At 56.4% G+C, this 228,042-nt stretch carries 223 protein-coding genes, 1 tRNA gene, 1 other RNA gene and 1 pseudogene (2 of these 226 cut by a window edge); 122 read left to right on the top strand and 104 right to left on the bottom strand.

The genetic code is table 11. The features are described from left to right. The 4 genes from C1J02_RS15455 to C1J02_RS15440 all read left to right on the top strand — a co-directional run. Positions 1–225 carry the final stretch of a YcaO-like family protein gene (locus tag C1J02_RS15455; RefSeq protein WP_162798339.1) on the top strand. It extends 1,011 nt beyond the left edge of the window, so the window shows 225 of its 1,236 coding nt (coding positions 1,012–1,236); its start codon lies off the left edge, out of view; it ends in the stop codon at positions 223–225. Continuing rightward, positions 222–1,007, top strand: coding sequence for a TfuA-like protein (locus C1J02_RS15450; RefSeq protein WP_114879380.1), 786 nt, complete (start codon positions 222–224; stop codon positions 1,005–1,007). The genes C1J02_RS15455 and C1J02_RS15450 overlap by 4 nt, the downstream gene beginning before the upstream one ends. A 66-nt stretch (positions 1,008–1,073) precedes the next feature. Next, positions 1,074–2,330 (top strand): hypothetical protein, encoded by a 1,257-nt coding sequence (locus C1J02_RS15445; protein ID WP_114879379.1) that lies wholly within the window; start codon positions 1,074–1,076, stop codon positions 2,328–2,330. Between the two features lie 76 nt (positions 2,331–2,406). Continuing rightward, positions 2,407–2,910 (top strand): pentapeptide repeat-containing protein, encoded by a 504-nt coding sequence (locus C1J02_RS15440; RefSeq protein WP_114879378.1) that lies wholly within the window; start codon positions 2,407–2,409, stop codon positions 2,908–2,910. A 30-nt stretch (positions 2,911–2,940) separates the two neighbouring features. On the opposite strand, the gene C1J02_RS15435 is transcribed toward C1J02_RS15440, so the two are convergent. The 4 genes from C1J02_RS15435 to C1J02_RS15420 all read right to left on the bottom strand — a co-directional run bounded on the left by C1J02_RS15435 (position 2,941) and on the right by C1J02_RS15420 (position 8,328). Beyond that, complete coding sequence (locus C1J02_RS15435) at positions 2,941–4,731, bottom strand: adenylate/guanylate cyclase domain-containing protein (protein WP_254693118.1); 1,791 nt, start codon at positions 4,729–4,731, stop codon at positions 2,941–2,943. After that, on the bottom strand, positions 4,724–5,347 hold the full coding sequence (locus tag C1J02_RS15430; RefSeq protein WP_114879377.1) for a GNAT family N-acetyltransferase: 624 nt from the start codon (positions 5,345–5,347) through the stop codon (positions 4,724–4,726). Before C1J02_RS15430 ends, C1J02_RS15435 begins: the two co-directional genes overlap by 8 nt. 192 nt (positions 5,348–5,539) lie before the next feature. Continuing rightward, a complete protein-coding gene (locus C1J02_RS15425; protein WP_162798338.1) occupies positions 5,540–7,516 on the bottom strand; it encodes a serine protease in 1,977 nt (658 codons plus the stop codon). Between the two features lie 119 nt (positions 7,517–7,635). After that, a complete protein-coding gene (locus tag C1J02_RS15420) occupies positions 7,636–8,328 on the bottom strand; it encodes a hypothetical protein (RefSeq protein WP_114879375.1) in 693 nt (230 codons plus the stop codon). 339 nt (positions 8,329–8,667) lie between these two features. Between C1J02_RS15420 and C1J02_RS15415 the strand changes: the two genes are divergently transcribed. The 4 genes from C1J02_RS15415 to C1J02_RS15400 all read left to right on the top strand — a co-directional run bounded on the left by C1J02_RS15415 (position 8,668) and on the right by C1J02_RS15400 (position 12,728). After that, the gene (locus C1J02_RS15415) at positions 8,668–9,750 is read left to right on the top strand and encodes an integrase family protein (protein WP_114879374.1); all 1,083 of its coding nucleotides are present in this window, start codon (positions 8,668–8,670) and stop codon (positions 9,748–9,750) included. Beyond that, on the top strand, positions 9,744–10,736 hold the full coding sequence (locus C1J02_RS15410; RefSeq protein ID WP_114879373.1) for a hypothetical protein: 993 nt from the start codon (positions 9,744–9,746) through the stop codon (positions 10,734–10,736). The genes C1J02_RS15415 and C1J02_RS15410 overlap by 7 nt, the downstream gene beginning before the upstream one ends. Positions 10,737–10,855: 119 nt before the next feature. Then, entirely contained in the window at positions 10,856–11,059 is a 204-nt protein-coding gene (locus C1J02_RS15405; protein WP_114879372.1) for an AlpA family transcriptional regulator, read from the top strand. 148 nt (positions 11,060–11,207) lie between these two features. Next, the gene (locus tag C1J02_RS15400; RefSeq protein WP_114879371.1) at positions 11,208–12,728 is read left to right on the top strand and encodes a YfjI family protein; all 1,521 of its coding nucleotides are present in this window, start codon (positions 11,208–11,210) and stop codon (positions 12,726–12,728) included. 467 nt (positions 12,729–13,195) lie between these two features. Here the strand turns inward: C1J02_RS15400 and C1J02_RS15390 are convergent, their stop codons facing one another. After that, a complete protein-coding gene (locus C1J02_RS15390) occupies positions 13,196–14,530 on the bottom strand; it encodes a hypothetical protein (RefSeq protein WP_162798337.1) in 1,335 nt (444 codons plus the stop codon). Between the two features lie 152 nt (positions 14,531–14,682). On the opposite strand from C1J02_RS15390, the gene C1J02_RS15380 reads away from it, so the two are divergent. Continuing rightward, complete coding sequence (locus C1J02_RS15380) at positions 14,683–14,955, top strand: DUF6429 family protein (RefSeq protein WP_254693117.1); 273 nt, start codon at positions 14,683–14,685, stop codon at positions 14,953–14,955. Positions 14,956–15,258: 303 nt separating this feature from the next. Here C1J02_RS15380 and C1J02_RS15375 read toward each other — a convergent pair whose 3' ends face one another. The 4 genes from C1J02_RS15375 to C1J02_RS15365 form a co-directional block, all read right to left on the bottom strand. Further along, entirely contained in the window at positions 15,259–16,011 is a 753-nt protein-coding gene (locus tag C1J02_RS15375; RefSeq protein WP_114879366.1) for a hypothetical protein, read from the bottom strand. Between the two features lie 135 nt (positions 16,012–16,146). Further along, positions 16,147–16,278: a hypothetical protein gene (locus C1J02_RS21255; RefSeq protein ID WP_302622755.1), complete on the bottom strand. Its 132-nt coding sequence runs from the start codon at positions 16,276–16,278 to the stop codon at positions 16,147–16,149. Positions 16,279–16,343: 65 nt separating this feature from the next. Further along, positions 16,344–16,793: a hypothetical protein gene (locus C1J02_RS15370; RefSeq protein WP_205389936.1), complete on the bottom strand. Its 450-nt coding sequence runs from the start codon at positions 16,791–16,793 to the stop codon at positions 16,344–16,346. Between the two features lie 109 nt (positions 16,794–16,902). Continuing rightward, a complete protein-coding gene (locus C1J02_RS15365; protein ID WP_114879364.1) occupies positions 16,903–17,670 on the bottom strand; it encodes a DUF3658 domain-containing protein in 768 nt (255 codons plus the stop codon). A gap of 205 nt (positions 17,671–17,875) precedes the next feature. Between C1J02_RS15365 and C1J02_RS15360 the strand changes: the two genes are divergently transcribed. From C1J02_RS15360 to C1J02_RS15340, 5 genes are all read left to right on the top strand, one after another. Beyond that, positions 17,876–18,388 (top strand): DUF805 domain-containing protein, encoded by a 513-nt coding sequence (locus C1J02_RS15360; RefSeq protein ID WP_114879363.1) that lies wholly within the window; start codon positions 17,876–17,878, stop codon positions 18,386–18,388. Positions 18,389–18,466: 78 nt separating this feature from the next. Then, the gene (locus C1J02_RS15355; RefSeq protein ID WP_114879362.1) at positions 18,467–19,240 is read left to right on the top strand and encodes a hypothetical protein; all 774 of its coding nucleotides are present in this window, start codon (positions 18,467–18,469) and stop codon (positions 19,238–19,240) included. Positions 19,241–19,352: 112 nt separating this feature from the next. Then, complete coding sequence (locus C1J02_RS15350) at positions 19,353–19,649, top strand: hypothetical protein (protein WP_114879361.1); 297 nt, start codon at positions 19,353–19,355, stop codon at positions 19,647–19,649. A 172-nt stretch (positions 19,650–19,821) separates the two neighbouring features. Then, complete coding sequence (locus C1J02_RS15345; RefSeq protein ID WP_114879360.1) at positions 19,822–20,331, top strand: hypothetical protein; 510 nt, start codon at positions 19,822–19,824, stop codon at positions 20,329–20,331. Between the two features lie 2 nt (positions 20,332–20,333). After that, entirely contained in the window at positions 20,334–20,660 is a 327-nt protein-coding gene (locus C1J02_RS15340; protein WP_114879359.1) for a hypothetical protein, read from the top strand. A gap of 64 nt (positions 20,661–20,724) precedes the next feature. Here C1J02_RS15340 and C1J02_RS15335 read toward each other — a convergent pair whose 3' ends face one another. After that, positions 20,725–21,186 (bottom strand): hypothetical protein, encoded by a 462-nt coding sequence (locus C1J02_RS15335; RefSeq protein WP_162798335.1) that lies wholly within the window; start codon positions 21,184–21,186, stop codon positions 20,725–20,727. Positions 21,187–21,489: 303 nt separating this feature from the next. On the opposite strand from C1J02_RS15335, the gene C1J02_RS15330 reads away from it, so the two are divergent. Continuing rightward, the gene (locus C1J02_RS15330; RefSeq protein ID WP_162798334.1) at positions 21,490–22,980 is read left to right on the top strand and encodes a ShlB/FhaC/HecB family hemolysin secretion/activation protein; all 1,491 of its coding nucleotides are present in this window, start codon (positions 21,490–21,492) and stop codon (positions 22,978–22,980) included. Positions 22,981–24,283: 1,303 nt separating this feature from the next. Here C1J02_RS15330 and C1J02_RS15320 read toward each other — a convergent pair. The 3 genes from C1J02_RS15320 to C1J02_RS15310 all read right to left on the bottom strand — a co-directional run bounded on the left by C1J02_RS15320 (position 24,284) and on the right by C1J02_RS15310 (position 28,176). Further along, positions 24,284–24,829, bottom strand: coding sequence for a YaeQ family protein (locus C1J02_RS15320; protein ID WP_114879355.1), 546 nt, complete (start codon positions 24,827–24,829; stop codon positions 24,284–24,286). Between the two features lie 202 nt (positions 24,830–25,031). After that, entirely contained in the window at positions 25,032–27,320 is a 2,289-nt protein-coding gene (locus C1J02_RS15315) for a restriction endonuclease (protein WP_162798333.1), read from the bottom strand. Positions 27,321–27,894: 574 nt separating this feature from the next. After that, on the bottom strand, positions 27,895–28,176 hold the full coding sequence (locus C1J02_RS15310; RefSeq protein ID WP_114879353.1) for a DUF4242 domain-containing protein: 282 nt from the start codon (positions 28,174–28,176) through the stop codon (positions 27,895–27,897). 146 nt (positions 28,177–28,322) lie between these two features. Here C1J02_RS15310 and C1J02_RS15305 point away from each other — a divergent pair, with 146 nt between their 5' ends. Beyond that, a complete protein-coding gene (locus C1J02_RS15305; RefSeq protein WP_114879352.1) occupies positions 28,323–29,069 on the top strand; it encodes a helix-turn-helix domain-containing protein in 747 nt (248 codons plus the stop codon). A gap of 157 nt (positions 29,070–29,226) precedes the next feature. Here C1J02_RS15305 and C1J02_RS15300 read toward each other — a convergent pair whose 3' ends face one another. Beyond that, positions 29,227–29,772 (bottom strand): YaeQ family protein, encoded by a 546-nt coding sequence (locus C1J02_RS15300; protein WP_114879351.1) that lies wholly within the window; start codon positions 29,770–29,772, stop codon positions 29,227–29,229. Between the two features lie 368 nt (positions 29,773–30,140). Here C1J02_RS15300 and C1J02_RS15295 point away from each other — a divergent pair, with 368 nt between their 5' ends. Further along, positions 30,141–32,345, top strand: a complete 2,205-nt coding sequence (locus C1J02_RS15295) for an adenylate/guanylate cyclase domain-containing protein (RefSeq protein WP_114879350.1) — start codon at positions 30,141–30,143, stop codon at positions 32,343–32,345. Between the two features lie 19 nt (positions 32,346–32,364). Here C1J02_RS15295 and C1J02_RS15290 read toward each other — a convergent pair whose 3' ends face one another. The 6 genes and pseudogenes from C1J02_RS15290 to C1J02_RS15265 form a co-directional block, all read right to left on the bottom strand. Continuing rightward, the gene (locus C1J02_RS15290) at positions 32,365–32,844 is read right to left on the bottom strand and encodes a YHS domain-containing (seleno)protein (RefSeq protein WP_114879349.1); all 480 of its coding nucleotides are present in this window, start codon (positions 32,842–32,844) and stop codon (positions 32,365–32,367) included. 15 nt (positions 32,845–32,859) lie between these two features. Further along, the gene (locus tag C1J02_RS15285) at positions 32,860–33,453 is read right to left on the bottom strand and encodes an ankyrin repeat domain-containing protein (RefSeq protein ID WP_114879348.1); all 594 of its coding nucleotides are present in this window, start codon (positions 33,451–33,453) and stop codon (positions 32,860–32,862) included. A gap of 329 nt (positions 33,454–33,782) precedes the next feature. Continuing rightward, positions 33,783–34,277, bottom strand: a pseudogene (locus C1J02_RS15280) (transposase); the annotation flags it as partial. A gap of 110 nt (positions 34,278–34,387) precedes the next feature. Then, positions 34,388–34,768 carry a hypothetical protein gene (locus C1J02_RS21085; protein WP_114879347.1) on the bottom strand — a complete coding sequence of 127 codons (381 nt, stop codon included), beginning with the start codon at positions 34,766–34,768 and terminating at the stop codon, positions 34,388–34,390. Between the two features lies 1 nt (position 34,769). Continuing rightward, the gene (locus tag C1J02_RS15270; RefSeq protein ID WP_114879346.1) at positions 34,770–40,295 is read right to left on the bottom strand and encodes a RecQ family ATP-dependent DNA helicase; all 5,526 of its coding nucleotides are present in this window, start codon (positions 40,293–40,295) and stop codon (positions 34,770–34,772) included. Positions 40,296–40,518: 223 nt separating this feature from the next. After that, positions 40,519–41,166 (bottom strand): hypothetical protein, encoded by a 648-nt coding sequence (locus C1J02_RS15265; protein WP_114879345.1) that lies wholly within the window; start codon positions 41,164–41,166, stop codon positions 40,519–40,521. A 433-nt stretch (positions 41,167–41,599) separates the two neighbouring features. On the opposite strand from C1J02_RS15265, the gene C1J02_RS15260 reads away from it, so the two are divergent. After that, positions 41,600–41,791: a helix-turn-helix domain-containing protein gene (locus tag C1J02_RS15260; RefSeq protein ID WP_114879344.1), complete on the top strand. Its 192-nt coding sequence runs from the start codon at positions 41,600–41,602 to the stop codon at positions 41,789–41,791. On the opposite strand, the gene C1J02_RS15255 is transcribed toward C1J02_RS15260, so the two are convergent. From C1J02_RS15255 to C1J02_RS15240, 4 genes are all read right to left on the bottom strand, one after another. Beyond that, positions 41,788–42,546, bottom strand: coding sequence for a PIN domain-containing protein (locus C1J02_RS15255; RefSeq protein WP_114879343.1), 759 nt, complete (start codon positions 42,544–42,546; stop codon positions 41,788–41,790). The genes C1J02_RS15260 and C1J02_RS15255 overlap by 4 nt on opposite strands. Before the next feature lie 168 nt (positions 42,547–42,714). Then, a complete protein-coding gene (locus C1J02_RS15250) occupies positions 42,715–44,007 on the bottom strand; it encodes a GIY-YIG nuclease family protein (protein WP_114879342.1) in 1,293 nt (430 codons plus the stop codon). 2 nt (positions 44,008–44,009) lie between these two features. After that, positions 44,010–46,079, bottom strand: coding sequence for a DEAD/DEAH box helicase (locus C1J02_RS15245; protein ID WP_114879341.1), 2,070 nt, complete (start codon positions 46,077–46,079; stop codon positions 44,010–44,012). Beyond that, complete coding sequence (locus C1J02_RS15240) at positions 46,076–48,775, bottom strand: DNA methyltransferase (RefSeq protein ID WP_114879340.1); 2,700 nt, start codon at positions 48,773–48,775, stop codon at positions 46,076–46,078. Before C1J02_RS15240 ends, C1J02_RS15245 begins: the two co-directional genes overlap by 4 nt. A gap of 829 nt (positions 48,776–49,604) precedes the next feature. Here C1J02_RS15240 and C1J02_RS15230 point away from each other — a divergent pair. The 5 genes from C1J02_RS15230 (at position 49,605) to C1J02_RS15210 (ending at position 55,236) form a co-directional block, all read left to right on the top strand. After that, positions 49,605–49,679 (top strand) — tRNA-Gly (locus tag C1J02_RS15230). Between the two features lie 235 nt (positions 49,680–49,914). Beyond that, the gene (locus C1J02_RS15225; RefSeq protein WP_114880633.1) at positions 49,915–51,717 is read left to right on the top strand and encodes an ABC transporter transmembrane domain-containing protein; all 1,803 of its coding nucleotides are present in this window, start codon (positions 49,915–49,917) and stop codon (positions 51,715–51,717) included. A gap of 69 nt (positions 51,718–51,786) precedes the next feature. Beyond that, positions 51,787–52,218: a peptidoglycan-binding protein LysM gene (lysM, locus tag C1J02_RS15220; protein WP_114879338.1), complete on the top strand. Its 432-nt coding sequence runs from the start codon at positions 51,787–51,789 to the stop codon at positions 52,216–52,218. A 208-nt stretch (positions 52,219–52,426) separates the two neighbouring features. Beyond that, positions 52,427–54,304 (top strand): acyl-CoA synthetase, encoded by a 1,878-nt coding sequence (locus C1J02_RS15215; RefSeq protein WP_114879337.1) that lies wholly within the window; start codon positions 52,427–52,429, stop codon positions 54,302–54,304. Then, a complete protein-coding gene (locus C1J02_RS15210) occupies positions 54,301–55,236 on the top strand; it encodes an alpha/beta hydrolase (RefSeq protein ID WP_254693116.1) in 936 nt (311 codons plus the stop codon). Before C1J02_RS15215 ends, C1J02_RS15210 begins: the two co-directional genes overlap by 4 nt. Before the next feature lie 21 nt (positions 55,237–55,257). Here the strand turns inward: C1J02_RS15210 and C1J02_RS15205 are convergent, their stop codons facing one another. The 17 genes from C1J02_RS15205 to C1J02_RS15125 form a co-directional block, all read right to left on the bottom strand. Further along, positions 55,258–56,094 carry an alkaline phosphatase family protein gene (locus tag C1J02_RS15205; RefSeq protein WP_114879335.1) on the bottom strand — a complete coding sequence of 279 codons (837 nt, stop codon included), beginning with the start codon at positions 56,092–56,094 and terminating at the stop codon, positions 55,258–55,260. Positions 56,095–56,399: 305 nt separating this feature from the next. Further along, the gene (locus tag C1J02_RS15200) at positions 56,400–56,702 is read right to left on the bottom strand and encodes a hypothetical protein (protein ID WP_114879334.1); all 303 of its coding nucleotides are present in this window, start codon (positions 56,700–56,702) and stop codon (positions 56,400–56,402) included. 1 nt (position 56,703) lies between these two features. After that, the gene (locus tag C1J02_RS15195) at positions 56,704–57,462 is read right to left on the bottom strand and encodes an RNase A-like domain-containing protein (protein WP_302622768.1); all 759 of its coding nucleotides are present in this window, start codon (positions 57,460–57,462) and stop codon (positions 56,704–56,706) included. 461 nt (positions 57,463–57,923) lie between these two features. After that, on the bottom strand, positions 57,924–59,570 hold the full coding sequence (locus C1J02_RS15190) for an ABC transporter ATP-binding protein (RefSeq protein WP_114879332.1): 1,647 nt from the start codon (positions 59,568–59,570) through the stop codon (positions 57,924–57,926). Beyond that, entirely contained in the window at positions 59,567–60,382 is an 816-nt protein-coding gene (locus C1J02_RS15185) for an ABC transporter permease (protein ID WP_114879331.1), read from the bottom strand. The genes C1J02_RS15190 and C1J02_RS15185 overlap by 4 nt, the downstream gene beginning before the upstream one ends. After that, positions 60,379–61,335, bottom strand: coding sequence for an ABC transporter permease (locus C1J02_RS15180; RefSeq protein ID WP_114879330.1), 957 nt, complete (start codon positions 61,333–61,335; stop codon positions 60,379–60,381). Before C1J02_RS15180 ends, C1J02_RS15185 begins: the two co-directional genes overlap by 4 nt. Positions 61,336–61,348: 13 nt before the next feature. Next, positions 61,349–62,947: an ABC transporter substrate-binding protein gene (locus tag C1J02_RS15175; protein WP_114879329.1), complete on the bottom strand. Its 1,599-nt coding sequence runs from the start codon at positions 62,945–62,947 to the stop codon at positions 61,349–61,351. Positions 62,948–63,067: 120 nt separating this feature from the next. After that, entirely contained in the window at positions 63,068–65,062 is a 1,995-nt protein-coding gene (locus C1J02_RS15170) for a CocE/NonD family hydrolase (protein WP_114879328.1), read from the bottom strand. Positions 65,063–65,213: 151 nt separating this feature from the next. Continuing rightward, the gene (dtd, locus tag C1J02_RS15165; protein ID WP_114879327.1) at positions 65,214–65,660 is read right to left on the bottom strand and encodes a D-aminoacyl-tRNA deacylase; all 447 of its coding nucleotides are present in this window, start codon (positions 65,658–65,660) and stop codon (positions 65,214–65,216) included. Further along, entirely contained in the window at positions 65,660–66,334 is a 675-nt protein-coding gene (locus C1J02_RS15160) for a nitroreductase (RefSeq protein WP_114879326.1), read from the bottom strand. The genes dtd and C1J02_RS15160 overlap by 1 nt, the downstream gene beginning before the upstream one ends. Beyond that, positions 66,331–67,443 (bottom strand): TFIIB-type zinc finger domain-containing protein, encoded by a 1,113-nt coding sequence (locus C1J02_RS15155; protein ID WP_114879325.1) that lies wholly within the window; start codon positions 67,441–67,443, stop codon positions 66,331–66,333. The genes C1J02_RS15160 and C1J02_RS15155 overlap by 4 nt, the downstream gene beginning before the upstream one ends. 74 nt (positions 67,444–67,517) lie before the next feature. Continuing rightward, positions 67,518–68,075 carry a cytochrome b/b6 domain-containing protein gene (locus tag C1J02_RS15150; protein ID WP_254693115.1) on the bottom strand — a complete coding sequence of 186 codons (558 nt, stop codon included), beginning with the start codon at positions 68,073–68,075 and terminating at the stop codon, positions 67,518–67,520. A gap of 202 nt (positions 68,076–68,277) precedes the next feature. Further along, entirely contained in the window at positions 68,278–69,393 is a 1,116-nt protein-coding gene (locus tag C1J02_RS15145; RefSeq protein ID WP_114879324.1) for an SPFH domain-containing protein, read from the bottom strand. Between the two features lie 37 nt (positions 69,394–69,430). Further along, positions 69,431–70,366 carry a DUF2927 domain-containing protein gene (locus C1J02_RS15140; protein WP_114879323.1) on the bottom strand — a complete coding sequence of 312 codons (936 nt, stop codon included), beginning with the start codon at positions 70,364–70,366 and terminating at the stop codon, positions 69,431–69,433. A gap of 28 nt (positions 70,367–70,394) precedes the next feature. Then, complete coding sequence (locus tag C1J02_RS15135; RefSeq protein ID WP_114879322.1) at positions 70,395–71,591, bottom strand: toxic anion resistance protein; 1,197 nt, start codon at positions 71,589–71,591, stop codon at positions 70,395–70,397. A gap of 39 nt (positions 71,592–71,630) precedes the next feature. After that, entirely contained in the window at positions 71,631–72,515 is an 885-nt protein-coding gene (locus C1J02_RS15130) for a 5-bromo-4-chloroindolyl phosphate hydrolysis family protein (RefSeq protein WP_114879321.1), read from the bottom strand. Positions 72,516–72,975: 460 nt separating this feature from the next. Further along, positions 72,976–73,878, bottom strand: a complete 903-nt coding sequence (locus C1J02_RS15125; RefSeq protein WP_114879320.1) for a pseudouridine synthase — start codon at positions 73,876–73,878, stop codon at positions 72,976–72,978. A gap of 62 nt (positions 73,879–73,940) precedes the next feature. Here C1J02_RS15125 and C1J02_RS15120 point away from each other — a divergent pair, with 62 nt between their 5' ends. From C1J02_RS15120 to C1J02_RS15110, 3 genes are read left to right on the top strand one after another with little or no spacing between them, the layout of a single operon-like run. Continuing rightward, complete coding sequence (locus C1J02_RS15120; RefSeq protein ID WP_114879319.1) at positions 73,941–74,396, top strand: nucleoside deaminase; 456 nt, start codon at positions 73,941–73,943, stop codon at positions 74,394–74,396. 5 nt (positions 74,397–74,401) lie between these two features. Continuing rightward, on the top strand, positions 74,402–75,025 hold the full coding sequence (locus tag C1J02_RS15115) for a DUF5671 domain-containing protein (RefSeq protein ID WP_114879318.1): 624 nt from the start codon (positions 74,402–74,404) through the stop codon (positions 75,023–75,025). Next, the gene (locus tag C1J02_RS15110; protein WP_114879317.1) at positions 75,022–75,429 is read left to right on the top strand and encodes a hypothetical protein; all 408 of its coding nucleotides are present in this window, start codon (positions 75,022–75,024) and stop codon (positions 75,427–75,429) included. Before C1J02_RS15115 ends, C1J02_RS15110 begins: the two co-directional genes overlap by 4 nt. Before the next feature lie 2 nt (positions 75,430–75,431). Here C1J02_RS15110 and C1J02_RS15105 read toward each other — a convergent pair whose 3' ends face one another. Then, a complete protein-coding gene (locus C1J02_RS15105; RefSeq protein ID WP_114879316.1) occupies positions 75,432–76,124 on the bottom strand; it encodes a metal-dependent hydrolase in 693 nt (230 codons plus the stop codon). Between the two features lie 149 nt (positions 76,125–76,273). On the opposite strand from C1J02_RS15105, the gene gatC reads away from it, so the two are divergent. From gatC to C1J02_RS15060, 9 genes are all read left to right on the top strand, one after another. Further along, a complete protein-coding gene (gene gatC, locus C1J02_RS15100; protein WP_114879315.1) occupies positions 76,274–76,561 on the top strand; it encodes an Asp-tRNA(Asn)/Glu-tRNA(Gln) amidotransferase subunit GatC in 288 nt (95 codons plus the stop codon). Continuing rightward, positions 76,561–78,048: an Asp-tRNA(Asn)/Glu-tRNA(Gln) amidotransferase subunit GatA gene (gene gatA / locus C1J02_RS15095; protein WP_114879314.1), complete on the top strand. Its 1,488-nt coding sequence runs from the start codon at positions 76,561–76,563 to the stop codon at positions 78,046–78,048. The genes gatC and gatA overlap by 1 nt, the downstream gene beginning before the upstream one ends. Positions 78,049–78,086: 38 nt before the next feature. Continuing rightward, the gene (locus C1J02_RS15090; protein ID WP_114879313.1) at positions 78,087–78,839 is read left to right on the top strand and encodes a hypothetical protein; all 753 of its coding nucleotides are present in this window, start codon (positions 78,087–78,089) and stop codon (positions 78,837–78,839) included. Continuing rightward, a complete protein-coding gene (locus C1J02_RS15085) occupies positions 78,840–79,514 on the top strand; it encodes an N-acetylmuramoyl-L-alanine amidase (RefSeq protein ID WP_114879312.1) in 675 nt (224 codons plus the stop codon). 35 nt (positions 79,515–79,549) lie between these two features. Continuing rightward, positions 79,550–79,961: RNase P RNA component class A (gene rnpB, locus C1J02_RS15080), an RNA gene on the top strand. Between the two features lie 187 nt (positions 79,962–80,148). Beyond that, positions 80,149–80,316 carry a 50S ribosomal protein L33 gene (gene rpmG, locus C1J02_RS15075; protein WP_005852281.1) on the top strand — a complete coding sequence of 56 codons (168 nt, stop codon included), beginning with the start codon at positions 80,149–80,151 and terminating at the stop codon, positions 80,314–80,316. A gap of 221 nt (positions 80,317–80,537) precedes the next feature. After that, on the top strand, positions 80,538–80,726 hold the full coding sequence (locus tag C1J02_RS20935) for a hypothetical protein (protein WP_162798331.1): 189 nt from the start codon (positions 80,538–80,540) through the stop codon (positions 80,724–80,726). 27 nt (positions 80,727–80,753) lie between these two features. Further along, a complete protein-coding gene (locus C1J02_RS15065) occupies positions 80,754–81,092 on the top strand; it encodes a hypothetical protein (RefSeq protein ID WP_114879310.1) in 339 nt (112 codons plus the stop codon). A gap of 86 nt (positions 81,093–81,178) precedes the next feature. Then, a complete protein-coding gene (locus C1J02_RS15060) occupies positions 81,179–81,868 on the top strand; it encodes a VIT1/CCC1 transporter family protein (protein ID WP_114879309.1) in 690 nt (229 codons plus the stop codon). On the opposite strand, the gene C1J02_RS15055 is transcribed toward C1J02_RS15060, so the two are convergent. The 3 genes from C1J02_RS15055 to C1J02_RS15045 form a co-directional block, all read right to left on the bottom strand. After that, on the bottom strand, positions 81,865–82,332 hold the full coding sequence (locus C1J02_RS15055; RefSeq protein WP_114879308.1) for a cupin domain-containing protein: 468 nt from the start codon (positions 82,330–82,332) through the stop codon (positions 81,865–81,867). The genes C1J02_RS15060 and C1J02_RS15055 overlap by 4 nt on opposite strands. A gap of 106 nt (positions 82,333–82,438) precedes the next feature. Beyond that, complete coding sequence (locus tag C1J02_RS15050; RefSeq protein ID WP_114879307.1) at positions 82,439–83,215, bottom strand: Bax inhibitor-1/YccA family protein; 777 nt, start codon at positions 83,213–83,215, stop codon at positions 82,439–82,441. 128 nt (positions 83,216–83,343) lie between these two features. Beyond that, positions 83,344–83,568, bottom strand: coding sequence for a DUF1127 domain-containing protein (locus C1J02_RS15045; protein WP_114880631.1), 225 nt, complete (start codon positions 83,566–83,568; stop codon positions 83,344–83,346). 122 nt (positions 83,569–83,690) lie between these two features. Between C1J02_RS15045 and C1J02_RS15040 the strand changes: the two genes are divergently transcribed. From C1J02_RS15040 to C1J02_RS15020, 5 genes are all read left to right on the top strand, one after another. Further along, positions 83,691–84,563, top strand: coding sequence for a LysR family transcriptional regulator (locus C1J02_RS15040; RefSeq protein WP_114879306.1), 873 nt, complete (start codon positions 83,691–83,693; stop codon positions 84,561–84,563). Between the two features lie 484 nt (positions 84,564–85,047). Then, positions 85,048–85,422: a helix-turn-helix domain-containing protein gene (locus C1J02_RS15035; RefSeq protein ID WP_114879305.1), complete on the top strand. Its 375-nt coding sequence runs from the start codon at positions 85,048–85,050 to the stop codon at positions 85,420–85,422. 75 nt (positions 85,423–85,497) lie between these two features. Next, on the top strand, positions 85,498–86,298 hold the full coding sequence (gene hisN / locus C1J02_RS15030) for a histidinol-phosphatase (protein WP_114879304.1): 801 nt from the start codon (positions 85,498–85,500) through the stop codon (positions 86,296–86,298). Positions 86,299–86,404: 106 nt separating this feature from the next. Then, positions 86,405–87,745: an 8-oxoguanine deaminase gene (locus C1J02_RS15025; RefSeq protein ID WP_114879303.1), complete on the top strand. Its 1,341-nt coding sequence runs from the start codon at positions 86,405–86,407 to the stop codon at positions 87,743–87,745. Beyond that, positions 87,742–88,164 carry a CAP domain-containing protein gene (locus C1J02_RS15020; RefSeq protein WP_114879302.1) on the top strand — a complete coding sequence of 141 codons (423 nt, stop codon included), beginning with the start codon at positions 87,742–87,744 and terminating at the stop codon, positions 88,162–88,164. The genes C1J02_RS15025 and C1J02_RS15020 overlap by 4 nt, the downstream gene beginning before the upstream one ends. Positions 88,165–88,166: 2 nt before the next feature. Here C1J02_RS15020 and guaD read toward each other — a convergent pair whose 3' ends face one another. Further along, positions 88,167–89,462, bottom strand: coding sequence for a guanine deaminase (gene guaD, locus C1J02_RS15015; RefSeq protein ID WP_114879301.1), 1,296 nt, complete (start codon positions 89,460–89,462; stop codon positions 88,167–88,169). Between the two features lie 125 nt (positions 89,463–89,587). Here guaD and mgtE point away from each other — a divergent pair, with 125 nt between their 5' ends. Then, the gene (gene mgtE, locus C1J02_RS15010; protein WP_114880630.1) at positions 89,588–90,988 is read left to right on the top strand and encodes a magnesium transporter; all 1,401 of its coding nucleotides are present in this window, start codon (positions 89,588–89,590) and stop codon (positions 90,986–90,988) included. Next, a complete protein-coding gene (locus C1J02_RS15005; RefSeq protein ID WP_114879300.1) occupies positions 90,985–91,548 on the top strand; it encodes a 5-formyltetrahydrofolate cyclo-ligase in 564 nt (187 codons plus the stop codon). Before mgtE ends, C1J02_RS15005 begins: the two co-directional genes overlap by 4 nt. A 234-nt stretch (positions 91,549–91,782) precedes the next feature. On the opposite strand, the gene C1J02_RS15000 is transcribed toward C1J02_RS15005, so the two are convergent. After that, a complete protein-coding gene (locus C1J02_RS15000; protein ID WP_114879299.1) occupies positions 91,783–92,700 on the bottom strand; it encodes a LysR family transcriptional regulator in 918 nt (305 codons plus the stop codon). Positions 92,701–92,851: 151 nt separating this feature from the next. Here C1J02_RS15000 and C1J02_RS14995 point away from each other — a divergent pair, with 151 nt between their 5' ends. The 4 genes from C1J02_RS14995 (at position 92,852) to C1J02_RS14980 (ending at position 96,903) form a co-directional block, all read left to right on the top strand. Continuing rightward, entirely contained in the window at positions 92,852–93,127 is a 276-nt protein-coding gene (locus C1J02_RS14995) for a DUF4242 domain-containing protein (protein WP_205389819.1), read from the top strand. A gap of 259 nt (positions 93,128–93,386) precedes the next feature. After that, on the top strand, positions 93,387–94,199 hold the full coding sequence (locus C1J02_RS14990) for a TIGR00282 family metallophosphoesterase (protein WP_114879298.1): 813 nt from the start codon (positions 93,387–93,389) through the stop codon (positions 94,197–94,199). After that, a complete protein-coding gene (locus C1J02_RS14985; RefSeq protein WP_114879297.1) occupies positions 94,196–95,119 on the top strand; it encodes a DMT family transporter in 924 nt (307 codons plus the stop codon). The genes C1J02_RS14990 and C1J02_RS14985 overlap by 4 nt, the downstream gene beginning before the upstream one ends. A 5-nt stretch (positions 95,120–95,124) precedes the next feature. Further along, positions 95,125–96,903 (top strand): SLC13 family permease, encoded by a 1,779-nt coding sequence (locus C1J02_RS14980; protein ID WP_114879296.1) that lies wholly within the window; start codon positions 95,125–95,127, stop codon positions 96,901–96,903. Between the two features lie 34 nt (positions 96,904–96,937). Here the strand turns inward: C1J02_RS14980 and C1J02_RS14975 are convergent, their stop codons facing one another. The 3 genes from C1J02_RS14975 to C1J02_RS14965 are packed head-to-tail and all read right to left on the bottom strand — an operon-like array spanning position 96,938 to position 99,939. Further along, entirely contained in the window at positions 96,938–97,369 is a 432-nt protein-coding gene (locus tag C1J02_RS14975; RefSeq protein ID WP_114879295.1) for an ion channel, read from the bottom strand. Continuing rightward, positions 97,369–99,141, bottom strand: a complete 1,773-nt coding sequence (locus tag C1J02_RS14970) for an SLC13 family permease (protein WP_114879294.1) — start codon at positions 99,139–99,141, stop codon at positions 97,369–97,371. Before C1J02_RS14970 ends, C1J02_RS14975 begins: the two co-directional genes overlap by 1 nt. A 51-nt stretch (positions 99,142–99,192) precedes the next feature. Next, entirely contained in the window at positions 99,193–99,939 is a 747-nt protein-coding gene (locus C1J02_RS14965) for a HisA/HisF-related TIM barrel protein (RefSeq protein WP_114879293.1), read from the bottom strand. 177 nt (positions 99,940–100,116) lie between these two features. Here C1J02_RS14965 and C1J02_RS14960 point away from each other — a divergent pair, with 177 nt between their 5' ends. Continuing rightward, positions 100,117–100,857, top strand: coding sequence for a YebC/PmpR family DNA-binding transcriptional regulator (locus C1J02_RS14960; RefSeq protein ID WP_114880629.1), 741 nt, complete (start codon positions 100,117–100,119; stop codon positions 100,855–100,857). 78 nt (positions 100,858–100,935) lie between these two features. On the opposite strand, the gene C1J02_RS14955 is transcribed toward C1J02_RS14960, so the two are convergent. Then, positions 100,936–102,327: a M20 family metallopeptidase gene (locus C1J02_RS14955; RefSeq protein ID WP_114879292.1), complete on the bottom strand. Its 1,392-nt coding sequence runs from the start codon at positions 102,325–102,327 to the stop codon at positions 100,936–100,938. Positions 102,328–102,453: 126 nt separating this feature from the next. Further along, complete coding sequence (locus C1J02_RS14950) at positions 102,454–102,696, bottom strand: hypothetical protein (RefSeq protein ID WP_114879291.1); 243 nt, start codon at positions 102,694–102,696, stop codon at positions 102,454–102,456. A 248-nt stretch (positions 102,697–102,944) separates the two neighbouring features. Between C1J02_RS14950 and C1J02_RS14945 the strand changes: the two genes are divergently transcribed. The 7 genes from C1J02_RS14945 (at position 102,945) to C1J02_RS14915 (ending at position 110,574) form a co-directional block, all read left to right on the top strand. After that, the gene (locus C1J02_RS14945; RefSeq protein ID WP_114879290.1) at positions 102,945–103,541 is read left to right on the top strand and encodes a LysE/ArgO family amino acid transporter; all 597 of its coding nucleotides are present in this window, start codon (positions 102,945–102,947) and stop codon (positions 103,539–103,541) included. Between the two features lie 37 nt (positions 103,542–103,578). Beyond that, positions 103,579–104,481, top strand: coding sequence for a DMT family transporter (locus C1J02_RS14940; protein ID WP_114879289.1), 903 nt, complete (start codon positions 103,579–103,581; stop codon positions 104,479–104,481). A gap of 75 nt (positions 104,482–104,556) precedes the next feature. After that, positions 104,557–105,132: a transcriptional regulator BetI gene (gene betI, locus C1J02_RS14935; protein ID WP_114879288.1), complete on the top strand. Its 576-nt coding sequence runs from the start codon at positions 104,557–104,559 to the stop codon at positions 105,130–105,132. Beyond that, positions 105,129–106,637 carry a choline-sulfatase gene (betC, locus tag C1J02_RS14930; protein WP_114879287.1) on the top strand — a complete coding sequence of 503 codons (1,509 nt, stop codon included), beginning with the start codon at positions 105,129–105,131 and terminating at the stop codon, positions 106,635–106,637. The genes betI and betC overlap by 4 nt, the downstream gene beginning before the upstream one ends. A gap of 59 nt (positions 106,638–106,696) precedes the next feature. After that, on the top strand, positions 106,697–108,154 hold the full coding sequence (betB, locus tag C1J02_RS14925) for a betaine-aldehyde dehydrogenase (RefSeq protein WP_114879286.1): 1,458 nt from the start codon (positions 106,697–106,699) through the stop codon (positions 108,152–108,154). Positions 108,155–108,175: 21 nt separating this feature from the next. Further along, the gene (betA, locus tag C1J02_RS14920) at positions 108,176–109,834 is read left to right on the top strand and encodes a choline dehydrogenase (RefSeq protein WP_114879285.1); all 1,659 of its coding nucleotides are present in this window, start codon (positions 108,176–108,178) and stop codon (positions 109,832–109,834) included. Between the two features lie 137 nt (positions 109,835–109,971). Then, entirely contained in the window at positions 109,972–110,574 is a 603-nt protein-coding gene (locus C1J02_RS14915; RefSeq protein WP_254693114.1) for a thermonuclease family protein, read from the top strand. Here C1J02_RS14915 and C1J02_RS14910 read toward each other — a convergent pair whose 3' ends face one another. Both C1J02_RS14910 and C1J02_RS14905 read right to left on the bottom strand, forming a co-directional pair. Then, positions 110,575–111,975: a short-chain fatty acyl-CoA regulator family protein gene (locus C1J02_RS14910; protein WP_114879283.1), complete on the bottom strand. Its 1,401-nt coding sequence runs from the start codon at positions 111,973–111,975 to the stop codon at positions 110,575–110,577. It lies immediately after the preceding gene. Between the two features lie 75 nt (positions 111,976–112,050). Then, positions 112,051–113,274, bottom strand: a complete 1,224-nt coding sequence (locus tag C1J02_RS14905; RefSeq protein WP_114879282.1) for a multidrug effflux MFS transporter — start codon at positions 113,272–113,274, stop codon at positions 112,051–112,053. Positions 113,275–113,453: 179 nt separating this feature from the next. Here C1J02_RS14905 and C1J02_RS14900 point away from each other — a divergent pair, with 179 nt between their 5' ends. The 8 genes from C1J02_RS14900 (at position 113,454) to C1J02_RS14870 (ending at position 119,668) form a co-directional block, all read left to right on the top strand. Then, entirely contained in the window at positions 113,454–114,986 is a 1,533-nt protein-coding gene (locus tag C1J02_RS14900) for an acyl-CoA carboxylase subunit beta (protein WP_114879281.1), read from the top strand. A gap of 154 nt (positions 114,987–115,140) precedes the next feature. Continuing rightward, positions 115,141–115,539: a cupin domain-containing protein gene (locus tag C1J02_RS14895; protein ID WP_205389818.1), complete on the top strand. Its 399-nt coding sequence runs from the start codon at positions 115,141–115,143 to the stop codon at positions 115,537–115,539. After that, positions 115,536–115,916: a DUF6497 family protein gene (locus C1J02_RS14890; RefSeq protein WP_114879280.1), complete on the top strand. Its 381-nt coding sequence runs from the start codon at positions 115,536–115,538 to the stop codon at positions 115,914–115,916. Before C1J02_RS14895 ends, C1J02_RS14890 begins: the two co-directional genes overlap by 4 nt. A gap of 214 nt (positions 115,917–116,130) precedes the next feature. Then, positions 116,131–116,274 carry a hypothetical protein gene (locus C1J02_RS21080; protein WP_205389817.1) on the top strand — a complete coding sequence of 48 codons (144 nt, stop codon included), beginning with the start codon at positions 116,131–116,133 and terminating at the stop codon, positions 116,272–116,274. A 90-nt stretch (positions 116,275–116,364) separates the two neighbouring features. Continuing rightward, on the top strand, positions 116,365–116,712 hold the full coding sequence (locus C1J02_RS14885) for a hypothetical protein (RefSeq protein WP_114879279.1): 348 nt from the start codon (positions 116,365–116,367) through the stop codon (positions 116,710–116,712). A 334-nt stretch (positions 116,713–117,046) separates the two neighbouring features. Next, a complete protein-coding gene (locus C1J02_RS14880; RefSeq protein WP_114879278.1) occupies positions 117,047–117,259 on the top strand; it encodes a hypothetical protein in 213 nt (70 codons plus the stop codon). A 78-nt stretch (positions 117,260–117,337) separates the two neighbouring features. Further along, positions 117,338–117,544, top strand: a complete 207-nt coding sequence (locus C1J02_RS14875) for a hypothetical protein (RefSeq protein WP_114879277.1) — start codon at positions 117,338–117,340, stop codon at positions 117,542–117,544. 123 nt (positions 117,545–117,667) lie between these two features. Continuing rightward, on the top strand, positions 117,668–119,668 hold the full coding sequence (locus tag C1J02_RS14870) for an acetyl/propionyl/methylcrotonyl-CoA carboxylase subunit alpha (RefSeq protein ID WP_114879276.1): 2,001 nt from the start codon (positions 117,668–117,670) through the stop codon (positions 119,666–119,668). Between the two features lie 40 nt (positions 119,669–119,708). Here the strand turns inward: C1J02_RS14870 and C1J02_RS14865 are convergent, their stop codons facing one another. Then, entirely contained in the window at positions 119,709–120,164 is a 456-nt protein-coding gene (locus C1J02_RS14865; protein ID WP_114879275.1) for a DUF4174 domain-containing protein, read from the bottom strand. A gap of 168 nt (positions 120,165–120,332) precedes the next feature. On the opposite strand from C1J02_RS14865, the gene C1J02_RS14860 reads away from it, so the two are divergent. From C1J02_RS14860 to C1J02_RS14820, 9 genes are all read left to right on the top strand, one after another. Continuing rightward, on the top strand, positions 120,333–121,265 hold the full coding sequence (locus C1J02_RS14860; RefSeq protein WP_114880627.1) for a hypothetical protein: 933 nt from the start codon (positions 120,333–120,335) through the stop codon (positions 121,263–121,265). Beyond that, positions 121,231–123,357: a methylmalonyl-CoA mutase gene (gene scpA / locus C1J02_RS14855; RefSeq protein WP_254693113.1), complete on the top strand. Its 2,127-nt coding sequence runs from the start codon at positions 121,231–121,233 to the stop codon at positions 123,355–123,357. The genes C1J02_RS14860 and scpA overlap by 35 nt, the downstream gene beginning before the upstream one ends. Further along, entirely contained in the window at positions 123,354–123,839 is a 486-nt protein-coding gene (locus C1J02_RS14850; protein ID WP_114879273.1) for an MAPEG family protein, read from the top strand. The genes scpA and C1J02_RS14850 overlap by 4 nt, the downstream gene beginning before the upstream one ends. Before the next feature lie 132 nt (positions 123,840–123,971). Further along, complete coding sequence (locus C1J02_RS14845) at positions 123,972–124,583, top strand: VOC family protein (RefSeq protein ID WP_114879272.1); 612 nt, start codon at positions 123,972–123,974, stop codon at positions 124,581–124,583. After that, complete coding sequence (locus tag C1J02_RS14840; RefSeq protein ID WP_114879271.1) at positions 124,580–125,065, top strand: GNAT family N-acetyltransferase; 486 nt, start codon at positions 124,580–124,582, stop codon at positions 125,063–125,065. Before C1J02_RS14845 ends, C1J02_RS14840 begins: the two co-directional genes overlap by 4 nt. Before the next feature lie 31 nt (positions 125,066–125,096). After that, positions 125,097–125,777 carry a molecular chaperone DjiA gene (locus C1J02_RS14835; protein ID WP_114879270.1) on the top strand — a complete coding sequence of 227 codons (681 nt, stop codon included), beginning with the start codon at positions 125,097–125,099 and terminating at the stop codon, positions 125,775–125,777. Beyond that, positions 125,777–126,802 (top strand): endonuclease/exonuclease/phosphatase family protein, encoded by a 1,026-nt coding sequence (locus C1J02_RS14830; RefSeq protein ID WP_114879269.1) that lies wholly within the window; start codon positions 125,777–125,779, stop codon positions 126,800–126,802. Before C1J02_RS14835 ends, C1J02_RS14830 begins: the two co-directional genes overlap by 1 nt. Before the next feature lie 27 nt (positions 126,803–126,829). Further along, the gene (locus tag C1J02_RS14825; protein ID WP_254693112.1) at positions 126,830–127,219 is read left to right on the top strand and encodes a hypothetical protein; all 390 of its coding nucleotides are present in this window, start codon (positions 126,830–126,832) and stop codon (positions 127,217–127,219) included. 9 nt (positions 127,220–127,228) lie between these two features. Next, positions 127,229–127,639: a VOC family protein gene (locus tag C1J02_RS14820; RefSeq protein WP_114879267.1), complete on the top strand. Its 411-nt coding sequence runs from the start codon at positions 127,229–127,231 to the stop codon at positions 127,637–127,639. Positions 127,640–127,644: 5 nt separating this feature from the next. On the opposite strand, the gene C1J02_RS14815 is transcribed toward C1J02_RS14820, so the two are convergent. From C1J02_RS14815 to C1J02_RS14800, 4 genes are all read right to left on the bottom strand, one after another. Continuing rightward, positions 127,645–129,228: a Ppx/GppA family phosphatase gene (locus tag C1J02_RS14815; protein WP_114879266.1), complete on the bottom strand. Its 1,584-nt coding sequence runs from the start codon at positions 129,226–129,228 to the stop codon at positions 127,645–127,647. Positions 129,229–129,332: 104 nt separating this feature from the next. Next, a complete protein-coding gene (locus tag C1J02_RS14810; protein WP_114880626.1) occupies positions 129,333–131,507 on the bottom strand; it encodes an RNA degradosome polyphosphate kinase in 2,175 nt (724 codons plus the stop codon). A 71-nt stretch (positions 131,508–131,578) separates the two neighbouring features. Continuing rightward, entirely contained in the window at positions 131,579–132,253 is a 675-nt protein-coding gene (locus C1J02_RS14805; protein ID WP_114879265.1) for a chromosomal replication initiator DnaA, read from the bottom strand. Between the two features lies 1 nt (position 132,254). Further along, positions 132,255–133,337 (bottom strand): AI-2E family transporter, encoded by a 1,083-nt coding sequence (locus C1J02_RS14800; protein WP_114879264.1) that lies wholly within the window; start codon positions 133,335–133,337, stop codon positions 132,255–132,257. Here C1J02_RS14800 and C1J02_RS14795 point away from each other — a divergent pair. From C1J02_RS14795 to C1J02_RS14760, 8 genes are all read left to right on the top strand, one after another. After that, positions 133,336–133,548: a hypothetical protein gene (locus tag C1J02_RS14795; protein ID WP_114879263.1), complete on the top strand. Its 213-nt coding sequence runs from the start codon at positions 133,336–133,338 to the stop codon at positions 133,546–133,548. The genes C1J02_RS14800 and C1J02_RS14795 overlap by 2 nt on opposite strands. Next, complete coding sequence (locus C1J02_RS14790) at positions 133,545–133,844, top strand: putative quinol monooxygenase (RefSeq protein WP_114879262.1); 300 nt, start codon at positions 133,545–133,547, stop codon at positions 133,842–133,844. The genes C1J02_RS14795 and C1J02_RS14790 overlap by 4 nt, the downstream gene beginning before the upstream one ends. Before the next feature lie 217 nt (positions 133,845–134,061). Then, positions 134,062–135,300, top strand: coding sequence for a peptidase T (gene pepT, locus C1J02_RS14785; RefSeq protein WP_114879261.1), 1,239 nt, complete (start codon positions 134,062–134,064; stop codon positions 135,298–135,300). An 83-nt stretch (positions 135,301–135,383) separates the two neighbouring features. Beyond that, positions 135,384–136,724: a proline--tRNA ligase gene (proS, locus tag C1J02_RS14780; RefSeq protein ID WP_114879260.1), complete on the top strand. Its 1,341-nt coding sequence runs from the start codon at positions 135,384–135,386 to the stop codon at positions 136,722–136,724. Between the two features lie 84 nt (positions 136,725–136,808). Next, positions 136,809–137,306: a DUF2937 family protein gene (locus C1J02_RS14775; RefSeq protein ID WP_368073788.1), complete on the top strand. Its 498-nt coding sequence runs from the start codon at positions 136,809–136,811 to the stop codon at positions 137,304–137,306. Between the two features lie 51 nt (positions 137,307–137,357). Next, the gene (locus C1J02_RS14770; RefSeq protein ID WP_254693111.1) at positions 137,358–138,656 is read left to right on the top strand and encodes a lipoprotein-releasing ABC transporter permease subunit; all 1,299 of its coding nucleotides are present in this window, start codon (positions 137,358–137,360) and stop codon (positions 138,654–138,656) included. Then, the gene (locus C1J02_RS14765) at positions 138,649–139,332 is read left to right on the top strand and encodes an ABC transporter ATP-binding protein (RefSeq protein WP_114879259.1); all 684 of its coding nucleotides are present in this window, start codon (positions 138,649–138,651) and stop codon (positions 139,330–139,332) included. The genes C1J02_RS14770 and C1J02_RS14765 overlap by 8 nt, the downstream gene beginning before the upstream one ends. Before the next feature lie 107 nt (positions 139,333–139,439). Next, complete coding sequence (locus C1J02_RS14760) at positions 139,440–140,417, top strand: Ldh family oxidoreductase (protein ID WP_114879258.1); 978 nt, start codon at positions 139,440–139,442, stop codon at positions 140,415–140,417. Here C1J02_RS14760 and C1J02_RS14755 read toward each other — a convergent pair. Then, on the bottom strand, positions 140,414–140,848 hold the full coding sequence (locus C1J02_RS14755) for a DMT family transporter (RefSeq protein WP_114879257.1): 435 nt from the start codon (positions 140,846–140,848) through the stop codon (positions 140,414–140,416). The two genes, C1J02_RS14760 and C1J02_RS14755, sit on opposite strands and share 4 nt — an antisense overlap. Before the next feature lie 104 nt (positions 140,849–140,952). Here C1J02_RS14755 and C1J02_RS14750 point away from each other — a divergent pair, with 104 nt between their 5' ends. After that, positions 140,953–141,363, top strand: coding sequence for a cytochrome c (locus C1J02_RS14750; RefSeq protein WP_368073758.1), 411 nt, complete (start codon positions 140,953–140,955; stop codon positions 141,361–141,363). Here C1J02_RS14750 and C1J02_RS14745 read toward each other — a convergent pair. After that, entirely contained in the window at positions 141,360–142,037 is a 678-nt protein-coding gene (locus tag C1J02_RS14745) for a hypothetical protein (RefSeq protein ID WP_114879256.1), read from the bottom strand. The genes C1J02_RS14750 and C1J02_RS14745 overlap by 4 nt on opposite strands. Before the next feature lie 162 nt (positions 142,038–142,199). On the opposite strand from C1J02_RS14745, the gene C1J02_RS14740 reads away from it, so the two are divergent. Then, a complete protein-coding gene (locus tag C1J02_RS14740; RefSeq protein ID WP_114879255.1) occupies positions 142,200–142,598 on the top strand; it encodes a c-type cytochrome in 399 nt (132 codons plus the stop codon). 138 nt (positions 142,599–142,736) lie between these two features. Here C1J02_RS14740 and C1J02_RS14735 read toward each other — a convergent pair whose 3' ends face one another. Together C1J02_RS14735 and C1J02_RS14730 are read right to left on the bottom strand one after the other, a co-directional pair. Continuing rightward, positions 142,737–143,423, bottom strand: a complete 687-nt coding sequence (locus tag C1J02_RS14735) for a hypothetical protein (RefSeq protein WP_162798329.1) — start codon at positions 143,421–143,423, stop codon at positions 142,737–142,739. Positions 143,424–143,605: 182 nt separating this feature from the next. Further along, positions 143,606–145,561, bottom strand: coding sequence for a type IIA DNA topoisomerase subunit B (locus C1J02_RS14730; protein ID WP_114879253.1), 1,956 nt, complete (start codon positions 145,559–145,561; stop codon positions 143,606–143,608). A 167-nt stretch (positions 145,562–145,728) separates the two neighbouring features. Between C1J02_RS14730 and C1J02_RS14725 the strand changes: the two genes are divergently transcribed. After that, positions 145,729–146,337: a carboxymuconolactone decarboxylase family protein gene (locus tag C1J02_RS14725; RefSeq protein ID WP_114879252.1), complete on the top strand. Its 609-nt coding sequence runs from the start codon at positions 145,729–145,731 to the stop codon at positions 146,335–146,337. Positions 146,338–146,344: 7 nt separating this feature from the next. Here C1J02_RS14725 and C1J02_RS14720 read toward each other — a convergent pair whose 3' ends face one another. Continuing rightward, positions 146,345–147,490, bottom strand: a complete 1,146-nt coding sequence (locus C1J02_RS14720) for an alpha/beta fold hydrolase (RefSeq protein WP_114879251.1) — start codon at positions 147,488–147,490, stop codon at positions 146,345–146,347. A 64-nt stretch (positions 147,491–147,554) separates the two neighbouring features. Continuing rightward, positions 147,555–148,421: a LysR family transcriptional regulator gene (locus C1J02_RS14715; protein WP_114879250.1), complete on the bottom strand. Its 867-nt coding sequence runs from the start codon at positions 148,419–148,421 to the stop codon at positions 147,555–147,557. Between the two features lie 93 nt (positions 148,422–148,514). Here C1J02_RS14715 and C1J02_RS14710 point away from each other — a divergent pair, with 93 nt between their 5' ends. Together C1J02_RS14710 and C1J02_RS14705 are read left to right on the top strand one after the other, a co-directional pair. Further along, positions 148,515–148,907 carry a DUF4260 domain-containing protein gene (locus C1J02_RS14710; protein ID WP_114879249.1) on the top strand — a complete coding sequence of 131 codons (393 nt, stop codon included), beginning with the start codon at positions 148,515–148,517 and terminating at the stop codon, positions 148,905–148,907. A 64-nt stretch (positions 148,908–148,971) separates the two neighbouring features. Then, a complete protein-coding gene (locus C1J02_RS14705; protein ID WP_114880622.1) occupies positions 148,972–150,372 on the top strand; it encodes an MATE family efflux transporter in 1,401 nt (466 codons plus the stop codon). Here the strand turns inward: C1J02_RS14705 and C1J02_RS14700 are convergent. The 3 genes from C1J02_RS14700 to C1J02_RS14690 are packed head-to-tail and all read right to left on the bottom strand — an operon-like array spanning position 150,360 to position 152,548. After that, positions 150,360–150,893: a hypothetical protein gene (locus C1J02_RS14700; RefSeq protein WP_254693110.1), complete on the bottom strand. Its 534-nt coding sequence runs from the start codon at positions 150,891–150,893 to the stop codon at positions 150,360–150,362. The genes C1J02_RS14705 and C1J02_RS14700 overlap by 13 nt on opposite strands. Positions 150,894–150,930: 37 nt before the next feature. After that, the gene (locus C1J02_RS14695; protein ID WP_114879248.1) at positions 150,931–151,332 is read right to left on the bottom strand and encodes a hypothetical protein; all 402 of its coding nucleotides are present in this window, start codon (positions 151,330–151,332) and stop codon (positions 150,931–150,933) included. 13 nt (positions 151,333–151,345) lie between these two features. Next, the gene (locus C1J02_RS14690) at positions 151,346–152,548 is read right to left on the bottom strand and encodes a pyridoxal phosphate-dependent aminotransferase (protein ID WP_114879247.1); all 1,203 of its coding nucleotides are present in this window, start codon (positions 152,546–152,548) and stop codon (positions 151,346–151,348) included. A gap of 93 nt (positions 152,549–152,641) precedes the next feature. Between C1J02_RS14690 and C1J02_RS14685 the strand changes: the two genes are divergently transcribed. The 3 genes from C1J02_RS14685 to C1J02_RS14675 all read left to right on the top strand — a co-directional run bounded on the left by C1J02_RS14685 (position 152,642) and on the right by C1J02_RS14675 (position 153,875). Then, positions 152,642–153,040 carry a helix-turn-helix domain-containing protein gene (locus tag C1J02_RS14685; RefSeq protein ID WP_114879246.1) on the top strand — a complete coding sequence of 133 codons (399 nt, stop codon included), beginning with the start codon at positions 152,642–152,644 and terminating at the stop codon, positions 153,038–153,040. Further along, a complete protein-coding gene (locus C1J02_RS14680) occupies positions 153,033–153,299 on the top strand; it encodes a succinate dehydrogenase assembly factor 2 (protein ID WP_114879245.1) in 267 nt (88 codons plus the stop codon). Before C1J02_RS14685 ends, C1J02_RS14680 begins: the two co-directional genes overlap by 8 nt. 69 nt (positions 153,300–153,368) lie before the next feature. After that, entirely contained in the window at positions 153,369–153,875 is a 507-nt protein-coding gene (locus C1J02_RS14675; RefSeq protein ID WP_114879244.1) for a MarR family winged helix-turn-helix transcriptional regulator, read from the top strand. On the opposite strand, the gene C1J02_RS14670 is transcribed toward C1J02_RS14675, so the two are convergent. Genes C1J02_RS14670 through C1J02_RS14660 form a run of 3 tightly spaced genes read right to left on the bottom strand, consistent with a single transcriptional unit; the run spans position 153,869 to position 155,747 of the window. Further along, a complete protein-coding gene (locus tag C1J02_RS14670) occupies positions 153,869–154,606 on the bottom strand; it encodes a DUF1194 domain-containing protein (RefSeq protein WP_114879243.1) in 738 nt (245 codons plus the stop codon). The genes C1J02_RS14675 and C1J02_RS14670 overlap by 7 nt on opposite strands. Beyond that, a complete protein-coding gene (locus tag C1J02_RS14665) occupies positions 154,603–155,319 on the bottom strand; it encodes a DUF1194 domain-containing protein (RefSeq protein ID WP_254693109.1) in 717 nt (238 codons plus the stop codon). Before C1J02_RS14665 ends, C1J02_RS14670 begins: the two co-directional genes overlap by 4 nt. After that, a complete protein-coding gene (locus C1J02_RS14660) occupies positions 155,313–155,747 on the bottom strand; it encodes a VOC family protein (RefSeq protein WP_114879241.1) in 435 nt (144 codons plus the stop codon). The genes C1J02_RS14665 and C1J02_RS14660 overlap by 7 nt, the downstream gene beginning before the upstream one ends. 398 nt (positions 155,748–156,145) lie before the next feature. Here C1J02_RS14660 and thyX point away from each other — a divergent pair, with 398 nt between their 5' ends. The 3 genes from thyX (at position 156,146) to C1J02_RS14645 (ending at position 159,712) form a co-directional block, all read left to right on the top strand. After that, entirely contained in the window at positions 156,146–157,075 is a 930-nt protein-coding gene (thyX, locus tag C1J02_RS14655; protein ID WP_114879240.1) for an FAD-dependent thymidylate synthase, read from the top strand. 2 nt (positions 157,076–157,077) lie between these two features. Then, on the top strand, positions 157,078–158,136 hold the full coding sequence (locus tag C1J02_RS14650) for a DUF4062 domain-containing protein (RefSeq protein ID WP_162798328.1): 1,059 nt from the start codon (positions 157,078–157,080) through the stop codon (positions 158,134–158,136). Positions 158,137–158,527: 391 nt separating this feature from the next. Then, positions 158,528–159,712, top strand: coding sequence for a cytochrome P450 (locus C1J02_RS14645; protein WP_114879238.1), 1,185 nt, complete (start codon positions 158,528–158,530; stop codon positions 159,710–159,712). Between the two features lie 71 nt (positions 159,713–159,783). On the opposite strand, the gene C1J02_RS14640 is transcribed toward C1J02_RS14645, so the two are convergent. After that, positions 159,784–159,990, bottom strand: a complete 207-nt coding sequence (locus C1J02_RS14640; protein WP_114879237.1) for a cold-shock protein — start codon at positions 159,988–159,990, stop codon at positions 159,784–159,786. 177 nt (positions 159,991–160,167) lie between these two features. Between C1J02_RS14640 and C1J02_RS14635 the strand changes: the two genes are divergently transcribed. Further along, positions 160,168–160,488: an arsenate reductase family protein gene (locus tag C1J02_RS14635; protein WP_114879236.1), complete on the top strand. Its 321-nt coding sequence runs from the start codon at positions 160,168–160,170 to the stop codon at positions 160,486–160,488. Between the two features lie 15 nt (positions 160,489–160,503). Here C1J02_RS14635 and C1J02_RS14630 read toward each other — a convergent pair whose 3' ends face one another. The 5 genes from C1J02_RS14630 to thrS all read right to left on the bottom strand — a co-directional run bounded on the left by C1J02_RS14630 (position 160,504) and on the right by thrS (position 165,212). Continuing rightward, positions 160,504–161,046: a DoxX family protein gene (locus C1J02_RS14630; RefSeq protein WP_114879235.1), complete on the bottom strand. Its 543-nt coding sequence runs from the start codon at positions 161,044–161,046 to the stop codon at positions 160,504–160,506. Then, positions 161,043–161,801 (bottom strand): DNA-binding domain-containing protein, encoded by a 759-nt coding sequence (locus C1J02_RS14625; protein ID WP_114879234.1) that lies wholly within the window; start codon positions 161,799–161,801, stop codon positions 161,043–161,045. The genes C1J02_RS14630 and C1J02_RS14625 overlap by 4 nt, the downstream gene beginning before the upstream one ends. Continuing rightward, on the bottom strand, positions 161,798–162,646 hold the full coding sequence (locus C1J02_RS14620; RefSeq protein WP_114879233.1) for a DUF692 family multinuclear iron-containing protein: 849 nt from the start codon (positions 162,644–162,646) through the stop codon (positions 161,798–161,800). The genes C1J02_RS14625 and C1J02_RS14620 overlap by 4 nt, the downstream gene beginning before the upstream one ends. A gap of 88 nt (positions 162,647–162,734) precedes the next feature. After that, a complete protein-coding gene (locus tag C1J02_RS14615) occupies positions 162,735–163,040 on the bottom strand; it encodes a DUF2282 domain-containing protein (RefSeq protein ID WP_114879232.1) in 306 nt (101 codons plus the stop codon). A 225-nt stretch (positions 163,041–163,265) separates the two neighbouring features. Then, positions 163,266–165,212, bottom strand: coding sequence for a threonine--tRNA ligase (thrS, locus tag C1J02_RS14610; RefSeq protein ID WP_114879231.1), 1,947 nt, complete (start codon positions 165,210–165,212; stop codon positions 163,266–163,268). Positions 165,213–165,389: 177 nt separating this feature from the next. On the opposite strand from thrS, the gene C1J02_RS14605 reads away from it, so the two are divergent. Next, on the top strand, positions 165,390–166,658 hold the full coding sequence (locus C1J02_RS14605; RefSeq protein WP_114879230.1) for an MFS transporter: 1,269 nt from the start codon (positions 165,390–165,392) through the stop codon (positions 166,656–166,658). Between the two features lie 34 nt (positions 166,659–166,692). Here the strand turns inward: C1J02_RS14605 and C1J02_RS14600 are convergent, their stop codons facing one another. Both C1J02_RS14600 and C1J02_RS14595 read right to left on the bottom strand, forming a co-directional pair. Continuing rightward, complete coding sequence (locus C1J02_RS14600) at positions 166,693–167,103, bottom strand: MAPEG family protein (RefSeq protein WP_114879229.1); 411 nt, start codon at positions 167,101–167,103, stop codon at positions 166,693–166,695. Positions 167,104–167,124: 21 nt separating this feature from the next. After that, on the bottom strand, positions 167,125–167,871 hold the full coding sequence (locus C1J02_RS14595) for a metalloregulator ArsR/SmtB family transcription factor (RefSeq protein WP_114879228.1): 747 nt from the start codon (positions 167,869–167,871) through the stop codon (positions 167,125–167,127). 116 nt (positions 167,872–167,987) lie between these two features. Between C1J02_RS14595 and C1J02_RS14590 the strand changes: the two genes are divergently transcribed. The 4 genes from C1J02_RS14590 to C1J02_RS14575 all read left to right on the top strand — a co-directional run bounded on the left by C1J02_RS14590 (position 167,988) and on the right by C1J02_RS14575 (position 170,741). Next, on the top strand, positions 167,988–168,740 hold the full coding sequence (locus tag C1J02_RS14590) for an alpha/beta fold hydrolase (RefSeq protein WP_114879227.1): 753 nt from the start codon (positions 167,988–167,990) through the stop codon (positions 168,738–168,740). A gap of 128 nt (positions 168,741–168,868) precedes the next feature. After that, positions 168,869–169,297 (top strand): VOC family protein, encoded by a 429-nt coding sequence (locus tag C1J02_RS14585; protein WP_114879226.1) that lies wholly within the window; start codon positions 168,869–168,871, stop codon positions 169,295–169,297. A gap of 17 nt (positions 169,298–169,314) precedes the next feature. After that, a complete protein-coding gene (locus C1J02_RS14580) occupies positions 169,315–169,956 on the top strand; it encodes a hypothetical protein (protein ID WP_114880620.1) in 642 nt (213 codons plus the stop codon). A gap of 74 nt (positions 169,957–170,030) precedes the next feature. Then, on the top strand, positions 170,031–170,741 hold the full coding sequence (locus C1J02_RS14575; RefSeq protein ID WP_114879225.1) for an alpha/beta fold hydrolase: 711 nt from the start codon (positions 170,031–170,033) through the stop codon (positions 170,739–170,741). 21 nt (positions 170,742–170,762) lie between these two features. On the opposite strand, the gene C1J02_RS14570 is transcribed toward C1J02_RS14575, so the two are convergent. Together C1J02_RS14570 and phaZ are read right to left on the bottom strand one after the other, a co-directional pair. Beyond that, positions 170,763–171,350, bottom strand: coding sequence for a DUF6151 family protein (locus C1J02_RS14570; protein ID WP_114879224.1), 588 nt, complete (start codon positions 171,348–171,350; stop codon positions 170,763–170,765). A 6-nt stretch (positions 171,351–171,356) separates the two neighbouring features. Beyond that, positions 171,357–172,637: a polyhydroxyalkanoate depolymerase gene (gene phaZ / locus C1J02_RS14565; RefSeq protein WP_114879223.1), complete on the bottom strand. Its 1,281-nt coding sequence runs from the start codon at positions 172,635–172,637 to the stop codon at positions 171,357–171,359. Between the two features lie 108 nt (positions 172,638–172,745). Here phaZ and phaC point away from each other — a divergent pair, with 108 nt between their 5' ends. The 3 genes from phaC to phaR all read left to right on the top strand — a co-directional run bounded on the left by phaC (position 172,746) and on the right by phaR (position 175,825). Next, entirely contained in the window at positions 172,746–174,554 is a 1,809-nt protein-coding gene (gene phaC / locus C1J02_RS14560) for a class I poly(R)-hydroxyalkanoic acid synthase (RefSeq protein ID WP_114879222.1), read from the top strand. Between the two features lie 136 nt (positions 174,555–174,690). Continuing rightward, on the top strand, positions 174,691–175,134 hold the full coding sequence (locus C1J02_RS14555; RefSeq protein ID WP_114879221.1) for a phasin family protein: 444 nt from the start codon (positions 174,691–174,693) through the stop codon (positions 175,132–175,134). A 130-nt stretch (positions 175,135–175,264) separates the two neighbouring features. Then, a complete protein-coding gene (phaR, locus tag C1J02_RS14550) occupies positions 175,265–175,825 on the top strand; it encodes a polyhydroxyalkanoate synthesis repressor PhaR (protein ID WP_114879220.1) in 561 nt (186 codons plus the stop codon). A 35-nt stretch (positions 175,826–175,860) separates the two neighbouring features. Here phaR and C1J02_RS14545 read toward each other — a convergent pair whose 3' ends face one another. The 17 genes from C1J02_RS14545 to secG form a co-directional block, all read right to left on the bottom strand. Continuing rightward, a complete protein-coding gene (locus tag C1J02_RS14545; protein WP_114879219.1) occupies positions 175,861–177,039 on the bottom strand; it encodes a DegT/DnrJ/EryC1/StrS aminotransferase family protein in 1,179 nt (392 codons plus the stop codon). A gap of 103 nt (positions 177,040–177,142) precedes the next feature. Next, positions 177,143–178,447: an FAD-binding oxidoreductase gene (locus tag C1J02_RS14540; protein WP_114879218.1), complete on the bottom strand. Its 1,305-nt coding sequence runs from the start codon at positions 178,445–178,447 to the stop codon at positions 177,143–177,145. A gap of 46 nt (positions 178,448–178,493) precedes the next feature. Then, positions 178,494–179,852: a glutamine synthetase family protein gene (locus tag C1J02_RS14535; protein ID WP_114879217.1), complete on the bottom strand. Its 1,359-nt coding sequence runs from the start codon at positions 179,850–179,852 to the stop codon at positions 178,494–178,496. After that, entirely contained in the window at positions 179,852–180,538 is a 687-nt protein-coding gene (locus tag C1J02_RS14530) for a type 1 glutamine amidotransferase (RefSeq protein ID WP_114879216.1), read from the bottom strand. Before C1J02_RS14530 ends, C1J02_RS14535 begins: the two co-directional genes overlap by 1 nt. 3 nt (positions 180,539–180,541) lie before the next feature. Continuing rightward, on the bottom strand, positions 180,542–181,876 hold the full coding sequence (locus tag C1J02_RS14525; protein ID WP_114879215.1) for a glutamine synthetase family protein: 1,335 nt from the start codon (positions 181,874–181,876) through the stop codon (positions 180,542–180,544). A 106-nt stretch (positions 181,877–181,982) separates the two neighbouring features. Beyond that, complete coding sequence (locus C1J02_RS14520) at positions 181,983–182,789, bottom strand: ABC transporter permease (RefSeq protein WP_114879214.1); 807 nt, start codon at positions 182,787–182,789, stop codon at positions 181,983–181,985. Further along, positions 182,786–183,667 carry an ABC transporter permease gene (locus C1J02_RS14515; RefSeq protein WP_114879213.1) on the bottom strand — a complete coding sequence of 294 codons (882 nt, stop codon included), beginning with the start codon at positions 183,665–183,667 and terminating at the stop codon, positions 182,786–182,788. Before C1J02_RS14515 ends, C1J02_RS14520 begins: the two co-directional genes overlap by 4 nt. Before the next feature lie 81 nt (positions 183,668–183,748). Then, positions 183,749–184,483 carry a transporter substrate-binding domain-containing protein gene (locus tag C1J02_RS14510; protein WP_114879212.1) on the bottom strand — a complete coding sequence of 245 codons (735 nt, stop codon included), beginning with the start codon at positions 184,481–184,483 and terminating at the stop codon, positions 183,749–183,751. Positions 184,484–184,510: 27 nt separating this feature from the next. After that, positions 184,511–185,287: an ABC transporter ATP-binding protein gene (locus tag C1J02_RS14505; protein WP_114879211.1), complete on the bottom strand. Its 777-nt coding sequence runs from the start codon at positions 185,285–185,287 to the stop codon at positions 184,511–184,513. Positions 185,288–185,401: 114 nt separating this feature from the next. Then, the gene (locus C1J02_RS14500; protein ID WP_114879210.1) at positions 185,402–185,845 is read right to left on the bottom strand and encodes a TerB family tellurite resistance protein; all 444 of its coding nucleotides are present in this window, start codon (positions 185,843–185,845) and stop codon (positions 185,402–185,404) included. Between the two features lie 36 nt (positions 185,846–185,881). Beyond that, complete coding sequence (locus tag C1J02_RS14495; RefSeq protein ID WP_114879209.1) at positions 185,882–186,319, bottom strand: TerB family tellurite resistance protein; 438 nt, start codon at positions 186,317–186,319, stop codon at positions 185,882–185,884. A 9-nt stretch (positions 186,320–186,328) separates the two neighbouring features. Beyond that, positions 186,329–186,979 carry a hypothetical protein gene (locus C1J02_RS14490; protein WP_114879208.1) on the bottom strand — a complete coding sequence of 217 codons (651 nt, stop codon included), beginning with the start codon at positions 186,977–186,979 and terminating at the stop codon, positions 186,329–186,331. A gap of 22 nt (positions 186,980–187,001) precedes the next feature. After that, complete coding sequence (locus C1J02_RS14485; protein WP_114879207.1) at positions 187,002–187,295, bottom strand: DUF1330 domain-containing protein; 294 nt, start codon at positions 187,293–187,295, stop codon at positions 187,002–187,004. A gap of 11 nt (positions 187,296–187,306) precedes the next feature. Continuing rightward, the gene (rlmJ, locus tag C1J02_RS14480; protein ID WP_114879206.1) at positions 187,307–188,086 is read right to left on the bottom strand and encodes a 23S rRNA (adenine(2030)-N(6))-methyltransferase RlmJ; all 780 of its coding nucleotides are present in this window, start codon (positions 188,084–188,086) and stop codon (positions 187,307–187,309) included. A 195-nt stretch (positions 188,087–188,281) separates the two neighbouring features. After that, positions 188,282–189,139, bottom strand: coding sequence for a PhzF family phenazine biosynthesis protein (locus tag C1J02_RS14475; protein ID WP_114880619.1), 858 nt, complete (start codon positions 189,137–189,139; stop codon positions 188,282–188,284). A gap of 20 nt (positions 189,140–189,159) precedes the next feature. After that, a complete protein-coding gene (locus C1J02_RS14470) occupies positions 189,160–190,803 on the bottom strand; it encodes a CTP synthase (RefSeq protein WP_114879205.1) in 1,644 nt (547 codons plus the stop codon). A gap of 202 nt (positions 190,804–191,005) precedes the next feature. Further along, positions 191,006–191,362: a preprotein translocase subunit SecG gene (gene secG / locus C1J02_RS14465; protein WP_114879204.1), complete on the bottom strand. Its 357-nt coding sequence runs from the start codon at positions 191,360–191,362 to the stop codon at positions 191,006–191,008. 305 nt (positions 191,363–191,667) lie between these two features. Here secG and nthA point away from each other — a divergent pair, with 305 nt between their 5' ends. From nthA to C1J02_RS14450, 3 genes are read left to right on the top strand one after another with little or no spacing between them, the layout of a single operon-like run. After that, complete coding sequence (nthA, locus tag C1J02_RS14460; RefSeq protein ID WP_114879203.1) at positions 191,668–192,285, top strand: nitrile hydratase subunit alpha; 618 nt, start codon at positions 191,668–191,670, stop codon at positions 192,283–192,285. Beyond that, positions 192,282–192,956 (top strand): nitrile hydratase subunit beta, encoded by a 675-nt coding sequence (gene nthB, locus C1J02_RS14455; protein ID WP_114879202.1) that lies wholly within the window; start codon positions 192,282–192,284, stop codon positions 192,954–192,956. Before nthA ends, nthB begins: the two co-directional genes overlap by 4 nt. After that, entirely contained in the window at positions 192,953–193,264 is a 312-nt protein-coding gene (locus C1J02_RS14450) for a nitrile hydratase accessory protein (RefSeq protein WP_114879201.1), read from the top strand. The genes nthB and C1J02_RS14450 overlap by 4 nt, the downstream gene beginning before the upstream one ends. Here the strand turns inward: C1J02_RS14450 and C1J02_RS14445 are convergent, their stop codons facing one another. Beyond that, positions 193,265–193,660 (bottom strand): DUF6524 family protein, encoded by a 396-nt coding sequence (locus C1J02_RS14445; protein WP_114879200.1) that lies wholly within the window; start codon positions 193,658–193,660, stop codon positions 193,265–193,267. Positions 193,661–193,820: 160 nt separating this feature from the next. Here C1J02_RS14445 and C1J02_RS14440 point away from each other — a divergent pair, with 160 nt between their 5' ends. From C1J02_RS14440 to C1J02_RS14430, 3 genes are read left to right on the top strand one after another with little or no spacing between them, the layout of a single operon-like run. Beyond that, a complete protein-coding gene (locus tag C1J02_RS14440; protein ID WP_114879199.1) occupies positions 193,821–195,113 on the top strand; it encodes an adenylosuccinate synthase in 1,293 nt (430 codons plus the stop codon). Between the two features lie 14 nt (positions 195,114–195,127). Then, positions 195,128–195,352 carry a DUF2842 domain-containing protein gene (locus C1J02_RS14435; RefSeq protein WP_114879198.1) on the top strand — a complete coding sequence of 75 codons (225 nt, stop codon included), beginning with the start codon at positions 195,128–195,130 and terminating at the stop codon, positions 195,350–195,352. Then, positions 195,349–195,711, top strand: coding sequence for a glyoxalase superfamily protein (locus C1J02_RS14430; RefSeq protein WP_114879197.1), 363 nt, complete (start codon positions 195,349–195,351; stop codon positions 195,709–195,711). Before C1J02_RS14435 ends, C1J02_RS14430 begins: the two co-directional genes overlap by 4 nt. Positions 195,712–195,783: 72 nt before the next feature. Here the strand turns inward: C1J02_RS14430 and C1J02_RS14425 are convergent, their stop codons facing one another. Beyond that, positions 195,784–197,955 (bottom strand): hypothetical protein, encoded by a 2,172-nt coding sequence (locus C1J02_RS14425; RefSeq protein ID WP_114879196.1) that lies wholly within the window; start codon positions 197,953–197,955, stop codon positions 195,784–195,786. A gap of 138 nt (positions 197,956–198,093) precedes the next feature. Here C1J02_RS14425 and C1J02_RS14420 point away from each other — a divergent pair, with 138 nt between their 5' ends. Then, positions 198,094–198,804 (top strand): thiamine diphosphokinase, encoded by a 711-nt coding sequence (locus C1J02_RS14420; RefSeq protein WP_114879195.1) that lies wholly within the window; start codon positions 198,094–198,096, stop codon positions 198,802–198,804. Here C1J02_RS14420 and C1J02_RS14415 read toward each other — a convergent pair. Further along, positions 198,740–199,666 carry a DMT family transporter gene (locus C1J02_RS14415; protein ID WP_114879194.1) on the bottom strand — a complete coding sequence of 309 codons (927 nt, stop codon included), beginning with the start codon at positions 199,664–199,666 and terminating at the stop codon, positions 198,740–198,742. The two genes, C1J02_RS14420 and C1J02_RS14415, sit on opposite strands and share 65 nt — an antisense overlap. A gap of 188 nt (positions 199,667–199,854) precedes the next feature. Next, positions 199,855–201,258: a diguanylate cyclase gene (locus C1J02_RS14410; RefSeq protein WP_114879193.1), complete on the bottom strand. Its 1,404-nt coding sequence runs from the start codon at positions 201,256–201,258 to the stop codon at positions 199,855–199,857. A 97-nt stretch (positions 201,259–201,355) separates the two neighbouring features. Here C1J02_RS14410 and C1J02_RS14405 point away from each other — a divergent pair, with 97 nt between their 5' ends. The 3 genes from C1J02_RS14405 (at position 201,356) to C1J02_RS14395 (ending at position 204,027) form a co-directional block, all read left to right on the top strand. Next, positions 201,356–201,640: a DUF3572 domain-containing protein gene (locus tag C1J02_RS14405; protein WP_114879192.1), complete on the top strand. Its 285-nt coding sequence runs from the start codon at positions 201,356–201,358 to the stop codon at positions 201,638–201,640. Continuing rightward, positions 201,637–202,350 carry an HAD family hydrolase gene (locus C1J02_RS14400; protein ID WP_254693108.1) on the top strand — a complete coding sequence of 238 codons (714 nt, stop codon included), beginning with the start codon at positions 201,637–201,639 and terminating at the stop codon, positions 202,348–202,350. The genes C1J02_RS14405 and C1J02_RS14400 overlap by 4 nt, the downstream gene beginning before the upstream one ends. Positions 202,351–202,467: 117 nt before the next feature. Beyond that, positions 202,468–204,027, top strand: coding sequence for a trimethylamine methyltransferase family protein (locus C1J02_RS14395; RefSeq protein ID WP_114879191.1), 1,560 nt, complete (start codon positions 202,468–202,470; stop codon positions 204,025–204,027). A gap of 13 nt (positions 204,028–204,040) precedes the next feature. Here the strand turns inward: C1J02_RS14395 and C1J02_RS14390 are convergent, their stop codons facing one another. Beyond that, complete coding sequence (locus C1J02_RS14390; RefSeq protein WP_114879190.1) at positions 204,041–204,523, bottom strand: GNAT family N-acetyltransferase; 483 nt, start codon at positions 204,521–204,523, stop codon at positions 204,041–204,043. Between the two features lie 201 nt (positions 204,524–204,724). Between C1J02_RS14390 and C1J02_RS14385 the strand changes: the two genes are divergently transcribed. The 8 genes from C1J02_RS14385 (at position 204,725) to C1J02_RS14350 (ending at position 212,934) form a co-directional block, all read left to right on the top strand. Beyond that, the gene (locus C1J02_RS14385) at positions 204,725–205,312 is read left to right on the top strand and encodes a heme NO-binding domain-containing protein (RefSeq protein WP_114879189.1); all 588 of its coding nucleotides are present in this window, start codon (positions 204,725–204,727) and stop codon (positions 205,310–205,312) included. After that, a complete protein-coding gene (locus C1J02_RS14380) occupies positions 205,309–206,349 on the top strand; it encodes a GGDEF domain-containing protein (RefSeq protein WP_254693107.1) in 1,041 nt (346 codons plus the stop codon). The genes C1J02_RS14385 and C1J02_RS14380 overlap by 4 nt, the downstream gene beginning before the upstream one ends. Positions 206,350–206,434: 85 nt before the next feature. After that, positions 206,435–207,145: a GntR family transcriptional regulator gene (locus tag C1J02_RS14375; protein ID WP_254693106.1), complete on the top strand. Its 711-nt coding sequence runs from the start codon at positions 206,435–206,437 to the stop codon at positions 207,143–207,145. Then, positions 207,142–208,059 carry a dihydrodipicolinate synthase family protein gene (locus tag C1J02_RS14370; RefSeq protein WP_114879187.1) on the top strand — a complete coding sequence of 306 codons (918 nt, stop codon included), beginning with the start codon at positions 207,142–207,144 and terminating at the stop codon, positions 208,057–208,059. The genes C1J02_RS14375 and C1J02_RS14370 overlap by 4 nt, the downstream gene beginning before the upstream one ends. A 4-nt stretch (positions 208,060–208,063) precedes the next feature. Next, the gene (locus C1J02_RS14365; RefSeq protein WP_114879186.1) at positions 208,064–209,563 is read left to right on the top strand and encodes an aldehyde dehydrogenase; all 1,500 of its coding nucleotides are present in this window, start codon (positions 208,064–208,066) and stop codon (positions 209,561–209,563) included. Further along, a complete protein-coding gene (locus tag C1J02_RS14360; RefSeq protein WP_114879185.1) occupies positions 209,560–210,900 on the top strand; it encodes an FAD-binding oxidoreductase in 1,341 nt (446 codons plus the stop codon). The genes C1J02_RS14365 and C1J02_RS14360 overlap by 4 nt, the downstream gene beginning before the upstream one ends. A gap of 49 nt (positions 210,901–210,949) precedes the next feature. Then, the gene (locus C1J02_RS14355; RefSeq protein WP_114879184.1) at positions 210,950–211,993 is read left to right on the top strand and encodes a glycosyltransferase family 2 protein; all 1,044 of its coding nucleotides are present in this window, start codon (positions 210,950–210,952) and stop codon (positions 211,991–211,993) included. Next, positions 211,993–212,934: a glycosyltransferase family 2 protein gene (locus C1J02_RS14350; RefSeq protein WP_114879183.1), complete on the top strand. Its 942-nt coding sequence runs from the start codon at positions 211,993–211,995 to the stop codon at positions 212,932–212,934. The genes C1J02_RS14355 and C1J02_RS14350 overlap by 1 nt, the downstream gene beginning before the upstream one ends. Before the next feature lie 20 nt (positions 212,935–212,954). Here C1J02_RS14350 and C1J02_RS14345 read toward each other — a convergent pair whose 3' ends face one another. Then, positions 212,955–213,701 carry a WecB/TagA/CpsF family glycosyltransferase gene (locus C1J02_RS14345; RefSeq protein WP_114879182.1) on the bottom strand — a complete coding sequence of 249 codons (747 nt, stop codon included), beginning with the start codon at positions 213,699–213,701 and terminating at the stop codon, positions 212,955–212,957. Positions 213,702–213,901: 200 nt separating this feature from the next. Here C1J02_RS14345 and C1J02_RS14340 point away from each other — a divergent pair, with 200 nt between their 5' ends. From C1J02_RS14340 to C1J02_RS14320, 5 genes are all read left to right on the top strand, one after another. Then, the gene (locus C1J02_RS14340) at positions 213,902–215,362 is read left to right on the top strand and encodes a hypothetical protein (protein WP_205389816.1); all 1,461 of its coding nucleotides are present in this window, start codon (positions 213,902–213,904) and stop codon (positions 215,360–215,362) included. A 275-nt stretch (positions 215,363–215,637) separates the two neighbouring features. After that, positions 215,638–222,102 (top strand): type I polyketide synthase, encoded by a 6,465-nt coding sequence (locus tag C1J02_RS14335; RefSeq protein WP_114879181.1) that lies wholly within the window; start codon positions 215,638–215,640, stop codon positions 222,100–222,102. Continuing rightward, on the top strand, positions 222,099–223,109 hold the full coding sequence (locus C1J02_RS14330) for a glycosyltransferase family 2 protein (RefSeq protein ID WP_114879180.1): 1,011 nt from the start codon (positions 222,099–222,101) through the stop codon (positions 223,107–223,109). Before C1J02_RS14335 ends, C1J02_RS14330 begins: the two co-directional genes overlap by 4 nt. Then, positions 223,106–227,656, top strand: coding sequence for a MupA/Atu3671 family FMN-dependent luciferase-like monooxygenase (locus C1J02_RS14325; RefSeq protein WP_114879179.1), 4,551 nt, complete (start codon positions 223,106–223,108; stop codon positions 227,654–227,656). The genes C1J02_RS14330 and C1J02_RS14325 overlap by 4 nt, the downstream gene beginning before the upstream one ends. Further along, positions 227,653–228,042 carry the 5' portion of a 4'-phosphopantetheinyl transferase gene (locus tag C1J02_RS14320; RefSeq protein ID WP_114879178.1) on the top strand. 309 nt of this gene lie beyond the right edge of the window, so 390 of the gene's 699 nt are visible here — the first part of the coding sequence; its start codon is at positions 227,653–227,655; the stop codon falls past the right edge of the window. Before C1J02_RS14325 ends, C1J02_RS14320 begins: the two co-directional genes overlap by 4 nt.

Genomic DNA, 228,042 nt, shown 5'->3' with positions numbered 1-228,042 from the left:
CCGACATCGGTAAACGCTGATCTGGAAAGCGATCTTTCTTGGCTCAAGACACGCTTGCGCGATGCCGGGGTCGAAGAGATCGCGGTTGTCGATCTTGAACGCAAGGAATTTGAGATCGCAGTTGTGCGGGTCATCATCCCGGGGCTTGAGGCACCGCATGACGATGACAGTTATGTTGCCGGGGATCGCGCGCTTAACGCAAATGGAAAGGGCCGGTTGCGATGATCATATTCGCAGGTCCGTCGCTGGCCAATGTGGCGCTGCCGGGTACAGGAATTATTGAAATTCGGCCACCAGTTCGGCAAGGTGACGTCTATCTTGCCACGTTGGAAGGGCCCTCCGCCATCGGGATCATCGACGGCTATTTCGACGGTGTGCCGTCCGTGTGGCACAAGGAAATCCTCTGGGCGATGTCACAAGGCATTGCCGTGCTGGGCGCGTCAAGCATGGGCGCACTGCGCGCTGCGGAACTGGACGCGTTCGGTATGATCGGAATCGGTTCGATTTACGGCGATTATCGCGACGGGGTGCTGGAAGACGATGATGAAGTGGCGTTGACACATGGGCCAGAGGAATTCGGTTTTGCACCGCTGAGTGTCGCGATGGTCAATCTGCGGGCAACGCTCGCCGCGGCGGTGCTGGCACAGGTGATCACACAACATCAAGCTGACGCGGTGATCGACCATGCCAAGGCGATCTTTTTCAAAGACCGGACCTGGGACAAGGTTTTGCGTGACCCGGAAGTTGCTGAACCGGGACCGGATCATTGTCAAAACCTGTTGGACTGGATTGCCGAAAACGAGGTCGATCAGAAACGCGATGATGCCTGCCTGCTTTTGGATCGAATGGTCACGGGTCAGTTCCAAAGGCCAGTGCCCGATTTTCTTTTTGAGCAGACGGATCTTTGGGTTCATTCCACCCAGAAATGGCAAGAACGGCGTAAAGAGCCCGACGCGCCAGAGGTCGGGGGCTATCGCTTGTTGGGGGACACCAACTTTTTTAGCTGATTGCTTTTAGCTATGCTAATCTCTGGCCTAGGATACGAAGCGCGAGATGAAGAAAGGGTCGAATACATGCAAGGCACGCGGTTCCGACTGTTCCCTCAGCCACAATTTCTGAAAGACTTTGCGGAGCCGGAAACGGTGATGGTCTCCTCGGTTGCAGGGAGCCTTGGGCCGGGGCCTTCTGATGACCGGATGTATGCGATCTTTCCCATCGGCAAGACCGAGCCTTACGGCATTGCGCCTGATGGCTCGGCGGTACTGACGCCTGCATGGCAGGGAGCCATCGAAGAACCTGCATATCCGGACGCAGAGGGTAATTTTGATTATCTGGAACCCGGCACACCGCAATTCGAAACGGCGCACCTCTTTGGCACGGTGCGGTTCGTGATGGACATCTGGGAAGGCTATTTCGGCCGTGAAATTCCCTGGCAAAGTGATGGCACGTATGACCGTGTCGAACTTACCATCCTGCCGTCATTGGAAAACGCCTATTCGGGGTTTGGATTCCTGGAAATGGGCGGCGATCGCAGCGATGGTGGATATACGCCCTTCAGCCTGAATTTCGATGTGATCGCCCATGAATTGGGGCATGCCATCATCTATTCAGAAGTGGGTGTCCCTGATCCCAACAACGTAACCGGAGAGTACTTTGGGTTTCATGAAAGTGCCGCTGATCTTGTTGCCTTGATCTCTTCACTGCATTTCAATTCTCTGGTCGACCTGTTGCTGGAACAGACACGTGGTAATCTTTATACGTTGAATGCGGCAAGCCGAATTGCCGAGCTGTCTGAGAACAAGCAGATCAGGGTGGCCGCCAATGATTCCCGTTTGTGTGAATTTGCCAAGGGCTGGGTCAAGGAACACCATCTGGCGCAGCCGCTTACCGGTGCATTCTTTGATATCTTCGTGGATATCTTTCACGAAATGCTGCTGGATTACGATGCGATTACGCCGGAACTTGAAGACATGTCAGATCAGTTGCTGGCAACGCCTGAGTACGCAACCGTGATGCAGGAAATGTTCGACGAGGCTTTTGCTGCTAATCCGGAGGCATTCAAATTGGCGCTGATTGATGCGCGCGACATATTGGGGACCTACCTTGCCGATACGTGGAAAGAATTGAAAAACGCCGATCTTAATTTCGTTGACGTGGCTGATTTGTTTGTCGAAGTCGATTCCAGACATACCGGGGGCCGATTTGAACGGCTGATCCGAGGAAACTTTGACATGCGCGATATCGGCTTTGTTGAAGTCGGCCCGCAACTCAAACCGCTTGATAAAGGCAGCCACGCAAATTCAGTGCGGACCATGGTGCCAATAGACTAGATGAGATTTTTGCGCTATAATAACAACACTTTAGGTTGAATATTAATCAATTTCTGCTCGAAAAAGGATAAAAGCCATGAAAGAGACGATTCATACGTCCTCAAAAATTGTTATATTTGGTCGTGTCGTCGACGATTTGACCGTGAGCGTTTCAGATGCTGACAAAGCGGCGGGTAAGGATCCGAAATTCGCGCGGGCTTATGGTTTTACTTTTGATGGTATTTACTTGGAGTTGGCGTCGCCGGTGCTGTTTCTGGTCGATGGTGACGGTGAAGAGGCAGATGATATTGCGCTGCCCGGCCCAAATCCGCGCGACAAGAAATTCTATGCCGATCTTCGCGCCTGGACTGTCGACCGCTCTGACGAAACGGTCCGGCTGGATGTCGATTCTGGTAAATTTGAAAATCTGCTGCCTGACACCGGGGGCGATGGCGGCGCAGGTGTCTCAGGTGCCCGTGTATCGGGTGCCCGTGTATCGGGCGCACGCGTCTCAGGTGCGCGTGTCTCAGGTGCCCGCGTTTCGGGTGCGCGTGTCTCAGGTGCACGCGTGTCGGGTGCACGGGGCGATGCCAGCGACTAGACCGACAGGCATCGCATACCGCTTAGCGCCTTATAGTCCAGCCCGTTTGAGACCATCCAGAAAGTGCTGCAGATCCTCTTTGTATTTGTCAGGTTGGACTGCAGCCCACCGTTCGGCCACAAAATTGGGATGTGCTGTGCGCACGCGGTCAGCTTCATAGCTGGCCTCGTCCATACGTCCTAGAAATGCGTAACTCGCCGCAAGCAGACGCCGTCCTTCGGTCGGGTTCTGCATCTTCTGAATCGTTTTGATTGCCTCCTCATAGCGCTTGAGATTGAAATACGCCCCACCCAAATGCCAGATGTATTGATCCGGATAGAACGGATTAAGCAGCATGGCCTTTTGCAACAGGGCAATCGCCTCTTCGGATCGGCCACAATGGGCCAAAGCGTCGGCCATGTCAGACATCACATTGGCATCATTGGGATTAAGCTTTAAAGCGCGCTCATAGGCATTGATGGCCGCGTCATGCTCCTTGCGATAGAGATGCGCGAAACCCAGTTCACCAAACCCCCGCGCGTCGGACGGATCCAACTCAATCGCCCGACGCGCGAGCATCAGCGCCTCATCAAGCGCAGTGTCGGAATTTTCGGCCCAATCGTAGCGCCATTCCAGATTGAATGTGCGGGAATTCGCGGCATATGCCCTTGAATAGGTTTCGTCGCTGCGCAGAGCCGATAGAAACATTTCACCCGCTTTTTTCACATCCTGCTGCGTGTACTGGGCAAGATACCTTTCACCTCTGAGCACCGATCCATAGGCCATCAGGTTTGCCGGCGGCAACAACCGCGTTCGTTCGCGTTCTGACACCTCGATCTGCGCCGCAGTCGCGGACACGATCACTTGCGTGATCTCGTCCTGCAAATCAAACAGATCTTCTATGTTCCGGTTGTATTGTTCGCCCCAGATCGTGCGGTTTTGCAGCGCGTCCAATAGTTGAATTGTAATCCGCAGCCGTGAACCGGCCTTTCTGACCGATCCCTCGACGACGTAGCGGACACCCAGCTCGCTCGCCACCTGCTTTGGTGCCTTGACGCGATCCCGGTACATATAAGCAGAATCGCGGGAAATTACGAAAAACTGGTGAAACCGGGACAGGCTGGAGGTCACGTCCTCGGTCAGGCCCTCTGCGAACCAATGATCATCGCTATTGCTGCCCTGAAATCCGAAAGGAAGCACAACGATGGATTGGCTTGAGATTGCCCGTTCCCTGTAGTCGACCGATTTGTCGATGTCGCGCCGAAGGCCCGGTGTCATCGCCGCCGAGGTCGGGTTTTCATGCACCTGAAAGACGTCAATGGTCTTGCCAATGTTTTTGAAATCCTGCCCGCCAAGATATTCATAGCCATATTCAAGGCTGTTGCTGACGTGATCATAGGCCGCGCCGGATATGCAGATCCGTCCGGGATTTGAAAATGCCTCGATGCGGGCCGCGATGTTGATGCTTTCACCTGAGACTTCATCGCCGTGGACAAGAACTTCGCCAAGATTGACGCCAAAGCGGAACCATATTTGTTCGTCAGAGGACAGGTCCTTGTTCATGTCCCGGCAAATGTTCTGCATTTTGACCGCAAAAGTGACAGCATCCACTGCGCTTTCAAAAATCATGAAGGCGCTGTCTCCGGCTGACCCTTTCATTTCACCCGAAAAGTCACCGATTTCACTTCGGAATATGGCCAGCCGCTCTCTCACCGCGTCGGTGGTTCTCTCCTCGTCGACGCTCATCATCTTGCTGAAATTCGCAATATCAGCAAAAACAATGGCGACGAGACGCCGTTTCTTGCGTTCCGAAGAACGGGGGATGGTCTTGACCTTATTCACCTGTGGATTTCCAACTTGTTTGTTTAAGAATGACGTTGTGGTTTTGCCTCAAATTGTCGAGTACGGATTGCCGCCTTTGGTCCCATTCAGATCCCAGAAGCCCGGCAATCACGACATCCTGCCTTTGACCGTCCGTATACCACCCGCCCCGAAACCGCCCTTCTTCTTCAAAGCCTAACGACAACAGCGTGGACCGCGTCCCTAAGTTATCTTCTCTATAAAATGTTGTCAGCCTGAACAACCTTAGCTGCCTGAAGGCCAGATCCAAAAGACTGATTGACATCGCTGTTGCAAGACCTTTCTTGCGAAACTGCGGCCCGATGAAGCAGGGTACAATTGCGTCACCGTGTATGTAATTGACTGCTTCCAACCCAGCGATACCGGCGGGCTGGCCATCCGCGCTGACCGCAACGAACCAGAATGCACCCGGTATCGCCGCATACTCCAGCGATTTTCGCCAGCTTTCTCGCAGCGCGTCTTCGTTTTTGGGAACAGGCATATTCCGTTCAAACATCGCCACGTCATTAAAATCCAAAAACCATTCCGCGAACGTCGAAATATCGTCCAAAGACATAGGTCGAAAGGTGAAGAAATTTTTAATCTCATTTGAAGTCATACTAATATTCCCTTGTCGTTTCCGATTAAATGTCAGCAATGCAACCGAGCCAACGAAAAAGATTGGGTCGCCACTTCCGTGGCATTCGAACAATTACTTTTCAGAATATCCGTTCAGTATATCAAATCATGCGCTGAGATACCAACATTCTTGGCGGCCATCTGATACGCGCGCAGATCGGTGCGAGGGGCTCTATTTTGCAGCAAAATCCGTCAGATGTTCTGCTGCAATCAGCATCATCCGATACGTGATGGCTTCTTGCTTGGTCAGGTCTTCTTCCTTGCCCACGATGTAGACCGACGTCCCCAAAAGAACGTTGTTGCGCACATCAAGAGCCAGATAGAGATCCGCAAATTCGTCAGTCGTGCGGTCGGTACCCTCGAAGTACCCCCAACAGGTGGCCAAGTCGTCGTCTGGCACCTCCACCAATTTGCAATCTGTTGGTTTTTGGTCTGTCCAAGCCGCATGCGTTGAAATTTGTTCGACAAACTTTGCTAGCTTTCTGTCCGCAGCTGTCGCCAAATCCGCCGTCCGTTCCACGGCAATCGCAAGTTCCACGCTTCCGTCACCAATGCTGGTCTTGACAGCACCCAGTGCAGGATCCCACGCCAGCGGCAATCCCGATGGCACGGCAATGGTCGCTCCGGTGAGGCGATCCTCGTAAATGTCAAAAGCCAGAGCATCAAAATCGCCAGGATCATCCAGTTGCTCTTTGAGTCCGACCAGACTTTCTTTCCACTCGAAATCCTGTGCTTCGACAAATTCCAGTGCCACATTTGCAAGCGGGATGCGGCGCACCAGTGTCAGCGCGCTTGGCTCTTCCGCGTTCTGCTCAATCTGAAGGTCATCCGGGTCCAGGCGGTCCCAGATTTCATTCTCAAGCGGGGCAAGACTGTTGAGATCGAAGGTCGCAAAATCCATCATCAAGTAGTCGATGTAATCGGTGTCCGTCATGTCCTTGGTTGTCTTTGTGCGGTGTAAGGCGCGCCCTGAAAAATGCGGGCCATTGACCTGAACAGTGAAATTCGTGGCCAACGGGCTGTCCGTCTCGCCGAAGGGGGCAACATAGTTGACAAATTCAAGCTGTCGGTCGATTTCGTTTTCCGGAACGGTGACAGTCCGGGCGTCGATGCCAAGTGCTGTGAGTTTGTCGACCAGTAGCGCCGACCCCTTTGCAAGGGCGTCTTCAAAATCATCTCCTTCATAGCTCACCGTTACTTGGCGGACAGACCCATCCGTGCTGAGGGCCTCAATGGACCCAAATGCTGGATCGTAAGTGAATTTCACGCGTTCGGGGACAAAGATGGGCTGGTCGGCACCCGCAGGCAAAAGCCCGGTCAGCATTAGCAGGTCTCTTGATTTTTGAGTTGGCAGCATGTCGATCAAATCATCGATGATCCAAGACAGATCTTCGTCCTCAGCAATGCCATAGGCATCCAAAGCAACCGGGAAAGGAACCGATCCGGCATGCGCCGGACCATCCTGATCTGTTCGATACTTGGGGGTGGTCTGGCCCAAGGCCACGGTGATCGGATCGCGCACTGTCATGGCGCTGAAAAGATTGGCCTGCTCGGAGATTGTGCTGGGGAAGGGGTCGGTCGAATTTGGCAGATCAGGGAGATAGACACCGGCCGGAACAGACCAGTTGATCCCACGCCAGCCGCCCAAAAGTCCACCATCAGCAATTGCAACGACCCGCCCTTTGGGGTCGAGAATAGGTGCGCCGGAATGGCCGGGCTGTATGGTGGTTGTGACGCGCAGGATTTGAGTATTGCGCTTCGGGTAGCCCTGATTTCGAAAGAGTTTCGCCAGATCTGCAGATGAAAATGCCCGACCCAATGTCGTCGCACCCGCATCCAGACCCAGCGCGAATTCGATCCGCAGCCCGATCATCTGTTCTGCGGCCAGTGGATAGCCCCAGACAATATGGGCGTCTGTTAGCGCCGGCTGCATATCTGATATCATCAACGCTGGCAGACCCAGATCGTCTTCCAACTTCAGCAAGGCCAGATCCCCTTCAAGATCAGCGGTCAGGTACGTTGCGATCAGGGTCTCCTTTTTGGCGCTCTCGCTGTAAACCAGCCCCTTGCCCGGCGCGCAGCCAGCAATCGCATGCAATGCTGTCACGACATATCCGGGTTCAGGCCATATGAAACCAGTGGCTTTCATATCCCCATCAGGTGTCGCGCAACGGATTTGCACAACAGAATGCGAGGCTTTTCCTTTGGATTGCGAAAGCAAGACAGTCGGCATCGAAATGCAAAGAAGGAGCAATACGAGCCACCGGCTCATTTCGCGTCGCCCAGATCTTGCATCCGGCACAATACCCCATGGGCAAGCTCTAACCTGGCTTCTAAATCGCCTTCTTCGGTTCCCTTCATCTGCTCTGCAAATGCGCGCACAAGATCAGGGACATCGTCGCGATTATAGGCGGCGAGGACATCGGCGGGCGTGGCAAAACGCGCCGGATCAAGGCGAGAGCAGGCATCGAACTTCGACAAGGTAAGAAACAGGACCGCCTGTTTGGCACCTGCCGCTGTGGGGTCGGTTGTCACATTTGTTGCAGACTTGCTGTCTTGAAACGCGAGGGTTGCAGGCACAATCGCAGTGCGTTCATAGACCATCATTTGTCTGGCCAGCGTCGCATTGTCGGGAAAGGCCGCATCCCAACGGGCCAGCGCAACACTGGGATCGACAGCAATTGGGTTGTTGATCCGGACGTGCAACCCCAAAGCCAAACCCGCGACAGTGGCAAAGCCAAAAGCGCCAATCCTGACCGCGTTGACTTTGGGCAGTTTGGTCAGGCTGCCCTTGCCGTCCAGCCCCAAAAACACTGCCAAAACTGACGTGAGCGCACCGATCACGATGGCCACCACCGGCGTGACGGACAGCCCCATAACAGAACCCAACAGCAACCCAAGCCCAGCGCCGGCAAAAATATCAGCGGCAAATGGCACAGGTCCGTCTGTATGTTCAGCCATTGCAATACCCTCGAAATGAATGAATTTATTCAAAATGTTCTTTGAAACCTAGCACGGAAACGCGTCTTTTTGTATATCCTTCTTCTATAAACTGATGGCTGCCGAAAATGGTGATGCGAACTGCCGACACTTGACCATTCAAGTACCGTGAAATACTAGATCAAATCACAGAGCGGGCGTTGTGTAGTGGTAAGACCTTAGCCTTCCAAACAAAGCTTCTGAATTTCTCACAGTATCATATAGTATCTTAGTCTTTATTTTTGTTGACTTTTATCTTACGTAGAGTTGCATGGTGTAGCACTGATTTGCATACCGTTACCTACAAAAGGCCGACAAAGAATGCCAAAGCTCACAGAGACGTTTGCCAAGAAGCTACCACACGCGAAAGCCGGTACGGACAAGTATTGGGATGCCGAAATCAGAGGTCTGGTGCTCTTCGTCGGGAAGCGCTCCAAAACCTGGTATTTCCAGAAAGACGTTGGCGGTCAGACCAAGCGCATTCTGCTCGGCCGATTTCCCACCATCTCGGCGGGTGCTGCACGACAGACGGCCCTTGGGTTTGCGCTGGAGATGGGGAGGGGGGCAGGGAAGGTGGCCCAGATTGGAGCGCCGACGCTTGTGGCTGCGATGGAAGTATATTTAGCCCGCCCGAAGCTTCGATCTGATGCCCATAAGAGCGGAACACGTCAGCAAATAGAACTCCATCTCAAAGACTGGTTGCGACTGCCACTTGACGAGATCAGCAAAGCAATGGTTGTCCGTCGCCATCAGGAAATGGCTAAAACGCCATCCGCTGCCAATCATGTGCTTCGGAGCTTTCGTGCAATCTACAACCATGCCCGTCGGACGTGCGATCTGGGGGAATGCCCGGCGATAGCAATAGAATGGTTCGAGGATAACCCAGACGGTCGGATCATCAATGACCTAAAGGATTGGCGGGCCACAATCGATGGCTTGGACAACCCAATACATCGCGTGTTCTATGAGCTTCTCCTATTCACAGGTCTCAGGAAAACTGAGGCGCTTACGCTGCAATGGCAGCAAATTCAGGAAGATCGCATCCATCTTCCGATGACAAAGAACGGCCGGAGTTTTGACTTGCCGATCTTCCAATTGCACCATGAGATTTTGGCCCCGCTGCGCCCACTCGGCCGAAAATGGGTGTTTCCGTCTCCAAAGTCGGTGATGGGACATATAACAAAGCCTGAAAGGCTAAAGTACAACCCGCATATGCATCGCAGGACATTCGCAACTGTGGCGATGGAAGCTGGTGTGCTGGAAGAGATAGTAGGGCGGCTTCTCAACCACACCCCACTTTCGATTACGGGCAGAAGGTATGTACGTCCATCTTTGGACGCGCTTCGCCCAGCTATGCAAATGGGATGCGATGAGTTGGTCAAGAGGACAGGTGCGCAATGGTAGATAAGCCAAGTACTCAAGTTTCAGTTATAGCCTTAGATCACGGGCATGTAGAGGATCAACCCGTCCACAAAGGTATGCGCATTTCCTTGTCTGATCAGACGGCCCTCAGACTGATATCCGAATGCGCTGTCGAATTGGATCCGGTACAAGAATTTCCACCTTTTAGTTTAATCGAGGGCCTCAGCGATCTCTTGCATCAAGTTGATCTGATTGGTCCATCAGTCACCGAACCAAAGCTGCTAGAGAAAACCCAATCCAAGTTACTCGATGGTGGTCGACTCAATTCTTTGGTTGAGGAATGCGAGATACGCTGGTTCGATACAGACCTTGTACCGCATGTCTGGAATGTGCTGCTTTGTAAATCCAGGCGCACAGTGAACATCTTTGCTCAACTAGAAGCAATATTGCGGAATCTAAAAAACACATCGCCATCTAAATGTGCCCGCGAACGCTATTCAAACGAAGACAGAAGAGAACTTGGCCTGCTACCCGCGCACGGCCCTACCCAACCAGGTTTGCCTTACCATTATCGCATGATCGGACCAGAATGGGTGAGATTTGGTGAGGAACTCGAGAGGTTGAAGCACTCCCAGAATGCCTTTACTCAAAAATGTCTGCGTGAGGGGCGGATATTAGTATTCTGTCCGGACCATGGGATCACGCCACCAGCCCGATGGCAAAGAGAGCCCTATCAATATATTTTGAATGACCGCTACAGTTTCGTTTTCGCTGCAGATCTCCCAAAGACATGGTTTGCTGCAGCGGGCGGGCCGCTCGATAAAGGAGCCCGCAAAGCATCCAGAGATGCATTGCGTTGGCTAGAGGAATGTTACGCGAGCCGAAGTGACCGCGAATCAATACAAAAGAAGGATTGGTTTCTCCAGGAAATGGTGAAAAATTTTGGGCTAAGCAAGAACGCTGCCAAGATGGTTTGGAAAGACGCAAACATCCCCGATATGAAGAAGAGCGGCCGCAGAAATTATTAATATACATAAAAATCAATAAGATAAATCAAACCCCCTAAGTATTAATCAGGTTCACCCGTTTTATTGAACACGAAATTTTGCAAGTTTCTCCTTAGCAAAACGTAAAACGGAGACTGCTGATGAAACACCAAAATATTGACCGGTTGCTTACCAGGTCCGAAGTGGAAGAGCGCTTTGGCATCTCGAAACGCTATCTCGAACTGGCTATTGGCCGCGGAGAAGGTCCCCGCTTAGTCCGCGTGGGGCGTTCGGTGAGGTATCGCGTCGCTGATATCGAAGCTTGGATCGAGTTTTGCGCCGTCGATGCTGTGAAAGTCGTTTAATCGGCAACCTGTATTTGGACCACAGCAGTTCGCTATCGCTGGCCCAGTCTGAAAGGCGCTGTAATCGGTCATCCTCACCTTAGCTAGCGGCCTTTCAAAATAGCTTTGCCAGAACACTGGCACATCTGAAAAATCACTGGAGAAAGTAATGCTGACTAGTAAGTTTAGCAAAGGGGAGAGCTGTGCCTCTACCCCCCAATCCGAACCAGTTCCTCTGTTTGGCGAACTGCGCGAAGCTGAGCCGGTTCCATGGGCGGCGCTTGGTCCTTTGGCTGACCCCATCATGAGTATCTCAACGTTGACGCAAGCACCGGCTGCGATCGCGATGCAAAGTGTATTGACCGTCGTCAGTACCGTTACGCAGGGGCTTGCGGATGTGGAAACCCTTCGCGGGCATGTGCCGATAAGCTTGTTTGCGCTCACAATTGCTAAGTCTGGGGAGCGCAAATCGGCGTGTGACGCGTTGGCGACAGCTGCAATTAAAGACGTGGACCAAGAGCGGGAACGTCAGTACCGCCTTGCAAAACGCGTGTTTGAAGCCGAGTTGCTGGAGTTCCAGAAAGGTCAGAGACGCAAATCTAATAAAGACTTTGAGGTTATTGAAGGAGATCCCGGAGACTCAAAGTGTGATTTGGCTCCTGAACCACCGCTTGTTCCCACAATATTGATCAGCGATGTCACAATCGAAGGGCTCCACCGGCGTTTGGAGACGGGAACGCCGTCTGTCGCTTTGATGACCGATGAAGGTGGCCAGTTCTTCGGTGGTCACAGTATGAAAAAAGAAAACGCGCTCAAAACAGCGGCCGGGTTTTCCAAGCTTTGGGATGGTTCCTCAATCAGCAAGAGCCGTGCATCGTCTGAACCCAGTGTGCTTTACGGGAAGCGGGTGTCGTTGCATCTCATGCTTCAGCCAGGCATGGCGCAGACTGTGATTGGAGACCCGATGATGAAGGACCAAGGGCTCCTCTCTCGCATACTGATCGCCTGGCCCGACAGTAAGATTGGATCACGTCAAATCACTAAAGATCCATCACGTATTGCTGAGGAAAGCGAAGCGAAGGCGAATTTGGTCGCATTTGATGAGCGCATTAAAGCGCTTCTTAAGCTTGCATTGCCAATCCATCCGGAGACCAGGGCGGATCTTGAACCCAGGATTTTAAAACTATCCGATCAGGCGCGTGCAAAACTTGAAGAGTTTTATAATTGCGTGGAACACGCCTCAAACAGGGGTGAGGCGTTTGAATACATGACCGGATTTGCGGCAAAGGCCCCTGAAATGGCAGTGAGGATCGCTGGTGTGCAGACGCTTTATGCGGACGAACTTGCGACTGAGATTACCGAAGGGATGATGTCAAACGGAATAATCATGATGGAGTGGTATCTCTCAGAGATGCAGCGTGTCTCGGATACGGGCCGCCCAAACGAGGAACTCTGCGCGGCCGAAGCGTTAAGGCAGTGGGTTGTGAACAAATGGGCCGAAGAGTTCATCGACAAGCGAACCATGATGAAAAATGGCCCCGGTCATCTGCGTGATGGGAACACATTGGACTTCTGCATCAAAAAGCTCACTGAGCACGGCTGGCTGGCTCGTGAGCCTGGGCGGCAGGTTATCAATGGGTCCAACAGTAAAACATACTGGCGTGTTGTGCGCCGGGGCGCGGTAGAATGACCTCAATCGGTATAGGCCTTATTCAGACGTGCGTTGCTAACGCTGAACAGATCTTCCCGATTGTCTGCCCCGAAGGCTGCCGTGAGTCTGCGCAAGGACTCTTGGGACGAGCTTTGCCGCAAATGCCGCAGTTGCCGCAGCCTAAAGCGTCTGCAGGCAGATTGATTACGGATCAGGAATATGAGTTTGAAGAGCGGGCCGCCATAATTGAATACGATGGAGGATTGCCGCGGGCGCTCGCAGAGTTCTTGGCAAGACGGGGCAGGGAGCAGTAGGGGGCCGCCTGTCCGGGTTGGAGCTTAGTTGCTATGCGCAGTGCAGTAATATCAGCATCTGTATAAAGTTCAGGTATTTGTCGCTTCCGGCCCAAAGCTGCGTTTCATAGCGTTCTGGGCTGCCGCATTGCAGCATCCCCATAGCGGACGTTGAGCGGTTGCGCAGCATTTCAGTTCATCGTGCCAGCGACCTTACTTTCGGTATTCTTGCAGACCTAGCTCAGCCCACATCCAGCCAAAATCGTATTCTTCGATTGCGTCATTGCGATGCTTAGCGCTGTTGTTTTCTAGCGTCTTTAGCCAGTCGACCACCTTTGCACGGCCTGCTTTACTCCGCACCGCTTGGTACGGTGATTTACCGCCAAGCGCTGGTATCGGCGCATCAAGCGTTTCGCGATAGTGCTGGTCCATGTGCTCCTGAACTATCTGCCGAGCAGTCTCTGGTGGAATTTCGTCAGCATCCTCCAAGTCTAATTCATCTTGCTCTTCAGCCATCATCTGTTCGACTGTGCGGATCGTGGTCAGAGGCTGTTTTAAATGTTGGCCCGCCGCCTTCATCACTACATTGCGCACTCTGTCCGCGCGAGCGGATGAGTTCACATTAATAAGTAGCGATTTACCTTTGAGTTCGAGATGACCTAGCACAGTGCGACCGTCGGTCTTTGAATCCAACACTAGACCATCGCTCTCCCTTGAGACCTTGCCACCGTGTGGCGCAATCCAAGTCCAACAACGTGCACCATCAGCGGCAAAGCCATTGACCTGGTTCAGGCAAACGGAAACGTCTTTCTGCCTAACGTCTGTCTCAAATGGAAATCTCAGATCATGAAACATAATGTCTTCACCATCTGCATTGGTGAATTCGGGAAATTCCTCCGAAAGCGCCCGTGGTAGGGCGGTAAATAGCCAAGCGCTGGTGAAGATCGGCGCGCATTTCAAAAGCTGGTCTGTCGGGAGTGATAGCTCATCGTTTTTATCGACGTTCAGCACGGTGGACAAAGCATCAAACAAGAACGCAACCGCCTCTCTAGAAAAAGCCAGGAGCGCACCCGAAATCACGTGGGCGTCGTTTTCGGCAATGACACGAACGGCAATCCGGTCCCACTGCTTCAATGACTGCGTTGCCGATCCTTCAAGCACCGTGACTGGCTTTGTGTCTCCAAGCAGATCCTTAAGCATCATGGACGTTCCGGGCTTAACCTCACTGACTTCGTAAAGGCTGACTGGTGTATCTCGCAGAGCTACGAAATACTCACGATTGGCAGTTGGTTCGTTCCATCCGCGTCGCTTGAGGTAAAGGTCGACAATGTTGCCGTCTTCGTACTGGCGGCTGAGGAAATCTTCGAAACCACATCCCCATAAAACGCCGGGCCAAGGCTCACCCAACATTTCGGGCAGATCATCATAGTCAAGGTCAAATTCTTCAAGAGCTGGCGTCAAGTGCTCCGCCACAACCTCCTGCAAGCGTCCAAACCAAAGATCATCCTGACTGATGAATGTAAGTAAATCCGAGATGTCATTGCGCACGTCAGCTCTCCAACTCTTAGCCGCATTCAGCGCAATTCTTAGTCAAGTTGCGAACCGGTGTCAGCACATGGGTGCCGTTGATTTGAGAAAATAACAATCGCAACCGGCCCAAAGCAGCCCCTGATATCTTAGGCCATTTGCTGCATTGAAGCTTGACGAAACCCACATTGCTGGCGTTCCCTGTGACTATGAATATCAATGAGGACAGTGTTGACGACGCGGTTCTGGCGCTGCTCTGGCTGACGCTCCACGACGGGCACCGCGCCTGGAAGGGCTATGTCTGGGACGTGCTCGGTCGGCTGCACGAAAAGGGACTCATTCAGGATCCGGTCGGCAAAGCAAAGTCGGTGGTGCTTACAAACGACGGCTTGCGCCGGTCAGAAGAACTGTTCAAAGCCCTTTTCACCAATGCGCCAAAGCCTTGACTGAACGAAGAGCTGCCTCTGGTTAAGGCGGCCCATTGCTGCCGTTGACCAGCCAATCTGATGCTGCGGTGCGGCCCGTCAGACCGGACTTTCGCTGCGACTGCTAAATCATCGAACATGCGAATTCACAGTTCGCGGACTTTCCCGACCTTCGCAAAAATCAGTAGAACTGGTGCTTTCGGCCCATTGCGGCCACTCATCTCTTTAACTGATAAAGCGGGGCATCCTTCTGGTAATGCCATTAGGAGAGTTATGAAATAGGCTCTAAGACACAACATCCCACGTTGTTGCGTCGCTTTGGACTCAATTTTCCCGACGCCAGTGTGGGTCGAGAGCAAGCAGGTTTTTCATTGTTCCCGCGCCGTGGGCCGCGCCGTAGAGAACAATGACACTACTCTGTGCTTCATTGATCACCCTCGCTAAGTGCCCGTTTCTCTGATCGATTATGACACTCGTAAGTTGCATGACATCCGCAGTTGGCATGACGAACTCCTCAATTGGTGTGGTGAGGTTCTCGTCGCTGATATCAAGCGGACCAACCAAATTCTCATAGGCATCTGCCAACTCTGCCGGAGACAGATCGACGTTGACGTCTCTGCCACCCGGAAAACCCAAGAACATCGCGTTATCCTGCCCTATCAATTCGTGAGATGCATTCTGCGCATAAAAAGCTGGTGTAGGAATGAGACCATACATAGCCCTGATCCTACGCTTGTCTGCGAGGGTCGCTGCTTCGAAGTCGATGAACTCATAGAAAAGGTCGCTACCCTGCGCTTTAAGACGCTTTACCTCGCCAGCCACCGCCTCATAAAACGCTGGCTCGGCTTGGTGAATCATAGGAATGAAATGAAGAGACCGAGTTCCGTTCGAGAACGTGAACACTCTGGCGCTGGAGGCAGTGCCGTCTATGTAGAACTGGCCTTCGGTCAGCGCCTCGATTTCGCCCCCGGGCCCTTCTTGCACACCCCCCACAGTGAGGTGACCTGACGCGTTTGCGCAAACCGCCGCCAAAATGACTGCGATGCAGACTGCCAGTCGTAGTCGAAGAGACTTCATGTGAAACCTTCCATGTCTTTATCCAAAGCTTGGCTGTTGTGCAAAACGGCGAGACCCGATTGGCCCCTCATTGACGGAACTTGACCAGCAGAGAAGCTAATAGCAATACAATCCCCAATGCAGCCAGAATGAACGTCAGAGGGAGGAAAAGCTCTCCTGAACGACACCGTTTGCGTCTATATCGCCATAAAACGCTGTCTCAACCAGCCACGATAGCCCGGCGAGAACCAAAGCCACAAATCCAACAGAACGAAGTTTAGATTTCATGATGATTTTTCCTTTTTGGATCTGAGCCGGGTGCTGGACACCCAAACAAGTGGCGTACCTGTGACTCAGTTTGTGTCCGGAGAGAGCAGTGTTTTCAGCTTCTCCGCTTGTGCTTCAGAAAGCGCCAGGATGAAGCTGGTGCCTTGAACCGCATCTGAAATTCGCACGGAGTTGGCCAATTGGCTGCCAATACTAATGTCCATATCTTGGCCAATGGATTGCTTTGTGAAAGCGGTCAAAGGGCTTGCGATTTCAGGGGTCAGCACAAGGCGGACCTGCGGCTGCCCATCAACTCCGCGCTGGAGTTCGAATTCGACCACGTCCTTTCGCGTGACCCTGATCGGCCCCAACCAAAGTGCCGTATTTTGCACTTCAACGACGCAAATCGGGTACTCCCCCGGATTTCGCCCCCCACCAAGATCAAGGCATAGGTCATCAATTTGTGCCTGTCGAAATTCGGATCCGGCCCAGAAGGACAAAACTACGGCCACTATGATTGCCGCAATGACCGTCATGTTCGTCCTCGTCATTCGAAATCCTCTCAACGGTGCCTGCGTGTCATCCTACCGGACCCGCTCGTCATTGACGCATCAATACTCAACATTGCGCCAAAGTGCGGAAGGGTCATGTAAGTCGCACACTATAGTCTCGCAGGCTCGTCTGTGGGCCAGATGCCTCAATCAGGCCTGTCGCAATCAGGCGCTGAAGCCTGCCGGACAGAAATACATCGCTCAACAAATTATGTTCATCGCCACGACCCATGGCAGTACCGACCACGCGTGCGGCACAAAACCAGTTTGTTGCACAACATGCCAACAGCAGGCCGTCATAGTAGTCTTCGGAAACATCGACGATCTTGCCTGCTTCCCATTTACGCAGTGTAGCACCACTGTCTCGCAGACGCAGAAAATCAGAAGACAGCGCTGCTCTTGTCATAGAGTCTATCGCGTCTCGTTGATCAAAAAGGCTCGCCAATAGGGCCGGAGTTTGTGCGCCGATATAGGGCAGTGACTTTAGACCCGTCTTGCCAACACGCGTCACTGTTCCCTTGAAATAGCCCAGTTGATGACAAGCCATCTCCATGAACGTTCGTTCCGACGCATTTTCGCCCACCCATATGCAAACTTCCGGCGAGATATCTTGCCCCAAATGGACTGGGAGGCTATCAAAATCGGCCAATGAAGGAACCGGATCTTCAGGCAGCTGACCATAGTTTTGGTAAAGCGTTCTGAAATATGCTGCTCGCGCTTGCTTGTCGTTCAACGGGCCGTGGCTCAGATCATCATCGAACACATGCACACGTCCGGTCAGGCCGTAAGTTACAACTGCGGCGCGCACACAGCCGCCGGCACTTCCGCCCAAAACCAGATGCAAATATGCGGGCTGTGACATTAAGTACCTTTGGCTAAAGACAAAAAATTGGGTTGTTAGGGGACACGTATTGGTTCGAAAACACTGCGTTTAAAGTACGTCATTTGCCGTGCGGGCTACCAGTCTGAAAACCACGATCCGCAAAAAAAACTTGCTTCGTCGTTTATTGTCCTAAATCATAAAAGAACAAAGTTGGGATTTAGAATGAAAAATCAGGAGATCAGCAATGGGTTTTACGCAATCGGTCAAGACCTGCCTGTCCAAGTATGTGGTGTTTTCTGGCCGCGCGCGTAGATCAGAGTATTGGTGGTTCGTGCTGTTCGCAATTTTGGTCAGCGTTGGGCTGGCGATACTCGGTGCGGTCCTTTTTGGCACTGATCCGGAAACGGGTCAGGGATCGAACTTGCTGAGCTCGGTTTTTCAACTGGCGATCATGCTTCCCTTGCTTGCCGCAGGGTGGCGTCGATTACATGATACAGGCCGTCCTGGATGGTATCTTCTTCTGCCTTTGGCCTTCAGTCTCGCAACGATGATAATGCTATTGACCGGCGTCGCTGTTTTCTCAGTCGTCGAGTCCGGAAGCGGGAATCCTGAGGCTCTGAGAGGGCCGGCAGCCCTTATTGGCGGAACAGGTTTGATTGTCATGTACGCTATCCAACTTTGCCTTTCAGTCGTGATGATCTGGTGGCTGACGCGGCCCTCAGAAGAGGGCACGAATGCTTATGGAGCACAGTCGTAAACGGGTGATCAATCACTTTTACCTCTACACTGTAGAACCGTTATCACCCCAGAAATCGGGGATTTTTAGGAGTTAAGAATGAAAAGTGCTTTTCTTTCTGGGTGTCTAATGTTTTGCATGTCCGCTGCACCTGCATTTGCGGAATGGGGATTTAGCGGTGGCCAGACCCCAAATGCGTTTATTCAGACAGGCGACATGACGCTGGAATTGCAATGTGACCGATTGCGCTTTGCACCTGTTGGGTATGCCGACAGCGAAGATATCGTCGGAAAGCAAAGCCTTTCAATTAGGTTTATGAAAAATGGTTCGACAGAAGTCGGATCTTTTCAAGCGGGTCAAGGGAACGCCACCCTGCGGATCGTCGATAACTACCCTGTCGAAGTTGTGTTCCAAGACTCCGCTGACTACCAGTTCGTTCTTGATCAGATTGCAGCCAACGCCGTCCTCAATCTATCCATGGCGGATCAAGATGTGAGCTATGGACTTTTCGACCTTAAAGGATCGGGCAAGGCTATTCGATCACTACGGTCCTCTTGCGGTTCTGCGCCGCAAGCAGGCAACAACACCATGGAGGCCCCAGAGGGGGTGGTGTACTGCGGTGGTGGCCAAATAAAACGCCAGATCGAGTACCTGATCCTTGATAAGGCACAGGGCCAATGGGACGCGATCGTAACAGTCAACGGCAAAACCACGCGTGCAATGACGGCCTATAGCTACTTTGGAAATGCAGAGCCGCCACGGGGATTTGTGGTCGCACTGTTAGGAGAAGATCGGTCCGAGTTCCTCGTCTTCAAAGATGGCAACAAGAACTGGCTCGAATACGGAGACTACCAATACATCCAATGCAATTGACTTAGATGTCTCGGCGGCGTGCTGTCTCAAATTTGGCAAGTCCCACCGCTTTCGTCGCAGATCTAACACGTTCTACCAAAATGGCTTCATAAAACACAGAAAAGGAATAAACATGAACACAACACTTAAACTGGCTTCTTGTGTGATCTTTGGCACTTTATTGTCAGCATGCGTGGAAGATACTGGCTCTGCGACGTCATCGCCGACTCCGGCAGACCAAGCTTGTCTAAATGCGGTTGCACAGTCGACTGGCAATAGCCAAGTGCGACTTTTGTCATCTGAATTTTCTGAAGCGGGGACTTTGGTTAAAGTTGGTGTTGGCCCAGATGCCGCACCTTGGGAGTGCATTGCCTATAGCGACGGAACGACCGCCGGTATCACGTCTTTGACAGACGAAGGCTTTCTCTGACGCAGCCGTGGCGCGCCGCCTAAGCGTCGCCTTCCGGGCATCAATAGCGACAAATGCCATCGCCCTTTTCATCTGGGCGGTTGGCACTTTTTGGATGGTTCGGACACAAGCGAGAGCCCCTCATCGCAGTTGAATGGTTGACGCAGGCTTTATGAATGGAGGATAGAGCAAAATGTGGTCAGTCGGCAAAACCAATGGCAAAGTCAGCCGGGCTGTCTTCCTGGCAGCCGTCAACGCGGCGTTCCTTGCCGTCTCGGCGAATGCCCAGGATTTGTCCGGGCTGCCCGCGCAGTTGCTTGAAAAAGTGGAGGCCGCATGGCAGGCATGTTCAGATTTGGACAACGGGCAGTTCGCCGTCGAATTCGGAGCCGTGCACAGGGTTGATCTTGATGGTGACCTCTATAACAACTGGGTGCTGGACGAAGCCAGGTTCGCCTGCTCTTCTGTACCTTCAATGTATTGTGGCACAGGTGGATGTGTCTCTCATTTCCTGATTGGCGATAATATCGACTCACTGCTCAATCAGGGTTGGGATATGGCACAGATCGGTCCCCACAGGGTTCTCTTGGCGAATGTGCATTATTCGCAGTGCGGCGGGATCAGCCCAAGCCCCTGCGTTGTGGCCAGCGTTTGGGACGATGACGAAATGATGTGGCGCAGCACTGAAGCAAAGTGGGAATAGTAATGACTGATATCCTTAAGCCTCTCATTATCACCCTGTTTGCCGTGGTCATGACAACGCTAGTGACGGGTTGTGTCGAGACTGCACCGGATCTTGCGATCAGCGAACCTGATCCCGAGCTTGTCTTTGTCCGTGGATACCGTGGCCCAACAGATGAGTGCCAACTTGTCGGTGAAAGCGCCTTCACCTCCGAGTTCCTAGATGACGCAGCTGATCTTATTGCTTGTCCGACTGGAAGCGCGTCTATGTCCAGTTTAGTGTCGGAAACAGGAGCGGGAACGCTCACCCAGACGAACAGTTACACGTTTTTCAGCATTCCCTATCGCTGAACCAAACTCTTTTCGACATCAGTAAACGATAGATACAGCTCAATAGAATGATCTGCCCGACAAATTAGTTCAGGGCATCCATCGAGAAGAAATAGGTCGCGCAAATACCTTGGGCGGCGACACCCGTCGGCGCATCCAGCCCGGTAAACATTGCAATGCCCAAAAGCTTAAATTCGGAGGTGTTCTCATTCCAGGCCGCCATGTAGGTCACCGGCTGATCGCCACAGAGCGTGTTTCCACGACGCAGCGGCCCGGCGCTCCCTAACACCCGAAATACCTGAGCCACGGGCAAATCACCGGAAGCACCCCAACCCCCAGCAGCCTGAGAGTCCAACATTTCGAGATTGATAAACTTACCAGTCTCGAAAACCATCTTTGTGGTAGACAAGATTACCGGTCCCGTGATCGCCATTGCAGTCTCACTATAAGGATTGAAAGCCATAGGCTCCTCCAAAAGAGGTTGAGAAGATGCAGGACCTACCAAGACCCCTATCAAAACCAGTGGTGCTAAGAGTGAACGAGACATTTGTTTATCCTTTGCGCGAAATGGCTGACCTGCGCTGATAACAATTTAAGGCAAAATATCATGAGCGCGAAGGCAATCTTGTATACTGATGCCGCACAGGCTTTAAAGAAGCGCTTTTGATCTTTGGTTGTGTTGTTTTGATATCAAACAAAATGAAAAATGTGCAGGTCAGCATTTGCCATAGTTTCGCCTTGGTTTTTAGTTGTATGCTTGTCTAAAAACATGCTGAGGTTTGAGCATTTGCAACATTATGTCCGACACAAGGTGCAAGCAGCAAATACGATTGTGTGCCTATTAACTGCTATGATCCTGACGGTAGTCTGTGTCACAGACGTTCAGGCTCAAACGCAAACTTTTGAATTGCAAGGCGCGGGCGCTTACAATGCAGAAGAAATCCTGAGCTTTGCCGCACAGCTAGCACTGCAAAGAACCGGTGCCGTTACCGCTGCAGGGATCGCGCGCACGATCGAGACGATATACCGTGAAGACGGTTATTTCCTTGCGGAAGCGCGCGTCAGCCGCGACGGGCGCACAATTATTGTCGATGAAGGCGAAATTGGCTCTGTTTCCATTGAAGGCGTGGACCAGAGGACGTTCAATCTAATCAACGGTTATTTCCGTCCGGTTGTCGGCAAGCAGGGTGTAACGCTCGCAGAGTTCGAGCGCGCCGTGATGCTGACCGAAGATATCCAATCCGTTGCCGCCTCCGCCGAAATTTACTACCCCGAGGGTCAGGATACTGCACATGTCCGTGTTGTGGCCGAACAGCAAGACACAAGCTCTGGCTATGTAACGCTGGACAACCCTGCGCGCGAGTTCGGGGATGCGGCAACACTGACCTTCGGTCAGGAATTTGTCAGCTTGCTCACGCCCGGCGACCTGTTCCGTTTTGAATTATCCGGCACCGCAGCCTTCGACGGTGGCGAAAACGATCTATATGGCTCTGTGATCTATCGCGCGCCGATTGGTGTCTCGGGCACCTACGGCGAAGTTTATTTGGGCAACGCTGTAGGAGATCGCGATGCCACCGGAACGCTGCGCCAGACGGACCTAGACGGGGATACTGTGATCCTTGCAATCGGCCATCCGGTTATTCGCAATATCGACACTTACGGTTACGCATTGCTTGAGGCGCGCCGGTCAAGTTCGGACAGTGATGTTGATGGCATCAGCACGGACTTTGAAAGTACCGTCAATGTGATTGCCGCGTCGTGGATTTACGGGCGTGCGCTGCAGAACGGCGGGGCATTCGAATATGCAACGAACCTCGCATTTGGATCACGCAGCAGTGACGCGGATGGTTTTGACGATGGCGACGAAGACTTTTGGCATCTCCGCGCGGGTGCAGGCTACCAACAGCCCGTGTCGTGGTTCGGAGAGAACTCGAGCTTCCGCGCCGAGATTTGGGGGCAGTATACGACGGACCGCTTGCCCGGCATCGAAGAGTTCTATCTTGGTGGTATCGACGATGAACGCGGATATACTTTTGCTGAAGTTCAGGGCGATTCCGGCGTCTCCGCAGTCTTTCAAGCCGGGCGCGATTTCTTTCCCCAATCAAGCACGGTGAGGCGCTACAGACCCTTTGCCTTTGTCGATGCGGGATATGTGGACAACAACGATCCGTCTGCCACAGAAAAGGATGACGAGTTCTTGTCTTCCGTTGGCTTTGGCGTCGATCTTGAGTTCGATAACAGGTTCTTCGCACAGGCTTATGTGGCCGTGCCCACGACATCCGGTCCCGAGACAGACTCCGGCGACCCTGCCTTCTATCTTGCCCTTTCCAAAAGCTGGTGACCCTATGAAACGTTATGTATCCGCCGCAATTCTGTCCTTTGTTGCCGCAACTTCAGCCGGACAGGTTTCAGCCAAGGGTAATCACTATGGATGGTGTAACGGCGTAGGAAATCCGCACCGTGGTTCAAATTGTGGAAGCTCGGGTTCAACGCAACCAAGTCAGACACCCTCAAGCGTGCCAACTGCCAATCAAAAACCTGCAACAGGCCCCACCAATCCGCAAACACCTGGTGGGCTACCTACTCAGGTCATCGTGGTTACACCGCAACCGGGGCAAACGATCACTGGTACTGGTCAGGTGCCGCCAATCGTCGGGCAACCGGGACCTACAATAACAGGCACTGGGACGCCGACTATCACGCTGCGTCCTCTGCCACCGCAAGTAATCACAGGGACATCGCCTGTAACCACAGTAACCCCACAGCTTGCACCTTCCTTTACCGGATTCGGCCTGCCGGTTGTGACAATTCAACCCAACTCTCCGCAGACCTTTGTGGGTTACGGAAAAGTTCCGGCGACCATCATCGTACAACCCATTGCACAACCCAGTTTTACGGGGACCGGTGCGATCCCCTTTCCGGAACCGCAGCAGATACCACCACAAATACCAACAGCTATTCCGTCAAAAACACCGCAGGGAACACCATACTTGATACCGTCGCTCATCCAGAGCAAGACCAACGGAAAAACGCCTTCAACCAGTCCCCCGAAGGCACCGCAGGCCAAACCGATTATGGTACCGAGGCCGAAACCTCGGCCGACTGCCCAAAAACCTGTCGCAAAGGGGGGGGCAACGTCCCACCAATCGGCCGCAACGGCTCCCGCACTCAAAAAAGAACACATAACGAGAAGCCCCGGCCGTCAGGAACAGCACAATTTACCAGAATTTGAAGCATCGGAGGGCGGACAACCTTGGCATTGTGTTGCAAGTGGCCACGGACAGCGCAAATCGCTCTCTGATCGGCGTGTTTCAGTCTCTGGAGCGTTACGCCATATCGGTTCAATTGATGTACTTGGCCGAGACTTGCCTGCTCTGCATCCCCAACATGCCGACTGCATCATATCAATCAAACGTCGCGCGAACTGAGATTTCGTCCAAAGCGAGGGATTTTAGTCGATTCATTGCTGCATCCGCAAGAAATAGCGTTTCGCAAGGTCTCCATTGGGCTCCTTGCCGCCATTAGATCAGTCGCAGCAAATCCCGTTGAGGTGTCACCGGTAGCTGTCGTGGACGGCCCTTTGCCGACCTTGGTCGGTTAGTCTCGTGCTGCGTTGCAGCCTCCGCATAGCGGACATCTGCAAACTACGCAGCATTTTTCCATTTGACCGGGGTAACGTAAACGATGCCATCATCAACACTAACCATCACATCGCCGTCCTGAATATTAACTTGCAGCTTCATCGAGCGACTTGCCAGTTTGCTCAGTTCGTTGGTGTCCTTCTCCGAAAAATTTATAACCCGAAGGTTATCAAACCGGGTGGTGCTATTTTTGATTTTCTCCCACCACACCTCAGCCGTCCTGCCGCCGTAACAATAGACAATCACCTTGTTGGCTTTACCGCAGGACTGGCGGACAATCTTCTCGCTGGGAAGTCCCAACGCCACCCATAACTCAAGCTCGCCGCTCAGGCTTTTTTGCCAAATGTCTGGCTCGTCATCAGTTGAAAGGCCCTTAGTCAGTTCCAATTGCTCGTGGGCATTCAGTGCAAAAGCGAGAATACGCACCATTAATCGTTCATCCGTCTCCGAAGGGTGTTTGGCAACGGTCAGTTTATGGGTCTCATAATAGTGACTATCCATATCGGAAACGGACAGTTCAGCTTTATAAATGGTGGCTTTTTGTGCCATGGTTTTTCCCAGAATTGCGAAGATTAGGGTTGCCTAATGCGTCTGGTGACTTTGTGAAAGCAGATAAAAAAGACACGCGGAACTTCGGCCCAAACCCGCCATCCGCCAACCATCTCGAATGCTGCGGTGCGGACCGTCATTGCGGACATTCGCCGAAACCGCGAAATCAGGTGACCCGTGAATTCACAGTTCATAGACTTTGCTAATCGCGTTCAAAAAGGTCATCCACTAGGGCATCTGTATCGCCACCAAAAGCACCACCGAGGCCCGAGTCCTTTTGACTATAATGAAACTCCGCTTCACTTCTAGCTTGGAGATTGTCTTCCAAAATGTCTGCAACGTCTACGAAGTCAGTAACTTCTGTAGCAATTTCTGATGATATACCAAAAGCCGCTAAAGCCTCTTCGACGAAATCAGCCGCAACATGATATGCTTCATCCTCATGCTCCGGCAAGAAGAAATCCTCCAATACCCCATTGTCAAGAAGTTCCTGACGGGCCTCATCTTTCCAGTATGAAACAGCCTCTCGTTGTATGGCCTCAAGTAAACTAGCATCAATATCTTGGTGCAAGTTCGGGACATTTTTTCTTAGTTTTTCTATTCTAAGCAATTCATCTATTGACGGATTTTCCAACGCAGTTTTCGAAATGAATTTCGTAGCAACTTCCTGAAAACGATCCAGTTTCTTTGATAAACCTAACTCCAATAAACTTGAAACTTCATCTACAAATCCGCTGGGTACGCTCTTTTCAATTAGAGGGCACAGAAACTCAACAGTGCTCTGCACATCGCATTTTGAAGATGCGCTTGGGTTTTCAATAATCATCTGGGTAAGCCGTAAGACATACTCAGGGTTCTCACTATAAAAACCCTCGTCGATCTTCTCGCATGAAAGTTTCTTTAATACCTCAAAATAAATTCCATTTTTCAAGCCATCATTTTGGTTTAAGCTCTTCAAGTTACGCAATGACGCTAGAGTATTCAAACTCAAGAAGTACAACTGCATAGCAAGAGCGTCATCCAAATATCGACCCAATATGAAATCTGCGACGGAAGGATTGAATAAATCCAATTTTGCTACACCGTCAATACCACCAATATTTCTTTGGAGAACTGTACCAACGGCTGCCTTTAACATATTTGTGTAACGGCTAGAAGCGTTCGAAGGGCTTATCAAGCCCTCAGAAATCGCGATTTTGTATAGTGGAGCACGTAGGTTCTCTTCGGCAATACTGGAACCATTAAAGACAAGGAGGCAAACTGTCTGCCTAGTCAGCTCGTCAATCTGATTATCGTATACGTCAGCCCAGATATCCTTTGGGTTATCTAATCTATCAATAATGTAATCCCAGTACTTTTTCGGTTTCACACTGCTAACTCTATCAGGATCGGTGATGAACGAGATCAGTCGGGGGTTAAAATTCCGATGATTTGCTATCTTAAGATATCGTCGGTCAACATAGAGTTCCGCAATGTGCTTTTCCGACAGTCCACTGTGCCAAATGTGGTTATACAAAATTTTCGCCCTATCAAGAACTGATAGGGATTGGATCGTAATTTCGTATTCCTTTTTGTCGATCTTCTTGATGTACAGTAGATCGCTGTGTTGCTTTCCTTGACTCAATACAGTTGATCTCGACGTCAGTATGAACCTTTTCGTCTTATCTCTACTAACCCTGTCTAGAAAATTCAGAACGTGGCTGTCCTTATGCCCTTCTATCGCCATAAGATAGTTGCGGCCAAGGAAATCATCAAAATAAAAAACCTGCTTCTTGCCTTTTTCAAATCGATCTTCAGCTTCGGAGACATCGTTCTCGATTACACAAAGCTCGTAATCCTCCGCAATGTAGTGGTGCGCCAATTGATCCGCCAAAGAGGTCTTTCCAATGCCTGCTTCACCGGTGATTACCACCGAATGTAGCGTTTCAAGCTTTTCTAGAGATTTACCGTGGTTGCCTGTTATCACATACATTTTTGTAGCATTGATGATGGCGTCTCGTTTTGCCTCACTTCGCCCAGTCAATGCGGCGTTAAGCATGGAACTCAGTACGTTGCTGCTAGATAACCATAATTTGTAGTGCTTTCGCTCAATTTCACCGAACTTTCCAAGCAGATAGTTGAGATTATCCTGACCTATGATGTCATTGTGTGACAAAATATATGGGTCAAAAATCTGTTTGATCTTATCCTTGTTTACCTTTGACAAGGGCAGTGATGTTGCGAGGATATATCTCTTGGGATTAAGAGAACGGACTTTGTCTACCTCATCTTTCTCTAACCTTGCAATCAGAGCGGCAATACCCGACTTGATCCAATGCTTGCTTTGGATAATTGTCTCGCCCTTGTTAACTGTGAAAAATCGCCCATCTATTCCACCGTCTTTTCCGGACTTGTACCGGTCGACTTCGATAGCCTCTTTGACAGATATGAGATCATTTACGAGCACCTCAAATTCTTTGTCGTTCAAATTCTCAAAACTATAATCCGGCACAGTATTTCCTAAAACGATGCGTCTACAGCTTATTAAGCTATAGCCTAATCGGGGCCTTAGGAAGCCCGATGGCGCACTAAAATTGCTTGATCAAAAACCATTCGCTTCATATCAAAAACTGTACTCTTGGGGCGCGAGGGCTCCAAGTGCATCTCACCGTGATCTCGCAGATGAGTTCAAAATACATAGCGTTTTGCTCAGCGTTGGGACGACTAACTCGTCGCCGATTACTAGGTCGACCTCTTTGCCTATAATACTTGTGATCACTCCTAACGGCAGTGTAGTTACAGAACGATTTCTGGGTTGGTCAGTAACTGATCGTCGGCTTCCAATTTCAGAGCAAGTATTCATTACGCCGCAGCGAAAGTCCGCAATCCGCCCTTCGTGAAGGCGGGCGCTTCCGGCCCAAAGCCGACATTGGCCACATCACCTCGATGCTGCGGTGGCAACCCGCTTTGCCGTCGTTCGCCGCAGCTGCACAATCTTGGTGTCGTCGAATTCACAAATTGCGGACAATGCAGCCGCTCGTTGGTGCACCCAGGAACCAAACCCCACGGCTCCTGGGTTTGTGAAGTCAGGCAGCATTAGTTGCGGTATCAGGTCCGAATGTGTTCTTGATCTCCGCCACAAGGTCAGCAGGGAAGCCGCCCTCTTTCGCATGGCGGTAAATTACGTCTGCGCTCTCTGCTTCATGTACGCAGTAAAGTTTGTCGCCCGCTGCATAAGTGTGGTGCCAGACATAGGGCACCCCAAGACCGTCAACGACAGAATTGGACTTGGCCGAGATGTCGCGGAGATCGTCACGGGTCAGCGTATCGGCACCGGGGATGTTTCTTTCAACGATGAATTTAGGCATTGTGATTTCCTTTTTATTTAGGTGCGATGATCGTGGAGCGCGAAGCCGTGTTTGGATAGTTTAGATAGTGAAGCACCCCCGCTTCACATAGTGAAGTGGCTCTATTTGCGGTAACACTGTAGGCTGAACCCGATGGAGGATATTTCATGCCCACCAAACCCTACGGATTGATTTGCCCAATCACGCATGCCTGCGAAGTGCTTGAGCCGCGCTGGACTATTCCGATCCTGACCGAAATGTGGGGCGGCGCGACACGTTACAATGATATTCGGCGGGGTGTGGGCAATATCTCAACGGCTCTTTTGTCCCGGCGATTGAAGGAGCTTGTTGCACAGGGGTTGATTGAGAGGCTTGAAGACCCGGCGACCGGTCAGGTCGATTATATAAGGACCCAAAGAGCCATTGAGCTTGAACCCGTGCTGGATGCCATGGGCAAATGGGCGCAACGCAACATTCAGGCAAATGATGCACTGGCAAATCTGACCGTATCAAACTTGATGTGGCAGATGCGGAACTATCTCGACCCGGAACATCTGCCTGTCCGCCAGTTGGTTTTTCAATTTCGCTTCACCGATCCGGACCTTGAATACAGCAAATATTGGGCGCTGAACCGGCCCGGATTTCCTATTGAAATCTGCGTAACGGCCCCGAGTGACAAGATTGATCTCTACATCGAGACAAATTGTATGTCACTGTCTTCTATCATTCTCAGTCGCACGACCATTGCACGAGAACTGGAAGAGGGCCGACTTTTTCTAAGCGGTGATGCCATTCTCTCCCGAACCATGGATAGGTGGTTTTACCATTGGACAAAACAAGACCTCTCCGAAGTGATCCAGTACAAGGGCGATTTGTCCAAAGAAGCCATACCGACTTACGACGCTGCTGAATAACTAACTGAAGTCTGCTTTGGGCTCATCGCAGCCATCGGAGCAAATGCAGAATGTAAGCTTCACGGGCACAACATCACCGGTAAGGTCGGCCCATTGCCGACCTTGGTCGGTTAGTCTCGTGCTGCGTTGCAGCCTCCGCATTGCGGACATCTACAAACTACGCAGCATTTTTCCATTTGACCGGGGTAACGTAAACGATGCCATCATCAACGCTAACCATCACATCGCCGTCCTGAATATTAACTTGCAGCTTCATCGAGCGACTTGCCAGTTTGCTCAGTTCGTTGGTGTCCTTCTCCGAAAAATTTATAACCCGAAGGTTATCAAACCGGGTGGTGCTATTTTTGATTTTCTCCCACCACACCTCAGCCGTCCTGCCGCCGTAACAATAGACAATCACCTTGTTGGCTTTACCGCAGGACTGGCGGACAATCTTCTCGCTGGGAAGTCCCAACGCCACCCATAACTCAAGCTCGCCGCTCAGGCTTTTTTGCCAAATGTCTGGCTCGTCATCAGTTGAAAGGCCCTTAGTTAGTTCCAATTGCTCGTGGGCATTCAGTGCAAAAGCGAGAATACGCACCATTAATCGTTCATCCGTCTCCGAAGGGTGTTTGGCAACGGTCAGTTTATGGGTCTCATAATAGTGACTATCCATATCGGAAACGGACAGTTCAACTTTATAAATGGTGGCTTTTTGTGCCATGGTTTTTCCCAGAATTGCGAAGATTAGGGTTGCCTAATGCGTCTGGTGACTTTGTGAAAGCAGATAAAAAAGACACGCGGAACTTCGGCCCGGACCTGCCATCCAGCGACCGTTTGCTATGCAGCGGTCAGGCCTGTCATTCCGGCCATTCGCTGCGATTGCGAAATCGATTGATCAGCGAATTCACAAATCGCGCGACGAAGTTGCCTTATGCTGATACAACGACAACCAGATTGGTTGCTCGACCGTGCCCTTGAATGACCCGCGGCGGCACCGTTAAATATTCTAATTGAGCGCAGTTTCCGTCACGCTTTTTGAGTGTTACGCTTGACGGTACCGCCCGCATTTTCGGAGGAGAGGGGCAGACCTTGGAACGCAGGCTTGCCGCCATATTTGCCGCAGACGTGGTCGGTTTCAGCCGCATGATGGCCGAGGATGAAGTGGGCACGTTCGAACGTTTGACCGCGTTGCGCCAAGACATCCTGACCCGTTTGATAGAAGAAAAGAGCGGGCGGGTCGTCAAGCTTATCGGCGACGGTCTGCTGGCTGAATTTGCAAGTGTCGTCGATGCCGTGGAAGCCGCGATCCAGATACAGGATGCAGTTTCCAACAGAAACGCCACCACTGATCCCAGCCAGCGGATCGAGTTCCGGATCGGTATCAACCTGGGCGACTTGATCATCGATGGCGACGATATCTACGGAGACGGCGTCAATATTGCCGCGCGCCTTGAACCCCTTGCGAAGCCCGGAAGCATCTGCATCTCGCGCCATGTCTACGAACATACGCGCGGCAAGGTCAGCAGACCGTTCGAGCCTGCAGGTGTGCACCGTGTCAAAAACATACCTGAGCCGATCGCGGTCTTCCGCATGGCGGACCCAAATGGCACACCATACCCACTCTGGTCACGCCGGAATGCTCGCGTCGCCGTCGCGGCGGTGGCCGTGGTCGCCATTCTTTCAAGTGCCGCTTTCGTGCTGCTCGACGACGTAGCGGCCCTGTTCGGCGGTTCGGAGGGCGAGATGATCGCGGGAGAGGACGTGCGCCCCTCTCTCATCGTGCGGCCCTTTGAAAATCTCGGACTGCCTGATTCGGAGCGCTACATCGCCGATGGTCTCACAGACGACCTGATTACCGATTTCTCGAAAGTCGCGGGGCTGATGGTGATCGGCAGCAATACAGCGTTTTCCTACCGGGACCGGACAATCGACAGCCGGGCCGTCGGTCGCGAGCTGGGTGTCCGCTATGTTCTCGAGGGCAGCGTGCGCAGAGCAGGTGCACGGCTTCTGGTCAACGCCCGGCTGACAGATGTGAGCAGCGGGCAGACGCTTTGGGCCGAGCGTATGGAGCGGGACGAAGACGATATCTTCTCCATCGAAGACAGCTTGGTAACCGAGATCATTAATCGGTTGGGGGTGGATTTGAGCGTGTCCGAAAAGGAGCGGATCGAACGCCTCCCAACCACTGATCTGGAAGCGTATGACTTCTTCCTCAGGGCCGAAGAGGCCGCGCGCAGCGGCTTCCGGCCCGGCCTGCGCGAGGCGTTGGGTCTCTATTCGGAGGCGACCGCAATCGATCCGGCCTTTGCCGGAGCCTTCGCAGCGCAGGCGCGTATCGAGGCATTGGTCATGCGACGAAACTACGACGACGTGCTGCCTTCCCCGGTCGCCCGGAAACGCGCCTACGAACATGCCGGGCGTGCCTTGGAAATCGATCCCGATGCAGCGATGCCCTTTGCCGTGCTGAGCGAATTGCAAACTGTGGATCGCCGCTACGAGGAAGCGATGCGCTCGGCGTGGCTCTCGGTCGAGAAGGCCCCCGGCGAAGCGGCCGCCTATCTCGCACTCAGCTTCGCGCAGACGTTCTCCGGGCACCACGAAGAGGCGATCGAGAATTTCGAAACAGCGCTGCGTCTGAACCCGCTCCTGCCCAGCTATGCGCGGCAGATCGCCAGCCTGTCTTACATACTCGCAAGCCGTCCCGAACGTGCGGTCGAAATCCTCGAGGAGATCAAGGACAGTTCGCAAGGCATCGAGGACTACTTCACGATCCTCGCCGCTGCGTATTTGGAGGCTGGCCGGATGCAAAAGGCTCAAGCCACCACAGGCGAGGTAGCCAGTTTCGCGCCGCACATCTCGGCGCAGCGTTACCGGGTCATCTTTACCCATTTTCAGCGACAGGAGGACCTCGATCGGATCATTGACGCAATGTTGCGTGCGGGCCTGCAGGAATGGCCCTTCGATTTTCAACCGGGCATACGCGAAAGGCTGTCTGCCGATCAGATCGCCGCGCTGATCGATGGAAATGTGTGGCAGGGAACTTTCGAAGGGCACGGCCTCGGTCTGATGCAGATATCAGACAGTGGTAGTGTGGCGATGCGCACATCCACATTGTTCATCACCGGGTCGGCCTATGTGAAAGACGATACCTTGTGCATCCGACAACCGGGTCTTGCGCTAGGTCGCCCAGCCTGTGGTCCAATCTACAAAAGAGTCAAAGACGCTGCCGGTAAGGGCTTGCCGTATACCTACGTTAACGCGCATATTCTGTTTCACTTTGGCCCGGACGGGTGATCCGCGACGGTGGCGCGTGTCAGTTGGAGTAATCCTTCGCCGCCAGAGGCTTGGTGTCTTCCCAGTTCGCATCCGCCTTGGCGAGCATAGCATTCCCTTCGGGATGGTCGAGCACTTCCGCACCGGTCGGGTCCGAGACGAAATAAAGCTTCCCATCGATGATCCGCCAGGAATTTACCGGGTCGATGTTTTCGGACGCGTTTGCTCCTAGCCCGACACCCAATGCGCAATAGCCGCCGTATTGAGGTGCATATTTGACCGGGTCGGTCTTGAACAGATCGCGGTTCTCTGAGCTGTTGAAGTGCCACGGCGTGCCAAGCCATTCATATGCAAACTCGCTTGATCCCTTCACGGCACGGCTTTCCGTGAAATAGGCAACGGTGTCATAGCCCTTGATCGCAACATCGCCGAAGGGCCCGGTATTGATGGGGTCAGCGGCCAGCGCGGCATTGCTCATGCCTGCCAGAAACAGGCCGCTCATCAGAAGTCGAAAGTTCATTTTCTTGACCTTCCCTTATTTGCCTGCCTCCAAGCAAAGGCGATGAAATTCCGGGCCGAACGCGTCTTGCGGGGGGCATGTGGCCCCGTGCTGCTTGAGGAACGCCACGATATCATAGTGCTTGCGGAACATCGTTCGGATCAGAACCGTGAAGCCCTCGTTGTCGAGGGTCACGATATCCGCATCATGGTCGAGCAGTAGCTCAATCACCTCGATATGGCCCTCGTCGGCCGCCAAAAAGATGGGTGATTTTTCGGCCCTGTTGATGCGCCCATTCACATCTGCGCCACGCGCGAGAAGCAGACGCGCTATATCCACATGGCCACCATAAGCCGCCGCATGAAGCGGTGTGAAACCACTGTGATTGCGCGCCATCACATCAGCGCCTGCCTCGATCAGGGCCGCAGCGGCCTCAGTGTTTCCAGTCAATGCAGCTGCAATCAAGGGAGTAGCCTGGTTCGGACCCCGCTCATCGACCGAGATCCCATCTTCCAACAGGGCCTCGACGGTCGCAGTATCCCCCTGCTTTGCGGCATCGAATAAAGGACCCGCTTGAGCGGGCCCAAGTAGACAGAATATCGCTGCAAAGATGGTGCCAATCCGCCGCATGGATGGATCTCCTTACTCGAAAGCTACAACGAGCCGCACTTTCGCGCAACGACGGTTTTTTATCTGCGGCGCATCTGGCGGGGTCAGTCGATTGGCTTGCTGCACCTGCGAGCGCCACAGCCGAAACACTTCCGGAATGGGCTTGAAGCTGCCTTGCGGCAGTGCAGAACAAAACCTGTTTCGGTATCATTTGAATGTCGGCTCCCGCCGGAAAGGCAATCCGGGCTCGCGGTTGCAGCGAATGGCCGGAATCCGCCGATTCTGTGGAAAAACAACGTGTTGCTGGCGCAGAAAACGTGGTTCCGAACGGAGCGCGAGCGCCTTTTCTATCAGGCTTTGCGCGTTTGCTGCGGTGCAGGAAGGATCTTGGCTAGTTTACGGAGGTTTTGGGCGGTGGCGGCGAGGAGGAATTCGTCATTTGCGCCGCACGGCCCACGTAATCGCAGTCGTCCCAGCCCGAGAATGCGTTTGAGGTGGGCAAAGAGCATCTCAACCTTCTTTCTGAGCTTCATCGCAATCTGGTACTCTTCGGTTTTGGCCAGATTCCTGGCGACCTGACGCGCATCTTCGTGCTCCTCGCGGGTGATCTTGCGCGCATCGGCGTTGGGGCAGCATTTTTGTTTGGACGGGCAGACCTGGCAGACTTCATTCAAGGCGCGATAGCGCGCTGTGCCCTTGCCCGTCGGCCCCCGGTTCGGATCGGAATAATTCCGGCGGAACTGTTTAAGCGCGTGACCCTCGGGGCAGATATATTGATCATTCTCAGCGTCCCATTCGAAGTCTGTGCGTGTCCAGGTGCCGTCGGGGCGTCCGGCCTTGTCGATTAACCACGCGGGTAATTCGGACGCTGTGACCGAATAGTCTGAACATATATTCGGAAGTTGAAATTTGGGTTGTCTTTGTTTTCTCAGCCAAACAGTTGGGGGGGGGTGGGTCAAAAGTCAGAAACCCGGTCTGCGCCACACCTGTTATGCCCCCACTCGCAGATTTTTTTCCCGACGAAGGGCAAAATTTCATGATGATTTAGGTTGAAGTCGCGGTATCTGAAAAATGTGGGCGCGCCTTGTTTTTCCATGCTTTTGATGAAAATAAGTACTTTAAAACATAGGGTTGGTAGCCAGATTTTAAGTGAGGGAAGGCGCATGCGTATCTGCGAGACCCCGCAGTCAAAATAACAGAAAACCAGATCATTTTTCCCCAATTTTATCCGTTTAGCCCCCTGCCACTCACCGGCCCTAACCGGATCTTGGAGCAGGCCCGAGTTCAAGCCAAGCCAAATACTCAAATCTGTCACATGAGTGCTGACGTCAGACATTTTAGTCGGATTTGGCTTCCCCCAACGCGCGCTCCGCGATCCAAGTATGGGAGTGACCGGGAAATCCATCGTTGAATATCTTGATAAGAGAAGCATAGCCAAATCCCAGCTCAGAGGCTTTGCAGAGGGTCTCCTGAGGAGATACTGATCTCAAAATAAGACCCCCTCCACGGGGGGCTAACTCCCTGTTTTCTATTCTGAGCAGTGTTTGTAGCTCATCCCATGACCTTGATGAGTCGACCGCTTCTGAGAACTTTGAGCGAAGCTGATCTAGGTTCGCTTCACGGATGTCATTGTTTTGAATTGACGCTGGTTCTGGCAGTTTCTGATCGCCAGGAGCCGTTCTTGTCTCCTGAATATCGGTCCCACTGGTCAAGCCCACTACGCGAGAAGGTTCCTCGTTTGGGCCATCGGCCTCGAAGACCAACTCAGGAATAACAATCTCCCAAGCATCTCGCCTGAGGGTGTGATGAAACGCTTCGTCACCATCTTCTTTGCGCCAACGCAGAATTGCCGCCACTTCACCAGATACAAATCGTGTGTTCGGGGGAGGCGCAAAGCTTTTTGACATTCGTCCCAGACTGCGTCCTTCGGAGTCATTGAGATACCACCGACCCTGTTCCAAATTCAAGGCAATAGGATCGCTAATTCGGGCATCAGCGATGGCGTTTAGGGCAGGGTGCTTGTGTCCTTGGCGACCAGCGAACGACAGATCAACCATTCGCGCTTCAGCCGACTGAAAATACCTTCGCGGCCCCGGGAATGCCTCCAGATCCGGAATCACAACACGGTTGATAACGGAAGATGAGTTTTTGGGCAGATACTCGTGGTTGTCGTTACTCATCACGATGAGGTTGCGTCGCGCACGCGTCATGGCCACGTAGAATAGGCGTCGCGGGGCGTCTTGGTCTTCGTTGCGGGAGGGGCGTTCCCAGCCTCCATCGAGAATAATCACATCGTCGAACTCAAGGCCCTTTGCTCGGTGGGCTGTAAGAAGCTTTAAGCCAGTTTGTTCGCCCCATGTCTCCCGCGCCCATTCCGCAAACCACTCAATGACATCAGTGACTGGAAGGTTTCGAGCATCGATTTCCCTTGCGAGAATACCGAGCCCCAAACCGATTTGGTCTGTCCAACGAGAGGACGGAATTGCATTCAGCATGGCTGTCATGTCGGCCACGGAAACGACACGAGTTTGATCTTGCCTCAAGGCTTCGACGAACATCTGCATTTCGCGCATGCGCCAGAGACCCGGAAGGCGTTCGTTTGCAACGTCCACCGGGATGCCCAGCGTTTCAGCAAAGTCCCTCACGGGAACAAGCTTTTGCCAATCTCGCGAGATGATCGCAGTCCCCGACCAGTTCCAGTCGGGAATGAGGCGAGATAGCCTTAGCATCTCCTCAAGTGCTGCCATTGCCTGAGCATCGTTACCGGATGGGCAGCCAAGAATCTGGACCCGGCCTTGGGCGACAGGATCCAGCGCGGCCATCTCTCCACCGAGAGGCTCTTTGGTTCTGGCGCGATCCACTGAGATGTCGTGTCCAATCTTCATCCGGTCTGCAGACTCTTCAATGACGGTATTTGCAGTGGCGATGATGTGACCCACGGATCGGTAGTTCTCAGTCAAGAAGACAGGCTTGGCAGCGTAATCCTCTTCGAACTGTCGGATGTGACGGACTGAGGCTCCCGCAAAGGAATAGATGTTTTGATCGTCATCGCCGACCGCAAATAGGCTGATACGGAGGTCTGGATCATCTAGACTGCGACCCGCCACAGCAGCAATTAGCGCGTATTCTTCGGGGCCGATGTCCTGGTACTCGTCCACCAACATCCAACGGTAACCCTGGACAAGTGTTTCACGCAGCGCTTCTGCCGCGGTTTTGTCCATGCCATCGCCGCGAAGAAGTCGAACCGCATCCATAAGTAAACTGCTAAAGTCCTGGCTCTCTGTCGAAGCGCCCCCGCTAAAGCTTGCACCCACCAAACGCATTGCGAGGGCATGGATCGTTGAGACGGTCACAAAGCGCGCTTCATCCCCAATCAAGCGGCGAAGGCGTTCTCTGATTTCGGCGGCTGCATGGCGGTTGTAGGCAAGCACGAGAATACCGTTGGGATCTTCGCGCTTGATCTTCACAAGATAGGCGATGCGATGCACCAGAACACGCGTCTTGCCTGAGCCCGGTCCTGCCAAGACGAGAACATTTGTCTGCTCGCGGTCATCGCGTACGATTTGTTCCTGGATCGGGTTCCCAAGAGAGTCGACGATTTCCTCCCAGGCTTGACCCGTGGCCTGCCTGCGAAACTCAGTCCCGCGGCCTGGCATCCACCGGCGCATGAATGCGTCCTGGTCTAGAACAAAGTAATCTGCTGAGAGTTTCTCCGCCTCACCAATGCCCTTGAGGCCCTTTTCGGCATATGCAGCCATGACATGGGTCTGAATTGTCTGTTCTGTGTAGTGCTCTTCGAGCGGTGTAAAATTTTGAACGGTAAAGTTCCCGCCCTTAGGGTCGAGATGAAGCGTTATTGCCGGCCTGAACACCGACAAGCCTTTACCAAGTGTGATAACTTGCTGTTCGTGAAGCCAAAGCAGTGCGCGATCCATCAGTTTGTTGGGATCGTTGACCGAACCTCTAAGAACAGCATCACCATTGATCGCGGAAAGGAGGCCGCCCAATGTTGTTTCGACCGGAATGTCCTTACCGCGCGTTCCCTTTGGCACGCGGTCAGCAAGGTAATTGAGTAGTCGTTCTGCCCCAAGTCTGCGCAGTTCGGCTGTTTGTTCAATGATAGACCAAGAGCGCTGCAGTCTAACAAATAGGCTACCGCGAGATGCCTTGCGCAAATGAAGGTTCCCGCGCCCGCCTTCCATATCACGACCATCTTGAGCCATGCCTCGTAAGAGGCCTTCAACAATATCAGGACGGACGGAAATATGACCTCTTTCCCTCAGCATTTGGCTTGTGGCAGAAAGATTGAATGGCGTTGGCTCGCCGCTGTCTGCGTCAGGAGCCTCTTCGCGCAAAAGGGCAATGAGATCGGCTTCTAGCCGCGCTGCAGCTTCAAGACGCGCGCGCGATGCGTTTTCTACGCCAACGTGAACAAAGATTGTGATGTTGGTGTCGTCGTTGGCGATACCCAGGGCTTCGAGGTCGGTAAGTGCCTTTCGGAGCGCTGGTGCAGTGAGCCCACTGGCTCCACACAGCGCATCAGTCGAAACGCCTTCTTCAGGAGAAGCGTTGATTATGTGCTGGACGACGCTCAATAGTTGACGTTTCCGGGTCTCGGAGATTTCCACGCGCTCTAGAATTTCTCTTACTTTTGCAGTGTCACGTACAAGCAATGAGGCAGGGAAGACCTGGACGCGATTTTCTTCGCGTCTGAGGAGCTTTGCTTCTTCGAGCCAGGCTACAGCAGTTTTGACGCGTGTGTCGTCGGTCGTGCTGTCACGCTGGAAGTCATGATCCATCTCTTCTTTGACGATCTCTCCAGCTGTCGCGACAACCTCACCGTTCTTGCGCGTTCTGCTATCCAACCGCCGGATGGACTTTAGGATCGCACCGATTTCATGACGCGCCAACCTAGAGCGCGCGCTCAAGCTAAACTGCCGGTCCACATCGTCGGTATTGAACAGCAAGACGCACTGGGCGGGATCTCTATCACGCCCGGCGCGGCCTGCTTCCTGCAAGTAGTTCTCAAGCGAGCCTGGTACATCACCGTGGATGACCAGCCGGATGTCGGGCTTATCGATCCCCATGCCAAACGCGTTGGTCGCTGCAATGATACGGAGTTCACCGACGCGGAAAGCCTCTTGGATGTCACGTTTCTCATCGACCGTGAGGCCAGCGTGATAGCGGTCGGCTGCAAGCCCTTGTTGTTTGAGAAATTCAGCAACGCGTTCAGTGGCGCTACGTGTGGCGCAATAGACGACAGCTCCGGATACTCCATTGGTTGGAAGGTCGGCCTCTAGTGCATCCAGAATGTCAGCCATTTTAGTGGTCCGCTGCGTGGGAAGAACCTTAAAGCTGAGGTTGGTACGAGAGGCACCACCGTCGAGGAGCGTTAGATCGAGCCCTAGGCGCTCACTGAAATGCCCACATATGTCTTGTACGACATCGGGCTTCGCGGTTGCGGTAAGGCAAAGAATAGGTGCGACTTCGTCGCCAGAACTTTCCTTAATGAACCGGCTCACATAGCGATAGTCCGGTCTGAAGTCGTGACCCCATTTTGAGACACAGTGCGCTTCATCCAAGACCCACATGCCAACTTCGCGCTGGGCAAGCACTGATCGTACCGACGTGCTGCGTAGCTGCTCAGGGGAAATCAATAAGATAGCAGCATCACCAAGGCGGACTTTGTCCAGTGCATCGTGGCGCTCAGGGAGTGACAACAATCCATTGATAGTCACAGCCGATGATATTCCGGCACGCGCCATTCCCTGTACTTGGTCCGCCATTAACGCGACGAGTGGTGAAATAACGACTGTAAGCGTGCCAGTTTTGTCGAACCGCGAAAGAGCAGGGATCTGATAGCAAATAGATTTGCCAGTCCCTGTCGGCAGGATGCCAAGCACGCTTTCGCGCTCCATCGCGCTTTCCACGATCCGCTCTTGGAGAGGTCTGCCGAATTCATCCGCTGGCTCTGGGCGAAAGCTCTCAAATCCAAACCAACGGGACAAGGCGCGCTTTGGATCATTGTGCGTTCTGCAATAGTTGCACCAAGGGCTCTTGCAATTGGTGTCTCTTAGGTCCCGCACAATCCTTGCGGCGTCTTTGAATTGAGCGCGCACCCACGGCGGCATAACGGAGTCACCTCCAGCGACTGAAATCCAGGACAGCGCATAGGCCATGGGCCAGGACAGACGAGTATTGTCAAGTTGCTCGAGGGTTTTGCCCAACATCGCAGAACAGGCTGCGTCTTTGAGCATTCTGCGGATTGCGGTGTGTGCCTCGTCGCGATCAGGCTTCTGGCTGTTGCGGACCCCTTCGAAGAGCCTGTCGAACCCGCCGCTTTGGGGAGAACGACAACAAAGATAGTGATAAGCCAACAACGCGTCCGGTGAGCGATCCTTGAGCTCTGAAAAGGCAGTGATTTGGTTTTCCAGAACTTCGAAGACGAGGCGCGCATCGAAAGTGGGGTCATTGACGCGACCAGATTGAAGGCGGCCATCTTGGTAGTGTTTGACAAGGTGGTGGTAAGGGTTTCGTGGAAACGCCAGTGGGTTTAGCCAAAGAGTGTCGATTGGGGCATCTGCTAAGGCCACAAACAGTGGTGATGCAGCGGCGAGATGCGGAAGGTCATGCGCAAGGATGTTGTGACCAATCACATGATCAAACCCTCGGCAGAATTCATCCAGTTTATCCAAACCTGCTTTGAGGTCGGACTTCACAGTGAGAGCTGCCAAAGCGGGATCGTGCGTCACCGCCGCAAGCGCAAATATCTTCGCTTGCGCCGGATCGACTTCTAGGTCGATCGAAACGCACCGCCCCAATATGTCAGGGGTTGTAGTAGATGGGTCTGAATCGAAGCTCAAAGTGCCTGCAATCTATTGATAGTTTTTTGAGAGCCTTACTTTTTGTGACGGGAAAGGGAAGTAGGGCAATGCCGGGACTCATCTATAGTGGTTCATAGTTGCCACTATAGATTGTTAAAGCCAAGAAATGAGTAGTGCTTGTGGCCCATTCCAGATCCCTTCACCCCAGCTAACGAAACAAAGCAAATTGCTCTGCGCGCTTTCCAGCCAGTATCAGGATGTCTTATGTCGTAGCGCTTGGCAATATAGAAGCCGTTTGATCCTTGTGCGGCGACCCAGTCTTTCTAACTTGAATGCCCGCAGCTTGGAACATTTGAAGCATCCTCCCGACTTCAGTCGCTGCCAGTGTCGTGGAAAGTGAGTTCTGTATTTCAAGAACCATTTCCTCGAATGTTAGAATGCGTATGGGGTTTCCACCGAGCGCATTTTGAAAGGGTGGATAGGTTTCCCAGATTGCCTTATCTCCGCGAACCTTTGAGACAGCTGTAATGTAGGTAAATTCCTTCGTCCCGGTTGCGTCCTCAATTGCTTGGATGAATGCTTCTGACCACTTGGGGACAGTAAGCTCGCGGAATCCCTGCCAAGCCATCCGGCCACTAATTTTTTTGTTGTTTTCAATCGCATCAATCTTGGAAGCAGGGTGAAAACCGCTCTGCCAGCTCTTACAGCTGACAGCGACCACTTTTTTAGGACCTTCAAGTTTCGGGTGATAGCCAACAACATCGATGTCGCTGTGATTTGAATCCTTGTTCGTGATGAATTCAGGGTGATCTTTGCGCGGTAAAAATTTCAGATTGTGCTGCACAAAATATCCGCGATGGATAAGAAACTCTTCGACGATTTGCTCAAGAATATCTTCTTTTGTGGCCATGTTTCTCGTCCCTGTGTCCCATTGCGTCTTGAACAGAGTCGCACCTGCATTCCGAATTGCAAGTCACGCAAGCAGCAATCTGTAAAAAGGTAAGTTGCTTGGGGAGGGTTGGTTTTTACATGTTGCGCTAAAACGCCTCATTTTTTGCGCTGCTCCACCTAAAATAGCCCGCCGTATCTTACCAGTACGGCCGTGTTGTTCCGACCAATTGATAATCAATCTTTTGCTCGCGGTGTTTTAACTATTTGACGTTCAATGGGTTCAATTCATTTCTGACCTGGCTTGCAACGTTCTCTGCAACAATGCCTGTGACTTCGGACCCGGCGAACGTCCATAGGCTCCGGTGTTCTTGTGAGAGCGACATCTCACTACTTCTTGCCTTTTACTGATATTTCCCGCATTTTCTCAATACTGCCGTTTTTTCGAGGCTGCAATGGACACAGACATTCTGACGGTGAGAGAGGTGGCTGCCTATCTCAAGATCAAAGAGAAGACTGCTTATCGTCTTGCCGCGGAAGGAAAAATTCCAGGATTCAAGGTAGGCGGATCGTGGCGTTTCCGTCAGCGAGATATTAACACGCTTTCAAATAAGTTCTCGCCCAGCCCAGAACATAAGGTCATTTAGTCGCCTGATTCCACCAGAGCGTTCTCTTCCTCGCGATCCTTCGAAGATACTCTGACCTTAAGCTGCGCCAGTGCGTCCATCATCTTATCTGTAAGAATGACGTCTTTGCGCCCCACTCGTTCTTTGAACTCTTGTTTGAGCCAATCATTGATGTAGCGCTTTTTATTATGGGAAATGCCAAAGTCGTTGTCTCTGCTAACAATGGTCACATCAGTTTTTTCTTGAATGGCGCACTTAACAATCCACTCCCAATTCACCGCATCTCCAATGGAATTGTCATCTGGCTTACGCGGTGGATAGCCAAGAAAGAACCGTTTTTTCGCTTGTCGCCTGATCGTGTGTCGAACTTCTTTGTCTCTATTTAAGTTCAGCGTGGACTTGGCTTTAAACATTCTCTGCAGATGCTGATAGATTGGGTCGTTGTTGGCAGGATTGAGAAGAATTCTATCCATACGCTCTTTGATCCTCTTTTGCTGAGTCTCAATTGCCTTGATGTTCCTTTTGATCATCTTCACTGGCTGCGAATCTAGAAGAAGTGGCGAGAACTGTTTATGGTCAGACGAAACCCCCCTTAACTGATTATGCGTATCAATAATCATTTGTTGACGGTGCTTCTTATATTCCATCTCAACTTGATAGGTTGTGATGACGTGATCCTTAACTTGACTGAGCAGTTCCAACTGCCTCAATGCTCCCTGCCCACTACCCATGCGGTAAAGGTCCAGGAAGATGTTCGTATCAATGAAAACCAGCATCTTTTTAGTCCCTTATTCTTATTTCCTCATGTGCCGTACGGCGGGGGCGCATTGATCGTGTCGTGTCCGTGCCTGTGTTTTTTTGGTATCGAAGAAGACGTATTTTATCACATGAGCTTAGCCTGGATTATGAGCTCATTTGTTGAGAACTTTACGGAAGGTCGATTATCACTGCCTAGGTCTGATCTGACCAGCCTTGGCGTCATAAAACGTTTCACCAAGCGTTCCATCGATCAGTCGATCAACGGCTTCTTTAATTGCGTTAACGGGCGCAAAGAACCATTCCCTGGATTGAACTGGCTTCCCAAATCTGTCTTTGATCGTGATCTCTGCACGTGCTGTGTCGAAGTAGGCATGCAAAAGCTTTTCGATGTTTCTGGCTTTGATGTTGAATACTTCAAACTCAGCAACCACTTTAACTGGCGCGAGAAGGTAGGTCGCTTCCTTTTCAGCATTTGCGATCCGTGTTGCGACAGGTCCTTTCGTTACACCAATCTTATGAAGGATTTTTCGGTTGGGAAGCACTGAAGGCTGTAGTGATAAGCTTTCCAGCACATAGACGGTACCTGTCCCGATGTCATTTTCGGCTGCTACATTGCTGAACAGGCCACCGGTTTTGGGATCGCTGATCCTCCTACCGTTTGAGTCCTTATAAAGCTCAGTCGCAAGTGATCTCAGCAGGTTATTCCCTTGGGTGCCATTCGAAAAAATTGTTTTAAGTCGAGCATTCTTTTTGCCATTCTTCTCAAATGCTTCACCAACCTCAGCAATGTAAACCATCAAGCCGTTTAAGATAAAAAATTGACCTTGGTAAATTTCTTGTTCTTTTCGAAACGGCAATGGTTCACGAATGCCGCTGGCAATTTCTTTGTTCACTTGCTCAAAGAGAGGTTCGTACTCGTGGAAGTTAGGACATTTTTCGCGTTGAGACGTGAAGTCAGCACTGGCCATCTGTCGATCATAAGAACGAACGTGCCTTAGCTTAAAGATGCTGTCGTCATCGTTCTCAGCCTCTGTAAGCGCGGTCATCAATTCTTCCAGGTCGTCCGGCGCATCATATCCTTCGAGTTCGTCGTCGGATGCTATTATCGGCTCGCTACTGGTTCCCGATGGTTCTTCCGCCTCATGCTGTGATGTGGCATTTTCGCTTCCATCAACCTCCGGTGCTTCTGTATCTTGGTTTCGTGCGTCTTTAAGAAGGTCGAACTCATCCTCCGTTCTCAATGTTTCCCACATACCGGCTATGGCTCGAATTCTTTTCAATTTCTTGGCGAGGGAACGCTCTTCGAACTCAACAGTATGATCGTCCATCGGCTCGCGACCGAATTTCTGAACAAAGGCATTGATTTGTCCAAAGGCCTCTTTGGTTTTTGCATCAACAGACGATCGAATTGCAGCCGCTGGCGATGCATCAGGAAGCGCAGCGAAAATGTCGTCTAGTGAGAGAATTTTGTCAGTCATAATTACTGATCTCCTTGCGCTTTGGCAGCCATCTCTCGCTTTTTACGCATTAGCCAAGCGTAGATTTCTCCGAGCCTTTTTTCGATCTCATTGGCCGCAAGTGCGGAAGGCAAGCGGTTGTTGTCATCCTTGAATTTCATGATGCGAGGCCAGGCACGAAGAGCCTCTTCTTCCGTTACTTGGATCATCTTGCCTGTGATGGCTGTCTGAACCTGCGCAAGTGTTTTCGCATCAAGGTCTCTAGATAGAATTTCATAGGCCGATTGGAAGGCATTGATCTCGTCAATTAGGTCGATGTCGAGGTCGCGTACGTTAACGAACTGACGTACCAACTTTAGCAAGCCTGCCTCACCACCGCTCTTCTTAGGATCTTTCTCGACGCCAGTTTGATCATCGTCAGGGTCGGTAGGCATAGGCTCGTCAAAATCAAGGCGTTGCGCAGCATCCAGGATATTCATCCGTGCAACAATCTGCTGACGAACCTCTTCAATCTGTTCGTCATCCAGATCGGCGTAGCGACGCTCGATCACCTTGGGTACAAGCACTCGATTTAGCGTTTCCGGCTCAAGGTCTGGATTGGTTGATGCATGCAATGCTACGTCATTGTCGGTGCAGATATCATGAATTATTTCATTAATATCCTCATCAACTATCTGGCGGACACGATCCGAAGATGGCTCTTTTAACCCCCTGACGGCGATACGAACTTCACCTGTTTCGTCATCAACTTCAAAGTCGGGTCTCCCATCGTCCTCATCTTCGTCTTTTGACGTCTTGGTGAAAAACTTAAACTTTGGAGCGAGGACCTGCTGCATCAACAGGGATGCAGAGATTGCTTTGAGTAAGTCGTTGACCGCCTCTGTAACTGTTCCCTGTGTGGCCTCAGGCTCGGGGAGCAAGTTGGTAAATTGGGCATGCGTCTTCCCTGGGGCATCTCGGGTGGCACGACCAATGATCTGAATGATCTCTGTGAGAGATGACCGATAACCAACGGTCAGTGCATGCTCACACCAAATCCAGTCGAAACCCTCTTTCGCCATGCCTAAGGCAATGATGATGTCTACCGCGTCTCGATCTTCGAGGTGTCGAAGCGTTTTCTGCACTCTTTGTCGTAGGTCCGTGCTGTCTTCAACCAAATCTGCGACACGCAAGAGCCGCCCGCTCTTTTCAATTAGGTGTAACCCGGTCTTCTCGTCTACCCCCTGATAATCACCGATGGCGTCGAAGATGTCCTGAACTTCTCGGTACTTGTCACCGGTTGAGGCAGAGCTGCCTACGTGGGGGATATGAATGATAGTCTTTTTGGATGTGTCGAGCACTTCGCCAATGCTCTTAGTGTAAATACCGGAATAGAAATGATAGCCAATACCCAGCGATTTGAGGTGTTTGTATCCGTTCAGCTGCTCGTAGTAAGTGTATGAAACGCTGACGAACTTCGCTTCATCTTCGGGGCGCATCACGAGTACTGTGTCGCCCCTGAAGTAGGAACCGGTCATAGCAATGATATGCGTCTTTCCGCGTGCGATTAGTTCTCGCACCACCTCACCAAGTCGATTTTCTTCATAAGCTGACACATGGTGAAACTCGTCCACCGCGATCAGGCAGTCGTCAAAATTCTCGACAGGGAACTGATCAAACGCGAAGCGTAGCGTGGCATGAGTGCACACCAATATTTGTTCATCATTCTTAAGAAATTCTCCTAGCCGCTGCACCTTGCCGCGCAACACAGCGCCCTGATCCGAAACCGCTTCATCAGAGCACAGGTTCCAATCAGGATTAACGTTCCAGTCTGCGAAGAAACCGTGCTTTTTTAATTTGGTGGTGCGAAAGGAATTGCCGATGGTCTTTTCGGGTACCGCTACTATTACTTTCTTCACACCTTGGTTATGCAGCTTATGTAAACCAAGGAACATTAGTGCTCGAGATTTACCCGACGCAGGAGGTGCTTTGACAAGGATGTATTGCTCATCGCGTTTCTCATAGGCGCGGGCTTGCATTGCACGCATTCCCATGCCCTTGTCGACCTGGCTACTCCCTGTTTGTTCGTACTGAACGTGGATTACGTCTTTCATGATGATGTTTCTTCCATTTGGGCGTCAACTATTTCAACATATCGCTTGAAAAGATGTTCGAGACGCTCGGGATCATTTCTGAACGGCGTGCCATTGTATATTGTCTCTAGTACATCATCGTTTTCTTGATGAGCTTTTTGGAGTTCAGGAAACTCCTTCTCCATGTTTTCAGGCTCATATAGCTCAGCAATTGTTTTGTCGAAGTATGCATCTCTAGCCAACAATATATTCTCGGCCACCTTTGCTAAGGTCTCGTAGTTTGTACTAGTCAATCGTGGAACCGGGAACGTATTCCAGCCAAGGGTATTTGAATAGCGGTAGTCACCCTTTAGTTTTCCGCATACTGCTTTGATCCAAGCCAAATGAAGTGAAGAGCTTAAGACGCTCAACATCCATAGCTCGCCATCAAAAATGCCAAACGCGGAGTCCGAAATTATCGAGTTTGAATCGAGTATTCCACATGGAATATATTGGCGTCTATCTGAGGAGACCCGAGGGATAATGATTGACAGGTCTGTGCATTCATTTTGTTCACGAAAACGATAAGGCATCTCCGCAAATCTCCTCGTCGCAGAGTCTGAGCTAGCTAGACGGAGTGCCTTGACCTCTTCTACCCTTCCTTTAATTTCTTCAATTTGAAGTGCGTCGTCTGCTTCGGAATCTCGGATCCACAGGCAGAAGCGTTCCGTGTTTCTGATGAACTCTTCGGACCCGACCAGCTTTCGCAAATATCTCTTCGCTTCAGGATTTCTACTGACCAATTCAGTTACTTCTGAGCTGCTTAAGATGAGGGCACCTCCGTTTAGAGCCATATTTCCAAAGCTCATTTTGGGCCGATCAGACCTCGAGTTAGAAATTGGAAGGACAATCGTATTGTCGCTGGAAGTCAGATAAGGCGAGATATTTTTTACCGAAAATATTTGATCCTTCGTGTAGATCTTCTTTTGATGATTTTTGCCAATTTTGCTAACCGCAACAATGACAACAATGACTGCTGCGTTCTGTTTTGCGTTGTTGCGCCAATTGAATGCTTCATGTGCATAGATTATCTCGACCGGATCAGAAAGCAGTTTGGTCCACAAGACAGACACGTGCTGTCCTTGAGCTATCGAGTTGGTGGCCACGAAGGAATATGCTGATTTGCCACAAGATTTAAGAATATATTTGTTGCCTAGAACGAACCAACTAGCAACATAGTCAAGTGATTTAAAGTTCTTCACTGTGCCAGCGAACGCTATCGCTTTGTCCTCTTTTTGCTCGGGAGTTTGCAATTGACGACCTAAATACGGGGGGTTACCGACAATATAGGTCTCGATGGTTTGATCGTCCGGATGTGGGCACACTCTTTCCCAATTTATCCGAAGTGCATTGCCGTTGACTATTCTGCCAGTGGCCTTGAGTGGCAATGCTGGCGCACGGCGTCCAAATGCTGCTTCATAGCGGCTGTTCATCTGATACTCAGCAATCCATAGCGACAGACGCGCTGTTTCCGCAGCAAAGTCGGCATATTCAATACCGTAGAAGTTCGTTAATTCGACATGCGACCAAAGCGGCGCAGAATAGTTGTCGATTTCGGCTAGCCGACTGATCACCTTTATTTCGATTTTGCGTAGCTCGCGGTATGCAATCACGAGGAAGTTTCCGGATCCGCACGCTGGGTCGAAAACGCGTATCTTGCTGAGCCGATCCAGCACATTTTGGAGAGATTTCTTTTTGTCCCATCCCGCTAGAACTTGTTCGCGCAGGTCATCTAAAAACAATGGATCCAATACTTTGAGGATGTTGGGCACTGACGTGTAGTGCATGCCCAGCTCGCCACGCTGGTCTTCGTTTACGATTGACTGGATCATTGATCCGAAGATGTCGGGATTGATCTCGCGCCAGTCTAATTGACCTGCGTCAATGAGATAACGCACCGAGCCACGCGTCAGGCGCGGAACGTCAGCTGCGCCCTTGAACAGGCCGCCATTAACAAATGGGAATTTCTTGGCGTAAGCGGGGCAGTCGCCGCGGTGGTCTTCGGACAGGCTCATGGCCGTGAAGACGTTTGTCAGAACAGTTTTTGCCTGGGTGCTATCTGTCTCGCAGTATGTGGCTATCGTTTCACTGAAGGAATTCTCTGCAAAGATGCCAGTGTCTTCAGCGAAAAGACAAAACACGATCTGCGTCATGAAATGATTGAGAGCGTGCCTCTTCTCGTCGCCTTTCCAGGTAGGGTTATCCATAAGAATGGCGTCATATAACTTGGCAAGGCGACCAGTCGCCTTGATGTCTATAGGGTTTTCATCGGCAATCTTGTATCGTTCGATATTGGCGAGCGGCAGAAAGAAGCCGAAATGTAATCCTAGTTCGCTGATTAGGCAGTTGAGTGTTTCACCGGTCTTGAGATCGCGTGCACCAAACTCATTTCCGTCGGTGCTGACGATGTAGCGGACCTTTTGCTTGGCTGTTTCCTTGCTGGCTTGCAACTTGTCCAGGGCTTGTCTGACCAGGCCGTTCAGGGCTTGTATGTAATGCAGGTTGCGACGCCAAAGGATGCCACCGATGTCAGATGCGTTTTGTTGCCCCTGTCTAAGCTGTTTGACCGTGGCCTTAGGGGCATCAAAGGCCTCCACGAAGTCAAAAACGAACTCGTCAGGATTAAAATCTTTTGCAACAATAGCGTCGATCTGTTCCTCAATCTCAATGACGTTCATACTTGCTGCCTAGCCTTGTATTTTTTGTTGTGTTTTCAAATGAATGCCAACACAGGTTCATGCGTTTATTGTTCCAATCTGAATTCTCATTGAAAACAAAGCAACCGCAAAAACAGGCACGGCACTGACTGAGGTTGTTAGGTATGGCAAGGTCGCGCCAAAGCGTGTCGCCACCAGATCTGCACTCAGAGCTGCAACGCCTCCGGGCACGGTGATGTCGGGGCTGGCCTCATCGTCGCTGCGTTCGCGTCTCAACACGCAGCAAGATAGTGATGCCGTCCAACTCGATCTTTGCATCAAGCCACTATCCGTCGGCGTTTTCCGAGATTGCGTAAATCATTGGTCGTCCATTATGCTGGGAGAGCTTCGCGCCTCAATCGCCTAATGACAAATCACTGAAGGCTAATGGTCCAAAGCCAAGTGGGGTTGGAGCCTTGCGGATATCTTAGATCAATCACAATGTTGCAGAGATGTTGCAGAATGCCAAAAGCCGCCCCGGAGGGCGACTTGTTACTCTCTTGTTAACTAAGAGAGATTTTGGCTCCGGCGGTAGGGATCGAACCTACGACCAATTGATTAACAGACAAACACTGTTGCGTTGTTGATTTCCCGCCTAGAGGATTGCAAGTAGGACGGAGAGCTATTGGTTGAATGGTTGCTTGAAGGGTGGTGGGAATTAAATTGGAATGCCATTCTGCAGCTGGATCCAGACTAGAGCCGAATGTGCCTTGCAGCAAGTGTTCGTCTTCTAAGACAGACCCTCGTCTCATGTGACTGATCACATACTACTTGACCCCAAAACTTGTATGAAATATTGGGCAAATAGTAAGCGGGCGTTGTGTAATGGTTAAGACCTCAGTTTTCCAAACTGAAGATGGGGGTTCGATTCCCCCCGCCCGCTCCAAAAAATCATTTCCGACAGTTTACCGACAAAGACCCGCTACGGGTTTCGTTATGCCTATGTTTTATTTGATTTATTTACGATTTGCAGCATAGTCTTCCAAGCTAATGACGCGGGTTCGATTCCCGCCGCCCGCTCCAACATATCCATGTCCTTTGTAGTTTATGCCGCACGCGCAGTGCTTGACCCTGCTGCTCAGCCGCGCCATGACCGCGAGAGCACCACCAAAGGACATTTCATGGCCCGACCTCCAATTCCTGCACCGTCCCAGACTGAGGAACGCGAAAAATCCAAGCAGCTGGGCGCATTGCGCGCTTTGGTGCCGTTTCTGTGGCCTTACCGGTTACTGATGATCGCGTCGATCTGCGCCTTGGTGCTCACGGCAATGATTTCGCTGGCGTTACCGCTGGCAGTGCGCCGGGTCGTGGATAATTTTCGCACGGGCGAGACCCAACTCTTGGATCAATATTTCATGGGGGCATTGGTGATTGCGGCCCTGCTCGCCGTGGGGACCGGGCTGCGCTATGCGCTGGTGACGCGGTTGGGTGAACGGGTGGTTGCAGACATTCGAAAGGCGGTGTTTGACCGTGTAATCGGCATGAGCCCGTCATTTTACGAGCGGATCATGACCGGCGAAGTGTTGAGCCGGATCACCACGGATACCACGCTGATCCTTTCCGTGATCGGTTCATCGGTGTCGATTGCCCTGCGCAATATGCTGATTTTTGTCGGGGGTCTGGGGCTGATGATGCTGACCTCGACCAAATTGACCCTGCTGGTGCTGTTGATCGTGCCCGCAGTGGTGGTGCCGATCCTGACGCTGGGACGGCGGCTGCGGGTGATCAGCCGCGAAAATCAGGATTGGATCGCGGCGTCATCCGGCAACGCATCCGAAAGCCTGACCGCTGTGCAGACCGTGCAGGCATTTACCCACGAGGCGGCAAGTCGGGATCAATTTGGTCAAATGACAGAAGCGTCCTTTGACGCGGCACGTCGGCGCATCAAAACCCGTGCGGCGATGACCGTGATCGTGATCTTTTTGGTTTTCTCAGGCGTGGTCGGCGTGTTGTGGATCGGCGCGCGTGATGTGCGTGCGGGGGATATGTCGGCGGGCGGGCTGGTGCAGTTTGTCATCTATGCGGTGATGGTGGCAGGTGCGGTTGCGGCGCTGTCTGAAATCTGGTCCGAATTGCAGCGCGCGGCAGGGGCCACCGAGCGGCTTGTCGATCTTCTTCAAAGCGAAGATGCGGTCAACGATCCGGCCCACGGCCAGGCCCTGCCGGATACAGTGACCGGACGGATCACCTTTGATGGGGTGCATTTTTCATATCCGGCGCGGCCCGGTGTCGCAGCACTTGATGGGATTGATCTGGAGATCAGCCCAGGTGAAACCGTGGCTTTTGTTGGTCCGTCCGGCGCGGGTAAAACGACGATTATTCAGCTCATCTTGCGGTTTTATGATCCCGCGCAGGGCCAGATCAGGCTGGATGGTGTCGACCTGCGCGATATGCGCCGTGATGTATTCCGTCGCCATATTGCGCTTGTCCCTCAGGACCCGGTGATCTTTGCCGCCAGTGCCGCAGAAAACATCCGGTTCGGCAGGCCCGATGCCAGCGACGCCGATGTCGTGGCTGCTGCCAAAGCGGCGGCGGCAGATGAATTCATCGCGGCCTTGCCCGAAGGCTATGACAGCTATCTTGGGGAACGGGGCGTGATGTTGTCAGGCGGCCAGAAGCAACGCATCGCCATCGCACGGGCGATCCTGCGCGATACGCCGGTGTTGCTGCTGGACGAAGCCACCAGCGCGTTGGATGCGGAAAGCGAACGTGCCGTGCAAGCCGCCGTGGACAAGTTGAGCGCCGACCGGACGACCCTTATCGTGGCGCACCGGTTGGCGACGGTCAAAAAAGCGGACCGCATTGTGGTGCTGGAGGCGGGTCGCATTGTGGCAATCGGAACCCACGATGAGTTGGTTGCCAAGGGCGGTCTTTATGCCCGGCTGGCAAAACTGCAATTCACCGATGGTGCGCAAGCTCTTTAATTCCCCCTTGTGTCCCTTGGCGTGGAACGAAACTATGGTCCATGAGTTCATAAGCAAAGGAGAACTGATATGGGTTTGTGGAGTTTCGTTAAAGATGCCGGCAAAAAAGTTTTTGGCGGTGGTGACGACGCAGAGGTCTCAGGGGCCGCACTGCAGGATGAATTGAAGGATCTTGGCCTCGATGCCAAGGGTCTTGATATCACCGTGGACGGTGACAAGGTAAAAGTCAGCGGCAAGGCCGTCAGCCAGGAGATGAAAGAGAAAGTCATCCTGGCAGTTGGCAATGTCGAGGGCGTCGCAGAGGTTGAAGAAGACATCGAAGGTGACGGCGCGGATCCGACGTTTCACACTGTCGAAAAGGGTGACACCCTTTGGGCAATCTCAGCGAAAACACTTGGCAACGGTGCCCGGTACGAAGAGATTTTTGAAGCCAACAAGCCAATGTTGAGCCATCCTGACAAAATCTATCCCGGTCAGGTTCTGCGTATTCCGGCCGCGTGAGCGGTCATCGGTTTCAGATCAAATAAGACCAAAAAGATTGGGGCGGTTGTGCATGACGCACAGCCGCCCTTTTTGTTTTGCCGCTGCGTTATCTTGTCTTACGCAGCGTCGCAACGGCCAGCATGCTTGCAGAAAACTGGATTTCGACGCATCCTTTTGGCGAGTAAAAAAACACAGCTGGAAAACCAGCTTTTAGGGGAGGACGGCCATGCCATTTGGCGGGATCAAGGATTGCAAGGCAATCGAAGCGGAAGTGCCATGGGCAGAACGCGATGTTGCAAAGACGCTATACGGATTGCTCAGCAGCACAGCGGCAAAGTTCCCGCAGCACAAGGCCGTCAGTTACCAGATATTCTCTGGTCAAAAAGACAAAGCTGAAACGCTCACCTGGAAGCAATTGCACGGCAAGGTGACCCAAGCGGCCAATATGTTTAGATCCCTTGGCGTCGGCCCCAAGGATGTGGTGGCCTATGTTCTGCCCAATTGTAATGAAACGACAATCACTCTGTTGGGCGGTGCCGTTGCAGGCATCGCGAACCCGATCAACCCTTTGTTGGAACCCGAACAAATCGGGTCAATCCTGCGCGAAACCGGGGCGTCGGTGGTCGTGACATTGCGGCCTTTCCCAAAAACCGATGTGGCTGAAAAAACCGCAGAAGCGGTCAAATTGGCACCGGGTGTGCATACGGTGCTTGAGGTTGACCTGCTGCGATACATCACGCCACCAAAGTCATGGATTATCCCGCTGATCCGGCCCAAGCTGAAGATCGGCAATCAGGCCAAATATCTGAATTTCAACGCAGAACTTGCCAAGCAACCAACAACGCTGGCGTTTGAAGACCCGCAAGAGGACCGCGTGGCATGTTATTTCCACACCGGCGGCACCACGGGCATGCCGAAAGTTGCACAGCATACCTATCAGGGGCTGGTCTATAACGGCTGGCTGGGGCATCGGTTGTTGTTTGACGAGAACGACAACATCATGTGTCCGCTGCCGCTGTTCCATGTCTTTGCCTGTCACGTGATCCTGATGGCGGCGGTCCATTCGGGCGCGCATGTGGTCTTTCCGACACCGCAGGGATACCGTGGTGAAGGTGTATTCGATAATTTCTGGAAACTGGTTGAGCGCTGGAAGATCAGCTTTATCATTACTGTACCGACCGCCATATCGGCCAAGATGCAGCGGCCCATTGATGCGGATGTGAGCACGGTCAAGACGGCGTTCTCAGGCTCTGCACCATTGCCGCTTGAGCTTTTCCGGCGCTTTGAAGAAGCCACAGGCGTCACTCTTGTAGAAGGCTATGGATTGACCGAAGCGACATGCCTTGTGTCGGTCAATCCGACCGATGGTCAAAAGAAAGTTGGCAGCATTGGCATCCCATTGCCCTATTCCAAAGTGCGGATCATCAAGGGCACCAATGACGGGCCGGTGGATGCGGGCGTGGACGAGATTGGCGAAATTTGCGTGTCTAACCCCGGTGTCTATGCAGGGCATACCTATACCGAGGCCGACAAGAACAAAGACCTCTATTATGACGAAAAATATCTGCGCACAGGCGATCTGGGCCGAGTCGACAGTGATGGTTATCTGTGGATCACCGGGCGGGCCAAGGATCTGATCATCCGGGGCGGCCACAACATCGACCCCGCCGAGATTGAAGAGGCGCTTTTGGGCCATGACGCCGTGGCCTTTGCCGGGGCAATCGGACAGCCCGATGCCCATGCTGGCGAAGTGCCCTGTGCCTTTGTCGAACTGGTTTCCGGTGCGTCCGTGACCGAAGAAGAGCTGTTGGCGTTTTGCAAGGAAAAGGTCCATGAGCGGGCCGCTCAGCCCAAGCATATGACGATCATGGACGAATTGCCCAAAACGGCTGTGGGCAAAATTTTCAAACCTGATCTGCGCAAACATGCGATCACGCGCATTTATAATGCCGCACTGAAAGAGGCATCGTTGGAGGCGCGGGTGACTTCCGTGATTGACGACAAAAAGCGCGGTCTGGTGGCACAGGTCACGATGGGTGGCGCGTCAGATGCAGATGTCGGCAAAGTGCTCGGAGCGTTCACAAGGCCATGGGAGGCCGTGTGAGAACACCGGATTATCGCCGCTTGATTGACGCCGAAATGTGGGCATTCATCGAGCGGCTGAACAGTACCTATCCGCCCGGTGCTGTCGATCTGACCATTGCTGAGCAGCGCGATGTCTATGACGGCATGTGCAAGGTGTTCTATCAGGGCAGGCCCGAAGGTGTGCAGGTCTGCGATGAGCCGCACGGTGGCGTTCCCTGCCGCCGTTATGAGGCCAGCAAAAGCGATGTGACGGTGATCTATTACCACGGTGGTGGCTTTGTTGTTGGCGGGCTCGACAGTCATGATGATGTCTGTGCCGAGATCTGCCAGCGCACTGGGTATAGGGTTATTTCGGTCGATTACGGACTGGCCCCCGAGGTGATTTTTCCGGGATGTTTCGACGATGCCTGGCGGGCTTTCGCGGCGATCGCAACCGCATATGACGGTGATCTGATCCTGTCGGGCGACAGTGCCGGTGGCAATCTGGCCGCGGCGATGGCACATCACGCGCGGGCCACGCATGACGGGCGCATTGTTGGTCAGGTGCTGATCTATCCGGGGCTTGGCGGTGACTGGGGGCAGGGGTCTTATGTGGAGCACGCCAATGCGCCACATCTCAGCACCGCTGACATGGAATTCTATATGAACATGCGCACGGGTGGCAGTGGGCCCCCCAAAGGTGACCCGCGCTATGCGCCGTTGCAGGACATCGACTTTGCGGGTGTGCCACCCTCGGTGATGATCACGGCAGAATGTGACCCGCTGGCCAGCGATGGGCAAAACTATCGAGATGCGCTGCGCGCGGCGGGGGGGCAGGCGGAATGGATCAATGTGGCGGGCATGGTGCACGGCTGTTTGCGGGCGCGGGTGATGTCGCAAAAAGCGGCTGGTTTTTTCGATCAGGTAGTCGGTGCAATTGACGCGCTGGGGCGGCGCGAATGGCCGTATTGAAGTCGGGTTGATCCAACCGCCTCAGGTGAGAAAACTCTTGGCTTTCATGGTCTTGGCAATCGGCGCACCGAGCCGGTGCAGGATTGTCGGGGCCAGTTGCAATTGATCAATCACTGTGTCCTCTGATGGCCCTTTCGCGGGCCCAAAATAATACAGTGCCGCCTCTTGCTGTAACGGGTCACGCCCGCCGTGGTGGCCGCGCGCGTCCTGACCATGATCGGCAGTGACGATCACCTCGTATCCGTCATCCAACCAGCGCGGAATAAACGGGGCCAGCATTTCGTCCATCACAAAACAGGCGTGGTCCATTTCATGACAATCATGGAAAAATCGATGGCCCATGCTGTCCAATGTACAGGTGTGCAACATCCCGTAATTCAGGCCAAAGCGCTGGCAGAGATTGGTGAGGGACCCAAATAAATCCACATCAGAGGGGGTCATCTGATTGTCGTGGCCATACCCTGTCATGGTGTGAAAACGACCATGGTTGATGGATTTGCTTGTTGGTTCGTCATATTCGATATCGCGAACGAAATCAAAGGGATGGCGGTTGAAAAACTCTGACCAGAACGAATGTGCAACCGCGCCGGTAACACCGCCGCCCGCGCGGACCTGAGAAAAGACATCCTTTTCTTTAAGGCGGAACACGTTGCCATTGCCGGTACAGCCATGCACCGCTGGGGCCACGCCGGTGTGAATGGACGCATAGCACGACGCCGAGGTCGATGGCAGCACTGAACGGATTTTCCAGACGCGGGCATCGCCGCTGTCGACCCAGCCCTCAAGGTTGCCAAACAGACGCCGCCAATTGCGATAGGGGATACCGTCAAGGATGATCAGCAGCAGTTTGTTCTTCACGGTTCTACCCCCTATTTGCCAGGCCATATGATCGCAGAGCGGTGGCGCGCGCAACGGTTAACCGCAGATCAGAGCGCGGGATGGAAAAAGCGCTGTTAACGCCCATGTTTCAAGGGGTCTGGGGGCTTGATAAGGCGGCTGTAATGCGTCGGTACAAGTGCCGGTAATGCGGAGCATTGAGCAGATTAACCCGGCGTGCGATGCCGGAAGTAAAGGGAGAGTGCATGTCAGCTGCGCGGACGAAGCGCCCTTTAGCTGTGAATGCACCAATGGCTGCTTTTAGAGTTCCTTAGTGCGGCAGTGTCCTAGGACAGCGAACCCATCCATCCCAAAAAGTCATTGAAGAGGAAACGAACGCCCTCATCCTGAATAACCAAATCGGCCTTGGACTCTGCAAGCCAAAACGAACCAAGATCAGTCTCGCTATCAGCCAAGAGTTCTTCGCAATATGTGGCTAGTTCCAGTACGGCCTTATCGCCATAGCCTTGCCGAAAGTCTTCATAGATTTGGTTGCGCCCGTCTGGGGTTTCGGCCCAACCAGGATGAACGACATCTAGGTCTTGATGAAACTGCAAGGTGAAGTCGTAGAATGATTTCGGCGGCGTCATGTCAGTCAACCCTTGGATAGGATGTGATAATGATAAACCTATTTGGCATGTCTGGATCATACTCAATGACGGATCCTACGCCAAATGTCTGCCGGAGCCGTATTTGGGATGAGGCACGCTGAGTGGTTCGGTATGCCTCAAAGCCTGTTGTTGATCCAAAATCACTAGTTATGAAAGCTCTACGCAGCTTCCCGCTGGCAACTTCATTCACAACATCCGCGTTGCTGGCTAAGTTAGAGTTCGTCAACCTCTGCGCGGCTTCGAAAGATGGGAATGTTCCATGTCGCCACCGATACAGGGTGCCAAAAAGCGATCTCCCACGTGGAGTACTGACAGATCCAATTAGGAAGGCTTCGCTTTTCCCGACATGTAGGGCAACAGTATGGCCCCCATTTGCTTCATGGAAAGAAAGGTCTTGTGGAGGAACGCTGCCGTCAAAATCGGCTAAAATTAAGTTATCTTGAAGGGCTGGCGCAGTAGGTTCCGCATAGCACCGGCAATTGTGTGCTTCGCCCGGATGTCCGCCTTCCGGCGGATTGTCCCAACGGAAAACGCGGTCATCATAGTCGGCATGGCTGTCACGAACTTTGACATCATCGCGCGAGCGCCAGATATACTGCACAATCCCGAGATCTTCCTGACGGAGCTGGTTGATCAGCCCGGTGAAGGCCCGCAGCAGCCGTTCTTCCATGGCCGTTCGCAGTGGCCGTAGTCGCTGTTGGTGCTCTTGGTATTGGTTGAAAACGCTCTCAAGGCGCACGTCCCATGCGTCCAGTGCCTCGGCCTTTGCGTCCGACACTTCCCGCAAATCGGCTTCCGTGACAGTTGGAACCGTGTCAGGCGGTTAAGCGCGTTGAGGAGCATCCGAATGTTGTCGGAAATCACCTGATCGAGGCGTTCGCTGAAGTCGGCCCTTAGGGCGGAGTAGTTTGGGAAGGTCGACTTCAGCGATACCCCCGCGCGACGACCGACGATGTGGCTACCTCTCTTAACGAAATCAAATTGGCCGTTGCCGCCGTACCTTAGGAAGTCGCCGAAACGGTGTTGCATGGAACCCCCGCATACTTGCGGAACAGGTTCTATACATCATTCGTAAAGCAATCCTCAGGCTACCGTTCGCTGTGTTTCGATGAAGATGATTACCTCATCATCAAAAAGAACCGGACATTTATGCTCGGTGCAGCATTCGACACTTTGGGCTCAAACCCGTCGCCCGCACCCCTAGTTCCCCGCGCTTTCCATCTTGCGATGCTCGATCACTTCTTCCAGCCAGCCCAGTTTCATCTCTGGTACGGAACTCAACAGCAGGTCGGTGTAGTCGTCGAACGGAGGGGCCAGCACCTGCGACTTTGGGCCGTAGCGTACGACCTGGCCTTGGTACATCACGGCAATACTGTCAGCGATGGCTTTGACCGTTGCCAGATCGTGGGTGATGAAGAGATAGGATACGTCCTCGATCTTTTGCAGCTTCAACAACAGTTTCAGGATGCCGTCCGCGACCAGCGGATCAAGCGCCGATGTGACCTCGTCGCAGATGATCAGCTTGGGTTTGGCGGCCAGTGACCGGGCGATGCAGACACGTTGTTTCTGACCGCCGGAAAGTTCGGCTGGATAACGGTCCTGAAACCCGTCGCCAAGTTCGATCTCGTCCAGCAGTTCCTGAATGCGTTCCTGTTTCTTTTTGCCTTTGAGGTTGAAGTAGAACTCAAGCGGGCGGCCGATGATCGTGCCAACGGTCTGACGCGGGTTCATCGCGGTGTCGGCCATCTGATAAATCATCTGCAATTCGCGCAGATCATCGAGCGGCCGGGATTTGAGGTCTGGTGTCAGCGTCCGTCCGTTAAAGACGATCTGGCCTGCCGAAGGGGGCAAGAGCCCGGTGATCACCCGTGCCAGCGTTGATTTGCCCGAGCCGCTTTCGCCCACAATGGCGAGTGTCTGACCGGGGTGCAGTTCGACGTTTACATCCTTGAGCACGTCAAAATCGGTGCCTTTGTAACGCGCGGTGATGTTTTCAACGCGCAGCAGCGGATTGTCAGTCGGCTTTTTCTCAACGTGTTTGATGGAGCGGACGGACACCAAGGCCTGGGTGTATTCCTCTTGCGGGTTGTTGATGATCTGATCGGTGGTGCCGTATTCGACCATCGCGCCCTGTTGCAGCACCATGATGTGATCGGAAACCTGTGCCACCACGGCCAGATCGTGGGTGATATAAAGGGCGGCCACGCCGGTGTCGCGGATCGCATCCTTGATCGCGGCCAGCACATCGATTTGTGTGGTCACATCCAGCGCCGTGGTGGGTTCGTCGAACACGACGAGATCGGGTTCAGGGCAAAGGGCAAGAGCGGTCATGCAGCGCTGCAGCTGTCCGCCTGATACCTGATGCGGATACCGCGATCCGATGTTTTCCGGGTCGGGCAGGCCCAGTTTGCGAAAGAGTTCAACCGCGCGCTCCTCGGCTTCTTTCTTGCCGAACTTGTTCTGGAAAATGGCGGCTTCTGTCACCTGTTCCATGATCTTTTTTGCCGGGTTGAAGGAGGCTGCGGCAGATTGGGACACATAGGTGACTTCGGCACCGCGCAGGCGGCGCACATCGCGAAGCCCCGCTTTCAGCATGTCGCGGCCATTGACCCAAACCTCGCCGCCCGTCAGTTCGACGCCGCCGCGGCCATAGGCCATTGCGGCCAGACCGATGGTGGATTTGCCTGCACCGGATTCCCCGATCAGGCCAAGCACCTTGCCCGCTTCCAGATCGAAATCGACGCCGTGCACGATCTCGATATCGCGGGGGCGTTCGCCCGGCGGATAGATTGTTGCGCCAATTTTAAGGCCACGGACTTTGAGCAATGGTTGTGTTTGTTCAGTCATCCCCGGCCCCCTTTCAGCGATGTGGTACGGTTCAGGATCCAGTCCGCAACAAGGTTAATTGAGATACACAAGGTTGCGATGGCATAGGCGGGATAAAGCGCTGCCTGGATGCCGTAGTTGATGCCTTCCTTGTTCTCTTTCACGATGCCGCCCCAATCGGCCAGCGGTGGTTGCACACCAAGGCCAAGGAACGACAGGGTCGAGATGAACAGCACGGCAAAGATAAACCGCAGGCCCATTTCAGCCACCAGCGGCGACAGCGCATTGGGCAGGGTTTCGCGGAAAATGATCCAGCCGATTTTCTCGCCACGCAGGCGCGCGGCTTCGACATAATCCATCACCGTGATGTCAACAGCCACCGCGCGCGCCAAACGGTAGACGCGCGTGCTATCCAGCAAGCCCATCAGCACAATCAGCGTGACCATTGTGGTCGGCATCACCGACAAGACGACCAGTGCAAAGATCAGAGATGGGATCGACATGATCAGATCGACAAACCGCGACATGACTTGGTCAATCCAACCGCCAGATACGGCGGCGAAAAAGCCAAGAACCGAGCCTGTGACAAAGCTGAGGATGGTGGCGGCCACGGCGATAAAGATCGTCGTGCGCCCGCCATAGATCAGACGTGTGAGCAGGTCGCGACCAATACTGTCCGTGCCCAAAAGGAATTCAGATGAGGACGGCTCCCAAACGTCACCAACCACTTCGGACATGCCGTAAGGTGCGATCAGGGGGGCAAAGATTGCCATCAGGAAAAACAGACCCGTAAAGAACAGGCCGATGAGTGCGGCAAGGGGGATGTTTTTCATTTCGGATGCCTCAGACGCGGGTTCGCAAGGATGGAGACGATGTCAGCGACAAGGTTCAACCCGATGTACACCGCGGCAAAGATCAGCCCGCAGGCTTGCACCACAGGCACGTCACGTTTGCTCACATGGTCGACAAGGTACTGCCCCATGCCGGGATAGGCAAAGACCACCTCGACCACGACCACGCCGACAACGAGGTAGGCAAGGTTCAGCATCACAACATTGACGATGGGTGCTACGGCATTTGGAAACGCATGTTTGCGGATGATTTTCAGCATCCCCATGCCTTTGAGTTCTGCGGTCTCGATATAAGCCGACTGCATCACGTTCAGGATGGCGGCGCGTGTCATCCGCATCATATGCGCGAGCACCACCAGCGTCAGAACCATGACCGGGATCGCAATCGCATTAAGCTTTTGACCCAGCGACATGCCTTCGTTGATGATCGCCACCGACGAAAACAGCCCCCATTTGATCGACACCCAATAGATCAGAACGTAACCAATCATGAATTCGGGAATTGAAATGGTGGTCAGCGTGACAGCCGAGATCAGCTTGTCCGGCCAGCGGTCTTTGTACCGCACGGCCAGCAGGCCAAGAAAGATTGCCAGCGGGACTGAAATAACAGCCGCCCAGAAGGCAAGGAAAAGCGTATTTTTGAGACGTCCACCAAGGCTTTCCGCGATGTCGCGGCCGTTGGTCAGCGCAGTGCCAAGGTCGCCTTGGATAAAGCCACCAAGCCACGAAAAATATCGGGTGAGGGCGGGTTCATTAAGCCCCAGTTCAGCGCGCAGGTTTTCGAGCGCCTGTGGTGTTGCCGATTGACCAAGGATCTGTTGGGCAACGTCTCCGGGCAACATTGTGGTGCCCGCGAAAATCAATATGGAGGCTGCAAAGAGCAGCATAATGCCCAGCGCGAGGCGCTGGGCAATGAGTTTCAAGATGGGGTGCATTCCGCGATACGCCCTATGCGTCTTTAAGCCAGCATTCGATCGCGGCTTGGTTGCTCATCATTTCGCCATATGGATCGTCAACCCAACCCCCAAGGCCATTGCTGACCCCGTTGATGAAGTCGTTGAACATCGGCAGGATCAGACCACCTTCGTCGCGCACCATCATGCCCATTTTGGAATAGATTTCCTTGCGCTTTGTCTGATCAAGTTCGGCTTTCGCTTCTTTCAGCAATGCGTCGAATTCGGGACGTTTCCAGCGCGTGTCGTTCCAGTCTGCGGTCGACAGATAAGCTGTTGAATACATCTGGTCCTGCACCGGACGGCCACCCCAGTAGGATGCGCAGAATGGCTGTACGTTCCAGACTTCTGACCAATAGCCATCGTTCGGCTCACGCTTGATCTCAAGCGGGATACCCGCCGCCTTGGCAGTTTCCTGGAACAGCGATGCGGCATCAACTGCACCGGGGAAGGCACCATCAGCAACGCGCAGGATGATCGGGCTGCCATCGTGGCCGGACTTTTCATAATGCTCTTTGGCTTTCTCGACCGAGAATTCACGCTGCGGGATGCTTTCGTCAAACAACGGATAGGAGGCGTTGATCGGCATGTCGTTCCCGATGGAGCCATAGCCACGCAGGATTTTATCAACCATTTCCTCGCGGTTGATTGCATACTTCAGCGCCAGACGCAGTTCGTTGTTGTCAAAGGGCGCTGTGTCGATGTGCATGATGAACACATAGTGGCCGGGGCCAGATGAGTTGCGTACTTCAAGGTTCGGCGCGCGACCCAGAAGGGAGGCAACCTTGGGATCAACGCGGTTGATCGCGTGGACTTGGCCGGATTGCAACGCGGCGGTCCGTGCGGTGGCATCGTTCAGCACCAGTTGCTCAACTTCGTCCGCCCAACCACGGTTCTCGGAATCCCAATAATCATCGCGACGTTTGAACGCGTGACGCACACCGGGTTCGTCGATTTCGAGGGTATAAGGGCCAGTACCGATTGCAGCTGTTGGATCGTCCATGCCACCACCGGGCTGGATGATCAGGTGATAGTCCTGCATCAGATAGGGCAGGTCGGCGTTCGGCTCGTCCAGATCAAGCACAACATAGTCGCCATCGACTTTCATGTCGGCGATGCCTTTGACGATGCCCAATGCACCAGACTGGCTGTCCTCGTTTGAATGGCGCTGCAACGTTTTGACGACGTCGTCCGGCGTCATGTCCTTGCCGTTTGAAAACGGCACGCCCTTGCGGATTTTGAAGGTCCAGGTTTTGGCGTCCGTTGACGCTTCCCAGCTTTCGGCAAGGCGCGGTTTCAGGCCGCCATCGTAATCAAGATCCGTGAGCGTTTCACCCCAGCAATAGAGGTTGTTGAGCGGCACTTCGGACGCAGTCAAAGCTGGGTCTTGGGTGTTTGTGCTTTCACCGCCGGAGGACCCGATTTTCAACATACCACCACGCTTCGGTGTTTCCTGCGCTTTCGCTGAACCCGCCAGCATCGCATTCGCTGCAAATGCCGTCACGCCAAGTGCGGCGGCACGCCCGACAAATTCGCGGCGTGTCATCAGGCCCTTGGCCACATCGGCCGTCATAGATTTTAGTTGATCGTTCATGTGATACTCCCGGTTGGAATCATGGCGCTTGGTTGCGCCGTTTTATTGACTGATGGGTCAAGTTTGCCGATTTTGACTTGTGTCGCAAGGGTTAATAGCCATCAGACCATGATGGTTGTGTTACATGCAGTCCCTTTTCACGCTGTCAGTGATATCGCGGTGATATACCAATGTGTCACCTTCGTAGGCTTCCAGCCTTGCGGTCAGATGGAAATCTGCCGCATCTGATGACATCGTGCAGTGTGTTTCTGTGCGCAAAACGATATCTCCGCGCTGCAGTTCTTCGGTCCAGTGGCATGTGCCGCGCGCTGAAAGCGGATCATCTGGATGGATGGTCCAGCGTTCGCGCGCGATGGACCCGTTGATCAGCCCGTGATCGAGGTCTTTCACGCGGCCGAAGTCGTCTTCGATCACCAATAAAACCTCACCTGTGGTCATATCTGTTTCGCGCCGCCTGATGTGATTCTGGGGGCGCAAGGTCTCAATCTGCCAGGGATCAGCGGCGGTGGGGGGCGGGAAGGCATATTCGTCGCTGCCCGAGGTCGGGCGCTGGGGCAAGGCGATCTGACCGGCACTCAGGGTCAGTGTGGTGGGCGCAGGCGAAGGCCAGATCAGGGGCCAGTAGGCGTCAGAAATGGAGACCCGCAACCGATGCCCTGCGGGCACCCGGTAGGCGATGTGATCAAGATCAAGCGTGACGTTTTCAACCTTGCCGGCGGCCATTGGCTTTGGGTTTTCCGCGCTGTCGCGATGGCTGAGGTTCAGGACGCCGTAGGTGATGCGGGTGGCGGCTCCGTCGGGGTGAATATGGTTCAGCCGCACCGCCATCTGCGCCTGCGGCTGGTCTGACGCAACCTGAACCGTCACGCGCGGCGCGCCGACGATGTCCATATCGGCGCTTAAGGGTTCGCTGTCGAACGTCGTTGACAGCGCATCATCGCTGCGCTGGTCACCGGGCAGTTCGGGGCCAAGCCAAATCGCGCAGTATTCGCCCGCATCCGCGCCGCAGTGCGCAGGGGATGCAACGGTGCGGTCAAGCTGACCGGTTGTGGTGCGCAGCCCATCGTTGGTCAGATGCAAGGTCTTGGTTTGCAGATGAGATGTGGCCCCGGTTGGTTCCGCAATCCAGCGACCGGGCCGTTGTAGATACCATGCGGCGGGGCGCAGTCCGTCCATGAGATAGGCGCGGTAATCGGGGTCATCCTCAACCCCGGTGTCGATCCCTTTGAGCCAGCGGTCCCACCAGCGCAGCGCCTCTTGCAGGAACCCGATGCGCGGTTCGGGGATGGCAAAATGCGGATATTTATGAACCCACGGACCCACGATGCCTTTGGCACCCGGCAAGGCTTCGACCAACTGCGGGACCGCGTTCTTATAGGCGTCCCCCCAGCCGCCTATTGCCAGCACCCTGGCCTTGATGGCGCTGTAATCCTCAATCACCGACCCCTGTTTCCAATAGGCATCGCGCCGTTGGTGGCGCAGCCAGAGTGAGGGCAGGAACGGTTCTGCGGCCAGCCGCTCCAGCCACATCTCACGCCAATCCTCGCGCAATGCAGGGTCAGGTGCGCGGCTGGAATAGGACCACATGGTTGCACCCCAGCCGAGGTTTTCGTTAAGCAGACAGCCGCCCTTGAAATGAATGTCATCGGCAAAACGGTCCACGGTGGAGCATAGTGTGATCACCGCCTTCAGCGGCTCAGGCGCATGGGCCGCAACCTGTAGCCCGTTAAAACCGCCCCAGGAAATGCCCATCATGCCGACATTGCCATTGCACCATTGCTGGGCGGCCAGCCATGTGATCACCTCGATGCAATCGGCCTGTTCGAGCGGGGTGTATTCGTCCTCCATCACGCCGTGACTGTCGCCATTACCGCGCATGTCGACCCGCACGCAGGCATAGCCACGCTCGGCGAACCACGGATGGGTCAATGCGTCGCGCGCACAGGTCCCGTCGCGTTTGCGGTAGGGCAGATATTCAAGGATCACGGGGACAGGATCGGTGTCAGCATCATTGGGACGCCAGACACGGGCGGACAGCCGGCAGCCGTCGCTAAGGGTGATGCCCAGATCAGGCTCTTCGGTGATGGCGCGCAGGGCGTTTGGGGTTTGTGTCATTGCCTATAGGTCTTGCGGGTTGCTGATTTTGTCAACTGAATCGTCTTTTCGCAGCCATTCAAGGGCTGTGGGCGGGCCATCGAATGTTTTGCGAAATATCCCCGTCCGCGTTTGGTGCTGGCCCCTGCCGGTATTTGGAAAAGGGTGAAGGTCAGGGGGTTTGCGTATCCAGCCAGAGCGTCACCGGGCCATCGTTGGTCAAGCTGACGGCCATGTCGGCACCAAATTTGCCGGTCTGGGTCGGGATATTCAGCGCGGCCAGTTGTGCGGTGAAATATTCATACAGGTGGTTGGCGTGTTCGGGTTTTGCGGCACCCGAAAATCCCGGACGATTGCCGCGCGATGTATCGGCGGCGAGGGTGAATTGACTGACCACCAATGCGGCACCGCCGGTCTGGGTGAGGCTGAGGTTCATCTTGCCTGCATCGTCTTTGAATAGCCGCAATTTCGAGATTTTGAGGGCAAGCGCCGCTGCTGTGGCTTCGGTATCATCGGGCATGGCGCAGATCAGGATCAGCAGGCCCGGACCAATGTGACCAATGGTTTTGCCTTCGACTTTAACGGCGGCCTCGCTGACCCGTTGCAACAGGGCGCGCATCAGGATTTCCAGTCGATGATCTGGTCGGGGACGGCGCGTTCGGTGCGAAATTGATTGATCGGTGCGTCCTTGTCTGCATAGCCAAATGAGATGGCGCAGAGGACCAGCCGGTCGTCTGCAATGTCAAAGTGGTCGCGGACCAGCGGCGCGTAGCCCGCAATGGCCGCCTGCGGGATGCTGGCAACGCCAAGCGCCGTTGCGGCCAGGGTAAATGCGGTGACAAAGCCGCCGGAGTCCATTGCGCCGTAGGGGCCAAGCTCTGCCGGGGAATGGATGATCGCGACATGGGGCGCATCAAAGAGCGCGTAATTGCGCAGCATCTGGGCCATGCGCCCGGCGCGGTCGGATTTTTCAATGCCCACCGCATCGTAAAGCTGGTAACCGCAGGTGCGGCGCCGCTCCGCATAGGCCCCGGAATATTTTGAAGGCCAGTCAAGGTCAGGCTGCGGTGGCCTACCGGTGCTGGCGGCTGTCATCATGACATCGCGGAATGTTTCGGTTGCGGCACCTTTGGTGATGGTGACCTGCCAGGGTTGGGCATTGCACCACGAGGGGACATGGCGCGCGGCGGTGATGATCTGGGTGATCACATCATCTGGCACCGGATCAGGCCGAAAAGCGCGGCACGAATAGCGCGATTTCAGGATATCGGTGAGGGTGTCGTAGGATGTCATGGTTGTTGCGCCACGAAATAGCCAATGATCGCAGCCAGAATAAGGCCAAGGATCACCGCAAAAGTGATTTTGATGGTGGAATAGGGCCGTTCGCCCTGCACCCGCCCGGTGCGTCCGTTTACGACAAAACGATAGGTTTTCCCGCGGTATTTATAGGCCGCGAGCCAGACCGGCAGCAGGATGTGCTTGAAGGTGATGTTGGACACTGCCGTATCAATGCCGTGGATGCGCTGGCGGTCGCCGCCAATGTCAAATTTCACATCCCGCTCGATCACCCTGTCCATGTGCTGGCGGGCCTGTCCAAAGCCATCTTGAAGCGACACCGCATAGGCTTCGGCGCGAAACCCCGCGAGGTATTCGGGCGCATAGGGTTCAAGGGCGGACAGATCCCAAGGTTCCAGCGCGTCGGTAAAGCGTTTGGGCAATGAGGTTGAGGCGAGCACCAGCACATCGTCAAAAAACCGCGCCACGCGTCCCGATGCAGCGCGCCAGCGCACCTTGGCCACTTGAACGCGGGTGCGTTTGCCGTCGCGCATCACGGTCTGGGTTTCGTAATAAACGGTGCCGCGTTCACCATGATAGCTGGAAACGGTATCGGCATCATAGGTCCAGTAGGGCACGTAGATGCCCTGCATCTTGCGGTCTTTGCGGGCGTATTGCTTGAGGCCGTTCGGGGCGAACCACAGACTGCCTAGCCAATCTTTCATCGCGTCCCGTGCGACGTCTTCGGGCAGCGCAAAGGGCAGGACAGCGCGCGGCTTGATATGCCGATGGATGCCGGTATCGACAACCAAGGGCGTGGCGCAGAACGGGCATTCGGTGGCGTGTTTGCCATCCTCAAACTCGACCTGTGCAGCGCAGTTGGGGCAGGATGTGACGCGGGTTTCCTGCATCTCGGTGCCCGGCAGGTCGGTGCGCAGCCCGGCTTGAAAATCAAGTTCCTTGATGGGCTGAAACTGAAAGCCAGTGCCGTCGATGGCTTGGGTGTTGCCGCAATGATCGCAAGTCAATTCGCCCGCTTGCGGATCAAATCGCAGGTCGGACCCGCAATTGTTGCAGGGAAAGCGGTGTTCTGAGACGGGGGCAGGGGCGTTGAAAGTGTCGGTCATGGGGGCTCCGTCAGAGGGCTTGAACCAGACATAGCGCTGATGGTGCCGACGTGCCAGAGCGGTTGCGGATTGTCTTATAAATAGGCGTGCAGAATGCGCGGCACCATGATCCGCAAGGCGTTGTCGCGCAACTGAATGTGTCGCCAGATGTGAAAACCGGCATGCGCGATCGCAAGGATCGCGAGCAGATAGAATTCATAGATATGAATGGTGCCGATGATGTCATTGGCGTGTCTCAGGCCCAAGGGTGGCGCGATGGGCAAAATGCCCCCTGCTTTGAGTAAAGTGGCCGAGGTCAGGCCCAGGAAAAACCCGGTGAGCGCCACACCAAACAGCCCCCAGATCAGCGCCTTGTGCAAACCCTGATGCACTTTTCGGGCCCAGGGGGGCAATTTCGGGCCGGGTCGGCTTGCCAGACCGCGGCGCATGTAATCGGCGGTCCAAAGCAAGCAGAGCGTGACAAAAAGCAGGCCCAGCATCGAATGAAACTGGAACGCGCGCGGGCCAAAGGGCAGCACATCAGACGGGGTCACAAGGATGAACCAGATGAGCAAGGGCACCATGGACCAATGCATCACTTTCAAGGCGGTGCGGCGCTTAGGCAGATAAGGGGCAAGGGTGCGAAACATCATGTGTCTTGGAATCTGGGTTTTCGTCAGGTCAGAACATACACCCACAATAGTATCAGAGTTTCAGCTGGCCACCAGATTGGGCCTTGGCTGCACCAGTGGCAGGGCATGATCACACCGGAACGGGCCAAAAATTGGCGGTATCATCGGCACAGCGCCCACGATTGCGCGGCTGTTGCCATCAGATCTGCAAAAGGCCGATTGCTCATGCGCCCGGCGGCGGCGGCGGCAGAACGGTGAACAATTGCGCCAGTTCGGCCACATCTTCGGCCTTTTGCCAGCCGTCCTGACCGGGGGTCCAGACGAATGTTTCGCGCGTCAGGCTGCCGTCGGCGGCCATGCGTCCCAGGCTTGCCTTTGAAAAAGGCCCTGTTGTGTCGCCATCCACGGCGATGTGCCAGACGTGTTCGACGGGCGGCGGCGGTGGCGCGGGAATCGCGGCATTTGCGCCGTGAGGGCGTGCGCCCCATGGGCCAGCGGTTGTCGCAGCATGGTGACCGATCTGCATGCCCAGACCGGCACCCAGACCCGCCTGAATGGCCGCAGCGCCGCCGCCATCACGGCCAAGGGCCTCGGCGGCCTGAAACTGCATGTATTCGTTGAGATTGCCAATCACGCCCATCGAGGATCGCTTGTCCATGACCTCTTCGACCGCAGGGGGGAGCGAGATATTCTCGATGTAAAGCTCCGGCATAGACAGACCGTATTCGGCGATCTGTGCAGCGATTTCGCCGCCGACCAGCTTGCCCAATTCGCGGGTGTTGGCGGCCATGTCCATCACGGGAATTTGGGCGCGTGCGATGGTGCGCGAGAATTCCTGTACGATGATATTGCGAATTTGAAAGCTGATCTCATCCATGGTGAATTCGCCGTCGGTGCCGACGATTTCGGTCAGGAATCTGGCGGGATCTGACACCTTGACGCTGTAGGTGCCAAAGGCGCGCAGGCGCACGGGGCCAAATTCAGGGTCGCGCACGATGATCGGGTTCTTGGTGCCCCATTTGAGGTCATTGAACCGGGTGGTGTTGATAAAGTAGATTTCGGACTTGAACGGACTTTTGAAGCCATGATCCCAGTGTTGCAGGGTCGTCATGATCGGCATGTTGTTGGTTTCAAGCATGTAAAGACCGGGCGTGAACACATCGGCCAATTGCCCTTCGTGCACAAAAACGGCGGCCTGACCTTCGCGCACGGTCAGCTTGGCCCCGTATTTGATCTCATGACCTTCGCGTTCAAACCGCCAGACCATCGTGTCGCGGGTGTCGTCGGTCCAGTGGATGACGTCAATGAATTCGCCTGAGAGGAAATCGAAAATACCCATGGGGTCGGTCCTTTTCTTGGTCAATATCCAGCGTGGTTCAAAGCGGGCCGCCCGTCAACTCACGCGCGATGATGCGGGTGATTGGCGTGGCCTCTTTTGCGTTCATGCCGATGCGCAACCGCGGGTCATAAAGCATCTTGAGCAGCAGTTCATCGTGGTCGGTGAGCAACGCGAATTCGTCGTCGTCGTTAAAGATTGACGGGCGCGCGCCGGGGCTGTCGTTGGCAAGGCCCATGCCCTGCGCCAGTTCTTCGTGGATACACGAGAGGCGCAGCAGATCGGGGTTTTCGGCACGAATTACCGCCACGGCAGCGGTATAGGTGTTGGCATTGGGTCCCGAAGCATAGGCGGCAACCGCGCAATAGGTGTCGCGGCGGATGTCGCGCATGGCATTGAGTGAGCTGGCCGAGATGCCCGGCACCCGCGTGGCGGCCTGCGCCAAGGTTGCGGCGCGGTCATCCTCTGATGCGATGATGACCAGAAAATTCGGCTTGCCAGAGGTCGAGACGGGGTGTCCGGTGACACGGCCCAGCCGGGCTGCGTAACTCTTCACATCTGCGGTGTCACTGGCGCGTTGTGAGGGGGGCACGCCTGCGCCAAAGATCACTTCCATGCGCACGGGTGCTGCCCAGCGGCGCAGCGGGCTGGCCCCGCCACGGCCCGTAAAGTTGCCATCATATTCGTTGTAGAACGCGATCTGTTCAAAGTTGCGCGCCAGCACATCGGCGGTAAATGGCGTATCCACCCCGCCGCCATCCCGACGCAGCAGCCCCTGGGCCAGTTGTGCGCGTTGAACTTGCGCGAGGTAACTGCGCAAAGCGGCGCTTTTCTCTGATGTTGGCTGTGCCACGACCGGCGCGGGCAGGGCCACGTTAGCTGGCCGTGCCGGTGGTTTGGTGGGGGGTGCCACCAGGACCGCATCACAGCCGAAAAGGGCGGCGACCAACACGGCCCCCGCGCCCCATCGCGCCATTCTGTTTCGAACCGGTGACACCATTGGGTTAGCTTGGCACCGCGCCGGACGCGGTGTCGCCCAGACCGGTCTTTTTGGCCTTGGCAGAGGCAAGCGTATCACGCAGTTTTGCCTCCATTTCCTTGAGGTCCTTCTCGGCGGCGGCGCGCTTTGCCTTGCCTTCGTCTGCGATCTGCAGCGATTCCTCAATGGTGCCAATCAGATCGGCGTTTGCCTGTTTGACGGCTTCAATGTCGAACACGCCGCGTTCCATTTCCTCACGGATCATCTTGTTGCTTTCACGCAGGTTCTTGGCGTTTGAGGTCAAAAGCTCATTGGTCAGATCGTTGGCTTCGCGGACCGCTGAAGCAGCTTCGGCGGAACGTTGGATGGTCACGGCCTGTGCCAGTTGCGTTTCCCACAACGGCACGGTGTTCACCAGTGTCGAGTTGATCTTGGTCACCAGCGATTTGTCGTTTTCCTGCACCAACCGGATCGACGGCAGCGATTGCATGGTCACCTGACGGGTCAGTTTCAGATCATGCACCCGACGTTCCAGATCGTCGCGTGCGGCGCGGATGTCGCGCAATTCCTGTGCCACCATCACCTGATCGGCCTCTTTGGCCTTGGCGACAGTTTTTTCCTTGGCGGGGATGGTCTTGGTGTCCAGTTCCGCCAACTTTGCCTCACCGGCCGCGATGTAAAGTGCAAGTTCATCGTAGAACTGCAGGGTCTTTTCATAGAGCATATCAAGTGACTTGATGTCTTTGAGCAGCGTGTGTTCGTGGCCCAGCAGATTGTCGGTGATGCGGTCAATCTGGCCCTGCACCTTTTCAAACTTGGCGGTGAATTGGGCAAAAGGCGCGGCTTTGCCCAACAGCTTTTCCCACCAGCTGCGCTTGCGGCGTACATCGAGTTCAGAGACCGAAAAGCCACGGATCGTGCTGACGATGCTGCGCAGGCTGTCACCGGCGGGGCCGACATCCTTGTTGCGCACATCCTGCAACATGGCTTGCGAAATCTCTTGCAGTTCGGCCTGCGCGGCAGAACCGAATGAGACGATGGACTGGGTGTCTTCCATGTCGATCTCGCCCATGCGGCGCTTGATCTCGGCGCTGAGTGGCTTGTCGGCATCTTGCAGGGAAACGACAGCATTTGCATCCATCGGTTCTGGCAGGATAACGGCGGTAACCTCTTCGACCAAGGCGAGGGACTGGGCCGCTTTTTCTCTTACAGTTTCAGACATATACTCTGGTTCCTTAAAGTTTTGGGTGAAGGCGGCGTGTCATTCCAAACGCACCCCTTCTCGGGAAAGCCGCTCGCGCAGCACATCAATTTCGACCGTCAGATCGCTGCGATCATCCAGCAGAGATTTTTGGTTTCGGGCGGCAAAGTTGTGATCGAGATCATCCAGCAATGCCATGTAATCAATGCGCGCCTGCGGATCGCCGGTGCGCGCATAAATGTCTGCAAACTTTGCCGTCGCGTCGCGGGCACCACGCAGGTACACCGACAGATATTTACGCGCGGCAGTCAGGTCGCGCGGGTCTTCTTCGACGGTGCGGATCAGATTGCGGGCGGTGGCCTGAAAGCGCGCCAACCGGGCTTCTGCTTTGCGATCACCGGCGCGTTTGATGGCGTCGGTCATGCCCGCCAAATGTTTTTCGGCCTCATCCACAACACGTGCCACGCGGTCTTGCTGAAAGGTGTCGATGCCTTCCATGCCCTTGGATTTGAGCGGATCAATCCCAAAAGCGGCGAAATGCAGACCCATGGCGCAAAGTCCGTAAAGCACTGCGGCAACCACATCGCTTGCCACATTCAGGTGGGCGATTACGGCCAGACCGGCACCCAGCCCGGTTGCAATTCCTGCCAGAATCTTGCGGGGGACCGCGGGTCGGCGGGCCACCTTGCGCGCTGCATAGGCCGCTTCGGCACGCAGCCCTTCGCGCAGCAGCCATGCGCCCAATGTCAGGGTTCCTGCGCCAACCAATCCAAACGCGAGGCTTTGTGCCCCGCTGCCCAATGTGGTTGCAAACAGCACAACAGGCGGGATGAACATCACGTTTGCACGTCCGCCAACCGGGTCAACCACCACCCGATCACCATGCTGGGTTTGAGGCGTGTCGCTGTCGTCCGGGCTGTACTTGCCTCCGAAACGCTTTGCCATCTTTACAGGCCCCCCAACCAGCCGGAGCTGACGCCAAGAAGGATTACAACCAGCGCGACATAAGAGACTTTTTGAAAGCCGGTTGACCTCATTGCGCAATCCTTCGCCTGTCGATTGATCTCGGAACGTCTACAATAACAACGATGGCGCGGAAAAACACGGGGGTAGTCGGACAATCTTGCATTGTTTTTCCAAGTCCCCTCATTCAATACCGTCCAGGCGTGGCCTCAGGGGTAACTCGCCGGCTGCCCAAACGCGGGACAGCGCCACATGGTTTCCCAGCTTTATTGGCAGCAGGATGGTCATGGTATCCCCCATTGGTGGTGTTCACCAAAGTCTTAGGGCCATCTTGGTTCAATGTGAATTGCCTGTGACGGGGAATTTCGCCGTGCGCGTATCCTTGCAGGGGCGGGCTTTCAAATTGCCGGGAAGATTGCTTTGATAGACATGGGTCCTGACCCTAGCCACGCGGCTTGCGCGGGCCTTTGGGGGCGGGTCTGGTTTTTTGTGGACCGGGCGCGCCGGGTTGGCCTGCGCCGCCAAATCCACCGGGTTTGCGGCGCGGGCCGCGTTTGACGCCTGTGGGTTTCTTTTTGACAGCGGTGCCGCTGTCGTCGGCAAGCGTGATGCCCATCTGGTCGCGCACGATTTTACGGCGGATTTCCTCAACCTCGCCGGGTTTCAGTTCGCCCAGTTGAAAAGGGCCATAGCTGATGCGGATCAGCCGGTTCACGCTGAGGCCCACATGATCCATCGCGCGACGGATTTCGCGGTTCTTGCCCTCGCGCAGCCCGATGGTCAGCCAGGCGTTTGCACCTTGTTGGCGGTCAATCGTTACGGTCATGGGCTGAAAATGTTCGCCTTCAACGGTGATTCCCTGACGCAAGGGGTCCAGTGCCGCGTCCGAGGGCCGCCCATTTACCCGCGCGCGGTAGCGGCGCAGCCAGCCTGTCGCAGGCAGTTCCAGCTTGCGTTTGATGCCGCCGTCGTTGGTCAAAAGCAGCAGCCCTTCAGAGTTCAGATCAAGCCGTCCGATGGCCATCACGCGCGGCATGTCCTCGGGCAGATCGTCATAGATCGTGCCGCGCCCCTTTTCGTCGCGGTCGGTGGTCACAAGGCCGGTGGGCTTATGATAGAGCCACATGCGCGGGGGTTCGGGTTCTGACACCGGGTTGCCGTCAAGGGTGATCCTGTCCGTCTCGGTCACGTTCAGGGCGGGCGACAGTATCTGATCGCCGTTCACGCGCACCCGGCCGGCCTCAATCATCCGCTCCGCCTCGCGGCGCGAAGCCAGACCGGCGCGCGCCAGCACTTTGGCGATGCGGTCGCCTTTGGGCGTATCGGAGGGGGGCTTGGCATTCATGACCCCGCCTTAACGCGTTTCACCGGCTTGCGAAAGGGCGGCTTTTGCGGGCATCAAGGGGTATGACATTTCGGTCTTTCATGGATGTGGCACTGGATCAGGCCCGCGCGGCGGGTGCGCGCGGCGAGGTGCCTGTGGGTGCCGTCGTGGTGGACGCGGAGGGCCGGGTGGTGGCGCAGGCGGGCAACCGAACGCGGGAACTGAATGATCCAACCGCGCATGCCGAGATGCTGGCAGTCCGGGCGGCCTGTGCGGCGCTTGGATCCGAGCGGCTGGTGGATCACGCGCTTTATGTGACGCTTGAGCCCTGCGCGATGTGTGCGGCGGCGATTGCAGCGGCGCGCATCGGTCGGTTGTACTATGGCGCGTCCGACCCCAAATCAGGGGGTGTTGCGCAAGGCGCGCGGGTGTTTGCGCACCCTCAGTGCCATCATGTGCCACAGGTGTTCGACGGCATAGGCGAGGCAGAGGCGCAAGATCTGCTTAAGGCGTTCTTTGCGGGAAAAAGAAAAGGATAATCGGTATGGCGGCGAACAAGCAACTTTCCAGATTTGTGCGCGACGCGCTGAGTGCTGGCAAAGATCGGGGCGAGATCGAAGCGGCATTGGCGCGGTCGGGGTGGAGCAGCAACGAGGTTGCGGACGCCCTGGATGCCTGGGCCGATACCGCTTTCTCACCACCGATCCCGCGCCCGCAGGCCACGGTTTCGGCGCGCGATTTCTTTATTTATGCACTGACCTTTGGGGTGCTGATTTTTGGCGCGGGGCATTTGGTGGCGCTGTTTCACGCCCTTATCGACCTGATGTTTGACGGACCGAATACCTATCGCCCTTACAACCAGATTAGATGGGCGATGGCGGTGCTGATCGTGACCGCACCGACCTATCTATGGCTGACGGTCCGTGAACGGGGCAAGCTGGCGGCAGATCCAAGTCTGTACCGGTCCGCCATTCGAAAATGGCTGATTTACATCACCTTGCTGATCGCGGCGTCGGTTTTGCTGGGTGATCTGGTAGCGACGATATACGCGCTACTGAACGGCGACCTGACCGGGCAGTTTGTGATGAAGGCAGCTGTGGTCGGTGCTGTCGCGGGGGGGATCTTCCTGTTCTATCTCAATGACATCCGAAAAGGGGATGCCACGTGAACAAGGCGTTGTTGATCGCGATGATTGCCGCTGTCGTGGCGGCACTGATTCTGGGGCTGATGGCGGCGGGTGGTCCTGGATATGCGCGCATGGAAAAGATGGATCGTGAACGGATTTCCGACCTCAACCGCATTTTCAATTACCTGCAGTGTCCGAAGGCCAAGCGGCCGCTTCCAGAGGCCTTGGAAGACGCGGACTATTGCCCTGAGTATGTGCGGATCAACTCCGTGTTCGACCCGAAGACCGATGCGCCCTACATCTATCGCCGCATTGACGATACGCGGTTTGAGGTTTGCGCGGAATTTGAACTGCCTGCTGAAAGCCATCTTTCACAATCGCTGAACCGCCCGCTGAAATTTGAGGGGCAAACAGGCTGCATGTCCGGGTCCACTTTGCCCGACTAGGGTCAGAATGCGATTGGCTGCATCACCTGCGGCTCAATCACATCCACGCCGGGCAGGCCATCTGCCAGAACTTTTGCGTTTTGTTCCAGTGCCTCAAAGGTGCGGTAGTGGCAGGGGATCACCGTCTTGAAATTGAAATAGCGTTTGGCGGCATAGGCGGCCTGCGCCATGTCCATGGTGTAAAATCCCCCCGCCGAGAGGATACCAACGTCAGGTTTGTAATAATCCCCGATCCAATCCATGTCCGCCATGATCGCGGTGTCGCCGGAATGATACATGGTGTGGTTCTCGCCTTTGATAACAAAACCGGTTTCGGCCCCGACATAGACCGACCCATCATCGCTGCCGATGGAGGATGAATGTGAAGCAGGCACCATGCTTACAGCCACGGAGCCGCATTGGATGGTCCCGCCCTTGTTAAAGCCGGTTGTGTTTTTGACGCCTTTTTGGTCGAACCATGCCATCAGTTCGTACATGCCCGACACAGGTGCGCCTGTCTTTGACGCGATTTCCGCAATATCCTGCGTGTGGTCGAAATGGCCGTGGGTGACCAGAACATGGGTGGCACCGGTGATCGCCTTATCGTGCTGGTCTTCGGGCAGCATCGGATTGCCGTTCAGCCAAGGATCGATCAGCAGGACCTGGTCTTCGATTTCAATGCGAAATGAGCCGTGGCCGAGCCAGATGATATTCATGATGATCCCCCTTGCGATTTGCCCGCAAAGTTAGCGTGTTTTGCGGCTTTGGGAAGGTATTTTCAAAAGGGTGAAGCGGAAAACCCGTGCTGCCCTTGCGAGGGGGCGTTTGGGGCGGTAAATGGCGGGGGATCAGATGAGGAATCCCGATGTCCATTGACGAAAGCACTGCCGCGCGCGTCGCGAAACTGGCCCGGATCAAGGTAGAGCCTGATGCGCTGCCTGCTCTGGCGCAGGAATTTAACACCATCTTGGGCTTTATCGAACAGCTCAACGAGGTGGACGTTGAGGGTGTCGAGCCGATGACGTCAGTCACGCCACAGGTGCTTAAGCGGCGTGTTGATAAGGTGACCGACGGCAATCAGCAGCGCGCCGTGCTGGCCAATGCGCCCGATGCGCGTGAGGGGTTTTTTGCGGTGCCAAAGGTGGTTGAATAATGTCTGATCTGAACAAAATGGGTCTGGCAGAGGCCCGCGATGCCCTGCGGTCTGGCGAGGTGACGTCCAAAGCGCTGACCGAGGCGTGTCTGAGCGCGATTGACGGGGCCGGGGCGTTGAACGCCTTTGTGCACCACACGCCAGAGATCGCGATGAAACAAGCCGCGGCGGCGGACACGCGGATCAGGGCGGGGGATGCCCCGGCGATGTGTGGGTTGCCGATTGGGATCAAGGATCTGTTCTGCACCAAAGGTGTGCCGTCTCAGGCCGGGTCACGTATTCTGCAAGGCTTCCTGCCCGAATATGAAAGCACGGTCAGCCAGAACCTGTTCGATGCGGGTGCCGTGATGTTGGGCAAGCTGAACATGGACGAATTTGCCATGGGATCGTCCAATGAGACGTCTGTTTATGGCAATGCGGTCAACCCGTGGCGGCGGGGAAATGACGCAGCAGAACTGACGCCCGGTGGATCGTCAGGCGGCTCAGCGGCGGCGGTTGCGGCTGATCTCTGTCTGGCGGCAACGGGCACTGATACGGGCGGGTCAATCCGTCAGCCAGCGGCCTTTACAGGCACGGTCGGGATCAAGCCGACCTACGGGCGGTGTTCGCGCTGGGGGATTGTGGCCTTTGCGTCCTCGCTTGATCAGGCCGGACCGATGACCAAGTCGGTGCGCGATGCAGCGATCATGCTTGAGGCAATGTGTGGCCATGACCCGAAGGATTCCACCAGCGCCGATCTGGCAGTGCCCAACTTTGAGGCGGCATTGACCGGTGATGTCCGGGGTAAAAAGATCGGCATCCCCCGCGAATACCGCATGGACGGCATGCCCGAAGAAATCGAAACGCTGTGGTCTGACGGCATCGCGATGATGAAGGACGCCGGGGCAGAGATTGTCGATATTACCCTGCCGCACACCAAGTACGCCTTGCCTGCGTATTACGTGATTGCGCCTGCCGAAGCGTCCAGCAACCTCGCACGCTATGACGGGGTGCGCTATGGCCATCGTGCAAAATTGGATCAAGGGGATGGCATTACCGAGATGTACGAAAAGACCCGTGCCGAAGGGTTTGGACCAGAGGTTCAGCGCCGGGTGATGATAGGGACGTATGTTTTGTCGGCTGGCTTTTATGACGCCTATTACAACCGCGCACGGCGGGTGCGTTCCCTGATCAAAAAGGACTTTGAGGATGTGTTTGCGCAGGGCATTGATTGCATCCTGACGCCGGCCACCCCGTCTGCGGCCTTTGGTCTGGGTGAAATGACAGATGCAGACCCGGTGGCGATGTATCTGAATGATGTGTTTACCGTCACGGTGAACCTTGCCGGACTGCCGGGCATCGCGGTGCCGACCGGGCAAAACCGGCAGGGGCTGCCCTTGGGTCTGCAACTGATTGGACGGCCTTGGGAAGAGGCCGATTTGCTGTCTTCCGCTTATGCGCTTGAGCGCAGCGCGGGGTTTGTGGCCAAAGCGGACAAATGGTGGTAAATGCGTGCACAACAAAGCAGTAAAATAAAGCAGGTCAGATGATCACACGTGTATTCTTAATGATCGCCGCCGGTGTGGTATTGTCCGCTTGTCAGCCCGCCGTCCCGGATTCTGGTCGCGGTGTGGGGTTTGATGGCACATTCGAAGAGCAGCAGCGCCGCCGTGAAGCCGCATTGGCAACCAGCGGCGTACCGGCACCTTCATCGGTGTCCTCGGCACCTTTGTTGCCGGTGAATGATGGCTCACCCGAAGCGACTGCCGCTGCAACCGCCCGTGTGCTGGCTGCGACCCGCCCCGGTGGGGCCAGCAACGGTCTGGGCAATGATGCGGCATCGAATTCCGGCATTGCACCGATCAACGCGAGCCCGTCCAACCCGGCCCCTGCGGTGGTCAACACGGCAGGCATTTCAAACGAGAACAACTTTGATGCCGTGTCGGGCCAGCGCACCATTGGGGATGATGCCGCACGCATTGCGGCAAACCGGGCGCAATATCAGGTGGTGCAGCCCGAAGCATTGCCGGATCGCGGCGATGCCGGTCCCAATATCGTGGCCTATGCAATCGCAAGCAAACATGCGCTGGGCACACCGGTTTACACGCGGATTGGTCTGAACAAGGCCTCCAAAGCTCAGCGGGCCTGTGCGCAGTATTCGCACCCGGATCAGGCGCAGATCGCCTTTCTGTCTGATGGCGGGCCAACCCGCGACCGCAAAGGCCTGGACCCTGATGGCGATGGTTTTGCCTGTGCCTGGGATCCTTCCCCGTTTCGCCGGGCAGCGCAAGGCGGCTAGGTGACAAAGCTTGCGATTGTCGATCATCCATCGCCCAACTGCGGGCCGCGCCGGGATGATCTGCACCCCGCGCTGATCGTGATCCACTATACTGCCATGGAAAATGCGCAGGCGGCGATCGCGCGTCTGTGTGATCCGGAGGCCGAGGTGTCGGCCCATTATGTGATCGCCAATCGGGGTGAGATCACGCAACTGGTATCCGAAGATCAGCGCGCGTGGCATGCGGGTACCGGTGCCTGGGCGGGTATGGATGACATCAATTCCCGCTCCATTGGTATTGAGTTGGACAATCTTGGGACCCATCCGTTTTCAGAGCCGCAGATGGCCGCGCTTGAACACTTGCTGAAAGGGATCATGGCGCGCTGGGCGATCCCGGCGGCGGGGGTGATTGGCCATTCTGACATGGCACCGGGGCGCAAAGGTGATCCCGGTCCGCATTTTGACTGGGCGCGGTTGGCGCGGCAGGGGCTGGCGCGCGCAATTGGCGGCGACGCAGGCCCGCAAAGCCAAAACTTTGACAGTTTCCGCAAAGTCGCGAGAGCACTGGGCTATACCGCAGAAGTGGACGATGACGCCCTGCTTTCGGCGGTGCGCTTGCGATATCGGCCTTATGCGCAGGGACCGCTTTGTGCTTCTGATCTTGCGGCATTGGGCGAAACTGATTTGCAGACTTGACCCAGGGGTGCGTGGCGGGCTACGCCACACCTTGCGCGGAAGGCTGGATGACCGCGGTTCTGGCAACAGGATCGAGGAAAGTCCGGACTCCGAAAAGAAACGGTGCCGGGTAATTCCCGGGCGGGGCAACCCGACGGACAGCGCCACAGAAATTAAACCGCCTTTGTGGCAGGTCGGGCAACCGATACCACTTCAAGGGTAAGGGTGAAACGGTGGGGTAAGAGCCCACCGCGTCGCTGGCAACAGGGACGGCACGGCAAGCCCCACCGGGAGCAATGCCAAATAGGGACCGCGTGCTGGCAACAGCGGGGATTCTTTTGCCCCAGCAGGTCCGGGTTGGCAGCTATAGCTGCGTCGGCAACGACGTGGTCAGAGGAATGGTCATCCATCGTGTGCGGGCTTGCCTGCATACGAGGACAAAATCCGGCTTATAGGCTTTCCGCGCATATCTATCCGGCTGAAACCGGCGTCTGTCAAAGAAAACGCCCGGAAGAACCGGATTATTCCACACCCGGACTGAACTGAGCTTGCAACCGCCTTTTGCTGTTGACTCGGACCCGCATCCGGTTAAAAGCCGGGTTTCAGGATTACCCGCACCCCGCGCAGAGCCGGGCGGTGCAGCAGGAGAAGACTTATGGCGAAGCCAACCACGATCAAGATCCGTCTGAACTCGTCCGCGGGCACAGGCCATTTTTACGTTACAAAGAAAAACGCGCGTACCATGACCGAAAAAATGGTCATCAAAAAGTACGACCCCGTTATTCGCAAGCATGTCGAATACAAAGAAGGCAAGATCAAGTAAGATCAGCCTGCTTTCAGGATTGAAAGGCCGCGCTCATTGCGCGGTCTTTTTGCGTTTAAGGGACCGGATAGGGCCATTTGGGCCGTATGCGCCCAGGGATCGTGCCCGCAGACATTCAAGGCTGGTTGGACATCTGTCGCCTGTTCATCACAACACAGCGCTTGCGTCCTAGCGAGCATCACGCAATAGTTGGCGATATCCTAGCTGCCAAGGAACAAAACATGCCACGCTCCCTAATCTTCGCCTTGATGTCTGTCGGCCTTTTGTCGGCATGTGCCGGTAAACTGGGCGGGCCGCCCCCTGCACCCGTCTTTGGTGGTAAATACAGCCAAAGTGTCGGGTTCACAGGCATCGGCTCTCATACCCAGGCGGTTGAGGTTTTGAGCAAGCCGTTGTTTTCGAAAAGATAAACTCTGGTTGTCGCGGTGCGGTTGGGTATGCGTGTGCCGCAGATCAGTGTGCGGGGCGGGCCGTCTGACCGCAGTACTCAGGCGTTTTGCGCGATACGCAGCGGTGGCACCCTCAATAGTAATTCAGTTGCCGTGAACGTTGCTGGCCGCGACGTTCGGCTGAGCATTGTGCGTGTCGGCAGCAACCCGTTTGCGGTTTTCCGTGCGCCGCGTGGCACAGTTATTTCGATGGGTCCAACAACCGTGAGTAATTTCCTTGCTGAAGTCCCGGCCTTGACCGGATGCACACCAGAGGGCGGCGGATATTCCATCGGGCCCAGTCGTGCACGCGCAACGGGGATCGCTGGCGCAATCAACTGTCCCTGATCTTGACGGCCACACCCGCTTGCAGCCCGTCCCAATGCGCAGTATCGCGACACTGAATACGCATGCTGCATTTGGAATGACGCCCAATGCCCAAAGAAGGCCATTATATCAATCGCAGCAATTGGCTGCGCGCTGCCGTTTTGGGGGCCAATGACGGTATTGTATCGTCGGCCAGCCTGCTGGTTGGTGTGTCTTCTGCCGGAATGGTGCATGGCAATGTGATCCTGACAGGACTGGCCGGGCTGACCGCGGGTGCCTTGTCTATGGCTGCGGGGGAGTATGTGTCCGTCTCTGCCCAAGCCGATGTCGAAGAGGCCGATCTGGAACGCGAGCGCGTCGCGCTGATCGAAGACCCGGATTATGAGCTGAGCGAATTGGCGGAAGGGTTGGAAAGTCGCGGTGTCGAAAGTGATCTGGCACTGGAGGTCGCGGCGCAGCTGACCGATCATGATGCGCTGGGCGCACATGCGCGCGAAGAATTGGGCATGTTCGGATTGGCAGGGCAGGCGAACCCGCTGCAGGCTGCGGCTGCCTCAGCGCTGGCCTTTGCGCTGGGTGGCGGTTTGCCGTTGCTTGCGGCGTTGCTGGCCCCGGTGGGCAGCCGGGGCATCGCGGTGGCCATCGTTGCGGTGCTGGCGCTGGTTGCCTTGGGCGGGGGCGGCGCACACCTGGGCGGAGCGCCAAAATGGCCAGCTATTCGCCGGGTGGTTGTCTGGGGCACATTGGCAATGGCAGTGACGGCCTTTGTGGGAAACGCGTTTGGGGTGCTGGCCTAGCTTTTCAGTGGACCGCTGCTTGGTGCGCCCGCAAGCGTGGTATACGTGCGTTCCCTGGTCGCCCGATCAAAATGCAGAACCCGGTCGTGGTTGGGATAGGTCACTGTGTCCTTGGCCGCGCGGGTGCCGATCACGATATAGCGCACGGGCGCGTCGCTGCGGTTGTGCAGCGTGTGCGCGACCGCATCCCCTGCTTTCCAACAGGCGGCGTCACCGGGTGTCAAAACCGTCTCGACGCCATTCTCGATGGCGACAACTTCACCGCTCAGGACCAGCATCATTTCATCCTCGGACCTGTGCCAATGCGCATACGACGAATGTGATCCCGGTGGCAGTTCTTCGATGAACGCGCCAAATTGCGTGAGGTGCCCGGTGTCGCTGATGAGTTCGGCCCGGTAGGGGCCAAGAGGGTCATCCTGGCCGGCTTCATCGCGTTTTGCTGTGCCTGCTTTGATAATGGTCATGGATCACCTTTCGCCGTTTGCTGGAAACTCTGGCATCGGGGTCTTTGCCATCAAAAAAGGCCGGTCCTTTTCAGAACCGGCCCCATTTTGTCAGAACGCGCAGCGCTTATTCGCGGTTGCCGAACAGATGCAACAACATCATGAACATGTTGATGAAGTCGAGATAGAGGTTCAGCGCGCCCATGATGGCGGCTTTGCCCAACCATTCGGTATCACCGTGGTGCGCATGTGCCAGATACTCGGTCTTGATCTTTTGTGTGTCGTAGGCTGTGAGGCCCGCAAAGATCAGAACACCAATGGCAGAGATGGCAAACATCAGCGCCGAAGAGGCGAGGAAGATGTTCACGATGGAAGCGACGATCAGGCCGATCACGCCCATGATCAGGAAGCTGCCCCAACCAGAAATGTCCTTCTTGGTTGTGTAACCCCAGAGCGAAAGACCCGCAAATGCAATCGAGGTGATCAGAAACACCTGTGCGATCGAATAGCCGGTAAAGACCAGAAAGATCGAGCTGATCGAGATGCCCATCACGGCGGCGAAGGTATAGAACACGACCTGTGCTGTGGCAGCGGTCATCTTGTTGATCATCGCGCTAAAGCCAAAGACAAAGGCGAGAGGCGCAAGCATCACAACCCACTTCAGTGGCGACGCGTAAAGCGTGTAGCCGAAGTTGGTCAGGTATTTGTCAGCACTCAATTGCGCCACGCCCAAGGCAGGGTCGGCAGTGACCGCCAAGCCTGAGATCGCCCAAGCCGCAGCAAAGGTGATCAGCATACCGACGGACATGGTCCCGTATACTTTGTTCATGTGGGCGCGCAGACCCGCGTCGATTTCGGCGGCGCGGGTTCCGGCTACGCCCCGGATTGTATTCACGTCAGCCATGTGTTGACCTCCAAACTGGCAATAAGTTACGTGCCGACAAGATCGGTCACGGTATTGCGTGGAATATTGGGCCTTCCCGACTGTTTTTCAAGGGTTTTGTTGTCGAAAACTGTAAAGGCCTGCGGCCGTCAGTCGCGCCAATTGGCCGGAACGTCCCAGACCGCGCGACGTGCCTCGCGATCTGCCTCGGCTTGGGTCACGCCCACATCTTCAAGTTGAGCGTCCGTCAGACGTGCCAGTGCACGCCGGGTGTGCCACACGCCATAAGCTCGGGCGAGAAGACGGCGAACGGAACGGGTGCGTGCACCGTTGATTGGTGTTGCGGAGCAGCTGTGGCGAAGAAGCGTGGTCATGGTATATTCCTTTAGAAATTGTGATGCGATTCCATTTTGCATTTCGATACTTGATATATGGTAGATGTCAGGACATAATAAAAACGAATGTTTGTTATGGGTGGCATCAAGGGGATTGATATATGAGAAACCTCGACATCACGACGCTACGGTCATTTGTGGCGGTGGCTGATTCAGGCGGGGTCACCCGGGCGGCCGGGTTCTTGCATCTGACCCAATCAGCCGTGTCGATGCAGTTAAAACGACTGGAGGAAATGCTGGGTCTGAGCCTTTTGGACCGCACGGGGCGCACCATTGGGTTGACGGCATCGGGCGAACAATTGCTGGTTTATGCGCGTCGGATGATCGCGCTCAACGACGAGGTAATTGCCCGCCTGACCGATCAGGCCTACGAGGGCGAGATCAAATTGGGTGTGCCGCATGACATTGTGTATCCGGCCATTCCACAGGTGCTCAAACAATTCCATGCGGCGTTTCCAAGGGTGCGCATCTTACTTGAAGCGTCCTATACGAAAACCTTGAAAGAGCGGTTTGCTAAAGGCGACTGTGATCTGATCGTCACGACCGAAACCGGCCTTGATCAGGGTGGCCAAACGCTTGCAGAAAAAGATTTAATCTGGATCGGGGCACCCGGTGGTGCAGCGTGGCGGCAACGGCCCTTGCGTCTGGCATTCTGCCGTTTCTGTACGTTTCGCCCGCATGTGGTTAAGGCGTTGGACGCCGCCGGTATTGATTGGGAAATGGCCGTTGATACAGAAAGCGATCGCACGATTGAGGCGGCGGTCAGCGCCGATCTGGCTGTGCATGCGATGATCGACGGGACCGAACCACCCTATCTGGAACAGGTGGATCACAACAGCGCCTTGCCGATCTTGGCAACCCAGAAGATCAACCTTTATCGCGCACAAGGATCGCAGGGAGAAGTGCACAACACATTGGTCGCTCTTTTGCAAAATGCATTTCAGCCTCAGGCTGGCCGATTGCGCGCCGTTTAAGGGCAGACAATGGTCTTGATCAGAGGGTTGTGTATGGGGTGCGCAAATGACCCGTTTAACCCCTTGGGAGAATCACTTTTTATTCACTCTCCCGGCGCGTGTGGTGGCAAAATTGTTCCGTTTGTTACAATTCGCCCGGTTTTTTTTAGGCTGCTGAAAAATTGTGCGTTCCGTTCAAAGCCAACTTTTGCGTGTTTGCCGCGAAATTTAAGGATGTGGCGCAGGTGTCTGACATGTCATGGAAAATACCGCTTATTGACGTTTGGGAAGCCTCGCATTGAGTCTTGGATTTATCCACAATTAACACCTTAGGTTGTACGTGACTTTGTGTGCGCGGATCATGAAATAGTTAATAATGTTTGATGTGCTGGTGGTAATTCGTATGTTAGAGAACGACGTCGGATTGCAAAACACATGTTTTCGACGTCAAAAACGTAATGATTGAAATTATTTTAGTTCTTAATAAGTAAGGAAGCGAAACGAGATGGCTCACAAGGTAGATGTGCACGTTGGAAAATGCATTCGCCAGCGGCGGTGGTTGAAGGGGATGACACAACAAGGGCTGGCGGATTTGGTTGGCATCAAGTTCCAGCAAATTCAAAAATATGAAACCGGGGCCAACCGCGTCAGCGCGTCGCGGCTTTGGGATATTGCCGATGCCCTTGATGTTCAGGTTTCCTTCTTTTTCGAAGGTTTGAAATCTGCTGAAGACGAAGCCGCTCAGGAAGACGCTACTGTGCCAACCGATTTGATGGGCGACAAAGAGGCAATGGATCTTGTGCGCTCCTATTACGCGATCCCGGAAAACCAGCGGCGCCGGCTTTTTGAACTTGCCCGCGTCTTAAGCGACGTGGCCTGAAACCGGCGCGACCCTCGGTACCCGCAAGGGGATCGGGGGCTTGAATTGCGCGGGCCAAGCTGGCAGGTCCTGTGCATGACAGAGGTGACCTCATTTGATCCAAATATCCGCCGTGTTGCGCATCTGATGGCGGACGCGGCGCGGGCGGTTATTTTGCCGTATTTTCGCACTGCTGGCCTGACGGCGGATAACAAGCTGAGCGTTGGGTACGACCCGGTGACAGAGGCAGATCGCGCGGCAGAACGTGCCATGCGCGATATTCTGGCGCGGGAACGGCCCGATGATGCCATTCTGGGCGAGGAATTTGGGGCAACGTCCGGGACATCCGGGCTGACGTGGGTGCTTGACCCGATTGATGGCACCCGTGGATTTGTCAGCGGCACCCCGACCTGGGGCGTTTTGATTGCGCTCTCAGATGCGGCGGGGCCGTTTTATGGGCTCATTGATCAGCCCTATGTTGGTGAGCGATTTGAGGGGGCACCAGACGGCGCGCAGATGACCGGGCCGCAAGGCACGCGCCCGCTGGTCACGCTTAAACCGCGTGACCTGAGCCAGGCAATTGTTTTTACCACTTTTCCAGAGGTTGGGACTGCGGCGGATGGTGCGGGGTTCAATGCGGTGGCGGGTCGCGCACAGCTGACCCGGTATGGCATGGATTGTTATGCCTATGCGCTGGTTGCGGCGGGGCAGGTTGATCTGGTCATTGAATCTGGATTGAACGCCTATGATATTCACGCGCCGATCGCGGTGATCAGCGCGGCAGGCGGGGTCGTGACCGATTGGCAAGGCGGGCCTGCCCACGCGGGCGGACGTGCCATTGCGGCGGCGAACACTGAAATCCACGCACAGGCACTGGCGATCCTCAAAGATTATTGACCACGGGCCGTGTCAGCGTTTAAGTTCCTGTAACGCTGGTTCTTGAGCCTGTTTTCCACCAGCGTTTGCACCTTTGCATGAGACAGGCCAGAGCAAGAGGTGCAGCATGGTCGAAATTCTTATCAAAAACGCAGATTGTATTCTGACAATGGATGATGCGCGCCGCGAAGTGTGCGGTGCGGATATCCTGATCCGGGATGGTGTGATTGTCGCGGTTGCGGTCGGGCTTGCCACCTCTGGCGAGGTGATAAATGCGGCCGGATGTGTTGTGACGCCGGGGTTGGTGAACACCCACCATCATTTGTATCAGACGCTGACCCGTGCCGTGCCGGGTGGGCAGGACGCGTTGCTTTTTGGTTGGTTGCAAACGCTCTATCCGATTTGGTCGCGGTTCACGCCAGAGCATATGTATGTGTCGGCGCAAATAGGTTTGGCGGAGCTGGCATTGTCAGGGTGCACCCTGTCGTCGGATCACCTGTATCTCTATCCCAATGGCGCGCGGCTTGAGGATACGATCCACGCCGCAGCCGAGCTTGGGCTGCGCTTTCATCCGACCCGTGGGGCGATGAGCATCGGGATCAGCAGCGGTGGCCTGCCGCCCGATGATCTGGTCGAGGATGAAGCTGCAATCCTGAACGACTGCATCCGAGTGGTGGATGGTTTCCATGATCCCGCCGAAGGGTCGATGTGCCGGGTCGGGATCGCGCCCTGTTCGCCATTTTCAGTCAGCCGCGAATTGATGCGCGATGCGGCGGTGTTAGCACGGGACAAGGGCGTGATGCTGCACACGCATCTGGCTGAGAACGACGAAGACATCGCCTATAGCCTTGAGAAATTCGGCTGCCGCCCCGGTCAATATGCCGAAGCCTTGGGATGGGTTGGCCGCGATGTTTGGCACGCGCATTGCGTCAAGCTGGACCCAAGTGAGATTGCGCTTTTTGCTGAGACAGGAACCGGCGTGGCGCATTGCCCCTGCTCAAACTGCCGCCTTGGTTCTGGCATTGCGCCGGTGCGGGAGATGCGCGATGCTGGTGTTCCGGTTGGCATTGGCGTTGATGGATCGGCAAGCAATGATGCGGGCAATCTGGTGGCTGAGGCACGCATGGCGATGTTGTTGCAGCGGGTTGCACGCGGTGCAGATGCGATGAGCGCCCGCGAAGCCCTGGAGATTGCCACGCGTGGTGGTGCGGATATTTTGGGGCGGCCCGATTGTGGGCGTCTGGCGGTGGGGTGCCGCGCCGATGTGGCGATCTGGGATGTGAGTGGTCTGGCGTCAGCAGGCAGCTGGGACCCCGCAGCGCTGTTGCTGGCTGGACCAACCACAGTCAGGGATTTATTCGTAGAAGGTCGTCAGATTGTGCGCGATGGTCAGATACAAACCCTTGATCTGGGTGCACAGGTGGCGCGGCAAAACCAAATGGCAAGAGCATTGAGCGAGGCATTATGAAACAGTTGATATATGTATTGGCGCTGTTGTTGATGGCTGTGCCAGCGGCGGCGGACCCTGCGGCAACGCGCGCGATCAATGTGGTGCGCGCCGGTACGGGCAAACCGGCCCTGATCTATTCGCCGCGATTGGAAAAGGCGGCGCAGGCCCATGCGAATGATATGGCCAGGCGGGGGTTTTTCGCCCATGAGGGCAGCAATGGTTCAGCCGTTTCTGACCGGGTCAGCGCGCAGGGATATAAGTGGTGTTTCGTCGCCGAGAATATTGCAAAAGGGCAACGGGATTTGGCGCAGGTCATGCAGAGTTGGGCAAAATCCAAAGGGCATTACCGAAACATGGTTCATAAAGACGTTCGCGAATTTGGTCTGGCGCGGGCAAAAGGCAACATCTGGGTGATGGTGCTTGCGGGATCCTGCTGACGCTACGCCCGGCGTTTTCCGGCGATCCAGACGTCATGGACCGCGCGGTCATCGCCCATCATGATCGTGGCAAACAGGCTTTCCCAGATGTCATGCGCCTGTGCGGCGCGCTGCGCAATCGCGGGGGTTGAGGCGAGGTTGAGAATGCACAGATCCGCTTCCTTGCCTGCCTCGATGGTGCCGATATGCCCCTGCTGATGCAGGCTGCGCGCAGAGCCTGCGGTGGCGAGCCAGATCAGTTGTGCGGCGTGCAGCGGGGTGCCGCGCAACTGGCCGATCTCATAGGCCGCAGCCATGGTGCGCAGCATTGAAAAAGACGAACCACCGCCGGTGTCCGTGGCCAACCCGCAGGGAATGCCGCGAGCGGTAAGACCGGCCATGTCAAAAAGACCAGAGCCGATGAAGGTGTTGGACGTGGGGCAATGGACCAAGGCGGCTCCGATCTCACCAAGGCGGTCGATCTCGCGGGGGTCAAGGTGGATGGCATGGCCGTAAAGGGCGCGTTCCCCGATCAGGCCGTGGGCCTCATAGGTATCGAGGTAATCGCGCGCAGACGGATAAAGATCGCGGACCCACGCGATTTCATCAAGCTGTTCGCTGAGATGGGTTTGCATCAGACATTCGGGAAATTCAGCCCAGAGCGCGCCAAGAGCGGCAAGCTGATCTGGCGTTGAAGTCGGAGAAAACCGTGGGGTGATGGCATAGGCGGCGCGACCATCCCCGTGCCAGCGTTCCAGCAAGGCTTTGCTGTCGTCATATGCAGATTGTGCGGTATCGCGCAGCCCATCGGGTGCATTGCGGTCCATACAGGTTTTGCCCGCGACAATCCGTTGGCCCCGTGCAGCGGCGGCGGCGAAAATCGCATCAACGCTATGCGGATGGATGGTGCAATATGACGCCACAGTGGTGGTGCCATGATCCAGCGTCAGATCCAGATAACGCGCGGCAATTTCATCGGCGTAGTCCGGATCAGACAGGCGCATTTCTTCGGGAAAAGTATAGCTGTTGAGCCAGTCAATCAGGCGCTTGCCCCAGGACGCGATGATTGCTGTCTGCGGGTAATGCACATGGGCATCGACAAAACCGGGGCAGATCAGGGTGCCGTCCCCATACGTCGTCACGTTTGCCTGCGGGTGATCTGCGCGCAGGCGATCCGCGTCAGCGACCGCCTTGATGATGCCGCCTTCGATCAGCAGGCCGCCATTGATGTCAACATGGATCACGTCACGCCACGGCTGGATCATCGGATCGCCGGTAAAGCGCAGGGTCGGGCCGCAGAGCAGAGTTTGTTCAGTCATGAGGTGACATTATTCCTGTCCGGGGCGGGCGGCAACGCCCATCCGCAATCAACCGCCATTGTGTCTCAAACACCGCATGCCTATGGTCGCGCCAAGCGCAAGGGCCGGTCGAGGAGCACGTGATGATGGATGATAGAGAAAATCTGGTACGGCCCATCGAAGAAGAGGATGAGGCAGAGGCCTATCTGCTGGATCGTAAGGCGGTCGCGGCGATTCTGGAGGCGGTTGAAGCGGGTGATCAGGCCACACTGACCGCCCTGATGGAGCCGCTGCACGCGGCGGACATTGCTGACCTTTTGGAACAGATCAGCCATGGTGACCGTGCCGATCTGATCCGGCTTTATGACCGCGAGTTTGACGGCGAAATCCTGTCAGAACTTGACGAATCCATCCGCGAAGACGTGATTTCGATGCTGGCCCCGCAGGTCCTGAGCCAGGCGGTGCGGGAGATGGACAGCGATGACGTTGTCGATCTGATCGAAGATCTGGAAGACGAACAGCAGGCCGCGATTCTGGGCGCGCTGGAAGACAGCGACCGGGCGGCAGTGCAACAATCGCTCAGCTATCCGGAATATTCCGCCGGTCGCCTGATGCAGCGCGAGGTCGTGATGGCCCCCGAGCATTGGAATGTCGGTCAGGCAATTGATCATTTGCGCAACACCAAGGAAGAGGACCTGCCAGATCAGTTCTATCACATTGTGATGGTCGATCCGCGCCTGCATCCGGTGGGCAACATCACCTTGGGCAAACTGATGCGGTCCAAACGCGCCACTTTGCTGAGCGATATCCTCGAAGAAACGTTTCAGGTGATCCCGGCGATGCGGGATGAGGGGGATGTGGCCTATGCGTTCAACCAGTATCACCTGATTTCGGCACCCGTCGTGGATGATGAGGGGCGCCTTATCGGGGTGATCACCATTGATGATGCGATGGCGGTTCTGGATGAGGAACACGAGGAAGACATCCTGCGGCTTGCCGGTGTTGGCGAAGGGTCACTGAGCGACCGGGTGATTGAAACCACCAAACAGCGCTTGCCGTGGCTGGCGGTCAACCTTGTCACAGCGATTGCGGCATCCCTTGTGATTGCCCAATTTGAAATGGCACTGGCCCAGATCGTGGCGCTGGCCGTGCTGATGCCGATTGTCGCGTCGATGGGCGGCAATGCGGGGACCCAAAGCCTGACCGTGGCGGTGCGCGCGATTGCGACCAAGGATTTGACCGGATCGAATGTCTGGCGGGTGATCCGGCGTGAATGTCTGGTTGGCTTGATAAATGGCACGGTCTTTGCCGTGGTGATGGGGATCGTGGGCTATATCTGGTTCGGTTCGCCCGCATTGGGTTACGTGATTGCCACGGCCATGGTGATCAACATGGTGGTGGCCGGATTGGCAGGCACGGGCATTCCCATTCTGCTGGAAAGGGTCGGGGTCGATCCGGCGCTTGCATCCGGGGCCTTTGTGACCACTGTGACGGATGTTGTTGGGTTCTTTGCCTTTCTTGGATTGGCGGCGGCGGTGCTGTTGTGAGCGATCTGGCGGCGATCAAGGCAGCGGCGCGCAAGGAAGCGTTTGCGCGGCGCAAGACATTGTTTGAAAATGCAAATGCCGCGCAGGCCGGATATCTGAGCGAGGTGCTGGCAGGCTATCGTGGTGTGCCGCTTTCGGGTTTCATGCCGATCCGCACGGAAATCGACCCTTTGCCTGCCATGGCAGAGGCCTGTACGCATGGACCGGTTGGCGTGCCGGTCATTATCAAATCAGGTCAGCCCCTTAAATTCTCGCGGTGGACACCTGAGACGTCGATGGTGGCGGGGGCATTTGGTGCCATGATCCCTGAGATCGAGGATTTTCTTGAGCCAGAGATTTTGATCGTGCCGCTTTTGGCGTTCAACCGTGCAGGCGGGCGTTTGGGCTATGGGGGCGGGTTTTATGACCGCACGCTTGAGATGCTGCGCGCCAAGCGGCCGACGATGGCGATTGGATTTGCCTTCGCGGGGCAGGAAACGGACGATCTGCCGCTGGAGCTGACAGACCAGCCGTTGGACCTGATCGTGACAGAAGTGGGTGTGATTGAGGTGACGGGGTAGGGCATTGGGCGGGAACGTGAACCCGGAGATTTGGATCAATGTCGGCAGTGAGCCCAATTTGCCGAATGCCGCGCTATGCACGAATGTCAGCTCTTCGCGATTCGACCAAAAATGTAAGAAAATTAACTTAGATATTGCCAAGGATTTGTGACACAGGAATATTCATTGGTGAGGTCAGGGGTTGTTATCCGCACAGTACGGGCGGGCACACGCTCTCCCTGCGCCCAATCAGAATTACAAGCTTCTCAATCGTTGGATTTCGCTGTGTGTTTCGCTTGCCATGTTGCGAAGCCATGCGACAAATCTTTGCACTTGGGGTCTCTTTGCGGCATCAGGTCGCAACTGCATCCTGTAGGGATGTGGAGCAGTAAGATGCTGAGATGCAGGGAATGGATTCACGATCGAACCGTTTTCTAAATCGCTCAGTACCAAGGACAGGCCGCACACCAAAAAACCCACGTTCTGCCGTACCGCTTCCAGTGCAAGCCTGGCGTTTGGATAATGAACGCCACGATCGGGGCCGCTCTCGCGATGACCAAATTTTTGAAACCACTCGACCCACCCAGGGTGGTTTGAGCTTTCTCGCTGGACCTTCAGATGCAAGAGAGGCATTCCCTCCATCTGGAGGACAGGGTCCCAGTCTGCAATGCGGCGCGGATTGTCGGGACCGGTTACGGGCAAAAAAATGTCAGTAAACAGTAACTCACCAGCCCCTTCTCCGTAGTCGATACGTATGTCTGGCGCGCCCAATCTGAGAGGAACGTCCCCCGCTCCGTTTATGCAGAACAGGATGTTGGGATGCGCTTCACGAAAGGCGTCAATACGTGGTGCCAGCCAAAGCTCAGCCCAATCCGGATCTGCAACAATCTGTATTTCGCTGATACGCTGGAAGTCGAGTGTATCAGTCACCCGTTCAAGCGCAGCAAAGGCCAGCTGCAAATCAGCTAGAGCGTGCTCAAGCTGTGGTGTCGGCTGCAAGCCGGATCGCCCCCTCAGCAACAGATCGGCACCGAGATAGTCTTCTAGTGTTCGAACGCGCTGCCCCACGGCGGCAGGCGTAATGCCCAGCGTGTCGGCCGCAGCTTTCAACGAGCCCTTGCGGATTGATAACTCGACGGCCTGGAGCGATTTCAGATGTGTTAGGGTCACCATTGCTAAAGTTTATCTTTATGTCGCAAAATATCAACAGGCATAAATATAGACTAACTTTATCAGACTAAAGAAAATTGAGTTTTGAGTTTCGGCGGTGATCGGGCACGGTCATGGGGCAACATCAATTCATCCAACACAGGAGATATAGAACATGGAACGCTTCATCATCGAACGCGACATTCCAGGCATCGGAGAGTTTTCCCTAACTGAGCTGTGCGGTGCTGCCCGCGCCTCAAATCAGGCACTGGCCACGATCGGCCCCAGCATTCAGTGGCAACACTCTTATGTGGCGGGCGAGAAAACGTTCTGTGTCTATCTCGCCGAGAGCGAGGAAGAGATTAACAAACATGCAGAACTGAGCGGCATTCCAGTGTCGAACATCACGAAGGTTTCTCAGATCATCGATCCATTGACGGCAAACAACTAAGCATCTGATGATTTCAGACATTCCGACGACGATTTTCGAATGGTCGTCGGATTTTTTTTGGCTTCGGTCCGACAGAGCCAAGCTGCTTTTCCAGTCACAACTCATACGTTTGTGTCACCGGCAACAAAAACCGATATTGACCGACCCCGAAAGCAGCCATTGGAGCAAGTGCAGCAAATTCACACTTTGTCCGCAAAGCAGACCGTCGAACGAAAAACACGCTTGCCGCCGCCGCGTCACAGGCTTACCCCTTGCTCCCATGAAAATATTGTTTCTTGGCGATGTGATGGGCCGCGCCGGGCGTCGCGCCATCACCGAAAATCTGCCCCGTCTGCGCAGCGAGTGGAAGCTTGATTTTGTCGTGGTCAACGGCGAAAACGCCACCGGCGGCATCGGGTTGTCGGGCGCGCATGCCAAGCTGTTGCTGGAGGCCGGGATCGATTGCCTCACGCTGGGTGATCATGCGTTCGATCAAAAAGACATGCTCAGCTTTATTGAGCAGGAACAGCGCATTATCCGGCCTCTAAATTTCTCCAAATCTGCGCCGGGCAAGGGCGCACGGCTGTTTACGGCGCAAAACGGGCGCAAGGTTCTGGTCTGTCAGGCGTTGGGTCAGGTGTTTATGAAACGCCCCTTTGACGATCCTTTTTCGGCGCTGGAGCCTGTGCTGAAGACCCATCCTCTTGGCGGGCTGGCATCGGCGATCATTGTGGACATCCATTGCGAGGCGACCTCTGAAAAGATGGCGATGGGCCATTGGTGCGACGGACGGGCGTCACTGGTGGTGGGCACCCACACCCATGTTCCCACGGCAGATGCGATGATCCTGCCCGGCGGCACTGCGTATCTCAGCGATGCGGGAATGTGCGGCGATTATCATTCGGTCATTGGCATGGACAAAGCCGAGCCGTTGCGCCGGTTTATCACAGGCATGCCAAAAGAACGGTTCACGCCCGCCAATGGTGAGGCGACGTTGTCAGGTGTCTATGTCGAAACGGATGACCGCACAGGCCGCGCCACGCGCATGCAGCCGGTGCGCACAGGTGGCACCTTGCAGTCCAGCACCCCGTGACACGCCGCGAAATCCTGTCTTACTCCGCGTTTCTGGTGCTGATGGGGGCGGGCTGGGGCATCACGCAACCTTTCACCAAGATCGCAGTGAGCACAGGCTACGGCCATTTTGGGCTGGTGTTCTGGCAGTTGATCATTGGTATGGTTTTGATGGGGGTGATCTGTGCCCTGCGCCGGGTCGCTTTGCCGCTGAACATGCGTGCGCTGCGGCTTTATCTGATCCTCGCAATGATTGGCACGGTGATGCCCAATTCCATATCCTATCAGGCGGCGGTGTTCTTGCCCGCAGGCATCATGTCGTTGCTGATCAGCACCGTGCCGATGTTCGCCTTTGTCATTGCTCTGATGCTTGGGAATGACCGATTTCGCTGGCGGCGGCTTGTCGGGCTGCTTTTTGGGTTGATCGGAGTGTTGATCATCGTCGCCCCGGCGGTCGATCTGGGGTTGAACATTCCGGTCGGATGGGCCGCGATCTATCTGGTTACGGCGTTATTTTACGCCTTTGAAGGCAATTATGTGAACAAATGGGGGACGGAAGGGCTGGACCCGTTTCAGGTGATGTTTGGCGCGTCATTGGTGGGTGTGATCGTTATGATCCCGCTGACGTTCGCCACCGGTCAATATATCGCGCCGGTCTGGCCGCCAGCGGTCCCGCAGCAGGCGCTGATTGCGGGGTCGGTGATCCATGTGCTGGTTTATGCGTCCTACGTGTGGCTGGTGGGCCGGGCAGGGGCCGTGTTTGCGGTGCAGGTCAGTTATATGGTCACGGGCTTTGGCCTGATCTGGGCGAACCTGATACTGGGCGAAACCTATGCGCCGACTATTTGGCTTGCATTGGCCGCGATGTTCATGGGTATGTATCTGGTGCAACCGCAGCGCCGCAAGGCGCTTTCGGTACAGCAGAAACCAAACGAGGGTTGAACGTTATGGCTGGTTTTTTTGAGCTTTCGCAAGAAACTCAGGCGCTCATGACCCTCGGCGTCGTCATTGTCATGTTCACACTCTTTATCCGCGAGATTTATCCGCCCGAGGTCACGGCCATTGGTGGTGCTGCGGCGATGCTGGCGCTGGGGCTTTTGCCCTATGATGATGCGGTTCATGTGCTGTCAAATTCGGCACCGTGGACAATTGCCGCGATGTTCATCGTCATGGGGGCGCTGGTGCGCACCGGCGCTTTGGCGTGGTTCACCCGACTGGCCGAGGCAAAGGCCGACACAAGTCCGGTGATGGCCATCGGCTCCTTGATGGTTTTCGTGGTGCTGGCGTCGGCCTTTGTCAACAATACGCCTGTGGTTCTGGTGATGATCCCGGTGTTTGTGCAATTGTCCAAGAAACTGGGTATTTCCGCCAGCAAGATGCTGATCCCATTGTCTTATATGGCCATCCTTGGGGGCACCCTGACCCTGATCGGCACCTCGACCAACCTGCTGGTTGATGGCGTGGCGCGGGCCAGCGGGATGGAGCCGTTTGCGATCTTTGAGGTCACGCCGCTGGCGATCCCTCTGGTGATCTGGGGCGGCTTCTATTTGCGGTTTGTGGCTCCTCGGTTGCTGCCTGACCGGCCCACCATGGCCAGCATGCTTGGCGATAAAACCAAAAAGAAATTCTTTACCGAAGTTGCGGTGCCAGAAGAAAGCGCATTGATTGGTCAAAAGGTCACGGACGTCGGGCTTTTCGGGGGTGACGGTGTGCGGCTCATTGACGTGCTGCGCGGCGACTTGTCGCTGCGCCGTGATCTTGCCTCCGTTGTACTTGAAGCCGGTGACCGCATAGTTTTGCGCACTCAGATTCAGGAATTGCTGGGCATGCAGGCCAGCTCGGATGTGCGGGTTGTCGACAAGCTAAGCTCGCGCGAGACGACAACGGTCGAAGTGCTGATCACGCCGGGTGCGACATTGGTGGGCCGTTCGCTTGGGGCGCTGCGTCTGCGCCGGCGCTATGGTGTTTATCCACTGGCCGTGCATCGGCGCAACGAAAACATTGGTCGCAAACTTGACGACGTGATTGTGCGGGTCGGCGATACACTCCTGCTCGAGGGGAATGCGCAAGATATCAACAGACTGGCCGTTGATGCAGGCCTTGTGGATGTGAACCAGCCCACCGAACGGCCGTATCGTCAACGCCATGCCCCGCTGGCATTGGCGGCTTTGGCGGGCATCGTCATCCTTGCGGCGTTTGGGGTGGCCCCGATCCTGTTGCTTGCTGTGCTTGCGATGGCTGTGCTGTTCCTGACCCGCTGCATTGACCCGGACGAGGCGTTTTCGGTGATCGACGGGCGGTTGCTTGCGCTGATTTTTGCGATGCTTGCGGTCGCGACGGCGCTGGAAACCTCCGGGGCGATTGAGTTGATCGTCGAGATTATTGCACCACCCATTGCCGTTTTGCCTCCCTTCCTTATCGTCTGGGCGATCTATCTGCTGACGTCGGTGCTGTCAGAGTTGATCAATCACGCGGTTGCGGTGGTGCTGACGCCGGTGGCAATTGGTCTGGCGGTGAACATGGGTATTGATCCGCGACCATTGGTGATTGCGGTGATGATTGCAGCCAGCGCGACCTTTGCCACGCCGATTAGCTATCAGACAAACATGATGGTCTACGGGCCGGGTGGGTATAAGTTCACGGACTTCTTGAAGGTTGGGATTCCGTTGAATCTGTCGGTCGGGCTGCTGGCCTCTGCGTTGATCCCGCTGATGTGGCCGTTGTAAAACACTCTACGTGGCATTGGGTGCTGGTCGCCGATCAGTGCAGCCCCTTGGGCAACACCCGCCCGATCATCCCCACCAGAAACGCGGTGCTGATCCCAAAGGTCAGCATGCCGCACACAGAGGCAAATGCCCCAAAGGTACGCATGGTATCATCCAGAATGATGTCGCCATATCCCAGTGTGGTATAGGTGCTGAGGGAAAAATAGACAGCGGTATCAACGCCGTCGATTGCCCCGTACCACAAAAACGCGCCAGCCCAGATCCAGACCTGCAAGGTGTGGCCAAAGACAGTGAGCCCAAAAGCGAGGCTGATCAGCAGACCGGCACGATGCGCGCGAAATTGATCTTTGGTGGCTTGAGCCACCCGTGTCAGCCACGGCAGGCTGAAGATGATCAGGGCCAGATGTACCCCTGCCGAGATGCTCAGAAACAGCGTGCCGCGTGCGATCTGTGTCCACAATTCCATCAGAGTGGCCAAAAGACGAGGATTGCAGGGATCGACACGGCCACCACGATGATCTCAAGCGGCAGGCCCATCCGCCAGTAATCGCCAAAGGAATAGCCGCCGGGGCCAAGGATCAGCGTGTTGTTCTTGTGTCCGATGGGGGTCAGAAAGGCGCTGGACGCCGCGACTGCCACCGCCATCAGAAACGGATCGGGTGAGACACTCAGGGTTTGCGCCATCTGAATGCCCACAGGGGCCGCCACGATGGTCGTTGCGGTGTTGTTGAGCACGTCTGACAACGTCATCGTCACGACCATCAGTACGGTCAGCACGATCCACGGGGCCATCCCTTCGGTCAAGCCGATAAGCGCGCCCGCGATCAGTTCTGTACCGCCTGAGGTCTCAAGGGCTGCCCCCAGAGGGATCATCGACCCAAGCAAGACAATGACGGGCCATTCGATATGGGTGTAAAGCTCGGAAAGCGGTATGATTTTGGCCAGCACATAGGCAATCACCACCAACCCAAGTGCCACGGGCAGATAGATCAGGCCAAAGGACGCCGCCGCCACCGCCGCCCCAAAAAGCCCGATGGCAAGCCAGACCTTGGAGTTTTCAGTCACCGCCAGACCGCGATCCGCCAAGGGCAAGACACCGAGCCAATCGGTCACATGCCCGGCCATGTCACGCGGGACCAGCAGCAACAGGATGTCACCGGCCCTGAGTTCCGTATTGCGCAGATGTGAGGTGATCTTGCGGCCCCGTCGTGAAATCCCCAACAAGATCGTGCGCTGCCGCCAAAGCATGCCCACGGCCTGCGCCGTGCGCCCGCTCAGGCGTGAGGATTCAGGGACAACAACCTCAATGATTTCAACGCCTTCTCCGCCCGCCTTAAGGTGTTCTTCGCGGTTGCTGTCGGCCAGCGCCAGATCAAGGGTGCTGCGAAATTCGTCAAGCGCATCTGGTGTGGCTTCAAGCACCAGCGCATCGTCCGCTTTCAAAGCGACATTGCGCGCCTGACCATAGCGGCGCTTGCCGTCACGCATCAGACCCAGAATGGCGACATCAGATTTATCTGCGACATCCTGTAGTTCGCTGATGCGTTTGCCGATTTGTTTGCTGCCCTTGGGGACCGTCAATTCGGCGATGTACTGTGATATGTCCTCAAGATCGAGGGCCGCATCCTCGCGTGCTGGGATCAAACGCCAGCCGATCAGGGCGACAAAAATGAGACCTGCGATGGCCGCCAACCCGCCGACAGGGGCGAAATCAAACATCCTGAACGGCTCTCCCAGTGATTCCTGACGGATCGCGGCGATGATAATATTAGGTGGGGTGCCGATGAGGGTGACCATGCCGCCAAGAATGGTGGCGAAACTGAGCGGCATCAGGCTGAGCCCCGGCTGACGCCCTGCTTTGCGGGCCGTCTGCATGTCGACAGGCATCAACAGCGCCAATGCGGCGACATTGTTCATGAACGCGGACAGGATACCGCCCACCGCGCCCATCAACGTGATATGCGCGCCCAGACTGCGCGAGGCATCGACCAGCGTGCGGGTGATCAAGAGCACAGCGCCGGATCGGACCAGGCCAGCGGAAACGACCAACACCAAAGCAACCACCAGCGTTGCAGGATGGCCAAAGCCGTCAAAGGCGTTCTTGGTTGGCACCACGCCCAGCACCACGCCCATCATCAGCGCGGAAAAGGCCACGATATCATACCTGAAACGGCCCCAGAGCAGCAGGCCAAAGACCGCGCCGAACAAGGAAAAGAGAATGATCTGATCTGTTGTCATTCCCGATTTATGGCCGAGCGTGCTGCGTTTGGCCAGCCGATAGAAGGCGACCTATACGAAGGGCGCAGTTTCCTCGGGGACAGTTGCCGCAACGGCCAGCGCCTCGGACAGCGACAGCGTTTTGTCGAACAGCGTGCGGCTGACAATGGTGCCTGCAACATGGGGCACATATTTCAAGCGGCTGATGTCGTCCAATCCGCGCACGGTGCCGCGGGCAATGACCGGTGCGTTTGTTTCTGCGGCCAATTTCGTGATGAGTGACAGCGACGCATCGGCGTCCTCAATTGCAGAGTCGATGTCAGTGACGATGACAGCGGCCAGCGGGTCATTGCTAAAGTTGCGGATGAAGGGTTCGGGATCGAACGCAGACTGGGTGCGCCATCCGCCTGCCATGACCTTACCTTGAAAGACATCGACGGCCAGAACGATGCGGTCAGGCCAGGTAAGCGCTGCTTCCTTGACAAGGTCAGGTTTGTGCACGGCGGCTGAACTGAGCACAATGCGCGCGGCCCCAGCGTCGATCCAGCGCCGAATCCCGTCCATGGTTTGTATCCCACCGCCAAACTGAACTGGCATCTCTGCCTGCCGTATGATGCTGGTGACCAGATCGCGGTTGTCGTCAGGTTTGCCCTGAACCGCGTCAAAGTCGGTGATATGTAGCATTTGCGCACCGGCCTGCGCCCAGCCACGCGCGGTATTCACCGGATCGACATGCCAAATCTGCGGCTCGTCCAGTCGTCCACGATACAGGCTGACACAACGGCCTTTCTGAAGTTCGATGGCGGGAATGATGATCATGACGGGGCTCCTTTGCTGACGCAAGGTCAACCTATCATGGATTGGCCCAGATTAGGATACGCTGAAAGCGGCATTTTAGGGGCTGGAGGGGTCATCCGGTGTCACGCTGCGGATTGCACATGACTGTGCGGCTGGCCTATAGAGTGCCAACTAGAATTTTCAGACATGAGGTTTGTCATGGCCGGCCACTCAAAATGGGCAAATATCCAACACCGCAAGGGGCGCGCTGATGCGCAACGCTCCAAGCTGTTTTCCAAGCTTTCCAAGGAAATCACAGTGGCGGCACGCATGGGCGAACCGGACCCCGACAAAAACCCCCGCCTGCGTCTGGCGGTGAAAGAAGCGAAATCGCAATCCGTGCCCAAGGACGTGATTGACCGGGCCATCAAAAAATCAACCGCTGGCGAAGGCGACGATTACGAAGAAATCCGCTATGAGGGCTATGGCCCCAATGGCGTGGCGGTGATTGTTGAGGCGATGACCGACAACCGCAACCGCACAGCGTCGACGGTGCGATCCACGTTTACCAAGAACGGTGGCAATCTGGGCGAAACGGGCAGCGTCGGGTTCATGTTCGACCGTAAGGGCGAGGTGACCTATCCCGCAGATGTTGGTGATGCGGACACCGTCATGATGGCTGCAATCGAAGCGGGGGCAGAGGATGTGGAAAGCACCGAAGAGGGCCATACCGTATGGTGTGCCGACACCGATCTGAACGAGGTTGCCACAGCCTTGGAAGCGGAATTGGGCGAAAGTGAATCGACCAAGCTGACATGGCGGCCAACCACCACCACTGAAATGGATCTCGAAAGCATGCAAAAGCTGATGAAGCTGGTGGATGCGCTGGAAGATGACGATGATGTGCAGCGCGTCACCACCAACTTTGAAGCCTCTGACGAGGTGATGGAGCAGCTTTAGGGCGTTGGCAGGGCGGTGCGATCAGGTCATCCCTGCGTGGCGACGTTGACTATGGACGCCCCTCCGGCACAGATTCTTTTATAGACGCCCCTGCGGGGCGATATCCCAGAACACCCCTGTCATGATCTGAAGGCCTTCGCGCGCAATGGTGCCCAGTATGTGTTCATCAGGGCCATGTTGGCAGCAGCCACGATAGGAATGCGGTATCCAGACCGTCGGCAGCCCCAGAATATCTGTGAAACAATCGTTCGGCAGCGATCCGGCGAGGTTGGGCAACACGTGCGGTGCTTTGCCCGTTGTGCGAATGACCGACTGTTCGACACGTTGCACCCAAGGGTGATCCCGCGGCTGCCGGGTTGCTTTTGAGATGTTGGCGGCGTCGGGAATGATCTCAACTTGGGTGAACCCATGGCGGTCCAGATGGCGGCGCAGGGCGGGGAGAATGTCGTCAGGCTCAGTGCCGACCACGAACCGCAACTGGCAGGTGGCGCTGGCGTGACCCGAAATCGCGTTTACCGGGGCCTCCGGGACACCGCTTTTCATCGCGAGAATGGCAAAGGAATTCCAGCCAAAAGCGCGTTCGGCGTGCGTCAGTGTTTCTTCGCCCCAGTCCGCATCAATATTAGGGCCATCTTCGCCTGCGATAGGCAGATCGCGGAGGGCGGCGCGCACGTCGTCGTTCAGGCTGGTGGGGCGCCATTCGGGCACGGCAATCTGGCCGCGCACGTCGGTGATTGAGGCAAGCGCATGTGACAGGATCATCGCGGGATCGGCCAGCAGCCCCCCCCAATTGCCCGAATGATGCGCGCCGTTGCGCAGGTTCACCATAAGGGTAAAATTCAGCGCGCCTCGTGCGCCCAGAAAGATCGTTGGTGTATTTGGTTGCAGGCGTGGCCCGTCAGAGGCGATCAACACATCGGCTTTCAGGTCCTCGCGGTGCGCCTTGAAAAACCCAGCCAGCCCGGCGGAGCCGGTTTCCTCGGCCATCTCAAAGACCCAGGTGGCATTGAACCCAAGGGCACCGCGCGCTGCGATGACGGCCTCGGCAGCAGCGATGTTGATCAGATGCTGGCCTTTGTTGTCCGCCGTGCCACGCCCATATAGTCGGTCGCCCCTGCGGGTCAGGGCAAAGGGCGACAGGCCCTTTTGCCACTGCGCGTCCTGACCATGCACAACATCGCCGTGGCCATAATGCAGAACCGTCGGCAGGCCCGCATCTTCAACCCGCCGTGCAATCAGGAACGGGCCGCCAGCAGGGGTTTCGTACATCTCGCAGCTAAAGCCTGCAGCCGCCAATCGCGGCACCAACGCCTCGTTTAGGTAGTGGGGCAGGGCATCGGCGCTGGCCGGGTTCTGGCTTTCGCTGCGGATGCTGACAAGGGCGGCAAGGTCAGCCTCGAAACGGCCGTCATCAAAATATGCGGCCGCGTTCGCAAGCGCTTTTGCCCGGTCATTGTTTTGAGATTTCATTCCGCGCATCCCCGCCCATTTGCAAGACAAGTTTGCGCGCGGAAGGATGGAAACACAACAAATCAGCCGGCAATAAAAAACGCCCCGGAAAGGGACGTTATGGTTGTGTGTCTATTCTGGCAGGTCTCAGCCAAAGATACGTGACATTCCGAACCAGCCAGCGGTCGGTTTGCGGCATGGCTCTGTGTCTGGGGTGCGGTGTTGTGAAACATGCGCCAGAACCCTTTTGACTTCATTCAGCCGACGGCGCGCAGCATTGCCACCAGCACTGGCCTGAACGTTCAGGATCTTTGATTGCGTGTGAAGTGCGGCCTCGATTACGGCAAGCTCTTCCTGGCTGATTTCCAGCTTCTTGTATTTGTCGAACATGACATTTTCCTTTTTCTATGACCTTGCACATAGGCACTGCAATAGAGGTACGCTAGGGGGCGTCATTCGGATCACTCAAACGTGTCTGTTTTGTTACATTCTCGATCTGAAGCGGGGCCTTGCAATGCAGTCGCAAGGTCGGCAAAACGGTTCAAATATATCGAAATAATTGGATATATCTTCATTTGAACAATCAGCGCGCAGCCGTTGCGCCGTTTGACCTGAATTAAAGGACGACCGCGTCGGTGATGACCTCGTTTTTACCCGGTTTTGCGCTGAGCCTGACCCTCATCCTGGCGATCGGTGCACAGAATGCCTTTGTGTTGCGTCAGGGTTTGCGCCGCGAGTTTGTCTTTTGGGTCTGTTTGACCTGTGCGGTGTCAGATGCGCTTTTGATTGCTGCCGGTGTGGCCGGATTTGGGGCGCTGGCAGAGGCGCTGCCGTGGTTCGAAACCGCAATGCGCTATGGCGGCGCGGCGTTTTTGATCTGGTATGGCGTGCAGAATGCGCAGGCGGCATGGCGCGGCGGCGTTGCTTTGCAGGCTGAAGGGCAGGGCATTCATAGCCTGCGCAGGGCCATCCTGACACTGCTCGCGCTGACCTGGCTCAATCCGCATGTCTATCTCGATACCGTGGTGTTGCTTGGTTCCATCTCGGCGCAATATCCCGACCGTCTGTGGTTTGGCATCGGCGCTGTCACGGCAAGCTTTGTGTTCTTTTTCGCGCTGGGGTACGGGGCGCGTCTGCTCAGCCCGCTCTTTGCCAAGCCGCGCAGCTGGCAGGTGCTGGACGCGATTATCGCGCTGACCATGTGGGCGATTGCCGCGAAACTTCTTTTCATGTGACCTTGCCCTTGCACGCGGGTTGCGAAACAAGTCTGCCATGGCAACTGCACTGCCCCAACGCCCGGTGACGGGCATCTTCTGGATGCTGGTGACGGGACTGTGTTTCATCATGGTCACGGCGCTGGTCAAATATATGGGTCCGCGCCTGCCCGCGGCCGAAGCAGCGTTTCTGCGCTATGCCATGGGCCTTGTGTTCTTGCTGCCTGCCATCAACGCCCTAAGGTCCGCGCATCTGACACGGCGTCACTGGAGCCTTTTCGGCCTGCGCGGGATTTTCCATTCGATGGGGGTCATGTTGTGGTTTTTTGCGATGACCCGCATTCCCATCGCCGAAGTGACGGCAATGAATTATCTCGCGCCGATTTATGTGACCATAGGTGCCGCCGTTTTCCTGGGTGAACGGTTGGCCGCGCGGCGGATTGTGGCGGTCTGTCTGGGCCTGCTGGGGGCCGCGATCATCCTGCGGCCCGGATTTCGTGAGGTCAGCATGGGCCATCTGGCGATGCTCTTCGCGGCGGTGGTTTTTGCCGGGTCGTATCTGCTGGCCAAGATCCTCGCCGACGAGGTCAAGCCGGCTGTGGTGGTGGCGATGCTGTCGATCTTTGTCACCATCGGATTGGCCCCCTTCGCGCTGTCTGTCTGGATCATGCCCACCTGGCACGAGATCACCATCCTTGCCGGTGTCGCATTTTTTGCAACGGCGGGCCATTACACCATGACCCTTGCCTTTGCTGCGGCTCCGGTGACCGTGACGCAACCTGTGACGTTTCTTCAGTTGATCTGGGCCACGGCCCTTGGGGCCATCACGTTTGACGAAGCGATTGATATCTGGGTGGTCATCGGCGGCTTTGTGATCCTTGGGTCGGTCACATTTATTACCTGGCGTGAGGCGATGCTGAAGCGCCAGATCACACCGTTGAGCCATGCGACGAAAGTCTGACATCTTTCTTGATTGACTGGTCAATAAAAAACGCATTATCCTTGGGTGGTTAACCCGTAAAGGACGCGAATCCCCATGCCCAAAGTAGGAATGGAACCCATCCGCCGCTCGGCACTGGTCAAAGCGACCATCGCTGAGATCGGTGCCGCGCATTCTCTGGACGTGACGGTGGGTCAGATTGCAAAGCGTGCGGGCATGTCCACAGCACTGGCACATCACTATTTTGGCGGCAAGGATCAGATATTTCTGGCAGCCATGCGCCATATCCTGGTCGAATATGGTGCCGAGGTAAGGGCGCGGTTGACGCAGGCGCGCGGGCAACGGGCGCGGGCGCAGGCGATCATCATCGCCAGTTTTGATGACACCTGTTTTGCCCCTGACACGGTCAACGCCTGGATGACGCTTTATGCGGCCTCGCGGACCAACAAGGATACCAAACGTCTGTTGCGGCTTTATCAGCGGCGCCTGCGGTCCAATCTGACCCATGCATTACGGGGCTTAAGCGCGCATCCGATTGCGGACGCCGACACATTGGCAGCGCTGATTGACGGGCTCTATTTGCGCGCGGCGTTGTCCGACCGTGGCACCGCCAATGCGGCGCGGGCCAGTGCGCTGTCGACACTCGATCTTTTGCTGAAAGACCCGGCATGACCAAGCCGAACATATTGATCCTGATGGTGGATCAACTGAACGGAACGCTCTTTCCGGATGGTCCGGCAGACTGGTTGCATGCGCCAAACTTGAAAAAGCTGGCTGCGCGGTCCACCCGATTTCGCAATGCCTATACCGCATCGCCGCTTTGCGCGCCGGGGCGGGCGGCCTTCATGTCAGGCCAATTGCCTTCGGCGACGGGTGTTTATGACAATGCGGCAGAGTTTGCATCGTCAATCCCGACCTATGCACATCACCTGCGGCGTGCCGGCTATCACACTTGCCTCTCTGGCAAGATGCATTTTGTCGGTCCGGATCAACTGCACGGGTTCGAAGAGCGCTTGACCACCGACATTTACCCGGCTGATTTCGGCTGGACGCCAGATTATCGCAAGCCGGGTGAACGCATCGATTGGTGGTATCACAACATGGGGTCGGTGACGGGTGCAGGCGTGGCCGAGATTTCCAATCAGATGGAATACGACGATGCGGTGGCCTTTGAGGCGACGCGCAAAATCTATGACCTGTCACGCGGCCTGGATGACCGCCCGTGGTGCCTCACAGTCAGCTTTACGCACCCGCATGACCCCTATGTGACCCGCAAGAAGTATTGGGATTTATACAAGGATTGCGACCACTTGCAGCCCGACATTCCAGCGATGGATTATGCCGATCATGACGCCCATTCGAAACGTATCTTTGACGCAAACGACTGGCGCAATTTCGACATCACATCCCAGAATGTCGAAAAATCGCGCCGCGCCTATTTTGCCAACATCAGCTATCTCGACGACAAGGTGGGCGAGATTCTGCAGACACTGGAAGACACCCGGCAAGAGGCGATCATCGTCTTTGTCTCCGATCACGGTGACATGCTGGGCGAACGCGGCCTGTGGTTCAAGATGTCGTTCTACGAAGGGTCCTCCCGCGTGCCGATGATGATCTGTGCGCCGCAGATGCAACCGGGCTTGCAGACCACCCCGGTCAGCAACATTGATGTCTGCCCAACCCTGTGCGACCTCGCGGGTGTCAGCATGGACGAAGTGACGGCATGGACGACAGGGCAATCTCTGGTGCCCATGGGGCAGGGTGTTGACCGCACCGAACCCGTCGCCATGGAATACGCGGCCGAAGCGTCTTATGCACCCATGGTCTCTTTGCGGTACGGCAAATGGAAATTCAACCGCTGTGCGCTGGACCCTGATCAGCTTTTTGATCTGGACGCCGATCCGCATGAGCTGACCAATCTCGCCGAACATCCCGACCATCAGGGCACACGGACCACCCTGCGCGCCAAATCAGAGGCGCGCTGGGATCTGGAAGCTTATGACGCTGATGTGCGCAAGTCGCAGGCCCGCCGCTGGGTGGTCTATGAAGCGTTGCGCATGGGTGGCTATTACCCCTGGGATTATCAACCGCTGCGCCAGGCATCAGAGCAGTTCATGCGCAACCATATGGACCTCAATGTGCTTGAAGAAAACAAGCGGTTTCCACGCGGGGAATAGCCCCCCAGTTTCATTGTTCTTAAAAATACACATGCACTCCCGCCAAGAAAGACACCTTCATGCCTTATGATACTCAACCCAAAGCCAGCCATTTCATCAACGGGCAATATGTTGAGGATACCGCCGGTACGCCGATTGATGTGATCTATCCGGCCACCGGCAAAAAGATCGCGACCGTTCATGCGGCCACCCCAGCCATCATCGAACAGGCTATTGTCGCGGCAAAGACTGCGCAGGCTGCATGGGCGCTGATGACCGGCACCGAACGGGGGCGCATCCTGCGCCGGGCAGCGGATATGATCCGCGAACGCAATCATGATCTCAGCGTGCTGGAAACCTATGACACCGGCAAACCCTATCAGGAAACCAGTGTGGTGGATGCCACCAGCGGGGCTGATGCGCTGGAATATTTTGGCGGTATGGCGGCCACGCTGACCGGCGAACATATCCAGTTGGGCGAAAACTGGGTCTATACACGGCGCGAACCATTGGGTCTGTGTGTCGGTATCGGGGCATGGAATTATCCGACGCAGATTGCCTGCTGGAAAGGCGCACCAGCACTTGCCTGCGGCAATGCGATGATTTTCAAACCGTCCGAGACAACACCGCTTTGCGCCCTGAAGGTCGCGGAAATCCTGCACGAGGCGGGATTGCCTGCGGGCATCTACAACGTGGTGCAGGGCATGGGCGAGGTCGGCGGCGCATTGGTCACGGATCCGCGTGTCGACAAGGTGTCTTTGACGGGGTCGGTGCCAACGGGCCGCAAGGTTTACGCAGCGGCGGCGGCGGGGATCAAACATGTCACGATGGAACTGGGCGGCAAATCCCCGATGATCGTGTTTGACGACGCCAATATCGAAAACGCTGTCAGTGGCGCGATATTGGGTAATTTTTACAGTTCGGGTCAGGTCTGTTCCAACGGCACGCGGGTTTTTGTGCACAAAGCGATCAAAGAGGCTTTCTTGAAGCGCCTGACCGAACGTCTGGGCACCGCCGTGATCGGCGATCCGATGGACCCCGCCACCAACTTTGGCCCGATGGTATCAGAGCGGCAGATGAACATCGCGTTGGGGTATGTGGAAAAAGGCGAGGCCGAAGGCGCGCGGCTGGTCACGGGCGGCAAGCGGGTGGACTGCGATGGGTTCTACATGCAGCCAACTGTATTTGCCGATGTGACCGACAATATGGTGATCGCACGCGAAGAGATTTTTGGTCCCGTCATGGCGGTTCTTGATTTTGAGGATGAAGAAGACGCCATAACCCGTGCAAATGATACGGAATTTGGGTTGGCGGCGGGCGTGTTTACCAATGACCTCAGCCGCGCGCACCGGGTAGCGGCGCGGTTTGAGGCGGGCACCTGTTACATCAATACCTACAATGATGCGCCGGTCGAGGCCCCTTTTGGCGGGGCAAAGAATTCAGGTGTGGGCCGTGAAAATTCCAAGGCTGCGATCAATCACTATAGCCAGTTGAAATCGGTGTTTGTCCGCATGGACGACGTCGAAGCGCCATTTTAAGCGCTGCAAAGGACACATTAAATGAACGCGGAATTTGTGATTGTAGGGGCGGGCAGCGCGGGCTGTGCGATGGCGTATCGGCTGGCGACGGCCGGACGCAAGGTCATTGTGATCGAACATGGTGGCACGGACGCCGGCCCGTTTATTCAGATGCCTGCCGCACTCAGCTATCCGATGAACATGAAACGCTATGATTGGGGCTATCGCTCTGAACCCGAGCCACATCTGAACAACCGCCGCCTGGTCTGTCCGCGCGGCAAGGTCATTGGTGGGTCGTCGTCGATCAACGGCATGGTCTACGTGCGCGGACATGCGATGGATTTTGACCATTGGGAAGAGGCGGGTGCGCGCGGTTGGTCCTTTGCCGATGTGCTGCCCTACTACAAGCGGATGGAAACCTGGCATGACGGTGGTCATGGCGGTGATGCAACCTGGCGCGGCACAGATGGGCCGTTGCACGTCAGCCGGGGGCCGCGTGACAATCCGCTGTTTGACGCATTTGTGCAGGCAGGTGCGCAGGCCGGGTATCAGGTCACAGACGATTACAACGGCCAACAACAAGAGGGCTTTGGCCCGATGGAACAAACCGTCTGGGCAGGGCGGCGATGGTCTGCGGCCAACGCCTATCTGCGGCCCGCGCAAAAGACCGGGAATGTGCAGATCCTGCGCGCCCTGGCGCAGCGTGTGGTCATCGAGGATGGCCGTGCTGTGGGCGTAGAGGTATCGCGCGGTGGCCGGATTGAGGTGATCGGGGCAGAGCGTGAGGTCGTGCTGGCCGCGTCCTCGATCAATTCGCCTAAGCTCTTGATGTTGTCGGGCATTGGCCCCGCCGCGCATCTGGCCGAACATGGCATTGAGGTGGTCGCGGACCGTCCCGGCGTCGGTCAAAACCTGCAAGACCATCTGGAAATGTACATCCAGATGGCCGCATCGCAGCCGATCACGCTTTATAAATACTGGAACCTGCTGTCCAAGGCGGTGATTGGCGCGCAATGGCTTTTCACCAAGCGCGGCATGGGGGCGTCGAACCAGTTTGAATCCGCGGCCTTTGTTAGGTCAAAACCCGGTGTGCCGTACCCGGATATTCAGTATCATTTCCTGCCCATCGCTGTTCGATATGACGGGCAGGTGGCACCAGAGGGGCATGGGTTTCAGGCCCATACCGGTCCCATGCGATCCGCCTCGCGGGGCAGTGTGTCGCTGGCGTCATCCGATCCCGCCGCTGATCCGTTGATCCGGTTTAATTACATGTCAGAGGAAAGCGACTGGGAAGATTTCCGCACCTGCATCCGCCTGACCCGAGAGATTTTTGCGCAAGAAGCGTTCAAGCCCTTTGTCAAAAACGAAATTCAGCCCGGATCCGATGCGCAAACGGACGCGGAACTGAACGCCGTGATCGCCGATCATGCGGAAAGTGCCTATCACCCCTGCGGGACCTGCCGGATGGGCCGGGCAGACGATAAAAACGCGGTTGTCGATCCTGAGGCGCGGGTCATTGGTGTCGAGGGTCTGCGCGTCGCAGACAGCTCAATCTTTCCCCGTATCACCAACGGCAACCTGAACGCGCCGTCGATCATGGTTGGCGAAAAGGTGTCAGATCACCTGCTGGGGCTGGACCCCTTGCCGCGTGCCAATGACGAACCCTGGATGCATCCGAATTGGCAGGTGTCGCAACGCTGATCGCTGTAAATTTGCGTTAACATTTATTAACAAATGCTATTGATGGTGGGGATTTGCTCCGCCATATAGGCCAAATGTTAAGGATTTGTTCACGTTTTGCTCTCATTGCGGCGCTGCTCCTCGGCGCTTTGCCTGCCATGGCAGAGATCACCGGCAAAGTGCGGGTGATTGATGGTGATACGCTCGACGTGGGCCAGACCCGCATTCGGTTACATGGCATTGATGCGCCAGAAAGTGATCAACCCTGCACGACCCTGTCAGGCCAGAACTGGGCCTGCGGTGATTGGATCACCCGACAGGTGCGTGACCGATTTCAGGGGGCTAAAGTACGCTGCGAACCCTTGAGCAAAGACCGCTATGGCAGGACAGTGGCGCGTTGTTTTGTGGATGGCACCGACATTGCAAAAGTGCTGGTGCAAGAGGGTCTGGCCTTTGCCTATCGCAAGTATTCGCTTGACTACGATCTGGATGAAAAGGCCGCCTATGTCGCCAACAAAGGTGTGCATGGGTTTGTGCTGCAATCGCCCGCACGCTATCGGCTGACGCGGATCAAAGGGCGGGTGGGCGATGACCCGGACTGCCAGATCAAAGGGAATATCAGCGCCTCAGGCAAACACATTTACCACATGCCGGGTCAGAAATTCTATGACCGCACCGGCATCGCGCCCGCAAAGGGCGAACGCTGGTTTTGCTCAGAGGCGCAGGCCAAGGCATCAGGCTGGCGGCCTGCAAAACGCTGATTATTCAATGCGGTACGGCAGGACGCTGCGCATGTTCGGATCGACCACCAATTGACGTTCAAGCGGCGGTACTGACCGTTGGTGACATTCTTTGCGCTCACAAATACGGCAGGAAATGCCGATCGGTTCAAACGCTCCATCGCGGCCAACATCCATCCCATCGGCATAGACAATCGCCGAGGCATGGCGCACTTCGCAGCCCAATGCGATGGCATAGCGCCGCACCGGCGCACCAAAGCGGCCCGCCGGTTTCGAGATGTCGCGCGCAAGACTGATATACCGGACGCCATCGGGCGTTTCAGCCAGTTGGCGCAAAAACCGCCCCGGCGTTTCAAAGGCGCTGTGCACATTCCAAAGCGGACAGGCCCCGCCAAAGCGCGCAAATTGCAGGCGGGTGGCAGAGTGGCGTTTGGTGATGGTCCCGGCCTGATCCACCCGCACAAAAAAGAACGGAATGCCCTTGGTGCCAGGTCGTTGCAGGGTGGACAGTCGGTGCGCCACCTGTTCAATCGACGCGCCAAAATGCCCGGCCAGTACCTCCAGATCATGTCGGCAGCTTTGAGACTTGGTGTGAAACGCGCCGTAGGGCAGCAGGGCGGCCCCGGCAAAGTAATTGGCCAGACCGATCTTTGCGATGTCACGGGCAGCGGCACTGTGAAAGCGCGCCAGATCGAGGGTCGCTTCAAGAAGCGCGTCCTGACGGCTGAGAGCGACCTGCAGCAACAGCTGAAATGTCTGGGTTTCGGGGGCGGCACGGGCCGAAATGCGCAGGATGTTTTGGGCGGGATCAAAGCTGCGCAACGCATCCGTGTCGGTAAATTCGATGGTCACGCCGGCATCCGATAATGTCGCAACCGCAGAGGCGCGGGTGTTGCGGTGGCCGCCCTCGCGGCTGGCAAAATGCTCTGCGGCGCGGTCCACGGCGTCAATGTAATTGTCGCAGTAATGAAAGAAGTCGCGCACTTCCTCCCATGGGCTTGGACTGGCGCGGGCATCTTCACGGCCCAATGCTTCGTCCAGTGAGGCCAGGCGTTCGTGGGTTTGACGGTAGTTCTGGTGCAATTCCAGAAAGGCGCGCGCCAACCCTGGCGCGTTAGACGCGGCAAGACGCAGATCCGCCAGCGGCGGCATGTCCCCACCAAAGACCGGATCGGCCAATGCCTCGCGCATGTCGCTGACCAAACGTTCGCCGTCGCCGGTGCTAAGCTCGGTCACATCCATCCCAAATTCGGAGGCCAGCGCCAGCACGACCGTCGTGCTGACGGGACGGTTGTTGTTTTCCATCTGGTTGAGATAGGGCAGGGACACGCCAAGCCGGGCGGCAAAGTCTTTTTGGGTGAGCCCCACCTTGGTGCGCAGTTCACGCAACTTGGCCCCGGCATATAGTTTCTGAATGGCCATGATACGCCCTTTGCAACTTTGCAGATGGCCAAGTCTAGCTTTGCAAACTGTGTGTCGCAAGGTGGGTCGCGTGGATTAACCCTGCTTCAAAGCCAATGCCTTTTCGCGGCGCACGACCACCCATATCGAACAGACGCCCGCCATGGCCGTAAGCAACATCAGCCACAGCAGCGGATAGGCCCCGGTTTCAGGGGTCAGCAACGCGCCCGCCAACACGGCAAGGGCCGAGCCGCCGCCGATCATGATGGCACCACCAAGGCCAGATGCGGTGCCTGCCAGATGCGGGCGCACCGAAAGCATGCCTGCGGTGGCATTGGGAATGCACAGGCCATTGCCCAGGCCCACCAGCGTCATCATGCCAAAAAAAGTGATTGCCGTGCCGTAGCCAGCCAAAAAGATCAGCAGCGAAACGGCCCCGCCGAATGCATTGGCCAGACACCCCCAAAGCACCAACTTGTTGATGCCAAACCGCGTGGCAAATCGCCCGGTGATGAAGTTGCCGACGAAATAGCCAACCGCGGGGGCGCCAAAATAGATGCCCAGCCAGAATGGGCTGAGGTTGAAAACCACGCTGCCCACAAAGGGTGCGCCGCCCAGATAGGCAAAAAACGCGCCCGAGCAGAAACCAGACGCCAGCGCGTAGCCCCAGAAACGGGGGGACCGCAGCAGTTCGGGGTATTCAGAGAATTGCTCAAACAGTGATTTGCCTGATGCCCGCGCTGTTTCGCCCATGTCGACCCAAACAAGGGTCATGACTCCGACGCCGATCACAAACAATGCCCAAAAGGATGCCTGCCAATTGAACAATTCTTCCAAAAGCCCACCCAGGGCCGGGCTGACCATCGGGACCAAAGCCATGCCCATGGTGACATAGCCAATGACGGATGCTGATTGATCCTGAGTATAAAGATCGCGGATCACGGCGCGGCTCAGAACCATGGCGGTGGCGATGATCGCCTGACCGACCCGAAAGATCAGAAAAACCGCGGCATTGGGGGCAAAGATGCAGCCCAGCGTGGCAATCAAGAACAGGCCCAGCCCCCAGAGCATCACCTTGCGGCGTCCCAAATTGTCCGAAATCGGGCCGATAAAGAGCTGCATCACCGCGCTGCACAGCAGATAAAGCGGCACGGAAAGCTGCATCACGGCATAGTCGGTGCCAAAGTATTCTGCCATTTGCGGCAGACTGGGCAGGAAGATGTTCATTACGATGGCTGACATGCCTGCCAGCAGGATCAGGGTGGCGATGTGCGGCGGCGTGGTTCGATCCAGAAACCGGATCTGCGGTGTATTATCCATGCAAATGCAAGTAGTCCTGTGGCGTGACCTTGTCCATTGCGCATTGTTATTTTTGCTAATTTGCAATTAACAAGCGACCTGCTGAATAAACTTTGCAAATTTGCATAATTGACCTTTGGTTGTGCCGCCTGCTTCGCTAATATGCCGCAAACTCAAGACGGGCCACATAGGGGAGCACCATGAAAGATATTCTCGAACAGCTGGAGCAGCGGCGTGAAACGGCCCGTATGGGTGGTGGTCAAAAACGGATCGACGCCCAGCATGCGCGCGGCAAGCTGACAGCCCGTGAGCGGGTTGAACTGCTGCTCGACGAAGGCAGTTTCGAAGAATTCGACATGTTCGTGACGCACCGGTGTACCGATTTCGGTATGGAAAAACAAAAGCCTGCGGGCGATGGCGTGGTCACCGGGTGGGGCACGATCAACGGGCGGCTGGTCTATGTGTTCTCTCAGGATTTCACGGTATTTGGCGGGTCGCTTTCTGAAACCCATGCGCAGAAGATTTGCAAGATCATGGACATGGCGATCCAGAATGGTGCGCCTGTCATTGGCATCAACGATTCAGGTGGCGCGCGCATTCAGGAAGGGGTGGCAAGTCTTGCGGGCTATGCCGAAGTGTTCCAGCGCAACATCGAGGCCAGCGGCGTGATCCCGCAGATCAGCGTGATCATGGGGCCGTGCGCGGGCGGGGCGGTCTATTCGCCTGCGATGACCGACTTTATCTTTATGGTCAAAGACAGCTCTTACATGTTTGTGACCGGCCCTGATGTGGTGAAAACCGTCACAAACGAGGTTGTCACTGCCGAGGAATTGGGCGGTGCCAGCACCCATACCCGCAAATCATCTGTGGCGGATGGGGCGTTTGAAAACGATGTTGAGGCTTTGGCCGAGGTGCGGCGTCTGGTTGATTTCCTGCCCGCCAACAACCGCGAAAAGCCGCCCGTGCGCCCGTTCTTTGATGATCCGGAACGGATTGAGGCATCGCTGGACACGCTGGTGCCTGCAAATGCGAATGCGCCCTACGACATGAAGGAATTGATCCTCAAGCTGGGTGACGAGTGCGACTTTTACGAAATTCAGGAAGATTTCGCCAAGAACATCATCACCGGCTTTATCCGCATCGAAGGGCGCACCGTGGGCGTAGTGGCAAACCAGCCGATGGTGCTGGCGGGATGTCTGGACATCGACAGCTCGCGCAAGGCCGCGCGGTTTGTGCGGTTCTGCGACGCGTTCGAAATTCCGATCCTGACCTTGGTCGACGTCCCCGGTTTTTTGCCTGGCACCTCACAGGAATATGGCGGCGTGATCAAACACGGCGCTAAACTGCTCTTTGCCTATGGCGAGGCGACCGTGCCGATGGTCACGGTGATCACCCGCAAGGCATACGGCGGAGCCTATGACGTGATGGCGTCCAAGCACCTGCGGTCTGATTTCAACTATGCCTGGCCCACAGCCGAGGTTGCCGTGATGGGCGCCAAGGGTGCGACCGAGATCATCCACCGCGCTGATCTGGGGGATGCCGACAAGATCGCGCAGCACACAAAGGATTACGAGAACCGCTTTGCCAATCCTTTTGTGGCCGCCGAGCGCGGGTTCATCGACGAAGTGATCCAGCCGCGCGCAACCCGCAAACGGGTCGCCCGGGCGTTTGCGTCATTGCGAAATAAGAAGGTCGTGATGCCGTGGAAGAAGCACGACAACATTCCGTTGTGAGCACTCCTATGCCTATTCACCCTTTCTTAAATACCGTCCGACCTCTCGGTCAGGCGCAAAGCACAGTGCATAACCGGTGTCGGAGGCGTAAGGCAGGCGCGACGACCACCCATGGCAGGTGGGCCATGGGCGCATCTTTCAGGGGAAATGATTGATGTCTAAGGTGTTCAAAAACCAATCCTTCACCATCGCCCACGCGGACTCCGGCACCTTCAAAGGCGCGGGTCTCCGCCCCTTCTTCGAATACCGCGATCTGGGCATCAAATCCGCGACCAAGGGGGCCTACGGTGCCCATGTCATCCGTGCTGTGCCGGGCATGGAAAGCCCCGGCACTTGGCATTCCCACGACCTTGATTTCCAGATGGTCTATGTCACCCAAGGCTGGGTGGTGTTCGAATACGAAGGCGAGGGGGAACATACTCTGCGCGCAGGCTCCTGCGTTCTTCAGCCCCCCGGCATCAAACACCGTGAAGTGCGCCATTCCGATGATATGGAACTGATCGAGATTATCTCACCCGCCGATTTCCCCACGCAGGACGAAGATGCGCCATGAAAGCTGTGTTTCTAGCCCTGTTCCTTGCCGCCAGCCCGGCTCTCGCCATTGATGTGCCATCGGGTCAGCCCGTTGAGTTGCAAGAGGTGCTGGTCGACGATGTGGGCGGCCAGACATGGCTGCGGTTCCGCTTTGTGGCCCCGGAAATTGCCCGCGATGGTGGCAGCATCGACAATGAAGCGGCGGCCCCGGACATGATGCATCTGTGCGCGTCGGTGGCGTTGCCCTACATCACGCAATATGACCTGGACGGGCAGATCATCGTGGTATCGCTGGCCGATCGCGTGACGGAATTTGGCGTCCCAGATCCCGATGCAACACAATTTTTTGAAGCTTTCCGGGCCGATGGCGACACCTGTATTTGGGAAGGGCTGTGATGAAACCACAATATATACGGCAGAGGGCTGCGATTCGCCCTAAAAATGAGGCTTTGGAGTCACAATGCCGCCGATTGGTTGAAACCCGGTATCAATGGCAAATCACTTCTTGTAACGTGCGGGCAAGGAATACCCACGTATCCCTTACCTCAGAATCGGGGCGCGCGATGCATCAAGCAGTGTCGCGCCCCATTAACAACGACAGGAGACTTAAATGTCAAAGAGCATTAAATTGCTGGCAGCTTTCAGCTTTGTTGCTGCCATTTCTGCATGTGCAAGCCAGCAGGACGATGACTACGTTGTGGTCGCACCCGAGCCTATCTCGGTTGAGCCTACGTACACAGGCAAGTACAAGTAATACCACTTCAGGGCAGGCGTCCGCGCCTGTCCTGACCTTCGCTGCGCGTGCTGGCAGCCCCGATATGAGGGGGCTGTCATGTTAGATTATATGCTCAAGCACCGCGGCTTTCCCGGGCGACTGCCGGGTACAGATTTCCAATTCACCATACGACGTGCGAACCCCAAAGGGGCGACGCCTTTGACCGTGCGCGAACGCCGGTCTGACCGGCGTGCTGCTGACAGGCGTGCTGACATCGGGTTCATGAAGGCGTTGTGGGACGCATTTGGCGATCAGCCGTTCGAGCGCGGCAACCTTGATGCCGGGCGCCTTTCGTGGCTGTTTGGTCGCGAGGTTTTGCCGGCCACAGATCCCTTTGATCCCGCCCATTATGAGGCCATGCTGGTCATCAACGAAGATGTCGCACGCGCCGCCTTTCCTGATGCGTTTGAGGATTGATCGGCATGTTGTCGCTTGGCCTCTCCTCCTATCAGCAATCCTCAGCCGATTCTTGCGCAAGTAAGACGGCGCGCTTGGCGCGCGCGTCCGTTTCGGTCAGCATCAGTTTTGCTACGGGTAAAGTCCTTTGGATTTCGCCTTATGCACACCAAGACCATACCCCTTCCCTTTACGGGCAGCGTGTCGAAGCTTCGGCATTGCTGCCCGATTTTTACGGGGGGCGGGGTTTGGGCCCGATGATCGGGCACAGTCGACCTAAAGATGCAGCCAAGCGGGAAATGGGAGAAACCCAGCGCATTGGCCAAGCAAACAAAAGCAGTGAAGGAACAGGTATATGTCTATTCGGAACATCATTTTGGGGCTTACGGCCTGCGCGGGCCTTGCGGCATGTGGCGACACCCTGGGCGAGCAGGCCCTTGGCGGCGGTGCCATCGGTGCGGGTGCAGCGGCCCTTACCAGCGGCAGCCTTTTGCAGGGTGCGGCCATCGGTGCGGCGGGCAATATTGCCTATTGCCAGCTCAATCCCGGCAAATGTCGCGGGTATTGATCCCGCTGATTTAGCTGAGGAACAATTACGGGCTTCAGTGGTTTACGCTAGAACGAGATACACCAAAGGAGATCGTAAATGCCCATATCGAAACTTATTCTTGCAGTCGCAGTCTGCGCGGGCCTTGCGGCCTGTGGCGACACGTTGGGTGAACAAGCGCTCGGCGGTGCCGCAATCGGCGCAGGTGCGGCCGCCGTCACCGGTGGCAGCCTTGCGACCGGTGCGGCCGTTGGTGCAGGCGCTAACGTGCTTGCCTGCCAGACAGAAGTCGTTAACTGCACCTGATGTAACTTTTCTGCGGGTCGGAAACCGGCTTTCGCAGAACAAGAACATTTCTAAATCAACCCCGCTCGGCTTTGTGCCGCAGCGGGGTTTTTGCGTTTTCCTCAAGACCCAGAAGGACACTCCATGTTCAAGAAAATCCTGATCGCCAACCGGGGCGAGATTGCCTGCCGCGTTATCAAAACTGCCCGCAAGATGGGCATTGGCACGGTGGCGATCTATTCGGATGCAGACGCGGATGCCCTGCATGTCCAGATGGCGGATGAGGCGGTGCACATCGGGCCACCCCCCGCCAATCAGTCCTATATCGTCATCGACAAGGTCATGGCAGCGATCAAGTCATCGGGGGCCGAGGCTGTGCACCCCGGCTATGGTTTCTTAAGCGAAAACAGCAAGTTCGCCGAGGCACTTGCAGCGGCGGGTGTCGCCTTTGTCGGGCCGCCTGTGGGCGCAATTGAAAAGATGGGCGACAAGATCACCTCCAAAAAGATCGCCAAAGAGGCGGGCGTATCGACGGTTCCCGGCTTTATGGGCATCATCGCGGACGCGGATGAGGCGGTCAAAATTTCCAACGAGGTTGGCTATCCGGTGATGCTCAAGGCGTCTGCGGGTGGCGGCGGCAAGGGCATGCGGATTGCGTGGAACGACACCGAGGCCCGCGAAGGTTTCCAATCGTCCAAAAACGAGGCCGCAAACAGCTTTGGCGACGACCGGATTTTCATCGAGAAATTCATTACCCAACCGCGCCACATCGAAATTCAGGTGCTCTGCGACAGCCACGGCAACGGCATCTATTTAAACGAACGTGAATGTTCGATCCAGCGGCGTCAGCAAAAAGTTGTCGAAGAAGCGCCCAGCCCGTTCTTGGATGAAGCGACCCGCAAAGCGATGGGCGAACAGGCCGTCGCATTGGCGCAAGCGGTGGGGTACACCAGCGCTGGTACAGTTGAATTTATCGTCGACGGCGAACGCAATTTTTACTTTCTTGAGATGAACACCCGTCTGCAGGTTGAACACCCGATCACCGAGTTGATCACCGGTGTTGATCTGGTGGAACAGATGATCCGTGTGGCCAATGGTGAGAAACTCAGCATCAAGCAAAAGGACGTCAAGATAAACGGTTGGGCGATTGAGAACCGGCTTTATGCCGAGGATCCCTATCGTGGTTTCCTGCCCTCCATTGGCCGGTTGACCCGGTATCGCCCGCCCGCCGAAGTTGTTGAGAAAACCCATATCGTGCGCAACGACACCGGCGTTTATGAAGGCGGTGAGATCAGCATGTATTACGATCCGATGATTGCCAAACTCTGTACATGGGCCCCCACACGGGCCGATGCGATTGAGCGGATGCGCGTGGCGCTGGATAGTTTTGAGGTAGAGGGCATTGGCCACAACCTGCCGTTTCTTTCGGCGGTGATGGACCATCCGATTTTTGTCGCTGGCGACATGACCACAGCGTTTATTGAGGAACAATTCCCTGATGGGTTCAACGGCGTGGAACTGGCCGAAACTGAACTGCGCCGGATCGCGGCTGCGACGGCAGCGATGCACCGGGTGGCCGAGATCAGACGTGCTCGGGTGTCGGGACGGATGGATAACCATGAACGCAAAGTTGGTTCAGACTGGAATGTCGCTTTGCAGGGTCAGTCCTTTGATCTGGTGATCAGCGCCGATCAGGAAGGGTCAACCGTGACTTTTGATGATGGGGCCGAACTGCGGGTCAGTGGCGCGTGGACACCGGGCGATCAACTGGCCGAAATGACCGTGGGAGATGCGCCGCTTATCCTGAAAGTTGGCAAAATATCCGGTGGTTTCCGCATTCGGACACGCGGGGCCGATATGAAAGTGCATGTGCGCACCCCGCGTCAGGCCGAACTGGCCCGCTTAATGCCCGAAAAAGTGGCTCCTGATACGTCCAAATTGCTGCTCTGCCCGATGCCGGGTCTGGTGGTGAAACTGAACGTCGAAGTGGGCGACGAGGTGCAGGAAGGTCAGGCGCTTTGCACGATAGAGGCGATGAAGATGGAAAACATCCTGCGCGCCGAGCGCAAAGGCGTGGTCAGCAAGATCAATGCCAATGCCGGCGATTCATTGGCGGTGGACGATGTGATCATGGAGTTTGAGTGATTTCCCCGACCCAACATAAACTGCGCCGGCATTGGCTAATTCAATTGCCAGAAGCACGCTCTTTTTCGTCGCGGATTTCACGCTGGCGCATCGGCATTTTGTCGATGCTGCGGGTGATCTCTCGGACGTCCCATGGAAACGGTTTGCGCAGTTTGACACCGCCATCTTTGCCCACAAGCACCAACATGAACCCACGGGGCCGCATTTTCAGCCGCAAGGGGCTGCGTGCTGCGGGGTCGGTATCGGTCAGGACAACCACATCGCGTTCAATGAGCGCGTTTTCACGGGCACGCAGCAATTCAAGCTGTTCGATAAAGGCAGGATCCTCCGCGCTGTCGGCAAATACAAGAACGGGGCGCTTTTTCCAGTGGAATTGGCTCAAATCGTTCATATCTGCTGTCACAAACAAGCTGTCCACCGGTGGCTCCGATGTCTCTTGGGTGGCCCCAGCCGTGGCAAATAAGGCTGTAAAAACAAGTGGTATAAGGCGTTTCATCGGTGCTCCTGTTTCACTTGATATAGATGTGTACCACGCGATTGCGATGCAAGTGTTGGGTCATTTTTGCATTAAGCACAATGCAAGAGGTTTTGGGGCATGAATGGGGTGATCCCTGTATCATGGCCGGTTGGGGCGGCCTGTCTTAACAGAATGGCCCGCTTTTTCATGGATATTATCTTGCATGTTGGTGCGCACCGCAGTGGGACAACCACATTTCAGCAGTATCTGCGCAGTCAATTCGCGGTATTAGAGGCGCAGTCGTTGGGTTTTTGGGGCACTTTGCGGACCCGCAAATCAGTGTTTCCCGGTTTGTTTGCAACGCCATCCACCCCCAAAGACGCCCGCAGGGCGCAGGGCCGTGTGCAGATGCATCTGGCTCGTGCGCAAAACGCCGGGATCAGAAAACTGCTGGTCAGTGATGAGAATATGATCGGCTCGGCGCGGCACTGTTTGCGGCAGGGCGCGCTTTATCCGGCCATCGGCGACCGGATGGCGCGTATTTCGGCAGCATTTGGTGGTCGCGTCAGCCGTGTGGTCCTGACGATCCGGGCGCAAGACCTGTGGTGGGCGTCTGCAGCGGCCTACACGGCGGCGCGCGGTCATCCGATACCGTCATCAGAACAACGCGATAAAATTGCCCAAAGCGCGCGCACATGGCGTGATGTGATCACCGATCTGGCCTGTGCTGTGCCGGATGCGACATTGGTGGTGATGCCCTTTGAGCAGGGCGCGGGCAATCCGAATTTGCTGTTGAAAGCGGCGACAGGTCTGGACGCCCCCTTTGGCGCAGAGGTCCCGTGGTTGAACCGGTCTCCGACCGCCCGCGACCTGCGCGGGCTGTTGGCAGATCAAGGCGCGGACATATCGGAAATTCCCGATAACCCATTGCGTTGGCAACCGTTTTCGCAAGAACAGACAGCAAAATTGCGCGAGAATTACGCAGATGATCTGCACTGGCTGACTGCCGGTGCGGATGGTCTGGCCACCCTGGCAGAAGACGACACCCGCAAAAGAGCAGGCACAAGCCAGCCTGCGGGCCACATGACAAGAGGACACGGATATAATGGCGGACAAGGATACATGGCGCACCCTGGCTGAGGCTGAACTGCGCGGGCGCAACCCTGAGGATCTGACGTGGAAGACGTTGGAAGGGATCGACGTCAAACCAATCTATACGGCTGATGATCTGGCAGAGGTGGATCATCTTGGGTCCGTTGCGGGTGCGGCCCCCTTCACCCGGGGGGTAAAGGCCACAATGTACGCGGGGCGTCCCTGGACCATTCGTCAATACGCAGGCTTTTCGACGGCAGAGGAATCCAATGCTTTCTATCGCCGTGGGCTCGCGGCGGGACAACAAGGTGTGTCTGTCGCCTTTGATCTGGCCACCCACCGCGGCTATGACAGCGACCACCCGCGCGTTGAGGGCGATGTCGGCAAGGCGGGCGTGGCAATCGATTCTGTTGAGGACATGAAGATCCTCTTTGACGGCATTCCGCTTGATAAGGTCAGCGTGTCGATGACCATGAACGGTGCCGTCATTCCGATCTTGGCGAGCTTTATCGTCGCTGGTGAAGAACAGGGGCACGACAAATCCGTGCTGTCCGGCACCATTCAGAATGATATCCTCAAAGAGTTTATGGTGCGTAACACCTATATTTATCCGCCCGAACCCTCGATGCGGATCATCGCGGATATCATCGAATTCACTGCCAATGAAATGCCGAAATTCAATTCGATTTCGATCTCCGGGTATCACATGCAAGAGGCGGGTGCGAACCTTGTGCAGGAACTGGCGTTCACCCTTGCCGATGGCCGCGAATATGTTCGCACCGCGATTGCCGCCGGTATGGACGTCGATAAATTTGCGCCTCGCCTGTCGTTCTTTTTCGCAATCGGCATGAACTTTTTCATGGAGGCTGCAAAACTGCGGGCCGCGCGTCTGCTTTGGCATCGGATCATGTCGGAATTTGAACCGAAGAATGTAAAATCCAGCATGCTGCGCACCCATTGCCAAACCTCGGGTGTGTCGCTGGCCGAACAGGACCCTTATAACAACGTTGTGCGCACCGCCTACGAGGCGATGAGCGCGGTGTTGGGCGGCACCCAATCGCTTCATACCAATTCGCTGGACGAGGCGATCGGTCTGCCCACCGATCATTCCGCGCGGATCGCCCGCAATACGCAGCTGATCTTGCAAGAAGAAACCGGGATCACCCATGTCGTGGACCCGCTGGCGGGCAGCTATTACGTTGAAAAACTGACCCATGATCTGGCCGAAGCCGCATGGAAGCTGATCGAAGAGGTTGAAGAGCTCGGCGGTATGACCAAGGCCGTGGCATCCGGCATGCCCAAGCTGCGCATCGAAGAAGCCGCCGCAACCCGTCAGGCGATGATCGACCGTGGCACCGAGGTGATTGTTGGCGTCAACAAATATCGCCGCGAGGCCGAAGACCCGATTGATATTCTGGATGTCGATAACGTCGCGGTGCGCCAAAGCCAGATTGAGCGGCTAAAAGGCATCCGGTCCAGCCGCGATGAGGCTGCGTGCACAGCAGCGCTCAAAGAATTGACGCGCCGGGCCGGTGAGGGCGGTAATCTGCTCGAAGGGGCAATAGAGGCTGCACGCGCGCGTGCAACAGTTGGGGAAATCAGCATGGCAATGGAAGACGAATTTGGCCGCCACCGCGCCGAGGTCAAGACGCTGGCCGGTGTCTATGGTGCCGCCTATGAGGGCGATGAAGGCTTTGCCGCGATCCAGAAGTCGGTTGAGGAATTTGCGGAAAGCGAGGGCCGCCGCCCGCGTATGCTGGTGGTCAAGATGGGTCAGGATGGTCATGACCGTGGGGCGAAGGTAATCGCCACCGCTTTTGCTGACATCGGCTTTGATGTGGATGTCGGGCCGCTTTTCCAGACCCCGGCCGAGGCCGCGCAGGATGCTGTGGACAATGACGTGCATGTGATTGGCATCAGTTCTCAGGCGGCGGGTCACAAGACATTGGCACCGCAGTTGATCAAGGCTCTCAAGGACGCGGGCGCTGAGGATATCTTGGTGATCTGTGGCGGCGTGATCCCGCAGCAGGACTATCAGTTCCTGTACGATGCCGGGGTCAAGGCGATCTTTGGTCCGGGCACCAATATCCCGACGGCCGCGCAGGACATTCTGAAGCTGATCCGCGCGACCCGGGCATGAACAAGCGCCCGACCATTGTGATCGGCATGGTGGCGGGGCTGATCTGGGCCGTTGCCGTCATCGGTGGGGCGATGCGGTTGAACATGCCCTTTGTTCCGGCACCGGTTGCCTTGCTCGGCGCGTTCTTTCCCGGTGGATTGGTGACATGCGCGATGATCGGTCGACTGGCACAGCGCCGTTTCTTTGATGATGAAATCATCGACGGGCAGGGTTTCACGCCCGGGTCAGCGGCATCGATTGATCAAAAAGTGCTGACCAACACCATCGAACAAATGGTGCTGGCGCTTGCGATCTGGCCGTTTGTGGCGCTCACATTGGGCGGGCAGGTGATCATCGCGATGGGGCTGGCCTTTGCGGTTGCGCGGGTGTTGTTCTGGGTCGGCTACCACATGTCGCCGCCGCTGCGTGGCTTTGGCTTTGCGGCCACGTTTTATACCACGGGCGTTGCAGCGCTTTGGTCGTTGGTGGTCTGGGCATTCTGAACACCCCCTCCGTTCAATCTTTCTTGCCTGACAAACGGCACCGCTGCTGAGGGGTAGAGGCGGCGTGATGGACGACATGAAAGATATGACCTACACAAAAACAGGTTTCTTAATGTGTCGCAGAGGATTGGCATGGAGTTGGATCACATCGCAGTGGCGGGTGCCAGTTTGGGTAACGCCACGGATCATGCAGCGCAGGCATTGGGTGTCCACCTGCAACCCGGCGGCCAGCACGATGTGTTTTACACCCACAATACACTGCTGGGGCTGGCGGATGGGCTGTATCTTGAGGCGATAGCGATCAACCCCGATGCGCCGGTGCCGGACCGTCCGCGCTGGTTTGATCTGGACCGGTTTCACGGGGCACCCCGCCTGACCAACTGGATCTGCCGATGTGATGATCTGGATGCGACATTGGCGGCGTTGCCAGATGGGTTTGGCAGCCCTGTCAGCCTAAGGCGAGGCAATTTGCGCTGGCGGATGGCAGTGCCTGCCTCGGGCATTCTGCCCTATGACAATTGCGCGCCTGCATTGATCGAATGGGAGGGCACGGCGCACCCCGCGTCCCTTTTGGCTCAGTCTGGATGCCGGTTGACGCAGGTGCATGTCTCACATCCCGATGCTGTGGCGCTTTGTAAGATGTTGGCACCTCACCTGAGCGATGAGCGGATCAGATATTCAACCGGTCCAGTCGGACTAACGGCGCATTTTGACACGCCTTCGGGCCCGCGAGTGCTGACATGAAAATCCGGGCCGCACATCCAGCAGACGCCGGGGACATTGCAGCGCTTTGGAATGCGATGATCCGCGATACCGATGCGACATTCACCACCCAAGAGAAAACCATCAAGGGCATTTCCGCGATGATCGCCGAGCGACAGGGCGCGTTCTGGGTCGTTGAGGCGGGCGGCGTGAATGGGTTTGTCACCTACGGCCCGTTTCGCAATGGGCCGGGATATGCCGCGACGGTCGAACACACGATCATTCTGGGGCAGCAGGCGCAGGGTCGCGGGGCAGGGCGCGGGTTGATGCGACAGGCCATTGCGGGGGCACGTGCGCAGGGCCATCACGTGATGGTGGCCGCGATCAGCGGTGCCAATCCCGGTGCCGTGGCCTTTCACGGCAAGTTGGGTTTTACGACTGTCGGGCAGATGCCGCAGGTGGGCCGCAAGGGTGGAAAATGGCTTGATCTGATTTTGATGCAGAAAATCATTTCCGGACCCTGACTTCCCCCCGACCCACAGGTATGATGGACCCATGTCAGTCTGGACCCGCATCACCGAAGCCATTTCAGCCCTTGCCACTGGCGAAGGGTTGTCGGCCGTTTTTGACCGCCTGCGTAGCCCGCCAGAGCGGTCGGTGGCCTTTACCATTGCAGTGATTGCGCTGGGGGCAAAAATGGCCAAGGCGGACGGTCTGGTGACCCGCGATGAGGTCACAGCGTTTCGCGAGGTGTTTCAGATCTCCGATGGCGATACCGCTGGGGCCGCGCGCGTGTTCAACCTTGCGCGCCAGGACGTCGCTGGTTTTGAAGAATATGCGCGCCGGATCGCGGATATGTTCCGGGATCAGCCCGAGATGCTGTGTGACCTGATGGAAGGGTTGTTTCACATCGCGATGGCCGATGGTACTTACCACCCAAACGAAGACGCGTTTTTGGTTGAAGTTGGCGAAATATTTGGCATGCCGGCCGAGAATTTCGCAGCGCTTCGGGCGCGGTTTGTGCCCGATACCTCTCCCTTGCCGCATAGCGTTCTGGGCATCGCACCGGGTGCCTCACTGCAAGAGGCGCGGGACGCGTGGCGCAAGCTGGTGCGGGCCAATCACCCGGATGTTCTGGTGGCGCGTGGATTGCCCGAAGAAGCGGTCAGAATGGCGGAAAAGCGCATGATTGATATCAACCGCGCGTGGGAAACCATCTCTGGCAAGGCCGCTTGATGCGGATCGCAACCTATAACGTGGAGTGGTTTTCGAGCCTCTTTAACAGCAATAACAAACTTTTTAACGATAATGGCTGGTCCGGCCGTTATAATGTTACGCGGGCCGATCAGACGGCGGCGCTGGGTGTGGTGTTTCAGGCGCTGGATGCCGATGCGGTGATGATCATCGAAGCCCCGGATCAAAACAGGAAACAATCGACCGTCAAGTCATTGGAGGCATTCGCCGCGCATTTTGGCCTGCGCGCCCGCGACGCGGTCATGGGCTATTCAAACGAGACACAGCAAGAGATTGCGCTGCTTTTTGACCCTGAAACTCTTGTGGCGTACCATGATCCGCAAGGCGCGTTTTCGGGTATGGAGGGGGCCACAGGTGCACCGCGCTTTGACGGGGCACTGCGCATTGATCTGGACATTGATGCGACCGAAGATCTGGTGGTGTTTTCAAAGCCACCGCTGGAACTGTCGGTGACAACCAAAACCGGTTTTGCCTTTCGGATGATCGGTGCCCATCTCAAATCCAAGGCCCCGCATGGGGCGAAAACGCCCGCTGAAGTCATGAGCTTTGGCATCGCCAATCGCCGCAAGCAACTGGCACAGGCAATCTGGTTGCGTGCCCGGATTGACGAGCATCTGGCCGCTGGTACGCCGCTGATTGTGCTGGGTGATTTAAACGACGGTCCGGGGCTTGATGAGTTTGAGAGCCTGTTTGGCCGGTCTTCAGTTGAAATTGTGATGGGTCATGACGGGCCAGGTGCACTTTTTGATCCGCATGCAAAACAGGCGCTCAGCCGGAAACTGGGGGCTGCGCCGACCTCGTCACGGTTTTGGATCAGGACAGAGAAAAGATTTCTGCAGGCCCTGCTTGACTACATCATCGTCACGGATGATTTTCGGGCAAAGGGGGCGAAATGGCGCATCTGGCACCCGCTTGATGACCCTACGTGTTGGGAAAATCCGCTATTGCGCGATGCGCTGGTGACGGCATCAGATCATTTTCCGGTCACGATAGATTTTGACGCATAAAAGTTTGGCACCTTTGAAAAACCCACCATGAACTGCTATATTACGTCCATGAAATATGCTGCTTCCTTTGCACTGGCCCTGTCCCTTGCCCCCCTCGTTGCCGGGGCTGAGGAGGATCGGGGGCTGTCCCTGATGGAGCGTGGTGCGCAGTTGTTCATGGAAGGGATCCTGAAAGAAATGGAACCTGCGATCGACGGGTTCGAAGGGTTGGCGGAACAGATGGGTCCGGCGCTCAAGAATTTTGCTGCCGAGATGGGGCCGAAGCTGACAGAATTGCTGGAACAAGTGGATGATTGGAGCGCCTATAGCGCGCCCGAGATGCTGCCGAACGGGGATATCATAATCCGTCGTAAACCGGATCATCCGATGGTGCCGCCCGAGACCCCGACCGAACCTGCGCCGCAGATCGAACTTTAGCCCCAACAGATGACCAGCAAACAACCCAACGGATCGGCATTCGATGCCATATGCGCGGTCGATTACACCGTGGTCATTGTCCGGGACATGGCGGCGATGCGCACATTTTATCAGGGTATTTTGCGGTTTTCCGTCGCGCGCGAACTGTCTGAAAACTGGATAGAATATCAGATTGGGCCGACCATACTTGCGCTGTCCAATCCGGGCCGGACCGGACAAGATGTGCCGACGCCAATGGGCAGTGCGGCGCTTCAGTTGGCTTTCAAGGTTCCGGTGCGGTCTGTTGATGCCTGCGCGGCAGAACTGGCGGATCAGGGGATCGCCATTCTGTCGCCGCCAACAAACCGGGATTTTGGCCATCGCACATTGTTCTTTCGCGATCCCGACGGCAATCTGATCGAGATTTTTGCCGAGATTTGACAGCGCTACTTCTCAGGTTTCCCTTTGCCGATCTTGACGACGACCTCAGCCCCAAGCGAATCTGCAAGCGAGTTCAGCCGCGCCTCTGCGACCTCACCAAAAAGCGGTTGCATGTCAGGGGTCAACCAAATCTCCAACAGCTTTTTCTGTGGAAACCAACGCATTTCGCCCCGGTCTTCATGCTTGTTCATCCACAACATCGCACCAAATCGCATGGCTTTGCCAAGGATTTCGGCCTCGTTACGGGTCTTTTCATCGACCATTTGATACAGGTCTTCAAACCGGGTGTTTTCACGTTTGTTTGAATAGCGGTGCAGCAGCGCCAGTCCCAAATAGACGCGTTCGGCATGTTTGAGCCCGCCCAGGTTGGCGCGTGTGGCGTTGTCAAAACAGACCTCAGCGCGGTAGTCGGGATGCGCGCGCCAGCTGACATCATGGAGCAGGCATGCCGCCTTGACCAATCGTTTGCGCGGTGCCGGGCTGGACTTATAGAGCGGTGCAATGAAATTGTTCAGGATTTTGCCAAACCCCGGCATCCGGGCATCTTTGGCTTCTGCAAAACGGCAGGCTTCGATCAGGGGATCGCGGTCGCGCAGGCGTTGCGGCATTTGTTCGTAAAGCATGCCTTCGCGGATGCCATAGCTGCTGACGGCGATGTCTTTGGGCTTGAACGATTTGACCAGACGGCTCAGCACTTCTGCGGCAAATGGGACCAGCGCCATGCGGGTCGACGAGACGCCGCAGGCCGCACGGATCTCATCAAGGTTGGATTTCTGGATGAACTTTACCGTCGCGCTGACCGAACGCACAGTCATGCGGTATTCATGCAGCACATGCAGCGGATAGCCGCGCCTGTACATGTCGATGCGGGCAATCGCGCGCCACGATCCACCCACAAGAAACAGACGGTCACGCTGTGCGCCCATCTTTTCCTGCAAACCATCCATCACGCCCTTGATATGCGCGTTTCGCGCCTTGGCACCGCCCTTGAGGTCGCGCAGTTTCAATGGCCCCAGCTGCGACGTCACGCGGCGGCCAACGCGCCCACCTGAAATTTCGGCCAGTTCCATCGAAGAACCGCCAATGTCGCAGACAAGGCCATAGGCACCCGGCCAGCCCAACAACACCCCCTGCGCGGACAACCGCGCCTCTTCCTCGCCGTCAATGACCCAGATGCGCAGACCGGTATCGCGGTGCACCTCATCACAAAAATCTTTGCCGTCACTGGCATCGCGCACCGCGGCTGTTGCCACAACGCTCAGTTCGCTTAACCCCATCCCGTCAGCCAGCTTTTTGAACCGCCGCATCGCGGACAGGGCGCGCACCCGGCCAGTGGGCGACAGATGGCCCGTTTCGGCCATGCCAGCGCCCAATGCGCACATGATCTTTTCATTGTAGAAATACGCAGGCGACCGTGCCGCCCCATCAAATACCACCAATCGGACAGAGTTTGAGCCGACATCAACCACCCCGACGCGCGCCAACGCACGGGCACTTGGGTCCTCAAAAAGCGGTTTTCCAAACAGCCCCAGGTCGGCCACACCGGTTTCGGGCACAGGTGTCGGGAGTGTATCGGTCTGGTCTGCCATGAGCTCTCCTGCGGGCCGTCCCTAGTGCTGCGCAAAATGCGGTACCGCGCCCGCGAGGTCAATCGTTAAGGGCGGCCGATACGCGGGATGAAAACCCATTGGTCCTAGTCTTCGGTGTGGGTGAGCTTTGGCACATCTGAGGCCCCGGCAGACCCGCGCCCGGACAAGGAGGGGTTTTCCATAAAGAAGCGGTGGCAGTTGAAGGCAAACTGTCCGGCAGGCAACGCGGGGCGTTCAAAAGTGCCGTCAGGGGCCATGACCCAGCTTTGCGCGACATCGGCCAGATTGGCGGCCATGATCTGGCTGGTGATCTGTGCTTTTACGGTGGGGTTTTCGATCTCGACCAATGTCTCAACGCGGCGGTTCAGGTTGCGGCCCATCCAATCGGCAGACGACATGAAAACGCGGGCTTTTTTGTGGGGCAACCCATAGCCATTGCCAAAGCAGACAATGCGCGAATGTTCCAGAAAACGGCCCACGATGGATTTGACCCGAATGTTTTCAGAAAGCCCTTTGACGCCGGGGCGCAATCCGCAGATACCGCGCACAACGAGGCTGATTTTAACCCCGGCCTGCGAGGCTTCATAAAGCGCGTCGATGACTTCGGAGTCGATGATCGAGTTCATCTTTGCCCAGATTTCGGCCGGTTTGCCAGCGGCTGCATGTTCGCCTTCTGCCTTGATCATCGCCAGAAGGCGCGGTTTCAGGGTGGTGGGAGAGATTGCCAGATTGTCGAGGCTGGCGGGCTGCGCATAGCCTGACAGATAGTTAAACACTTTCGTGGCGTCGCGCCCCAACCGCTGATCGCAGGTAAAGAGCGACAGATCGGTATAAATGCGGGCCGTGATCGGGTGGTAATTACCGGTGCCGTAGTGGGTATAGGTCACCAGTTGGTTGCCTTCCCGGCGCACGACGGTGCTGATTTTGGCATGGGTTTTCAGGTCGATGAACCCATAGACCACATGCGCGCCTGCACGTTCCAGTCGGCGCGATTGTCGAATGTTGGCGGCCTCGTCAAAACGGGCCTTGAGTTCCACCAATGCGGTGACAGATTTGCCGTCCTCGGCCGCTTCACACAGCGCCTCGACAATCGGGCTGTCGCGCGAGGTGCGATAAAGCGTCTGTTTGATCGCGACCACCTGTGGGTCGCGCGCGGCCTGGGCCAGAAACCGAACCACCATGTCAAAGGTCTCATAGGGGTGGTGCAGCAGCATATCCTTGTGCCGGATTGCCGCAAACATATCGCCGTCATGGTCGGTGACGCGTTCGGGAATGCGCGGGGTGAATTGCGGCCACAAAAGATCGGGGCGTGCGTCAGTGACAAGCTCGGACAGGTCATCGACACCGATCATGCCATCAATTTCGATCACATCCTGCGGGTGGACGCCCAGTTCGGCCATGACAATGGATTTTAGTTTCTCGGGCGCACCGGCAGAGTGGGTCAGGCGCACGACCTCACCCCTGCGACGGCGTTTCAGCGCAACTTCAAATTCGCGCACGAGGTCTTCGGCCTCGTCTTCGACCTCAAGATCACTGTCGCGCAGGACCCGGAATTCGAATTGCGCTTTGACTTTGTAGCCCGGAAAAAGCACGGGAATTTTAATGACCAGCAGGTCCTCAAGCGGCAGATACCGCAGGCAACCATCGGGTGCTGGCAGGGACACGAACCGTTCGATCTGTGCCGGAATTGGCAGCAGGGCTTGCAGGGGGCGCTTGTCTGCGGTGCGCTCAAGCTGCAGGGCCAGCGCATAGCCGGTGTTGGGGATGAACGGAAACGGGTGGGCCGGGTCAATGGCCAGCGGTGACAGAACGGCAAATACCTGATTGAGGAACACTTCTTCGAGATATTCGAGGTCCTCATCTGTCAGATCGGCGCTGCGTTCCAGCATGATGTTTTGCGCGTCCATTTCGGCCATCAGATCAACCAGTACGCGCTGTTGGTTTGCCATCAGATTGCGGGCGTTTTCGTTGATCAGGACAAGCTGTTCAGCGGGCGACAGACCATCTGCCGCGGGCGTGGTGTTGCCCGCCTGCGCCAATTCGCGCAGGCCCGCCACACGGACTGTGTAGAATTCATCAAGGTTATCGGCAGAGATCGACAGAAACCGCAACCGTTCCAGCAAGGGCACACGGGGGTTTTCGGCCTCTTCCAGCACCCGCCAGTTGAACGCCAGCCAGCTCAATTCGCGGTTAAAGAACCGACCCGTTCCGGCAATATCCAGATCGGGCAATTCGCTGGCAGGGGCAAAGGGGGCTTGAAGGAAATCGGCGTCGGTCATGATGGCCTTATGGCTTTGGTTTGTAACAGGAATGCGACTGGTGAAACGCGCTTGTGCCCCAAGTATCATGCTTATTGGGTGTCGTTGTCCAGCACCTGTGCCGCCAGATGGCGGGTGATCGGGCGTTTCTGCGCGATGCTGGCGGTATCAAGCTGGTCGATCAGTTCAATCGCGGCTGCAAAGGATCGGTCCATGCGGCTCAGCAGATAGGGGATCAGTTCCGGTTTGGGGGTAAGCTGGCGATCAGCCAGCAGCTTGACCAACAGCGCCGAAAGCAGCGCGTCATCGGGCGGATCAAGCGCCACAGCGGTCGCGGCTGCGACACGGCTGGTCAGATCAGGCAGGCTCAGACCCCAGCGCGGCACCGGGAGCGCGCCGGTCAAGAGCAGCGGATGCCGTTCGGCCAGCACAAGATTGTGCAGGTGAAAAAGGGCGGTTTGCGACGCCGGGTCGCCTGCAATACGCGGCACGTCCTCAACAGCAACCGCACCAGTGGCGAGGGCGGGAATATCGGCATTATTCAGGTCCGTGGCCGCGATGATCTTGGCCCCGGTCATGTCGGCCCACACATGCGCCAGATGGGTTTTTCCCGACCCTTCCGGCCCGGTCAGGACAAGCTTACCGCCCGCCCATGTCGCCCAGTTTTCAATCATCGCAAGCGCCATGGCATTGGTGGGGGCCACAAAAAAGGCATCCCGCCCCAGCGCCGTACGGCTGGGCAAATCAAACCCTAACTGCCTGACCATGTCAGATGTCGTCCGTGTTGCTGGCGGCACCGTTTTCAGTGCCTTTATAAAGCACGCTCTGCTGATATTGTTCGACGCCAAACCGGGCAATGACCCCGATGGCCGCCGCAACAGGGACCGCCACAAGCATTCCCACAAACCCAAAGAGGGTGCCAAAGGCTGACAGCGCCAGGATCAGCCAGACAGGGTGCAGGCCAACAGAGCTGCCAACCAATTTGGGCGTCAAAACGTTGCCTTCGATGACCTGACCAAGCGCAAAAATACCTGCGACCAGCCCGATGGACACCCAGTCACCCCAAAACTGGAACAGCGCCAGACCAATGGCCAATGCGCCGCCAATCAACGCGCCAAGATAGGGAATAAAGGTGACAACCCCCGCAACGAAGCCGACAACCAGACCAAATTGCAGGCCCACCAGCATCAGCGCGATGGCATAATAGGTACCAAGGATCAGGCAGACCGTGCCCATGCCGCGCACGAAGGATGCCAATGTCCGGTCAATCTCTCGGGCCAGATGGCGGATTGTCGGGGCATGATCGCGCGGCAGCATCCCGTCCACGGCGGCAACCATGCGGTCCCAATCCATCAACATGTAAACGGCGACCACGGGCACGATCACAAAGAGGATAATGATGTTCAGAATTGACGCAAATGACGCGAGCGCTGTCTGCAACACCTGACCACCGCGTTCCTGAACCGCGGCACCAACTGAGGTAATTGACGCACGCAAGGTGGACCCTTCGTCGAGGAGGGAGGGGAACCGTTCAGTCAGAAAATTGGTAAAGTCCCGCGCCAGTTGCGGGGCCGTTTCAAACAGGCTGATCGCCTGATTGACCAATGTCGGGACCACCAAAAGAGCCATGACGACAAATACCAGAACGCAAATGATTGTGATGATCGCGGTTGCCAGTCGGCGGCTCAGGCCCATCGCCTCAAGCCGGTCAGCGACAGGATCAAGGAAATAGGCGATGGCCCCGCCCAGCAGGAAGGGCAGCAAGACGTCACCGATGAACCACAGCGCCACCATCAACACCGCCGCGGCGATGCCCCAGTACTTTAGTTGATCTCTGATGGGCAGGGCCATGGGCGTCTCCGGTTTGGATGCATATCACATCGCCCATGTGGCCCTGCGTTTCAAGAGGCGCGGTGGGGAAATGGGTTGCCTGACTGCTGAAAGCCTTTGGCTTGATGCCGGCGTTGCCGCACTTTTCCAAGCCCGCGAGGGGGGTGACATCACCGGGTTTTCCGGGCAAAGCTGGCGATCAAACGCGACACTGGGCTGGGGCAAAGAATGACCGATACCGACGATGTCAGGATATTTCTGAACGGTCATATTGATGTACCCGATCACAGGCTGGATGCCGTCAGGGCGGCGCTGCCGATGCACATCGCGCTGACCCGCGCCGAAGAGGGCTGCATCACTTTTGATGTTGTGGAAAGCGATATAGTTCCGGGTCGCTTTATGGTGGTGGAAATTTTTGTCGATCAGGCAGCCTTTGACGCGCATCAGGTGCCGGCGCGTGGTTCAGAGTGGTTCAAAGTGACCGAAGGCATCGCGCGTCATTTCGCCATAACCACAGGCGGGCACTAGGGCCATTTGTCAGGTCAGAGCCGACAACAAGCAGAACCCGGGAAAGATGAACGGTGTATCGCGGGCATGTTTGGTCCTAATCGTCATGAATTTCCCGGTCAGTCGGCAGGCATCGACTCTGCACTTCAGCCGCGCAGGCTGATCGCCTTTTTGCCATCCCGTTGCTTGACAATCTGAGCGTGCAGGGTCCTCATGCGCGCACCTGGAAGGGGGCGATATGCGCAGTGAATTTGACACGGAACTTGAGACACGTCTGCTGCGCTACGCGGCAATTGACAGCCAAAGCGATGCGGCATCGCCAACGTCTCCCAGCACGGAAATTCAGCTTGATATGTCGCGCTTGCTGGTTGAGGAATTGCACGCCATTGGCGCGCAGGATGTGATGCTGACCGATTACGGCGTGGTGTTGGCCACCGTGCCGGCGACAGTTGAGGGGGCACCGGTGATGGGCTGGTGCGCGCATGTGGATACCGCGCCACAGTTCAATGCGACAGGTGTGAAACCGGTTGTGCATCGCGGCTACAACGGCGGTGACATCACCTTTGCTGACGCGCCGGATTTGAAATTATCCCCTGAAAATTCGCCGTACCTTGGGCAAAAACAGGGTGAGGATATCATTACGGCCAGTGGCCTGACCTTGCTGGGGGGCGACGACAAAGCCGGGGTGGCCATTGCAATTACAGCGGCTCGGCATCTGATTGAAAACCCACAGATCAAACATGGTGCAATCCGGCTCGCCTTTACCCCTGACGAAGAAATCGGGCGCGGGGTTGATACACGCTTGCCTGCCGATCTGGGCGTGGATTTTGCCTATACTTTTGATGGTGGCAAGCCCGGCGAGATCGAGTTTGAGACTTTTTCGGCCGACGGTGCCGTGATCAAGGTCGTTGGTGTGTCCGCGCACCCCGGCTTTTCCAAAGACAAGATGGTCAATGCCCTGCATCTGGCCGCGAAGATCGTGATGACCCTGCCGCAAGTGACAATGACCCCGGAAACCACTGAAAAGCTGGAAGGGTTCATCCACGTCAGCGAGATCAACGGCGGCTCGTCCGAGTGCACAATCACGTTAATCCTGCGGGATTTTGAACGCGAAGGCCTGGCCGCCAAGGGCGATCTGTTGCGACAGGTCTGTGCCACGGTCGCGGCAACGGAACCGCGTGCCGACATCACCTGCGAGATTACCCCGCAATACCGCAATATGCGCTATTGGCTGGAAAAAGATATGACCCCGGTCGAACTGGTACGCGGAGCGGTTGCCGCCGTGGGTCTGGACCCGGTATCGGTGCCGATCCGGGGCGGCACCGATGGGTCGCGCCTGACTGAGATGGGCGTGCCGTGCCCGAATGTCTTTACCGGAATGCAGGAAATTCACGGCCCCTTGGAATGGATTTCGGTGCAGGACATGGCGCTGGCCACAAAAGTGGCGATTGAACTGGCCCAACGCGCCGCGCAATGATCGCCCCTTGCGGATGGCGATTGTGTCGCGCGGGGCTTTGAATTAGGCAAGGCGTGACCCATTTTGAGCCAAGGAGCCGCCCAATGCGCCTGTCCCGTTACTTTTTGCCCGTCCTCAAGGAAAACCCGTCTGAGGCGCAGATTGTCAGCCATCGGTTGATGCTGCGGGCGGGGATGATCAAACAGGCAAGCGCGGGCATCTATTCGTGGCTGCCGATGGGCTTTAAAGTACTGCGTAAGCTTGAGAATATCGTGCACGAGGAACAGGCACGCGCCGGGCATATGGCGATGCTGATGCCGACAATCCAATCGGCGGACCTGTGGCGCGAAAGCGGTCGTTATGATGCCTATGGGGACGAAATGCTGCGCATCAAGGACCGGGGCGGGCGCGAAATGCTGTTCACGCCGACGGCAGAAGAGCTGATCACCGACATTTTCCGCAGCCATGTGGGGTCCTATAAGGATCTGCCGCTGACGATGTATCAGATCCAGTGGAAATTCCGCGACGAAGTGCGGCCGCGTTTCGGCGTCATGCGGGGGCGCGAGTTTCTGATGAAGGATGGCTACAACTTTGATCTGACCAAAGAAGACGCCATGCACTCTTACAATCGTCATCTGGTCAGCTATCTGCGCACCTATGAGCGTATGGGATTGCAAGCGATCCCAATGCGCGCGGATTCGGGCCCCATCGGCGGCGATGACACGCATGAGTTTCTGGTGCTGGCCGAAACGGGCGAGTCCGAGGTGTTTTACGACAGCGCGGTGACCGATCTGACCTTTGGTGATCGGGTAATTGATTATGGCGATCACGCACAGTGTGCGGCCGTTTTGGAAGAATTTACCAGCAAATATGCACGCACGGACGAAACACACGACGAGGCGCTCTTTAACGAGGTGCCAGAGGAGCGTCGCCGCACCGCGCGCGGTATTGAAGTGGGCCAGATTTTCTATTTCGGCACAAAATATTCCGACGCGATGGGGGCAAAGGTGCAAGGCCCGGATGGCAAACCTGTGCCAGTCCACATGGGCAGCCACGGCATTGGTGTCAGCCGCCTGTTGGGCGCGATCATCGAGGCCAGCCATGACGACAAGGGCATCATCTGGCCCGAAGGGGTCACACCGTTTCATGCGGGCATAGTCAACCTCAAACAGGGCGACGCCGAAGCGGATGCCGCTTGTGAGGCGCTTTATGACAGCCTGACAGCACTTGGTCTTGAGCCGCTTTATGACGACCGCGATGAACGCGCGGGCGGCAAATTTGCGACAATGGATTTGGTCGGCTTGCCATGGCGGATCACCGTGGGGCCAAGAGGCCTCAAGAATGGTGTGGTTGAACTGACCTCACGGCGCACCGGCGTCAGCGAAGAATTGCCGCCTGAACAGGCCGTAGAGCGGTTGGCCCGGATTTACGCGGGGATTGCTTGACCGCACTTGGATGGCTCGTGATAGGTTGGCTGAAAAAGGCAGCGTGTTAACAGGCATATCCAGACGGGTGATAGATTGATAATTGTGCGTGCTTTGACATTGGCAGGCGGGTTGGCCGGGGCTGTGACAACATCGCAATTCCCGGAATTTTCGCAACAATATACCCAGCGACTGGGCGGTGCCGTGGACGCGCTGGCCGAAGTGGTTGCGGATTTTGATGCGTCCGCACAAGCGGTTGGGCTGAGCCGCGATGCGGCATTGGCGCAGCTGCAGGGAACCGATTTTCTGAACCGGCGCAGGGTGGATATGACCCAGACGTTCGGGCGCTATGCGGCGCTGAAAGGTGACCTTGCCGAACTCAAAGGTGCTGGGCCATTCATGCGGGCCTATCACCTGCCGCGCCTGACCGATCCGCAGATTGCTGCGGCAGCCTGGGACGACTACCAACCCGCCTTGCCGCTCAATTTCGCCGGGATCATCTTTGGTGGGGTCGGGTTTGTTCTGGCAAGCCTGTTGCTGGGCGCTGTCTTGAAACTATTAGTGTGGCCGTTTCGCCGCCGCGATGCCGCAAAGGCGGCTTGACGCTGTCCCCCCAAACCCGCAGTTTGCGGCCAAGATGTCAGGAGCCTTTTGATGGCCGGAAAAACCTCGCGAAACACCGCACCTTTTGCGCCATTTGAATGGATGATCGCATGGCGCTACCTGCGCGCGCGCCGCGCCGAGGGTGGGGTCAGCGTGATGACCTGGATCAGTCTGATCGGCATTACGCTTGCGGTTTTTGCCCTGATTGCGACGCTCGCGGTGCGGTCTGGGTTCCGGGCTGAATTTGTCGATACGATCTTGGGCGCGAATGCCCATGTGACGGTCTATACGCTGGGCGAAGTGAACGCGGCGGGGGTAATTGACCGGTCGATCTCAAATTATACCGAAATGGCCGCCGAGGTCGCAAAAGTGCCAGGGGTGACGCGGGTGGCACCTTTGGTGCGGGGCCAGGTGATGGCGAACAAGCGTCAGGCCAATGCGGGTGTCGAAGTCTTTGGCATTGCCGCGGCCAATCTCAAAACCATCCCGCGCATTGCCCATTCCGATCAGGCGCAGGGCGATATCAACCGTTTTGAAGAGGGGATCGCCATTGGCATCGGCGTGGCCAACACACTGGGTGTCACCGTTGGTGATACGATCAAGCTGATTTCCCCAAATGGGGCGGTGACACCGATGGGGCGCAGCCCGCGGGTGAATGGGTATGAGGTGGTTTATATCTTTGCGGCAGGCCGATATGATATCGACCGGACGCGGGCATATCTACCACTTGCCGAGGCGCAATCTTTCTTTAATCGTGAAGGGTTGGCGGATGAACTTGAAGTGATGGTTGAAGAGCCGGAAGCGGTTGATGCGATGGCCCCTGCGCTGCTGCAGGCCGCCGGGCCCAGCTCTCAGGTCTGGACATGGCGCGATGCGTCAGGCTCGTTTCTGAATGCGCTTGATATTGAGGACCGGGTGATGTTCGTGATCCTCAGTGTTCTGGTGTTGATCGCGGCAATGAACATTGTGTCGGGCCTGATCATGCTGGTGAAAAACAAGGGCCGCGATATTGGCATATTGCGCACGATGGGACTGACCGAAGGGTCGGTGTTGCGGGTGTTTTTCATCTGTGGCGCGTTCACAGGCATCATCGGCACCGCATTGGGCGTGATCCTGGGGTGTCTCTTTGCGATCTACGTCGATCAGGTCTTTGGCTTTGTGAATTATCTCAGTGGCGGCACCGCTTGGGATGCGTCGATCAGGGGCATCTATTTCCTGCCCGCCAAGCTGCAACTGAACGATGTGTTGTCAGCGGTGGCTCTGTCGCTGGGGTTGTCGTTCATCGTGACCATTTTCCCTGCACGCCGTGCGGCCCGTATGAACCCGGTTGAGGCGTTGCGTTATGAATGATCCGGTGCTGCGCCTGAATGGCATTACCAAGGCCTATAACAAGGGTGCCGTAAATGAAGTGACCGTGCTGCGCGGCATCGACCTTGATGTGGCCACGGGCGAGGTGGTGGCATTGGTCGCCCCCTCGGGTGCAGGCAAATCAACCCTGCTGCATATAGCAGGGCTGCTGGACACGCCGGACGCGGGCACAGTGGCCATTGGTGGCGATGACATGACCGGGCAAACTGACCGCAGGCGCACGCGGGTGCGGCGTGCTGATGTTGGATTTATCTATCAATTTCATCACCTTCTGCCGGAATTCACAGCCACGGAAAACATCGTTCTGCCCCAGCTTGCGGATGGCGTGGCGCGGAACGCGGCAGAAACGCGGGCCAATGAACTGCTGGCTCAGGTGGGCATTGCGGGGCGCGCAGACCACCGTCCGGCAGCCCTGTCTGGCGGTGAACAACAACGGGTTGCCTTTTGCCGTGCACTTGCCAATCAGCCGCGCCTGCTGCTCGCGGATGAACCCACCGGCAACCTTGATCCCACCACATCCGATCAGGTGTTTGGCGCGTTGATGGACCTGGTGCGCAGCACCGGACTGTCTGCGGTGATTGCGACCCATAACCTGGAACTTGCCGCGCGCATGGACCGCCAGATCCGGCTGGACAATGGCCGCCTGGTGCCGATTTAAGGATTTGTCCGAGTGCCTGAATGCGTTGATCATCGCTTGACGCCAAGCCCAACCTTTGATCACACTGGAATGCGGCCCTCTGGCCAAGGAATTTAAAGGATTTGGACATGGTGCAGGTATCGCTCAAAGACATAGAAGCGACAACTCAGGCCGCATTGGTTGCCCATGGTGCCGATGCGTTTGCCGCAGCCGAGGTGGCGCGTGCGGTGGCAGCCGCCGAATCTGTCGGCAACAGGATTTGTGGTCTCTACTATGTGGAAAGCTATTGCCAGCAGCTGAAATCGGGCCGCGTCAAGGGCGATGTTGTGCCCGTGGTCAGCACGCCGCGCTCAGCCGTGGTGAATGTTGACGCGCTTTTTGGATTTGCCCAGCCGGCCTTTGCCTATGGCTTGCCCGTGGCGCTGGATGCCGCGCGACAGGCCGGGATTGCGACCTTGGCCGTTGGCCATGCACATACCTGCACCTCTTTGGGCTATTTCACCGAACAGATTGCGCGCGCCGGGCTGATTGGCCTGGGGTTCACCAATGCATCGCCGATTGTTGCCGCACCGGGCGGTAAGTCGCGGGTGATTGGCACCAACCCGATCTCATTTGCCGTACCGGACGGGCGCGGCGGTGTGGCGATGCTCTTTGATCAATCGACCACCACGGTGGCCTTGGGCAAGATCACCATGGCGCAGGCAGCGGGGGAGGCTATTCCCGAAGGCTGGGCATTGGACGAAGCTGGCAATCCGACGACCGACCCGGAAGCGGCCTTGAAGGGCTCTCTGGTGTCGGTGGGCGGTTACAAAGGCTGGGGTTTTGGCCTGATGGCCGAGCTGCTGGCCGCGGGTATGACAGGCGGGGTTCTGTCAAAGGACGTCAAACCGCTCAAGGCACCGGAAGGGGCACCGCATGATCTGGGGCAATACTACATTCTGATCGATCCCTCAGCCTCACATGCATTCGCCGCGCGGCTGAAAGAGCTGTCAGCCGCTGCCGCGCAGGATCCAGGGGCACGGATGCCGGGGCAGGGCAAGAAACCTGCCGATCCGGTAGAGGTCAAAGATGCGGTCTGGGCCCAGATAAAAGGGTTTGCGGGCTAAACCTGCTGGGTCAGCCACACCCCGGCCGCCATCAGGCCAATGCCGCCTGCACGGGCCAAGCCCAAGGGCGATACCTGTGCGCCAAAAAGGCCAAAGTGGTCAATTGCGGCGGCTGAGATCAACTGTCCCAACAGCACAAAGAACACCGCGTTGCCGACGCCAAAATGCGGCGCGATAAAGGTGATCGACAGCACGTAGAACGCCACCAGAAGCCCGCCCAGAAACAGGTGCTTTGGTGTGCCTGCAAAGCGGGCAAAAGCCTGAGGCCCGGTCACCACCGCGACGCTTAGGCTGGCTGCAAAAGCGATGACAAACAACACTGTAGCGGCTGCCGCTGGCGATCCGATGCGGGTGCCAAGTGCCGCGTTAAGGGCCGCAAGAATGGGGATGCCGACCCCCGCAACCAGCATGATGAAGGCATAGTGGGCCATGTGCGCGTTTCCTGACTTTCTTGAATTGATCTGGATCATGGCCGCGGCGGCAGGTATGGGCAAGCATGGATCACCATTTACGCCCCCAATCTGAGGTTAATACCATGCGCCGCATCATCTTGGTCACAACAGCCACAGCGGCCTTTGCGGGTCTGATCGCCTGCACCGTGCCGACCATGCCGGAAGCGCCAGAGGGCCGTGCGTTCTTTGCTGAAAACTGCGTGTCCTGTCATGGCGGGGCCGGGCGCGGCGATGGGCCATTGGCGGCGGGGCTGACGCCCAAACCCACGGATCTGATGGTTCTTGCGCGCGGCAATGGCGGCACATTCCCAACCGCGCGCGCGCTCAGCTATATCTACGGCAATCCGGCGGACAGCCATCTTTCCCGCGTGATGCCCGAGTTTGGCGGCGTGATGGCGGATGATCTGGTGCCAGTTGAAGTCGACGGCGTGATGACCCCGACGCCCCGTGTGCTGGCCGGTTTGCTGGCCTATCTGGAAAGCATTCAACGCTAACCGCAGATCCGTTTCAGCGTGACACCGTCCCATGGCAACCGCACATCAAATTCGCGGCTTTGCGGCAGGGGTGCCACCGGCATGACACCGGAAATCAACCTGTGCAGACGCTTGGTGCGCGGCGCTTGCGGGGCCAGGGCGCGGCAACAGACAAACTCCTCAACGATGGACCCTTGCTGCTCAAATCCGAAATCCTGAAACTTGCGATTGTTCGCAATATCAAATAGATAAGGATCCGCGCCGCCGCCATGTTCCGTCGCCGCGCGCAGCGGTGAATAGCCCGTGCGCGCCCGGTTCTGCCATTGCCAGACATGGGTCATCTCATGGGCAAGCAGCATCGCGGCGATCAGGCCGATCTTGTCTGGATAGTCGGGCAGATAGTCATCCAGATACCAGTCCTCGTCAAAAAGCACGGTATTAAAAAGCGCGACTGCGGCGGGTTTGGTGGTGATCACCTCATCGGTGACGGGTGGCAGAATCAATTCCCGACAGGTGGTGCGCGGACGCGGTTTATACCGGAAAGTCACGGCCCGCGTGGGCGCACCCTCATGCAGGCGCACCCGGTCAAGGTTCAGGCTTTCGCCGTGGATGGTGGCCATAAACGCGCGCTCATTCTGGGTAAGCGGACGCCCGCAGGAGGCAAGAAACAGCAAGATGAGGAGGGCGCGGACCATGGTAAAGAGTTAGGCGCGGGATGCCGGACAGTTCAAGCGGTAAATGTTGGGCGGTGCATCGCATCTGCATGATGTCGCGGCCCCGCGCGGATTGATCAAGATCATGGCGGCCCCGGGTTCGTGCTGCGTAATATGGGGGTGAATGGTAAAAGGAGACCCCGGATGAAACCTCTGATCGGATTGGTCAGCGCCTTTGCGCTGATGCAGGGCGCGGCCCAGGCACAGGATGTAAATATAGGTGCCGAGATTTACGCCCATTACTGTGCCACTTGTCACGGGGCGGATTTGGCGGGCGACGGCCCGATGTCTCCGGCGCTGCTTTTGCAGCCGCCCAACCTTTTGCAACTGAGCCAGCGCAATGACGGCGTGTTTCCGATGACGCGCGTCGTGATGCGCATCGACGGCCGTGACCCGCTGGTCAGTCACGGATCACCGATGCCGGTCTATGGCCCGTTCTTTGACGGTGACGATACGGCGCTCAAGGCCGAGACCGGCCAACCGATCATGACCAGCCGCCCGGTGGTTGATTTGGTGGCGTATTTGATTTCCGTGCAGGAGTGAGGGGGAATCCACCGAAACAACAACTGCAGCCATCCGCAGAAATTAGGAAACCCAATACGCGTTTTGAGTATTGCCCCTTGCCCCACGGGGAAGGGGTTTCAGCGGGACGGTGGGGCAGGCGCGTCGTGTCTATTAATCTCAACTGTTAGGAAACTGATCGAAATCATCTTTAAGCGATCGAAATAGGTCTGAACGGACAAATTCGGCCTCTCGACGCAGAGTTTCAGCATCTATTATCTTCTGCTGTTTTTCAGAAATTCCGGCCATAATTTTTTGGCTGCTTTTCGCCCGAAGGATATAATATTGCCATATCATTTTATTTGGAGTGAAATTGTGCTTTGAATACGTCCAATCACCGCACCTAATTGAGTCTTGTTTCCAGTCTTTGGTTTCAGAGATAATTGAACCAAAAAAGGTCAGAGGACCAAGCTTGACGAAAGTGGCGCAGAAGTTTCCACTTTCTGTGTACATCAAATCTCGCTCAATAGAGCGATGTATGTAAGTGTTCCAGTTTGAAGGTAAATCATCAGCATCGAAGTGATTAAAGTAACCATTATACAAGAAATAAAGTCGATGCGCTCCTGGGTTGCTAGTCTCGCCTATCAAAAATTGGCGCCAAACTTCAGCTGCTTGTTTCACCTTTTTAAAATCAATTGCGCCAGTTTTCCGGTCAATCTTTCGATACAATTGTGAATGTACTGTGCGGATAGCCAACGAGGCCGCAAATCGTGATAACCAGCCACCATACCCGCCTTCTAGCGGTTCTCGCCTTGTTGCGGGTTTGAATATTTTTGAGCTTGCAGTATTCTCCCATCGAGAAAGCATCTGCTCGCAATCATTGCAGTACAATGGGTGCTTATCTCCATCTTGTACCCGTCAATTAGGGTTTTTCCCTTTTCGCAACATGGGGCTTGCAGCCGTATCCTTTTGCCGTTTGAAGGCAAACGCTGGGATCATGTGGCTTTGAACCAGAGTTTTTGACTGTGAGCATAACCAACAGTTACCCCTCAAACATCCAACTCCTCCACAAACTGAGCGTTCTCCTGAATATAGGCATACCGCAGTTCCGGTTTTTTCCCCATCAGGCGCTCGACCAGATCACTGGTTTCCCCCGGCATGTCCTCCTGCACGGTCACCCGGATCAGTTTGCGGGTGGTCGGGTCCATGGTAGTTTCTTTGAGGTCCTTCGCGTCCATCTCTCCCAGACCTTTAAAGCGGCTGACATCGATCTTGCCACGCCCGCCCAGTCCTTTCTCAAGCCACAAGTTTTTCTCTGCTTCATCAAGGCAATAGACCCGCTTTGGCCCTTGCGTCAGGCGGAACAGCGGCGGGCAGGCCAGATACAGGTGACCTGCGTCAATCATCGGGCGCATCTGGGTGAAAAAGAACGTCATCAACAGCGACGCGATATGCGCGCCGTCGACATCCGCGTCCGTCATGATGATGATCTTGTCATAGCGCAGATCGTCGAGCACGAATTTGGACCCCATGCCCACGCCCAGTGCCTCGCACAGATCGCTGATTTCGGCGTTGGTGTTCAGCTTGCCTGACGCCGCCCCGAGCACGTTCAAAATCTTGCCCTTCAGCGGCAGCAGCGCCTGATTGACTCGGTTGCGCGCGCCTTTGCCAGAACCGCCAGCCGAGTCGCCCTCGACGATGAACAATTCGGTACCCTCGCGCGATTTGCTGGTGCAATCGGTCAGCTTGCCGGGCAGGCGTAGTTTCTTGGTCGCGGACTTGCGGGCGGTTTCCTTTTCCTGACGGCGGCGCAGACGCTCTTCTGCGCGCAGCACCAGAAAATCAAGGATGGCCCCGGCGGATTTCGTGTCTGCCGCCAGCCAGTTGTCAAAGTGGTCGCGCACCGCGTTTTCGACCATGCGCTGTGCTTCAACGGTGGCCAGACGGTCCTTGGTCTGGCCCACGAATTCCGGCTCGCGGATAAAACACGACACCAACGCGCAACCGCCGGTGATCAGGTCCTCGCGGGTGATGGTGGCGGCCTTGCGGTTGCTCGACAACTCGCCATAGGCCTTGATGCCCTTGAGGATCGCGGCCCAGAACCCGGCCTCATGGGTGCCGCCTTCGGGCGTCGGGATGGTGTTGCAATAGGACTGGATAAATCCATCGCGCGAGGGCGTCCAGTTGATCGCCCATTCGACCTTGCCAGGGGTGTTGAACTTGTCCTTGAAGTCGACCGTGCCTGCAAAAGGCGCATCGGCATAGGTGGTCGACCCGCCAAGTGTTTCCTTCAGATAATCGGACAATCCACCGGGAAAATGAAACGTGGCCTCTTGCGGTGTGTCGCCGTCCGTCTGCGCCGTTTTCCAGCGGATTTCGACGCCGGAAAACAGGTAAGCCTTGGACCGCGCCATCGCAAAGAGCCGCGCGGGCTTGAGCTTTAAAGCGCCAAAGATTTCAGGGTCAGGATGGAACGTCACCGCTGTGCCGCGCCGATTGGGGGCAGCCCCGATTTTCTCAAGCGGTCCTTGTGGAAGCCCGCGCGAGAATTCCATCGCATAAAGCTCGCGGTTGCGCGCCACCTCGACCCGCAGATGATCAGACAGGGCGTTGACCACGGATGAGCCGACCCCGTGCAATCCGCCAGAGGTTTCATAAGAATCCCCCGAAAACTTGCCGCCCGCGTTCAGCGTGCAGAAAATGATCTCCAACGCCGATTTGCTGGGGTCCTTGGGATGTGGATCGGTGGGGATGCCGCGCCCGTTGTCGCGCACGGTGACATGGCCGTTCTCGTGCAGTTCCAGTTCGATCCACGTGGCATGCCCCGCAACCGCCTCGTCCATCGAGTTGTCGATGATCTCTGCCACCATGTGATGCAGCGCGCGGTCATCCTTGCCACCGATGTACATGCCGGGGCGCAGGCGGACGTGCTCCATATCCTCCAACACCTGAATGGAGGAGGCATCGTATTCGCTGGGCTTCTGGCTTGAAAGAAGATCGGACATGGGGCTGCTCTTTCTTATTGTTGGCCGTATTTTGACAGGGCAGCGTGCCGGGGGCAATCGCGTTGATTGCTTAATCCACAGCTTTTCGACCTCGCAAAGGTGCGAAACCCGCCTTGTGGTCGTCGCGCAATCTCCTCACACTCCCCAAAAAGACAAAGGAACCTCCCATGCCCTGGATCAAGACCATCCCTTTTGAGGCTGCCACCGGCAAGCTCAAGGATCTCTATGCCCGCGTGACCGGCCCCGGCAACAATGTGGATAACATCATGATGATGCACTCGTTGCGGCCCCACACGATGGAGGGGCATATGGCGGTTTACAAATACGTGCTGCACCACCGCGACAACACAATTCCCAAATGGTTTCTTGAAGTGCTGGGGGTCTGGGTTTCGGCGCTGAATTCCTGCGACTATTGCGTCGAACACCATTTTGCCGGGATGAAACGCTTGTTGCGCGATGATGCGCGCGCCGATGCCATTCGCGCGGCAATTGAGGCAGGGCAGGTGGCTGAGACACCTTTGGACGCGGCACAACAGGCGGCGATGATCTATGCGCGCAAACTGAGCGGGTCACCGGCGGAGATGATCGAAGGTGACGTCACAGCGTTGCGCGATGCGGGTTGGGATGATGGCGAAATTCTTGAGATCAATCAGGTGGTGGCTTATTTCGCTTATGCCAACCGCACTGTGCTGGGGCTGGGGTGTTCGACCAAGGGCGACATCATCGGGTTGAGCCCCGGAAACTCGGATGACCCGGATGATTGGGGCCACCATTAACAGCCTGTTAAAACGCCCCGGCTGGCAGATGTTCCAACGTCAAACCACGTGCTGTCTGCGGTGCAAACCCGGGCCAGTCGGTGCCGTTTAGAAATGCGCCCGCCGCCTGATCGCCTTTCAGGTGCCGCGCCAGAAATGCCGCAACAAAATGCTGGGCGATGTTGTTCATCCGGCAGGTGTCCCAAACCGGGTCTGCGTAATGGGCAAAGGGGGCCCAGCCCAATGCATCCGAATGGGCCCAGCTTTCGTGCGGCGCGGGTACCGGGGCTGCGGCGTTGTGGCCTGCGTGGGTAAAGTTCAGCATGTGCCGCTCGACCTGCGTTGCACCCGTAAATATGCGCTGCATGGCACCATGGTTTGACACCTCGTCCTTGGTGCCCACAATCAACAGCATCGGCACGCGCAGGCCTGCCAACCCCGCCGCATCCCACATTCCCGCCGCATTCCCCCACGGCCCGATTGGCACGATTGCCCTGATCCTTGTGTCAAGCAAGGCGTCATGGGTGGCGCTGCCCGCGATGTGGCGGGCGAGCGCACCGTCTGGGGGCGCGCCTTTATAGGTCAGAGCAGACGTACTTAGACCCGCGCCGCCCAGCACCAAAGCGCCGTATCCGCCCATGGAGTACCCGATAATGGCCGTGTTGGCTGTGTCGGCAAGTGCTGCGAGGGGGCCGCCCATGCCCGCTACCGCGTCAATCAGGCCGCGCTGGTCCAACGGCCGATGCAGCAACGTCAGGCCAAAAACCTGCTGATCGTCATATGTGCTGCCCGCGTGGTCCGGTGCCGCAACGATATAGCCCTTGGCGGCAAGGCTTTCCGCAAGGTGGGACATCAGATAGCGATTGCCCGGATAGCCATGCGACAGCACGACAAATGGCGCGCCTGGGCCTTGGGCCGGGACCGCATCGCGACAGGCCGATCCGGCATAGCGCACCGGGGTTACGCCATCGCGCAGCAAGGTATCATAGACTGTGCCCGCTTTGGTGCCCTCTACCGCCGGATACCACATCTCGACGGTGAGGCGTCTGGGGCCAAGCTCTGCCACCGGCGGCAAGTCCAGCACATGGGTTTGCACGCCGACGGCACAGGGGCCGCGCTGGGCCAGGGTCGGCGCGTCCGGCCGGATCAGGTCAATGCGGTTTTCATGAGACAAGGGGTTTTCCAGTCTGATTGGGGTCCGCAAACATTGCCCGGCAAGGCCCGGGGCGGCAAGCGGATTACATCAGCAACGGCAACGCAGATTTAAGGGCATCAAACACAAATCGGATGCGGGCGATCTGTGATTGATCCTCATGCACCACCAGCCACGCGGGCATGTCGTGGCGGACCTCTGGCAAGACCCGGACAAGGCCCAAACGATCCGCCAGTTTCACCTGACACAGGCCCACCCCCATGCCAGCCTGAAGATGCGCGATCTGGGCCAGCGGATCATCGCAGCGTACGACGATATTGCGAAGGGTCGGCAGGCCTGCCGCCGTCAGAGCCGGCAAGATCAGATTTTCGCGATCATCTGCGACAAAGGGCGCTTTGCTCAACGCCTCCACATCCGCAACAGGCGGGGTGCCGGGGGCCGCGAACAGCCCAACCTCAACAGCGGGCAGGGCCACGGCGATCAGCGCATGTTGGGTGGGTTGCGTAAACCGGACAGCAATGTCCGCCGCACGCCGTGCCAGATTTTCCGCCACATCCGTTGCAGCGATTTCGAATTTGATCTGAGGGGCCTCAGCGGTGATCTGTTTCAGCGCGGTCGGCAGGACATGTGTCGCAACAATGCGGCTGCTGGTCAGCCTGACAACCCCTGCCAATGCGCCGCTTTCTGCTGACGCGGTCCTGTGCAATGCGGCGGCTTCTTCCAGAACGGACTGCGCCATCGGCAGCAGTGTCCATGCCAGTGCGGTGGGGGTCAACCCATTGGCCGCACGGCTGAAAAGCTGGGTATTGAGGTCAGCTTCCAATGCCTCGATATGTCGGCGCACGGTGGGTTGCGCTATGCGCAGCGCCCGCGCCGCGGCGCTGAGGCTGCCATGGGTCATGACCGCATGAAACGCCGGAATATGGTCTATAGATCGCAAGATGTTGCTCATCAAAATATGTTAGCTGACTACCCATATTTTGACAATTTGTTTCAGGTGCCGGGTGTGCGACGCAGAGGGTGATCTACAACAAAGGACATCGCCATGACCCAACATCAGATATTGCCGCGCCGGTTCGCTGCCGTTTCACCGATACGCATCACACTGCGCTCAGAAGGGGTAGGGGTCGCCTTGGCCTCTATTGTGCTCTATGGGCAGTTGGGTGGATCCTGGGCGTTGTTCATAGCACTATTGCTGGTCCCGGACATTGTGATGCTGGGGTATCTGGCGAGGCCGCGCATGGGCGCTGCGGTTTATAATCTTGGGCACAGCTATCTCGGCCCGTTGATGCTGGCTGGGATCGGGGCGGTGACCGATGGCCGGATTGCACTGTTGGTGGCGCTGATCTGGGGCGCGCATATCGGGACGGACCGTGCGCTGGGCTATGGGCTGAAATACCCAAGCGGCTTTCGCGATACCCATTTGGGCCGGGTCTGAGCCCGCAAAACAAATTTGCCTCCCCCCTCTTTCCCTCTGCCGCAGCCGGGCGTAAGGCAGAATGATGCAACAACAGATGACACATGGCGGACATGTCCGTGCGATCCTGACTTTGGGTTTGCCACTGGTCGGCGGGCATCTGGGTCAGATGGCCATCGGGGTCACGGATACCGTGATGCTGGGCTGGTACTCGGTCGAGGCGCTGGCCGCGGTCACGCTGGCCAGCACCTATTTCTTTGTTCTGTTCATCTTTGGCTCGGGGTTTGCGCTGGCGGTGATGCCGATGGTCGCGTCCTATGCGGCCGAGGGTGATGAGGTCGGCATCCGCCGTGCCACACGCATGGGGCTATGGTGGTCGCTGGCCTTTGCCATTGTGGCAATGCCGATGATGATCTGGGCCGAACCGATCCTGCGGTTGCTGGGCCAAAGTGAGGACACAGCGGCACTGGCGGGGCGCTATCTGGCAGTGGCGGGCTGGGGCATTGTGCCCGCACTTTTTGTCATGGTGCTGAAGTCTTATCTGGCGGCGCTGGAACGGACGCAGGTGGTGCTGTGGATCACGCTTTTGGCGGCTCTTGTGAACGGATTGGCCAATTACGCGCTGATTTTCGGCAATTGGGGCGCGCCTGAACTGGGTGCGGTGGGGGCGGCCATTGCCTCTGTTATCACGCAGTTTGTGTCGCTCGCCGGGGTGGTGATCTATGTGGTCTGGGTCATGCCGCAGCACGGGCTGTTTGTGCGCCTGTGGCGCGGCGACCGGACGATGCTGGCCAAGGTGTTCCGGCTGGGCCTGCCCATTGGGGTGACGCTGTTGAGCGAAGTGGGCCTGTTTGCTGCTTCCGCGGTGATGATGGGGTGGCTGGGCACCATCCCGCTGGCCGCACATGGGATCGTGATGCAGCTCGCCTCGCTGACTTTCATGGTGCACCTCGGCATCAGCAATGTCGCCACCATTCGCGCGGGCAACGCCTATGGTCGCCGCGACAGACCGCATATGGCGCGGGGGGCGGTGATTGCGTTGGCGATGTCGCTGAGCTTTGCCGCGCTGACGATCATCGGGTTTGTCATCTGGCCAGAGCCCTTGATTTCGCTTTTCATGCAGCGCGATGAACCGGCGCGGGTTGATATCATGGCGGTTGGGGTTGGCCTGCTGGCGATGGCGGCGCTGTTTCAGCTGGTCGATGGGGCGCAGGTCATTGCACTGGGTCTGCTGCGCGGGGTGCAGGACACCAAGGTGCCGATGGTGCTGGCCGCGATCAGCTATTGGGGCATCGGCGTGCCCTGTTCCTATCTGCTGGGCTTTGTTCTGGGCTTTGGCGGTATCGGCGTCTGGGGCGGTCTGGTGATCGGGCTGGGGGTGGCAGCCGTGTTGCTGAACGCGCGGTTCTGGGGCGTGACGATCAAGGCGCTGGGCCAGGACGAGACGCACACAGAGGCAAACGAAATCGCAGATCAGAAAACCTGACAACCGCCTTCGGTGATCGGCCCTGCGTGAACGCGGTACCGTCGCTTGGGGTTCACGATGGCGGGCTGAATGCCGGTGATGTCCGCCATGCAGTCGTTCGCGTTCTGATTGCCCGCCTCACTGCCATCAACATAGATATCAAGCCATGGATGGCCCTCGTAGCCAATGTGGCAGGGGCCATTTTGCGGCGTGCGCCCATCGCCGCACAGGTCCTCGACGATCGCGTATTTGCGCAACAGCGGAAAATAGAATCGTGTCCCGGTCGGAAAATCCATGAACGACCTGCCGAAATAGATCGAATGGCCCACGGCAAGTGTGATGGGATCTTCAAAGGTGCCGATGCCCGCCGCCTGGGCGTGGATAACGGGCCGGGCAATGGCGGCTGACGCGCGCGGCGTGTTGTCCCAATAGCTGTAGCCGGTCAGAAAGACATTCATCTGACGTTCTTTGGGCGATACGATCACATAGATTGACGCAGCGATCACGGCGATAAGCGTAAGGTTGCGTGGTTTCAGCAGCATTGCTCACCTGCGCTTTCAAGCGGTTGACGCCACAGTGCTACCCTTTGAGCAGCCGATCTGCTTTCTTGCGCACCAGCGTGCTGCGCAGATCGTGCATGGCCAGCAAAAGGCCATCGGTGACCGCCTCCAGCTGTTCATCCGTGGCTTTGGACTGCACCCATTGGGTCGTCAGGTTCAAATAATCAACCGCGCGGTAAATGTCGTCGATGTCGCGGCGGGCGAGGACCTGCAATCGCTCCTGCATCCAGGCATCAATGGTGGCGCGGTCCTCATCCGACAGGGTGCGGTCACCCTGCGGCTTGATCTCGCCATTGCGGATGTTGACCATGGCGATCTGGTCCATCTCGATCCGACGCTGGCGGTTTTCGGTGTCCACGCGAAACACGGCGGCCCCATTTTCACGGACCCTGAAATAATATTCCGGTAACTCGCCCGCCATGGTCCACCCCCTGTTAGGTCAACGTTGCGCAGAACTTCTGAATGCGCGTGCACGCCTCTTTCAAAGCATCATCTGACGTAGCGTAGCTGACCCGGAAGTTTGGCGATAGCCCGAATGCCGCGCCGAAAACGACGGCGACGCCGGTTTCTTCCAGCAATGCGGTTGCAAACCCTTCATCATCGGTGATCTTGGTGCCAGCCGCAGTGGTCTTGCCGATCAGCCCCGCAATGGACGGATAGACATAAAATGCACCCTCGGGTGTGGGGCAGGTGATGCCGTCAACCTCGCTCAGCATCTTGACCACCAGATTGCGGCGGCGCACGAACATCTTGTTGTTCTCAGGGATGTAATCCTGTGTGCCGTTCAACGCCTCCACCGCGGCCCACTGCGATATTGTGCAGGGGTTGGATGTGGATTGCGACTGGATCTTGCGCATCGCCGAGATCAGCTTTTCCGGACCCGCCGCATAGCCGATGCGCCAGCCGGTCATGGCATAGGCCTTGGACACGCCATTGGTGGTCAAGGTGCGCTCATAAAGGGCCGGTTCCACCTCGGCCGGGGTGCAGAATTCAAACCCGTCATAGGCAAGATGCTCGTACATATCGTCCGACATCACCCAGACATGCGGGTGACGCATCAACACATCCGTCAAGGCTTTGAGCTCATCACGGGAATATCCGGCACCGGTCGGATTTGAGGGGGAATTGAAGATAAACCATTTGGTCTTGGGGGTGATGGCGGCTTCCAACGCGGCGGGCGTCAGTTTGAAATCGTCCTCAAGGGTGGCGGGGGCGATGACGGGCGTGCCACCGGCCAACAGCACCATATCGGGATAGCTGACCCAATAGGGGGCGGGGATCACCACTTCTTCGCCGGGGTTCATCGTCGCCATCAGCGCGTTGAAAAGGATTTGCTTGCCGCCGGAGCCGACACTGACCTGTGACGGTTTGTAGTCCAGCCCGTTGTCGCGCTTGAACTTGGCGCAGATCGCCTGCTTGAGCTCTGCAATCCCGTCAACGGCGGTGTATTTGGTCTTGCCTGCGGCAATCGCGGCCACGGCGGCATCCTTGATGTTCTGAGGTGTGTCGAAATCCGGCTCACCGGCACCAAGGCCGATGATGTCACGCCCTGCCGCCTTCAGTTCGGCCGCTTTTGTGGTCACAGCGATGGTTGGGGACGGTTTGACGCGGGCAAGTGTTGCAGACAGCAGTTCCATTTCGACCTCAGGTTGGCTATGTGTTCGCCTATACTCATAGGGGTCACCCCCGCGCCGTTCAAGTTCGTTCGGTGTCAGGCAGGAGACGATGATATGGATGATGGTTTAGACTGGTACGGTCCTGATGTGGCCACCTTTGGTGACCGCGTCGCTGCGGCGCGCGAAAATTCGGGCATGACGCAGGCGGCTCTGGCCAAACGGATGGGGGTGCGGGCGTCAACGATCCGCGACTGGGAAGACGATCTGTCAGAGCCGCGCTCGAACCGGTTGTCGCAACTGGCAGGGTTGCTGAGTGTATCCATGATGTGGCTGATCAACGGCGAAGGCGACGGCATCGCGAGCCCCAATGACGCGCCGTCCGTGTCGACCGAGATGCGCGAAACGCTCAATGAAATGCGTGTGTTGCGGGCGGAGATGCTGAAAAATGCGCAAAGCCTGGGACGTCTTGAGGACCGGATGCGGCGTCTTCTGATGGAAGCCGCCGATGCCTGAGATCGCTCAGCACCGGGTGAAGCGGCTTTATATGCGGTCCATTCGGCGCGGCATCAAAGAGATGGATTTGATTCTGTCGGCCTTTGCCTCAGCACGGCTGGACCAGATGGATGACGCGCGCCTGACGCTCTATGATGCGATGCTCAACGAGAACGATCACGATCTCTATCAGTGGGTCACCGGGCAGGTCGCCGTGCCCGAGCCTTACGGGGCTTTGATTGCCGACATTCAGGACCATATCGCACAGCCCGGCGGCTAATCATTCGGGTTTAACGAAATATTCTGTTTTATTCACCACTTTCTGGCTCAGTCAAACGAGTCGGAGAGTATGAGAATGAGCATTCAAGAACCCTTTGTCCCAACCATGAACGACAAGGGTTTCATGGTCGGATATCTGGAGGCGCTGTCGTTGGTCGAACGCCTGCATCGGTTGTTACTGGACGTCATCAAAGATGAATTTGAACGGGTAAACGTGTTGGAGATCAACGCGGTTCAGGCACTTTTGCTGTTCAACATTGGTGACAACGAAGTGACCGCCGGCGAATTGAAAAGCCGTGGTTATTATCAGGGCAGCAATGTCAGCTATAATCTGAAAAAACTGGTCGAAATGGGCTATATGCACCACCAGCGTTGCGAGATCGACCGCAGGTCGGTTCGCGTGCGTCTCACCGAAAAGGGCCGCCATGTGCGTGATGTGGTGTCAGACCTGTTTTCCCGTCATGCCGAAGGGCTGGAAAACAAGGGTATGCTTGGCCATGAAGGGATCGCGGATATCACCACCTCGCTGAAACGGATGGAACGGTATTGGACCGATCAGATCCGCTATATCTACTGAGTGGCCGGGGCCGGATCTGTGGTCACTTGTGAAAAGACCAGACTTTCCAGTTCGCGCAGCAGCTTTTGCGTCATGGCCCGGGCATAATCATTGAACCCGATGGCGGTGTGCACAAATGCCTCTGGGCCGACAATAACTTCGGCCCGGAAATAGGACGACAGTTCGCCAATCTCGGCTTGCCTGATGTCACCGATGTCCGGGTCATCAATGCCGATCACCAAACCATTGACCGTGATGCCGCTCGCCTCGATCTGGTCGCGCACATCACGGGGGCGCGGGCCAAGGTTTGATTTCCCATCCCCGGAAATGTCCAGGGTATGTTTCCAGCAGTCGGGCCGCTGGGCAAGAAACGCCTGACCGACTTGCATTGCAACACCCAATGCGGTGCCTGGCGTGGCGTCACGCCGCCGGGTTTGGCGCAGGGTTTCTATGATGGTGTCGATGCTGGCGTGCGTGTCAATCCGCATCCAGGGCAAGACAACGGCCTGATCGTTCGGGCCGCTCCATTCATAGATCATCAGCATCACGGGTGCGGCGGGCATCGACAGCAGTTTCTCTCGCACCTCGGGGGCGTCAAGCGCGCTGGCAACGCCGCTCAGTTGCAGCCTGTATTCGCGCGCATCAACAGAGCCTGAAACATCCAGTCCCAGGGCCAGCGCCTGTCGGCATTCCATCGCATCTGTGACCGAAGGCATTGCCAACGCCAGAATGAGACCCACCGCCCGGATCATCCTGCTTGTTCCGGCATCTGGGGCAGGGCACCCAAAGCTGGGGGCGTCAGTTCGCGTTCAAGCTTGATGCGCATGGCGCGTTCATAGTCTTCGAAATCATTTGCAATGACCATGAAGGCCCCCGGCCCATGCAAAACCTGTGACTGGTAATAGGCAATCAGCCCCACTTCGCCTTCAAAATCGGCGGCGTTCACGACCAGCCCATTGACCGTCACACCGGTAAAGGGAAATTCACGGTAGGCGACGTTCGGTTCAAACCCTTCGTTGTTTTGCCCGTCACCCGCCATGTCGATGGTCTTGGTCAGACAGGCAGGTGCCCGTGCGAAAAGATTGGCACCATATCCAAGTGCATAGCCCATGGCAGTGGGGAAATCATTATGGCTGCGGGTGCTTCTTGCGATGGTTTCCGCCGCTTCCAGCAAGGCAAGGCGGCTGTCGATCAGCGTCCAGTCAATCAGAACTTCCTGATTATAGCGCCCGGACCATTCGTAAATCGCCAGCGCCACAGGTTGATCGGCAGCGAAAAATGCAGCCTCAACTTCTGGCGCAGTAAGTGCCGCGGCCAGACCACCGCGCTGCAACCGATCTTCATCAGCATCAACAGAGCTGGACACGTCGATCGCCAAAGCCAGCGCCAGCCGACACTCCGCAGCACCCGCCGCTGATGCCAGCCCAAGGGCCAGCACCGCAGCGGGCGCGCCAAGTTTTACCAATGACCTGTGTTTTCCATGCTCGCCCAGGGTTCCGCAGGGGCCAGCCGGTCACCTTCCTGAAGCAACTCGATCGAGATGTTGTCAGGCGACCGCACAAACGCCATATGCCCATCGCGGGGCGGACGGTTGATGGTCACGCCGTTGTCCATCAGCGTCTGGCACATCTCATAGATATTCTCGACCGTATAGGCGAGGTGGCCAAAGTGGCGGCCATCGCTGGGCAAACCATCATCCCCGTCCCAATTATAGGTCAGCTCAACATCGGCATGGCCGTCATCCTGTCCGGGAGGACACAGGAACACCAGCGTGAACCGGCCCCCTTCGTTATCCATCCGCCGGCGCTCTTTCAGGCCCAGCATTTCATAAAATTTGATCGATTTTTCAAGGTCTTTAACACGCACCATTGTGTGCAGATATTTGATTGGCATATGTTTTCCTTTGTTCCTCATGGTCGCCTGAGACTGGAACACGGGTTGGTTCCCGATGTTCACCCCCAGACCGCGTGCTTCAAAGCGCGTGACGTCAATTCGTCTGACTCGCTTGCCTGGTTAATTTAGGGACGAAACCGGAAGTGTCAAAATCAACAAACGGTCATGACGCCAGGATGGCTGTTTATACCCCCGGGCGCGCTTACCCCCATCAAGTGCATTGTCCGAGACCCCCAACCGCCACACAAAGCGAAGAAACCCACGCCTAATCGGGTAAATATCTCTAAAAATCCGATCAGAGGCGCAATACCGCATATGGCGGTTCCGCAGGGGATTTTGCGCAGATATAGTGCAAGCCGAATCCCGGACCCCAAAACCACCTTTCAAGGACGCCCGCCATGCCCCTTTCCCCAGACCAGCAAGCCGAAATCGACGCACAGCGCGCCACGCCACAGCCCACTCTGCGCGCGGTCAGCGAAGGCATGGAACAGCACCTTTACAAAGCGCTGCCTGTGCTCGACCACGGCTTTGTCCGCGTCATCGACTATATGGGCGACGATGCCGCGATCTGTCAGGCGGCGCGCGTGTCCTACGGTAAAGGCACCAAATCGGTGCAAAACGACGAAGGGCTGATCCGCTATCTGATGCGCCATTGGCATTCGACCCCGTTCGAGATGTGCGAGATCAAGCTGCACGTCAAACTTCCCGTTTTCGTCGCGCGCCAGTGGATCCGCCACCGCACCGCCAACGTCAACGAATACTCCGCCCGCTATTCGATTCTGGACCGGGAGTTCTACATCCCCGCGCCCGAACATGTGAATGCGCAATCCGTGGTCAACAATCAGGGCAGGGGCGGCGTGCTGGAAGGGGCCGAGGCCGCGCGGGTGCTGGAAATATTAAAGGCGGATTCGAACCGCTGCTATGACAATTACGAGGCGATGATCGGCGAAACGGGTCCGGATGGAGAGGCGCAGGACGGTCTCGCCCGCGAACTGGCCCGCATGAACCTGCCCTCCAACATCTATACGCAGTGGTACTGGAAGGTCGATCTGCACAACCTCTTCCACTTCCTGCGCCTGCGCGCCGACGCCCACGCCCAATACGAAATCCGCGTCTACGCCGACGCGATCTGTTCGGTCGTCGCCGATTGGGTGCCTGCGGCCTACGGCGCGTTTGAGGATTACCGGTTGGGGGGTGCGACGATGTCTGGGCGGGCGCTGGAGTGCGTGCGGCGGATGTTGAAGGGGGAAGAGGTGACGCAGGAGAATTCGGGGATGAGTAAAGGGGAGTGGCGGGAGTTTCAGGGGGTTTTGAAAGTAGGGGCATAGTGTTGGACAAAAAATATCAGGTCTTTATTAGTTCCACATATGAGGACCTAATAAGTGAGAGGCGTGCTGTTGAGGAGACAATAATTCGAGCGGGACATTTTCCCGTTGGTATGGAAGCGTTTCCTGCGGCTGATGACGACCAGTTTGAGTTTATTAAAGCCATAATCCGAGAATGTGACTACTACGTTGTGATAATCGCTGGAAGGTATGGCTCCATTGCCGCAGACGGTCTTAGCTACACTGAAAAGGAATTTGATTTTGCTCTAGCGAACGAAATTCCGATCCTAGGGTTTATCGTTTCAGATGCCGCTGCAATCTCATTAGGGAAATCGGAAAAAAAAGATAGCGGGCGAAGGAAATTGGAGAATTTCATATCTAAGGTTCGTACTGGACGACTAGTTAAGCCTTGGAAATCAGTCGACGGGCTGCGTGCAGTTGTTCGCGAAGCTTTGGATAATGCAATTGCAACCAAACCTCGTGTTGGCTGGGTGCGCGGAAATTTGGCAGCTGATATTGAGACACTGAGGGATCTCAACAAGGTTCGCTCAGAAAATGAGGTTCTCAGAAAGAAAATTGGTGAGGAAGAGATCGTTTTGCCTTTGCCAGAATTGCCAACAGCAGAAGAATTGGTCGAAGTTACCATACAAACCGCAGGCTACTCAGCAGATTACTACGATGCAAAATTGGCTTGGAGTGATGCCTTTCCAGTGTTTCAACAGGGATTGATCTGGTCGCGTTCAGATGACCCGGCGACAGGCACTGAGTATTGGCACATAGACAAATCTGACAGCTGCTCACAGTTGGGCGATCTATTTTCACAAATGGCGAGTGAAACCGTTGGAGGGGGCTTTCACTTGAATGAAACTTCCTTCCAAATCCTACACGACTATTTCATTGAATCTGGGTTAATGGCTGATGACAATGGTACTGAAAGCCCATTCACTGAAAAGGCTAGGAAGTTGGCTCGGCGGATGCGGATTAATTCTGGTGCAAGGTCATTGCGGCTCTCGTTTAACAAGAGAGAAAGCTCAAGAAAACTCGATGATGAAATACCTTTCTGAGAAATAGTAGTTGAACAATGCCCAACTCCGTTGGGCAGCGCCCGAACCGCCCCCACGGGGCGGGCGCTTCGCTTCCACCCCTCGGTTCGGGCGCGGGGCTCTAATGTGATGGCACACTTTGCATCCCCGGCGAATTTCTCGCGAAATCCGCGTTCGGACCTTTGAACAGTAGGGTGGGTGCAACCCACGCGCGCGCACCCGTGGGTTGCACCCACCCTACCAACCCAACGCGCGTACCATTAACCCGCCCCCAAACCGACACACGCACCGACGCAATACCGACGTGATGCCGCCCAAATACAGCCTCCCAAAACCCCTTGTTTTTATGGCTTAACCTCTGAGTCGCGAGGGCGGCGATTGACTTGGCGGAAAATCCGCCCAAACTCGCCAAATGTTCACCCTCGCAAATCCCCCCGACGGCTTCACCGACGACCCGTTCCCGCACTACGACCGCCTGCTGCGCGACACGCCCGTCCTGCCGCAACCCGATGGCTCTGTGCTGATCTGCAAGCACGCTGATCTCAACGCGATCTACCGCGACACCACTCTCTATATCTCGGACAAACACGCCGCTTTTGCCCCGAAATTCGGGAAAGGCACCCCGCTGTTCGAGCATCACACCACCTCTCTCGTCTTCAACGATCCGCCCCTGCACACCCGTGTCCGGCGCATCATGACCGCCGCCCTGACCCCCAAGGCTTTGGCCCGGATGGAGCCGGGATTGATCGACGTGGTTGATCACCTGCTCGATCAACTCCCTGAAAACGCAGACCTAATCGAAGATTTCGCCAGCGTCATCCCAATTCAGATCATCGGCAATCTGCTTGATGTGCCGCTGGATGAACGCGGCCCCCTGCGCGATTGGAGCCTCGCCATTCTTGGCGCGTTGGAGCCGACCCTGAGCGCCGAACAGCTTGCCCGCGGTCATGCGGCGGTGCGCGAATTCACGATCTACCTGCAAGACCTCATCGCCCGGCGTAAAGCCCATCCCGGCGACCCCGAAACCGACGTGCTGACCCGGCTGATCCATGGCGATGACACAGGCCAATTGTCGGAAAGCGAACTGATCCACAACTGCATATTCATCCTGAACGCAGGGCACGAGACGACCACCAACCTCATTGGCTCCGGCCTTGCGCTGTTGCATGACTTTCCCGAACAAAAAGAACGCCTTAACGCTGACCCGACGCTGATCGACAAAGCCGTAGAAGAGGTTTTGCGCTTTCGTTCCCCCAACCAGTTCGGCAACCGCGAAACGACAGCCGAAGTGGTGATTGATGGCGTTGAAATACCCGCAGGCACCAATTTGCATATTTGCATTGGTGCTGCCAATCGGGACCCGGATGTGTTTGATAATCCAGCGAAATTTGACATCACCCGTCATCCGAACCGCCACCTCGCCTTTGCCGGTGGTCCGCATGTTTGCGTGGGTCTGACACTGGCCCGCATGGAAGGGCGCATCGCGTTGCAGCATTTCCTGCGCCGTTTCCCCGACTATCAAATCCAGCCCGGTCGCAAAGGCGGCGGGCGCATCCGGTTTCATGGATATGCGCAACTGCCCGCGCGTTTGACATAGGTCCGAAACGCGTCAGATTCAGTGGTGTATTCCAGACCCTACAGATGGCGGTTGAGGTCCGGAAAGTTCAATTAGATCAACGTGATATCAGCCGCCATCTCTCGACCATCCCGGCCCTCGATCATTTCGTAACTGACCTTTTGATTGTCCGCCAAACCCGTCAGTCCGGACCTTTCGATTGCTGAGATATGGACAAACACGTCTTTCCCGCCCCCTTCAGGGGCAATAAACCCGTATCCCTTTGTTGTGTTGAACCACTTCACAGTACCAGTTGGCATAGTCTAGTCGCCTCCTTTGTCTTTCACGTCCCCACGTCACGCGGGCAGGAGCGCAGGTCAAAAAACCAGGTTAACGCCCCTTGCAAGAAAAGATTGTTTGGTCGGTTGAAAAATCAAGGAAAACTGTGAAAGTCTTTCCAGTAATATCAGGGGACGCTGAAAAATGAGGCAAATACCGTGCAGATATATGGATTGAAGAACTGCGACACCTGCCGGAAGGCCCTCAAAGAGTTTCCAGACGCGCAACTGGTGGATGTCCGCGAAAACAGCCTGCCCGAAGATGTATTGGATCGTGCATTGGCGCAGTTTGGGCCGGCACTTTTGAACACACGGTCAACCACTTGGCGGGGACTGGATGAGGCCGAACGGCAACGCGAGCCACGCGCACTGATCCGCGCCCATCCTGCACTGATGAAGCGCCCTCTGATTGCTGTGGATAAATCTCTTTTTCTGTCTTGGAACAATGAAGTACGGGATGATATTAAAGCTTTGCTTTAATATTTTGGTTCCACATCAAGACGCGCGCGGCTGCAGCGCCCTGTCAAAGGAAATCGGGCCGGCCCCTTTGACCACCAACACAAACAGCAAGAATATCCAGAGCGCGCGTTGATCCAGAATGGCTGCGTCTGAGAAGCGATCAAACCAAGCCCCCAGCGCGCTTTCCTGACCGTGGCCATACACATCGGTCAATGATTGTACGATGGTGAAACCGATCATTCCCAAGGCGGCGAGACGGGTCAGAAGCCCCAGAACGATGAGGGTTGGCAAGATGAATTCTGCCCATGTCCCTGCCACAACCACCAACTGATGAAAGAACGACAGTGCATCGCTGTCGTATCCGACGGCTTCAAACGCGCGGGGAAAGATCTGTGCATAGGCACCGGTAGACGGGGTCCAGAGACCGGATATGCCATCGCCCAATTTTGTCATACCGGAATTCAGGAAATAGACCAGCAGGACAGCGGCAAAGACAAACCGCGCGAGTGTGGGGACCATCCAATCTGCTGCGGTCAGGCGATTTGTCAGGTTGTTGTAGATCGATAGCAATGCAGTCATGTTGTTTCCTTCAAAGTCATATCCGTAAAAGCCTGCGTGCCCAAGGCAAGGGCCAGGCTGGCAGCGAAATCAAATTCGGGGGTTGCAGCCAAAGTGGCCTCAAGAGCGGCGGCCAGAGTTTGGCCTGCGCCCAAATGCTCTAACCATAGTCCAGCACCTTTTGGCAGCGCATGTGGTGTGGGGTCAAAGTCAACGCGGGTGATTATGACATCCTGCGCAATTGCCTTTGGTTTTGGGGCGTTAGCTTCGAAATTGTACCGCCAAATGTCATGTAGCGGCCAAGCAGATTTAAGAATTTGCGTTGCAGGGGCAAGTACAAACCGGGCCTGCAGCAACGTGGCTTCGTCCAGATTCTGCAGGCGCTTGGGGTCAAAGGCATCGGCATCAGCGGCGTGGTAGGAGGTGCGCATCGCCAAATCCAGACGCGCGGCATCGCTGAGATAGCCAATCTGCGCCAGCGGGGCGAAGTCGGAGATAAAGGCCGGAAACTCGGTACCATAAAACATCATCAAAGGGGAAGATGGCGGATGGGCGCGGACGAACATCGGGACAAGGCTGTCGAAATTCTGGGGGCCGATCAGTTTGCGCACCAAGGGGAATGCGGTCTTCATCGCCTCAATCAGGGAGGTTGTCACGTTGTTGCGATAGACCGAATAGCGTCGGCCCGCGGGTGCGTGATGTCCGTCCAGCAGGCCATCCGGCACCGGGCAACTGGCATCGAGGAGAGCCGCGCGGAATTCGGATTGGGTTGTCATGCGGTCAATGCAACGGCCGCGCGTTTGGCTTCATCGCGCAGGGTTGGCCAATCTGGAACATCATTGTCCCATTCCACGAGAACGGGTTTTGGACCGGTCTGGGTCAGCGCATAATCCAGTAGGGACCAGACCGGTTCGACCACCGGTTTGCCGTGGCTGTCGATCAGCAAAGGCGCGCCCGCATCATCATGGTCTGCGTCGTGACCGCCAACATGAACCTCGCCCACCTGGTCGGTTGGATAGGCATCGATATAGTCTTGCGGGCTCAATCCGAGATTTGTAGAGGAAATGAACACATTGTTGACATCCAGCAAGAGACCGCACCCTGTTCGCTGGGTAACCTGCGCTAAAAAGTCGCTTTCAGACAAGTTTGATTCAGCAAAAACCAGATAGCTGGAAGGGTTTTCGAGCAGCATTTGCCGTCCGACAACCTGTTGCACCTCGTCAATATGATCTGCCACGCGGTCAAGGGTTGCTTGAGTATAGGGCAGGGGAAGCAGGTCGTTCAGAAACTCCGACCCATGGGTCGACCACGCCAGATGTTCAGAAAAACTGGCAGGGTTCAACCAGTCACACAGATGTTTGAGCCGGGCGAGATGATCACGGTCCAAAGGTGTTTCACCACCAATCGACAGGCCAACGCCATGGACAGAAATCGCAAAACGTTCCGACAATGCACGCAGCTGGGCCAAGGGGCGGCCACCGTCGCCCATATAATTTTCCGCATGCACTTCGATCCATTCGACAGGGCCGGGATCAGCGAGCAGTTCATTGAAGTGTTGGGGTTTGTAGCCAACGCCGGGCGCATTTGGCAAAACGTCAAAGCGAGGAGGACTGTCGCGCATCTTTTAGCCTCCGGTCTTTGAGGGGCAGCGAACTGAGGTCTCGGGCAACAGATACCGCCCGAGACAATTTATTGTCATTCTGGCAGGATTAAGCCGGCAGATCGCGGTCCAGTGGCTCGAGCGAGCCTTTGCGGTCCTCGCCGTCGGCCATCTGGGGCAATTCAATGCTTTCGCATGTGCCTGCGTCAACGAGGGTCCAGGCATTGCCCTGATAGTCAGTCACAGACGTACCTGCGCATGTTGTGCCAGGGCCTGCGGCACAATCATTTGCACCTGCAAGTGACACGCCATAGCACTTCTCTTTTGACGCTGCTTCTGCGGTTGTTGTTGTGTGCGCTGTCAAAGCGGCAGCAACTGCACCGGCGATCGCGAATGTTTTCAATGGCGTAGACATAGATCATTTCCTTTGTTTGGTTTGCTTCAAGTGTGATGCGTCATATTAAACATTGCACGCATCTTAACACCATTCACGTGCCAGTGTTTCACGATCCTGTTAGGATTTGGCTGTTTTAATGCCGAAATCTGCAATGTGACTGCCGAAAACCCGTCTGAATTGTTACAGTCGCAAAATGAGGGGCGGCACATTGGCCGCCCCTCAAGAGAATTGTTACAGTCGTGATCAGCGCAGATCAGGCGGCGTTGCCTCTGCTTTCAGGGCGGCGGCAACGTCCGCCAGAGCCTGAACTGAGGTCTGTTTTTCACCCAACCGTCTGACTGATACGGTTTTTTCCTCTACCTCACGGCCCCCCACGGCCAGGATCACCGGCACTTTGCCGACTGAATGTTCGCGGACCTTGTAGTTGATCTTTTCGTTGCGCATGTCGGCTTCGGCCCGCACACCTGCAGCTTTCAGGGTTTCGACCACTTCGAGAACATACTCGTCCGCTTCTGAGGTGATCGACGCCACAACGACCTGACGCGGGGCCAGCCAGAAGGGCAGTTTGCCTGCAGAGTTCTCGATCAGGATGCCGATGAAGCGTTCGAAGGACCCCAGGCAGGCCCGGTGCAGCATATAGGGACGGTGCTTGGCCCCATCTTCGCCGACAAATTGTGCACCTAACCGTTCGGGCAGGTTGGGATCGACCTGAAATGTACCGCATTGCCACTCGCGGCCAATGGCGTCGGTGAGCTTGAAATCCAGCTTTGGACCATAAAACGCGCCTTCGCCTGCATCCAGGGTATAGGGGTGGCCGGTGGCTTTGATCGCGCTTTCCAGTGCGTTCTCGACATGATCCCAGCTTTCTTCAGACCCAACACGTTTTTCTGGCCGGGTGGCAAACATGATCTCGAAACTTTCGAAACCAAGGTCTTTGTAAACACTGGCAAGGTAGTCGATAAACGCCGCGCACTCGGCTTCGATCTGATCCTCGCGACAGAAAATATGGCCATCGTCTTGCGTAAACCCGCGCACCCGCATGATCCCATGCAGTGCACCAGACGGCTCATACCGATTACACGAGCCAAACTCGGCCATGCGCAAGGGCAGGTCGCGATAGGACTTGAGGCCCTGATTGAAGATCTGCACATGGCAGGGGCAATTCATCGGTTTCAGGGCGTTGATTGCTTTTTCGCGGGCATGTTCTTCGTCGACTTCGACAATGAACATATGCTCTTGGTATTTGTCCCAGTGCCCGGAGGCGACCCACAATTTGCGGTCCACGACTTGCGGTGTGTTGACCTCGACATAGCCGGCATCGCGTTGTTTGCGACGCATGTAATCCTGCAAGGTGGTATAGATCGACCAGCCATTTGGATGCCAGAACACCTGACCGGGGGCTTCTTCCTGCATGTGAAAAAGGTTCATCTCGCGGCCCAGTTTGCGGTGGTCGCGTTTGGCGGCCTCTTCGAGCATGTTCAGATGCGCCTTGAGTTTTTCCTTGCCGGTAAAGGCCACGCCATAGATGCGCTGCAGCATCGCGCGGCCACTGTCGCCGCGCCAATAGGCACCGGCGATGGACATCAGTTTGAACGCGTCACCCGGCACCTGACCGGTATGCTGCAAATGCGGACCACGGCACAGATCCTGCCAGTCGCCGTGCCAATACATGCGCAACGGCTCATCGCCGGGGATCGCGTCGATCAGTTCGACTTTGTAAGGCTCACCATTATCTTGGTAATGCTTGATCGCGCGCGCGCGGTCCCAGACCTCGGTGCGGACGGCATCGCGTTTGTTGATGATTTCCTTCATCTTTTTCTCGATCGACCCAAGGTCCTCGGGGGTAAAAGGCTCTGCCCGGTCAAAGTCGTAATACCAGCCGTCCTTAATCACCGGGCCAATTGTCACCTTGGTGTCGGGCCAGATTTCCTGCACCGCGCGGGCCATGATATGCGCCAGATCGTGTCGCACCAATTCGTTTGCCTGAACCTCATCCGCCATCGTATGAATGGCGATGCAGGCATCCCGATCAATGGGCCAGGCAAGATCATAATGTGCGCCATCTACGGTGGCCGAAATGGCCTTCTTGCCCAGCGATGTTGAAATATCGGAGGCCACCTCACCAGCGGTGATACCGGCCTCATAAGACCGGGCGTTGCCATCGGGAAGGGTGAGAGAAATCTGGGCCATTCAAGGGCTCCTCGTCAGTTTGGCGCCTACGAGACGCCCGGTTGCGGGTTTATGCGTGATCTAACTGGCCGCAGCGGGCGTGCTTGTCAATCCGGCAGGACCAGCATCTGACAGATGGGTGTTGCGAGGTCACAGGATCGTCCTAACTTAGCCGAGCAACAGGTAAGGGATGCGTAAGTGGCCGACACATCAGTAAGGCAGGTCTTTTCCAAGATCACCGGGTCCGAGGGATCATCAGACAAACTGCAAGCCAGTGAAGGTCGCAATGGATTGCGCCATATCGCGTCTTTGTCGATGACAAAGATTGCCGATGGGTTGATCGACCCCAAGCTGGTGCTGGCATGGCTTTTGACGTCACTTGGTGCACCTGCGGTTTATGCTGGCGCCTTGGTGCCCATTCGCGAGGCGGGGGCCTTGTTGCCACAAATGTTGCTGGCGAAAGTCGTGCAATCCATGACGCGGCGCAAATGGGCCTGGGTCCTGGGGTCTGCCGGGCAAGGTATTTCTGCAGGCGCAATCGTCTGGGTGGCCCTTAATCTCGAAGGGGTCACAGCGGGTCTGGCGATTTGTCTGGCCCTTGGCGTCCTGGCACTGTGCCGGGCCGCTTGTTCTGTGTCTTACAAGGATATTCTGGGCAAAACTGTGGGCAAGTCGCGGCGCGGTGCAGTCACAGGGCTGGCAGGGTCGGTGTCATCGGTTGGTGTGTTGATCTTTGCCGCTCTCTTGCTGTCTGGCCTGGCCCAAAGCCGAGCCGCGGTGGTCGCCGCAATTGCGTTGGCCGCGTGTTTGTGGGGGGCGGCGGCCCTGCTGTTTTCCACCCTGGAAGAGGAACCAAGCAGCAAAGAAGACGCCAAAGCCACAGATTTCTCGGTGCTGGCCATGAACCCGGTGCTTTGGCGTTTTATCATCACGCGCGGATTGCTGGTCTCAACGGCGCTTGCGCCACCCTATCTGGTGGTTCTGGCGGGGCAGGCGGGTCAAGACAGGCTGGCGCACTTGGGCGCATTGGTGCTCGCCTCGGCTCTTGCATCATTTCTCAGCTCGTATGTTTGGGGTCGGCTGTCTGATCGCTCAAGCCGCAGGGTATTGATGCTGACCGGTGTGGTTGGTGCGGTTGCGATGATCACGGCTGTTGCGCTTTGGGCCATCGGGCTGGCGCGCGAGGTATGGGCCATGCCGACTGTCTTGTTTGTGTTGATGATTGCGTATCATGGGGTGCGTCAGGGGCGTTCGACCTATCTGGTGGATATGGCCCCGCCAGATCAGCGCGCAGCCTATGCCGCCGTCAGCAACACGGTGATCGGCGGGCTTTTGTTGATCGCTGGTGTGCTGGGTGGTGGTGCGGCGCTGATTGGGCCGCAGGCGACACTGATACTGTTTGCCGCCATGGCGGTTGCGGCAGCGGTGGTTGGATATGGGTTGCCCGAGGTCGAAAAGAAGGGGTGACGCGGCGCGGCGACAAAACACCGCGCCACATTGGTCATGCCGCCCAGACGGCGTAGGCCATGATCAAACAACACAGCCACCCGCCGGTAAAGAGGATCGGCCTGAGCGGCATCCTTGCCATTCCGGTGATCATGCCCACCGCATGCACGACGCGCAGCCAAAAGAATACAATCGCGGTCCAGAAGGTGAGCGTGGAATAGCCGCCAACCCGGTCCACCAAAAGCACCAGAACGGCAAAAGGCAGCAGTTGTTCGAGCAGGTTCAGATGCGCGCGATGGGCACGGTGCACCCAAGGGCGCAGCAGCGACAAATCACCGGGGCGGCCAAAATTATCGGGGTTGGCCGGGTCGGATGAGACCCCGATGATATACGGTATCCACAGCGATGCGGCCAATACACAAAGCCATGTTACAATGCCAAGTTCGGTTGTCAGTTCTTGTGTCATTTGCGTCCTCCTTTCTGCAGATCACATTGGGGCTTTCATCGCGGTTCCGGTTTCAAGCCACGATTTGAGCGATGCGGCCAGCCGCGCCCAGCCCTCTGAAACGCCTTCCTGACCAGCTGGAATGTCGTAATGTTCGATCGTCAACTTGCAGAACGGGCCTTGCGGTTCGATGATGAACGCCATCTTTGACCCCGGCGCGTCAGGGCCAAAGAAATGCGGCTCAAACGTCGCCTCTATACGGGTTTTAGGGGTCACTTTGGTGGGGCGTTGCGACAGCATCTTGTTGCCATCGGGCAAAAGCCAGGTCAGTTCGCCCCCTTCACGCGCTTCGCCTTCAACACGGTCGCACATAAAGTGATAGGCGGCCATGCTGCCGGGATCGGTCAGCGCATCCCAAAGCGCGTCTTGAGTGCAGCGGATAAAGGTTTGCATCATGAAATCAGGTTTGGTCATAGTATTGGTCCTTTCGAGGGTTGCTTTAAGGGTCAACACCGCTCGGGCCGCTGGTTTTGCGAGCATCGGCTCAATCCAGCGATCTATGGTCTGCTGAAGGGGAAGTGCGTTCAGATAATGGTATTTGAAACGCCCTTCTTTCTTGGTCACCACCAGTTCTGCATCCTCAAGCACGCCCAGGTGCTTCATCACGCCAAAACGGGTCATATCCAGCAACTCCGTCAGCTCTTGCAAGGTTTGGCCGTCACGCTGACGCAGGGCATCCAGCAAAGTGCGGCGGGCCGGATCGGCAAGGGCTTTGAAGATACTGTCCATGAGAATCACTTATATGTGATTAAATAGTCACGTGACAAGATGGTCACCTAAAAATCATTCGGTTGCCCTTGGTCTGGACCCCGCGCATGATCTGAGCCAGACAAAGAGAGGCATGCATGAGCGATACCGAATTTCTGGAAACATCAACCGGCAGACGGCTGGCTTTTCACCGCACCCCCGGTCAAGGCCCTTGGATTGTGTTCTTAGGTGGTCTTAAGTCGGACATGATGGGTACCAAGGCCGTGTTTCTGGAAGACTGGGCACGCCAGCGGGGCCGGGCGTTTCTGCGATTTGATTATTCGGGACATGGGGAATCCTCTGGCACTTTCACCGATGGATGTATCGGCGATTGGGCCGAGGACACGCGCGAGGCTGTTGCGGCCCTGACAGATGGCCCGATCGTGCCGGTTGGTTCGTCCATGGGCGGTTGGCAAGCCCTGCTTTTGGCGCGCGCCGAGCCTGACCGCGTCGCAGGGCTGGTCACCATCGCTGCGGCCCCGGATTTTACCGAAGATGGCTATTGGGCGACATTTTCAGACGCCCAAAAGCAGAGGTTGAAAGATGTGGGGCAGGTTGAGTTGCCTTCTGACTACATGGAACCTTACGTGATCACCCGCCGCATGATCGAGGATGGTCGGCAGCAACTGGTGCTGCGCGATCCTTTGGATTTGCCCTTTCCAGTACGGTTCTTGCAGGGCACAGCGGACACAGCGGTTAGCGTTGCAACGGCGGTGCGGCTGTTGGAGCATGCGACCGGACCTGACATGCAGTTGCGTCTGGTCAAGGACGCGGATCATCGGTTTTCTGATGGGCCATGCCTTGAATTGATAGTTCATGCGATAGATGAAGTTATCACCGCAACAGTATGAAACTAAATTGGTAAATTTGACATATGGATCGCGAATCCTTGCCTGCCTCCGACGGTTGCCGCTGGATGACTGGCCCGCACGATTACCTCTTTTTCGCGTGCCATAACTGATTGGAAAGGACAGCGATCATGGACCAACGCATTTCACTGATCACATTGGGGGCCCGCGATGCGGCAGCCTTGGCCGGTTTTTACGATGCATTGGGCTGGGTTCGAACAGACAGCCCGGACGGTGTCATCGCCTATGATCTGATTGGACAGACCTTGGGGCTTTATCCGCTTGAGAAGTTGGCCGAAGATATCGGTGTCAATGTCGAAACATTGGGCCACGGGGCCGCAACCTATGCCTATAACGTTGCCCAAAAGGATCAGGTGGCACCATTGCTTGCCAAGGCCGAAGCGGCGGGTGGTAAAATACTGCGCGCGGCCTCTGACGTTTTCTGGGGCGGTCATATCGGGTATTTTTCGGACCCTGAGGGGCATATTTGGGAGGTGGCCTACAATCCGTTCTCACCACTTGGTCCAGATGGCGCATTTCGCTGGAATGGATACGGCTGATGCGCAAACCGGCCAGCATGTGGAGCCTTGAGACCTTTGGCCGGGTGCGGTTATCGAAATATTTCTACATGCGCGATTTTATGTATTCGGAGATTTCGGGGTTTCACGGCCAACCCAATGTGCCGGCCAACCCTGACCTCGCCATCGAAAATGGGCGCGCCTTTTGTACGGCACTGCTGGACCCGCTTGAGGAAACCTTTGGTCGGGTGGCGGTGCGATCGGGATATCGATCACCTGAATTGAACCGCTATGGCAATGAAAACAAACTTAATTGTGCGCGCAATGACCATCCGCTTGAATGCCACATCTGGGATCGGGGCAGTGACGATGCGGCCATTGCAGGCGCATCTATCGTGATCCCGTGGTTTGCCGATCAATATGATCAGGGGCGCGATTGGCGTGATTTGGCGTGGTGGCTGCATGATCATCTGCCTTATTCGGAGATGTGGTTTTTCCCAAAACTTGCAGCGCTTAATCTGGTCTGGCGGCCGCACCCTCAGCGCACAATATCAAGCTATATCGCGCCGCGTGGCATGTTGCTGCGGGGAGGGGAAAACCCGGCCGAATCTGATGCAGAGCGGGCGCGGAGATATGCCGATTTTCCGCCATTTCGCGGGATTGCGCCCCACTTGCCACCGGCGATGTTGCGGCCCGCCTGAGGCATGATATAGAGGCAGGGTAATGCAGCTAGGACAGCCCATGAAATCCTTTAGAATCAACAAGGTAAATCGGTATGTCTGAAGCTTTGGTTCTGCTGCCCGGCATGATGTGCGATGCGCGGTTGTTTGGGCCTCAAATTGCCGAACTTTCTGCCGAAATGGCGGTGATGGTTGCCCCCATCACCCAAGGCGAGCGGATCGAAGAGATTGCCTCAAGCCTGCTGGATCTGTTGCCGAAACGCTTTGCTTTGGCGGGGTTGAGCATGGGCGGCATTGTCGCGATGGAATTGCTGCGCCGTGCACCTGACAGGATCACCCGGATTGCGTTGATGGATACCAATCCGCTGGCCGAAACACCGGTCATTGCGGCCAACCGTGAACCGCAGATTGTCAAAGTCCGCTCGGGCCGGTTGCTTGAGGTGATGCGCGACGAGATGAAGCCGAATTATCTGGCACCGGGTCCATACCGGGGCGAGGTTCTGGACCTGGTCATGGATATGGCCGAAACCTTGGGACCAGAGGTTTTTATTCGTCAGTCGCGTGCCCTGCAACGGCGCAAGGATCAGCAGGCGACGTTGCGCAAATGCAAGGTGCCGACATTGGTGCTCTGCGGGGAACATGACACGCTATGCCCCGTAAAACGCCATACATTCATGGCCGAACTCATTCCGTTTGCCGAACTGGTTGTGCTTGAAAATTCAGGTCATTTGCCGACGCTGGAACAACCGGCAGAGACAACAGCCGCCCTGCGCAAATGGATGCAGCAGCCGTTGGTTCTGCGCTAAGCTCTCCTCGATACCGGATTATTAGCTGTCTTTTGGCAGCAGGGACGCGCGGGTGTCTTTGGGCAGGACTTGAATATCGCGGACCGGTGTCAGGGTATTCGTATCGAAAAACGGTGTTTGTTTCCAACGCCCTGAGAGCCGTGAACCTATCACACGCGTTGCCATGCCCAAAATCAGATAAGACAGCCCCTCGTGCTTTGGTTTGCCACCTTTGACCGGGATAAATCCACGTCCGACAATGGGGCCAAGGGGGCCTGTGTCGTCCAGTCGGTTCGTGCGTATTCCGACAAAAGCGAATTTTGGGGTGCGCATGGTGTTCAAAAGCGGTGCACCGCAGCAAGACGCATACCAGCGCAACAGGTTCTTTTCACCGAATGAAAAGACGGCCAGTTTGTCGTGGCCTGCGTCGAGCTGAATTCGGTCGGGTGTTGTCTGGAAGATGCCAACAGGGTTCGGTGCGGGGTCAGGTTGACCCAGATGGATTTCAGCGGCGCGGCAATCTGCACAAAAGCATTCCGCATGGGTACCACTGCGGGGATGCGCGCCGCGCAGGGTGCCTTTCAATGTGCCGCATTTGCAGCTGAACTGGATGTCTTTTGGTGCAGCCACCGATAATTACGCCGCCGCATTCTTGTTTGCAGGCTTCTTATCTTTGGTGCTCTGGGGAACATCATTGGCATCGATGAAATCAAGGACGAGCGGGCGGATATTTTCGCGCCAGCTTTTGCCGGCGAAAATGCCATAATGGCCTGCGCCTTCTTCAAGATGGCTGGCCTTCTTACTGTCAGGCAAACCCGTGCACAGATCCAGCGCCGCAATACATTGGCCGGGCGCGGAAATATCATCCTTTGTCCCTTCAACGGTTTTCACCGCGACGGTGGTGATCTTGCCAATATCGACCAATTTGCCAGCGACTGTGAATTCGTTCTTGGCAATCTCTCGCCCTTTGAAAATACGTTCGACAGTCGACAGATAAAACTCGGCAGGCATGTCCATGACCGCCAGATATTCGTCATAGAATTTGTTGTGCTTGTCGTCTTCGTGGGCTTCGCCACGGGCGGCGCGGTTGATCTGATCCTGAAACGCCTTTTCGTGGGTCTCTTTGTTCATTGAGATGAACGAGGACAATTGTAACAGACCGGGGTACACCTTGCGGCCCACGCCGGGGTATTTAAAGCCGACACGCTGGATCATGAACTGTTCGAGCTGGCCCATGGTCACGCGGCGGCCAAAGTCGGTGACGTCCGTCGGGGTGGCATCGGGGTCAATCGGGCCACCAATCAACGTCAGGGACCGCGGCTGTGCATCTGGATCTTCTTCGGCCAGATAGGCGGTCGCGGCCAATGTAAGCGGGGCGGGCTGGCACACCGCGATGACATGGGTCTCAGGGCCAAGGTGGCGCATGAAGTCAACGAGGTAGAGGGTATAATCCTCAACGTCGAATTTGCCGGCACTTACCGGAATATCCCGCGCGTTGTGCCAATCGGTAATATAGACGTCACAATCGGGCAGTAAGCTGATCACAGTGGAGCGGAGCAGTGTGGCATAGTGACCGGACATTGGGGCCACCAGCAGAACTTTGCGTTTCTTGATGGTGCGGCCCTGGACACGGAAATGGATCAGATCACCAAAATCGCGGCTGATCTCCTTTTCAACGCTGACAAGGCGATCCTGGCCATTGGCACCGACGAAGGGCGGGATCTTCCAGTCTGGTTTTACGACCATACGGGCGAATGTGCGTTCGGTGACTTCGCCCCATGCCGCCATCCAGCCCAAAGCGGGGTTTGGAAACATTGACAAAGCGGGGTAGGATGCCATTGCAAGCGCAGAAGCGCCGAGCCACTGATTGGTCGTCCGTATGGTTTCCATCAGGTCGTATGTTGCCATATAGCGCACAATGGGTCTCCTTTGTTATAGGCCCACGTTTGGGCAATTCGTCGCTTCTCCTGCCCAAAGGTGGGCGACGTTATGCTGCAGGTGCGAAGATAGGAGTTAAAAGTTAAGATGACAACAAAAACAACAGACCATGATGCAACTCCTGAGGCTTCGTTGTCTCGAATGGCCGAAAACCTCAAGAAAGTGGAGGCGCTGACCGAGCGGTTGACGCAGGTCATGTCGCATCGCCAGACCCACCAACAGGCGTTGGATGGGCCGAATCAAGAACTGTTTGCCAAAGCGTCCCAGTCCTATCTGTCCGAGGCGATGCAGAACCCTGCGAAGCTGATGGAGCACCAGATGGGGTATTGGACCAAGACAATCACCCACTTTATGGAAGCGCAGCAGGCGATGTCGAAGGGCGATCTGAGCGCGCCTGAGGACACGACAAGCACCGACGACCGCCGCTTTTCCAACCCGCTTTGGAAGTCACATCCCTATTTTAACTTTGTCAAAAAGCAATATCTGATCAATGCCGAGGCCCTGAAAACCGCCGTGGATAATGTCACCGACATGGACCCCCGCGAGAAAAAGCGGCTGGGATATTTCAGCCAACAGATCATCGATCTGATGAGCCCCACCAATTTTCTGGCAACCAACCCTGATGCGCTTGAACGCGCTGTCGAGACGGAAGGAGAGAGCCTGATCAAAGGGCTGGAGAATTTGATCAGCGATCTTGAGGCAAACAACGGCGAATTGGTGGTCAAGCTTGCCGATGAAACAGCGTTTGAATTGGGCCGGAACATTGCGACGACGCCGGGCAAGGTCGTGTATCGCAACAAAATGTTCGAACTGATCCAATACACGCCGAGCACAGAAAAGGTCTATAAGACACCGCTGGTGGTGTTTCCGCCGTGGATCAACAAATTTTACATTCTCGATCTCAAAGCGCAGAATAGCCTGGTGAAATGGATCGTGGACCAAGGCTATACGCTGTTTATGGTGTCTTGGGTGAACCCTGATCCCACCTACCGCGATGTCGGCATGGAGGATTATGTCGACGATGGCTATCTGGCCGCGATCCGCGAGGTCAAGGCGATCACCGGTGAGAAACAGGTGAACGCGATTGGCTATTGCATCGCCGGGACCACGCTGTCGCTGACCCTGTCGCTGCTGAAACAACGCGGCGACACGTCGATAAAATCCGCCACATTCTTTACTGCGCTCACAGATTTCTCGGATCAGGGGGAATTTCAGCCGTTTCTGACGGATGATTTTATCGACGGGATTGAGGCCGAAACAGTGGATAAGGGTGTACTGCCCTCAATCATCATGGCGCGGACGTTTTCTTTTCTGCGCTCAAATGATCTGGTCTATGGCCCGGCGGTCAAAAGTTACATGATGGGTGAAACGCCCCCTGCTTTTGATCTGCTCTATTGGAACGGTGATGGCGCGAACCTGCCAGCAAAGATGGCGATGCAGTATTTGCGCGGCCTCTGTCAGGGCAACAAGCTTGCCGATGGCGGATTTGATCTGATGGGACACCATCTGGAATTGGGTGATATCGATGTTCCCTTATGTGCCATCGCCTGCGAAACCGACCACATCGCACCTTGGAAGGATTGTTATCGCGGTGTGCAAATGATGGGGTCAAAGAGCAAGACGTTCATTATGACCCAGTCCGGGCACATCGCGGGCATCGTCAATCCGCCGAGCAAGAACAAGTACGGCCATTATACCAATGACGACCTGTCGCTGGACCACGAGGCTTGGCTCAAGGGGGCGAAGTTTACCGAAGGCTCATGGTGGCCACGCTGGGAAGCATGGCTCAAAAAGAAGTCCGGTGCTCAGGTTGAGGCGCGATTCCCCGGTGATAACGATTGGAAAATTCTTGCCGATGCGCCGGGCGAATACGTGGCAAAGAAGGCAAAGCTTTGATTTCATGCGCCTTTAGGGTGGCGAAAATTTTTATGCTGCAGTGCAGAAAAAACTTGAAATGCCGCACTGCAGCATGTATATCCTTTAGCAGAAGCGAAATGGTGGATGTTCCGCCAAGCATCAAAGGATTGATAAAATGACAAAGACACCAGATATGGCCGCAATGTTCAAAGACGTAATGGGTTCTTTCCCAGTAGACACATCTGCAATGGAAGGTTCTTTCAAATCAGCAACCGCGCTGAACGAAAAACTGTCCGGCGTTGCACTGACAGCTGCTGAAAAGTCTGCAGACATCTCAAGCAAGTGGACCAAAGACACTCTGGCGAAATTGGCCGACATGTCTAAAGCCAAAGCAGAGCCTGCTGATTATGCAAAAGCAATGACAGACTTCACATCTGCCTCTGCCGAAGTTGCAGCCGAGCACATGGCCGCTTTCGCTGAAATCGCGAAAAAAGTTCAGATGGACACAGTTGAACTGATGATGTCCGCAGGCAAAGACATGCAGCAAGACGCAACTGCTGCCGTGAAAAAAGCCACAAACGACGTGCAGGCTGCTGCGAAAAAAGCAACAGCAAAGTAAGAATACGCATCTCACATTGTTTCCTCCCAGATTGGTGTGAGGGCGGGGCAGGCTTATTGAGCCTGCCCTTTCTTTTTGTGCGGGCCTGCAATAAGCTGCACTGCAGCACGTGACATCTGGGAGGAACACCGTGGCGGACGCACCCAAACCATTGTTGATCAAACGCTACGCATCTCGGCGGCTCTATAACACTGAAACCAGTGATTATGTGACGCTTGAGGACATTTCGGGGTTTATCCGCGATGGCCGTGAGGTCCAGATCGTTGACCTGAAATCCGGCGATGACCTGACCCGGCAATATTTGCTGCAAATCATTGCAGAACACGAAAGCCGCGGCGAATCTGTGTTGCCGATATCGGTGCTGAACGACCTGGTCCGCAGCTATATGTCGGGCGACGTGTCGGTGGTGCCGCAGTTCCTGCAAACCTCCTTTGACATGCTCAGGGATGGTCAGTCGCGCGTGTTGGAAAACATGACGGCGATGAACCCGATGGCAAAGATGCCTGGCCTCGGCGTGATGCAAGCGCAGCAAGAAGCGTTCATGAAAGCCATGACAGGCGGATGGGGTGCCGGCGGCACAACGTCAAAACCTGCTGAGCCGCCAGAAGAGGAGCCAGATCAAAACGAAGATCTGGACGCGATCAAAAAACAATTGGCTGATCTGCAGAGCAAGCTTTCAAAATTAAAGTGACACGCCGACCGCGCATCCACCCCTAAATAACACCCTCAGGCGGCTTGCGCATCTGTCGTGGTTTCCAGCGCGGTCAGGATCACCTTGCACACCTGATCCAGTTCCGGTGTCGTCAGTTGCACAGGCAAACGGACATCACAGGCCCGCATCAGCATCGCGCGGGTGCGTGGCAGTTCTGGCAAATCTGTCAGGAACTGCCAATTCCAAAAGGCCCGTGCGTTATCAGTGCTTTGGCCAAAAACCTGCACCTTCACGCCGCCTGCATCCGCCGCGGCTGCAAAGGCCCGAATGGCGGCATCATCCATGTTTGCCAAATTGAACTGGATGGAATCTGGCGCGCGGGTTTCACCCTTGAGCGGGGCGGGCACATCAATGAACGGCGACTTTGACAGCTTTGCAGCCACATAATCATGGTTGCGCAAGCCGTCCGAGACGCGCCGCAACAGGTGCGGCAATTGCGGGCGGATGACGGCCGCCGCAAGGTTCGACAGACGCAGATTGTAGAGCGGAAGCTGGTTTTGCCAGCGTGCAAAGGCGTCCTGCAGAACCGGATGTTTCTTCCAGTTATGTTCATACGCACCCGACATGATGATCGCACGCGCGACCAGATCTGCGTCGTTGGTGATCATGATGCCACCTTCGCCTGCGTTGATCATTTTGTAGGACTGGAATGAAAAACACCCAACCCGCCCGATGGTGCCGATTTTGCGGCCCTGCCAAAGGGTGCCAAGCGAATGTGCTGCATCCTCGATCACCGGGATATTTGCGGCATCACAAAGCGTCATGATCGCATCCATGTCAGATGTGTGACCGCGCATATGACTGACGATCACCGCATCCACATCCGGCAATTTCGCGGCAAAATCTTTGATATCAATACGGTAATTGTCACCCACTTCGCACAAGACAGGCTCATACCCGGCATGCACGACCGCGGATGGGACCGCCGCAAACGTAAAACCCGGGATCAGCACGCGGGCGGATTTCGGCAATCCCAGTGCAAGCAAAGACAGGAAAAGTGCGGCAGAGCAGGACGAGACGGCAAGGGCGTATTTGACACCCATCATCTCGGCGAACTCCCCCTCAAGCAGCGACACCGGCGCATCCGCAGCAGCGGTATAGCGAAACAGGTCACCGGATTGCAGAAGGTCGTCAATTACCGCACGGGCTTCTTCAGGGATGGCTTCAGCTTGGTGAAGGTTTGGCATAGTCATATTTCAGATTTCCGAATGTTTGTTTTCGAAAATCTAAATTAAGACGATGTGTAAACCAAGTGCTTTTGCGCTCTTGGATCCGTATGTTTCGCGACGTTACCGTCTAAACGCCCAAGCGATCGCGCAGAGAATACCACGTCATCGCCAGCACCAGCATCGGGTTGCGCAACGCCGCACCGCCGGGAAAGGGCAGGGTGGGGATGCTGGCCATCGTGTCAAACCCATCTGCATCGCCCTGAACTGCACGCGCCATCAACATACCGGCGTGCGTTGCAGTGCCAACGCCGTGCCCGGAATATCCCGAAGCGGACAAGACATTGGGGGCCACGCGCGCCACATAGGGCAGGCGTTTCAGGGTGATGCCAAGCGTGCCGCCCCACGAATAGTCGATCTTAACGTCGCGCAGATGTGGAAAGATCACCGACATCGGTTTGCGCACCTTGGCGGCAATGTCTGCGGGAAACTTATAGCCATAGCTTTCGCCACCGCCAAAAAGCAGGCGACCATCATGGGACAAACGAAAGTAATTCACGACAAAACGGCTGTCGGCCACGGCCACGTCACGCGGCAGCACATCCTTGATCCGGTCGCCCAAAGGCTCGGTCGCGGCGATGAAATTGTTGATTGGCATGACCCTTGCGGCCACTTTGCGGTTCAGCCCGCCCAGATAGCCGTTGCAGGCAAGGATCACATGATCCGCCTCAATGCGCCCGGCGTCGGTTTGGACGATGGTCTTTTTCCCGGTCTCGATGTGATGTGCGGGGCTGGTCTCAAATATCCGCACGCCCGCTGCGCTGGCCGCCCGCGCCAGACCCAGCGCATAGTTCAGAGGATGCAGGTGTGCGGCACCCATGTCCAACGTGCCACCTACGTAATCAGGCGAAGGGCACACCGATTGCAGTGCTGCATGATCCAGCGTTTCGATCTGGTCATAACCGTAGAGGGTGCGCAGGTGATCGGCATAGGCGTGCAGATGGCCCAGATCGCCTGCGTTTGACGCTGTGTGTGCGACACCGGGCTTCAGATGGCAGTCAATGCCATGTTTCGAAATCAGCGACTTAACCAGATCCTTGGCGTCTTCACCCATCTGCCACAACCGCTTGGCATGGTCGGCACCAAGCATCTTTTCCAATCCGTCCTGTTCAACGCGCTGACCGCTGCCCAATTGTCCGCCATTGCGCCCCGACGCGCCAAACCCCACGCGTTGTGCCTCAATCAGCACCACGTCGCGGCCCGCTTCCGCCAGATGCAGCGCCGCTGAAAGGCCGGTATATCCACCGCCCACAACGCAGACATCCGCCTTCACAGCGCCTTTTAGGACGGCAAATCGCTCAGTCGGCGTGGCGGTTGCCGCATACCAGCTTTCCGGGTACTGCCCCCGTCGGTCATTGGCATAAAGCAGGTTCACATCTTCACCCTTTTACAAATACCGATGCGCTGCGCGCGCAGCCGGATCAGACGTTCATCAAAAGATGCTCGCGTTCCCACGGTGAAATGACCTGCAGGAACTCGTCATATTCGGCGCGTTTCACGATGCCGTAGACGCGCGCGAATTCCGGGCCCAGAACCTCACGCAATGCGGAGGCTTCATCAAACAGATCAAGCGCTTCACCCATAACGCGCGGGATGTCGCCATCACCATCGTACGCATCGCCCTTGAACTCTTTCCTTGGTTGTTTGGCCTCGACCAGACCGAGATAGCCGCAGGCCAGCGAGGCTGCGATGGCGAGGTAGGGATTGCAGTCCATGCCGGCAAGGCGGTTTTCGACCCGCCGCGCATTCGGGCTGGCCAGCGGCACGCGGATGCCGGTGGTGCGGTTGTCGCGGCCCCATTCAAGGTTAATGGGTGCGGCGTGGTCTTTCACATAGCGACGGTAGCTGTTCACATAGGGCGCAATCACGGCCAGCGCATCCGGCATGTGGTTCTGCAGGCCTGCGATGAAATGCATAAAGGCATCGGTTTCTGACCCATCGGCATTCGAAAAGATATTCTTGCCGGTTTTCGCATCCAGCACCGAATGATGAATGTGCATGGCTGACCCCGGCTCGTCCTCGATCGGTTTGGCCATAAAGGTCGCATAACATTCATGGCGCAGCGCCGCTTCGCGGATCAGGCGTTTGAAATAGAACACTTCATCGGCCAGACGAACGGGGTCGCCGTGGATCAAATTGATCTCCAATTGTCCGGCCCCGCCTTCCTGGGTGATGCCATCAATCTCAAACCCCTGCGCTTCGGCAAAATCATAGATGTCGTCGATCACGGGGCCAAATTCGTCGACAGCCGTCATCGAATAGGCCTGCCGCGCCGCTGCGGGACGCCCGGAGCGGCCAATCATCGGTTTGATTTCCTGAGCGGGATCAAGGTTGCGCGCCACCAGAAAGAATTCCATTTCGGGTGCCACAACAGGGTTCCAGCCTTTGGCCGTGTAAAGATCGACAACCCGCTTCAGGACATTGCGCGGTGAAAACGGCACTGGCTCACCATCGGAGCCAAAGGCATCATGGATGATTTGCAAGGTCCAGTCGCCGGTCCAGGGGGCGGCAGTTGCGGTGGACATATCGGGACGCAAAACCATGTCGCGTTCGGTAAAACCTTCTTCTCCCGCGGCCTCACCCCATTCGCCGGTGATGGTCTGATAAAAGATGCTGTCGGGCAGATGAAAATACTCCTGCCGCGCAAATTTTGATGCTGGCACCGCTTTGCCGCGCGCGATGCCGGGCAGGTCGGGGATGATACATTCCACCTCGTCAAGGCGTTTGCCCTCAAGGAACTTGCGCGCGGAGGCTGGTAGGTTTGCGGTCCAGTCGGCCATCAGGCCCTCTCTTTCTGCTTTTTCTTAAAGAATGCCGCCATTTCAGCAGCGATGTCGGTGTTGTTCAGGGGGGTCCCAAGCATCGTTGATGCCGCCGCAAGCTGGGCATCCGGTACCACACCCTTGCCACGGGTGTTGATCAGCCCCTCAATGAAGTCATGACCGTATTCAGGGTGCGGCTGGATGGTCCAGATCCGGTCATCGTAAAGCAGCGCGGCGTTCTCGCAAAAGTCGGTCGATCCGATAACTTCTGCCGCTTCCGGGCGCTCAACGACCTGATCCTGATGCCATGCATTCAGGGCAAATTTCTGCCCGTTGATGTCATATTCTGTGCGCCCGACTGACCAGCCGCCTTTAAATTTTTCGACCTTGCCACCCATCGCCTGCGCAATCACCTGATGGCCAAAACAGACACCAATCATCGGAACGTGGGCCGCGTAACAATCACGGACAAATTGTTCCAGCGGCGGTATCCAGTCGTGCGGTTCGTAGGCACCGTGTTTTGACCCGGTGATCAGCCAGCCGTCTGCGTCATCCACGCTGTCCGGGAAAATGCCGTCCACAACGGCCCAAGCCTGATAGGTGAACTCATCGTCCCCCAGCAGACGCGCGAAATATTTGTCATAAGCCCCACCATCCATCATGTTCTCGGGGGGGTGGCCAGTGATCAGGATACCAATTTTCATGTCTCACACCGTATCAAGGTAAATCTCGACCTGTTCTTGCGGGGTCAGCTCTTGCATATAATGCAGCTCTTGCCGCTTGGTCAGGACAAAGTTGCGGATCAGTTCAGGCGCAAAAATGCGCGCGACCTGCGGATCCTTCTCAAACAGATCAATGGCACTGGCCCAATCGGTCGGAATTTGTGGCAACTCGGCAGCATAGGCGTTGCCGGTGATCGGCGGGGGCGGCAGGATGCCGTCTTCGATGCCATTGATGGCAGCACCCAGCACAGCGGCCAGCATCAGATAGGGGTTCACGTCGCCCCCCGACACCCGATGTTCAATACGCCGCGCCTTATGATTGCCGGACGGGATGCGGATCGACGAGGTGCGGTTTTCATAGGCCCATGAAATTCCGGTTGGCGCATGCGCGCCCGGCACCATGCGGTCAAAGCTGTTGGCATGGGGGCAAAACACCAAGGCCGAGCCTGCCATCGCGTTCATACAGCCCGCAACTGCGTGGCGCATCACGTCGGTGCCTTCGGGTCCGCCATCGTCAAAGACGTTGTTGCCGTCTTGATCGAGCACCGAAAAATGGGTGTGCAGGCCGGAGCCCGCGTAGTCCTCGTAAGGTTTTGCCATGAAAGACGCTGCAAATCCGTGCCGGCGTGCCAACCCTTTGACCAGCATCTTGAACAGCCAGGCATCGTCAGCAGCGCGCAGGGCATCGTCGCAATGCATCAGGTTGATCTCGAACTGGCCAAGGCCCGCTTCGGAAATCGCGGTATCGGCAGGAATGTCCATTTCTTCGCAGGCGTCGTAGAGGTCGGTAAAGAACTCATCAAACTGGTCCAGCGCCCGGATCGACAGTGTTTCCGCCGCCTTGCGGCGTTTGTTGGATCTGGGTGAAATGGGCACCTGCAACTTGCGCCCGGAATCGTCGATCAGGAAAAATTCAAGCTCCACCGCACAAACAGGGGTCAGCCCATGCGCTTTGAACCGGTCCAGAACGGCGCGCAATGCATGACGTGGATCACCGGCATAAGGGCGGCCATCCTCACGAAACATCCAGATCGGCAACAGGGCAGAGGGCGCATCAAGCCAGGGCATCGGCATAAAGCCACGTTCGGTTGGCTTCAGAACGCCATCCGCATCGCCGGATTCAAACACCAGCGGGCTGTCGTCGATGTCTTCGCCCCAGATGTCGAGGTTCAGCACAGATACCGGAAACCGGGTGCCATCAGTTGCCACTTTGTCGGCAAAGCGTGTGGGGATGCGTTTGCCCCGTGCCTGACCATTGAGATCAGCGGCAGCCACACGGATGGTGCGGACCTGCGGGTTTTTGCGTAGCCAATTGTTCATAACTCACCTGATTTGGCGGTGGGCATGAAGTCAGCCGATTGGCTCCGCTGAGAGCCAAAATGCATCCGTCGCCCACGCGCCGGATAATTTGATCAAATGTTGGATACTACCGTATCAGATTGGGACGCAAGTTAATTTTTCGGCGCTGTGTCTGGGGCAGGTGCCGATTCAGCCGCGCATTGATCAATCCAAACACCGAGATCACACAAACCGTCAACACAATGAAATAGCCCGCCAGGATGGGATAGGGCACGAAGGGGTTAAACGTCTTGTCCGCGAAATAGCTCGCATAATAAAGCGCATCGCCGCGTTGCTGCCATGCCGGAAAGCCACTGAAAAAAACCAATGTGGTGGCATGAAACAGAAAGATCGCTTCGTTGGTATAGGCAGGCCACGCAAGGCGCAGTGACGTCGGCCAGATCACCCGGCGAAAGCGGGTCCAGCCGGTCAACCCATAGGCATCCGCAGCCTCGACATCACCCTTGGGGATGGATTGTAGCGCGCCATAAAAAATCTCGCCGGTATAGGCGGCGGTGTTCAGGAACAAAACGATCAGGGCACCCAGCCATGCGGCGGTGAAGGCATCAAAGAACGGGTTCACAGATTTGAGGCTGAGAAACAGAAAATACCCAAAGAAGAACTGGATAAAGAGCGGCGAGCCCCGGAAAATAAAGATGAACCATTCCGCAGGTTTGCGGATCCAGGGATTTGCCTGCGTCTTGCCGACGCCAAGTGCTGTGGCCAGCACAAAGCCCGTTACAAGGGCGACAACGCCAAAATAGATGTTCCAGATCATGCCGGAACCAATCAGCGTGAATTGTTCGCACAGGGTGAAATTATCCTTTGGAAGCAGGCGTTCCCCGATGCCAATTGAGCGCAGCCCGTAATCCTGAATGGTTTGCAAGCAACTCATGCGGCTTTCCTTTGCGCTTCGCCGCCCGTGGTCGCCTGACCGCGTGTGAGACGCTTCATCAACCGGTCCAGCACAATTTCGGAGACGCGTGTGAAGCACAGGTAAAAGATCAACAGCACAAAGAAATACCACATCCGCCAGTCACCATGCGGATAGTCGGTAAAGCGCGATGTCTTGGTGCCGCCAAGTTCGCGCGCCCAGTACACGATGTCTTCGACGCCAAGCAGGAACAACAGCGGCGTTGCCTTGATCAGCACCATCCAAAGATTGCTGAGGCCGGGCAACGCATAAACCCACATCTGGGGCACCATCACCCGCCAGAATGTCTGACGCCGCGACATGCCATAAGCCTCTGCTGTTTCAAGCTGTGCATGCGGGACGGCGCGCATCGCACCAAAAAGAACGTTCGCTGCAAAGGCCCCAAACACGATGGCAAAGGTCACGACCGCCAGCGAAAAGCCATAGCTTTCGTGAACCCACTGCGATGCATTCCCGAGCGGCATCTTTGCGGCCTGACAGACGACAAAATCATTTCCCTGTCTGACGGGCAGTTCCCAGTCGGGGCAAAGCACCTTGTGGCGGGTAAATTCGATGGCCTGATCCAGAGCGATCACAAAGAACAGAAAGAACGCAATGTCCGGCACGCCGCGCACCAGCGCGATGTAGGCTTTGCCAATCCAGCGGACGAGGAAAAAGCTGGCCCGGGCCGCCATTGCACCGGCAAACCCAAAACCCAATGCCACAGGGGCCGTCACCGCCAGCAGCAGCAGCACTTTTATGAAAGAACCATAGAACGACATATGCACGCCCGTTGTCAGATAACAGGCGAGCCATGGCAGGCGTTCAAGTGTGGAAGGATCGGCGCAGAATGAGAACATATAGCCCTGTCAGATCGTCGGGGGATGACCCCCGGCGCGGCAAAGTCAGGCGCGCCATTGCGGGCGCGCCTGAGCGTTGGTTCAGTAGGTTGCGGTTTCTTCGCCGAACCACTTTTTCAGCATGGTGTTCAGCGACCCATCGGCCTTCATCGAAGTGATGGCGGCGTCAAACTTTTCTTTCAGCTCGGCGTCGCTTTCGCGCAGGCCAAGGCCGATGCCGCCACCCAAAGGCACGTCGTCACCGACAAACATCAATTCACCAGATGATTCCTCGACGATTGGCGCGAGATAGTCCTTGTCCGCAAACACCGCGTCCGCTTCACCATTGCGCACGGCGGCGACGGTTTCTTCGGGTGTCGCAAACTCGACCAATGTGGCACCGCTTTGGGCGACATAACCGGCCTGAATTGTGGATGTCTGTGCCGCAATAATGCCGCCTGCCAGATCAACGCCTTCGGCGGTTGCGATATAGGCAGAAGCGGTTGGCGGATAATAGTTCTGTGTGAAATCAATGACTTCATCACGTTCATCGGTGATGCTCATGCCGGCCATGATGGTGTCATAGTTGCCCGATACGAGGTTGGGGATGATGCTGTCCCAATCGTTTTTGACCCACTCACAGGTCAACTCAGCGCGCAGGCACAACTCATCGCCCAATTCGCGCTCAAACCCGTCAACTTCGCCAGCGTCATTGATGAAGTTGTAGGGGGGGTAGGCACCTTCGGTGCCCATGCGGATGGTTTTGCCGTGGCCATCAGCCATGGCCAGACCGGCGGTCATTGCCAGTGCTGCGGAGGCAAGTAAGATCTTTTTCATGTGGTAGTCTCCCTTTTTTGTTTTTGTTTACGAGGCTTGGGTTGCCGATAGAAACCCTTGCAGTCGTTCTGATTTGGGCGCGCCAAACAATGTCTCTGGCGGCCCTTGTTCTTCGATCAACCCCTGATGCAGGAACACCACGTGATCTGACACATCAGCCGCCAGTTTCATATCGTGGGTTACGATCATCATGGTGCGCCCTTCGGCGGCCAGGTCCTTGATTACCTTGACCACTTCCTGTTCCAACTCCGGGTCCAGCGCAGAGGTCGGTTCATCAAAAAGCAACGCTTCAGGCTCCATGCACAGCGCCCGCGCGATTGCCGCACGTTGCTGTTGGCCGCCAGATAGTTGCGCAGGATAAACATCGCATTTATCGCCGATCCCAACCTTGTCGAGGTACCCACGCGCGGCCTCTTCGACCTCGGCGCGGTCGCGGCGCAACACGGTCAGCGGTGCCTCCATGACATTTTGCAAGATCGACATATGCGCCCAGAGATTGAACTGCTGGAACACCATCGAAAGGTTGGTGCGGATGCGCAAGACCTGTTTGGCATCTGCGGGGCGGCGGTTATGGCCTGTGCCTTTCCAATGCACCGGTTCGCCCTTGAAAATCACATCGCCCTGCTGGCTGTCCTCAAGCAGGTTACAGCAACGCAGCAATGTTGATTTGCCAGACCCGGATGATCCAATCAGCGAAATCACGTGGCCGCGTGGCGCTGTGACGCTGACACCTTTGAGAACTTCTAGTGCTCCGTACGCCTTGTGCAGGTTGTTGATTTGGATAACCGGGGTCTGTTCTGTCACGGCGGTAAGATCACTTTTCTCGTTTCAATGCGGTATAAAGGAATAATTCCCATCCGATTGCAACGCAGAGTTTTCGCAGGCTTTGGAATCGCTGTGTTAACCTAAGGTAAGCGCTTAATTATATTGCGCTTCAACACGTCGGCGCGCCATGGCGCTGTCGGTGTCGGAAACCCCAAGCAGGCTTGCCACCAGTCGCAACAGCGCATCCTCTTCGTCAGCACGGGTGCCATCGGCAAGCACGATCTGCCAAAGCGCCTGGATCACATCGAGGCGGTCGTCATAAGGAACCGCATCTTTGATGGCGCGGGTGAACCTGACGGTATCAGGTGCCTCTGATTCGACGGATTCGGCGTCTGCGCGCAGCTTTTTGGCTGCTGCCGGATCAAGGCCATACCGTTGCTGGACAATCTGGTCGATCAGCGCGCGTTCGCGCGGCGCATAATCATTGTCGGACCGCGCGATCCGCACCAACAGCGCAGTCAATGCAAGGCGCGCATCCGCATCGGGCAGCGGGGCGGGGTTAGGCTGTATCAGCCGCTTAAAGAGATCATCGAACATGAACGGGATATAGGTCGGTTGTGGCGAAAGGCCAAGTCAGATCGCTTTGAGAGCATTTTCGCGCGCTGCCTGCATGTCGGCATCCGTCAGACCAAGCGCCGTTTCAATCGCGAGCAGTTGAATCTCTTCTTTTTCGTCGCGGGTTCCATCGACCAACGCAACCGCCCACATAGCATCACTCAGCGCCTTGCGGTCGGCATAGGCCACTTCTTCGCGCAGGATTGCCGCAAATTCGGGCGTGCCGGGCGCGTCCCGTTCCAGTGCTTCACAGGTCGCGCGCAGTTTTGCGGCCTCCAGTGGTTTGAGGCCAAAGGTCTGCGACAGGATGCGATCAATCTGGCCAACTTCCGAGGCCTGATAATTATTGTCTGCAAAAGCAACGCGCACCAAAAGTGCCCCAAGGGCAAGCTGCGCGTTGGGCTGTGGCAGGGGTTTCGGTGCGGGTTTACGGCGGGGAAAAAGGCGATCAAACATTCCGCAGCTTTAACTTATCTCGGGCGGTTTTCCAAAGCGTAAAGTGTCTATTGCCAGGCCTTGTGGGTCCGTGTTTGTGACAATTATGCCAGCAATATCGTCAATCCCGCGGTCGCGGGCAAATGCAACGGTAAATTCACCTGTCGGATCAATCGGCACAACCCCGATCAGCGACCCATCGCGGCGCATGAAACTGACCATGGCGACACCGGCCTCGCCACCGCGCAGATCAAATGCAAGCGCCGACTGGTTCTCATCAAACAAGACCGCAATGGCCCCTTCGCCCTGGGCTTCGCGTTTGGGATATCCGGCTGTGCCATAGCCGTTCAACACTGTCGTGCCTCCAAATCGGACAACAGACAGGTTTTGCCCGGCGGCCCCCGGCATCATCGTCAGTGGTCCAAACGGCGCGCCTTCTATCTGATCGTGGGTTCCGACAGTGGTGACCAGTTGTCCGGCAAAACGTTCGCCAAAGGTTGCCCCGGGCAGGGGCAGTATATCGTCGACCTTGAATCCCGGCCCACCGCCACTTTGAATATCGTCAAATGTGATGATCTGAGGCAGCAGCAGGCTTTCTGGATTGACCAGACAGACAGGTGCCCCACAGGCCAAAACTCCGGTGGGCACGAGGGCGAGTATCAGGGCGCGCAAAACCGACATAAACCGGATGCTAGCACATTTTTCAGCCTTCGTATCCCTCAACAATCATCAATGTTCCATCAGCCACATCTAAACGAATGGATTTGGCGGCCTGATAGTCGGCACTTTCATAACAGGCCAGCGCATCGGAATAGCTTGGAAATTCGATGATGACGGTTCTGCTTTTCACGGGTCCTTCTACGGCGTTCTGTGTGCCGCCGCGGACCAGAAATTTGGCACCAAAATCCTTGAGAGGTTTCGCATTTGCGGCGCGGTACGTGTCATAGACCTGCGGGTCACGCACATCCATGTTTGCAATCCAATAACCTTTGGCCATTATTTTTTCCTCTATTTCAAAGTGTTATACAGTCCTGAAATCGCCTTGGCCGCCTCGGCCAGCCCAAAAGGCGGGTTGATCACAAACAGGCCAGAGCCGACCATACCATGCCCCGGACGGGCAGGGGCAAAGCGGACCTCATGGCGCAGCGCATCCGGGTGCGCGCCGCCAAGCGCGCTTAGCATCGGTTCATGGGCGCGACTGGTCAGAATGGGGTACCACACCGCGATAATGCCGACATTCCACGCCTTTGCAAGCTTGCCGATGTGGCGCGGGATATCGGTGTAATCGGCCTTTATTTCATAGCTCGGATCGATCAGCATCAGCCCGCGGCGCGGGGTTGGCGGAGTCAGGGCAAAGGCCATCTCGAACCCGTCGCGCAGGTGGCATTTGACGGGATAGGGCGACATCGCCAAATCCAGCGCGCTGTGTTCGCGCGGGTGCAGTTCGGCCAGATGGATCACGTCGGTGGGGCGCAGCAACGATGCGGCCAAAAGGGGCGAACCGGGATAGGCGTCGGGGCCATGATTGGCGCGGGTTTTTGCAAGAACTTTCGCGTAGGGATGATCAGCGTCAAACCATTGATCAACCTTTGTAATTCCCTGTTTCGCCTCACCGGTTTTGACCGCCGCCACATCCGTCAGATCATAAAGCGCGCGCCCGGCATGGGTTTCCATATAGGTCAGTGGTTTGTCCTTGCGGGTGAGGTATTCAAGCATCCACGCCAGCAAGGCATGTTTATGAACGTCGGCCAGATTTCCGGCGTGGTAGATATGTTGGTAGCTGAGCATGGTCGGGGGTGTAGCGTGTTAACCTGTGGACGCAAAGGTCAATGCGCTGGGATTGGGCCATAAGAATGCCGCAATGATCAACCAAGGGATGTTCAGGGAACGGACGAATTGGCACGAGCAAGCCGATTTGCCAAGCGTTTGCCTATCAAAACGCACCCTAAAAGGCATCTTTGCTAAGCATTGCCGCCTGATAGATCATTCTGGGACACGGATACGTCCGCTTGAGATTGGCACAGCCCGTCCTGCCACATGCACCGCCTCGATCGCGCCATTTTGGGCGGTGACGGTCAGGTTGATTTGGCTGGGTCTGCCCATGTCCTCGCCCTGTTTCAATACAAAGTGGTTTTCGCCGTCAACTATGGCACCATTGGACAGCAATTGGGATGCAAGCAAAGCGGAGGCGGAGCCTGTTGCGGGGTCTTCGGGTATCCCTGAGGCGGGCGCAAACATGCGGGCGTCGAAATCGGAGGAATAGATATAGGCCGCAGAAACCCCGCCTGATATCATGAGTTTGGACCAATGCGGTTCAATCGGTCGGGCACGTTTCAAAGCATGCCGTGTTTTGATTGGGATAAACAGAAACTTTGGCCCTCCTTCGTGCACGTCGATGGTATGCAAGCCAATATCTGAGACTTTCAAATCAAGCGCTTGAGCCGCAAGATCGGTTTCAATGGCGATGTTTTGAGGAAATGGGACGACAGGTGCCTGAAATTTGGCAAGGCCATCGGTGATTTCCACAGGGACCAGCCCGGCTTCTTCCTCAAGTGTGACATGGTTCAGATTGTATTTGTCCGCCAGCATCAAGGCGGCCCCCACAGTCGGGTGTCCGGCAAACGGGATTTCCGCTGTTGGAAAAAATATTCGCGCGCGCGCCGTGTGGCTTGGATCGCGCGGTGCCATCAGGAAGATCGTCTCGCTCAGATTGAATTCGCGCGCCATCATCTGCATCTGATCTGTGCTTAACGCGTCAGCCCCGGTGACAATTGCCAGCGGGTTTCCGGAAAATGGCACATCGGTAAAGACATCCCATACTTCAAATTCGAGCGCTTGCATCGGCATTCCCTCCGACAACCTCACACCAGGCGCGAATTCTCTTTCGCTGCCCTTACAAAATCCTTGAACAGCGGATGCGGGTCAAAGGGTTTTGATTTCAGCTCTGGATGAAACTGCACGCCGATGAACCACGGGTGGTCCGCCCATTCGACAATTTCCGGCAATTTACCGTCGGGGGACATGCCGGAAAAGATGAGGCCCGCTTTCTCAAGCTGGTCTTTGTACGCGATATCAACCTCATAGCGGTGGCGGTGACGTTCGTCGATGGTGGTGGTGCCATAGGCCTGTGCGACTTTTGAGCCGTCTTTCAACGTTGCGTCATAGGCCCCCAGACGCATGGTGCCGCCCTTGTCGTCGCCGACTTTGCGTTCAACCTTGTGGTTGCCCTGTACCCATTCCTTGAGGTGATAGACCACGGGTTCAAATCGTTTTTTCCCGGATTCGTGGTCAAATTCTTCCGACCCGGCAGATTTCAGGCCCGCGACATTGCGCAGCGCCTCGATCACGGCCAATTGCATGCCCAGACAAATGCCAAGATAAGGAACCTTGTGTTCACGGGCGTATTGCGCGGCCTTGAGCATGCCTTCGGTGCCGCGTTCCCCAAACCCGCCCGGTACAAGGATCGCGTGGAACCCTTCGAGACGGGGCGCGGTATCCTCGCGTTCAAAAATCTCGGAATCCACCCATTCGACCTTGACCTTGACGCGGTTGGCCATGCCGCCGTGGGTCAGCGCCTCGGCAATCGATTTATAGGCATCTTCAAGCTGGGTGTATTTGCCCACAATCGCCACACGCACTTCGCCCTCGGGATGGTGGATGCGGTCGTAAACGTCGTGCCAGACGGCCAGATCGGGGCGCGGCGCAGGGGAGATGTTGAAGGCATCCAAAACCGCCTGATCAAGGCCCTGCGCGTGATAGGCCAAGGGCGCCTCGTAGATCGATTTCAGATCATAGGCGGCCACAACGGATTCTTTGCGGACGTTACAGAACAGCGCAATTTTCTCGCGTTCCTTTTCGGGGATCGGATGTTCGGATCGGCAGACCAGAATGTCCGGCGCGATGCCGATGGATTGCAGTTCCTTGACGCTGTGCTGCGTCGGCTTCGTTTTCAATTCACCGGATGCGGCCAGATAGGGCAACAGGGTCAGATGCATGAAAATGCACTGGCCGCGCGGTTTGTCATGGGAAAACTGGCGGATCGCCTCGAAGAAGGGCAGACCTTCGATGTCACCCACGGTGCCACCGATTTCGCAGAGCATGAAATCAACCTCATCATCGCCAATTGCGATGAAGTCTTTGATTTCATTGGTCACATGCGGGATCACCTGTATGGTCTTGCCCAGATAATCGCCGCGCCGTTCTTTTTCCAATACGGTGGAATAAACGCGGCCGGATGAAATGGAATCTGTTTTGCGGGCCGCAACCCCGGTAAAGCGCTCGTAATGCCCAAGGTCCAGATCTGTTTCCGCGCCATCGTCGGTCACAAACACTTCACCATGTTCAAACGGTGACATCGTACCGGGATCAACATTGAGATAGGGGTCAAGTTTGCGCAACCGCACCGAATATCCGCGGGCCTGCAACAACGCCCCCAGGGCCGCCGATGCCAGACCTTTGCCAAGCGACGAAACCACACCACCGGTGATAAAGATATAGCGCGCCATCTGTGTTATTTCCCCCGCGTTTTGGTTTCGAGCGTTGTTTTGCTGCGTGACAAAAACCAGCCAAATGCGCTGCGGAAAACCGCAGCACCACGGGATTTAAGCCTAACAGGATTCGGATGATCAAGGCAAGGCCGGACGCAACATGATGTTGCGAAAAACGGAATTACCTCAACTTATTGTGGTTCTTTATGCACTCAGGTGCTTAGTCAGCGGCTGGAACAAGGGGCGTGGTGTCATCTGCCGAAGGCGGCAACAGGCCTTCTCCCTCTGGCAGTGCGGGTGCGTCATTCAATGCGGGTGGTGTCGCGCTTAACCGATCAATGACCGACGATCCGGCAGATTTTTCCGCAACGATGATGGTCAGGGTGATCGAGGTTATCAAAAAGCAAATGCCAAAAAGCCAGGTCAGTTTGCCAAGGGCTGTTGCCGCAGACCGGCCCGACACTGCGCCGCCACCGCCACCCATGCCCAGACCGCCCCCTTCGGAGCGCTGCAAAAGGACTACCGCAATCAGGCAGAGTGCCAGAATGAGGTGGATGATCAGGACGACATTTTCCATGGGGTGCGTGCTTTCGAATTTGTTTGCGGGTATCTAGGCATGTTTGCCTTTGGGGGCAAGGGAGGATTGCCGCTGCCTGCGAATCACTACAAGCAAAGACCGCCGTATGGGGACGGCGGTCTTTTGAAACGGTGCTTCCACATCTTATAGAAGGGTTATCCTGGAATTGAGGTGGATCAGACTCGTTTCGTGTCGTGAGTGTATCATAATTTGTGGCCTTTTTCTCGCAAAAAATCATCCGCAAAATGAGAGACTTGGGCAGGCTGGCCATAGACAACGCCATTTCGGTGGGGCAGCATGTGTAAATGCCTCATGATCACTCAGACCACGATCACCCTCACGCCCTGCTGCCGCCGGACCCGGCGTTGCGGATCAAGGCGCTTGAGACGTTGCTGACCCAAAAGGGGCTGATAGATCCGGCAGCGCTTGATGTGATTATTGATACCTATGAAAATAAGATCGGCCCCCGCGACGGCGCGCGGGTTGTGGCGCGGGCCTGGGCTGATCCGAAGTTCCGATCGGCGCTATTGGCGGATGCGACAGCGGCGGTTGCCGACATGGGGTTTTTTGGCCGTCAGGGTGAACATATGGTTGCAGTTGAAAACGCAGACGGTGTGCACAACATCGTCGTTTGCACGCTTTGTTCATGTTACCCTTGGCCGCTGCTTGGCATTCCGCCGGGATGGTACAAATCGGACGCGTACCGCGCCCGTGTGGTGCGTGAGCCGCGCAAGGTTTTGGCGGATTTTGGTGTCACATTGCCCAAGGATACGGCTGTGCGCGTGTGGGATTCTACGGCTGAGGTGCGCTATCTGGTGATCCCGGAACGCCCTGCGGGCACGGATGGCATGGATGAAGAGGCGTTGATGGCGCTGGTCACGCGCGACAGCATGATCGGCACCGGATTGGCGAAGGTTCCTTGAGCCGCGTACACGACATGGGCGGACGGTTTGGCGACGGTCCCGTGGTGCCCGAACCTGAGGATGTGAAATTTCACGCCGATTGGCATCCGCGCGCCTTGGCGGTGACCCTGGCGGCCAACTATCTTGGCCAATGGAACATCGACGTGTCGCGCCATGCGCGCGAATGTCTGGCCCCAAAAGATTATGCACGCTTTTCCTACTACGAAAAATGGATGGGCGGGCTTGCCGATCTGTTGGTCGACAAAGGAATTGTAAGCCCGGATGACCTTGCCGGGCATGCCACCCCGACGCCCAGCCCACTGGCCGCCAAGACGCTCATGGCAAATCAGGTTCCGGCAGTTCTGGCCAAAGGCGGCCCCGCAGATCGGCCCAGCAATGTGACACCTGCCTTTGCTGTCGGCGATGTGGTTGCCACCCGCAAGATTGCAGAAAATGTGCTGGTCGCCGGAGGGCATACACGCCTGCCTGCTTATGCCGCCGGGGCCAAGGGTCGTATTCTGCGCCTGCATGGCACCCACGTCTTACCTGACAGCAATGCGCATGGCATGGGCGAAGCGCCCGAGCCGCTTTATGCTGTGGCCTTCCCCGCAACAGAGCTTTGGGCGCACCCTGAACATCCGCGTGATGAGGTCGTGCTGGACCTGTGGCAATCGTATCTGTCCAAGCCATGAACGCGCCGGACCCGGTATTTGAAGCCCCCTGGCATGCACAGGTTTTTGCCCTGACCGTGCATCTGAACGAGGCGGGACATTTTGCATGGGCTGACTGGGCCACACGCTTTGGCGCGACCCTTGCCCGCCAAGGGGTGGCCCGTGACCTCAATGGAGGCGATGATTACTTCACCGCATGGCTTGAGACCCTGGAAAGCTTTCTGTCCGAGCTTGGGATGACAAACGCAGATGCGGTTGAGCTACTGCGGGATAAATGGGAAGCCGCCTATCTCAGCACCCCGCACGGCGCACCTGTCACCTTGGATTGATCACTGATCTACATCGTCCATATCGGCCTGACCTGACAACGCCCGGCGCATGTGGCTCCAGCTTAACCCAATGCCCAGAACGAAACTGAGGGCCGCCAAGGCGAGCCAGACATTCATGCTGGAATTATCCAGCCTTAGCACACCCAGATCATAAAGCACCCAGAGTGCCGCGGCCACAACCGCAAGCACCAACAGCATTCCGAACCCGCCGATTGAGCGCAACGTGGCGCGCAAATAGATGATGTAGCCAATGGCCAGCAGCAGCCCCAGCAACACAGCAATCGACATGTTCATGCCGCCAAAATCGCGCACCCAATTCACATAGTTGTATTCGGTGGGGTTGAATGTCACCGCGAGCAACAAGAATGCGCACAGCCACCGCATGATAAAGCCCATTGAAAATTCCTTTGCCTCTTTTTGGGGAAAAATATCCCCACCGGAGGTAGAAAGTCTATGGGGCTTCCTGCATCTAATCTGCGTGCCGGTCTTTTTGCAGTTTCGCCCATGCGACAGGCCCGCTATACGGGCGCGGGTTATCTCGAAAAGGAATACCAGTATGGCCAATGTCGTAGTAGTCGGCGCGCAATGGGGCGACGAGGGAAAAGGCAAGATTGTCGATTGGCTGTCTGAGCGTGCTGATGTGATTGCGCGTTTTCAGGGCGGGCATAATGCGGGTCACACGCTGGTCATTGATGGTGAAGTTTTCAAGCTGAGCCTGTTGCCCTCTGGCATTGTGCGCGGCGGCAAGTTGAGCGTGATTGGCAACGGCGTGGTGCTGGACCCTTGGCATCTGGTCAAAGAGATTGCCGGTCTGCGCGGACAGGGCGTCACGATCACCCCGGAAACTCTGATGATTGCAGAGAATACGCCGCTGATCCTGCCGATCCATGGCGAACTGGACCGCGCGCGCGAGGCGCAGAATTCGGTCGCGAAGATTGGCACCACGGGGCGCGGCATTGGCCCGGCATATGAGGATAAGGTCGGTCGGCGTTCGGTGCGGGTGGCCGATCTGGCCGATGAAGCAACGCTGGAACTGCGGGTCGACCGCGCGCTGGTGCATCATGATGCGTTGCGCCGGGGGCTGGGCCTTGACCCTGTGGACCGTGACGCATTGCTGGCGCAATTGCGCGAGATTGCACCATCCGTGCTGGAATATGCAGCACCAGTCTGGAAAGTGCTCAATGAAAAACGCAAGGCGGGCAAGCGGATCCTGTTCGAAGGGGCGCAGGGTGCGCTTTTGGACATCGACTTTGGCACCTATCCGTTTGTGACATCTTCCAACGTGATCGCAGGGCAGGCGGCGACCGGGACCGGCATTGGCCCCGGTTCCATCGATTTTGTTCTTGGCATTGTCAAAGCCTATACGACACGAGTGGGAGAGGGGCCGTTCCCGGCAGAACTGCATGACGCCGACGGTCAGCGCCTGGGTGAACGCGGTCATGAATTTGGCACTGTGACAGGCCGCAAACGCCGTTGTGGGTGGTTTGACGCCGTATTGGTCCGCCAAACCTGTGCGACCAGCGGCGTTAATGGCATCGCCTTTACCAAGCTTGATGTGCTGGACGGGTTTGAAACGTTGAAAATCTGTGTTGGCTATGATCTGGATGGCACGCGTCTTGAGTATTTGCCCACAGCGGCTGATCAACAGGCGCGGTGCACGCCGATATACGAGGAAATGCCGGGCTGGTCTGAATCAACCGAAGGCGCGCGGTCCTGGGCGGACCTGCCGGCCGAAGCGATCAAATACGTGCGCCGCGTTGAGGAATTGATCGAATGCCCGGTCGCCCTACTTTCTACGTCACCGGAACGCGAGGATACCATTCTGGTGACCGACCCGTTTGCGGATTGAACAAAGGATACCGCATGGCACTCAGCTATAAATCACGCAGACGCTGGGCGCTGATCATTCTATTGATTGGTTTGCCGCTTTATATCGTTGTGGCTCTGAATGTGGTGGCGTTGTTCGATCGGCCCGGCATTTTGCTGGAGCTTGTGATCTATCTGGGCCTTGGCATCCTGTGGGCGATCCCATTTCGCTTTATTTTCAAGGGGATCGGTCAGGCAGAGCCGGATGCAGAGAAGAAATGAAACCACCCGTTCCCATCTTGCGCAGCTTTGATGAGACGGCAACACGCGCCTTTTATCTTGATTTCCTTGGCTTTGAATTGGTGTTCGAACACCGTTTTGAACCTGACACGCCCCTTTACATGGGTGTGAAGAAAGGTGATTGCGCGTTGCATTTATCCGAGCATTTTGGCGATGCGACACCGGGTACCACGCTTAGGATCGAGGTGGCCGATGTGCATGGATTTGCAAAGGATCTGAACGCCAAGAACTATCGAAATGCGCGGCCGGGCGTCCAGCGTCAGCCTTGGGGGTGGGATGATATGTCCATCAATGATCCAAGCGGGAACAAATTGATTTTTTGCACGCCGAATGATCTTTGATCTAAAGGGGCCTGAAACAAAAAAAGACGGCACAAACTGCGCCGTCTTTCCTCATACCTTTATGGCTTGGCCTTAGCTGGCTGCGCGGTGATCGGGTCGATACCCGATGTCCTCCGATACCGTAAAGCGGCCTCCTTTGATCTTTTCGATCTTGCCTGCGCGCAACAATTGACCAAATGACCGCAGCCCGTCTTCGCGGCTAAAGCCATCCTCGGGATTGACCTGACGCACCTTCGTCATCAGCTGTGGGCGTGAAAATTGCTCGCGCCCTTCGACAAAGGACATATAGGCGGCGGCTGCTTCAAGCAGCTGCGGCAATTTGGTCGCGCCCATTTCAGCGGCGTAATCGGCAAAGCTTTCGCCTTCGGGGGCTGGTTGTGTGGTTTCCGCCATCGCAGCTACGCGGCGCGGACGCACTGGGCCTGCCTGATGCGGCTGGTCGATATCAATGCGCTGTTCAGCGACCAGTTTCAGCGGCGCGGGGCGCGCATCGCCGGGGCGTTCGGTGCGAGATGAGCTGCTGACAGGGCGGCGGGGCCGCACAACATCAGCCAGGTCATTTCGGTATGCGTCGTCGTCCTTGGCCTCATCATCGGACGCGCCCATTGCCACATCTGCTTTTGTGGCGGCAACGGCCGCGCGCAGATGGGAAAAGGCACTGCGACGTGTGGCACTTTCCGGCTCACCCATTTGATGATCCGTTTCGGCCAGCAAACGATCTATGTCCTCGCTTCTGGCGTCGTCGATGGAAGGCAGCACATGGCGCGCTGTCGCGGCGGCGGGTGCCTCTTCGGCTTCTTCCTCGTCGTCCAGCTCGTCGATCGTTGCTGTGTCTTCCGGCGACATATCCGCTTCCAATTCAGCCAATTCGTTGGCCAATTCGGCTTCGGCTTCGGCTGACAGTGAGGATTTTGCCGATTTGGCGGGGGCCATGTCATCCAGTGACGGACGGTCCGCTTCATCATCCTGTTCGTCGTCATATTCCTCAAGATCACCGTTTTCGATAGCGGCCTCAAGATCGGCACGCTTTACCTTGATAACACGTGCGCGGGGCATGGGTGCGTCATCGTCATCGTCATCGAAATCATCTTCGTCAGTGAGAGTGTCAGCTTCATCAGCGTCTTCAGAGACAACTTCAACACCATGGTCCTCAAGGGTATCACCGTCAATTTCATCCTCGTCGTGACCGTTTTCATCAAACAGATTGCTCAATGTGTCATCTGATGCCTGAGAGACAGCAACAATATCTTTGTCTGTATCTGCAATTTCCGCGGCCTCTGCGGCGTCCAGGCGACCAAGGATTGTAGAAATATCGTCATCGTCGTCTTCTTCGTCGATGTCCTGATCGGCCAGGTCTGCCGCCTCATCTGCGTCCAATGCATCCTCGATATCGCGGCGCACATTTGCCATGAGATGATCAGGCGCGACCTGCGATGCACCCTCGTCGTCGGCATGCTGATCTTCGACAAAGCCGTCTTCGTCGTCGATTTCGTCATGCTGAGCGACCACAGCACGAATACGCTGAAGTTTGGCTGCAATACTATTGTTCTGGGTGTTCTTCTGGTCTGGAAGGGGCGCAACGTCTTCTGCCGCAAGATCCTCATCTTCATCTTCGATCCCGGGTGCGTCAGTGGAATTTGCGAAAAACGCTTCAGCATCTGCATCGGGCTGACCCGCTGCAACGTCATCATGATCTTCGACGGGGGCCGATGCGACAGCTTCTTGATCCAAATCAGCCTCTACCACAGGCTCTTTGGCAGCCTCGACTTTGGGCTCATCAGCATCTTTGTCGGTCTGGATATCTGTGGCGGTAGTGCGGTCCGCTTTGTCTTCCTTGAGGTCAACTTCGGCATGGCGCGTTGTGTTTGCGTCACGTGCTACCGATGCCGCAACAGCCGCTGCGACATTGGCGGTGTCTGCAATGGGTTCGTCTGCAGTCTCTTCGCGCAAAAGGGCCTGAGGCGCAGTTGGCTGCTCCTCGGACCGGTTTTCGATCGCGGACAAGTGAATTTTGCCATCATGCTGATGCGCTTCGACGCGGCGTGAAATCTCTTTTTGCGCAATCCGCGCCAGCATCTCTGCATCTGGTTGCGGGGGTTCTGCGCCAAAATACGGGGCGTCCGAGGACAGACCACGGAAATATTCCGCAATCGCCTTCATCGTGCCAAAAGAATCGTCAAACCCCTCCAAAGTGCATGAAAAGGTGCCATAGGATACGGTTAATATTTTATTATTACTCATCATCGGATGCTCGTCCTCTGCGGTTCTGCAGTGTATCGTTTACCACGTTGTCCAAGACCAAAGCGGCCCGAATCTGTGCCCTTGAACGTATCATTTCGTGGCGACATTGTGATCTGTTTCCGAAAAGGGCAGTAATTTGCCATGATTAAGCCCATTGTTCACGATATCGCGCCGATTGTTCACACTCTTCATCCAATCACTCTTGTGGGTGGAGGGCAGGCTACGCCGGAAGACCTGCATACTTCACTGAATTTTGCGCCGCTTTGTGTGGCGGCAGATGGGGGGGCAGCTTTGGCCCTCAGGGCAGGTGTCGAACTGGCCGCTGTGATCGGTGATTTCGACTCAATCCCCGCAGATATTCTTGCACAGGTTCCGCGCGCGCGCCAACACCACATTGCAGAGCAGGACAGCACAGACTTCGAAAAAGCGCTGCTCCGGATCGACGCGCCATTGATTCTGGGTGTCGGATTTTGTGGCGCGCGTGTGGATCACCAGCTTGCCGCATTTCACACATTGGTCAAGTTCGCACACCAGCCCTGCGTTTTGCTGGCCGAGGATGAGCTGATATTCCTGGCCCCACCGGATATGACGCTGCCCAGCATTCGGGGCGACACGATTTCATTGTTTCCAATGGCAACAGTTTCAGGACGCAGCACCGGGTTGGAGTGGCCTATTGATGGGTTGGAGTTCAAACCGGGGCATCAAAGTGGGACGTCAAACCGCGCAAATGGGACGGTACGCATCGAAATGGACGGGCCCGGCATGCTGATGATTGTACCAAGGCGGCTTATTCAGCCGGTTGTTGAACACCTGTCACGGCAGGCGCACGGGCGATGGCCTGTTCGCGAATAATGACGTAAAGGCCCGCAGCGATTGTGATCAGGATACCAAGAGAGGCGAGCGGATCCGGCAAGTCCTGGAAAATCGCGAAACCCAAAAGCGTTGCAAACGGAATTTCGAGGTATTGCATCGGTGCCAGAGTGGTCGAGGGCGCATAGCGCAAAGACCAGGTCATCAACAGATGCGCGACCGTGCCGAGAGTGCCGATTGCAATGAGCAGCGCCCATTCCTGGGCATTTGGCACGATCATATCAAGCGCCGCAATGTTCACCCAACCGCCGATCCAGATCAGTGGCACCATGACTGCAACGGCCATCACGCCGCTCACGGCCTGCAATCCGATGGGGTCGGTTTCTTTGGCAATTTGGCGGGTGATCAACATAAAGACAGAGAAGTTTACCGCGACGAAAACAGGCAAAAGAGCCGGCCAACCCACTGTAATAAAACTGGGTTTTATCACCAGCAATGTGCCACTGAACCCCACAACACAGGCCAGCAGGCGGCGGTATCCAACTTCTTCGTTCAAGACATATTTGCCGAGGATCAGCATGATGAACGGCATGACGAATGCAATTGCGACCGCATCAGCAAGCGGCAGATATTTAAGCGCTGTGAACATCGCGCCAATGCCCAGGATGTGCAGCAATGTGCGCAAAAAAGTCAGCGCAAGGATACGCCCGCGCATGCGCCACAACCGCCTTGTCGCCAGAACCACGGGAATGAGGATCAAAGCCTGCAACGCAAAACGGATCAGTACAACCTGAGCCAACGGGACCGACGTGCCCAACATTTTTGCAATAGCGTCCCCGATGGGGGCCACAATGCAAAACCCCAACATCAGGGCGATTCCAAGGATTGGTCTGTCATGGGTCATCGCGCCACGCTAATGCGAGTGTTAATGTTTTGCAACCTTTGGTTGCGGTGGTTAATCCAACGTTAACTTTTTGCCGGCGATGGCTGACAATCCAATGGATCCTCGCGAAAATTTGGGCAACATAACTTGCAAAAATACGATCCAGCCGTCTGGGCCGAACCTGCGAAGCCAGGTCTCGGACCAACAATCTATGCGGCTGGGCGGCTCAATGTCACCTGATTGCGACCGCGCATTTTGGCTGAATAAAGTGCCTTATCTGCATGATCAAGAAGGGTTTCTCCATCATCCAAGAGTGGCTGGTCGTCGCCGGTCAACACACCCCCAATGGCCATGCCAATGCTGATTGTCACGGCGATGGGCTCATTGCTGCCGGGAATGTCAAATGGGTATTGGCTGATGTCGTTACAAATACGGATGGCAGCCAAACGCGCATCCGCAAGTGTGGTGCCGGGCATCACGATCATGAATTCCTCGCCTCCGATACGGGCGACCATATCTACTGCGCGCATCGAGCTGCGCAACCTTTGCGCGACTTCGGCCAGAACGGAATCACCTGAGGTATGACCATAAAGATCATTGATGCGTTTGAAGTGATCCAGATCGGCCACCATCACTGCAAAAGGGCGTCCGGTACTGCAGGCATGTTCGGCAATCCGGGTCAGATGTGGCATCGCATAGCGGCGGTTGTGCAAGCCGGTTAGGGGGTCGACCACGGCCGCTTTCAGCCCAGTGCGCACGGTGGCGCGCATCTGCTCGCCCATCCGTTTGCGCCGCGACAGCGCCTTGAGCCGCAGCGCCAGTTCCGCAGGTTCAAACCCATCTGTCATCAGATCATCTGCACCTAGATCCAATGCATTGGTTGCCAGCGCGGGATTTGGCGTGGTCTGCAGGACCAGCACGCCTGCGTGCCGGGTGCTGGCATTTGCGCGCAGTGTCGAAATGAGGTTCAGCGCCATCGTCCCCTCTTGATGGTCGGGCGGCAAGACCAGTACAAAAATATCCGGTATCGCCTCTTTCTCAATCGATTGCATGGCGTCTTTGGCCGTGGCGCAGATCAGTCTGGACCCCATCAAAGGTCGCAATTGCGCGACCCAGCCCAATGTACTGGCCTGATCCGAACTGACAAAAACACAATGGCCCATAGGCTCAAATTCAGTTGAGGGTTCTGCCAGACCCAATGCCCGGCTGGTGTCTTCACGCATTTGCCATTCCGCAGCGGCATTATGCGCCCGGATCAAGCTGCGCACGCGGCCCAGCAACAACGTGTCATCGACCGGCTTGAGAATGACGTCATGCACACCTGCCTCAAGGGTGGCCATGCGGGTATCGGTGTTCGCGCGGCAGCCGATGGCCATAATGGGGATATGTTCGGTCAGGGATGATTTTCGCAAGACACCGCAGAGTTCAGCCGCACCGCCATCGGGCAGGGACAGTGCGCAGATGATCAATTCAGGGCCATGTTGTCGTGCCAGATCAACAGCCTCAGCAACCGAGGATGCCTGCACAACCTGATAGAATGCCGAGGCCAGTTTGACCTTCAGCACGATCCGGTTGGTTGCTATCGCATCGACGATGAGGATTTTGCCCTGCACGACGTCACCCTTGCGCTGTAAAATTACATTTCATGCTTCTGTAATTGTGCCTATTGGTTAACAAAGCGTTTCCACCCTCGCAAAACGGACTGAGCACATGACATATACGCGGGATTCCGCCGAAACTCTGGCGCTGCAAGCGCTGGGTTGGCTGGCGTCAAACGATGACCTGCTGCCAACATTTCTGGCCAGCACCGGGGCGTCCGAAAATGATCTGCGCTCACGGGCGGCTGATCCGGTTTTTCTGGGGGCGGTGCTTGATTTTCTGATGATGGACGACGCCTGGGTGATCGCATTTTGTGATGGTATTTTGCTGCCCTATGATCGCATCATGCAGGCGCGCGCGGTGTTACCGGGGGGCGATGAGGTGAATTGGACATGATGAAAGACAGACTTGAAATCAAAGGCTTGATCTTTGACAAGGATGGGACCCTGTTCGATTTCGCGGCCACGTGGGAGGCCTGGGCTGTGGCGTTTCTGCTGCGGGCGGCACAGGGCGACACAGATCGCGCAATTCACGTGGCATCCCATATCGGGTTTGATTTTCAGGCGCAGAAATTCGACCGCAACAGCGTGGTCATTGCCGGCACCCCCGGCGAGGTTGCCGCCGCGCTCAAGCCGCATTTTTCACACCTTTCTGATGTCGGTTTGCTGGAAATGCTTAACGAAGAGGCTGAAAAAGCACCGCAACGCGAGGCTGTTCCGCTCATGAAGTTGTTAACAGATCTGAGGGGGCGTGGATTAAAGCTGGGGGTCGCCACGAACGACGCGGAAAGCCCTGCGCGCGCCCATCTTAATCAAGCAGACGTCACTCCGATGTTTGACTTTATCGCGGGCTTTGACAGTGGGCATGGCGCGAAACCTGCACCGGGGCAATTGCTGGCATTTGCAGCACAGACCGGACTGCGCCCTGACACGATTGCCATGATCGGCGACAGCACCCATGATCTGCGCGCTGGCAGGGCGGCGGGTATGACTTGCGTGGCTGTCCTGACCGGACTTGCGACCGAAACAGAGCTTGCCCCGCATGCGGATGCGGTGTTGCCTGATATCGGCCATCTTCCCGCGTGGCTGGACGGGGCGGGCCACTAGACCAACTTCGCGGATTATCGTCCCTCTTGATAGGAAAGCGACACGTGCCGTCGCATACGGAAATGTCAGTCGCACGGGTGTAAGGCCTTCTGGTGTCAGGTTTCAGGAGGACACCAGATGGCAAATGCACCCAAACGCAGAACACGTCACGGCGGGCGCGCAGGTGCCCAGGATCGGCGTGGCAGTGCGGTCATCGAACAGATGCCATGGAACCCGCCGATCAACATCGATCGACCGACAGAACCGCTGGGCCCCGAAGGGGTTGAGGCGATCCATGATGGCGCGATGCGGATATTGGAAGAGATCGGGATTGAATTCCTGAACCCTGAGGCGCTTGATATCCTGACCAAAGCAGGCTGCACCGTGAACGGTGAAAACGTGCGCATGGGCCGTGATTTTGTGATGGAATGGATCGCCAAAGCGCCGTCAGAATTCACCCTGACCCCGCGCAACAAGGACCGCAAGATCACCATCGGCGGCAAGAACCTTGTGTTTGGCAACGTGTCCTCGCCGCCGAACTATTTCGACATGGCAATTGGAAAAAAGGTCCCCGGCACCCGTGAGATGTGCAAGGATCTGCTGCGCCTGACCCAGTATTTCAACTGCATCCACTTTGCGGGTGGCTATCCGGTTGAACCGGTGGATGTGCATGCGTCTGTGCGCCACCTTGATGTGCTTTTTGACAAACTGACCCTTACTGACAAGGTCATGCATGCCTATTCGCTTGGCAAAGAGCGCGTTGAAGACGTGATGGAAATGGTGCGTATAGCCAATGGCTTAACACATGAAGAATTCGACAATACACCGTCGATGTATACCAACATCAATTCGACCTCACCGCTGAAACACGACTATCCAATGATGGATGGCTGGATACGGATGGCGCGGCGCGGGCAGGGGTTGGTTGTGACACCCTTTACGCTGGCGGGCGCGATGGCCCCGGTCACGATGTCCGGTGCCGTGGCGCAATCGCTGGCCGAGGCGCTCTGCGCGGTCGTCCTGGCACAGATCGTACGGCCCGGCTGCCCTTGTGCGATTGGCACGTTTACATCAAATGTCGACATGAAATCCGGCGCGCCGGCATTTGGGACCCCGGAATACATGCGCGCCACCCAGATGACCGGACAATTGGCGCGGTTTTATGACCTTCCGATGCGCTCATCGGGAGTTTGTGCGGCCAATGTGCCGGACGGTCAGGCGATGTGGGAAACCTCAAACTCGCTTTGGGCTGCGGTGCAGTCTGGCACCAACATGGTCTATCACGCGGCGGGATGGCTTGAGGGCGGGCTGATTGCGAGCCCGGAAAAATTCATCATGGATTGCGAGGTTTTGCAACAAATCCAACGCTATATGCAGCCCGAGATCTGCGCAACAGGTCCGGATGAGATTGCGCTGGACGCGATAAAATCCGTGGGCAATGCGGGGCATTTCTTTGGCATCCAGCACACGCAGGACCGCTATACCACGGCATTCTATCAACCGTTTCTCAGCGACTGGCGCAACTTTGAAGGCTGGGAGGTCGCAGGCGGCATCTGGACCGCGGAGCGCGCGCATCACATGTTCAAAGAGATTATGGCAAGTTTTGAAGCCCCCCCGATGGACATCGCGATCCGCGACGAATTGGCGGATTTTGTCGCGCGCCGGAAGTCTGAGGGCGGCGCGCCGACGGATTTCTGAAGCATCAGCTACGCTAAGAAAGGCACCCTTGGGCGCTTTGGATATCTTTTTGCATGAATACGCTTTCAGGGTCTTCTAAATACGCCCCAAAAGGCGGGCAGTAAGAAAATCCAAGTTTTTCATATAGATTGCGGGCTGCTTTGGAGGCGTCCCTGCTACCCGTTTCCAAATAAAACGACAATATTTCCTGCTGTTTAGCATGTGCAATGACGTGTTGAACAAGTTTGGCCCCAATACCATGACCACGTTCGGTTGCCAAAACGTGCATACTCTTCAATTCTCCTGCCCGGGTGCCGAACTTCTTAAGACCAGCAATCCCCAGACATCTGTTGCCGAACCAGGCCGCAAAGAGCTGCACATCACTTTGGCTATGTTCATCAGCGGTCAGGTGATGATTGCTTTCAAACGGGTAATGTGAATTTCCATACGCGATATGTGCGTCAATCAGGTTACGCACATGTTTATTTCGAGGGTTGGTGATCTGAATTGTCAGCATACTGATGGGTCTTTTTTGGAAAAAATGTTGTGGTTCCAAAAGCCGCAGTCGAAACGGCTTTTTCGATCATTTCAGCTTTGGGTGCGAAACGGTTTTACCAGCGGCGCGCATTATCCAAAATATCTAAAATCCCATATGTCAGCTTTATCTTAACCCCTGCCGCCGCATCCTGGCTTTGGGAAAATTGGGAATGAGGCAGCCATGCACGGGCTTATTAACCGCAGCATACAGAGTTTTGTTTGCGACAGTTACGGGACAGACATCTGGATTGATCTGATCCAACGGGCCGATCTCGACTTTGTCGAGTTTGAGGCGATGTTGACCTATGATGATGCGCTGACACCGCTGGTTCTGGATACCGTGTCTGAGGTGCTGGGCCGTCCGCGTGGCGACGTGATGGAAGACATCGGCACCTATCTCGTCTCGCATCCCAGCTTTGAAGCTGTGCGCCGGCTGTTGCGATTTGGCGGCGTCAATTTTGAAGATTTTCTTCATTCGCTGGATGACTTGCCGGACCGGGCGCGGCTGGCGGTCTCTGATCTGCATCTGCCACGCATTGAGTTGCGCGAACACGGCGAAGGACAATTCAGCCTGATCTGTGACGCGCCTGTGGCAGGTTATGGCCATGTGATGATGGGTATTTTGCGTGTGATGGCCGATGATTATGGTGCATTGGCCCTGCTGGAACATACAGGCAGCGGGCAAGGCATCGAAACGGTTTCAATTGTATTGATTGAAGCGGAGTTTTCTCAGGGGCGCCAATTTGATCTGGGGGCGCGGGTCGGATGAACGCGTTGCTATGTACCGATGTGCTTGACGTATTGTGCCCGATGCATCTGACGCTGAATGCAACGGGTCATATCACCCACGCCGGGCCGACCATCCAAAAAATGCGGGCGGATGTGCCGATGGTGGGGCAGCGTTTCCTGGAGGTTTTTGTCGTCAAACGCCCGCGTTCCATCGCAGATATGAATGACTTGCGTCAGGCAACCGATCTGAAGCTGCATCTTGAATTGCGCGACGCACCCCGAACGGAGCTGAAAGGCATCATGGTGCCTGCCACTGCTGCGGATGGCAGCATGATTGTAAATCTGTCCTTTGGCATCTCAATCCTTGATGGCGTGCGGGATTATTCGCTGACCAATGCGGATTTTGCGGCAACCGACCTTGCCATTGAAATGCTTTATCTGGTTGAGGCAAAGACCGCCGCGATGGAAGCATCGCGGCGGCTAAACCTGCGGCTTCAGGGGGCCAAGATTGCCGCCGAGGAACAGGCGTTCACGGATACGCTGACGGGGCTGAAAAACCGCCGGGCAATGGACACGGTTCTGTCGCGTCTGGTGGCGGGCAATTCATCATTTGCCGTGATGCACATTGATCTGGATTATTTCAAAGCGGTCAATGACACGCTTGGCCATGCAGCAGGTGATCACGTTTTACAGAACGTTGCACGGATCATGGTTGAGGAAACCCGTGATACGGATGTGGTGGCCCGGGTGGGCGGCGATGAATTCACCGTCATTCTGCCTGATGTGCGCAGTGACGATATCTTGCGTCGCGTGGGGCGGCGGATCATCGACCGTCTTGAAGAGCCTATGCCATTTAACGGCCAAGAGTGCCGCGTGTCGGCCAGCATCGGCACCGTCTGGATACAATCCGGCGATCATCCGTCAATGGAGGCGCTTTTGTCGAATGCGGATGTGGCCCTTTACGCATCCAAGCATGCTGGCCGCGCGCGCCAGACATTATATTCCCCTGAATTGCGCGATTCTGCCAACGCTGGCATCCTGCCTATTGGGCGAAGTGAGAGGCTCAACAAGCACTAAAGAATCATTGTACACAAATTGTATTCAATGTTAAACCTGCCCAGACTCATCCATTGAGTCGCTTTTCTGATGGCAGGGGATGACCGTGACACCCAAACATTCAAAATCTGACGTTCTGCATTATTTGCGGCACGCGATCCTGACCCAGAAACTGGCCCCTGGTGCCGATCTGGATGAGGCGACGCTGTCAGAGACTTGGGGCCTGTCGCGCACGCCTTTGCGTGATGTGTTGCGCCAGCTTGCCGGGGAGGGATATCTGGATATCCGCAAAAACCGCGGTGCACGGGTCTCTGAGATGAGCCATCGCACCTTGCGCGACTTTTTCCTGGCGGCCCCGATGATCTATGGTGCAGTGCTGCGACTGGCCGCGCAAAACGCGCAGGACTTGCAAATCGGCGCGCTGAAAGATGCGCAGCGCGCTTTTAAGGCGGCCCTGCGCGGGGGGGATATTGCCGCACGTGCACTGGCAAACAATCATTTTCACGAAATCACCGGAACGATGGCGGGCAATATTTATCTGTTGCCAAGCTTCCAGCGCCTGCTGATCGACCATGCCCGCATTTCGATGACGTTCTTTCGCCCACAAGACAGTGAAATGGCGGAGAACCTGACCCTCGCCAGCCAGCAGCATGACGCGATCATCGCCGCGATTGAGGCAGGCGATGAAGACGCAGCAGCTGCCCTTGCAGTCGAACATTGGAACCTGTCGCGTGGCCGGATCGAACAATTTGTCATGCCCAGCGGGCTTGACCTGCAACTGGGTGCCGCCACGTCGCCCAAAGTGAGGACGCTATGACACCGATATTCAAATTCGAGGGGATCTATACCCCGATTGTCACGCCGTTGAACCCTGATGGCACGTTCAATCATAATGCTTTGGCTGATCAAATCGACCATCTTATTGAGGCGGGGGTGCATGGCATCATTTCGGGCGGCTCCACCGGGGAAAACTATGCCCAGACGGTTGAGGACAGGCTGGCGCTGGCAAAGTTCACCAAGGAGCGCATAAAGGGCCGCTTGCCACTGATTGTCGGGACCGGTGCGATGCGCACACCTGACTCGGTGGCTTTGGCGGCTGGTGCCCGCGACCTCAAGGCGGATGCGATCTTGCTTGGCACGCCGCCATATTCGGTGCCCACAGAACGCGAAAATGCGCTTAATGCGCTGGCCATTGACCGGGCTGCGAACCTGCCTGTCATGCTTTACAATTACCCCGGTCGCATGGGCGTGAACATGGGCCAGGAATTCCTCGACCGGGTGGGGCGCAGCCGAAATATCTACGCAATCAAGGAAAGCAGCGGCGATATCAACCGGGTGCATCTGCTGGCCCGTGATTATCCACATATTCAAATGTCCTGCGGCATGGACGATCAGGCGCTTGAGTTCTTTGCATGGGGCGCGCGGTCCTGGGTTTGTGCCGGGTCCAACTTTTTGCCGGACGAACATGTGGCGCTCTACGAGGCCTGTGCGGTGCAGGGGGATTTTGCCAAAGGCCGCCGCATCATGTCCGCCATGATGCCGCTGATGCGGGTGCTCGAACAGGGCGGTAAATTCGTGGCCTGCGTCAAACACGGCACCACAATGGCTGGCATTGATACCGGCGGCATGATGCCACCGCTCAAACCGCTGAACAAAGATGACAAACGCAGCCTGGAACAGGTTGTGCGCGTTTTGAAAACAACCATCGCACACATTCAGGCAGAGGGGTAAGGATATGGAATTGCTCACAAAAGAAGAATACACATCGCTTGCTGCTGAACTGGATTTCCCAACCGCGGCCTTTGTTGATGGCGCATATCGCCCTGCCGCTTCGGGCAAGACTTTTGCAACGGCGAATCCCGCGACAGGTGCCAAATTGGCCGATATTGCCGCCTGCGGGGTCGAGGATGTTGATTTTGCGGTCGCCAAAGCGCGTGAGGCTTTTGAGGATGGCCGGTGGTCGCGCCTGCATCCCTCCGAGCGCAAGGATGTGCTGATCCGGTTTGCCAAGCTGCTGACCCGAAATGCGCGTGAACTTGCGATCATGGAAAGTGTCGACAGCGGCAAAACGATTTTCGATTGTGAAACAGTCGATATTCCTGAGACGATCCATTGCATTAAGTGGCACGCAGAAGCCATTGATAAAATTTATGATCAGGTGGCACCTGCGTCTGACGATCACATTGCATTGGTGGTGCGTGAACCGATTGGCGTGGTGGGGTTGGTCCTGCCGTGGAACTTCCCTTTGCTGATGATGGCATGGAAAATCGCGCCTGCGTTGGCGGCGGGGTGTTCAATGATTGTGAAACCAGCCGAGGAAACCTCGCTTACGGCCTTGCGGGTTGCTGAACTGGCGCATGAGGCGGGCGTGCCGCGTGGCGTATTGAACGTGCTTCCGGGGGGCGGCGCGGACGTGGGCGAACCGCTTGGTCGGCATATGGATGTGGACATGGTCAGTTTCACAGGATCGACCGTCACGGGTAAACGGTTTCTGGGCTATGCGGGTGAAAGCAACGCCAAGGAGGTCGTGCTCGAAATGGGCGGCAAGAACCCTTGCGTGGTCATGGAGGACGCCGAAAACCTTGACCGGGTGGCGGCTCATATCGCCAATGGCGCGCTGTGGAATATGGGCGAAAATTGCAGTGCCATCAGTCGGCTGATCGTGCATAAATCCATCAAGGAAGAGCTCCTTAATAAAATCGAGGCGCATATGCGTGAATGGCCGGTGGGCGATCCGCTGGACCCTGAAACGCGGCTGGGCGCAATGGTCAGCAAAGCCCATTTTGATAAAGTTTCCAGCTATTTGAAAGATGCTCCTAAACCACGTGTGGGGGGTGGTACCAAAGGTGGTGTCTTTGTTGAGGCGACCGTGCTGGAAGTGCCCGGTAATGATCACCGTTTGGCACGCGAGGAAATCTTTGGCCCGGTTTTAAGTGTGATTGAGGTCAGCAGTTTTGACGAAGCGATCAGCGTTGCCAATGATACGGACTACGGGCTCTGTGCGTCGATTTTCACTGCCAACGGCAAGCGAGCGATGCGGGGTGCGCGGATGCTGCGCGCCGGTACTGTGACCCTCAACAGTTATGGCGAGGGCGATATTTCGACGCCCTTTGGCGGTTTCAAGCAATCGGGTTTTGGCGGGCGGGACAACTCGCTACATGCGCATGACCAATATACCCAGCTTAAAACCATCTGGATCGACCTTTCCGATGATGCAGATGAGGTGGTGGATTGAGCCGCTACGCCGCTATCCGAACTCCGCGTTTTGACAGCCCTGCAGCCTGGGCCGAGATACTTGGCGGATACGGTGCGCCGCGTCCCTTATGTGATGTCCAAACCGCTGACGTGGTGATCATCGGTGCGGGGTTTGCAGGGTTATCCGCGGCACGAAGGCTGCGCCAGATTGATCCGAACTTGCGGGTGTCCGTGCTGGATGCGCTGTGTGTGGGCGAAGGGACTGCTGGCCGCAATTCGGGCTTTATGATTGATCTGCCACATGACCTGGCCTCGGACGATTACGCGGGCGGCGGCGATGACCGCGCGTTGATCGGCCTGAACCGCGGGGCCATTGCTTTCGCGCGCGCGGCAGTTGCGGAATATGGGATAAACCCTGCTTTTGCCGACCCGGTGGGCAAGGTGAACGGGGCCGCATCAGAGGCGGGCGATACCCATAACCGCAGCTATGCGCGCCATCTTGAGACCCTCGATGAACGCTCCGAACTCCTAGATGCGCAGGCAATGTTTGAGCTGACCGGAAGCCGCCACTACCGCTCTGGCCTCTACACGCCCGGAACACTGATGTTGCAACCTGCCGGATATATCCAAGGGTTAGCAGCAGGGCTCAGTACGGCGGGGGTCCAGGTGTTTGAGACGTCGCCGGTGGTCGGTTTTGAACGCAAAGGTGCCGATTGGCTGGTCAAAACCGACAAGGGTCAGATCACCACGCCGCGTGTAATCCTAGCAAATAATGGTCATTTGGAGAGTTTTGGCATCGCCAAGGGGCGGCTGATGCAGGTGTTTCTTTTTGCCTCGATGACGCCTGAGCTTACGGCCGATCAGCTTGGGGTGCTGGGCGGTGCCCCGCGTTGGGGGGTCACCCCGTCTGATCCGATGGGCACCACGATGCGCCGGATCGACAGTGCCCAAGGGGGCAACCGGATCATCACGAGGACCTGTGCCGCCTTGCGCCCCGGCATGATGGCAGGCGCGGCGGATGTGGCCCGTGCCGCCCGTGTGCAACGGACAAAGTTTGACACGCGGTTTCCGCAATTGGCCGGACTTGAGATGCAATATAGATGGGCCGGGCACCTTTGTTTGACGCGCAACGGTGTGTCGGTGACCGGTCAGGTGGAAAGCGGCGTCTTTTCTGCCTGTGTGCAGAACGGCCTTGGCACTGCGCGCGGCACATTGACGGGGATCGCGGCGGCGGAGCTGGCAATGGGCCAACGCTCGGCCATCGTCGATCATTTTGCGGCAGAGGACGACCCCAAGCGCTTGCCCCCGCAACCCTTTGCCGGGTGGGGGGCAAATGCCTATTTGCGCTACAAAGAATGGCGCGCGGGGGCCGAATAGCGGGCGCTTTCAGTGGACCGCTGCTGCGCGCTGTCGTATCACCCATGCCATGAAAGGCCCCGTTCATATTGTCCGCCGTTTGTGGTCCCGCTTCCGCGAGGCCCGACGCCACGCGCGATTTGTCGCGTCCCTGCATCATCTGCATGGGCCAAAAGCGCTGGATGTGGCCGCCGGTGATGTTGTCCTGATCGCGCTGGTGCGTAACGGAAGCTATTATCTGAACGGGTTTTTCCGCCATTACCGGGCGATGGGGGTCAAGCATTTCGTGTTCATCGACAATGGGTCGACGGATGACACGATTGCACGGATCAAGCGCGAAAAAGGCACGGTGATTGATCAATGCAAATTGCCGCTGGCCCGATATGAGGACCTGATCCGACAGTATCCGGCCAACACCTATGGCCAGAACCGATGGTGTCTTTATGCCGATATGGACGAGATCCTTGATTTTGAGGGCCGCACAACCGTCGGCATAAATGGCCTGATTGGGTATCTGGAGGCGCAGGGGTTTACCGCGATGGTTGCCCAGATGCTGGAAATGTTCCCCAAAGGGCCGCTGAACGCCGTCGCAGATCTGCCGTTCAAACAAGCACTACTTGAGTTTTTGTATTTTGACCTCAGCGCGGTCGAAAAACGCAACTATCACGACCCGGACATAGAGTTTTCAGCGCTCCTGAAGGACAACACGATCAGCAATGCAGAGACCAAGTTTTACTTTGGCGGGGTGCGCGCCAAGGTCTTTGGTGAAAACTGCTGTCTGACCAAACATCCACTTATCTTTAACGGACCGGAGGTGACGCCAGCACCGCATCCACATCTGTCGATGGGCGTGCGGTGCGCGGATGTGACTGCGTTGATCAAGCATTACAAATTTGCCAATGATCCAAAAGGCCGCGACGCCGCGTCACTGGCGGCGGGTGACGTTGCCCACGGTGAAGACGCAAATCGTGCGAGGGTAATGGAACAAACGCCTGATTTATCTTTGTTTTCTCTGGATGCACGTCGGTGGAACCGGGTTGAGTTGCTGTATCGCGCAGGATTCCTCGTCAGCTCGGATGCCTATACGGCACATATCGCGACTGCCGATAGGTGATGATTGCCGCTGTTGTCATAGGGCGCAACGAAGGGGCGCGGCTGATCGCCTGTCTGACGGCGCTTGAGGGGCAGGTTGGGCAGGTGATCTATGTTGATTCTGGGTCAACTGATGGGTCGACAAAGGCTGCTGAGGGCTTCGGAGCCACTGTTATCGCACTTGATATCGAGCAGGGGTTCACCGCCGCACGTGCCCGCAATGCTGGATTGGCGGCCTTGGATGATGATGTCGAGTTCGTACAGTTTCTCGACGGTGACTGTGTGCTGCGCGCAGGATGGATAGGCAGTGCCATCGCATTTTTGCAGGCCCATGAGGATGTTGCGGTGGTCTGCGGGCGCAGGCGCGAGCGCCATCCAGAAGCGTCGGTCTATAATGCCCTTATTGACCGTGAATGGGACACGCCTGTCGGACAAGCGTTGGCCTGCGGTGGGGATGCGTTGATGCGGCTAAGACCTTTGCGTGACGTTGGTGGCTACCGCGATGATCTGATCGCGGGGGAGGAACCGGAGCTTTGCCTGCGGCTGCGGCAGGCGGGGTGGAAAATCTGGCGATTGGATGCTGAAATGACGTGGCATGACGCCCGGATCACGCGCTTTACCCGTTGGTGGCGGCGCAGTCGGCGCGCCGGTCACGCCTTTGCCGAAGGGGCCATTCTGCATGGGGCACCCCCCGAACGCCACTGGGTCGCTGAGACCCGGCGGGCACTTTTCTGGGGTGCAATTCTGCCGATTGCCATCGTCGTGCTGGCGCTTTTGACGGGCCCGGTCGCCTTGCTGCTTTTTGCAATTTACGCCCTTCAAATTGCCCGGCTGGCGCTGCGCGGCGATCTCACCTGGGCGTTTTTCACGGTGCTGGGCAAGTTTCCCGAGGCCATGGGGGCGATGCACTATTACTGGCGACGTGCCCGTGGGGGTAAAGCCCGGATCATCGAATATAAATAAAGGCGAAGCGAACTGAGCAACTAGCGCTGGCGGAAGGCCTGCGCGACCAGCCCCGGCAGGACCGCAAAACACTTGAGATAGCGCGGCACCATTCGGCGCGGTTCCTGTGCTGCGCGCCAAAGCCATTCCAGTGCCAGATTTCGCATGATTTGGGGCGCGCGCACCTGATGCCCCGACAGAAAATCTAGCCCTGCACCGATTGATACAAAGCCGATATTGGGCGCTTGGCCGCGCCCACGCGCTGCGAATACCTCTTGTTTTGGCGCGCCAAGGGCAATGAAACAAATGGTTGCACCACTTTTTGATAGTGTCTCAAAAATTGCATCTGCCTCAGGCCTCGTTGGGTCAAACCCGAAGGCAGGGGCATGCCGATAGACAATCTTTAGTCCCGGCGTGCTTTGCAACAGCGCATCTGCCGCCCCTTGCAGCACCGCGTCGCTGCTGCCGACCAGAGCGATGGGCGCATCCATCTCTGCGGCCAAGGCGCACAGCGGCAAGATCAGATCAGCACCGGGCATCAACGCAACGGGGCTGCGGGCAATCCGTGAGAGCCAGACGACCGGACGGCCATCCGCAATTACAATGTCGTGGGCGGTGTAAGCCCGGGCAAATGTCGCGTCATGGCGCAGTTTTGACAGGTGGTCGAGGTTCAGTGTGGCGAGTGCGAATCCAGTTCTTTGCCGCAATCTTTTCCTAATCCCGCGAAACAATGCTGCCTGGGTGGCGAAATTGACCTCAATCTGGAATACGCCGGCACCAAATTTCACAAGTACCCGCCAATGGCCACACCCGGCATTACATCCGAAACGAATGCTGTCATAAGGCGTATATTTATAAATTTCAGACACATACGGTAGTTAGTTAACCTAAAACATGAGGTACACTCTAAATCTACCGGGATGACAGCGCGCAGACCAGATGATAATTTTCGCCAGATCAAATTAGACCCGTCAGACACAGGATTCACATGCCCAACGGTTTAGCATATCTGATGCTGATGATCTGGCCGCTTGTGTCGCTGGTCCTTTTTCGCACCCTGAAGTTGGAGCGTGCGTTGATCTGGTCGATCCTGGGGGGCTATCTGTTCTTACCCCCTTTGGCCGAGTTTAACCTGCCGTTTGTTCCGGCGATGGACAAAGTGTCGATCCCGAACCTGAGTGTGTTGGTGATCCTCGCGTTTGCGATGAAACAAAGGGTGGATCTGATCCCGAAATCGCGCGCGGCGCTGTGGCTGGTTGCGGGGCTTATTCTGTCGGCGATCCCCACGGTGCTGACCAACAGCGATCCTATCTTGTTTGAAGTGCTCAGCACCTCCGACCCGATTGTTTTCGTGACAGATCAATTGCCGGGGCAGTCACTTCGTGATGTGGGGTCGGTGTTGATTGCTCAGATGCTGACCCTGGTGCCCTTCCTGCTGGCAAGACAATTTCTGGCGTCTGAAAAAGGGCTGCGTGAAATACTGCTCGCGCTGATGGTCGGGGGGCTGATCTATTCGGTCCCGTCATTGATCGAGGTTCGGCTGAGCCCACAGCTAAACGTCTGGATTTATGGGTTTTTCCAGCACTCGTTTGAGCAGGCGATACGGGGCGGTGGTTACAGGCCGTTCGTGTTCCTGCCGCATGGGCTCTGGCTGGCGTTGTTCATGTGCACCGCATTGTTATCTGCCGGCGCATTGGCGCGCCATACAAGGGCTGTTGACCGTTGGAAAATGATGCTTTTGGTGGGATACCTCGCCGTCTTGCTGGTCATGTGCAAAAGTCTGGCGTCGCTGTTGTACGGAGCTGTTTTGCTGCCTGTGATCCTATTTGTCCCGGCGCGCTGGCAGATTAGACTGGCGGTGGCCTTTGCTTTTGTTGCGATTGTTTACCCGATGCTGCGCAACTTCGACCTGGTGCCGCTTGATGCGATTCTGGCCCAAGCTGAGGCCGTCAGCACAGATCGCGCGCAATCGCTTGGCTATCGGTTTTTCCACGAGGATCAGTTGCTGGCCCGAGCGGCCGAGAAACCGCTTTTTGGCTGGGGCGGGTGGGGCCGAAGTTTGGTCCACAATCCCGAAACTGGTGAGATATTGTCGGTCCCGGATGGCCGCTGGATCATCGTTTTTGGGACCTTCGGCTGGCTTGGATACATATGCGAATTCGGTCTGCTGGCATTGCCGCTGTTCCTGATGGGGCTCTACATCCACCGGCATGGTGACACAGCTTTGTCACCATTTGTTGCGCCTCTTGCGGTGATCCTTGGGGTCACCATGATGGACATGTTGCTCAATGCGACGTTAACGCCTTTCACGTGGCTGACAGCGGGTGCGATACTGGGTCATGCGGAAAAACTGATGCCGCATGCCCGTGTCGGGCCGCGCCATCCGATCGAGCGTGATGTGGTTTTGGGCAAGCCTGCTGTGCGATCTGGCAAGCGCACGGTTTTTTAGGCCTGATCGCAGACTCCCACATCGCCAGCAGTGATTCCACAATATGGCGGCATTGTTTCCAATGCGGCCAAAATGCCCACGCGGGTCAGGTTTTGTTATGCTGGGATAGGTGTTGTCGTTCCGCGGTTTTTGACGCAACCCATTGCGGTTTTGATTTAATGGGGAAAAACCATGGTAAAAACCCAGTTTTTTCTGTTGGATAGGTCCATAAATGGCTATGTTGGTTTTGGGGCTCATACCCGTATTGGGACGGGACATGGGAATATCTTGTTCGGATGAATACTGCAAATAACCGCACATTTTCTGGCGATGATATTGCTATCGTCGGGATCAATGTCGACGTGCCGGGCGCGCAGGGGGTAGATGCCTATTGGGCAAACCTGCGCGACGGGGTCGAATCCATCCGCCGGCTGAGCGAAGAAGACCTGCGTGCTGCGGGCGAGGCACCTGAGGCAATCGCGCAAAAGAACTATGTGCCTGCCGCTGCCGTCCTGGATGGCTTTGACACATTCGACGCTGATTTTTTCGGCTTTTCGCCCAAAGACGCTTCGATCCTTGATCCGCAACACCGCAAGTTTCTGGAGGTGGCCTGGGGGGCAATGGAACAGGCAGGGCATCCGCCCGAAACCATTCCCGGGCCAATTGGTGTCTATGCGGGCTGTGGCATGGGCAGCTATTTCAATTTCAACATCTGTTCGAACCCCGATCTGGTCGATGATGTGGGCATGTTCTTGTTGCGCCACACGGGCAATGACAAGGATTTCTTGTCGACCCGGGTCAGCCATGTGTTCGACCTCAAGGGTCCGTCGATCAATTTGCAGACGGCCTGTTCGACATCACTGGTGGCAATCCACTATGCCTGTCAGGCGTTGCGTGCGGGTGAGGTGGACATGGCACTGGCTGGCGGGGTGACCATCGAGTTGCCCCATGGGCGCGGCTATGTGTTCAAAGAAAACGAAATTCTGTCGCCTGATGGCCATTGCCATGCTTTTGATCACCGCGCCCAGGGCACTGTCTTTGGGTCTGGTGCGGGCTGTGTGGCGCTGCGTCGGTTGTCGGATGCGATTGCGGATGGCGATCACATTTGGGCGGTGATCAAAGGTTCAGCGGTCAACAACGATGGTGCGGCCAAGGCGGGCTATCTTGCCCCGTCGGTTGATGGTCAGACTGCCGCGATTGTCCAGGCGCTTGATGCAGCAGGGGTCGCGGCGCAAAGCATCGGCTATGTCGAATGTCACGGCACCGGCACATATCTCGGTGACCCGATTGAGGTCGCGGCCCTGACAGAGGCTTTTCGCCAAACCACAGACGCCACAGATTTTTGCCGCATCGGGTCGGTCAAGACCAATATCGGCCATCTTGATACAGCGGCGGGCGTGGCGGGCCTCGTGAAAACCACACTGGCACTGCACCATAAACAAGTGCCACCCTCGCTTGGGTATGAGGCCCCTAATCCAGCCATTGCCTTTGACGGGTCGCCCTTTGCGGTGAACGACCAACTGCACGATTGGCCTGAGGGTCCAACCCCGCGCCGCGCCGGGGTCAATGCACTGGGGGTTGGCGGCACCAATGCCCATATGGTGCTTGAAGAAGCCCCCGAACGCAGAACATCGGATGACAGCGATTGGCCCTTCCAGGCCTTGTGCATTTCTGGCCGCAGCAAGGCCGCACTTGATGCGAATACTGCGGCGCTGGCGGCCCACCTGCGCGCGCATCCTGAACACCCTTTGGCGGATGTTGCCTTTACCCTCAAAAACGGACGGCGGGGGTTTGAAAAACGGCGCGTCGTTGTGGCGGAAACCCATGCAGAGGCCGCCGATCTGCTTGAGGCTGCCGACACCAGACGCGTGTTCACCCACGAGGTTGTGGGCGACAAGCCCGAGGTGGTCTTCATGTTTCCCGGTGGTGGTGCGCAATACGCAGGCATGGCGCGGGATCTTTATGAGACAGAGCCGGTGTTCGCCGACTGGATGGACCGTGGGCTTGATCATTTAGAGCCGCAACTTGACTATGACATCCGGGCGCTCTGGTTGCCTGAGGCGGGGCAGGCGGTCGAGGCCGAAAACCGGCTCAAGACGCCTTCGGTACAATTGCCGCTCATTGCCATTGTCGAATACGCGCTGGCGCAGCTTTGGCTTAGCTGGGGCGTGAAACCTGCGGCGATGGTCGGCCATTCGATGGGCGAAAATGTCGCTGCCTGCCTTGCGGGTGTGATGCCGTTTGAGGGTCTGATCGATCTGGTGCTGTTGCGTGGGCAATTGTTTGACGAGGTGCCAGCCGGCGGCATGCTGAGCATTTCCGCGACATTGGACGCCATCGCGCCGTTGCTGGGCGATGATCTGGATATCGCATCCGTGAATGCGCCGGAATTAATTGCCGTGTCTGGCCCTCAAACCGCCCTTGATGCCATGCAGGAACGGCTGGCGGCACAGGACATTGAGTGTCAGCGCATTGCCATCGACATCGCCGCCCACAGTCGCATGCTGGAACCGATCCTGGGCCGCTACCGTGCATTCCTGCAAACGCTCAACCTTCAGGCACCGCAGATGCCATTCCTGTCGAACCGCACTGGCGACCTGATCACCGATGCACAGGCCACCGACCCGGAGTATTGGGTTGGCCAGTTGCGCAACACAGTCAATTTTGCCGATTGCATCACAACCCTGAGTGCGCCGCGAAAGCGTGTTTTCCTGGAGGTTGGTCCCGGCAAGGCGCTGAGTGCGCTTGCACAAATGAACGATGGTGTGGCTGCAGGTCAGGTCATCTCAACCCTGCGCCACCCGGATGACGGTATCGCGGATGATGCTTATTTCATCGCGGTGATTGGCCGGCTCTGGGCGTGTGGCGTCGAGGCGGATTGGACACAGATCTGGGGCGAGGCCAGACGCAACCGCGTGGTGCTGCCGACCTATGCGTTTCAGCGCAGCAGATATTTCATCGAACCGGGCAAGGCGGCGGTGCAGCCCGCCGCACCCTTGCCTGTGCGTCAGGACAACATTGCGGATTGGGGGGCTGTTCCGGTCTGGCGGCCACGCTATGCCAATGCGGATGTGGACGTGATCACCGATCTGGCGGCGACACCACTGACGTGGCTGATCTTTGCGGACGACATGGGCGTTGCGGCACCGCTCAAAGCACAGCTTGCAGCAAGCGGGCACACGGTCGTTTCCGTGCGCGCAGGTGATGCTTTCGCAAAGCTGGCCGAGGACCGCTATACGCTTGCCGCGGAACAGGGCCGCGCGGGCTATGATCAATTGATTGCAGCCTTGCAGGCGGGCCAGATGCCAGACCGTATCGCACATTTCTGGCTGACCGATGACGCACAGGCACCGCGCCCCGGCAGCAGCCCCTTTGATCGCAACATAGAACAGGGATTCTGGAGCCTGACCTGGCTCGCGCAGGCGCTGACAGAGGCCGGATTGGACAAACCGCTGCACCTCAGCGTGTTCACGCGGGGCGCAGCGCAGGTCAAAGACGAACCATTGGACCACCCGGAAAAAGCGCTGATCAGTGGTCCGGTTGGTGTCTTTGCCCGCGAAATGCCGGGTGTCACGGCGGCGCAGATTGATTTGGAAACTGAAATTGATCCGGCAGCGGCAAAACGGTGGTTTGCGCGCGGGGCCACTGAGACGCCCCAAGACGACCTGACAGGCCGTTTGATCGAGGAATTGATGGCAAGCCCTGGCAATGTCATCGCAGCTTATCGGGGGGGCAGGCGGCTTGAGATGGGGTATAAATCCATCCCATTGCCCGACACAGATCAACCGGCCTTTCGCGAGGGTGGCACATATTTGATCACCGGTGGGTTTGGCGGCATCGGCCAGACGCTGGCCTGTGATATCTTGGAAAATTACGCGGCAACTGTGGTGCTGTTGACGCGTGAACCCTTGCCGCCGCGCGAGGCTTGGGAGGGGTTTGTGGACAGCCATGGTGTCGCTGATACCACCGCCGGGCGCATCCGCGCTGTGATGCGCCTCGAAGCGCTTGCTGAGGCAAGGGGTGGCAGGATCGAGGTGGCAGCAGCGGATGTGGCGAACCTAGCTCAGATGCGTCAGGTCACCGACGATCTGATGGCGCGTCATGGTGGGCTGACCGGGGTGATCCATGCCGCCGGCACACTTGATGATGGTCCGATCTTGGCAAAACGTGATGCAGAGATTGAGGCGGTTTTGTCACCCAAGGTGCAGGGGCTGCGGGTGCTGGACCAATTGCTGCCCGATGGCACGCTCGAATGGATGGTGCTCTTTTCATCGACCAGCACGGCAACGCGGGGGGCGGGGCAGGTCGATTATGTTGCCGCAAACGCATGGCTCAACGCTTTTGCCAATGCACGCCGGGGTGCTGCGACCCGGGTCCATGCCATTAACTGGGGTGTTTGGGCGGACGTTGGCATGGCGGCGCATGCGACCGGTTGTGCGGCCAGCCATATATTGCCTGCAAGACAGGTTGATGCGGCTTTGCTGGATACCGTCGGGGCGGGAGCGAGTGGTGAGATGGTCCTTACCGCCACGTTGTCAGACGCCGATTGGCTGCTGGATCAACACCGGACCGCAGAGGGTCAAGCCGTGATGCCGGGAACCGGCTATGTTGAACTGCTGGCTGAGGCGGAGCAGGCCCAGGGGATGAGCGGTGGTTTTGAGATCCGCGATCTGTACTTCCTGCGTGCGTTGCCCGTGAACCAGGGCGCGCCGCGGCAGATACAAGTCACGCTGCGCCAAGAGCGGGATGGCTTTGCGGCTGAACTGCGCAGTGATTGCGTGCTGAATGGTAAGGCCGGTTGGCAATTGCATGCACAGGCGATGTTAACGCGCTTGGTGAATAATAATCCGCAAGATATTGATATTAAATCGATATCGTCACGATGTTTGCGTGTGGAAACCGCGTCTGAACAAGACAGGCTTCGCTCACCGCAAGAGGCGCATCTGAAATTTGGGCGGCGCTGGCATGTGCTGCGTGAAACCAGGCTGGGCAAGGGTGAAGGGTTGGCAACGCTAGCCCTGCCAGAAGATGTCCGTGGCGATTTGACCGCTGGTCATCTGCTGCATGCGGGTCTGATGGATATGGCGACGGGATGGGCGATGGCACTGGTGCCGGGCTATGGCGCGCAGCACCTTTGGGTGCCGGTGTCCTATGGCCGTCTTGTTGTTCATGGCCCGCTGCCTGCGCAGGTCATGTCCTGGGTGCGTTTGTCCGAAGGTCATGCAGGGGAAGGGTTTGCCCGCTTTGACGTGACCATTTGTGATGAGCACGGCACCGTGCTGGTTGAGATCAGCGATTTTGCGATGAAGCGGCTTGAAGGTGGATTTGCCGCATCGGTGCCATTGAATGCCAGTGAGGTCCGCTTTGAGGATGTCGCGGGTACGCAAGATCACCGTACCCCGGCAGAAGAACGGCTGGCCTATCTGGTCAGCCAGGGCATCCGTGCATCCGAAGGGCCAGATGCGTTGCGCCGGGCGATTGCCTTGGGGCGTTCGCAGGTATTTGTATCATCAATGCCGCTTGATCAGTTGATTGCGCAGGCCGATCAACCGGCCGAGAAATCAGCGGCAGCGGGGCAGAGTTTTGAGCGGCCTGATCTTGATGACAGTTTCGTTGCACCCCGCACCGCCATCGAAGAACGGTTGGCCGAATTGTGGCAGAACCTCTTGGGGGTCAGCCCGGTTGGGGTCGAAGACAGCTTTTTCGATCTTGGTGGTCATTCGCTGATCGCTGTGCGGCTCTTTGCCAGCGTGAAGCGCGAATTCAAGGTGGACTTCCCGATCTCAGTCCTGTTTGAGGCCCCGACGATTGCCAAATGCGCGGCGCTTATTGCCGAACAAACGGACGAGGCCGGCACATCGGGCAAGGGTTATGCCACTGACACGCAGGTTCAAAAGTTCGACTATCTTGTGCCCTTGAACCAGTCGTCCCAAAAACAGGCACCGCCGTTGTTCATCGTGGCAGGCATGTTCGGCAATGTTTTGAACCTGCGCCATCTTGCCATGCCGTTCAGCAGCGATCGGCCCGTCTATGGGGTGCAGGCCCGTGGGCTGATTGGTGACACCGCACCGCACACTGACATGCGGGACGCGGCGGCGGATTATCTGTCTGAAATTCAGGCGCTGCAACCGCAGGGACCTTATCTGTTGGCAGGGTATTCGGGGGGCGGGATCACGGCCTATGAAATGGCGCAACAGCTGCGCGATAGGGGGCAAGAGGTGGCCGTACTGGCCCTGCTCGACACCCCTTTGCCTGTGCGACCACCGCTGAACAGACAAGACAAGGCATTGATCAAGCTGCACGAATTTCGTCGGAAAGGCCCAAAGTATCTGATTGAATGGGTCAGCAACCGCATAGCCTGGGAAAAGGAATGTCGTGCAGAGCGACGGGGGAATGTTGCCGAAACTCCGGGTGCCGAGTTCAACAACCACAAAATCGAACAGGCCTTTCTGACCGCTGCGGGCGCTTACGTGACGCCCAAATGGAACGGTCCGCTTACGTTGTTCCGGCCCCCGCTGGACCGGCATTGGCAGGTGTCGAATGGCCGGTGGGTCACTGCAGAGCGGGAATATGCCTTTGAAGACAATGATTGGCGCCAATATGCACCGCAGATCAAGGTCGTGGAAGTGCCGGGTGATCACGTTTCCATGGTCTTGGCCCCCTGTGTCACCGTTTTGGCGCAGGAATTGCGCGAGGTGATTGCGGCCGCGTTGGAGGCAGATGATACACTCGATATGCCGCATGCCACGGCGGCGCAATGAGTGACGCCACCCCCATCCGCCTATTGGTTATCGTGCTCAATTACCGCACGGCGCAGATGACATTGCGCGCCGCCAAGGCGGCGCTGGCGGACATGCCTGATCGCGGCGCGGAAATGATCATCATCGATAATGCCTCGCACGATGGGTCCGCAGAGGTTTTGCAATCCGCCATTACTGACCGCGGCTGGGATGCGGGGGGCCGCGTGCGGCTGATCTTGTCGGATCACAACGGCGGATTTGGTGCGGGCAATAACCTCGGTCTGCACGCGGGAATGTCAGATGGCTCAACCCCGGATTTCTTCTATATTCTGAACTCAGACGCTTTTACCGATCGCGGCTGTATCGGTGCGTTGCTGGCGCATCTGAACGCGCATCCAAAGGCCGGGATTGCGGGCAGCCATGTGCGTGGGGACGATGATGTCGCTCATTGCACAGCGTTTCGATTTCCCTCAATCGCAGGTGAATTTGAAGGCGCGGCGCGGACCGGGTTCATTTCCAAGATGTTGCACCGCGCGGTTGTGGCACCGCCTTTGCCACAGACAGCCACCCGCGTTGATTGGGTTGCGGGGGCGTCGATGCTGTTGCGCGCTGAAATGCTGGCTGACATCGGGACGTTTGATGAGACGTTTTTTCTTTATTTTGAGGAAACTGATCTGTGCAAACGCGCTGCGCGGGCGGATTGGGAATGCTGGTATGTCCCTCAGGCCTGTGTTGTGCACATCGGGTCGGTATCGACCGGGATGAAAGAATGGCAGCGGATGCCGCGCTATTGGTTCGCCTCGCGGCGGCATTATTTTGTCAAAAACCATGGCCGCGTCTATGCGGCCCTCGCATGGGCCGCGCGCCTTGCGGGTGGGATGATCCACCAATTGCGCTGCGCCATTTCAGGCCGGAAACCCCAGGATCCGCCCCATTTCCAACGTGATCTTTTGCGGCATGGCCTTGGGGTTGGCCCGGCGGAGACAGTAGGCACCACAACGCGTCACGAAACGAAGGACAGACCATGACCGCGCGTTTCCCGCCTGCGGCGTTTTCAGCCATTCTGATGGGCGACGCATCTCTGACCATTGCCTGTGGTGATCTGGTGTTGGCGGCTGGGCATATTCTGCATGCCGTGGTGACACAGGACGCTGCAGTACGCCGCTGGGCCGAAGGGCAGAGCGTGCCGGTTCATAAGCGTGCCGATGATCTGCTGGACGCTGCAGTACAGGTGGACTGGCTGCTGAGCGTTGCGAACCTGCGCTTGATCTCGGATGCCGTTCTGGCGCTGCCAGTCAAGGGTGCGGTCAATTTTCACGATGGCCCTTTGCCCCGCTATGCCGGGCTGAACACCCCTGCATGGGCGATCATCAACGGCGAGACATCGCATGGCGTAAGCTGGCACCTGATCGAAGGCGGCGTGGACCAAGGCGATCTGTTGGCGCAGGTCGGCGTTGACATCGCGCCGGATGAAACGGCGTTCAGCCTGAATGCCAAATGCTACGCCGCGGGGTTGGAAAGCTTTGCCACAGTTCTGCAGCACCTCGAAAGTGGCGCGCCTGACCGCACCCCACAGGACCTTGGTTTGCGCAGTTATTTCGCAAAAGATCAGCGGCCAGAGGGCATTCTGGATTTCACCCGCGATGCAGAGGCGCTTTCCGCATTGGTTCGGGGGTTGGATTTCGGGACCTATTGGAACCCATTGACCACAGCCAAACTGGTTTTGGGTGATGCGATTTTGCGCATTGGGGCGCTTGAAGTTTCTGATCAAGACGCCGCGGCCCCGGGCGCGGTCATCACTGTTTTGGCGGATCAGATCACCATCGGCACAGCAACCAAGCCAGTTGTTCTGCGCGGTCTCACGGATCTGGCCGGCGGTGCCGTTGATCCAAGGGCGATTGCTGAGGTAGGCGATGTTCTGGACAGGCCCAAGGCCGCTCCGCTGATCACCAAGGAGGAGGAACACTGGCAAAGCGCCTTGCAGCAGATGGAGCCGTTGCCGGTGCCTTTGGCCAAACCATCACACCGGGCACCTGACCTGCAAGAACGGGCTATGATCTGCCCATCCGATCTGAGCGTCACCGATCAAGTCGTTGCCGTCGCATTGGTTGCGCTGCGCGGTGCGGGGATGACAAAGGGCGATTTGCGTGTTGCGCTCGACCAACCTGATCGGAGGTTGGCAAACTGGGTGCCTCTGAATGTTGACGCCACCGATGTGACAAGTGTCGCCGAATGCACAACCCGCATTGCGCCGCAAGCGGCCCGCGCGCAAACCACTGCGGGTTTTGCTTGTGATCTGCCGCTGCGCGATCCCAGGATTGAAACGGGCCAGCGCCCCGACATTGCAGTGGCATTTACTGAAGATGCGGTGTCAGATGCCTGCGTTACGGTGTCCCTTACAGGCGGTGTTGCCAAGCTGATCTATGACGCAAACCGTCTGTCCGACCAGGCCATAGATGTGCTTGCTGCGCGGTTTCAATCGGCCTTCGCAGCTGTTTCAACAGCCGAGCCTTGCGGCAGCGTCTGGGCTTTGCCCCCGGCAGAGAACCATCAGCTTGTGCAGGGCTGGAATGCCACACAAAAAGACTATGAGCCCACAACGATCCATGCCGCGTTCGAGGCGCAGGTCGCCAGGACACCGGATGCCGAGGCATTGGTCTTTGAGGCTGAGGTGCTCAGCTATGCCGCTCTGAACACGCGCGCCAATCAGCTTGCGCATGTGCTGCGCGATATGGGGGCCAAGCCCGGTCAGCCGATTGGCCTTTATACGGTGCGCGGCGTCGATTTGATGATTGGCGCGCTGGGTATTCTGAAGGCGGGCGGTGCCTATGTCCCGCTTGACCCTGCCTATCCGGCAGACCGCATTGCGCATTATATCAGCGACAGCGCGGCCCCGATCATCGTGACGCAAAGCGATTTGGCAGATCAGCTGCCCGACCATCAGGCGAAGGTGCTGAAGCTGGATCAAGACCCCCGACTTGGCGCGGCAGATGTGGACAACCCTGCACCATATGCCTCGCCTGACGACATGGCCTATCTGATCTATACCTCCGGCTCCACCGGGGTGCCCAAGGGGGTGATGGTCAGTCATCGAAATGTCGCCAATTTCTTTGCCGGGATGGACGACCGCATTGATTATGTTGCAGGTGCCGCGTGGTTGGCCGTGACGAGCCTGTCATTTGATATTTCGGTGCTTGAGCTTTTCTGGACCCTTGGCCGTGGCTTCAAGCTGGTTCTGGCGGGGGATGCTGCGCGCACTGCTGTGTCGAACGGCCCGATCAGCACATCGGAGCGCAAGATTGACTTCAATCTGTTCTACTGGGGCAACGATGACGGCGTTGGCCCCAAAAAGTACGAGTTGTTGTTGGAAGGTGCGAAATTTGCGGATGCCCACGGCTTTAACGCGGTCTGGACGCCCGAGCGGCATTTTCATGCCTTTGGCGGGCCCTATCCGAACCCTTCGGTGACCGGGGCCGCAGTTGCGGCGGTGACGCAAAATCTGGATGTGCGGGCAGGGTCCTGCGTGGCCCCCTTGCACCATCCCGCCCGCATCGCTGAAGAATGGGCTGTGATCGACAATCTGACCAACGGGCGCGTTGGTCTGGCCATCGCCAGCGGGTGGCAGCCCGATGATTTTGTGCTGCGCCCTCAAAACACGCCACCGGACAACAAACCCGCAATGTTTGCGGCAATAGATCAACTCCGCGCGCTTTGGCGGGGGGATGCGGTGGCGTTCCCGACCAAAGACGGCACACCCTTTGCCGTTGTCACACAGCCACGGCCCGTCTCAAAGGACCTGCCGATCTGGGTGACGACCGCGGGCAACCCCCAGACCTGGAAAGAGGCGGGCGAGATCGGTGCAAACGTGCTGACCCACCTTTTGGGTCAATCGGTGGATGAGGTTGCGGAAAAGATCAGGATTTACCATGACGCGCTGCGTGGGGCCGGGCATGATCCGGCGCATCACAAAGTCACGGTGATGTTGCACACCTATCTGGCAGACACCCGCGCGCGGGCCGAAGAGGTGGCGCGCGAACCGATGAAAGAGTATCTGCGCTCTGCCGCGGGCCTGATCAAACAATACGCATGGGCCTTTCCCGCGTTCAAAAAGCCTGCTGGTGTGACCAACCCGTTTGAGGTCGATCTGGGCACGCTGTCAGAGGCCGAGATGGACGCGATCCTTGAGTTCGCCTTTCAACGCTATTTCAACGACAGTGGCATGTTTGGCACCGTGGCTGACGGCGTGGCGCGCGCCCAGCAGCTTAAGCGCATCGGTGTCGATGAAATCGCCTGCCTGATTGATTATGGTATTGCCACCGACACGGTGATGGCCGGATTGAAACCGCTGGCGAAAGTTCTGGCACAGTCCAATCAGGCCGCTGTGCTGGCCGACGATGATTTCTCGCTTGCCGCGCAGATTGTGCGGCACGGCGTGAGCCACCTGCAATGCACGCCGTCGATGGCGCAAATGTTGGTCACGAATGATGAGGCACAGAATGCCTTGGCGCGCGTCAAGCACCTGATGGTGGGGGGGGAGGCGTTGCCGGGATCATTGGTGCACGCCTTGCGTGACTGCACGGGTGCGACGATCCAGAATATGTATGGGCCGACCGAAACGACGATCTGGTCCACAACGCAAATGTTGGACGCAGTGCCCGGTGACATCGCCGCAATCGGGACGCCAATTGCCAACACGCAAGTGTTCATCCTTGACGAAAAGATGCGCCCGCAACCGATTGGTACGCAAGGGGAATTGTGGATTGGGGGTGATGGTGTTGCGCAGGGGTATTGGCGCAGGGACGCGATGACCAAAGAACGTTTTTTCCGCAATCCGTTTGGGGCCGGAACGCTTTACCGGACGGGCGACATTGCGGCGTGGGATGCCAATGGCGTTCTGCAGTTCCATGGCCGTGCCGATGCGCAGATCAAGATACGCGGCCACCGGATTGAGCTGGGCGAGATCGAAGCCCGTCTGTCCGAAATTGAAGGTGTCACCCAAGCGGTTGTCATTGCCCGCGCTGCACCCGGCGGCGCGCAATTGGTGGGCTATGTAACCGCAGAGACCCATTTGAATAGCGATGCGACACGGGTGCAACTGGCGCAAGTTTTGCCAGATATCATGGTGCCAAGTGCCATTGTGACGCTTGATGCCATGCCGCTGACGCCAAACAGGAAAATCGACCGAAAGGCATTGCCGGCCCCGGAAACGCGAAAACCAGCAGGTTTGGTGGCTGCGCCGACACCTGCCAGCGGGACGCAGGCCAAAATTGCTGCCGTCTGGTCCGCGATACTTGGCGTGTCTGACATCGGCGGCGCGGACAGTTTCTTTGCGCTGGGGGGGCATTCGCTTTTGGCTGTGCAGGCGCACCGCGACATCAAAGCGGCGTTGGGCGCGGCAAGTTTGTCGATCACTGACATTTTCCGCTTTCCGACGCTCGAAGGTTTGGCGGTGCATATTGATCAGACCAAGGGGAGCAGCGCAGAACCGGTCATTGTCGCCCCTGATCCAGCCAAGTCAGACACCATGGCCAAACGCCGCTTGATGCGCGCGAGCCGCAGGAAAGCCGGTGCATGATGGCCGCTCCATCTGACCGATTTGATCAGCTTCGGGCGGCTGTTATCACGTTGTTTGACGGGTCTGTTGCCGTTGTGGTCACAGACCCATCACGCGGGCAGCCTGCGTTGAAGGCAGTTGAACGGCCTGCGGTCGCAGGGGCCATCCCGGCGCGGCAAACCGAGTTTGCCGCAGGTCGCGCGGCGGCGCGTGCGGCGATGGCGCAAATTGGGATCGTGCCCGGCCCGGTCCCTGCTGGCCCTGACCGAGCACCCGTTTGGCCAAAGGGTGTGATCGGCTCAATCACGCATACGGACAAATTGTGCATTGCCGTGGTTGCCCCCGCCACAAACATCCGCAGTCTGGGTGTAGATGCTGAACCTGCCACGCCATTGGATTTTGATCTG

It is taken from the genome of Sulfitobacter sp. SK011, assembly GCF_003352065.1.
Taxonomy (GTDB): domain Bacteria; phylum Pseudomonadota; class Alphaproteobacteria; order Rhodobacterales; family Rhodobacteraceae; genus Sulfitobacter.
This window is presented reverse-complemented; position numbering and strand designations above follow the sequence as displayed.

What these genes read in the sequence shown, in the direction of transcription:
- C1J02_RS15450 (WP_114879380.1), top strand. Translation starts at nt 222, where the DNA reads ATGATCATATTCGCAGGTCCGTCGCTGGCCAATGTGGCGCTGCCGGGT.
- C1J02_RS15445 (WP_114879379.1), top strand. Translation starts at nt 1,074, where the DNA reads ATGCAAGGCACGCGGTTCCGACTGTTCCCTCAGCCACAATTTCTGAAA.
- C1J02_RS15440 (WP_114879378.1), top strand. Translation starts at nt 2,407, where the DNA reads ATGAAAGAGACGATTCATACGTCCTCAAAAATTGTTATATTTGGTCGT.
- C1J02_RS15430 (WP_114879377.1), bottom strand. Translation starts at nt 5,347, where the DNA reads ATGACTTCAAATGAGATTAAAAATTTCTTCACCTTTCGACCTATGTCT.
- C1J02_RS15425 (WP_162798338.1), bottom strand. Translation starts at nt 7,516, where the DNA reads ATGAAAGCCACTGGTTTCATATGGCCTGAACCCGGATATGTCGTGACA.
- C1J02_RS15420 (WP_114879375.1), bottom strand. Translation starts at nt 8,328, where the DNA reads ATGGCTGAACATACAGACGGACCTGTGCCATTTGCCGCTGATATTTTT.
- C1J02_RS15415 (WP_114879374.1), top strand. Translation starts at nt 8,668, where the DNA reads ATGCCAAAGCTCACAGAGACGTTTGCCAAGAAGCTACCACACGCGAAA.
- C1J02_RS15410 (WP_114879373.1), top strand. Translation starts at nt 9,744, where the DNA reads ATGGTAGATAAGCCAAGTACTCAAGTTTCAGTTATAGCCTTAGATCAC.
- C1J02_RS15405 (WP_114879372.1), top strand. Translation starts at nt 10,856, where the DNA reads ATGAAACACCAAAATATTGACCGGTTGCTTACCAGGTCCGAAGTGGAA.
- C1J02_RS15400 (WP_114879371.1), top strand. Translation starts at nt 11,208, where the DNA reads ATGCTGACTAGTAAGTTTAGCAAAGGGGAGAGCTGTGCCTCTACCCCC.
- C1J02_RS15375 (WP_114879366.1), bottom strand. Translation starts at nt 16,011, where the DNA reads ATGAAGTCTCTTCGACTACGACTGGCAGTCTGCATCGCAGTCATTTTG.
- C1J02_RS21255 (WP_302622755.1), bottom strand. Translation starts at nt 16,278, where the DNA reads ATGAAATCTAAACTTCGTTCTGTTGGATTTGTGGCTTTGGTTCTCGCC.
- C1J02_RS15370 (WP_205389936.1), bottom strand. Translation starts at nt 16,793, where the DNA reads ATGACGGTCATTGCGGCAATCATAGTGGCCGTAGTTTTGTCCTTCTGG.
- C1J02_RS15365 (WP_114879364.1), bottom strand. Translation starts at nt 17,670, where the DNA reads ATGTCACAGCCCGCATATTTGCATCTGGTTTTGGGCGGAAGTGCCGGC.
- C1J02_RS15360 (WP_114879363.1), top strand. Translation starts at nt 17,876, where the DNA reads ATGGGTTTTACGCAATCGGTCAAGACCTGCCTGTCCAAGTATGTGGTG.
- C1J02_RS15355 (WP_114879362.1), top strand. Translation starts at nt 18,467, where the DNA reads ATGAAAAGTGCTTTTCTTTCTGGGTGTCTAATGTTTTGCATGTCCGCT.
- C1J02_RS15350 (WP_114879361.1), top strand. Translation starts at nt 19,353, where the DNA reads ATGAACACAACACTTAAACTGGCTTCTTGTGTGATCTTTGGCACTTTA.
- C1J02_RS15345 (WP_114879360.1), top strand. Translation starts at nt 19,822, where the DNA reads ATGTGGTCAGTCGGCAAAACCAATGGCAAAGTCAGCCGGGCTGTCTTC.
- C1J02_RS15340 (WP_114879359.1), top strand. Translation starts at nt 20,334, where the DNA reads ATGACTGATATCCTTAAGCCTCTCATTATCACCCTGTTTGCCGTGGTC.
- C1J02_RS15335 (WP_162798335.1), bottom strand. Translation starts at nt 21,186, where the DNA reads ATGTCTCGTTCACTCTTAGCACCACTGGTTTTGATAGGGGTCTTGGTA.
- C1J02_RS15330 (WP_162798334.1), top strand. Translation starts at nt 21,490, where the DNA reads ATGATCCTGACGGTAGTCTGTGTCACAGACGTTCAGGCTCAAACGCAA.
- C1J02_RS15320 (WP_114879355.1), bottom strand. Translation starts at nt 24,829, where the DNA reads ATGGCACAAAAAGCCACCATTTATAAAGCTGAACTGTCCGTTTCCGAT.
- C1J02_RS15310 (WP_114879353.1), bottom strand. Translation starts at nt 28,176, where the DNA reads ATGCCTAAATTCATCGTTGAAAGAAACATCCCCGGTGCCGATACGCTG.
- C1J02_RS15305 (WP_114879352.1), top strand. Translation starts at nt 28,323, where the DNA reads ATGCCCACCAAACCCTACGGATTGATTTGCCCAATCACGCATGCCTGC.
- C1J02_RS15300 (WP_114879351.1), bottom strand. Translation starts at nt 29,772, where the DNA reads ATGGCACAAAAAGCCACCATTTATAAAGTTGAACTGTCCGTTTCCGAT.
- C1J02_RS15290 (WP_114879349.1), bottom strand. Translation starts at nt 32,844, where the DNA reads ATGAACTTTCGACTTCTGATGAGCGGCCTGTTTCTGGCAGGCATGAGC.
- C1J02_RS15285 (WP_114879348.1), bottom strand. Translation starts at nt 33,453, where the DNA reads ATGCGGCGGATTGGCACCATCTTTGCAGCGATATTCTGTCTACTTGGG.
- C1J02_RS21085 (WP_114879347.1), bottom strand. Translation starts at nt 34,768, where the DNA reads ATGTCTGACGTCAGCACTCATGTGACAGATTTGAGTATTTGGCTTGGC.
- C1J02_RS15265 (WP_114879345.1), bottom strand. Translation starts at nt 41,166, where the DNA reads ATGGCCACAAAAGAAGATATTCTTGAGCAAATCGTCGAAGAGTTTCTT.
- C1J02_RS15260 (WP_114879344.1), top strand. Translation starts at nt 41,600, where the DNA reads ATGGACACAGACATTCTGACGGTGAGAGAGGTGGCTGCCTATCTCAAG.
- C1J02_RS15255 (WP_114879343.1), bottom strand. Translation starts at nt 42,546, where the DNA reads ATGCTGGTTTTCATTGATACGAACATCTTCCTGGACCTTTACCGCATG.
- C1J02_RS15250 (WP_114879342.1), bottom strand. Translation starts at nt 44,007, where the DNA reads ATGACTGACAAAATTCTCTCACTAGACGACATTTTCGCTGCGCTTCCT.
- C1J02_RS15245 (WP_114879341.1), bottom strand. Translation starts at nt 46,079, where the DNA reads ATGAAAGACGTAATCCACGTTCAGTACGAACAAACAGGGAGTAGCCAG.
- C1J02_RS15240 (WP_114879340.1), bottom strand. Translation starts at nt 48,775, where the DNA reads ATGAACGTCATTGAGATTGAGGAACAGATCGACGCTATTGTTGCAAAA.
- C1J02_RS15225 (WP_114880633.1), top strand. Translation starts at nt 49,915, where the DNA reads ATGGCCCGACCTCCAATTCCTGCACCGTCCCAGACTGAGGAACGCGAA.
- lysM (WP_114879338.1), top strand. Translation starts at nt 51,787, where the DNA reads ATGGGTTTGTGGAGTTTCGTTAAAGATGCCGGCAAAAAAGTTTTTGGC.
- C1J02_RS15215 (WP_114879337.1), top strand. Translation starts at nt 52,427, where the DNA reads ATGCCATTTGGCGGGATCAAGGATTGCAAGGCAATCGAAGCGGAAGTG.
- C1J02_RS15200 (WP_114879334.1), bottom strand. Translation starts at nt 56,702, where the DNA reads ATGACGCCGCCGAAATCATTCTACGACTTCACCTTGCAGTTTCATCAA.
- C1J02_RS15190 (WP_114879332.1), bottom strand. Translation starts at nt 59,570, where the DNA reads ATGACTGAACAAACACAACCATTGCTCAAAGTCCGTGGCCTTAAAATT.
- C1J02_RS15185 (WP_114879331.1), bottom strand. Translation starts at nt 60,382, where the DNA reads ATGAAAAACATCCCCCTTGCCGCACTCATCGGCCTGTTCTTTACGGGT.
- C1J02_RS15180 (WP_114879330.1), bottom strand. Translation starts at nt 61,335, where the DNA reads ATGCACCCCATCTTGAAACTCATTGCCCAGCGCCTCGCGCTGGGCATT.
- C1J02_RS15175 (WP_114879329.1), bottom strand. Translation starts at nt 62,947, where the DNA reads ATGAACGATCAACTAAAATCTATGACGGCCGATGTGGCCAAGGGCCTG.
- C1J02_RS15170 (WP_114879328.1), bottom strand. Translation starts at nt 65,062, where the DNA reads ATGACACAAACCCCAAACGCCCTGCGCGCCATCACCGAAGAGCCTGAT.
- dtd (WP_114879327.1), bottom strand. Translation starts at nt 65,660, where the DNA reads ATGCGCGCCCTGTTGCAACGGGTCAGCGAGGCCGCCGTTAAAGTCGAA.
- C1J02_RS15160 (WP_114879326.1), bottom strand. Translation starts at nt 66,334, where the DNA reads ATGACATCCTACGACACCCTCACCGATATCCTGAAATCGCGCTATTCG.
- C1J02_RS15155 (WP_114879325.1), bottom strand. Translation starts at nt 67,443, where the DNA reads ATGACCGACACTTTCAACGCCCCTGCCCCCGTCTCAGAACACCGCTTT.
- C1J02_RS15150 (WP_254693115.1), bottom strand. Translation starts at nt 68,075, where the DNA reads ATGATGTTTCGCACCCTTGCCCCTTATCTGCCTAAGCGCCGCACCGCC.
- C1J02_RS15145 (WP_114879324.1), bottom strand. Translation starts at nt 69,393, where the DNA reads ATGGGTATTTTCGATTTCCTCTCAGGCGAATTCATTGACGTCATCCAC.
- C1J02_RS15140 (WP_114879323.1), bottom strand. Translation starts at nt 70,366, where the DNA reads ATGGCGCGATGGGGCGCGGGGGCCGTGTTGGTCGCCGCCCTTTTCGGC.
- C1J02_RS15135 (WP_114879322.1), bottom strand. Translation starts at nt 71,591, where the DNA reads ATGTCTGAAACTGTAAGAGAAAAAGCGGCCCAGTCCCTCGCCTTGGTC.
- C1J02_RS15130 (WP_114879321.1), bottom strand. Translation starts at nt 72,515, where the DNA reads ATGGCAAAGCGTTTCGGAGGCAAGTACAGCCCGGACGACAGCGACACG.
- C1J02_RS15125 (WP_114879320.1), bottom strand. Translation starts at nt 73,878, where the DNA reads ATGAATGCCAAGCCCCCCTCCGATACGCCCAAAGGCGACCGCATCGCC.
- C1J02_RS15120 (WP_114879319.1), top strand. Translation starts at nt 73,941, where the DNA reads ATGACATTTCGGTCTTTCATGGATGTGGCACTGGATCAGGCCCGCGCG.
- C1J02_RS15115 (WP_114879318.1), top strand. Translation starts at nt 74,402, where the DNA reads ATGGCGGCGAACAAGCAACTTTCCAGATTTGTGCGCGACGCGCTGAGT.
- C1J02_RS15105 (WP_114879316.1), bottom strand. Translation starts at nt 76,124, where the DNA reads ATGAATATCATCTGGCTCGGCCACGGCTCATTTCGCATTGAAATCGAA.
- gatC (WP_114879315.1), top strand. Translation starts at nt 76,274, where the DNA reads ATGTCCATTGACGAAAGCACTGCCGCGCGCGTCGCGAAACTGGCCCGG.
- gatA (WP_114879314.1), top strand. Translation starts at nt 76,561, where the DNA reads ATGTCTGATCTGAACAAAATGGGTCTGGCAGAGGCCCGCGATGCCCTG.
- C1J02_RS15090 (WP_114879313.1), top strand. Translation starts at nt 78,087, where the DNA reads ATGATCACACGTGTATTCTTAATGATCGCCGCCGGTGTGGTATTGTCC.
- rpmG (WP_005852281.1), top strand. Translation starts at nt 80,149, where the DNA reads ATGGCGAAGCCAACCACGATCAAGATCCGTCTGAACTCGTCCGCGGGC.
- C1J02_RS20935 (WP_162798331.1), top strand. Translation starts at nt 80,538, where the DNA reads ATGCCACGCTCCCTAATCTTCGCCTTGATGTCTGTCGGCCTTTTGTCG.
- C1J02_RS15065 (WP_114879310.1), top strand. Translation starts at nt 80,754, where the DNA reads ATGCGTGTGCCGCAGATCAGTGTGCGGGGCGGGCCGTCTGACCGCAGT.
- C1J02_RS15060 (WP_114879309.1), top strand. Translation starts at nt 81,179, where the DNA reads ATGCCCAAAGAAGGCCATTATATCAATCGCAGCAATTGGCTGCGCGCT.
- C1J02_RS15055 (WP_114879308.1), bottom strand. Translation starts at nt 82,332, where the DNA reads ATGACCATTATCAAAGCAGGCACAGCAAAACGCGATGAAGCCGGCCAG.
- C1J02_RS15050 (WP_114879307.1), bottom strand. Translation starts at nt 83,215, where the DNA reads ATGGCTGACGTGAATACAATCCGGGGCGTAGCCGGAACCCGCGCCGCC.
- C1J02_RS15045 (WP_114880631.1), bottom strand. Translation starts at nt 83,568, where the DNA reads ATGACCACGCTTCTTCGCCACAGCTGCTCCGCAACACCAATCAACGGT.
- C1J02_RS15040 (WP_114879306.1), top strand. Translation starts at nt 83,691, where the DNA reads ATGAGAAACCTCGACATCACGACGCTACGGTCATTTGTGGCGGTGGCT.
- C1J02_RS15035 (WP_114879305.1), top strand. Translation starts at nt 85,048, where the DNA reads ATGGCTCACAAGGTAGATGTGCACGTTGGAAAATGCATTCGCCAGCGG.
- hisN (WP_114879304.1), top strand. Translation starts at nt 85,498, where the DNA reads ATGACAGAGGTGACCTCATTTGATCCAAATATCCGCCGTGTTGCGCAT.
- C1J02_RS15025 (WP_114879303.1), top strand. Translation starts at nt 86,405, where the DNA reads ATGGTCGAAATTCTTATCAAAAACGCAGATTGTATTCTGACAATGGAT.
- C1J02_RS15020 (WP_114879302.1), top strand. Translation starts at nt 87,742, where the DNA reads ATGAAACAGTTGATATATGTATTGGCGCTGTTGTTGATGGCTGTGCCA.
- guaD (WP_114879301.1), bottom strand. Translation starts at nt 89,462, where the DNA reads ATGACTGAACAAACTCTGCTCTGCGGCCCGACCCTGCGCTTTACCGGC.
- mgtE (WP_114880630.1), top strand. Translation starts at nt 89,588, where the DNA reads ATGGATGATAGAGAAAATCTGGTACGGCCCATCGAAGAAGAGGATGAG.
- C1J02_RS15000 (WP_114879299.1), bottom strand. Translation starts at nt 92,700, where the DNA reads ATGGTGACCCTAACACATCTGAAATCGCTCCAGGCCGTCGAGTTATCA.
- C1J02_RS14995 (WP_205389819.1), top strand. Translation starts at nt 92,852, where the DNA reads ATGGAACGCTTCATCATCGAACGCGACATTCCAGGCATCGGAGAGTTT.
- C1J02_RS14990 (WP_114879298.1), top strand. Translation starts at nt 93,387, where the DNA reads ATGAAAATATTGTTTCTTGGCGATGTGATGGGCCGCGCCGGGCGTCGC.
- C1J02_RS14980 (WP_114879296.1), top strand. Translation starts at nt 95,125, where the DNA reads ATGGCTGGTTTTTTTGAGCTTTCGCAAGAAACTCAGGCGCTCATGACC.
- C1J02_RS14975 (WP_114879295.1), bottom strand. Translation starts at nt 97,369, where the DNA reads ATGGAATTGTGGACACAGATCGCACGCGGCACGCTGTTTCTGAGCATC.
- C1J02_RS14970 (WP_114879294.1), bottom strand. Translation starts at nt 99,141, where the DNA reads ATGACAACAGATCAGATCATTCTCTTTTCCTTGTTCGGCGCGGTCTTT.
- C1J02_RS14965 (WP_114879293.1), bottom strand. Translation starts at nt 99,939, where the DNA reads ATGATCATCATTCCCGCCATCGAACTTCAGAAAGGCCGTTGTGTCAGC.
- C1J02_RS14960 (WP_114880629.1), top strand. Translation starts at nt 100,117, where the DNA reads ATGGCCGGCCACTCAAAATGGGCAAATATCCAACACCGCAAGGGGCGC.
- C1J02_RS14955 (WP_114879292.1), bottom strand. Translation starts at nt 102,327, where the DNA reads ATGAAATCTCAAAACAATGACCGGGCAAAAGCGCTTGCGAACGCGGCC.
- C1J02_RS14950 (WP_114879291.1), bottom strand. Translation starts at nt 102,696, where the DNA reads ATGTTCGACAAATACAAGAAGCTGGAAATCAGCCAGGAAGAGCTTGCC.
- C1J02_RS14945 (WP_114879290.1), top strand. Translation starts at nt 102,945, where the DNA reads ATGACCTCGTTTTTACCCGGTTTTGCGCTGAGCCTGACCCTCATCCTG.
- C1J02_RS14940 (WP_114879289.1), top strand. Translation starts at nt 103,579, where the DNA reads ATGGCAACTGCACTGCCCCAACGCCCGGTGACGGGCATCTTCTGGATG.
- betI (WP_114879288.1), top strand. Translation starts at nt 104,557, where the DNA reads ATGCCCAAAGTAGGAATGGAACCCATCCGCCGCTCGGCACTGGTCAAA.
- betC (WP_114879287.1), top strand. Translation starts at nt 105,129, where the DNA reads ATGACCAAGCCGAACATATTGATCCTGATGGTGGATCAACTGAACGGA.
- betB (WP_114879286.1), top strand. Translation starts at nt 106,697, where the DNA reads ATGCCTTATGATACTCAACCCAAAGCCAGCCATTTCATCAACGGGCAA.
- betA (WP_114879285.1), top strand. Translation starts at nt 108,176, where the DNA reads ATGAACGCGGAATTTGTGATTGTAGGGGCGGGCAGCGCGGGCTGTGCG.
- C1J02_RS14915 (WP_254693114.1), top strand. Translation starts at nt 109,972, where the DNA reads ATGGCAGAGATCACCGGCAAAGTGCGGGTGATTGATGGTGATACGCTC.
- C1J02_RS14910 (WP_114879283.1), bottom strand. Translation starts at nt 111,975, where the DNA reads ATGGCCATTCAGAAACTATATGCCGGGGCCAAGTTGCGTGAACTGCGC.
- C1J02_RS14905 (WP_114879282.1), bottom strand. Translation starts at nt 113,274, where the DNA reads ATGGATAATACACCGCAGATCCGGTTTCTGGATCGAACCACGCCGCCG.
- C1J02_RS14900 (WP_114879281.1), top strand. Translation starts at nt 113,454, where the DNA reads ATGAAAGATATTCTCGAACAGCTGGAGCAGCGGCGTGAAACGGCCCGT.
- C1J02_RS14895 (WP_205389818.1), top strand. Translation starts at nt 115,141, where the DNA reads ATGTCTAAGGTGTTCAAAAACCAATCCTTCACCATCGCCCACGCGGAC.
- C1J02_RS14890 (WP_114879280.1), top strand. Translation starts at nt 115,536, where the DNA reads ATGAAAGCTGTGTTTCTAGCCCTGTTCCTTGCCGCCAGCCCGGCTCTC.
- C1J02_RS21080 (WP_205389817.1), top strand. Translation starts at nt 116,131, where the DNA reads ATGTCAAAGAGCATTAAATTGCTGGCAGCTTTCAGCTTTGTTGCTGCC.
- C1J02_RS14885 (WP_114879279.1), top strand. Translation starts at nt 116,365, where the DNA reads ATGCTCAAGCACCGCGGCTTTCCCGGGCGACTGCCGGGTACAGATTTC.
- C1J02_RS14880 (WP_114879278.1), top strand. Translation starts at nt 117,047, where the DNA reads ATGTCTATTCGGAACATCATTTTGGGGCTTACGGCCTGCGCGGGCCTT.
- C1J02_RS14875 (WP_114879277.1), top strand. Translation starts at nt 117,338, where the DNA reads ATGCCCATATCGAAACTTATTCTTGCAGTCGCAGTCTGCGCGGGCCTT.
- C1J02_RS14870 (WP_114879276.1), top strand. Translation starts at nt 117,668, where the DNA reads ATGTTCAAGAAAATCCTGATCGCCAACCGGGGCGAGATTGCCTGCCGC.
- C1J02_RS14865 (WP_114879275.1), bottom strand. Translation starts at nt 120,164, where the DNA reads ATGAAACGCCTTATACCACTTGTTTTTACAGCCTTATTTGCCACGGCT.
- C1J02_RS14860 (WP_114880627.1), top strand. Translation starts at nt 120,333, where the DNA reads ATGGATATTATCTTGCATGTTGGTGCGCACCGCAGTGGGACAACCACA.
- scpA (WP_254693113.1), top strand. Translation starts at nt 121,231, where the DNA reads ATGGCGGACAAGGATACATGGCGCACCCTGGCTGAGGCTGAACTGCGC.
- C1J02_RS14850 (WP_114879273.1), top strand. Translation starts at nt 123,354, where the DNA reads ATGAACAAGCGCCCGACCATTGTGATCGGCATGGTGGCGGGGCTGATC.
- C1J02_RS14845 (WP_114879272.1), top strand. Translation starts at nt 123,972, where the DNA reads ATGGAGTTGGATCACATCGCAGTGGCGGGTGCCAGTTTGGGTAACGCC.
- C1J02_RS14840 (WP_114879271.1), top strand. Translation starts at nt 124,580, where the DNA reads ATGAAAATCCGGGCCGCACATCCAGCAGACGCCGGGGACATTGCAGCG.
- C1J02_RS14835 (WP_114879270.1), top strand. Translation starts at nt 125,097, where the DNA reads ATGTCAGTCTGGACCCGCATCACCGAAGCCATTTCAGCCCTTGCCACT.
- C1J02_RS14830 (WP_114879269.1), top strand. Translation starts at nt 125,777, where the DNA reads ATGCGGATCGCAACCTATAACGTGGAGTGGTTTTCGAGCCTCTTTAAC.
- C1J02_RS14825 (WP_254693112.1), top strand. Translation starts at nt 126,830, where the DNA reads ATGAACTGCTATATTACGTCCATGAAATATGCTGCTTCCTTTGCACTG.
- C1J02_RS14820 (WP_114879267.1), top strand. Translation starts at nt 127,229, where the DNA reads ATGACCAGCAAACAACCCAACGGATCGGCATTCGATGCCATATGCGCG.
- C1J02_RS14815 (WP_114879266.1), bottom strand. Translation starts at nt 129,228, where the DNA reads ATGGCAGACCAGACCGATACACTCCCGACACCTGTGCCCGAAACCGGT.
- C1J02_RS14810 (WP_114880626.1), bottom strand. Translation starts at nt 131,507, where the DNA reads ATGACCGACGCCGATTTCCTTCAAGCCCCCTTTGCCCCTGCCAGCGAA.
- C1J02_RS14805 (WP_114879265.1), bottom strand. Translation starts at nt 132,253, where the DNA reads ATGGTCAGGCAGTTAGGGTTTGATTTGCCCAGCCGTACGGCGCTGGGG.
- C1J02_RS14795 (WP_114879263.1), top strand. Translation starts at nt 133,336, where the DNA reads ATGGGCGTCTCCGGTTTGGATGCATATCACATCGCCCATGTGGCCCTG.
- C1J02_RS14800 (WP_114879264.1), bottom strand. Translation starts at nt 133,337, where the DNA reads ATGGCCCTGCCCATCAGAGATCAACTAAAGTACTGGGGCATCGCCGCG.
- C1J02_RS14790 (WP_114879262.1), top strand. Translation starts at nt 133,545, where the DNA reads ATGACCGATACCGACGATGTCAGGATATTTCTGAACGGTCATATTGAT.
- pepT (WP_114879261.1), top strand. Translation starts at nt 134,062, where the DNA reads ATGCGCAGTGAATTTGACACGGAACTTGAGACACGTCTGCTGCGCTAC.
- proS (WP_114879260.1), top strand. Translation starts at nt 135,384, where the DNA reads ATGCGCCTGTCCCGTTACTTTTTGCCCGTCCTCAAGGAAAACCCGTCT.
- C1J02_RS14770 (WP_254693111.1), top strand. Translation starts at nt 137,358, where the DNA reads ATGGCCGGAAAAACCTCGCGAAACACCGCACCTTTTGCGCCATTTGAA.
- C1J02_RS14765 (WP_114879259.1), top strand. Translation starts at nt 138,649, where the DNA reads ATGAATGATCCGGTGCTGCGCCTGAATGGCATTACCAAGGCCTATAAC.
- C1J02_RS14760 (WP_114879258.1), top strand. Translation starts at nt 139,440, where the DNA reads ATGGTGCAGGTATCGCTCAAAGACATAGAAGCGACAACTCAGGCCGCA.
- C1J02_RS14755 (WP_114879257.1), bottom strand. Translation starts at nt 140,848, where the DNA reads ATGGCCCACTATGCCTTCATCATGCTGGTTGCGGGGGTCGGCATCCCC.
- C1J02_RS14750 (WP_368073758.1), top strand. Translation starts at nt 140,953, where the DNA reads ATGCGCCGCATCATCTTGGTCACAACAGCCACAGCGGCCTTTGCGGGT.
- C1J02_RS14745 (WP_114879256.1), bottom strand. Translation starts at nt 142,037, where the DNA reads ATGGTCCGCGCCCTCCTCATCTTGCTGTTTCTTGCCTCCTGCGGGCGT.
- C1J02_RS14740 (WP_114879255.1), top strand. Translation starts at nt 142,200, where the DNA reads ATGAAACCTCTGATCGGATTGGTCAGCGCCTTTGCGCTGATGCAGGGC.
- C1J02_RS14735 (WP_162798329.1), bottom strand. Translation starts at nt 143,423, where the DNA reads ATGCTTTCTCGATGGGAGAATACTGCAAGCTCAAAAATATTCAAACCC.
- C1J02_RS14730 (WP_114879253.1), bottom strand. Translation starts at nt 145,561, where the DNA reads ATGTCCGATCTTCTTTCAAGCCAGAAGCCCAGCGAATACGATGCCTCC.
- C1J02_RS14725 (WP_114879252.1), top strand. Translation starts at nt 145,729, where the DNA reads ATGCCCTGGATCAAGACCATCCCTTTTGAGGCTGCCACCGGCAAGCTC.
- C1J02_RS14715 (WP_114879250.1), bottom strand. Translation starts at nt 148,421, where the DNA reads ATGAGCAACATCTTGCGATCTATAGACCATATTCCGGCGTTTCATGCG.
- C1J02_RS14710 (WP_114879249.1), top strand. Translation starts at nt 148,515, where the DNA reads ATGACCCAACATCAGATATTGCCGCGCCGGTTCGCTGCCGTTTCACCG.
- C1J02_RS14705 (WP_114880622.1), top strand. Translation starts at nt 148,972, where the DNA reads ATGCAACAACAGATGACACATGGCGGACATGTCCGTGCGATCCTGACT.
- C1J02_RS14700 (WP_254693110.1), bottom strand. Translation starts at nt 150,893, where the DNA reads ATGCTGCTGAAACCACGCAACCTTACGCTTATCGCCGTGATCGCTGCG.
- C1J02_RS14695 (WP_114879248.1), bottom strand. Translation starts at nt 151,332, where the DNA reads ATGGCGGGCGAGTTACCGGAATATTATTTCAGGGTCCGTGAAAATGGG.
- C1J02_RS14690 (WP_114879247.1), bottom strand. Translation starts at nt 152,548, where the DNA reads ATGGAACTGCTGTCTGCAACACTTGCCCGCGTCAAACCGTCCCCAACC.
- C1J02_RS14685 (WP_114879246.1), top strand. Translation starts at nt 152,642, where the DNA reads ATGGATGATGGTTTAGACTGGTACGGTCCTGATGTGGCCACCTTTGGT.
- C1J02_RS14680 (WP_114879245.1), top strand. Translation starts at nt 153,033, where the DNA reads ATGCCTGAGATCGCTCAGCACCGGGTGAAGCGGCTTTATATGCGGTCC.
- C1J02_RS14675 (WP_114879244.1), top strand. Translation starts at nt 153,369, where the DNA reads ATGAGAATGAGCATTCAAGAACCCTTTGTCCCAACCATGAACGACAAG.
- C1J02_RS14670 (WP_114879243.1), bottom strand. Translation starts at nt 154,606, where the DNA reads ATGATCCGGGCGGTGGGTCTCATTCTGGCGTTGGCAATGCCTTCGGTC.
- C1J02_RS14660 (WP_114879241.1), bottom strand. Translation starts at nt 155,747, where the DNA reads ATGCCAATCAAATATCTGCACACAATGGTGCGTGTTAAAGACCTTGAA.
- thyX (WP_114879240.1), top strand. Translation starts at nt 156,146, where the DNA reads ATGCCCCTTTCCCCAGACCAGCAAGCCGAAATCGACGCACAGCGCGCC.
- C1J02_RS14645 (WP_114879238.1), top strand. Translation starts at nt 158,528, where the DNA reads ATGTTCACCCTCGCAAATCCCCCCGACGGCTTCACCGACGACCCGTTC.
- C1J02_RS14640 (WP_114879237.1), bottom strand. Translation starts at nt 159,990, where the DNA reads ATGCCAACTGGTACTGTGAAGTGGTTCAACACAACAAAGGGATACGGG.
- C1J02_RS14630 (WP_114879235.1), bottom strand. Translation starts at nt 161,046, where the DNA reads ATGACTGCATTGCTATCGATCTACAACAACCTGACAAATCGCCTGACC.
- C1J02_RS14625 (WP_114879234.1), bottom strand. Translation starts at nt 161,801, where the DNA reads ATGACAACCCAATCCGAATTCCGCGCGGCTCTCCTCGATGCCAGTTGC.
- C1J02_RS14620 (WP_114879233.1), bottom strand. Translation starts at nt 162,646, where the DNA reads ATGCGCGACAGTCCTCCTCGCTTTGACGTTTTGCCAAATGCGCCCGGC.
- C1J02_RS14615 (WP_114879232.1), bottom strand. Translation starts at nt 163,040, where the DNA reads ATGTCTACGCCATTGAAAACATTCGCGATCGCCGGTGCAGTTGCTGCC.
- thrS (WP_114879231.1), bottom strand. Translation starts at nt 165,212, where the DNA reads ATGGCCCAGATTTCTCTCACCCTTCCCGATGGCAACGCCCGGTCTTAT.
- C1J02_RS14600 (WP_114879229.1), bottom strand. Translation starts at nt 167,103, where the DNA reads ATGACACAAGAACTGACAACCGAACTTGGCATTGTAACATGGCTTTGT.
- C1J02_RS14595 (WP_114879228.1), bottom strand. Translation starts at nt 167,871, where the DNA reads ATGGACAGTATCTTCAAAGCCCTTGCCGATCCGGCCCGCCGCACTTTG.
- C1J02_RS14590 (WP_114879227.1), top strand. Translation starts at nt 167,988, where the DNA reads ATGAGCGATACCGAATTTCTGGAAACATCAACCGGCAGACGGCTGGCT.
- C1J02_RS14585 (WP_114879226.1), top strand. Translation starts at nt 168,869, where the DNA reads ATGGACCAACGCATTTCACTGATCACATTGGGGGCCCGCGATGCGGCA.
- C1J02_RS14580 (WP_114880620.1), top strand. Translation starts at nt 169,315, where the DNA reads ATGTGGAGCCTTGAGACCTTTGGCCGGGTGCGGTTATCGAAATATTTC.
- C1J02_RS14575 (WP_114879225.1), top strand. Translation starts at nt 170,031, where the DNA reads ATGTCTGAAGCTTTGGTTCTGCTGCCCGGCATGATGTGCGATGCGCGG.
- phaC (WP_114879222.1), top strand. Translation starts at nt 172,746, where the DNA reads ATGACAACAAAAACAACAGACCATGATGCAACTCCTGAGGCTTCGTTG.
- C1J02_RS14555 (WP_114879221.1), top strand. Translation starts at nt 174,691, where the DNA reads ATGACAAAGACACCAGATATGGCCGCAATGTTCAAAGACGTAATGGGT.
- C1J02_RS14545 (WP_114879219.1), bottom strand. Translation starts at nt 177,039, where the DNA reads ATGACTATGCCAAACCTTCACCAAGCTGAAGCCATCCCTGAAGAAGCC.
- C1J02_RS14535 (WP_114879217.1), bottom strand. Translation starts at nt 179,852, where the DNA reads ATGGCCGACTGGACCGCAAACCTACCAGCCTCCGCGCGCAAGTTCCTT.
- C1J02_RS14530 (WP_114879216.1), bottom strand. Translation starts at nt 180,538, where the DNA reads ATGAAAATTGGTATCCTGATCACTGGCCACCCCCCCGAGAACATGATG.
- C1J02_RS14525 (WP_114879215.1), bottom strand. Translation starts at nt 181,876, where the DNA reads ATGAACAATTGGCTACGCAAAAACCCGCAGGTCCGCACCATCCGTGTG.
- C1J02_RS14520 (WP_114879214.1), bottom strand. Translation starts at nt 182,789, where the DNA reads ATGAGTTGCTTGCAAACCATTCAGGATTACGGGCTGCGCTCAATTGGC.
- C1J02_RS14515 (WP_114879213.1), bottom strand. Translation starts at nt 183,667, where the DNA reads ATGTTCTCATTCTGCGCCGATCCTTCCACACTTGAACGCCTGCCATGG.
- C1J02_RS14510 (WP_114879212.1), bottom strand. Translation starts at nt 184,483, where the DNA reads ATGAAAAAGATCTTACTTGCCTCCGCAGCACTGGCAATGACCGCCGGT.
- C1J02_RS14500 (WP_114879210.1), bottom strand. Translation starts at nt 185,845, where the DNA reads ATGTTCGATGATCTCTTTAAGCGGCTGATACAGCCTAACCCCGCCCCG.
- C1J02_RS14495 (WP_114879209.1), bottom strand. Translation starts at nt 186,319, where the DNA reads ATGTTTGATCGCCTTTTTCCCCGCCGTAAACCCGCACCGAAACCCCTG.
- C1J02_RS14490 (WP_114879208.1), bottom strand. Translation starts at nt 186,979, where the DNA reads ATGTCGGTTTTGCGCGCCCTGATACTCGCCCTCGTGCCCACCGGAGTT.
- C1J02_RS14485 (WP_114879207.1), bottom strand. Translation starts at nt 187,295, where the DNA reads ATGGCCAAAGGTTATTGGATTGCAAACATGGATGTGCGTGACCCGCAG.
- rlmJ (WP_114879206.1), bottom strand. Translation starts at nt 188,086, where the DNA reads ATGCTCAGCTACCAACATATCTACCACGCCGGAAATCTGGCCGACGTT.
- C1J02_RS14475 (WP_114880619.1), bottom strand. Translation starts at nt 189,139, where the DNA reads ATGCAAGCGCTCGAATTTGAAGTATGGGATGTCTTTACCGATGTGCCA.
- C1J02_RS14470 (WP_114879205.1), bottom strand. Translation starts at nt 190,803, where the DNA reads ATGGCGCGCTATATCTTTATCACCGGTGGTGTGGTTTCGTCGCTTGGC.
- secG (WP_114879204.1), bottom strand. Translation starts at nt 191,362, where the DNA reads ATGGAAAATGTCGTCCTGATCATCCACCTCATTCTGGCACTCTGCCTG.
- nthA (WP_114879203.1), top strand. Translation starts at nt 191,668, where the DNA reads ATGCCTCATGATCACTCAGACCACGATCACCCTCACGCCCTGCTGCCG.
- C1J02_RS14450 (WP_114879201.1), top strand. Translation starts at nt 192,953, where the DNA reads ATGAACGCGCCGGACCCGGTATTTGAAGCCCCCTGGCATGCACAGGTT.
- C1J02_RS14445 (WP_114879200.1), bottom strand. Translation starts at nt 193,660, where the DNA reads ATGGGCTTTATCATGCGGTGGCTGTGCGCATTCTTGTTGCTCGCGGTG.
- C1J02_RS14440 (WP_114879199.1), top strand. Translation starts at nt 193,821, where the DNA reads ATGGCCAATGTCGTAGTAGTCGGCGCGCAATGGGGCGACGAGGGAAAA.
- C1J02_RS14435 (WP_114879198.1), top strand. Translation starts at nt 195,128, where the DNA reads ATGGCACTCAGCTATAAATCACGCAGACGCTGGGCGCTGATCATTCTA.
- C1J02_RS14430 (WP_114879197.1), top strand. Translation starts at nt 195,349, where the DNA reads ATGAAACCACCCGTTCCCATCTTGCGCAGCTTTGATGAGACGGCAACA.
- C1J02_RS14425 (WP_114879196.1), bottom strand. Translation starts at nt 197,955, where the DNA reads ATGATGAGTAATAATAAAATATTAACCGTATCCTATGGCACCTTTTCA.
- C1J02_RS14420 (WP_114879195.1), top strand. Translation starts at nt 198,094, where the DNA reads ATGATTAAGCCCATTGTTCACGATATCGCGCCGATTGTTCACACTCTT.
- C1J02_RS14415 (WP_114879194.1), bottom strand. Translation starts at nt 199,666, where the DNA reads ATGACCCATGACAGACCAATCCTTGGAATCGCCCTGATGTTGGGGTTT.
- C1J02_RS14405 (WP_114879192.1), top strand. Translation starts at nt 201,356, where the DNA reads ATGACATATACGCGGGATTCCGCCGAAACTCTGGCGCTGCAAGCGCTG.
- C1J02_RS14400 (WP_254693108.1), top strand. Translation starts at nt 201,637, where the DNA reads ATGATGAAAGACAGACTTGAAATCAAAGGCTTGATCTTTGACAAGGAT.
- C1J02_RS14395 (WP_114879191.1), top strand. Translation starts at nt 202,468, where the DNA reads ATGGCAAATGCACCCAAACGCAGAACACGTCACGGCGGGCGCGCAGGT.
- C1J02_RS14390 (WP_114879190.1), bottom strand. Translation starts at nt 204,523, where the DNA reads ATGCTGACAATTCAGATCACCAACCCTCGAAATAAACATGTGCGTAAC.
- C1J02_RS14385 (WP_114879189.1), top strand. Translation starts at nt 204,725, where the DNA reads ATGCACGGGCTTATTAACCGCAGCATACAGAGTTTTGTTTGCGACAGT.
- C1J02_RS14380 (WP_254693107.1), top strand. Translation starts at nt 205,309, where the DNA reads ATGAACGCGTTGCTATGTACCGATGTGCTTGACGTATTGTGCCCGATG.
- C1J02_RS14370 (WP_114879187.1), top strand. Translation starts at nt 207,142, where the DNA reads ATGACACCGATATTCAAATTCGAGGGGATCTATACCCCGATTGTCACG.
- C1J02_RS14365 (WP_114879186.1), top strand. Translation starts at nt 208,064, where the DNA reads ATGGAATTGCTCACAAAAGAAGAATACACATCGCTTGCTGCTGAACTG.
- C1J02_RS14355 (WP_114879184.1), top strand. Translation starts at nt 210,950, where the DNA reads ATGAAAGGCCCCGTTCATATTGTCCGCCGTTTGTGGTCCCGCTTCCGC.
- C1J02_RS14350 (WP_114879183.1), top strand. Translation starts at nt 211,993, where the DNA reads ATGATTGCCGCTGTTGTCATAGGGCGCAACGAAGGGGCGCGGCTGATC.
- C1J02_RS14340 (WP_205389816.1), top strand. Translation starts at nt 213,902, where the DNA reads ATGCCCAACGGTTTAGCATATCTGATGCTGATGATCTGGCCGCTTGTG.
- C1J02_RS14335 (WP_114879181.1), top strand. Translation starts at nt 215,638, where the DNA reads ATGAATACTGCAAATAACCGCACATTTTCTGGCGATGATATTGCTATC.
- C1J02_RS14330 (WP_114879180.1), top strand. Translation starts at nt 222,099, where the DNA reads ATGAGTGACGCCACCCCCATCCGCCTATTGGTTATCGTGCTCAATTAC.
- C1J02_RS14325 (WP_114879179.1), top strand. Translation starts at nt 223,106, where the DNA reads ATGACCGCGCGTTTCCCGCCTGCGGCGTTTTCAGCCATTCTGATGGGC.